Source organism: Mesorhizobium sp. M1403 (assembly GCF_040317695.1).
GTDB lineage: Bacteria > Pseudomonadota > Alphaproteobacteria > Rhizobiales > Rhizobiaceae > Mesorhizobium.
This window is the reverse complement of sequence record NZ_JAMYKY010000002.1, coordinates 392,804-596,536: the sequence shown is the minus strand read 5'-3', so window position 1 is coordinate 596,536 and position 203,733 is coordinate 392,804. Positions and strand designations below refer to the sequence as shown.

Genomic DNA, 203,733 nt, shown 5'->3' with positions numbered 1-203,733 from the left:
CCGGGGGGGGGTGACACTGCCAACATGGGGCGGGGGGCGGCAACCCCGGGGCCCCCCGCGGGGGGCACCAACAAACTTGCGGGGGGGGCCCCACCGGGGGGCCGGGGGGCAAATAAACCGCGGGGCCCCCGCCCCCCCCCCCCCCCCCACCGCTGGTGGATCACTCGAAGTCCTTGACGTTCTGCAGCGTCACCAGTCCGGCGCCGGTATCCACATTGGCCTCGACGGGTTCCCCACGGATGGCCTTGACGACGGTGTCGATGCCAAGCTCGCCCATTTTTGCAGGAAATTGAGCTACGCTGGCGTCCTCCGCCCCCGACTTGATCGCTTCGATCTCACCGCAGCAGGCGTCAAAGCCGACCACTATGAGGTTGTCGTTGGCAATGCCTGCATTGCTGATCGACTTGACGGCTCCAGGGATCGGCGGGCCGCAGGCCGCGTAGATTGCCTTGAGATCAGGATTGGCCGTCAGAATGTCTTCGGTCACTGACGTGCCAAGTTCCAGCGTGCAGTTGGTTGCACCTTTGCCGACGACCTCGACCTTTACCTCACCCAGTCCCTCCATCATGCCCGTGACCCGGTCATCCAGAGCCGGCACCCCGGGAACGCCTTGCAGAATACCGATCTTGTCACCGCTCTTGAGCACCGTCTTCAGGTATTCTCCGGCGATCTTGCCGCCATTGAGGTTATTGGTCGATACCAACGCCGTCTGGCCTTTCCAGTTGGGGATGCTGTTGTCGACGAGAACCACCTTGATGCCGGCGGCCACCGCCTTGTCGAGCGCCGGCGCGACCGTCGGGTCGACCGGAGTGATTGCAAGCCCTTTGACGCCTTGCGTGATCATGGATTCGATCAGTGCGATCTGACCTTCGATGTCGGTGGCCGCCTGGCCCTGGCCGGTGACCAGTTCGATCTCCGGATGAGCGGCCGCGTATTTTTTGGCGGCGTCCTCCATGGTCGAGTAGAACGGCACCGGGAATTTCGTGATCAGGCCGATCTTGATCTTGTCTGCGGCCGAAGCCGGCATAGAAAACGCAACGGCGATCGCCAGCCCTGCGAACAGTTTTCGGTTCATTGGCATTGTTTTCCTCCCTTGGATTGAGACGCCTCCCTGCGGGAGACGCTTCAGGCATTTGCGGACCGGAACGGTCCCCAAATCTCGAACGGGTCAGGCTCCAACGATCATGGAAACCAGCTCCTGTTTGTTGTCCTTGGTCGGCACCAGTTCGCCGACCCTGCGGCCCTGGCGAAGCACCACCGCGCGATCGGCGAGTTCGACGACGTGTTCCATGTTGTGAGTGATCAGGATGACGGCATTGCCCTGGTCGCGGAGCGCAGCAACCAGATTGAGCACCTGGCGTGATTCACGCAGGCCGAGTGCGGCGGTCGGCTCATCCAGAATGACAACCTTGCGGGCGAATACGGTCGAGCGGGCCACGGCAATGGCTTGTCTTTGTCCACCCGACATCATGGCGACGACGGCATCCAGCCGCGGCAACGTGACCTTGAGATTCACCAACAGAGCGCGGGTCTCGGCGTCCATTCGGCGCTGCTGCAGAAATCGCAGGCCGCGCGGAAGCCATTGCGGGCCAGCTAACTCGCGACCGGCAAAGAAGTTCTGTCCCGGTGTCAGATTGTCGAACAGCGCCAGGTCCTGATAGACGGTCTCGATGCCGGCGAAGCGCGCATCCGCAGGGGAGCGTATCTGCGTTGGCGCACCATCCAAAAAGATCGCGCCGGCATCGAGTTGGTGCACCCCGCTGATGCATTTGGTTAGCGTCGATTTGCCCGCGCCATTGTCGCCGAGCAGGCCGACGATCTCGCCTCGCCGAACCTCGATGCTGACATCGTCCAGGGCCAGAACCGAACCGAAACGCTTGGTAGCACCGCATACCGCCAGCACGGGATTGTCCGCGGTGACCGCGTGATCGGCGTTGGCCGCAGCAGCGATCATGACTGCCTCCCGGCTTGCAGGACACGCACACGTCCTTCGAGGTAATTGCGCAGCACGTCGGACTCGACCGCTATGACGATGACGACGCCGATGACGATGAGCTGGAAAAAGACGTTGACGTTGAGCAGGTTGAGCGCGTTGCGAATAACGCCGATCATGATGGCGCCGATCAAGGCATGGCCGAGGTGGCCGCGACCGCCAAGAAAGCTGGCGCCGCCAATGATCACCGCCGCGATCGTATCCAGTTCCAGCAGATTGCCGAACAGCGGCGAACCGGCGTCGGTGCGGCCGGCAAGTATGACGGAACCGATGCCCGCGCACAGCCCTGAGATGACATAGACCGAAACCAGGACCAAGGACACGGGAATACCCATGCGCAATGCAGCGTCGGGGCGGCCGCCAACGGCGTAAATCCAGCGCCCCCAGACCATGGTTTTAGCCATGACGAAAAGCACCGCGGCAACGCCGGCAACAACGAAAACCGATCCAGGCAGACCCCAGACCGCGTCGCGGCCAAGCGCATCGATCGAATCCGGCATGCCAGGGATGGCGCGGCCATCGGCCAGTTGCAGCGCCAACCCCTTGGCGATGCTCAATGTTGCCAGCGTGATGATGAAAGGATGCGGCAGTCGGCCGAAGACATAGAAGAGCCCGTTGATCGCGCCGACCGCGGCACCGCAGCCGACCATCACCGCGATCACAACGATGGCGGGGGCGCCAGCATGAAAGCTCAGCGCGCCGACGACGGAAGCCAGCGCAAGGTTCGAGCCGACGGAGAGATCGATGCCGCGTGTCAGGATGACCAGATGCTGGCCCATCGCCACAACCGAGATGACGGCCGTCTGGGCGAGGATGTTGCTGAGATTGCGTCCTGTCAGGAAATAGGGTGACAGAAAGCTGAGGACGGCGACCAGCAGCACCAGGATGACGACCGGACCAGCGCTCAGCAGCATCAGGCCAAGCGCAAGGCCGGGGACGGCTTCTGACTTCCTGGATGCTGGCAACGCGGCCTCGCCGACAGTCGTGCCGGTGTTTCCCGTTTCAGGCAAATTTCCCCTCCCCGCCGCAGCTTGTGCGAGCCGCGTCGTCAAAAACTCAATTCGTGCCTCCTCTTATCGATAAAAAACAACCAGCAGGGTCGGGTCAAGTTGTTTTTTATGGATAAAGTTCATGCTAAAAAGGACAAGGTATTGTTCCAAAGGAAAATCCGATGAGAACGGACACCGTCTACAAGAAGGCCTTCAATCGAGCTGCAAATATGCTGCGCGACGGACAATTGGCCGGCGAACTTCCTTCCGAAAATGAGCTTAGACGGCGAATGTGCGTCAGCCGCACAACCGTCCGAAAGGTTTTGCGAGAACTTGTTAACCGCGAACTTGTCACCGAACGCCACGGCCTCAGAGCGACGGGCCGCGCGGTCGGCGACAACGACTACTACCCGGACGCCGAAACTACGCCTCGCGCCAAACATGTCGAACAGCAGTTCATGGAGTGGATGCTGCGGGGTGACACCAGGCCCGGAACCAGCATCAATGAGCTTGAGCTTGCACGGCAATTCGGTGTTGCGACCAATGGAATTCGCGAATTCCTGATCCGCTTCAGCCGGTTTGGACTGATCGAGAAAAGGCCGAATACAGGCTGGCTTTTCAAGGGTTTCACTGAAGACTTTGCACTTGAGCTCTTCGAGATCCGGGTGATGTTTGAACTGCGTTCGGCACAACTGTTTTCACTGCAGCCGAACAGCTCTCCGCTATGGTCGAAACTCGCCGCGCTCAAGATGGCGCATGCCGACCTGCTGGAGCGAATTGAGAGCCGCTTTCACGACTTCTCCGGCCTGGATAACCGGTTCCACCGGCTTATAAACGAGGCATCACCGAACCGCTTCATCGATGATTTCTACGACATCATCACGTTTATTTTTCACTACCACTATCAGTGGAACAAGCAGGACGAAAAGCAGCGCAACCTTGCCGCAATCCACGAACACATTGCCTATATCGATGCGCTTGAGAGCCGCAACTCCACTCGGATTGAGGTAGCCTGCCGAGCGCATCTGGCTTCAGCAAGGGAAACACTGATGCGTTCGCTTACGGGATTTGATGAAACCAGTATCAATGCATAGCGAAAGACCTTTGATCCTGGGAGAAAACTCAGCGCGATGCAGGCGTTTTGTGATCCGAGGCCGAATTGGCGGTGACAAGTTCTCCTTCCAGAAAGGGAACCGACGCACCCCTTTGAGACGCGTCGGAAGAAGGTCTACGCGTGGCGGATTTCTGTCCCAAGCACGTTCAGGCACTCGCGGATAAACGCTGCAAGCGCCGTCCAGCCCTTGGCTGAAACCATCGTGCCGTCGACATATGCCTCCGTTGGAGACAGGTCGATATAAGTGCCGCCCGCAAGCGTCACTTCGGGCTCGCACGCCGCCAGTGCGCCGACCTTCTTGCCACGCACGACGCCGTCTACCGCAATCAGGATCTGCACGCCGTGGCAGATCGTGAAAATGGGTTTTTTGCTCTCGTGGAAGTGGCGCACCATCGCCTGCACGCGCTTGTCGGTGCGGATGTATTCGGGGCCGCGACCGCCGGCGCAGTACACAGCGTGGTATTGCTCCAGCTGCTTCTCAGCGTCGGAGAAGGTCTTGTTGATCAGCGCATAGTGGCCGAGCTTTTCGGTGTAGGTCTGATCGCCCTCGAAATCGTGCAGCGATGTTTTGATCACGTCTCCGGCGCTTTTGTCTGGGCACACGACATGGACAGTGTGGCCCACCGCTTCCATCGCCTGCTGGTAGACGAAGATTTCGTATTCCTCGGTGAATTCACCGGTCAGCATTAGGATCTTTTTGCCTGGCATGGTCGTACCTTTCCTGTGACAACGGCCGGGCGAGACCTGTGCTCGCCCGGTGGGTTTGACTTTCTAGAAGGGTGAATCGGGGAAGTATCCTTGGCACTGGCCTGTGATCAAAGACATCGGGACAGTCTCAGTCGAACGCCAGCAACAAACGGTCGCGGGAATGCTCGATATGGCGACGCATCGCCTGCTCGGCAGCGGCAGGATCGGCCGCAGCGAAAGCGGCCAGAATGGCCTCATGCTCGTCGAGCGCCTCCTCGGTGACGCGCGAATGGAACATCAGGCGAAATATGTGGAAGTGGGTATGCTGGTGCGCCAGCGTCTCGCGCACGAGTTCGTTGTTGGCGAATTCCATGACCTTGTCATGGAAAATGGCATCCTGGCGGGCGAAGTTGGAATACCTCAGACGCTCGTCCTTGCCTTCACGGCGCGCCATGACGCCCGCCGATTCCTGAAGCTGTGCGAGCTTTACCTCGTCCATGAGCGCGGCTGCCTTGGCCGCGCCATGAGGCTCGAGCAGCAGGCGAAGCTCGTAGAGCTCGTCAAACCGTCGTTTCGTGATCTGCGGCGCAGCGCGGTAACCGATCAGATGCGTCTTCAGCACCAGGCCTTCGCCTTCGAGCCGGCCGAGCGCCTCGCGGATCGGCGTGTGGGAGACGTTGAATTCCTTGACCAGACTGTCGACCGTGATGCGCGAGCCCGGCGCAATCTTCAGCGACATGAGTTGCGCAAAAATCGCTTCGTAGACGTCCTCAACCAGGCTGCTGGAGCGCTGGATACGCCCGCCGGCGAGGTTCGGTTCATCTAGACTGGGTAAGTTCATGGCCTGCATGTTTTGCCCCTTGACACATTGAGTTGCTAACACGATGCTTCGGCCAATGCAATCCTATATCATATACGATTTTATAGAGGATATAATTTTGAGGCTGTTTCAAGACAAAGCGATCGTAGTTGCGGTGGCCCTGCTGGAGCAGTGGGCCGACTCCGCGGTCCGGGCTTCCTCACCGTCCGAGCCTGAACGGATCGTCAGCGCTCCGTGCGATGGTTCAACGCGTCGGAACGCAAGCGCGCTGCAACTGGGGTTTGACGTCAAACCCAGCCTTTGGGCCGAGTTGAACGGCCTTTCGCATTCCAATCCAGACATCATCACAGGATGCAGATAATGAGCCTTTTCGCTGCCATAAGGCTGCCGCGCGAAATCCTCTTCGGGAAGGGCCAACGCCACGTCATTCCGGTTGTCGCGGCCAGGCTCGGGCGTCGCGTGCTCGTCTGCACCGATGAACGTTTTGCCGCAACGGGCCCGTTTGGAGAGATCGTCGCGGCGCTGCGAGCCGCGTCGATAGACCTACTGGTGCATGACCGCGTGCTACCCGACGTTCCCCGGGACACCGTTGCCGTCTGCGTCGAGGAAGCACGGAGGTTCGCGCCCGACATGGTGATCGGCATTGGCGGCGGCAGTTGTCTCGATATGGCCAAATGCGCCGCGCTGCTCATCACTCACGGCGGTCAGCTCCAGGATTACTACGGCGAGTTCAAGGTGCCCGGCCCGACGCTGCCGCTGATCGCGGTGCCGACAACAGCCGGCACGGGCTCTGAAGTGACCCCGGTCGCCGTAATCTCCGATCCGGATCGCACTCTGAAGGTCGGCATCTCCAGCCCATATCTGATCGCGGCCGCGGCCATCTGCGATCCTGAACTGACGATGACATGCCCGCCGGCATTGACGGCGATCGCAGGCGCCGATGCGCTGACGCATGCAATCGAGGCCTTCACGGCCGTCAGGCGGGGGACCGATCCCCGCCTTCCGCAGAAACATGTCTTTATCGGCAAAACCGCTTTGACCGATCATTTCGCCCTGCTGGCGATCAAGCTGCTTGGCCGAAGCCTTGAAACGGCATACCGCCAGCCCTCTGACGAGGACGCCCGGGCCGACGTGATGATGGGTGCACTGGCCGCCGGCTGTGCGTTCGGAACGGCCGGCACAGCGGCAGCGCACGCCGTGCAATACCCGGTTGGCGCGATAACCCACACCCCTCACGGATTGGGTGTCGCCACCATGCTGCCATACGTCATGAAGTACAACAAAACAGCCGCAGCGACCGAGATGGCCGAGATCGCCAACGCGCTCTGCCTCGATGGTAAAGGCCGGGCGCCCGAAGAGTTGGCCGACGCGACCATTGGCGAGGTCAGTCGGCTGTTTGGGGCAATCGGGATCACCCCCTCGTTGGCCGAGCTGGGGCTGCCCGCCGATAAGCTCGATTGGACGGCCGAACAAGCGATCGGTATCGAACGCCTCATCAAGAACAATCCGCGTCCATTCGACTTGAGGTCCATGCGACGCCTGGTCCAGGCCGCCTTTGATGGCGACCTCGCCAGCATCATGTAGCAATCGGGAATATCGAGATGAACACGTTTTCACAGGTTCTGTCGGATGATCAGGGCATCAGCGACTTCCACACAATCTCGCACGGGCTGTATATTGGCGGCCAATGGCGCCAGTCCGCGGATGGCAGGGTGATTCCGGTCGTCGATCCTTCGACCGAGGCTGTCATCGCCGCTGTGCCCGATGCGACCGTGAACGACGCGGCCGCTGCCGTTGACGCCGCTGCCAAGGCAGCCCATGGCTGGCGGACAACGTCGCCGCGAAGGCGTTCCGAGATCCTCAGACGCTGCTTTGAGTTGATGACGGAACGATCGGAGGCACTGGCTACTCTCATCGCATTGGAGAACGGCAAGGCTCTGCGGGATGCCCGCGGCGAGATCGCTTATGCCGCGGAATTTTTCCGCTGGAATGCCGAGGAGGCCGTTCGCATTACTGGCGAATTCGGTATTGCGCCTTCCGGCACCAACCGCATCGTGGTTGACTACGAACCGATCGGCATCTGCGTCCTGATCACGCCTTGGAATTTTCCTGCCGCGATGGCGACCCGCAAGATCGCGCCAGCACTTGCCGCTGGATGCACGGTGATCTTGAAGCCAGCCAGCGAGACCCCGCTTACCGCCTACGCGCTGGCCGCGCTCTATCAGGACGCAGGCGTGCCACCGGGGGTGGTCAACGTCCTGACGACCTCCAGTCCGGGCCCTTTGACAGCCGCCATGCTGGCCGACCCGCGAGTGCGCAAGCTCTCCTTCACCGGTTCGACGGGTGTGGGTCGCGCTCTGCTGGCAGAGGCTGCCGGGCATGTGGTTTCGTGTTCGATGGAACTCGGCGGCAACGCACCGTTCATTGTGTTCGACGACGCCGATCTCGAAGCGGCGCTCGATGGCGCAATGGTAGCCAAGATGCGTAACGCCGGTGAGGCCTGTACGGCCGCCAACCGCCTCTACGTGCAATCTGGCATTTACGAAGCCTTCTCGGACGGCCTCAAGAAGCGGATGTCGTCGCTCAAGGTCGGCCCTGGCACCGACCCGGACACGGAATGCGGACCCATGATCACGAAAAAGGCGGTCGAGAAAATAGATCGCCTTGTCATCGACGCAGTCGCACGCGGCGCGCGGGTCATGTGCGGCGGCTCAGTCCTGTCCGGAACTGGTTTCTTCTACCCTCCTACAGTGCTTCGCAACGTGCCAGGTGACGCAAAGATGGCGCATGAGGAGATATTCGGGCCTGTGGCGCCGATCTCGAGCTTCGACACCGAGGCTGAGGTCATCGCACGCGCCAATGACACCGAATATGGGCTTGCTGCCTACATCTACACGCGCGATCTGGCGCGCGGCATGCGGGTGGCCTCCCGGATCGAGGCCGGGATGATCGCTGTCAACCGGGGGCTGATGTCCGATCCGGCAGCCCCCTTCGGCGGCGTCAAGCAGAGTGGGCTCGGCCGCGAGGGAGGGCAGCATCATGGCATTGCCGAGTTCATGGAGGCGAAATACCTCGCCATCAGCATGTGAGCAGAAGAATGCAAGGCGATCCCTTTCGCATCCGCGACCACGTCGCGGATTTTGACGAAATCGTGCAGGAGTTCGTTGGCCGCAGCGAGGCCGCCCGCGCCACCATTGCGATGACTGCGGACGTGGCCTACGGACCGGATCCGACCGAAACCATGGATCTGTTCTTTCCCGCGGGGAAAAGAACGGCGCTGCCGGTGCACATCTTTGTCCATGGCGGCTACTGGAGAATGTTCTCCAAGCGCGACTATTCATATGTCGCGACGACCATTAGCCAGGCCGGGGCCATTGCCGTCATCCTTGATTATGCTCTGATGCCCAAGGTCAGAATGGCGACGATCGTCGACCAGGTGCGCCGCGCCAAGCAGTGGGTCCTCGCCAACATCGCCGATCATGGCGGAAACCCGGCGGCCCTGACTGTCAGTGGTCATTCGGCAGGAGCCCATCTTGCAACGTTTCTGTTCGACGGCGAGCATACCCCCTCGAATGTGAGGGCAGCCCTTCTGCTGAGCGGGCTCTACGATTTGAAACCGCTCCAGGATTCCTTTCTCGCCGACGAGATTGGAATAACCGACGAGGAAGTCGCCATGTTTACGCCGCTCGCCTATCGGCATGATCCTCAAACCAGGGCGGCGGTTCTGGTCGGAGCCAATGAGACGCCACCCTTCCATCAGCAAGCCGATCGATTCAAAGCAAACTTGGTGCGGCAGGGATCGTTGGTAACGTCGCATGTGCTCCCGAACCGCAACCACATGGACAGTGTCAGAGATCTTGGCGTGCCAGGGACGGAGGCTGCTGATTGCCTGACAGAACTGATCGCCAAGGCCCGCTGACTACCCTGCCGAGATACCGCTCACCCAGCGCAGCTTGACCGCAAGCGGTCCGCATTCGCTCCGGATGAGTTCGAGGCGACATCGCGGATCCCTGCGCCACTGCGTCCAGCCGCTGGTATCCACGTCCTAAATGTTGATGCGCTGCTCGCTATCCGGATCGAACAGGTTGACGCTCGCCGGATCGACGGCAAGAAATATTGGCTCTTTGCGCCGGCCGGCAAACCTCGGCGGCAGGCGCGCGATGATCGCGTTCTCGCCGACCTGCACAGTCACCATGGTTTCAGGCCCGGTGGGCTCTACCACGTCGATCTCCCCAATGATCGAAGCTCGATTCTCCGCAACGGTTCTCAGCTCTTCAGGCCGTATGCCCAACATCACCGGTCGCTCAGAGTCCACCTGCCGGTTCCGCGTCGGCAACACGATCGATACACCGCTCGCTTGAAACCGGACACCCTCCGAATCCGGGACCAGTCGTCCGGCAAGGAAGTTCATTGCCGGAGATCCGATGAAACTTGCCACGAACATATTGGCGGGCCGTTCATAGATGGTGCGCGGATCGCCCAATTGCTGGATGTAGCCGCTTTTCATGACGGCCACCTTGGTGCCCAGCGTCATCGCCTCGATCTGATCATGCGTGACATAGACGATGCTCGTGCCGAGACGCTCGTGCAGGCGCTTGATCTCCGTGCGCATTTCCACGCGAAGCTTGGCATCGAGATTGGACAATGGCTCGTCGAAGAGGAACAGCTCCGGGTCGCGCACGATCGCGCGGCCCATCGCAACGCGCTGCCGCTGTCCGCCCGAAAGGTTGGCGGGGCGTCGATCGAGCAGATGGGAGATTTGCAACATTCGCGCGGCATCTTCCACGGCACGCGTGCGCTGGTCGGCGCCCACGCCACGCATTTCCAATCCGAAGCCGATATTCCTCGCGACCGACATGGTGGGATAAAGCGCGTAGGATTGGAACACCATCGCGATATTGCGGTCCTTGGGCGCAAGGTCGAGGACCGAGCGTCCACCGATCAGGATGTCACCGCCGGACGTGTCGTCGAGGCCGGCAATCATGTTGAGCAAGGTCGACTTGCCGCATCCGGACGGCCCGAGCAGAACCAGAAAGCCTCCGTCCTCGAGCTCGATGTCGACCCCGTGAAGAACCTGTACGGAGCCATAGGACTTGCGCACGTCCCTGATGGAAAGTGTCGCCATGCGAGTACTCCTAGCCTTTGATGGCGCCTGCGGTCAGCCCCTGAACCATGGTTCGCTGGACGATCGCGAAGAGCACGATGACCGGGATGATGCTGAGAATGCCGCCTGCCGCCAGAACGCCCCAAGGAAGCTGGAACTCTCCGACCATCAGTTGCAGGCCCACGGGCCAGGTGCGAGACCCCTGCCCGGTCGTGAGCATCAGGGCGAACAGGAACTCATTCCAGGCCGCGATGGCAATGAACACCGAACTTGCGACCAGGCCGTTTCGCGCAAGGGGCATGACGATACGGACCATGGCGCCAAGCCTTGTCGAGCCGTCGATGCGAGCCGCGCTCTCGAGTTCCTTAGGTGCCGAATCGAAGAACCCCTTGAGCATCCACACGAACAGCGGCAGCAGGAAACTCGTATAGGCAAGCGCTAGGCCGAAACGGCTGTCGACGAGCCCCACACCGCGCATAACAACATAAAGGGGAATGATCATCATGACTGCGGGAAACATGCGAACGACAAGATAGCCGAGCATGAGCTGATCTCGGCCTCGAAACGCGAAGCGAGAAAATGCATAGGCGGCAAGCGTGCCCGTGACGACGCAGATCGTCACCGTCAGCAAGGTAACGACGAGGCTGTTGCCTATAAGCCGTGGGAAACCTGACTGCGTCCAGATGGCGACATAATTGTCGAAGGTAACGCGGCTCGGGAGGTACTGCATCGTCAGGGTGACAATGTCGGCCTCATATTTGAGGGATGTCAGGAACATCCAGATCATCGGACCGATGCAGAACACCGTCAGGCTTGCGAGCACGATGTAGGTGGCGATGTTCGCGATCATCCGCCGGTGACGCTTGCTTTCAATCATCGCCCTGTCCTTTGGTAATCCTGGAGATGCGGATATACCCGGCCGCGAAGATCATCAGGGTCACGAACATCACCACCGACAGGGCGGATGCGTAGCCGAAATTGAACTCCTTGTAGGCAGTCTGAAAGGCGTACAACGACAGCACTTGCGTGGCATCTCCCGGTCCGCCACCGGTGAGAATGAGGAGCAGATCGGGCGAATTGACCAGACCGATGACGCGCAGGATCACTGCCGCCGCGATGACGGTCTTGAGCATCGGCAAGGTGATCAGCCTGAGCTGCGCCGCCAGGCCTGCGCCGTCGACCGCCGCTGCCCTGTAGAGATCCTCGGGAATACCCTTCAGGCCCGCGAGCAGCAGCAGCGCGAAGAATGGAAACCCATGCCAGGCCTCGACGAGAATGGTCGCCGCAAGCGCAGTATTGGGATCAGCAAACCATGCCTTGTAGGCCTGCAGGACGCCTAGCCGGACAAGAAGATCGTTGATGACTCCGAGCCGCGGATCGAGCAGCAAGGCCCACATATGGCCCGCTACGACATTGGGCAGGAAGTAGGGAAGCAGGATGAGCACGGCGAAGATTTTCGTGCCCGGCAAATCCCTGTTGAGAGCTGTCGCGGCGAGAAGACCAAGCGATAGTTCCAGCACGACCGCGGCAGCAACCCACACGACGGTGTTCTTCAATGCGATCCAGAATACCGGGTCTGACCACATCGCTAGATAATGTTTGAAGCCGACCCAGCCATCCAACCCGGGACGCGTCAGACGCATCTCGCGAAAGCTGATTGCCATGCCGTAAAGCGTCGGATAGGCGATCACGAGAAGGATAAGGGCGAGGCTGGGAAGGAGCAGCAAATACATCCAGTATCGGGTCTCGGACAGTTCGCCGAGAGCCCGCATAGGCAGATATCTGCTCGAGCTTATTATCATGAATCTGCGATGCGAAAGCACCGTCCCGTTGCGTTCTGAGCACGGCTGCACGTCCGGGGATCAGCGGAGCGCCGCCTCCAGGCCCTGGATCATGCGGTCTACTGCCTGTTCTGGCGTCGACTGACCCGTCAGCACCGACTGGAAAGCGGGATTGACGACATTTTCGGACCAGCCCGCGGCGCCGACGAAATTGTTCGGCAGGCGTCCGAACTTGAGCGTTTCCGTCGCCGCATTATAGATCGGATTGCCGGTGATCCGCTGATCCTGCAGCGCAGCGGCGGAGGCCGGAAAATAGCCGGTCCCCTCGAGCAGGGCCAGGGCAGCGTCCGTTTGGCCCCAGAAGCTCACCCACCGCCAGGCAGCCTCGATATTGTCTTCCTTCATGACGCCGTTGCCGGCGTACGCGACGCGAGCGACATGCGCCTTCGGACCGGCCGGCATCGGCGCGGTCGAGAATTGTTCGCCCTGCTTCATCGCACTCGAGATTTCGTTCAGCGAACCGGTATGATGCCACACCATCGCAGTCTGCCCGGTGCGGAAGGCTTCCATGATCTGACGGTAGCTGTCGTGGGGCGCGCTCGGCGGCACGACCTTTTCCTTCAGGAAGAGATCGGAATAGAACGTTATCGCCTCAATCGCCGCGGCCCTCTCGATGGCCGGCTGCCCATCCTTGACGATCGGCGAGCCGAACGCCTCCATGACATCGATGACATATTTGAAACCGCCGGCGCCGGCGCGCATGCCGAAGGCATACCTGCCCTTCGAAGGATTGGTCAGTTTGCGGGATGCCTGAAGGAATTCGTCGAAATTTCGGGGTGGCCCCGCCAGTCCAGCTTCCTCGAAATAGTCTGCGCGGTAGTACATCCAGTCAACGAAGGCGAAGGCGGGAACCGCATAAATGACGCCATTGCTTGAAAGCCCAGTCCAGCGGTTGTCGGGAAAGTTCGCCTTGCCCTCCCACCCATTCACGCGCTCGGTAAGATCGATCAATCCCTCCATCGCGGTAAGATCGGCGAAGCGCTCGGCGATCACCATGGCGGTATCGGGACGCCCGCCGGCCAGCACGGCCGATGAAACCTTGGCCATATATTCCGAGTTCGGGATGTTTTCCTGGGTCACCGCCACATCTGCATTCGCTGCCTGAAACAATCCGATGATCTTGAGTAAGCTGGCCATTTCCGACTGACTGGTGAAGTGGTGCCAGTAACTGATGGCACTCGCGGCACGGGCACCACCAATGCGCCCTGCCATCGCGAGGGCCGCCGAACCCACGAGAAACTGCCTTTTGTTCAACCGCATGCGAACCTCCAAGATATCAGATCAGCAGACTGATCGATCAGTTGGAGTGTTGGGTAACATCATTTCCCAAGCCGTGCAACCGCGCCGGAGAGGCAAGCAACGACGTGTCAGACCAGACCAAGGTTCCGCTGCATGGCCGCCTGGAAATGGGACTGCAGCTTTGCTTCGGCAGCGTCGGCATTCCTGGTGCTGCAAGCCTCAAGGATGTCGAGGTGTTCCTTGAGCGTCCGGATCATGATCGGCGAGGTGAGTTTGCTGTCCAGCCGCAACAGACGTAGATAATTGTGCATGCGCCGATAGGTGCTATCGATCAAGGGATTGCGCAGCGCGCCGATGATTGCGCCATGCAGCTCTCCCTCCAGCGCATCCATCTCCTCCAGTTGCTCCTTTCCCACACCCTCCCGTTCGATGCGCCGGACCAGCCGAGAGTGCCGCATTTCCAGGGCATTCATGACGGCTTCATCGCCCTGCTCGGCAAAGACGCGAATTGCCGAACGCTCTATGATGGCGCGGAATTGGTAGGTGGCGCGCGTGAGCTCCATGCCAGGTTTTATGAACTGGATTCCGGAGCGTGGATGGATGGTGAGAATTCCTTCCGCTTCGAGCTTGCGCAGAGCGTCACGAAGCGGAGCGACGGGCACGTCAACAATCGCGGACAGTTCGCTCTGCGAAACGAATGCCCCGACCGGAACGCGCCTGTCGAACAAGCGTTCCAGAATTCGTTCGTAGGCAACATCGCTCATACGGGTGGCCGCCACCAGGGTATGAGAGATGGCTTTTGCTTTGCCCACCACTTGCGGCACCTCCATTGATTCGGTACTGAGACATCTTAGCTGATAGATCAGTGCGTTATACTAAACGATCAGAAAGCCCCTGTGATGAGCCTTTCGCATTTTCGTATAACCCGATTTCAGTTCGCCCGCGACCGGGTAATCGGGGACAGTCAGGTTCGAGCCGACGATGTAAACGTCGCTGCGCTGGAACTCGTTTCGAAAAGTGGTGAAGTGGGACTGGGCTTCATCCAGACGCTCTTCAATCCCCTGCCCGACCAGACTGAGATTGAGACCGTTTTCGAAAACGAGGTTTGGCCGGGGCTGAAAGGACATAAGGCGATCGCGCTGGTTCATCGTGTGAACCGCCCGCGCGGTGGCAATCAGCGGGCGTACTCCCTGCCTTTTCATGAAGCGATCCAGGTGGCGCTTTGGGATCTTGCGGCAAAGGAAGCTGGCCTACCCCTTCACGTGCTGCTCGGCAGTCGTCGCAACCGTGTGAAAGCCTACGCCAGTGGCCTCGATTTTCACCTCGACGATGATGCTTTCGTTTCCTTGTTTTCCCACGCGGCATCGCTTGGCTATTCCGCTTTCAAGATCAAGGTCGGCCACCCGGATTTCGGTCGCGATCTGCGGCGCCTGGAGCTGTTGAAAGCCTGCGTGCCGGCAGGCTCGGAAATCATGATCGACCCGAACGAGGCGTGGACCTCGAAGGAAGCGCTAATGAAATTGGCGGCGATCCGCGATGCCGGTCACGATCTTCTCTGGGTCGAGGATCCAATCCTGCGTCACGACCACCAAGGATTGAGAATGCTCAGGCAAGCAATGACATGGACTCAGATCAACAGCGGCGAGTATCTGGATCTTCAAGGCAAACGGCTTCTTCTGGAAGCCCACGCAGCCGACATCCTGAATGTCCACGGTCAAGTCACCGATGTTATGCACATTGGTTGGCTGGCCGCCGAGCTCGGCATCCCGGTCAGCATCGGCAACACCTTTCTGGAGATCGGCGTGCACATGGCGGTCGCGCTTCCGGAAGTCGAATGGCTGGAATATTCGTTTCAGAACTTCGATCATCTGGTGGAACAGCCCATCGAAATCCGGGACGGCTACGCCTATGCGCCCGATCGACCTGGCCATGGATTGGTACTGTCCGAAAACGCGCGCGGCGAATGGATGAGACCAAGGCGCCTGGTACGGTCGGAACTGGGTACCGCGCCAGAAAATGCACGCCTCCCTGGCAAGTGAGTGAATGACCGAGCCAGCTTGCGAGTTGGCGATGCATGGCGCAATTCACGCCACCTCGAAGACCACATGTCCGAAGAACGTGCCGAGGACACGATGCGCGCGATCATCTCCTGGGGGCGCTACGCGGAGCAGTCGAAGCAATTCAACCTCGAGAACCCGGCGTGAGCGAGTTCGCATGGCTATCTTCTCAGGAACATTCCATGATTTCGATCGAACAGGCTGCAATTAATCTGGGCATCGTCCTGCCGCGCGGGTCCGGGATCGGGTTCCTCGGTGCTGGAATTATGTTTTTCAAGGAGGAACTGAACGTGTGCGACCTCAATACTGCGCCGACCGCTGGTCTTCCGCCGCGTTCGGCGTCCTCGCCGACGCCCGCCGGACGCTCCTCGCCGCGGTCGTGGCTGGTCAACCGAGTTCGAACCCAGTTTCTCGTCCGTGTGGTCTGCCGCAATCCCGACGTCGGCATCGGTCATCTGAGCCTTCGGCGCCCCGACAGCCCCGATCTGAAGAGCACCGCGCGTGTCGAGGTAACGGCCAGCAATCGGCGACAACCCGCAACCGATGCCGCGCTTGAAGCCGTTGTGGGACGGCTCGGCTCTCGAGCCTGCGGTTTCGGCAGCGCGATAGTCTAGGGCGTCGAGACCTTGATAGAGTGTCGAAGATAGCTTCCGGCCCTGGTTTGCACCGCCATACGAACTGCCGCGGGCTAATCATTTGCAGACTTACCAGACACATGAAGACCAGGTCAGTCATCGAAGGGCTCGAATCGAGATTGTCCCGACTGTCAACGAGCGGTAACTGATCGATTGACTGTCACATGAACCAGCTCATGAGCATTCCGACCATGCACATCGCCATAGCGATCGTTGAGGCCCATCCCAGCCAGCGCAGCCAGCCCTTGACGGTGAAGTCGCCCATGACCTTTGGCTGGGCTGTCATTATCATCATGACTGTCATGACCGGAACGGCGACGACGCCGTTGACGACGGCTGTCCAATACAGCGCCTTGATCGGATCGATTGGACTAAACGTGATCGCTGCTCCGAGCCCCGTGGCCGCGGCAAGAGTGCAGTAAAACGCCACAGCCTCCTTAGGTCTGCGCGACAACCCCACGGGCCATCGTCTCGCCTCGCCAATGGCGTAAGCCGCCGCGCCGGCCAGGATCGGTACCGCCAGCAACCCTGTCCCGACGATGCCGAAAGCGAAGATAGCAAAGGCAAAATCGCCGACGATCGGCCGCAGCGCCTCGGCCGCCTGAGCGGATGTCTCGACGTCGGTGATGCCGGCTTTATTCAAGGTCGCCGCGGTCGCGAAGATGATCGCCAGCGCGATGACGTTGGAGAATGCCATGCCTATGAGAGTGTCGGCGCGAATTCGCGAGAACGCGTCGACCGCCTGACGTGGAGCCCTCAACAATGATTTTCTGTGATGATTTGCGTGGACCTCTTCGGCCTCCTCTGACGCCTGCCAGAAGAAGAGATAGGGCGAAATCGTCGTGCCGAAGATGGCGAGAAGCGTAGTGAAGAACTCGTTGCTCCAGACAATTCGCGGGACCAGCACGCCACCCAGTGCTTCGGCCCAGGGAACTTGCACAGCAAACACGACAGCGACATACGAGAACAGGCTCAACGTCATCCATTTCAAGATGAGCGCGTAGCGATCGTAGTTCACGAAAACGATTCCAATTACGCAAATGGCTGCGAACAGGACGACATAGAGAACGGTCGGGCCGCCGATTAAAAACTTTGTCGCATCGGCCATGGCGCTGAGATCGGCGCCGATGTTGATGGTATTTGCGATGAACAGAAGAGTTACGATGGACTGTAGAAGCCAATTCGGATAGTGGCGGCACAGATTGCCTGCGATGCCGTGGCCGGTAGTCCTTCCGATGCGCGCACTGATTTCCTGAATCGCGACCATCAGAGGATAGGTCAGCAGCATCGTCCATCCAATCCCGAACCCGAGCTGGGCCCCCGCCTGGCTATAGGTGCCGATCCCGGATGGATCATCGTCCGACGCGCCAGTGATGAGGCCCGGCCCCAATCTGCCGAGGAGCGTCTTCTTCACGGGAGAGACAGAAGAAGTCGGTTGATTTTTCTTGGAAGCCGTCAGCTCATCCATTGCGTCCGATCCACAGAGCAAAGCCAGCGGCGCCCGTGGCTGCCAACACCTGTCCGATATGGATCAGTAGGGCGGTTCGGCCAAAGTACCTCTGAAGCAGAAGTGACACGACGGTGGCGCCTAAAGAGATCGCCAAAGGAACGCCGACCGTTTGTGTCCTGCGGATCATGACACTGTCCCTTAGAGTGGACTGATAACTTCTTAGAAGGGTTAAGGTTCCTGGATCTGCTGCTGCCAATGGGAAGCACAACTTCATCGTCTGGGGAGTGCCATATCGATCGCCGGCATTCATCTCACGCAGTGGCTCTAGAAGCACCGTATCGACCAACCGGCCACCGGGCGGTTCTCGCTTACGCCGAACCGGCTTGAGCAACTAGTCGGTAAGCTCTCCGCTGACTTCGTTGACCATACCGCCAGGCTGCGCCCTGCAACCCGATCAACTTGCAGGATATCTGTCTCATGGCGCCACGGCCGGCACGAATCCAGCAATTCCGGTTGGCACGGTGTGGTTTCACCGCGTGAGACAGCTTGACTGTTCAGACAAGTTGCCGAAATCAGCGCAGGCTTCTCCTGCGCCGCCCTGGGTATCGTCCCGACAGTCCGGCACGCCGATTACATGCCTCTTGCGGGAAGACAATCGCGCCATCGTTCGCGCCGCCAGCCGGGCCAGCAAGGCTGCTGACACCGTGCCATACGGCATTATTTCACTCCTCGTGACAGTCGGACCGCGCGCGAAATTGACCGCGCTGGTTCGAATCTCAGCAGGCCATGTTACGGGGTGATTTCGGGATTCGGGCCCGGCTGAAACAAACCGGCGGTTGGCCCGATGTCAAGCGGCGCGCCGATGCTGCCGAACACCCGGTGCTACGTCAGCTTCTAGGCGCTGATGATGCTTCCGGTTCGCCGTTGGAGTGCCGCTTGGTGTAACGCTTGGTGCCCGCACGAGATGGCGGGAGCCGGACCGTCTCGATCCTTCAGTGCAGTGCAGTGGGCGCCAGACGACGAAACTCGACTCCCCGGCCCCGCCACGAGGTAATCCACGCGCTAACTCGGGTTCTCCAAGCGATTTGCTTTGCGCCACTCCTCGTACTCCCCGCGGGCATCGTCATGCAGCGGATAGTAGCGTTGCAACGGGCCGCCCTCCATGAGCTTCACTCGCGAAAACTCCTCCCAATCGTGATGCTTCTGTGATTCTTCGATCACCTTCGGGGCCATCACGACGGGAAGCACCACCACGCCGTCGTCGTCAGCGACGATGATGTCGCCGGGGATCACCGTGACACCGCCGCAGGCAATCGGAACGTTGACGGCATTGGGATAGATGCTGGTCTGCACGTGATAGTTTGGCGTCCAGCCGCGCAGCCATAGGGGCAGATCGAGCTTTTCGACATTGGGCCGGTCGCGCATGCACCCGTCGATGACGATACCCGCCCCGCCCCTGCCTTTGAAATACGTCGACATCATATCGCCGAAGACGCCCGAGCTCATGTCGCCGCGCGCGTCGACCACGACCACATCGCCCTCCTGCGCGTGATAGAGCACGTGCCGGTGCAGTTGCGTCTCCGGATCGGCATATTCTCCCTCGGTGAAGAGGTCCGGCCGCTGCGGCAGGAACTGCAGCGTCAATGCCGGCCCGACGATCGACTTCCCATGGTTTTGCGCCACCGGACCGACCATGTGCGGATTGCGGAAGCCCATGTGGCCAAGCGTGCCGGCAACCGTCGCGGCGCCGATCTCCCTCAGCGCGTCGATCAGGTCTTTAGGCGGCCGCGTGATGTCGGAAGTATGCGTCATTGTCGACTCCGGATGAATGGAACTACCAGTTCGTAACAGAACCATCGCGGCGCTTAAGGTGAGGCGCTTCCCAGAAACGCAAACTCTGCGCCTGGACCGCCACTTCGTTGACCTCGACGCCGAGCCCCGGCAGATCGCCGACCGGGTAATCGGTCCCGTCGAGCCGTGGTTGCACGGGGAAGAAGTCGGAACTGTCGAAGCCCAGCTTTGTTTCGGGCGCCCTGGTCTCGAGCCACGCGAAGTTGGGTACTGCGGCGGCGAGATGCACGGTAGCGGCCGTGCACACTGGACCAAGCGGATTGTGCGGCATCAGGTCCACATAGTGCGCCTCGCTCCAGCCAGCGATTTTCATTGCCTCGGTGAGCCCGCCGACGTTGCAAACATCGAGCCGGTTGAACTGGTGGATGCCGCGCTCGATGTAGGGCAGGAACTGCCACTTGCTGGCAAATTCCTCGCCGATGGCAAAGGGGATGTCGGTCATCGTGCGCAGCGATTCATAGGCCTCCGGCGTCTCGTCCCGTATTGGCTCCTCGAGGAAATCAAGCACGCCGCGGCCGAGCTTGTTGCAGAAGCTCGCCGCCTCTGCCACCGACAGCCGATGGTGATAGTCGATGCCGAGAACGGCGTCGTCGCCCAGCGCCTCGCGCGCCTTGTTCAGCATACCCGCGGTAGCGCCGATGGACTCGCGCGGCTCGAAGATGTCCTTGCTGTTTTGCCCGAAGGGGAAGAAGCGGATCGCCTGCCACCCCTGTGCGCGAAGTTCGCGGGCCCGTTCGATGGCAACATCGCCCTCGGCCTCGTCGCCGGTCGAGGCGAAGGTGGGGACGCGGTCGCGCTGCTTGCCGCCCAGCAGCTCGTAGACGGGCACCCGCAGAGCCTTGCCCTTGATGTCGTGAAGGGCGATGTCGATGGCGGAAATCGCCGCCTGCAGGACTCGCCCGCCTTCGAAGTACTGGCTGCGGTAAACCTCCTGCCAGATCCGCCCGATCTGCATCGGGTCGCGACCGATGAGAAACTCGCGATAGTGCTCGACCGCGCCGGCCACGGCCCTCTCGCGACCGCTCAAGCCGCTCTCGCCCCAGCCGAAGATGCCCTGGTTGGTCTCGACCTTGACGAGCATCTGGTTGCGCGTTCCTACCCAAACCGGATAGGGCTTGATCGCGGTGATCTTAAGCTTCTCAGTCATCCACGCCCACGTTCCACACGCATCGGCCCTATCTCAGTTGGCTTTGAGGGCCATTTCAGTTTCGCCGTCGAACAGATGCATCCGCTCCTGGTCGAACTCGAGCCAGATCTGCTCGTCGGGCGAGACGGCAATGTTCGGCGGCACGCTGACGTTGACGATGGCGCCGGACAGGAACGCCTGCACGAAGGTGACGTCTCCGGTCGGTTCCACGGTGTAGGCCTTGGCCGGAATGGAACCGGGGACCGCGCTCTTGTGGAGCTTGATCGTCGAGTGACGTGCGCCGAGCACGACTTTCTTGGTCGTCGCTCTCACGACCTTCTGGGCATTGCGCGGCGAGAGCTCAAGGCGCCAGCCCTCGGCGCCGGTCAACACCGTGTTGCCGTTTGCCGTCGATGCCTCCAGCGGAATAAGGCTCATCGCCGGGCTGCCGATGAAGCTGGCGACGAACATGTTCACCGGATGGGCAAAGACCTGCGCCGGTGAATCGTATTGCTGCAGGTAGCCGCCATTCATCACCGCCATCTTGTCAGCCATGGTCACGGCTTCGAGTTGGTCGTGCGTCACATAGATGATCGTCGCCTTGAGGTCCTGGTGGAAGCGCTTGATCTCCGACCGCATCTGCACGCGCAGTTTGGCATCGAGGTTAGACAGTGGCTCGTCCATGAGGAACACCGCAGGGTCGCGGACGAGGGCACGGCCAAGGGCCACGCGCTGCTGCTGCCCGCCCGAAAGTTCGCGCGGCTTGCGCTCGAGCAGATGCGTCATGTCGAGCACTCGCGCCGCTTCCTTGACCTTCTTGTCGATCTCGCCCCTAGGGAGTTTGCGCATCTGAAGCGGGAACGCCAGGTTCTTGTAGACCGATTTCTGCGGGTAGAGCGCGTAGTTCTGGAACACCATTGCGATATCCCGGTCCTTGGGGTCGAGGTCGTTGACCACCCGCTCGCCGATGATGATGTCGCCCGATGTGATCGGGGTCAGCCCGGCGACGAGATTGAGCGTGGTTGTCTTGCCGCAGCCTGAAGGGCCGACGAGCGCAACGAACTCGCCGTCATTGACCGTCAGCGAGACGTGGTTGACAGCTTTGAAGCCGCCATAGCTCTTGACGAGATCTTGGAGGACCACGTGGGCCATCGGCAACTCCCTAGTGCTTGACCGCGCCTTCTGTAAGGGCGCGTACAAAGTATCGTTGCAGGACCAGGAACAGCACCACGACGGGCACGCTCATCATGAAGCTGGCCGCCATCAGGCCCGGAAAGTCCGTCGTATTTTCCGAGAAGAAGCGCTGGATGCCAACCGGCAGGGTCAACTGCTCGTTCTTGGAGAGGAAGGTGTAGGCGTAGATGTATTCGTTCCAGGCGCCGATGAAGGAATAGATTGCGGTGGCGATGATCCCCGGCGTCGAGAGCGGCATCACGATCATGATAAAGGCCTGGAACCGTGTGGCGCCATCGATGCGCGCCGCCTGCTCAAGCTGCACCGGGATGTTGTCATAAAAGCCCTTGAGCAGCCAGATCGCCAGCGGCAGGCCGAAGGTGAGATAGGTGAGTATCAGCGAGCCGTGCGTGTTCACCAGCCCGATCGCGCGCATCAGGATGAAGAGTGGCACGAGAAAGATCACCGCCGGGAACATATTGCGCAGCAGCACGGCAAAGAACAGGAAATTCCGGCCGGGGAAACTGAAGCGCGAAAACGCGTAGGCCGCAGGGACAGCCACGATCACCGAAAGGATTGTCGTGACGGTCGACACGAAAAGGCTGTTCCAGAAGAAGCGGAGGAAATCCTGGCCGACGCTGTTCTGCGGATCGAGCAGCTTCTGGTAACTGGCGAGGGTAGGCTCGTCCGGCCACCATTGCGGCGGGAATTGCGTCGCCGCGAATCCGGACTTGATCGAGGTGATCAGCATCCAGATCATCGGCAACGCAGTATAAAGCAGCATGAACACGAGGAATATGCGCCCGGCCCACCGCCAACCGTCGACGCGCATGCGGCGACGGGTCTGGGCTCGAGAGGCTGTCTCGGCAATCGTGCTCATGCGCTGCCCTCTTTCCGCTCGTTGCCGCTTAGCGCACGGACGTAGAAGTAGCCCAGTGTCATCAGTGTGAGGAACAGGAGCACCGAATAGGCCGATGCCACGCCCCAGCGCTGCCGTCCGAAGGCGAGCTCATAAATGTGGGTTATCCAGATATGCGATGCGTTCGACGGCCCGCCGCCGGTCATGATCCAGGGGATGATGAAGGAATTGAAGTTGGCTACTGCGAGCAGCAGCATCGTCACCACCGAGACGTTGCGCAAGTGCGGGAAGGTGACGTGCCAAAAGCGCTGCCATGCACTGGCACCGTCGACTTTTGCGGCGCGCAGCAATTGGTCGGGGACTGTCTGCAGGCCGGCCATCATCATGATCATGGCAAACGGAAACTCGCGCCAGATATTGACGACGATCAGGGACGGCAGCACCGTGCTGACATTGTCGATGAAATTCGGCGGCCGGTCGGCCAATCCGAGGCCGACCAGCACCGCGCCGATGATCCCGAAGTCCGAATGGTAGATCCACTTCCAGATATAGGAGGCGGCGACGGCGCTGATGACCCAAGGGATGATCAGGATAGCGCGCAAGACACCACGGCCGATGAAGTCGCGGTGGAGCGCCAGCGCCGTTGCAAACCCCAGGACAAAGGAGATGAAAGTGGACCCCAGCGTCCAGATCAGTGTGTTCCAGGTGACCTTCCAGAACACCTGACTGGTGAGGATCGTCGTGTAGTTGTCGAAGCCGACGAAGGTCTTGTCGCGGAGCTGCAGACCAGGCGGTGTCTTAAAGAACGACAGCTCGACCGTGTAGTAGATCGGATAGGCGATGACGATGAGCATCACGGCGATCGCCGGGAGCACATACGCGTAGTCCGCGCGATGCTCCCAGATCTTCCGCAGCGTGCCGGCTGTACCGGGTTGCAATCTTCGGCGAGCCTCGGCCTTGCCGGTCACGATCGTCACTTGTGGCGTGCCCTTATTCTTCGGAACGAGGCGGCTGCGCCAGCGGCGCAGCCGGTCAGGTCGTAGGTCAGGCTTGGACTAGAGTCCGCCCATCACGTCTTTTACCTTCTTGGCCGCGTCGTCCGCTGCCTCGTCGACGGTCATCGCTCCGGTCAGGGCATTCTGCAGCATGTCCGGGATGATAATGTTCATGATCTCGGGGGCCTGCGGCAGCGCTGGGAACGGAATGCCGTATGGCAGCATCGAGGTCGTGACATCGAGGAACTTGATGTTGTCCAGACGTTCCTTCATCCACTTGGTTTTGAAGCCGTTAAGGTTGCCTGGGTTTGATCCGGCGTAGGCCATCTTCAGCGACCATTCAGGGCTCGTCCACATGCAGATGATAGCCTTTGCAGCAGGCTCGTCTACCTTGCCGCCCTCGACATATTCGGGCTTCAGGATGTGAATGTTCGAGCCGCCGAACACGACGGCGCGCTTGCCGTCGGGGCCAGTTGGAATCAGGCCGTAGCGCATGTTGTCGATGACCGTCTGCGCCTTGTCCTTGTCGGTGCCCGTCGCCTTTTTCTGCAGGTCGAGCATGACGTTGTAATCGGACGGGTGCGAGATCATCATGCCGAGCTGGCCGGCGACGAACAGGGGCTGGTTATCGGCCTGCTGGTTGGTGAGCGCCGAAACCGGAACCGACTTGTCGCGAACATACATGTCGTAGGAGGCTTGCAGCGCCGCCTTGCTCTGGGGACTATCGAGCTGGACCTGCTCATAGGTCGGATTCGCGGTGGCTTCGTCGAAGACGCCGCCGCCATAGGCCCACAGCTGTGGCATGAAACGGTACGGCGTATTGCCGGCATTCTTGCGCGCCACGAGGCCGTAGCCGGCAATGCCGAGCTTGTCGTGGATCTGCTTGGAATATTTGACGACGTCTTCCCAGGTTGCCGGAGCCTTGTCCGGATCAAGGCCCGCACGCTTGAAGATGTCGGCGTTCCAGATGAACGCCATCGTCTCGTTGTTGGTCGGAATGCCGTAGGTCACGCCCTCCCAGGTCACGGCCTTCATGGCGCCGGGCCAGAAATCCTCGGTCGAATACCCCACATCCTCTGGCTTGAGCGGCGCCAGATAGCCCTTTGAGGCGAACTCGGTACCACCCAGGATTTGCAGGCGGACCGCCATCGGCGCGGCATTGCCCAGGAGCGCCGTGCGGAACTTGTCGAGAAGGTCGTTATAGGTGAGGGCTTGTTCCTCGAGCTGGATGTTCGGATAGGTTTTGCGGAAGGTCTCGAAGAAATCCTTGTAGTACTGGCGCAGGAGGTCGGGGTCGCCCTCGAACACGCCCTGATACCAGAAAGTCAGTCGCCCCTTGTAGTCGAGCGGGGTGACCTTGGCGCAATCGGCCGCCGTGTCAAAATCCTGTGTGCCGGCGATGGAGCGCACATATTCCGGCGACCACTTGCTGAGGTCGACCGGTGCCGCAGCCAGCGCCGATGTGGGCATCAGGGATGCCATCAAAGCAGTGACGACAGTGCCGCGCAGGATCGCACTGCCGAGCGTAATCCTCGTCATAGGTATCCTCCCTGGTTCTCCCATGCCGCCCTGCGCCAAGGCAAAGCGGTCCTTGCTCGTTTCGATCGCGAGAATGCTCAATGTATCCTCTCAATCCCTTGGTACGTTTTCAGATCATGGATTGCCTGTCAACGCGCAGGATCGTACATTGTTTGCGAAAGCCGTGTGTGATATCGGGCAAGGTATGTATTAAGTTGGGGAGCCGGCCTTGGCCGAAATAAGCGATTTCAAAGCTATGCCACCTGTGGGCACTGATCCCATCGGGGCCTCCAGCGAGGGCGCCTCGCTTTATGAATTGATCAGGGAAGACATCATCGAGGGACGGCTCGCCGCCAACGAACGGCTTGTAGTCACCGATCTCGCCCGGCGTCACGGCACCTCGACCAATCCTGTGCGCGAGGCCCTGCAGCTGTTGCGCGGCGAAGGCTTTGTCATCTTTGTCGCCAACCGCGGGGCGCGCGTCCGACCCATAGATCAGGATTTTGTCCGGGATATCTATGAGATCGGTGTTCTGATCGAGCCAGCCCTGACACGATGGTTTGTGAATATGGCTACTGGCGAGGACATCGCCGAACTCGAACGTCTCCAAGGCCTGATTGAAGAGAACAACTTCGCCGACACATTCAGGCACAGTGAGCTGGACACCGCTTTCCACACCGTGATGTACCAGCGGCACTATAACCGCCACGCCGCCGAGCTTTGGTGGAAGCATCGCGAAGTGCTGCGAGCCGTGAGCCGTCGTTTCAACTTCACGCTGGCGCGACGTGCCGCGATCATGCGCGAGCACCGCGAACTCATCGCGCTCGTAAAGGCGGGAGAGGCCGACAAGGCGGCCGAACTCGTCTCCCGCCATGTCGAGGGCTCGGGCCGGCATATTCTCGAACAGATGCGTGCGCGCAACGCCGCTCGGGCCGGATAGAATATCCAGTCCAGAACATCGTTAGGCTGACCATTTTCAGACAAAGGTAGTTGCGATGAAAATCACGAGCATTCGGCCGTGGCTGATCAAGTCCGATGCTTCTTATTGGGGAGAGTTCCTGTTCGTCGAAGTGACGACCGACGAGGGAGTGAGTGGCTGGGGAGAGATCACCACCACCACAAGGCTCGCCAACCGCGCTCTCTGCACGATCCTGCGGCAGATCGGTGTCGCCGTGACAGGCGAGGATCCAGCGCGTATCGAGCATCTCTGGCACAAGATCTTCCGCAGCTTCACCTACATGGGCAGCCGCGGCGCCGCCGTCGAATGCGTGAGCGCCATCGATATTGCCCTCTGGGACATCCGGGGCAAAGTCCTTGGTAAGCCGATTTACGAGCTGCTGGGCGGACCAGTACGCGATGAAATCGCGCTCTACACCCATCCCAACCAAGCCAAATTCACGAGCAAGGAAGCCGTGGTCCGCGAAATTCTAGACATTGTCGAGTCCGGACACACTGCGCTTAAGTTCGATCCTTACCCGCACCAGGGTCGCAGCGCCGATGGTCTGCCTCGCGAACAGCGGGACGGCTACCTCGATGGCAGCATGACCCGCAAGGACGAGCGCGAAGCCGCCGAACTCACGGCTCTGATCCGTGAAACGGCGGGACCCGATGTCGACATTCTCATCGATGCCCATGGCCGCTTCGACGTTCCCACCGCCATTCGCCTCTGTCGGAGCCTCGAGGAAGCCGGTCAGATCGACTGGTTTGAGGAGCCCTGCCCGCCCGAGAGCCTTAACGCCCTCAAGCAGGTGCGTGAGAAGGTCAATACCGCCATCTCGTGGGGCGAGCGCGGCCACACGAAGTGGGATTTCGTGCCGGTACTTGAGAACAAGCTCGCCGACTACATCATGCCCGACGTCACCTGGACCGGCGGCATTACCGAACTCAAGAAAATTTCTGCCCTATGCGAAGCCTACTACGTCCCGGTCTCGCCACATGACGCCGCGGGACCGATCAATGTGGTTGCGGGAGCACAGGTGATGATGACCGTCCCCAACTTCTACAAACTCGAAACGTCGGAGTGGAACCTGGGCAAATACGATCACCTGATCGACAGACCACTCGACATTTCGAACGGCAGCCTCAAGCTGACGTCGAAGCCTGGTCTCGGTATTGAGATGGACCGCGACTATCTGCAGGCCCACGAGATTGAGCTGGGCTAGCAACACTCTATGCCCAGGGTGCGGGACGACAAGCCGAAAACGAGGATAAGTCATGGCAAAGACAGGTGGCGCCGACGAGGCGCTCAATCGGGTGAACGCAAACTCCAGGCCATCTCAGCTTCGCATCACCGACATGCGGGTAGCCGAAATCGTCGGCGCGCCGTTCACCTCAACCCTGCTCAAGATTTACACCAATCAGGGCATCGTCGGACTTGGCGAAGTGCGCGATGGCGCCAGCGCCACCTACGCGCTGATGCTGAAGAGCCGGCTGCTTGGCGAGAACCCTTGCGACATCGACCGCCTGTTTCGCCGGATCAAGCAGTTCGGTGGGCACGGCCGGCAAGGCGGCGGCGTCTCGGCGGTCGAAATCGCGTTGTGGGATCTCGCCGGCAAGGCCTATGGCGTGCCCATCTATCAGATGCTTGGCGGCCGGTTTCGGGAGAAGGTGCGCCTCTATTGCGATACCGATGCGACCGTGCCGAGCGGCACCGAGACCGGCAAGCGCCTCAAGCAGCGCATGGCGCTTGGCTTCACCTTCCTCAAGATGGATCTGGGGCTGATGCAGATCGCGGATGTACCCGGTGCGGTCGTATCCCCTGCCGGCTCACTTGAAGGGTACCGCGTCCACCCCGGCCGCGGCCCGGTCAAGACCACGGAGGAGCGGCGCGCCCGCAATGCCGCGTATGATTTGCATAATGTCCCCCACCCGTTTACTGGCCTCCACTTTTCCGACAAGGGCCTCGACCTGCTTGAGCAGTACATTGCCGAGGTTCGCGAAATTATCGGCATGGATGTTCCGCTCGCCATCGACCATGTCGGCCACATCTCACTGCAGAACGGTATTCGCCTCGCGAGGCGGATTGAAAAATACGTGCCAGCCTGGCTCGAGGATGTGATCCCATGGCAGTACACCGAGCAGTACCGACAACTGCAGGCCGCCACCACGGTGCCGATCTGCACCGGCGAGGACATCTACCTTAAGGAGGGCTTCGAGCCTCTGCTCAAGAGCGGCGGCCTCTCCGTTATCCACCCAGACCTGCTCACCAGCGGGGGCATTCTGGAGACCAAGAAGATCGGCGACATGGCACAGGATCACGGCGTCGCCATGGCCATCCATATGGCCGAAAGTCCTATCGCCGCAATGGCCGCGGCACATGTCGCGACCGCGACCGAAAACTTCATGGCGCTCGAATACCACTCTGCCGACGTCGACTGGTGGGACGATATCGTCGCCGGCGTTTCCAAGCCGCTCGTGAAGGACGGCTTTATCACTGTTCCGGACAAACCTGGCCTGGGGATTGACGACGTCGTCGACGAGGTGATCTCGCAGCATCTGCAGCCGGGTGTCACCGGCATCTGGCAGCCCACGGATCACTGGGACGACGAGTATTCCTGGGACCGCACCTGGAGCTGAGGCGAAAAACAACCGAACATGAAGATCACCGACCTCCGCTGCGCCGTCATCGGCAGGCATCCCATCGTCCGCATCGTCACCGACGAGGGCCTCTATGGCCTGGGCGAAGTCGAGTTCACCAAGACCTATCTCAAGCCCTGGGTCCTGCATTTCCGCGAGGCGCTGATCGGCGAGGACCCGACCGACGTCGAGCGGGTGATGCTGAAGATCCGCCAACGCGGCTCTTTCAAGCCCTATGGCGCCGCGGTAAGCGCTATCGAGCATGCGCTGTGGGACATTGCCGGCAAGGCCGCAGGCGTGCCGGCCTACAAACTGCTCGGCGGCAAGGTGCGCGACAAGGTGCGCGTCTATAACGGCTCGATCCGCCAGAAACGCACGGGCGACCGGCCGGAGGATTACGCCGCTGACGTCAAATGGATGATGGAGCAGCCGCAGAACTTCTTCATGATCAAGCAGGGAATCTCGTTCCACTCCGACATGAAGGACACCATCGAGGGCTTTCACTACGGCGTGACGCAGAAGAAGGCCGGCTATCACGGCGCCATGGATCAGGGCGTGATCAGCGAGCGCGGTTTCAACCACATGCTCGACTGCGTGATCGCGATGAAGGAAGTGCTGGGCGACAAGGTCAGCCTGGCGCTCGACTGCGGCCCGGGCTGGATGCTGCCCGATGCGATCAAATTCGCTCGCGCGGTCGAGAAGTACAATTTGATGTGGCTCGAGGACATGCTGACCGGCGACTATGTGCCGTGGGTCAATCCGCAGGCCTATCGGGAGCTGACCACCTCCACCTCGACGCCAATTCATACCGGCGAGCAGATCTACCTGCGGCACAATTTCAAGGAGCTGATCGAAACGCAGGCGGTGCGCGTCATCGGCCCCGATCCGGCCGATATTGGCGGCATTGCCGAGCTCAAATGGGTCGCCGAGCACGCCTATATGCACTCGATCCTGATGGCACCGCACGGCACCGCGAACGGCCTTCTCGGCCTCGGCGCGCTGATCAATGTCTGCGCCACCCTGCCCGCCAACTATATCGCGTTCGAATACCCGAGCGCCTCCGACCCCTGGTGGGAGGATCTCGTAATCGGCCTGCCGTCGCAGATCGTGAAGGACAGCATGGTGGAGCTGCTGGAAGCGCCGGGGCTGGGCCTCGATATCGACGCCGAAGCAGCCAGGAAGTATCTCGGGGAAGAGGATGCAGGCTTCTTCGACTGAACCATCCTTCTTGCGCCACCCAGCACCACGCGGACCGCTTCACGCAATCTGTCATCCGGAATGACCGTTTCGGGGCCGGAAGCAGATTGTCGGCTACGGGAGAATCCGCCCGACTCCTTCCGACAGGCGAAAGTTCGCTCTGGAAAGCACCGCGGGTGTCTTGAAATGGCACGACCGAGCCGGCGGGCGCATCGGCTCGGACTATACGCGTGGGAGCGCTCTACGTCTCGATCGGGCGGAAAGGTCGCACACGGGAGCGGCCTAGTAGGCTCATCTGCGCCAACAGGCGACTTGTGGATCAAGCTTTGGAAGGCGGCTCCACAAGCCGATGCTTCGACACTACGGCCCAAATTAGCCCTCGCCGATGCTCCGGCTGCGCCAAAGGCTTGTTTGGATGCCTCAGCTTGGACCTGGTGGCTTGGCAACCAGGGGCAGTTCTAGACCGGTCGGGGCGCGGCCAGACTTTCGAGTTTCAAGATAAGCCGCCACGGATTTGCAATGATCTCCACGACGAAGCCATAGCGCTGGTTGCTCGCGCAACCCTATGGGCGTCCTGGGGCTGCTCCTGCGGAAACTTGTCTTCATGGACGATTGCCACGGCCCGCACAAGATTGCCTCTCACCTCGAAACCGATCCAGTGTCCGTCCATCAGGTGTGTTTGTCTCGGACAGGCGAGGAAATAGTTCCCCGCCTGCTGGGCAACAAAGTTGAGTTGTCTCTTCTCATTAATTTTAATCCCCTCTAGCGGAGCGGTGTACGCCCCCCAAATCGCATCCTCAGCCTCCAACTTCACTGGCATGTCCGACCGAGCATAGACCCTGGTCACCATCAGACCGTGCCTGAAATTCGAAGAGCCATTGATGAACTCGATCTGTACCGACCATTCTTCTGGCACGATGATCGTGAGATTGCCGTCCCAGTAGCCGTTGAAGTCGATAATGTCGGTCCGGATGTTGTCCCTGCGGTACCGCTCGACTTGGTTCCAATCGGCGACAATCTCTATAGCCACCGTCTTGGCTGCCGGATCGTTTTTGATCCAGCTCGGGACGAAAGGCTCCCCAGCCAGCGCAATTCCAGGCAACAATCCAAAGGCGAGAAGGGCAAGGTGGGCAAAGCGCGCCATCGCAATCAGAGGCTCCTCCCGAGCGGAGCGGCCAAGCTTAAGCGACCGTAATCGAAATCGACTAGGCCTATCCCTCAACGAAGAGAATACCCCCAAAACAAGATCCACACCAGCAAACCCCCTTTTGGCGGAACGGAACAAAACTCGCCGTCGCCGGAGGCGCCCCCAAGCGAACGCCCCACCTCGCACAGGCCGATGTCTGCCGCCGAAAAGCGAAGGAGGGTAAGGTTATCCCGCCAGGCTGATCGCCGCTCGGCAAAGGTCTCCTTCGGGCCGGAAAGCGGACAGATGCTTTTCTAACCCGGAGCGACACGAGCAGACCTTTTGTCCGGCGCAAGTGTCGTCCTGACGTGACCCAATGCGGCCTTCAGTTGCGAGCGTCGCTCGCTGGAGCTGCGTCAGTCGGTCGGGGGCCAATGGTATTTTCAATGGAACGCTAATATATATGGAAAACCGAACGAGCAGCGCCTGCCAGATACTTGAGGAATGCCATGCGAAGGCTCATCTTCACGGCTATGTGTATCGCCGCCGCAACAGCCGCTAACGCCCATGATTGGTACGAAGACAAGATTGACCCACAGACCAAATTCAAGTGCTGCGGTGGTTCTGATTGCCGCGCCGTACCTCGGTCTTCGGTGCGGTCCAGGGTAGACGGTGGGTATACTTATTTGCCGCATAATTTCACCATCCCACGGGACCGTGTGCAGCAATCCCCGGACGGGCAATACCATATCTGCGAAAATAAATATGTCGTAACCAATCAGCTGTATTGGCGTTGCTTCTTCGCACCTCGTGTCGATGTGTCTATACTTCTAAAGCATTAACCGCGCGTCGCTTCCGCGATTCACATCCGCAAGGTGCTAGTCCATTAATTCTGTTGGACTTTCTTCAAAATTGTCGAAGCTCAGGCGGTGCGCGACTGCCTCAGGGATTTCATTGAGTACATCGCCGCTACCGAGAGCAACTCCATGGGGCGCTGCCGCGGGTGACTTCCGGCGGACTCCGCAAATTCGGTGACAGTCCAGATTTTATCGTGTCGGCATGGCCGTGGTTGTGTAGATTGGCTGTGTGGCCCGCCTTGCCCGTATTGTCCAAGTCCACTCGCCACGAGACGCAACGCGGTAACGGCTGGCGATTTCGACCACGATGGACAGCCAAGCGATAGGGGTAACTGGCGCGGGATCATCAGCACGGTTCATGCGAGAGCAGCATTCGCCAGAGGCCGGAGCTACGGCTGCAGTCTCGAATTTGACGCATCAGCACTTGCAAATCGTCGGCCGAGGTCTTTTGCTCGCGCGATAGTTGCCCTTGACCGTTGAATGGTTGGCGAACAGATGAATAAAATCGATCGACGGCGGCCAGAGTCGGAAACGGACGCCACCGTAAATGCCGCGAGACTTGGAACTCGACTGCGCCTCGCCCGCCAGACACGCGGCATGACGCTGAAGAGCCTGGCCGCGGCTGCGAATTGCTCGGAAAGCCTGCTGTCCAAGATCGAGAACGGCAAGGCTTCGCCGTCTCTGCCCATGCTTCACCGTCTGGTCGAGGTTCTCGACACCAACATCGGCTGGATGTTCGAGCAAGTCGATGACGACGAGGCGATCGTATTCCGGGCGGGCGCAAGGCCTTTGATTGCGCTCGACGCGCTACGGCGTGGCGAGGGCATTTCGCTCGAACGCATCATTCCGTATTCGCCTGGCCACCTCTTACAATGCAACATCCATCACATCGAGGCAGACGGCGAGAGCGAAGGCCCGATTCAGCACGCCGGCGAGGAAGTCGGCTACGTGCTCGCCGGCCGGATCGAGTTGATCGTCGACGGCAAGCGACATGCTCTCGCCACCGGCGATGCCTTCGTTTTCAGGTCGGAGCTGCCGCATCATTACCGCAATATCGGCAAGGAACGCGCCAGCATTTTCTGGGTCAACACGCCGGCGACTTTCTGAGCAACGCTCTGCGTTCATTTGGATTGACAAATATTCAAGTCTCTTGAATGCTTGCCTCGTGCCTGTAGCACCAACGGGAACCAGCCGGTCTGGTCCGCAAGCAAGGGGAACCGAAAATGCGTCTGTTCAAACTTCTCGCCGGCTGTGCCGCCGCCATTGCCATGGGCTCGGCAGCCATGGGATCGGCGCTTGCCGATACGTTCGCACTCGTCAACATCAACCAGCAGGCCCTGTTCTTCAACCAGATCAACGAGGGCGCGCAGAAGGCAGCCGACGCCGCCGGCGCCAAGCTGGTCATTTTCAACGCCAACAATGTGCCGAGCGCGCAGAACGACGCGATCGAGAACTACATCACGCAGAAAGTCGACGGCATCATTCTGGTCGCCATCGACGTCAACGGCGTCAAGCCCGCGATTACTGCGGCCAAGGCGGCCGGCATTCCCGTCATCGCCATCGACGCGCAGATCCCCGACGGCGACAACGTTTCGTTCATAGGTGTGGACAACACCAAGGCCGGCGAGGACATCGGCAAATTCTACGCCGACTATGTGAAGACCGAGATGGGCGGCAAGGCCAAGATCGGCATCGTCGGCGCACTCAATTCATTCATCCAGAACCAGCGGCTCGACGGGTTCAAGAAGGCGGTGACCGAAAGCGGCCAGGCCGTCACCTTCCTGGACACGGTCGACGGCCAGAACGTTCAGGAGACGGCGTTGAGCGCTTCGGAAAACCTGATGACCGCCAATCCGGACATGAACTCGCTCTATGCAACCGGCGAACCCGCCTTGCTCGGCGCCGTTTCGGCTGTGACCAGCCAGGGCCGCACCGGCGACGTCAAGGTGTTCGGCTGGGATCTGACCAAGCAGGCCGTTCAGGGCATCGACGACGGCTGGGTGGTGGCGGTCGTGCAGCAGGATCCGGCAGGCGAAGGCAAGGCCGCGGTCGAAGCGTTGGGCAAGCTCAAGAAGGGCGAGAAAATCGACCCGATCATCAATATCCCGGTGACGATCGTGACCAAGAAGAATGTCGACCAATACCGCGCGATGTTCAAGTAAACTGCGTCGGCGACCGAGCCGCGGCGCCGCCTGAAGCTGCGCCGCGGATACCTGGCAATCGCGTGGAATCCCAGATGAGCAGTGGCCAGACCTATCGGGTGCGGATGAGCGGCATCTCAAAGCGTTACAACGCCATCCAGACGCTCGATGATGTGTCGCTGACGCTGAAGCCGGGCGAGGTGCTGGGGCTGGTCGGCGACAATGGCGCCGGCAAGTCGACATTGAGCAAGGTGCTGTCGGGGGCTGTGGTTCCCGACGCCGGCACCATCGAGATCGACGGCAAGCCGGTGATCTTCAGCTCGCCGGCGGACGCACGTGCGGCGCGCGTCGAGATGGTCTACCAGGACCTGTCGCTCTGCGACACGGTCGATGTCGCCGGCAATCTGTTTCTCGGCCGCGAGCCGCGCCGCCGCATCGCCGGCATTTCCTTTCTCGACAAGAAGCGCATGCACGACGAGACGCGCCAGATGCTCGATCGGCTCGGTATCGTCATTGCCGACACGCGGCTCAAGGTCGAAAACCTCTCCGGCGGGCAGCGCCAGTCGATCGCCATCGGCCGCGCCGCCTCGTTCGAGCCGGCCGTGCTGATCATGGACGAGCCGACGGCAGCGCTTGCGGTGGCCGAGGTCGAGGCGGTGCTCGAACTGATCCGCGCGGTCAGCGCGCGCGGTGTCAGCGTCATTTTGATCACCCACCGGCTGCAGGACCTGTTCCTCGTCTGCGACCGCATCCAGGTCATGTATGAAGGGCGCAATGTCGCCGAGCGGCTGATCGGCGAGACCAATATCGAGGACGTGGTCAATCTGATCGTCGGCCGCAAATTCAGTGCGCGTTCCGCCACCAACGGCTATCGCGGTGGAGCGCCGGCATGAGCGATGCGATCCACGCTGCCCAGCCCTCACGAGTGCGCAAGGGCACCTGGCGCGATGCGCTGCTCGCCAATGGCAGTGTCGTCTCGATCGCGCTGTTCTTTCTGGTCGTCTGCATCATCTTCTCGGTGGCGACCGACGCCTTTCTGACGTCGCCTAATCTGTTGAACATCCTGCGGCAGTCGGCGCCGCTGCTGATCGTCGCCGCGGCAATGACTTTCGTCATCACCACTGGCGGCATCGATCTTTCGGTCGGCTCGGTACTGGCGCTGGTGGCAACGCTGTCGGCGACGCTCTTGCAGTTCGGCCTGCCATGGTCAGTCGTTATCCTCGCCATGTTGGCGCTCGGTGCCCTGCTTGGCGCGGTGCAAGGCTATTTCGTCGCCTATGAGGGCATCCCGTCCTTCATCGTCACGCTTGCCGGGCTTTCGGTGATCCGTGGCGTGGCGCTGCTGATCACCGGCGGCTATTCGATCCCGATCGAGCCCGGAAGCGCTTTCACCGTGCTGGGCCGTGCCTGGTTCCTTGGCGTGCCGGTGCCGGCGCTGATCGCGCTGGCGATCCTGGCCATCGCCTATCTCGCCTTCAACGAGACGCCGTTCGGCCGCTATGTCACCGGCATCGGTGCCAACGCTGAGGCGGTGCGGCGCGCCGGCGTCAACACGCGGCAGACGACGCTCTTCGTCTATGTGATTTCCGCCACCGCGGCAGCCCTTGCCGGGATCATCATTGCTGCCCGGCTTGGATCGGGATCTTCGAATGCCGGACAGGGTTTCGAGCTGGAAGTCATCGCCGCCGTCGTGCTCGGCGGCACCAGCCTGTTCGGCGGCCGCGGAACGATCATTGGCACGGTGCTCGGCGCGCTGACCGTGGCCGTCATCGGCAACGGCCTGATCCTGGCGCATCTGTCGCCTTTCCTGACGCCGATTGTCACCGGAACGATCATCCTGGTCGCCATCTGGCTGAACTTCCGCCTGTTCCGCGGCGCCGTGCGGAGCCGTTGAGCCGATGGGCGGTCTGTTCGATGACGCGGTGCCCGGCCAGCGGCTGGCGATCGGGGTCGAAACCGGCCATGTGATGACCGTGCTCGGCCCGGTTCCGGTCGAGGAGATGGGCATCACGCTGATGCACGAGCACATCTTGCTCGATGGCGCGCGCAGCTGGAAATGCCCCTGCCATCCCGATGACATGGCGGTCGCCGAGCAGCCGGTGAACATCGAGATCATCGGCGAGTTGCGCATGAACCCATACGTCAACCGCGACAACGTTTCGCTCGACGACGCCGACCTGGCGCTGTCAGAGCTACAGCGCTATCGCGCACTGGGCGGCCACACCGTCGTCGATGCCACCAATATCGGCATCGGCCGCGATCCCGAAAAGCTCGCCCGTATCAGCCGCATGTCCGGCCTGAAGATCGTCATGGGCACCGGCTTCTATCTCGAGCACACCCATCCCGAATGGCTGAAGGCCATGGATGTGGACGCGGTGACCGAATTCATCGTCAACGATGTCGGCGGCGGCGAGACGCAGCCGCCGATCATGGCCGGGCTGATCGGCGAGGTCGGCGTCAGCAAGGATTTCACCGCCGAGGAGCGCAAGTCGCTGACAGCTTCGGCGCGCGCCTCGCGCATCACCGGCGTGCCGCTGTCGATCCATCTGCCGGGCTGGGAGCGGCTGGCGCACGAGGTGCTCGATATCGTCGAGGCCGAGGGCGCCGATCTCCGCCATACCGTGCTCTGTCACATGAACCCGAGCCACGACGACCCCGACTACCAGACAAGCCTCGCCCCGCGCGGCGCGTTCCTCGAATACGACATGATCGGCATGGACTATTACTATGCCGACCAGGACGCGCAATCGCCCTCCGACGAGGAGAACGCACGCGCCATCGCCGCCCTTGTCGAGGCCGGTTTCGGCGACCGCCTGCTGTTGTCGCAGGATGTCTTCCTCAAGATCATGCTGACGCGCTTCGGCGGCTTCGGCTATGGCTATATCCTGAAGCATTTCATACCGCGCCTGAAACGCCACGGCGTCGAGCAGGCGGCCATCGACCGCATGCTGATCGCCAATCCGAAAAGCGTATTCGCGCGGCTCTAAGCGGCCTGGAATTACACGGGAGTTCAAATGTCCAAGAAGAAGATCCTGCTTGCCGGCGAATCCTGGGTGTCGACCGCGACCCATATCAAGGGTTTTGACCAGTTTCCGACCGTCACCTACCACACCGGCGCCGACGAATTGCTGGGCGCGCTGAAGGCGACCGATTTCGACGTCACCTTCATGCCGGCGCATGAGGCGCAGCGCGGCTTTCCGCAGACGATGGAGGCGCTGTCGGCCTATGACGCGGTCGTGCTATCCGACATCGGCGCCAACACGCTGCTGCTGCATCCCGACACCTGGGTCCACTCGAAGCCGACACCGAACCGCCTGCGCCTGCTGCGCGATTATGTCAGCGGCGGCGGCGGTCTGTTGATGTTCGGCGGCTACTATAGTTTCCAGGGCATCAACGGCGGGGCGCGCTACCGCAAGACGCCGGTCGAGGACGTGCTGCCTGTGAGCTGCCTGGCCTATGACGACCGCGTCGAGGTTCCGGAAGGTTTTGCGCCCGTACCGAAACCAGGGTCGACACATCCCATCCTCAGGGGCCTTGGTTCGGACTGGCCGATCCTGCTCGGCTTCAACGAGGTGAGGCTGAAGGACGGTGCGGAAGTTCTGGCTACCGTGTCGTCGGACTATGGCTCACTGCCGCTGCTCGTCACCGGCCACCATGGCAAGGGCCGCACCGTGGCCTGGACATCCGATGTCGGGCCGCATTGGCTGCCGCCGCAGTTCATCGCCTGGCCAGGCTACAAGACCCTGTTCGAACAGATGCTGGGCTGGGCGACCGGTGAGAGCTGAGCCATGCGCGTCCACGTCGTCGGCAATGCCTGCGTCGACACCATGTTTCGCGTCGGCCGCTTCCCGGCCGTGGGCGAGACCTTGAACGCCGTGAGCTACGCTGACGGCCTCGGCGGCAAGGGCGCCAACCAGGCGGTCGCGGCAGCGCGGACTGGTGCAGAGGTGACGTTCTGGACGGCGCTCGGCAAGGACCGCGAAGGCGCATGGATCAGGAGCTGGCTCGACAGCGAACTGTCAGACCTCGAGGTCAGCGAATTCGAGCTGCCGAGCGACCGCTCGACCATCGTCGTCGATGGAGGCGGCGAGAATTTTATCGTCAGCGGCGTCGCCTGCAGCGAAGCGTTCGATCCGATAGAACAAACTGCGCTTGCCCGCTGGATCGCGCCCGGCGACATGCTCGTCTGCCAGGGAAATTTGCCCCTCGCCGCGACCAATGCCTGCCTCCGAGCAGCAATGGAAAACGGCGCGCGCACCGTCCTCAACGCCAGCCCCATCGATGCGGCATCTGTGCCCGATCTCGGACTGGCGGAGGTTTTGGTGGTCAACCAATCCGAAGCGCAAGCCCTGACCGGCCAGAGCGATATGGCAGCCGCCGCCCGGGCGCTGGCGGCCAGAGGCGCAGGTATTGTCGTGATCACGCTCGGCGGCGAAGGCTGTCTCGTGCTTGGTCCGGACCAGACGGAACCGCTTCGCTTGCCGGCGCCGCGCGTCGAAGCACTCGACACCAGCGGCGCCGGCGATGTGTTCTGCGGCTGCCTCGCCGGCGGGCTTGCCCGGGGCATGCCGGTCACCTCGGCACTGGAGCTGGCGCTCGCCGCCGCCGCAATCGCCGTGACACGGCCGGGCACGCTGGCATCCTGTCCTTCCGCCTCCGAGATGGCGGCGCTCATCGATCAAATGGAGCTCTCATGACCCAGATCGGCCAATCCGGCGGCGACGCGCTCGTGGACCTTTTCGGCCGCACCAAGGTGGTGATCGGCGTCGTTCACCTGGCGCCGCTGCCCGGCGCGCCGCGCTATGATGGCGAGGCGATCGAGGCGATTTACCAGCGCGGGCTCGACGATGCCCGGGCCTATCTCGATGGCGGCTGCGACGGCGTCATCGTCGAGAACCATGGCGACATCCCCTTCGCCAAGCCTGACGATATCGGACCGGAGACGGCGGCCTATATGGCTGTCGTCTCAGACCGCATCCGCCGCGAGCTCGGCAAGCCGATCGGCATCAATGTGCTGGCCAATGCCGCCATCCCGGCCTTGGCGATCGCTAGCGCCGCCGGCGCCGGCTTCGTCCGCGTCAATCAGTGGGCGAATGCCTATGTCGCCAATGAGGGCTTTGTCGAAGGCGAATCGGGCCGTGCGGCACGCTACCGCGCCAGGCTGCGCGCCAACGGCATCCGCATTTTCGCCGATGCCCATGTCAAGCATGGCGCACACGCCATCGTCGCCGACCGCCCAGTGGAGGAACTGGTCAAAGACCTGGTCTTCTTCGACGCCGACGCCATCATCGCCACCGGCCAGCGCACCGGCCACGCCGCGGATTTGGGCTACATAAGCATGATCAAGCAGGCCGCCGGCCTGCCGACGTTGGTCGGCAGCGGCGTGACGCCGGACAACGCCAACGATATCCTCGCCATTGTCGACGGGGTCATCATCGCCAGCGCGCTGAAGCACGACGGCGTCTGGTGGAACCAAGTCGACTCTGCTCGAGTAAAGGCGTTCATGGGTGGTCTGAGGCGATAGCTGACTTCAACCCCCCACCGCACCGAAGGGCCGCAGTCACCCGCGCGAGGGGCGGGAGCTCTTCGGGCGCGCCCGCCGCCCAGAGCAAAAGATGGGCATCGAGCAGAAGTTTCATGCGTCGCCGCCAAACAGCTTCCCGATTTCCTCATCGGCCATGCGATCAACCTCGTCTGGAACTGAAAAAACTGCCCGGCCATAAACCCAACGCGACGCATTTCGCCGGCCGCAGGTGCGTCTATGGCAACGACCTTCACCATCGGCTTGCCGGATTTCGCAATTATGAAGGATTCAGCTTTGACCGCCCTGTCGACAAGACGAGACAGATGCGTCTTGGCCTCGTGAATATTGACGGTGTGCATTGCGGGCCCCGCGACTTAGTCCATGCAACTTAGTCTACTCGGGCCGATCTTCAACTATTGAGCGACTTCCTCGCGCCTAGCCGGCTCCTAGCAAGGAAGGGATTTCGACCTAATGACCCGAATTCGCCGTTAGGAATGGCTTGATCAGGATGGTAGCTTCGCTCAACCACAGCAACGAAGTCGGAGGCGATCGTTCGATGCTTGTGGGGAAGGCATATCGTCCAGTAGTGTCGTTGGACGCCCGTTTCGACTTCGATGCCGCCGATCTTCACGGATCTCGAGACACAGTAACTGTTTGGAAGTCCCGCATCGCCTCTGCGGATTCGGAGTTGCCAGCCCCAATTCCTTTGGCAAGCCTGTTTGAAGCTGGTTTAGCTGTTCATCGTAGCGTGCCGGCACCACAGGGTCACCGCGCAGGGGTGTCGGCTGATCTCGACAAGGATCTCGCCGGACTGACCAGTTTCTCCATCTCGCGGAATTCGTTCCGGCGCTGCGCTCCCGCCTCGCCGCGAGACTCGAATTTCCCATTGCTCACCCAAAGATGAATACCGCTTTCACCTTTTGCGTCAATTTATAAATTTACGCATGGAAACTCTTGGACATTATCTGTAAATTTTCGCCTTGCAGTTTGCACGCATGGCGGGCAGCGCCGAGGAACCACCCGGGAACGGATGTCCGTGACGAGAGGATTTCAATGCCGATGACGCACAAGACCATGGAGGATTTCGCCCGCTCCTGCGGCGTCTCCAGGCCGACCTTGTCGAAATATTTCGAGGATCCAACCAGCGTCAAGCCGGCGACGCGAAAGCGGATCGAGGAGGCACTCCGCTCGTCCGACTATCAGCCCAATCTGTTTGCCCGCAACCTGAACCGCAAGCGGACCCGCAGCATAGGCATCGTGGTGCCGACACTCGCCGATCCTTTCTATTCCGAGATGGTCAGCCGCATCGAACTCAGGCTGCGCCACGAAGGCTACTGGCCGATCGTGATCTCCTCGCACGGCTCGCGCGAACTCGAAGTGGAAGCGACGCGAACCATCCTGTCACTAAAAGTTTCCGGTGGGCTGATCGCGCCGCTCGGCCTGCGCTCGGACCACCGTGCGCTGGAGAAGCTGACGCAGGCCATACCAATCGTCTATTTCGACACCTATCTCGAGAGCGGCACGCCATTCGTCGGCAACAACAACAGCCAGAGCGTTTCGACGATCGTCGATTACCTCTGCCGCTCCGGCGACGCGCCGGTCTATTTCGACATCCCGCACGTCAATCACAATACGCGCGAACGCCTGCACAACTATGTAAGCGCCATGCAACGGCTCGGGCAAGAGCCGGTGATCATTGGCGACACCCATGAATACACCTGGGATTTCGAACGGATCGGCTACCAGCAGATGGAGGCAATGCTCAGCACTGGTGGCTTGCCGGGTAAGACCATTTTGTGCGCCAATGACCGCCTGGCCTTCGGCATCATGGCGGCCGCCTATTCGCAAGGTCGCAAGGTCGGCCGCAAAAGCGATTGCGACCTGCGCGTCGCGGCCCATGACGACCACCCGCTCAGCCGCTACACCTGTCCTGCCTTGACCACCATGGCGCAGGACTTCGCCGCTATGGCGGGACGCAGTGTGGAGACGCTGCTGGCCCTGCTTGATGAGGACGGGACTGCGGTTGCACCCAAGATCAATCTCGACGCGACGCTGGTCATGCGTCAATCGGCCTGAGCATTTCCAAAGGCGAGATCGAAGCCGCGCCATGCGCCGACCGCCGCGCTGACCGCTTGCCGTGCAGCCGGGCCATGGCGGCCCATCGAGACGAAGCCGTGGATCTGGCCATTCCAGCGGCGCAGGGCGACCGGCACTCCTTCATCTTCCAGACGCTTCGCGTAGGCCTCGCCTTCGTCGGCGAGAATGTCATGGCCGGCGATGGCAACAAAGGCCGGCGCCACACCGGCAAGGCTGGCCGCCTTCAGCGGCGACACGCGCCAATCGTCGATATCGCCAGCATGGGTGACATAGTGGTCGCGGAACCAAGCCATGGTTGCCGCAGTGAGACCAAAACCCTCGGCAAAGCGGCAATAGCTGTCGGCCGTCTGCGAGGCGTCCGTATTCGGGTAGAACAGCAGCTGCGCCGTCGGCGGATTCTTGTTTTCGCGCGCGAGCAGGGAGAGCACCGTGGCGAGGTTGCCGCCCGCACTGTCGCCTGCGACAGCGATGCGCTTCGCGTCGACGCCGAGATCGTCGACGGCACTTTGCATGAAGGCAAGCGCCACGCGGCAATCCTCGATGGCCGCCGGGAACTTGTGCTCCGGCGCCAGCCTGTAGTCGGGACAGACGACGACGCAGGCGGCCATGTTGGCAAACCAGCGGCAGATCTCGTCATGGGAGTCGAGATTACCGATCACCCAGCCGCCACCATGCAGATAGAGCAACGCCGGCGCGCCGTGCGCGGAAGCTCCTAGCCCGCGATAGATCCTGAGCGTCAATGGGCCGCTTGTTCCGGCGATGGTGCGCTCGGTCAGCGAGGCGACCGGCTCGCGTTCGCCCTGCAGTGTCGGAAAGCCCTGCTCATAGGCGTGGCGGGCTTCCTGAGGGCTGCCGGCCTCGAACGGCTTGGCGGCCGCCTGCCGGCCGAGGTCGAGCACATGCCGGGCTTCCGGATCGAGCAAGGGCGAAGGCGATATTGTCATGGACGGCCCCCAAACTCAGGCAAGCAGGCTTGCCGCCTCGTCCTCCGCAAGGAGTGGCGGCTGATCGACGGTTCCATTGACTGCAACCGACTCGCGGCTTTCTCCCGAAGCGAGGATCGCTTCCATGATCTCCAGCACATGCAGCGCAAGGTCGCCGGACGCACGCGGCTTTCTTCCGCTCAACAGCGCGCGTGAAAGGTCGGCGACGCCGAGCATGCGGTAATTGGCGCGATCGGGCGCGGCGAAGGGCCAGTTGCGAGCGCCGTAGAGTTCGCTCTCGCTTGTGAAGTCTGCCCAGTCGGCTCCGCGCTCCGAAAGCGAGACGGTGCCGCCGAATGTGTCCGGATCGGGCAGCTTGAGCGAGCCTTCCGTGCCATGCAGTTCGATCGGATGGTTGGAGTGCTTGAAGACGTCCCAGGAGGCGCCGAAGGCGACGGTAGCGTCTGAGCGGAATTCCAGCAGCGACAGGATGTTGGTTGGCGTGCCGACCTTGAAGGTGGTGTTCCTGTAGGGACCCTCTGCGGTGATCAGGCGCTCCTCCTGGCCACGCGTTGCCATGGCCATCACGCGGCCGACCGGCCCGAGCAGGTTGACCAGCATAGTCAGGTAATATGGCCCCATGTCGAAGACCGGGCCGCCACCGGGTTGATAATAGAATTGCGGATTGGGATGCCAATGCTCCATGCCGCGCCCCATCATGAAGGCGGTGCCGGTCACCGGCCGGCCGATCGCGCCCCCGTCCATGAGGCGGCGCGCCCGCCGGCCGGCGGCGCCAAGAAACGTGTCGGGGGCCGAGCCGAGCAGCAGCCCGCGCTTCGCCGCCTCCGTGACAAGACGGCGACCGTCGTTGGCCGAGGTCGCCAGCGGCTTTTCGGTGAAGACATGCTTGCCCGCCGAAAGTGCTGAAAATGAGATGTCGAAATGCGCCGACGGGATGGTCAGGTTGAGGACGAGGTCGATCTCCGGGTCGGCCAGAAGCGCGTCGACGCTGAGCGGACGGATGCCATATTCGCTGGCGCGCAAGGCCACCATGTCGGCGGAAATGTCGGCGCAGGCGCGCAGTTCCACCTCACCGAACAGAGCCGCATTGCGCAAATAGGTCATCGAGATGTTGCCGCACCCGACAACGCCGATGCCGAGCTTTGTCTTTGATTTCCCGTGCATTTCGATCGTACCTCCCAACACGTCAGCGGCCTGGACCGCTGCGCGGCAACGGATCACATTCGCAAGCCGCTATACAACATTTTAAATATTGACGCGCGTAAAATTGTTATAGAACATGCGAAAATGCTGACGAACGTCGGGCGCGCTGCCGGCCCTGGGAGGAGAAATGACTGACATGAAAAATCGGCCGGCCGCCGGCTCGAAGCCCGTGCTCATGTGATGATCGCCGACCGCCGGCAATTTCTCACTGGAAGCGCCGGGCAGCTGGTGCAGTAGCGCGGCTTGCGCGCAGGACTGGGCGTTCGCCGGACTCGCGCCAGTCGCGCGCCGAGCTTTGCCAACACCGCCTCGGGGGAGGCTGACGCAGGGCGGCATCAAGGAAGGAAAGGACGGTCGTGAAAAACCTGAAAGTCGGTTGCCAGACTTTTACTTGGGAAATGTTGGGAGACCGCTTTGCCGGCGGCCCCGACGATCTCGTGAAGGCGATCGCGGATGGCGGCTATGCCGGCATCGAGATCACCGACACGATGATCGGCCGCTATGCCGGCAGGCCGGCGGAATTCGCCACCGCACTGAAGGCGACCGGCCTCACCCTCGTCTCCTTTGCCTTCGGTTCGAAGAACGGCTTCACACTGAAGGAGCAGATCGGCGCCGACCTCGAGGCCGCGAAGCGCTGGATCGACTTCGCCGCCGCTTTTCCGGGCGCGATGGTGTCGATGGGCTCGGCCACCGTCGTCTCGGACGGCCGACGCGACGACAAGTTCGCCATCGCGGCCGAGATCTACAACAGGGCGGGTGAGCTCGGGCGCAAGGCCGGCGTCGATGTCGCGGTACATCCGAGCTCGCACCACAACACGCTGCTGTTCGACCGCGCCGATTACGACCGTATCTTCGGGCTGATCGATCCGTCGCTGGTCGGTTGGGTGCCCGACACCGGCCACATATTGCGCGGCCACAACGATATGATCGACACCCTCACAACCCATCGCGACCGCATCCGCTACGTTCACCTGAAGGATGTCGATGCCAGCGGCACTTGGGCAATGCTTGGCAAGGGCGTCTGCGACACCCAGGCAGTGATCGCCATCGCCAGCGCCGCGCCCAACTTCAACGGCTGGCTGGTGTTGGAGGAAGAATCCGACACCGCTGCCGCAGATCCGGCCGCCGCGGTCAAGACCAACCGCCAGACGATGCGCGGCTACGGCGCGTGAGGAACAGATCATGATCCGGAAACAAGACCGCCGCCTTCGTGTCGGTGTGCTCGGCTGCGGGCCGATCGCGCAATTCGCCCATCTCGAATCCTGCGTCAAAGCAAGGAACGCCGACCTCTATGCTATCTGCGATGCCGCCCCCGACCTTTTGGCGCGCATGGGCGCGACCTATGAACCTGAGAAGATGTATGGCGACTACGACGCCATGCTGGCCGACCCGGAACTGGAGGCGGTGATCGTCGCGACCTCGGACGCCTATCACGTGCCGATGGCGATCAAGGCGCTCGAGGCCGGCAAGCATGTGCTGTGCGAGAAGCCGATCGGCGTCTCGGTCGAAGAGGGCCAAAAACTCGCCGACGCGGTCAAGCGCTCCGGCAAGGTGCTGCAGGTCGGCCACATGAAGCGCTTCGACCCGGCTCTTGAGGCGGCGCGCGATTTCGTCCGCGACGAGATGGGCGAGATACTGGCGCTAAAAGCCTGGTATTGCGATTCCACCCACCGCTACACCAACACCGATGCCATCCAACCGCTGCCGGTCAGCAGCCGGCTGGCGCGCAAGCCGGCCGGTAATCCGAAGGCCGATCTCAGGCGGTACTTCATGCTTGCGCATGGCTCGCACCTCGTTGACACCGCACGCTTCCTGTGCGGCGAGATCCTCGCGGTGCGCGCCCGGCTCAACCAACGTTTCGGCGCCTATTGCTGGTTCGTCGAAACGGAATTCGCCAACGGAGCGCTTGGCCATCTCGACCTGACGGTGGCTGTGCGCATGGACTGGCACGAGGGCTTCCAGCTCTACGGCGAAAACGGCTCGGTGATCGCGAAGACTTTCAATCCCTGGTACTTCCGGGCAAGCGAGGTCGATATCTTCCATGAGAAGGATGCAACGTCGCGCAAGCCGCTTGGCGCGGACGGCCATTTCTTCCGACGCCAGCTCGAAGGCCTCTCCGACACCGTGCTTGACGGCGCGCCGCTGCGTGGCGCCGACGTCGAGGACGGCCTCGCCTCGATCCGCGCCATGGTGGCGATCGCCCGCTCGGTCGAAACCGGCCAACGCGTCGAGATTGCTGGCGTAACAGGAGCGGTCTGATGGAGATCGGGGTGTTCGCCAAGACCTTTCCGGGAAGCGAGCCGGCCGGTGTGCTGGCCGCGGTGCGCGACGCCGGATTTGCCGTTACCCAGTTCAACCTTGCCTGCGCCGGCCTGCCGTCGATGCCGGATGCGGTACCGGATCACGCCATCAGCACTATTGCGGCTGCGTCTGATGCCTCCGGCGTCGCTTTGGTGGCGCTGTCGGGCACCTACAACATGGCCCATCCGGACAGGACGGTGCGCCACGATGGCCTGGGCCGTCTTGGCGCGGTCATCGAGGCCGCGGCAGCGCTTTCGGTTCCGCTCGTCACCCTGTGCACGGGAACGCGCAACGCGGACGACCAGTGGGCGCATCACCCTGGCAATGCCGATCCGTCGGCCTGGGCCGATATGGCAAGCGAGATGGAAAAGGCGCTTGCTCTGGCCGAGCATCACGGTGTCGATCTCGGCATCGAACCCGAACAGGCCAACATCGTCACATCGGCAGCGGACGCGATGCGCCTTATCGCAGAGATGGGCTCGAAGCGGCTGCGCATTGTGCTCGATCCGGCGAACCTGTTCGAACAGGCGAGCACAGGGCAAGCACGCGCCGTCGTCGCTGCAGCAGTCGAAGGCACCGCAGGCCACGTCGCCATGGCCCACGCTAAGGACCGTTTCGCCGACGGCCGCTTTGCCACCGTCGGCCGCGGCGTCGTCGACTTCGCCGATTTCGTCGCCCGGCTCAAAGTGTCAGGCTTTGACGGGCCGCTGGTCACGCACGGCCTTTCAGCCGAAGAGGCACCAGGCGTCGCCCGGTTCCTGAAGGGGCTGGCCTGATGGCGCGCCCGGCCACCTTGTTTCGCGACGATGCCACGCTGCGGATTTCCGATGAGGGCGACGGGCTTGCCGTCGTCTTCCAGCACGGGCTGGGCGGCGGCGAGGCACAGGTCGCGCAGGCTTTCCCCATCGACGCCGGCTGCCGGCGCATCACGTTGGACTGCCGCGGACACGGTGAGTCCGATCTAGGCAGCCGCCGACCGTTTTCAATGGCGATGTTTGCGGACGATGTTCTGGCCGCCGCCGACCAGGCCGGCCTCGACCGTTTCGTCGCTGGCGGCATTTCCATGGGCGCCGCGATTGCGTTACGCCTTGCCTGCCGTTGTCCGGACCGCGTCGCCGGCCTGATGCTTGTGCGGCCGGCCTGGACGTTCGAACGCGCGCCAGTGAACCTGCAGCCGATCGCCGAGGTCGCCGGCCTCATCCTCGATCATGGCCCCGACAAGGCCAGGACGATCTTCTCGCGGTCTGAAGTCGCCGCGCGCCTGCAGAGCGAGGCACCAGACAATCTCGCCTCGCTGTTCGGTTATTTCGACCGCCCGGATGCAGCATTGTTTGCGCAAGTCCTGGCCGACATCGCTGCCGATGGAGCTGAGGTCTCGGCAAGCGACGCCGCCACCCTTGGCATTCCTGTGCTGGTCATCGGCAATACTGTGGATGCGGTGCATCCACTATCGGCCGCGCATACACTTGCGGATGCCATCCCCGGCGCGGCCTTTGTGGAGATCGCCGCCAAGGCGCTCGACGGCAAAAGGCATTTCGCCGAGCTGCAGGCCGAGATCACCACGTTCCTTCACGCCCACTTCAACATCCGGAGCCTTGTTGCTTCATGACGAGCAAATCCCTGTCCGGCCGTGTTGCCATCGCCGCCTTGCCGCGCAACCGGCTGCTCGGCGAGTTTTCCCTGTGGTCGGCCGACCTGGCCAACATGGAGCGCGATCTGAAGCGCATAGACGCTTATGTCGACCTGCATCACATCGACGTCGCTGACGCCCGCTTCACCCCCGGCTTCCTGTTCTTTCCGGATCTGGTGGCACGGATCGCCAAGCTGACGACAAAGCCGATCCATGTGCATCTGATGGTCGAAGCGGAAATCGTCGAGGAGCAAACGCGCCAGTTCATCGAGGCCGGCGCCGACCTCATCAGCGTCCATGCTGAAAACGGCGAGGCCGGGTTGCGCGCCGTGCGGCTGGCGCATGAGCTAGGCGCCGAGGCCGGCGCGGTGCTCAGGCTGGAGACGCCTGTCTGCGCCGTCACGCCCTTCTTGCCCGAAGTTGCCTTTGTGACGCTTCTCGGCACGTCGATCGGCGTCAAGGGCCAGGCCCTGTCCGACCAGGCCTGCCCGCGCCTGATCGAGGCGCGCGCGCTGATGCGAAAAGCAGGTCGAGAGAACCAAACCATCTTGGCTGCCGATGGCGGAATCCGACACGAGACGGTGCCGCGCCTGCGCGCTGCCGGGGCCGAAACGGTGGTGCTCGGATCGCTGGCGTTCGGCGACCCCGACCTTGCGCAGCGCATGGCCTGGCTGCATGGGTTGAAGGTCACCGCCTGATGACCAAAGTTGCGCTTGCATTCGATCTCGGCGGAACGGAGCTGCGGGGCGCGCTGGTCGAGCGCAACGGTCGGGTTGTCGCCCGCGTTTCGGCGCCGACGTTGGCGGGGGCGGGATCGGAAGCGGTGATCGGCCAGATCATCTCACTTGCTGGCAGGCTCCTGGTCGAGCGGCCGCAGGCAGAGATTGCCGGCATCGGCGTCTGCGCGCCGGGGCCGCTCGATCCCAAGGCCGGGATCGTGATCGCGCCGCCGACGCTGGCCGGCTGGTACGACGTGCCGCTGCTCGACATTCTGGGCAGGCATTTCGGCCTGCCGGTGCGGCTGGAGAACGACGCCAATGCAGCCGCGCTGGGCGAATGGCGTTTCGGCGCCGGCCGGGGTAGCGGATCGGTGGTCTTCGTCACCGTGTCGACCGGCATCGGCGGCGGCGTTGTTGCCGATGGCCACATCTATCATGGCCGACGCGGGCTGGCAGCCGAGATCGGCCATATGACCATCACCGGCGAAGGCGACCGCTGTTTCTGCGGCGCCATCGGCTGCTTCGAGGCGGTGGCATCGGGAACCGCGCTCGGGCGGCATGCCACGCGGCTGACGGCTCCCGGCGACGGCTCACTGCTCAGGCGTCTTTCCGGCGACGGCAATGTCTCGGCCAGGCACGTCGTCGAGGCCGCTCGCGCCGGCGATATCAGGGCCCTCGAACTGGTCGAGGCCGAGGCGAAGTGGCTGGGCATCGGCTTCACCAATCTGTTGCACCTCTACTCGCCTGATCTGATCGTGATGGGCGGCGGCCTCGCCAACGGCTTCGATCTGCTGGCGCCGCTTGTCAGGGGCACCGTCGAAGCGCGGGCGATGCCCGCCTATCGCGATGTGCCGATCGTACAGGCGCAGCTCGGCGACCAGGCCGGCCTGGTCGGCGCGGCAAGCCTGATCCTGCGGGAGGGCAAGCCAGGAACGTCACTGGCAATGGCGCAGAACAACGAGAGAAGATGACGCCGGCACTCGCCGGGAGCGCTTCGGCCGCAGCGAATTCGAACTCCGGCGTCAAACGCAGCGCGGCACCGAGAGGCTGATGGCAGACGGAAGGCACTCACACGTAGCGCACTTCGACTCCCAGCTTGTCCAATCGGCTACGAATCCCATACGGCATACCAGTGTCGGTGATGATCAGATCGACACGTGACAACGAGAATGCCTTGGACGAGGCGCCGATATCCCATTTGCTTGAATCTGCCACAAGGATCACACGCCTGGCCATACGAACCAGATTACGCTTCGTACGTGCAATGTCTTCTGAGACATCGACAACGTCGAATGAGTGATCTATCGCATGCGCGCTGACGAATGCCTGGTGAGCCACAAGACCGCCCACGGCCTTGTCAAAATCCGACACGATCGTGCTGACCGTCTCGGGATAGACCCGACCGCCTATCATATGCACGTCCAGTCCGGGACGATACATCAGATGCTGCGCGATGTTCATCGCGGTTGTCGCTACTACGACATTGCTGACCGGGGGCATCTGCATTGCGACCTGCAGCAACGTCGAGCCGCTGTCGAACACCACGGACTGGTTGTCTATGATCTGGCGCGCCGCCATCTGCGCGATACGCCGTTTGGCATCGAAGTTGCGGTACATCCGTTCTTCGAAGGCCGCGGCGGGCGAATCAGCGGGCAAGGCAATTGCGCCGCCATGCGTTTTGATCAACTGCTTTTTTGCGTCCAGAATTTCCAGGTCGGACCTAATGGTCACCTCGGACACGCCGAAGTTTTCCGCCAGTTGGCTGGTGCGCGCCTGGCCGGTCCGTTGAAGCTCGAGCATGATCTGATGTCGTCGTTGTTCCGCCAGCATGTGTGACCCCGAATTGCTGTTTGAATAGCTGCACACGCTAACCTTTCGAAAATCGAACCCCAAACCGGCAAGCGTTTGCGAATCCTTCGGATAGCGCGTCATCGTAGCGAACGCTAGCGGTCGCAATCGCAATCTTATATCAAAACGAAAGAAATCGAAATATTGAGTATTGTTTTGCTTTCGAGTTAGGGTCCCTCAATGTCAGATCAAAAATCGCGAAGGGACTGCACCGATATGGGCCTTGGAACTAAAATTCGCTTGTCGCGGCTGTTCTCGCATCGATCTGGAAACCTGTTCGGTGGTGCGGTCGACCATTTCGTAGGCTATGGCAACGTCCGTGAGGGCGGCCTTGCGGATCTCCCCGGCGCGCTCAAGCGAGTGATGGCCGGAGAGCCAGATTACATCAGTATTCAGCCTGGTGCGGCGCGTCATCTGTGGCCGGCTTACGCCGGCAAGGCGGCGCTGGTCATTCAGGCGGGGTGCTTTACGCCCGACGATCGGATCAGTCAGTTGATCGCGACACCCGAAGATGCCGTGCGCTACGGTGCCGATGCGCTGGCCGTCGCCATTCCGGTGCGGGGCGATACCGAGGGCCACTACATTCGCTGGCTTACCGATACGGTCAACGCTGCTGCTCGTTTCGAAATGCCGGTCGTTGCGCATGTTTATCCGCGCGACTATTCAAACGGCTGCAAGATCGTCTTCACGCCCGACGAGATCGCCTATGCAGTTAGGATTGGCTTTGAGACCGGCGTCGACGTGATCAAGGTCGGATACACTGGGGACTTCGACTCATTCAAGGAAACCGTCGCCACTTGCCCGGTTCCCATCGTTATCGCCGGCGGCCCGAAGACCGAGGATCTTCTGGGCGCTCTGACCCAGACCTCTGAAGCCCTGCGCGCCGGCGCGAAGGGTGCGGTCGTGGGGCGCAATTTGTGGGGGCATGGTGACACCACGATGGCAGCGCGTGCGTTCAAGGGCGTCATTCACGACGGGATGGCGCCGCAAGACGCTTTGGCGGTTGCGGCACGTGAGCCGTGACCGGCGATCTTCAGGTCTTGGGCTTCGGAGCCTTGGCGATTGACGACATCATCTATGTCGACAGCCCGCTGGGTGCCGGCAAAGGGAGGGTGACAAATCGCACGAGGGACCACGGCGGCAATGTGGCGACGGCACTGGTTGCTGTCGCCAAGTTGGGCGGGCGTGCCGGTTTCATCGGCTGGCTGAGCGATCAGCCACATTCAGATGTCAGCGCCCGCGAACTTGAACGACACGGTGTCGACATATCGTTCGCGCCACGTCGTTCCGATGCCAGGCCGATCCGGTCGGTGATCACTGTCGCGCCTAATGGTGACCGGTTCATCGCCTATGATGATGATGTGCCGCACGGGACCTCGGATGCGCTGGCCGACAGCGTCCTTGCGCAAGCCCAGGTACTGTTGATCGACGGCTACGCCACGCAGGCGGAGATGGTCGTTGCTCGTGCCCGCACGCTCGGTCTGGCGGTGATCGCCGATATTGAGTGGACAATCGGACCTGCAACCGACCGATTGATCCGCCTATCAAATCACCTCGTATTCCCTCTGGAATTTGCGCAGACCTATACAGGCGAAAAAGAGGCGACGGCGATCCTGCGCAAGCTGTGGTCGGATGACCGCTCCGCGGTCGTGTTGACCGATGGCGATCGAGGCGCCTACCTCCGGCAAAAGGACGATGCCGTTTTGTGGCACGTTCCGGCCTACAAGGTCAGGGCAGTGGACACGACCGGCGCGGGGGATTGTTTCCATGGGGCCTATGCCTTTGCCCTTACACAGGGAAAGCAGCCTGTCGCCTGCGTTATTTATGCAAACGCCGCGGCCGCGATCTCGGTAACGGGCCGCGGTGGCCGTATGGCTCTGCCAGACCACAACGCCTGTCTCGCGTGGATGGCGAAAGAAAATGCGCCTGTGCCCATACCGATTACGTCGCCAGACTGAGAATTCATCGCTCGGATATTGCCGCTTCTGGTGGAACGTCCGGGGAGCGCGCCTTGGCTGCGCCGATGACACTGCCGGTTCGATCTGCAGTCGCGCTGGGTGGAGGCTATTCGACGTTTAGCTAGCGCTGATAATAGGGAGGATGTGACGTGGCCATTGTTGTGTTGGACAAAATTTGCAAGACCTACGGGACGAAATTCCAAGCAATCAGGGATCTTAGCCTGACGATAAACGATGGCGAGTTCCTCATTCTCGTTGGCCCTTCGGGATGCGGAAAATCGACTGCCTTGCGCATGATCGCGGGGCTGGAAGAGATCAGCAGCGGAACCCTGAGCATTGGCGGCGAGAATGTTGAGGATCTGGCGCCGAAGGACCGCGATATTGCGATGGTCTTTCAGAATTATGCCCTTTATCCGCATATGACAGTGTTCGACAACATAGCCTTCTCGATGAAGCTTGCGGGGAAGAGCAAGGCCGAGCGCACGAAGCGCGTCCATGAAATTGCAAAGACCCTGCAATTGGAAACGCTGCTCGACAGTAAGCCGGCGGCGCTGTCAGGCGGACAACGCCAGCGGGTCGCCATGGGGCGCGCGATGGTGCGCGAACCGGCGGCCTTTCTCATGGATGAACCCTTGTCAAACCTCGATGCCAAGCTGCGCGTGCAAATGCGCGCGGAAATTGTCAGCCTGCAAAGACAGTTGGGGGTGACCACGATTTATGTAACACACGATCAGACCGAAGCCTTGACCATGGGCGACCGGGTTGCGGTCTTAAAAGGCGGTGTGCTTCAGCAGGTCGACACGCCAAAGACACTGTACAATCGGCCAATCAATGCCTTCGTGGCGGGTTTCATCGGGTCGCCATCGATGAACCTGTTCGAAGGCCGTTTGCACAATGGCAGGATCGACCTGCCGACCTTTTCGATCCCGGTGCCGACGAGTGCGTTTGAGCGCTCGCCTGGTCTGACCGCCTTCGAAGGCAAGACACTCATCTTCGGCATACGCCCCGAGGATCTCTACGACAGCAGTCTGGAATCGGGATCGCGCCATGCCACTCTGCCGGCCATCGTAAAGTCGACGGAGGAATTGGGATCCGAGCTTGTCGTTCACCTGAGTGTCGATGCGGTTCGAATCGATTCCGGCGACCCAGATGCCGTTGAAGATCTAAGCGGTGCGGCAAACGCCGTAGCGAGGTTTGAAGCCGTCAGCGCGGTCCGGCCGGGCGAGTTGATTAATCTTGCGATCAACGCGGCCAAGTTGCACTTCTTCGATCCCCAGACGCATCTCGCAATTTAGCGTGATCCGCGAGGGTTGATCCGGAAAGAATCGGACGCGCAAATTTTGTTAGACGCTGGCTCCGCTCTGGTGTGCGAACCCCTCGCTCGACCATCAAATCGGTTGGTTGAGGGTTATTTTTGGGCCGTGACTTCTAAGCTGCAAGATCGTAGCCGGCCAGGAGCCAAGCATTCGTGGGCGACTAAGATCGTTGGCTTTGCATCAAGGGAAATTTCGGGCCGTCCTCCTTGGCAAACGGTGCAACCCTGCTCGACATCGTTCAGCGGTGCGACACGCCGATTTTTTCACCGGGAGCTCGAGATCGTCTTGTGCCCATTGGTCACCCAACAAAGCGACCAAGCGATCAAGAGTCGCCTGAACGCCGTCTAAATTGCGACGTCTTCGCAAGTGCGTGACCTCGCCGAAAGCCCGCTTTTCCGCCCGATCGATGCGCCTTTCATTTGTTTTCTTTTGAGCTAACAGGCTTTCGTTTGTTTACGAAATTAGCGGAAAAATGCGACGCGAGCAATGTGTACAATGGAAAAAGCACCTCCTCGGAACTCAGACAAATCGCGTTATTATTCAACTGCTTACATTTATTTCTGGCTTCGCATTATCCCAGCCATTCTTCACGATCCCAGTTCTTGATTGACACAAAGACCCGGAAGGGAACCTAGTTTGATCGCGATCGGGAGGATCGAGCCAAAACATCGCTCCGAGGAGGGAAACATGAACGTCAGTAAATATATTGTAGCGGCTTCGTCCGCTGTGGCCGTCTGGGTACTATCTGCCACCTGCGCCTTCGCTGAGACCAATCTCGAATTCATCCAATGGTGGGAGCCCGAAATGCCCGCTGGCGCTCTGCGTGGCATCATGGATGAGTTCGAAGCTAAAAACCCTGGCATCAAGGTGACGCTTGTCAGCGGCCCCTACTCCGCCACCCATGATCAGATCGTGGTCGGCGCCGCGTCGGGTACGCTCAGCGATGTCGTCGGCCTGGACGGCGCATGGGTCAACGGGCTTGCAAAGCAGGGCGCAATCGCGTCGATGGACAGCCTAATGGCCGACGCCAAATATGACCCGAGCCAGATCGCTGACATCATCAAGGTCAACGGCCAAAGCGTCATGTTCCCGCTAGCCTCGTTCGTATACCCGGTCTTCGTCAATCTCGATCTGGCCAAGGCTGCCGGTGTCGACAAGATGCCGACTACCCGCACAGAATTCGCCGCTGCCGCGAAGAAGATGACCAATACGGACAAGAACGAATACGGGTGGGTGCTGCCGCTATCGCTGCAAAATCCCGGCGGCATCCAGAACGACGTGATGTCTTGGGTGTGGGCTTCCGGGGCGTCGATGCTCAAGGACGGTAAGCCCGATGTGGAAAATAGTGCCGTGGTCGGTACGCTCGAATACATCAAGTCCCTGCAGGACGCCGGCGTCATATCGCCAGGCATCTTTGCCAAGAAGGAACAGGACAAGGTCGAAGAGTTCGTCAACGGCCGCGTTGGAATGATGATCGACTCGCTGGCACATATCAATCTTATCCGCCAGCGCAACCCCGATCTCAAGTTCGGCATCTCTGCCCTGCCTGCGGTTGATGGCTATTCGGGTAAGCGCGGACTGCCCTATGCCTCGTGGGGCATCGGCATCAGCAACAGCACCGAGCACAAGGCTGAGGCCTGGAAGCTCGTTGAATATCTGATGAGCCCGGAAGTGAACGGCCGCCTGGTATCGCTCGCAAACGCCTTTCCAGGCAATGTGCACGCGAAGCCTGACTTCTCGAAATCGGACCCGCTATTTGAGGAAGCCTTCAAGATCTACCAAAGCGGCCACCTGGCCAACGAATTCGTGGGCCTGCCCGTCGCCGAGGACCTGATGCGAGACATGAACGTCGAAGTGCAAAAGATGTTCGACGGCCAGCAAACCGCAAAGGACGCGGCTGCCAATACGCAAAAGCAGTGGTTGGTTGACTTCGCCAAGTAGGCGCAGCTCCAGACAATTCCGGCAGCGCGATATGGTTCTATCGCGCTGCCGCTGCATCGTAACCAGACGATACGTTCCTACGATCAAACGGGTTACACCTCATGAGCCTCGCCAACGAAGGTCTGATCGTCACGCCAACGAAAGTGCGCAAGCGTGGCATGATCTCTTACAAGACAAGAAAGAGGCTGATCCCGCTGTTTTACGTGGCACCAGCCACGTTTTTGTTTTGCCTGCTCATGCTGTTTCCCATGATCACGGTCCTGCGCTATTCGCTGATGGACGGCGCGATCATGAAAAAGGACGCTGCTTTCGTAGGGTTGCGGAACTACGTGACGATCTTCGCAGATCCGGTTTTCTGGCAGTCGGTCGGGCAGACCCTCTATTTCACGGTGATGAGCGTCATTTTCCATCTTCTAATCGGCTTGGCCTTCGCGCTCTTGCTGAACACCCAACGCGTCCATCCGGTGATTAGAAGCATTCTGCGTGTTCTCTACATCTTGCCCTGGCTCTTTACGGCAGTGATCATCGCGATCATATGGCGGTTGCTTTTGGATCCCAACGGCGTGGTCAACAGCATCCTGATGGCGCTCCATATCGTCAACTTCAAGGTCGAGTGGTTCTCCTCGACGAAAACCGCGCTCCATGCGTTGACGTTTGCGAACATCTGGGCGGGATACCCGCTTTACATGGTCAGCTTGCTCGCCGGTCTGCAGGGCATCCCCAAGGACCTTTACGAGGCCGCAGGCATCGATGGGGCCAATGAGTTCCAAAAGTTCCGGTACATCACGATTCCGCAGCTGATGCCGATCATCGTCAGCATCGCCTTGCTGGATTTCATCTGGACGATGCAGGTCTTCCCGCTGGTCTGGATGACAACGGGCGGTGGCCCGATCCATGCGACCGAGGTGCTAAGCACATATACCTATAAGCTTGCGTTTTCGAGTTACGAATTTTCACAAGCCTCGGCGAGCGCGATCTTCATCCTGATCATCTCGATGGGCGCGACTTACTTCTACATCAAACACCAGAAGGCCAGGTGACCGGCAATGGCAAAGCGCTCTTCTTTCAAAAACACCGTATTGCCCACCGTACTGACATATCTGGGGCTCGCGGCCGGTCTGGTCTTTGCAGGTTTTCCCATCCTGTGGATGTTTTTCACTTCGTTGAAATCGAACACCGAGATCTTTGCCCTACCGCCGAGGCTGCTGCCCGACCATTTCACCAACGTAGCCTACCTTTCGATCTTCAATGATCCGGTCAAGGTGCGCTTCTTTCTCAACAGCTATCTCGTCGCGGGAGTGGTAACGCTTCTGACGCTGCTGGTCGCCATTCTTACGGCCTATGGCTTCAGCCGCTATTCATTCCGTTTTAAGAATACGCTTAACGTCTTCATCATCAGCACGCAGACCGTCCCGCCGATCACGCTTCTCATCCCCTATTTCGGCATGGTCGTCGCCTTCGGCATTTTCAACACCTATTTCGCGCTGATTCTAACCTACATGGTGTTCACCCTGCCTTACGCAATTCTGCTGATGACCGGCTATCTCAATACCCTGCCAAGGGAACTCGATGAGGCGGTGTTGGTCGATGGCGGGTCAAGTTGGACAGCGCTGTGGCGTGTGGTTATCCCTCTTTCAGTGCCTGGCATCGTCGCGACTGCGGTCTATACGTTTCTGTTGGCGTGGAATGAGTTCCTCTTTGCGCTCACTTTGACGAAGTCGACAGACATGCGGACCGTTCCAATCGGTATCGAGTTGCTAATGGGCCAACATGCGTTCGAATGGAACGAGATGATGGCGATGAGTGTGCTGGGATCGCTCCCGCTTCTGATCCTGTATCTGATTGCACAGCGTTATTTCCTCGCAGGCTTGGCCGCCGGGTCGGTGAAGATCTGAGCGGCTGGACTCCCAGTTCGCCGCTCTCGTCATCCCGTTGAGGGATTGGCCGGAATGGTGTTGCTGAACACAAACACCCCCAATGTCCGGCTACCCGGTTCGAACGTGATCGTCCATTCCTGCCAGCAGGGAAGCAATCAACGCTGGGATCATACTGGCGGCCAACTTAGGAGTCGTGCTTCCGGCCTATGCTTGACCGCGCATGACGGCGCACAGTTCACTATGGAAAGCTGCACTCCCGGCACGCGCAATCAGATTTGGCACCTGCCTCTCCTGCCTGCCGCACCTAGATGATTGTGGCACGGGACAAACAGAATTCGATTCCTCGCAGCAGCCTCTAACAGACGCGACAGCGCAGTGCGAAAGACCACCGCGGAAAACTTAGGAAAGAAGCTGTACGGATTGTCCCTGCGCCGAAAGCAGTTTGGCGGCCTTCCGGTCAAACGAGACGAAAGTCTCCCCGCCAAGCCAGCCGCCGTCAAAAGCGATCACGCCGTCCGCGAAATCGCCGCCGGCATCGAGGACTGACAGCCCTGCCTCAACTGCCGGCCGGTTGACGACAACATTCGCGGTGTTCAGCAACGCCCGGATCGCCGCGGCAATATTTTCGCGCTCTGTCTGGTATTGCCTGGCCAGAACCCAGGCGAACTCGCACAAGGCCTGCAAGCTCACGGCCACGATGTCCGCTTTGGCCAGCAGGTCGACGGCAACGGCCGCCTGCCCCTCATCATCGGCGACATAGGCGCGCAGCAGCACATTCGTGTCGGCCGTAACCCTCATTCCTTGCCGGACCCGGCCGCGGCGCCCGCTTCCGCTATCGCCTCGTTGATCTCCTCGATGCTGAGCACCTGGCCGTTCGTCTTGCCTCTGAGGAAGCCGTGGAGGTCCCGGAATGACCCTTTCGCCCGTGCCGCCTTCAATTCCGCCCGACCGTCGGGCAGCAGATCAAGCTCGATCTTCTCGCCCGGCTTGATGCCCAGATGTTGCAGCACGTCCTTGCGGAACGTCACCTGTCCCCTTGTCGTCACTGTCAACGTTGTCATATTAAACATTTCCTGTTCATCGCAATAAGATAATGCAAATCTGCATTATTATCAATGCAGATCGTCGGGGCCAAGCTTGGCGTCCATGCGGCGACAGAATCGCATTCCTGCCGTTTAGAAAGCCGCCAGGCACTGTGGATTCGCTCTCGCCCCCTAGTTCGGCAGATTCGTTGATTTCCCAACGTCGAGTGGATCACGAACGGTCGCTTCGAGTATCTCGAGATAGCTTTTTCGACGTTGGGGCCGGTCTGGACCGCTGCCCTCCATCTGCTCTGCGATCTTCTTCAGATTTTCCGCCGCCGGCCAGAAACGACCATCACCTTGGCGAATTCGCTTATAGCGGACAAACAGGGCAGGTCAGCCACGATTGGCGGATCCAAGGGGCTCGCGCACTTCCGTGCTAATGGACATCTTGCAACCGATGCCGACCGGTTGCCCAAGAAAGCGCTTCTTCGAGCCGGTCGTCTCCCCAAAAAGTTTCGCCATTTACCACGAACGCAGGCGAACCGAAAATTCCGTATTCGCGCGCCGCATCGGTTTCCATCTTGAGCCGCTCGTGGGCGGCGGGTGCGTTGGCCTGAGCGATCACCGCATCCACGTCTTTGCCGAGTGGCCGAAGCACGTGTTCAAGGTGGGCTCTGTCGCCGAGGGCCACGCCCTCCAAATACCAAGCCTTGAAGCTCTCGATTGTATAGTCCTCACACCAGCCGCCTTCCGCGGCGACCATTGCAACCCTGTTGGCCAGAAGGTCGGGGTCGGTTGGCCAGATGGGCGCAGTTACGAAGGGTAGCGCGTGAGTTCGCGCCCTGCGCTGCACGTCACGCCACATGTATTTGACCTTGGCGGTCTGCGAGCGAAGCGCAATGTTGTTTTCCGCCATGACGGTGCGGACATTGAATGGACGCCATCTGACGGTAATGCCAGCGTCCCTCGCCAAAGAGCCGATACGCATGACGGAGAGGTATGCATAACCACTCCCAAGGAAATAGAAAAATTCGAGTTGCCTCATCCGCTGTCTCCTCGACACTGTCTAGAGCCCGGGCGTTCACGCGATCGTCGACGCCACCACTACGCTGCCAGCTGCCCTTACCAAGACTTCACGCGTCGCCTCCCAGTTTCCTGGTCGTCATGGCGCATCGAAGGCATCCTGCCCAAACATCAGGGTAATTGCTGAGTTCCTGTATTGCGCAAGCGAGATCCCTGTCTTCGTTCTGTGAAAAGGCTTGCCGAATTGCTTCCCAACCACGCAACGTTACAGTGGAAGAGACGATCCACCTGGCATCTTCCGCCTAGGCTGAAGCACAAGCTGCTGCCTTGAGCCGGTTCACGAGCTGCAAGGTATTCTCTCGTGATTGGGCAAAGTCTAAGCTAAAGCCAACTATAGCCTCCTGCCTCCCGACGCACACTATCGCCCAACGTTGGAGCGTAGGCAATATTGTATTAGCGTCAACTTGAATACCGCCATCGTCGCTCCCGGCTCACCCTGGCGCGGCGAATAGGCATTGGTGACGTGGTGGCGATCACCGCGGCACAGGGCGCGGGCCTATCCGCGTCTCAGCCGCAGCTCGCGCGTGACTCCCGGCGACGAAATTCGAACTCCGGACCCCTAGAGTCGAAGTTACTAGTGTCGAAATAGTTGTTTTAGATGAATTACTTAATCAAAATGTCGTTTTCGAAAGCCCTGGAAATCCAAGATCATCGGATCGCCTAGAGTAGAGGCTTCGTCTCGCGCACTTCCTGTTCTGTCCGCGATCGATCCAGCCGTTGGCGATTGAGCAGCATGGAATCGCCGAATTCATGCGTGCGATATCGGTGCTCGGCGAAGGCCGCGGAGGCCTTGGCGAGCAGAGCATCGTCGGCAAAGGCGCGCAGCAGCTCGAAATGGCTTTCGCCGGGCTGGTGGACGCCTGTTAGAATCGCATCGACCACGCGAAGTGGGGTGCCCCGCGCGATGCGCCCTGTCGCAATGCCATTTGCGGCACGCACATTGCCGCCGGGATTGGCGGCTGCCTCAAGTGCGCGCACTACGCTCGTGCCGATCGCAATGATGCGGCTGCCGCGCAGCTTCGCCCGCGCGACCTGCGCCGCGGTGTGCCCAGGGATGCGGTATGGCTCGTCGAAGGGAAGGCGCGAGTCGAGCGCGGGATCGCCGGTGGAAGAGACGCCCGCAGCATGCGTGAGTGTTGCAAAGCCAACGTCGTGCCGACGCCAGGCTTGGAGCGTGCGCCAGTCGAGCGCGAAGCCTGCCGACGGCGCCTCGAACGCGACCGGCCCGGCGGCAATCTTCGTCCAAACATCCCACAGTGCCAACGGCTCGGGAACATGCGCGTATTGGATCGGCCGGCCGTGCTGCGCCAGTCCTGCAAGCACCGCTGCGCGGTTGCCTGGGAAGTGCAACTCGAGAAGGCGTGGATGGTCGAGAAGGCGCTCGACGACGGCGTCAAGCGAGCCGAGCCGGAGGCGATCGCCTGGTGACAGCGGAGGTGGAGGCAGCCGGTCTTCCGTGCGCGTCCGGTGATCGCCCGCGCCGAAGGCAATCGCTACGAAGCGCGTTGGATCGGGAAGTGACAGCCAGCCCGCCAGGCGGATCTCGATCGCCTCACCGCTTGGGACATGCGTGCCGAGCAAGCTGGCAGGCAAGGTCGCGGCGTCATTGGCGACGACCAGATCGCCGGGGTTGAACAGCGTCGCGAGTCCAGCTCGCGGCAGGTCGCGCATCGTGCCGTCCGCCTCGACGACGAACAGCCTGGCGGCGCGCCGATCCGGACGGTCGGCGGCAATCATCCGCGTGTCTCGGCGAGAAGTGTTGCGCCGGCCGGCAGCGTGTCGAGCATCTTTTCGATGATCTCGGCAGCAGCCAGGTCGGGACGCTTCAATGTCGACGGATCGGCGTCAGGAAGCGCCAGCGCGTGCAGCGGGGTGTCCATATCGCCGGGGTCGAGCGCGAGGAGCCGGATGCCGTCGGCCTTTGCCTCCTCGTCCCAAATCGCCGTCAGTTGAGCAAGAGCGGCCTTGCTCGCACCATACGCGCCCCAGCCGGGATAGGCGTTCACCGCCGCGTCGCTGGAGATGTTGATCACCAGTGCGCCACGGCCCTCGCGCGCGGACGCGGCAAGTGCACCGAACAGTGCTTTCGTCAGCCGGAACGCGCCGACGAGATTGACCGCGAGCGCATTTTCCAGCTCCTCGCACTCGGTATCGGCAAGGAGCGCCATTGGGACGGGCCCGAGGCTCGACGCATTGTTGATCAGAACGTCGAGCCCGTCTAAGCTCGCGGTGACCTGCAACGCGATCGGGTAGATGTCGTCCTTTTTGCCGACGTCGCCGACAATGCCATGTGCGCCTGTCTCGTCGGCGATGCGTTCGACATTCGCGGCCGTGCGGGCAACGAAGGCGACGAACGCACCCTCTCTGGCAAGCTGCCGGACAAGCGCCAGTCCTAGACCGGACGTGCCGCCCGTGACTGCTACACGAAGTCCCTGAAGATCAATGTTGGTCAGCATTGATGATACTCCTTCAATTCGTACAACCAGTTTGGTACAAGCTGAAGTTAACTTGAGGTCAAGCATTCATTCCGTGGATCGATGCCGACCAGACTCACGTATCGCGGCGCACCTTCGCCTTGTCGGCCAGCGGGCTGATCGCATGCGAGCGGGCCGGAACGGGCGCAAGCGCAGCCGCGATCGTGCGGAGCCGGATCGCCTTATCGTCTTGACGCCGCGTATTGGCTGTCGATCGAGGCGATTGGCTCCGAGTTCGCCGTGATTATCAGGCCGGTGAAGGAAGCGTGTCGCCGTGCAAGCGCCATCGGGTTGCGGCGGTGGAAACAATTCTCAGCCTCGCCGAACGCCACCAGTACACTACCAATCTGCAGGCGCGGAGCTTGCGGCGTTCGCGATCGGGCCTAGTCGGCCTGATGCTGCCCATCCCCGACAATCGTTATTTCTCCGCCATGGCGCAGACTTTTGAGTGACATGTGCGCAGCCGGGGCCAATGCCCGGCCGTGGTCAGTGCCAGCCGCGACCAGGAAGAGGAACGGCGGACGCGGAGACGCTGACCTCCTATTCAATCGACGGGTTGGATCGCTTGGATCGCTGGGATCGGTTGGATGCTCCGCTGCGACGGTTCGCTCGGCCGATTGGGGCCCCATCGCACCTCAAGAGGCATATTGTGCAGCTCTTCTTACTGCTTTACTTGGTCGCGAAATTCATAATAGGACCTATTTCCGTAGGCTCGGTCATCTAGATCGAGCGTCAGTCCAATCTGATATGCCGCCTCTGGATCGGAAAGCCTGAAAGCTCTGTGGTGGCTTTGGTACAAAGCATGAAGGTATTAACCGGAGGAGGCCCGTCCAACGGTCCGCAATACTGACCACCAGTTCAACCGGGCGGTCGATCGACTCGAACCCAGGGATGAGTGCGTCGATGAAGTTACACCAGCAGATCCAGACACCCCAACCTCCTTCATAAGCGAGCTGGCGCCTATTGGCGAGCTTTTGAAGCTCGGGCTAGGCTATGATAACGGGTGATTAGTGGTGCGAGTTGACTGCAAGGAGAAGGGAAACGTTTGAGCCGCATTTTGGTAACGGTCATCCTAGCAATCTCCTTCACAATACCGGTTGCTTCAGCTGGGCAGGGAGAGCAGCAAAACATCAATTACTTGGCACGTATGGCAGATGGCAAATTGCATCGGGCTGCGGCAATTTCAGGTAACATCTATGGCGTATTGAAAAGGTGCCCGGCGCTGAGACCAAGCGAAAGTGGAAAAGCAATGATGGCTGTCTCCGTCCTTTTGTACGACGGGCTAGATAAACACTTGGCGCCTAATCCGGCTAAGTTCGAGAGGGCGATCCGCGTGTTTGAAGGCGCTTATCGTAAGGCTGCTCTGAGCAATGTTGGTTGCCAGGCCGAGAAGGCCAAGGACCCAGATAGTTACCGGTAGATGTCTGCCTTGAGGCCGATCCATATCGCGGGAATTATTATGGCCGTAGCCAAGAAGGACCAGGAACGCGCAACCTACGTTTGGATGCCGCGTGTGCAGACCCGCAAGGATGGGAGGGAACGCGCCGTGCCGGACTATTGCCGAGCATGCCGAGGCACGGGTTGCACGGCTTCGACGCCCTGCCGATTGGCGGTGAGCCGAAGCCGGTCACGAACCTAACGATCCGACCTGGGCATTTGGCACCGACTCCTAGTTCGATCCTCGTTCGCTTAGGATGACCTTTTTTCACGGACCAGCGACCTCGCGACGGCTGCTTCGGACGACAAAGTCCAGTCGGGACTCGGATTTCTCAAAGCAATCTGCGAGAACCCGGGGGCAACGATGGAACGGCGCTTCGCACAAAATGATCTCGAGTTGTCGGAGATCGGTTATCGGTTTGAGCAACTCGCCACGCACGTAATGGTTCAGGGTAGATCGTTATCGGATGATGCAGGCACATCGGCTTTCGGGAACTCTCATTTGACGATCGGAAAGAGCCGCAAAGCGATCCAGCAGTCTTTGGGACCGGAGGCGGATTGGCAGCGTCGGACCTCGGACCTTCAAAAGCGGACTTCAATTCGGGAGCATCGCTGCGAACTCACCTGACACGACCTTCGCTCGCGCTCTACGGCAGGTCAGTACTTAGCCGGGCGGTGCAGCAAGAGCGGATTGCCCGGTGCGTTTTAGTAGACCAACAAGCCAGGCTAGGCCCGCATCCATCATAGCGACCTTCGGCACGATGCTGTTCATCTTGAAGTGACCGAGCAGGAACGGCGCATCGACACCCACCACGCCGAAACGGCTGGCGTGCATAGCAACGAAGCGGCGTGGATAGGCTGAGATCAGATCCGTTTCGGCAAGCACCGCCAGTCCGAACATGAAGTTCGGAACAGTGAGCGCAACTCGGCGCGACAGCGCTCTCTCAGCCAGCACCTTGTCGACAAAACCCTTTGGATCGCCCGCGCTCGACACAACCAGGTGTTGCATGGCGCAGTAATTTTCCAGGCTTGGGTCCTTGGCGAAAGAGTGGCCGGCGTGCATCGCGATTACGAAATCTTCCTCATAGATCGTGTCCACCGCAAATCGCACGGGGAAGTCGCCGAACGGAACGACGGCGAGGTCCATCATGCGCGATTCAAGCTCGGCGATGGCGTCGCGCCAGGCAAGAGTTGGCGACGGCTCGCCCGGCCTGGGCAGCAATTGCCGGATGCTGATGTCGATGCCAGGCGCTTCCAGGCGCACTTGGGGGAGCAGCGGCGGCAGGAACACGGACGAGGCCCCGTCCGGCGCGCCGATGACGAAGCGGCGCATCGAGCGGGAGGGGTCAAATGGCTCGGCGCTCGCAATCACCGACCGTACCCGCGCCAGAATCTCGGCCACCGGAGCAGCCAACTCCGTTGCCCGGTCGGTGGGCACGACGCCGCGCGGCGTTTTCAGGAACAGCGGATCGCCTAGCAAGGAGCGCAGCCGCCCAAGCCCATGGCTGACGGCCGATGGTGACAGGCTCAGCCGCTCCGCCGATCGACCGACATGACGCTCCTCCATGACGACCTCGAACAGGACCAGCAGATTGAGATCGACACGGAATAGGTCAGTTTGATTCATCATATTCCTGAAATCATATCACTGGATTCAGCAGAGTAAAGCTGCGAATTGGCTGGCCGCAGCGGAGGCAGTCCTGCCGGCCGCGAGACGTTCATCACCGAGGAGCAAACTCATGCGTCACTTCCCCAGTTCAATTTTGGTCACCTGCGCCGGCGGCGCCCAGGGCTCAGCCATCGCGCAAGCATGCCGCGCGGCAGGCGCGACCGTACGCGTCCTTTTACGCAAAGGCGCGCCCGACACATTTGGCGACGGCGTCAACATCGTGCGCGGCGACCTCGCTGACGCCCGCCGTGTCGGCCTTGCCTGCCTTGGCGTTGATGCGGTGGCGCTGACGCTGCCGCTCAATGCCAGTCCCGAGGAAATTCTGCGCTACGGCCGCAACATGGTCGACGCGGCGCTGGAGGCGGACGTCAAGCTAATGGTGTTCAACACCAGCGGCCATGTCTCCAGGCTCTCCGGCACGGCGCTGATGGACGCCAAGGTCGAGCTCATCGACATGATCAAGGCTTCCGGCCTGCCGTCGATCATCCTCAAGCCGACGCTCTATATGAGCAATGTCGCCACCCCCTGGAGCGCCGCGGCGATAATGCACCACGGTGTATTCCCCTATCCGCTGCCGGCGGATTTCCACACATCGTGGATCTCATGGGAAAACATGGCAGCTTATATCGTCGAGGCGATGCGGCGGCCGGAGCTTGCGGGCGCCAGCTTCGAAATCGGCGGACCCGAGGCGCTGACCGGGCCACAGATGGCCAATATCCTGTCAGATATTATCGGCCGCGCCGTCGAGTATTATCCGGTTCCGCTGGCAGACTTTGCCGACAACGTGACGGCGATGCTGGGCAAAAAAGCGGCCGATCAGGTCGTCGCCAACTATGCCTGGATCCACCGGCAGCGCCCGACGCTTCTGACTGTCGATCTGCGTGAGACGATCAGCGTGCTGCCGATCAAGCCGACTCCGTTCGCAGACTGGGCAAAGGCTCAGGATTGGCCGGCACTGGCCGGCACCGTGAAGGCGGCATGATCATGCAGGCGCTCAAGATCCAGAACCGGAAGAATCGGACCGGGTTCGAAGATGTGCCCCACGATGCCGCCGAAGTCATCGACTTCTGGTGGCTGGTAGGCCCCACCGTATGGTTCGCCAAAGACGCGGCCTTCGACCGCGTCTTTCGAGAGCGCTTTCTGCCGCTGCACGAGGCAGCGGCGCGCGGCGATTGCGACGACTGGGCGGCGACGCCGTATGGCGCCCTGGCGCTGCTGGTGCTGCTGGACCAGTTTCCGCGCAATGCGTTTCGTGGCACGCCGCGCATGTATGCGACGGACAAGAAGGCCCGCCGCGTCGCGGCGGACGCCATCGATGCCGGGTTCCAGCATGAGGTGCATCCATCGTGGCGGCTGTTCTTCGCGCTGCCCTTCGCGCATTCCGAAAACATGGCCGACCAGGACCGCTCGGTGGCACTGGCCCGCGAGATCGGACCCTCCGACACGATGCGCGCCGAACACCATCGCGACATCGTACGCCGGTTTGGACGGTTTCCGCACCGCAACCCGATCCTCGGGCGCCAAATGCGACCGGAGGAGCAGCGTTTTCTCGATGACGGCGGCTTCGCCGGCTGACCAAGGTCCGTTGGCTTCACTCAACCAACGAGAGATGATCATGATCTGGACCGAGACGATCGGCTTCCTCGGAAGCTTCTTCGCCGTTCTCACCTACTCAATGAAGCCTCAATGAAGCCATGCTGTGGCTGCGCATAACGGCGGTGCTGAGCTGTTTGTGCTTTGCCGCCTATGGCGCCCCTCATCGGCAGCTTACCCTGAGCCTGATGGAACTGGTGCTGCTGCCGATTAATGCCTGGCGCCTGTTCGAACTTCTCCATCAAACTCAGCCGGGCCGGATTCAGGGGGCCCGAAAATGCCAACACCGCATCTCTGGCTGCTGCTCCGGTGGGCGCTTTCCCTCTGGGTGCTCGGCCGGATCTGGCTTGTGATCGCCGCTAGCGACCGCTTTCAGGAAGTAGCAGAGCTCGTCTCAACCGCCGAGACGAGGCGCAAATTCGCCTAGCGCCTCAACGCCGCATAGTTCCGCCTTTGATGGGCGACAGTGGACCGGCGGTTTTCGGGATGACCATCTTCCATGCCGAACGGCTGTGATGCGACGCATTGCGGAAATCGAGCCCGTAACTGAGCGGTGGCTTTTCAGAACATGATGACCTCTCCGCGAAGTCGAGAGGCCATCGTGATCAGATCTCGGTTCCCTCGGCGATGTGAGCGCGTCCCCGACCTCGACATCCGGATGGCGAACCGTATTCTCGATCTCGGTGTGCCCAAGCAGGATCTGAACCGCCCGGAGGTTGCCTGTTGCCTTATAAGAAGCGGATCGAAACCGGAAGTTCGACGCGAATTCAACGGAGAGCTCGCCGGCTGTTCACGCTGCTCTACGCGCTCAGTCCTAAGACAAGCCGCCAGAGAACTGGCCTTCCAGAAGCGACGCAGGTCAAGGGAACGTCGCCTCGCCGGGCATCTTTGCAACTGCGACGATCACTCTGGCACGCCGGAGATGCCCAGCGCCTCGACATAACGCTCGGCGAACACCTCGTCCAGCCACGGGTTGATCTGTCTCTGCAGGGTGAGCGTGTAGGTCGGGAACGCCTTCATAAGACGCCGCGCCGCCGCCTGCGCCTCGTCCAGCCGGTTGAGTTTGACCAGCGCCATGATCACCACCCGGTGCGAGGAGCCGTAGTTCGGCATCTCGTGCAGCGCGCGTTCTCCCCATGCCAGCGCTTCCTCGTAGCGCTCGAGCATCAGGTAGCTCATCCCGATGCCGGAGAGCGCGATGCCCTTCTCGGGGTCGATCGGGCTCAGCCGCATTGCCCTGTGAAAGTGCTCGATGGCGACGAGCGGGCGGCTGGAATGTGCGTTCACCCAGCCGCTGCCCGTATGGCCCTGCGCCGAATTGGGGTTGAGCAGCAGGGATCGCTCGATCGTGCGCAACGCCATCTCGTAGTCCTTCGCGCTGTAGGCGATCACCTGCGCGGCGAAGCGTAGGCTCGTGGGATCGTCGCGCGCTTCCGCCAGTACCTCTCGCGCCATGCGCGCGGCGACTCGGATATCGTCGGGCTCGTGCCAGCACTGGCTCACGGATAGGCTGCGGATATAGGCGCCGAGTGCCTTCGCCAAGTTGAAGCCAGGGTCGATGCTGAGCGCCTCGTTGGTGAGCCGGCGCACGTCGGCAAAGCCTTCGCGCGTCATGCTGTAGAAGCGCGGCAGCGCGCGAAGGTAGAGGTCGTAGGCGCTGATGTACTCGGTCGGTTTCATGCGCGCCTGCTTGATCTCCTGCAGCCGGATGCTCGGTTCGACCGCACCGACGACGCTCTCGGTCACCTTGTCCTGCAGGTCGAAGATGTCGCTCACATCGCCCTCGAAGCGGTCAGTCCAGACATGGTGCCCACTGATCGCGTCCACCAGCTGCCCGCTGATACGCACCCGCGATCCTGCTCTGCGGATGCTGCCTTCTAGCACGTAGCGGACGCCCAGCTCGCGCCCGACCTGGCGCAGGTCTACCGCCCGGCCCTTGTAGGTGAAGGACGAGTTGCGGGCGATCACGAAGAAGGAGTTCACCCGACTCAATCCCGTGATGATGTCCTCCACCAGCCCGTCGGCGAAGTATTCCTGGTCGGGGTCGCCGCTCATGTTGGTGAAAGGCAGGACCGCGATCGAGGGTTTCTCGGGCAAGGGAGGCGATGCAGCCACCGAGGCGCTGGCGTCGGTCTCGACGCGGTAGGCGCGCACCGGCCGCTCGATGTTCTTGAGGCGCAGGTTGCCGAGCGGCCTGAAGCCGCAATCGAGCTTGCCCTGAAGGTGGTCGTACGCGGTGCCGGAGACGACCACGGTGCCGGCATCGGCGATGCTTTCGAGTCGGGCGGCGATGTTGACCCCGTCACCGTAGAGGTCGCCGTCCTCCTCGCAGACCACGTCGCCGAGATTGACGCCGATGCGCAAGCGAATCCGCTCTCCCTGGGGCATCTCCGCCTCATGTTCTGCCAGGGCCCGCTGAATCGCCATTGCCGAGGTCACCGCGTTAACGACGCTCGCGAACTCGCAGAGCATGCCGTCGCCGGTGAGCTTGACGATCCGACCCTGGTGCACAGAGACCAGCGGTTCGAGGAGGTCCTTGCGGTACATCTTCAGCCGCTCGAGCGTGCCGCGCTCGTCGCGCTCCGTCAGGCGCGAATAGCCGACCACGTCGCAAGCCATGATCGCTGCGAGGTGGCGCTGCGTGGTCACTGCACCGCTCAGCCAAGCGCCTGCACGCGGGCCGCCCCGCGTCCATGTCCTGCCAACTTCCAGACGCCCCATGCGCATGGTATCCATCTCTCCCAGTCGCCGCCGTCGCCGATATAGAACGCAGAACGCAGCTCGACCTTGCCTTGACGAGGTTTCGCTAACCCTCTTGCGAGGCGTGGAGCGTTCCAGTCGCCGCGCCCACGCAGCCTCTGGAGACGCTGACACGTCACTCCCAGAAGGCCGGAGATATTTCTTGCCCTGTGTAACCGGTTGACGCCACCGTGGCGGTGCTTTTGTCACGGCGATGTAACAGCGAGATGCCCTGCGAGCGCGCGCATCGGGCATTACACCAGACGTTTGCGCTTAGAGGTGCTGAGGTCGGCAGGTGGTGCGGGCGCGACCTTCAGCATGGTCAGCTGCAATGTCTGCTTTTGGGCGAAAGCAAAATCCGCCTCTGCGGCCGATATTGCATTGAAGCGCAAAACTGCCGTTCACTTCGTGATAGATGTAGGCCGGCTTCAATTCAGAACCGACCTCGGCCAAAGGCTACCTTTGAGCCAAGATGGCCTTAGTTGCATGTGATTGGGCAAACACGCCGACTTCCTCAGTCGGCTATTGTCAAGCCGCTCGGGCTTTCATGTCTTCGCCGCTCACCATTTTGTCACGGCGGAGAAATCGAGCTTGCCTGAACTGAGGATAGTCACTTTCGCAACGACGCCCACCTCGGCCGGTACCCTCAGGTCCATGGCGCCATGGGCCTTGGCGAAGACCAGGAATTCGGCACGCGTGACGTTGACGGCCTCAGTGACGAGGATCAAAGCAGTCGAATTCGGCATTCCGACACGCATACGTATTGGTGGTCAGGCTCGCTGGCGCACGCCCTGTTCCGCCTCTGTTGGCGCGAGCTAGCCTTTCGAGCCGGCTGGGGCGATTGCGCCTGGAACAATATCCGTGTTCTGAGCCACCTTGATTCGCCATCCCGACTGCCCTTCTTGGACAATCAGAAGCAATATGCCTTTCCTAACCCCGGCCGGGGAGCCGTCCGGAGCAAATGCTCCCGTTAGCGTCCAAGTGCAATGAACAGAAGCAAGCCCCGGAGCCAATTCCACAACCGACGAGATATCGCCTTCTAATCGGCTATCCCGAAACATGGTCTCATGGGTGGCTCGGTGCGCCGCTTCGATCTCGGATCGGTTCTTCCACCAAACACCTACGACGTTAACGAAATTAGCATCGGAAGCGAACAGAGACGCAAACTCATCCATGTCATGCCGGTTCCAAGCGTTCGCAAAAGCGGTAGCGACATGCTCGGGCTTATCAGACGTCACGCTCATGACCCACGTCTCCTGCGTAGCTCCGCTAAGCATATAGGAGCCGGGACCGGATGCGACACGGCAAAGGTCAAATTTCAAATTGACGCACTACCGGCAGCGGAGGAATTGCGACATCCAATGTGGGATCCTGTTACGATCCCCTATGGCCATCCGAATAGTGGTTATCCTGGCGCTTCTTTCCGCCTTCGCCTACGGATTCGCAAAACTCGTTGAGCGTTATGGCGGCGTTGGCGATCAGCCTTCTCCATGTGAAGAAGGCTCAACCCTTGATTGCCCAGACCGCAATGCGCCGCCACCTTAAACCTGAGCCTAAGCATTCGAGCGCGCTTGGAATAGGAAGTCGCGTTCGCGCCAATCAAGCGGAACCAAAGTCTGCACGGCAGAAGAGCGAATTGATGGCTATCATCGTGACATGATAGCGTTGCCGCACCTTGCCCGAGGACGGTGTCTTCGCGCCATTCCATGCACATGCCATGCGTCGCAGTGGCGCCACAAATGCTCAGGGCGCCAGTCCGGCCTTCCCCCAAGTGACGATCATGGCGTCAGGCGCCGCAGGCTGATGGATGTTGTCTGGTCGGTCATCTTTGATGAAACCGTACCGGATGAAGACGCCGAAGGGGGGCGGAAGCCGACTAAGAGCCCGCCAATTTCGTCTAAGTTCATGTCCGCCGTTTGCAAGTAAAAATGCGAAAAGACACTACGATGCAAGGACTTAGCTTGCGTTCTTGAGCTTTCGACCTTTTCTCTAGCACGCGGCAGTAGTCCGGAGCAGTGGGTCTGAGTGCCCCTATTCTGCTCCTAGTTTTTGACGTTCGGAGACGACTAGATGGCCAAAATCAAGCTAACCAAATCTGCGGTTGACGCCGCCGCCCCGCAGGACCGCGATTACGCATCCGGCAGGGTGAAGACGGTGCAGGGCGCCGCGATGCCGCGCAGCACGTGTTCGCCCAGCGGCACCAGCGGTGTGGTGATCTCGGCGGCGACCGCGCCCGAGATCAGCACCGAGCGGCCGAGCGGCCGGCATAGCCCCTCCAGCCGGCTGACCAGGTTGACCGCGGGGCCGATGGCGGTGAAATCCAGCCGGTCGACCGCGCCGATATTGCCCCACAGCATCTCGCCGAGATGCAGCGCCGCGCCGAACGGCAGCCGGGGCAGGCCCTGCGCCTGCCGCCCCGCATCGAGATGGGCCATGCCGGCGCGGGCGGCGACGACGGCGCGCAGCGCCGCCTCGCAGGCCTCGGCCGGCGCAGCGGTGACCGGGAAAATCGCCAGCATGCCGTCGCCGATGAATTTCAGCACTTCGCCCCCGAAGGCGTGCACCGCACCGGCGACGCGGTCGAACCAGGCGTCGAGCGCGGCGATCACCGCCGCGGGCTCGGTTGCCTCGGACAGGGCGGTGAAGCCGCGCAGGTCGGCATAGAGCAGCGCGGCGTGAATGGTTTCGCCGGTGCCGCGGCGCAGGGACCCGCCTTGCACCCGGGCGGCACTGCGCCGGCCGAGATAAGCCTCGAGTAGCGCTGTCAGCGCCGCCCGCGCCGCAAGTGCGGCAAGGGGCGCCGCGGCGAAGCGCGCGGCCTGGCGCAGCCGGGCAGCCTCGGCGGGGCCGAACGGCCGGGTTCCGGCCCAGCCCAGCACCGGACTATCCGGCGCCCGGCCAACCGGGCCCTCCTGCACCGGGCCGAGCTCCGCCAGCCAGTCGCGCCCTGCCTGGCCGAGCGGACCGCCAGCGAAGCTCAGCGCCTCGATCACCGCCCCGGTCTCCGCCCGCCAAAGCCAGGTGCGGCGGGTGATAATGGGATGCGGAACCGCGAGCGTCAGCGCGCCGCCGGCCAGCGGCAGGCCGTCAGCCAGAAGTCGGCCGCCGAGCTCGGCCAGAAATCGGTCGGGGGCGGCCGAGGCGCCGGCCTCGTCCACCAGCCAGGCGAGAGGCGCGGGCAGATCCATGGCGCGATTATGCGGCCACCGCGCCCGGCCTGTCATCCGCGCCGTGACGATGCGCAGCCGGCCCGCCGATCTATCCTCCCCCCGCCCCCCGGCGCTTGTACGGTCCGATCCTCGATGGCGCCGGGTTCGACCCGCCCTGCGAGCCGGCATCCGCCGTCAAATTGCAACGGGCTCACGGGCGGCGATATCGCGCGCGGAAGGCCGTCACCCCCTGCCCGTGTGGCCGTATTTGGGATCCGGGCCGGGATCACGCCCGGCTGCAACCTCGCCCAGCCTGCCGAGGTAATGAGCCCAGCCCTCCGCATGGCCGGCGCATTGCTCGGCATTGGGCAGGCCGGTGTGGGTCAGGCGCAGCAGCGTTCCGTCCGGCTGCTCGATCAGATCGATCTCGACCAGGCTCGATCCCGGCGGCACCTCATCGCTCTCTTCCCAGCCGAAGCTGTATGCCAGACGGTGCACCGGCACCACCTCCCGGAAGGAGCCGCGAGCGACGCGAGCCCCGGTAACATTGACGAGATAGAGCCCGCCGGGCTGCGGCTCGAGCTGCGCCTCTGTTCCCATCCAGCGCAGGATCTTCTCCGGATCGGTCAGGAGGGCAAACAGCGCAGCGGGGGGCGCCGGGATGTGTGTCTCGCGGCGGACGACGAGGGCCTCTTGCATCGGCTTCCTCCATAGTTGCGACAGTTGGAGCAATTGTAAACCAGTTGGCTGCTCGTGCGATAGAATAGGATCGGACATCTACTCTGGAGTGACAAGTGTGGCGAGATTCCGATGGGCACTCGCCGATCACAGCCGCGGCGCATGCGCTCCGCTTCGGGAGGCGTTCGAAAGCGTTGGGTGCCGCATCCGATATCCCGAGGATCGATTCTCAGACATCAGTTGCATCACCGGAGATTGGTTTCGGGCTGACGCCACGCGAGCTGCACGTGCTGCGGCTGGTGGCGGCCGGCAGGTCGAATAAGGTGATCGCTCATGAGCTCTGCCTCAGCGGAAAGACCATCGACCGGCACCTCAGCAAATCTTTAACAAGCGAGACATCTCCTCGCGCACCGCCGCAGCCGCTTGGGCCTACGAGCACAAGCTTGTCTGAATGCAACGCGGCCGTGGGTGAAATTCCCCATAGTTCCGACGTGAGATTGGGAGTTTGCCCGAAGCGGCACCTGGCTTGTGGCGGTACGGTTTGCTTCGCCCTCAATAAGTAGAAACCGGAGAAAACCATGTCCACGAACGATTTAGGCACGACGGAACTGCAAGAAGCTGCGGAGCGGAAACACACTGCTGTCGAAGCGAAGTCGGAAGACGACCGCGTGCCGATTGAAACACGGCAAGCCTGGGATCGGATCGCGCCGGGCTATGACCGAACCAATACCGAGACGCAGATATGGCTCGGCAGCGAGGCGCTGAACAGGGCGGAGCTCCGTTCCGGAATGCGCTTGCTCGACGTGCAGCGGCGCGCTCACCAGCCCGGCGGCGCGCATGGGCGCCGAGGTTCTTCGCCATTGACCAGTCTCCCACGATGCTGGAGTTGCTCGGCAAACGCGCGGAGAGGGAAGGATTATCAGTGCAGACCCGTGTAATGGACGGCCACGCGCTCGCCTTAAACGACGACGGCTTCGACATTGCCGGATCGCAGTTCGGCGTCATGCTGTTTCCTGACATGCCGAGGGGCATTCGCGAGATGGCTCGGGTCGTCAAGCCGGGCGGCCGTGTTCTGGTCATTGCTTATGGAAATCCGCACCAGATCGACTTCCTTGGTTTTCTGGTGGAGGCCGTCCGATCTGTTCGCCCGGACTTTGATCGTCCCCCTGTGGATCCGCCGCCGCTACCATTCCAACTTAGTGATCCCGAGAGGCTGCGTCGAGAACTCGCCGCTGCCGGGCTGCACGAGATCAGTGTCGAGACGATAATCGAGAGCACGGACTTCAAGATGGGTGAGGAACTGTGGGACTGAATCTTGTGGAGCAATCCGATCGTCGAGGAGGTGCTCGGGCACCTCGAGTTGAGCGAAAGCGAGCGCGAGGTCTCCGTGAGACGCTCGATCGCATGGTCCGCGACCGTGCCCAGGGCAGCGCCTCAGCGATCCTCCGCAACCCGATCAACATCGGGATTGGGCGGAAGTGAACACATCGCCGCGGTTCGCAGAACCGAAGCGCCAAAACTGGCGCGGTGCTCCTACGCGTAGACCGGGTTGGGCGCGGAAACAGGCAAGCTGCGGCAGCTTCACGCCCCGTCGCCGCCCTCAAGCCACCAGACGCCATGCAGTTCGTGCAGTCGCGGCGACAGCGTGGAGTGGCGGTCCTTGCGCCCCTTGCCCTCCTGGACGCGGCCGAAGTTGATCGGCGGCAACACCAATGCGCCCAGTATGATGATCGGCCAGCGGGCCGCGGACATGATAATCCATCAAGAAGTGCTGCAGTGACGCCCGTCGATCCCGGGCTCCTACGCAACATCCATTTCGGGGCCATCTCTCTAATATTCTGCGGGCGAACGCGTGCCGGTTGCCAAAGGACGTGTTGAGCGCGGCAATCAGACACTCCAGGACCGGCTTGTGAAGGCACTGCGCCTGCGCGGCATCAGCACGATCAAGGAGACCAATGCTTATGCGCCTGAGTTCATGGCGGACTTCAACGCTCGCTTTGGCAAGGAGCCGGTCCGTCTTGGCAATCCTGCCGGTGCCTTCGGCGAAGCGCCGGGCCGGTGATCTGAACATTCCCCTTTGCGGCGAGATCTTCGGCAAACGAACGGCGGGAGTTGGATATGAGACCGGAAATGTTGCTCGACACAAAGGGTCTCGCCAAGTCGGCCATAGGCGAGTGTTCAGGTTCTGAGCAGCAGGCTTGAACTTCTGTACGACAACCGATCTCGCCTGATCATTCTCCCAATTGACTGCCGAAAATCACCGCCTTCTTAGAATTAACTGCCAAGCGAGATTTGGCACTTGCAACTCGCGCTGGGGTGTCGACCGCTTCTCTCACGCTCCCCCCATATAGATTTCCATGATCTGCCGGTCGTCGCGCACGTCCCGACGCGTCCCCTCGAAGCGCTTTTCGCCGGCCGCCAGGATGTAAAGCTTGTCCGCAATCGGCATCGCCTCGCGGATGTTCTGCTCCACCATCACAATGCCAATGCCGTGCGCGGTGAGGGTGGTAATGCGTTCGAGCGTCTCGATGACCATGGCCGGCGACAATCCGGCGGAAGGCTCGTCCAGCAGAATGAAGCGCGGTTCCGAAACCAGTGCCCGCGCCAGCGCAAGCATTGCCTGCTCGCCGCCCGAAAGCGAACCGGCCGCGGTACGCCGCCGCCGTGCTAAAGAGGGATATTGCTCGATCAGCGCCTCGATGCGCTGCTCGACTATCCGCCGGTCCGCGATGGCGTAGCCACCCATGCGCAAATTCTCCATCACTGTCAGGCGCGGAAACACACCGCCGCCCTGCGGCATCAACACCAGACCCTGGCGCACCACTTCATGGACGGCAAGGTTGGAAAGTGTTGATTCACCCAGGCGCGCCGTACCGCTCCACACCGGCAGCGCGCCGACAATGGCCTTGAGCAGGGTCGACTTGCCACTGCCGTTCGGCCCGAAGATGCAGGTAATCTTGCCAGCTTCCGCGCTCAGCGAGACGCCATGGACGATCTCCTGCTTGCCGTAGCCGGTGACGATGTTGTCGGCGGTGAGCGTGGTGCTCATTGTAGCCGCCCCAGATAGGTCTGCATAACTTCCGAATTGCGAACGATGTCGTTGAAAGGCCCGGTGGCCACGACACGGCCTGCATCCATGACAATGATGCGGTCGCACACGTTCCGCACCATTTCCATGTCGTGCTCGATGACCAGGACGGTGGTGCCGCGCTCGCGCAGCCGCGCGATGGCCTCCACGATGATCTTGCGGATGCTGGGATGCACGCCCGCTGTCACCTCGTCGAGCAGAATGAGCGAGGCCTGGCGCATCACAACGCGCCCGAACTCCAGCAGTTTCTGCTGGCCGCCCGAAAGATCGGATGCGCGGTTGTCTGCGACATGCTCCAGCTTGAGCAGCGCCAGCGTATCGGCCGCCCGTTCGCGCGCGCCCCGCCAGTGGCCCTCGGCCGCAGCCGCCAGCAGGTTTTCGGTGACGCTCATATTGTCGAACATGGCCGGAATCTGGAAGGTGCGAGCAAGCCCCAGCCGCGCGATCGTGTGAGCCTTTCGGCCGCCGATTTCGTGGCCGTCGAAGCGGATCTGGCCACGATCCGGCGTCACCGTGCCCGATATCAGGTTGAACAGAGTCGACTTGCCAGACCCGTTAGGCCCGATCAGGCCGGCGATCTCGCGCCGACCGACGTCCAGGGAGACACCGTTGACGGCCTTGATGCCGCCGAAATGGCAGTGGAGTTCGCGCACGACGAGAATAGGTTCGCCGGTGCCAGCCGTTTTGCCCTCGGCGGCGCTCAACTGGGCCGTCCCGGGCCGCCGCCGACAAGATTGCCGACCGCCTTGTCCAGCACGGCGCCAGACTTGGCCACGCGCCTCGAAAACATGCCGACGATGCCGTTCGGCAGAAACAGCACCACCAGCACGATGGCCGCGCCCAATATGGCGATATAGAACGCGGTGTCACCCCAGTACATCCAGATGATGCGGTTTACGACAAAGAGCGCCACACCGCCCAATGCCGGCCCCCACAGGCTGCCCAGCCCGCCCAGCAGCACCATCACCACCATCTGATCGGTGATGTCGCCGCCGAAGACGCTTTTCGGATTGATGAACGTGACCCAGTAGGCGAAGATCGCGCCGAATACCGAGGCGGTGACGGCACTGAGCACGAAGGTCTGCAGCTTGACCAGCGAAGTATTGATACCGATAGCCTCGGCCGCCGGCTCATGATCGCGCAGTGCCTTGACCTTCAGCCCGAAACGCGAGCGCTCGAACAGCGCCCACGTAATGAGATAGGTGAGCGCGGCCGCGCCGAACATGGCGAAGTAGAAGAAGCGCTCGTCAAGAAAGGGCGGCAGCCCAATGCCGCCGATGCCGCCGGTGAAGTCCATCACCGAGGCGAACTGTATGAGCACCTCGGCGAAGGCCCAGGTGGCTATGGCGAAATAGGCGCCGCGCAAGCGCAGCGTCGGCGCGCCGATGATGATGGCAAACAGCGCCGTCACCACGATACCGGCCGGGAGGGTGGCGAAGAAGGGCCAGGCGAGCCTGTCGCCCATCAGCAGCGCCGTAACATAGGCGCCGAGCCCGAAGAAGGCCGAATGGCCGAAATTGATGTAGCCGGCATAGCCGCCGAGCATGTTCCAGGAGCAGGCCAGCCCCGCCCACATCAGCGCGCCAGTGGCAATGCGCAGCCAGTAGTTGTTGACCAGCATCGGCAGCAGCGCCAGCACAACGATTACGGCGATCAGCAGGAGGAGGACGGCCCAGCGTGGCTTCATGTCCCGCCTCACAAGCCGTGCCGCAGGATCCCGCGCGGAGACACGAGAAGGACGAGAAATAGGGTGCCGAAGATCGCCAGCAGCGAATAGCTCGACCCGACATAGGTCGCGACGAAGGCTTCGATGACGCCGAGCAGCAGCGCGGCGACGAGGGCACCGCCGACGGAGCCCAAGCCGGCAAGCACAGCCACGAAAAATGCGAACAGAGTATAGCGCAGGCCGACTTCCGGGTTCACTGAAAAGATTGCACCCATTAGTACGCCGGCCATGGCAGTGATGCCTGCGTAGAGCCCGTAAACAGTGGCGCTGAGGCGGCGGATGTTGACGCCCATCAGTGCGGCGTTCTGCCGGTTTTCAGCCGTCGCTCTGATCGCCAACCCATAGCGGGTGCGGTAGAGGAACAGGAACAGTCCGCCGGCGATGGCGATCGCGAAGACCGCCGCGGCCACGCGGATCAGTGGCACCGTCACGGGGCCGACGGCGAGGCTCTCTCCGCTCAACACGGTCGGCACGCTGTGGGTATTGAAGCCCCACGCGGTCAGCATGCCGCCGCGCAGCAGTGTGAACAGGCCGAAGGTCAACGCCAGCGCCATCAATTCCGGCCGCGCCGTGCGGCTGTTGCGGACATTGTAGAGGATCGGCCCAATCAGATAGCCGATGGCGCCGAATAGCATGAAGGCCACGGGGATCGCCAGGAATCCGTCGACACCAAGTCCGGCACCCATATAGTAGCCGAGATAGCCGCCCAGCACGACCCAGCCGCCCACCGCGAAATCGATGACATGCAGCACGCCGAAAGCGAGCTGGAAACCGATCGTAAAAGTGGCGATGACGCCGCCGATCAGAAGGCCGTTCAGCAAGGTCTGTAGGAATAGATCCAACGCGGGAACCGTCCGTCAGCCAACGAAAGAGCGGAGTGCCGCGGCAAAGCGGCCGTACACACGATAGCATGGTCCGTCATTTTCCGAGCACGCGCAACCACCGTCATTGCGCCGGGCAAGGGTGATGGCGACGAGGCCGCCCCCACCCTGTCCAGAACCGGCTATTTCCAAGCTGGCAGCGGGTAGGTGAGGTCCGCTGCCGCGGCCTCTTTCGGCCCCACCGCTACGGTCTTGCCACCCTGAATCTGGATCAGCACCGGCACCGGCTGGACGTTGTCGTGGTAGTGGTTGCCTTCCTTCTCGAACTTGATCGGTCCGTAGAAGGTCTGGATGTCGGTCGCGGCTATCGCGTCCTTAAGAGCCACCCTGTCTTCAGGCGTGAGCCCCGGCTTCTTGCCAAGCCGCTTGACGGCATCGCCGAAAACGAGACCGCTGGCCGCGCAGGCCGCTTCGGTATAGTCGGGCTCGTGCCCGGACTTCTTTTGCGCCATCTCGGCAAACTCCTTTGCGGTGCCGAAGAGGTCGTCCTTATATGAAACTGACGGCAGCCACACGGAGACGCCGCAGGTGCCGTCGGCGTCCGCGGCGAGCGCCTGGGCGAAGGCCGGGTCGGTGACGCCATAGTGCATTATCAGCGCCTTGGGCCGGAAGTTCAGCGACTTGGAGGTCTTGACGACATTGATCAGCGGCTCCTCATGGCCGCCGACGGCGACGATATCGGGATTGAGCGCTGCGATCTTAGAGATGACGGGGGTAAGGTCGCCAGAGGCCGGCACCAATTCGTAGGCGACGACTTCCAATCCGGCCTCCTTGGCCCCGTCGCGAAAACCTTCGCCGGTTTCCTTCGAGAAGGGTTCGTTGACGCCGATCACAGCAATCGTCTTGGCCATGGGGTTAGACAGTTTCGCCAGCACGGCCAGCGATTTACCCGCAGTGGTGTCCACGGCCGGGATGATGCCGAAGTTGAATTCCGGCTTGGCCTTCCAGACGTTTGGGGATTCCGCGGAGCCGGAAATCATCGGCACCTGGTACTTCTGGCAAATCGGCTGCACGGCGATAGTCGAGCCGCTGGTGTAAGGGCCGAATAGCACGTCGACCTCATTCTGGACGATCAGGCGCTCGGCGGCATCGGCGCCGGTCGCGGGGTTGCTTTGGTCGTCACCGTAGAACATGTCGACCTTGAAACGCTCGCCGGCGACTTCAACCCCGCCCTTGGCGTTGACGGCCTCCGCCCATAGGTCGTAACCGCGTTTGGTCAGGTTGCCGCCGAGGATGTTCTCGCCCGACAGCGAGGTGATAACGCCGGCCTTGAATGTCGTCACCTGCGCGCATGCCGCTCGCACAAACGGGCCCAACGGGCCGGCTGCGAAGGCGCCGGCGCTGACGCCGAGGAACCGACGGCGCGAAAAACGTTTGCTGTTCGTGAACATCACTCAACTCCCTTCATCCGTTATCAGATTGGAAACCGACGATATCTCCTGTTTATACCACTGTATGCCTTTTGTGCGGACAGAGAAGATATGCCTGGGTCAACAGGCAATGCGTAAGGCGGCTTCGGGTCATCAACGCGTAGAGGCGCCGCAGGCTGTGGATGCTCAATGCCTCGTCGTGCACCAGCTTCGTCGACGTATGCCTTTTGGGCGCCATTGGCGCCGCGAGCAGTTGTAGACGCGGCTCCTATTCTGCACCTAGACAAGTTTGCGAGGCATCAAGGAACGAAGGTCTAGTCATTAAGGCATTGATTTTTCTATTGATTTATGTTCCTCGCGACGCTCCGTCGCATGGTAGACAAACCACTTTTTGAGAGGCAAGGCGCGAGATATCCCTCGGATCATGGTCGCGGAGGGGTGGGATTCGCCGATCATGGCCTCGTCGCCAAGATGACGCCTTCGGCAGCCTTTTGATTTCTTTAAAACGGTCGCCGCAGTTTCGAAGATGGAGCCCCACGGAACCAAATCTGTCCGCTCGCGTCCGGGTTGGCTGGGCAAAGCCGGCCCGGCGCCCGAAGGCAGGCCCAAGCGGACAAGCGTGGCAACAATGCTTTCATTCCAAATTGGGTTACTCGGGCCGTTCTGCCACAAAGAGAGTATCGGAGAGAAGCCCAAGCCGGTCGCGATCCGCGGCGGGTATACGATCTGAATTTATTCGGGTGACCGTAAAGCCGGCGTCCTCGATACGCTCCTTGATATCCGGTCCGTAGGCTCGCACGTGATCCGATCCACCAAAGCGCTCGTCGCGCTCGCTCAGTGACATAGATGGCGTCGCTTCGATCGTTTGGCGATAAATAAGCGGCACCTGGATCCAGACCTGCCCTCGGGGCTTAAGAGATGACCAAAGTTGCCGAAACACATGCCGATCATCAGGTACGTGTTCCATGACATGACTTAAGACGACGATATCGAGATCGCTGGTGCGACGCATGTCCATCAGGTCAATTTTCACGGTATCGGGCCCGTACCGTCCCGGCTCGAAATCGGCTTTGATTAGATTGCCCGCTTGAGAGAGTCTCTTTGAAAGACCCTTCTCGCTCGGCGCAATCTGGAGAATTTCAAGCTGCCCCGCCGGCAACTTGATAAGCCTACGGTCTAGAGCACAAATCAAAAACCGCTCACGATCCACGGCATGACAAAGCGGGCAGATAAGAGTGTACGCTCCGAAACGGTAAAAAGCCGCTACATCGCGATCGCAGGCATTGCAGTGATGAGCCTTGCTCGTCGGGAGGTGCGTCAGGGCAAAGGCTCTGAGCCAATCTCGGTACGAATGAAGTTTGCGTGTGACCCGCCGTACTGTGATACGATCACCATAGCTGCGAAAAAGAGATAGAAGTCGGCTCTCTCGAACATTGTTCTTCCTTGATGGTTTCAGCATGTCGCCTCTAAGGTTTTTCACCCAGGGGACGATAATTAGCGCCAGCTGATATGAAGTCGAGTCTGCGGAGCAGCCCGTGCTCCCGATCGGTCGCTGACGATGCAGGGCGTGGGAGCCAGGCCCTCGCGCTAACGCTGGGACAGCGGCCAGCAGGAACACGCGCTGGCGGGGCTGCTAGTCCTAGTTGTCCTATTCGAACCCCGCCTTTGAAGAGAAAAATTCGATCATCGTCATTGCTGCGCCTTGCCCGCTGCTCCTCGACAATGGCCCGCATCGTCAAATTCGCCGGCCACTCGCTGCGCGTTGACCTCGTCGGCCGAGGTCGACGATCGCTATGTGCAAAAACAACTCGGCCATAACTCCTCGGAGATGACCCGCCGCTATCAGCGCCGCAGAGATCGCTTCCGCATCAACCTGACCAGGGCTTCCGACCTCTAACGAGGCAAAAAACCCCTCCTCTGCCGTTATTCCGCCGCTCAGGTTCGCGCGAACGGCCTCACCCTGAGCGCCAAAAGACTGGTTTTCGGCCATTCGGGCTGCCCCGGAGCCTCCGGGCCTGTTTCATCGCCAGGACAGCTGGTCTTTCGGCAGCCGACCGCTCGGATCGAACACGTTCACTTTGTGCGGAAGATCGGGACCCCAGTCCCATAGCACCAGATTGCGGTCTTCCGTCTCCGCGCCCGGAGCAAAACTCGGCACCAGAATTCCAGCGATGCCTTCAGGCCGCAGCCGGTCATAGATGGACCAGGATGCAGGTCGCTCTCCGTTGCTGAGAGCCGTGGCCCAGGCGCTCCCCATGTCCGCAAGCGTGACAGAAGATTCTCCCCTCCCCTGCTCGGTTGTCAGATCAGTGATGTCCTCGCAGTCCACCTCATAAGAGCACAGCACGCAGGGGTCGATGCGATGCGCGAAGCCCTGGTTGGCTTCCTTGACAGCCGTCATGACGGTCAGCGCCAGATATAGCGCGGGCACACCTTTGGGATTGAATCGAGCGCCCCTGATCGCCGCTCCATCACCGGAACTCGGCTTGAATGCCCAACGTGGATCATGCGCCCTGTAGCAGGTTCCGACAAACCTCAAGCAAAGCCACCCAGGGCCATGTGATCGAGGTAGTCGCGAATAGCAGCGGCCTTGCCGTCCTTCACGAGGGCTTCGGCGGTGCGTCCACCGAATGCCGGCAGCGGCTGGGCTCGGTACCAGGCCATGGCCTGTTCCTTGCCTCCCGCCCAATCCGTCACGCGGCTGATGATTTCGAGCATCTCGCGCAGACGCCCCTGCGTCTTTGCCGTGCGGCTGCGCTCCAGCCGATAGAGGGTTTCGCGGGCAAGCCCGGCCGTCTGAGCCAACTGACCCTTGGACATTCCAAAGCTGTCGGCCACCTGGTCAACGGCAATTTTCCCGGCACGGTCCATATAGGACAAAACCAGGGGTTCATTCTGCATGGATTTCTTGAGGGCTTGCCCCATGGAGTTCCTTGTCATATTAGCAGCCGTATTTACTGTGCAAAACATATGGCGCTTTTCGACTGGTTTCAAGCCCCCAAGCGCATGGCGTTGTTTGGCGGCTTCTGGACGCGTGCCCCGGGCGACAGCACCCGCCAGATCTCGTTCAGCGGGCATGTCACCTTCGTCGTCCAGGGAATTCGTTTTCGCAAGGACGGCACACTCGGCAAATTGCACGAAACGCTGACGTTGTCTTTCAAAGACGAAGGCAAGCGGAGGGAGGAGGTTGGTGGCCGATCAAAAGTTTGAGCGATATCCTCGTGATGTGCGCGATTGGCGCCGCGAGCAGTTGGTTCGGTGTCTCGCGACACTCCGGCGCATGGTAGACAAACCCCGTTTAGGAAACGAACGTCCGTCCCGACGGAGGGACTGCGCGATTCAGATGTCCGGATCGTCGAGAATGCGAGAGATCGTGCTGCGCCCCAGCGCACTCATGGCGGGGTTGGTGCGACGGTAATACCAGACGAGACCCATTGCCTGCTGGAATGCCCAAGCAACACCACGCTTCCACCAAAGATCTTCAACCTGAAGGCCGCACCGAAAGGTCGCTCTTCGCTCGCGGTCTAGAAGATGCCACGCGACTACCAAATCTAGCGACGGGTCGGCTGGTCCGAAACTGCCGCCATCAAGCACTCCGACAAGACGCCCGCCCTGCACGAGAAGGTTTGCTGGGATAAGGTCCCTATGAGTCATCACGACAGGCCCAGCGGATGGCAACTCCCGGAAGCGAGTCCACAAATCGCGCAGTCGAGCCACATCAAGAAGGCCCTCGCTGTTTTCAAAGCAAACACTCATCCAATCGTCATGATCGGAGAGATGTCCACCACGTCCTTGCCCGTCGAAGCGTCGGCCCCGTGTGTCCGCTTGGCGCAACGATGCCACGAGGTGTACAAGGTCTAGGGCGAACGTCGTCGATCCACTTAGCCCGTGCGGCGTGGCAACCTCGCCTTCGATCCAAGTTTGTAACGCCCATGGCATTGGGTAGTGAGGACCTGGCTCGCCGAGCCCAATCGGTTGAGGCGTCGGAAATAAGCAATGTTCCCCAATCTCGACCATGGCAGCGGCCTCTGACCGAAGCATATTGGCGCATTCGGTCGGATTCATCGCCCTCAGTGGGAACCGCGCCGTGCTCTTCGAGCCAATGCGGAAGATGACATTGACGGTTCCCGACGATCTAACTGAGGTGATGTCTTCATGACGATACTGGGGAAACTGGTCGCGGATCATCTGGCGGGCGATATCGATGTCGATATCCACCTGGTCGTCATGCATCATGAGTTCTCGTCCTGCCGAGCTCGAATATGCGCAGCACCCGAGGCATTCCACACTCTTGTCCTACCTCCACCGATGCCATCAAAATCTCCGTTGCGGCGCTTCGCTTGGCATAGATGCCGACGCCCAGAAATTTTCGCCACGATACCTCAGCCCGCCGATCGCGGTCTATGAGCATCAAGCAGAGGTCCCCCTATTCCCAGGGAGTAAACCGTGGCGACGCGCAGATCGCCGGCGGCCTCGGCAGCATGATGGATGCGTCGATGTCGGGCCACGTCGGCAATGTCGACAATCGCGAGCGCGATGGTGAGTGTCTTTGCTTCAGCACGCCGCGAATGACCGGACGGTAGATCCCAGATCAGGAACCGATTGATAGGGTTCTTGTGCTCCGGGACGCTAAGCAGAGCTTGCAAATGATGGTGTCCCGGGCGTGACGATCAGGCTTGCCGGTAAAACAGCGCCCGTCCGGTCGGAATTAGCTGAAGAAGATAATCGAAGTCGCTGATGTTCGCTGTGAGTACCGTGAACCCTAGCTTCTGCGCCTGCAGGAACAAGACACAATCCTGAAGCGCGCGGAGGCGAGCATCTTTCTGGTAGCCCTGAAGGCGGCACATGATGCCGGACAGCAGCGCAGCTTTTCCAAGCACGTCCGTATCCGGTGCGAAGACACGATGCGGGTGCATGCCGCGAACGGTAGCGCCAATGTGTTTGATTGCAGTCTTTGTACCGGGATGCTTGGGGTCCAGCACGCCGACGGTGTGCATGAGTTTCTGGATGGCAACCGTCGAATGATTACTCAGTCTGAGATCGAGCAGATCGGCGACAACATCCGGGGCGTGGCTCTGCAAACCATCAATGTAGACACAGGTATCGAGCATCAGCTCTTGCCCCGCCTCGGCAGTATCACCGAGGAACGGAAGGTCGTCGTCCTTGCGGCGAGACAGCCTTTCCTGAGGATCGAATCGTGCCCAGCGGACAGAACTGGCAAAATCAAAGTCAGTCAACTCAGAACCCGAGCTTAAGCGTCGGATCGACGGTGCCTCTCGTCTTTCTGAACGTCTGTCCGAAATTGTCGTCGAGGGCGACATTGGCGAGGGCGAATTCGATCAAGTCGGTGTCAGTCTTGATCCCGGTCTGCTTCTTGGCTTTTTCGATCAGCGCCGGACTGATACGACCACCGATCCGCGTGCTCTTCTCACCCAGCAGACCAGAACGTTCCGCCGCCTTCATGACGGCCTCAACACGGGTTCTGCTGACCGCGACAGACTTGCCGGTCTTTGTTGCCCGACCAGTCTTCGGAAGTGGCTCGCCGGCCTTCCTCGTCATTTCGATTATACCGGCCATACCGGCGCGCTTCTGAATGGCAAATCTCCCTTGCCGTTCCGCGCCACCACCCGTGTGTTTCTTCCTCGCTGCCTTCGCCATGACGCAGCCTCCAATGTCTGACATTTCACGATTTCGTCCAACATAACATGATTGAGACAATTTTCAAGGAGCCACCGAAATGCGGCGACGGCTGGCGGTCTCGGAAGCCCGGCAGGGCGAACGCCTGGATGCGATGCTTCTCGCCGACGCCGTGCGGCGCGCCTATGCGAGCGCGGCCACAGTCGGTTCCTCAGCGAGCGCGCCGCTGCCCTCTATGAGGGAAACGGCTTCGTGCGGCTGCCGGACTCCCTCCGGCTGGTCCTACCGATGCACGCAATCCAGCAACTGGTGGAGCCATGATCGACGCAGCACCTACATCGCCTAACGTCAGGCGCTCTGTCGCTCGGGCGGCCAAAGCCGGGCGACAATGTCGCAAAATCGCGTCACCGCATCCCTTGTTGCGCCGCTTCGCCAAAACAGAACCGAAAAATGGGCGACTTTTGTGTGCACCGAGCGTGCACGTCGCCCTCTAAACACTGGCTTCCTGTCCTGTTGCCAACCCATCACTGGATACCTCAGAGCACGCTGGATGATCCAAACGCTAATTCCGCAGCGTCATGGTCGGCCTTCAAAGCCCTTGGCCGGGAAGTTGGTACGCATAGTCGGAATCAAGCAACACCCTTCCGAACTGGATTTTGAAGCCGCGGATAAGCGGCTATGATGAGCGTGCCGAATGCAAGTAAGGTCGAGGAGGCCTCGAACAATCGGCATTAGAGGAGATTACGTCGATGACGAACGTTCGCGCCCTTGTCCTTGAACGCCAGCACGAACTCAAGCTGCGCGACATCGACTTGCCGCAGACGGTTGGCCCGGGCGAAGTGCGCATCAAGATCCATACGGTGGGCATCTGCGGTTCCGACGTGCATTACTACACGCATGGCCGCATCGGCCCGTTCGTGGTCGAGGCGCCGATGGTCTTGGGTCACGAAGCCGCTGGCACCGTCGTCGAAACAGGCGAAGGCGTCGAGCATCTGAAGGTCGGCGACCGCGTCTGTATGGAGCCGGGCATCCCCGACCCGAATTCGCGAGCGAGCCGGCTCGGCCTCTACAACATCGACCCGGCTGTCAGATTCTGGGCAACGCCGCCGATCCACGGCGTGTTGACACCCTATGTCGTTCACCCCGCCAACTACACTTTTAAACTGCCCGATAATGTCAGCTTCGCCGAAGGCGCCATGGTGGAGCCTTTCGCTGTCGGGTTGCAGGCGGCTGCCAAAGCAAAGATCGCGCCGGGCGACACGGCGGTGGTGATTGGCGCAGGGCCGATCGGCACGATGGTGGCGATCGCTGCGCTCGCCGGCGGCTGTGCCCGCGCCATTGTTGCAGATCTCGCCCAACCCAAGCTCGACATCGCCGGCGGCTATCAAGGTGTGATCCCGGTCAACATCCGCGACAAGAGCCTGGCGGCGGAGGTAAAGCGCCTGACCGACGGCTGGGGCGCCGACGTCGTCTTCGAATGCTCGGGCTCGTCCAAGGCATGGGAGACCCTGCTCGATCTGCCGCGGCCCGGTGGCGCGGCGGTGGTGGTCGGCCTGCCCGTGGCGCCTGTGGCGCTCGACATTGCCACGGCCTCGACCAAGGAAGTCCGTATCGAGACCGTTTTCCGCTATGCCCACCAATATGAGCGGGCAATCGCGCTGATGGGGTCGGGCCGGGTCGACCTGAAGCCACTCATTTCGGCGACCTTCCCCTTCGAAGATTCCATCACCGCCTTCGACCGCGCAGTGGAAGCCCGACCGGCGGACGTAAAGCTTCAGATCCGATTGCCGGATTAAGGGGACGCTGTTTTCTACAGAGCGGCTGGTTCGCCAACCCATATGTCTCGTATCATCTCGTATGGTCCGGCGAACCCTAGGATAAAACCCAGAAACGACTTCGTCGCACCTTGCGCTCCTCCAGGCCCCGGGCAGGAGTTCGAATCTGTTCGGGCGCGCCACCTTCTCGGCCACCATCCTCCGGTCCATCGCCCGCGCGGTCATTTGGTCCCGATGCCAATATTGACGGGGTTTCTCAGAATGGCCGAAGCGTCATCGCCGGCCCGTTCGCGCACCATGCGATCGAGCGTCTGGCGAATGACCGCGCGCTCGCCTTCGCTCAACGCGAGGCTGCCAAGCACTTCCTCGACAATCGGATTGCTCCATACGATCCAATCCCATAGCTCAGCACCTGACTTGAACGCCGTGCTCTCGGTGATCATCTCGACATTGACGCCGTTCAGTCCAGCCTTTGCCAGTTCGCGGGCAAGCCGCTCCGGATCGCTGAGCTGAAACGGCAGTGGCGGCGGATCCATTGGCGGACCATTAAACTCCGGGCGTACCGATTGAACGGCCCCAACCAAGAAAGTGAGGAAGTCAATTCGATGCGGGGCGCCATAGGCAATGACCAGCACCCGCCCTCCAGGTTTGACAACCCGCGTCATCTCCCGAATGCCCATCGGCATGTCGGGAAAGAGCATGACCCCAAACTGAGATCCCGCCACGTCGAAGCTGTCGTCGACAAAGGCAAGCGCATGCCCGTCCATTACGCGGGCGTCAATTTCCAGGCTTTCGCGGCTGGCGCGCTCTCGCAGCAGGCGGAGCATGACGGGCGACTGGTCGACGGCGACTACCTCGGCACCGATCCGAGCTGCCGGGATACTGAGCGCGCCGGTGCCGGATGCAATGTCAAGAAGGCACATACCTGGGCGGAGCCCTGCCCTGGCCAGACTCTCATTGCCAAGCCACATCTGTGTTTCGGTATTCGTCCGATCGTAACCCGAGGCAATTCGGTCCCAAGCCTCACGTGTGTCCGGCAGCGCCTGAGGAGTCGCGGATCCGGCTGCGGCAAGCGCAGCCCGCAGCACCTTTACAAATTCGGCAGGCTGCTCGATCGGCGGATCATCGGCGGCGCCGTCGATAATGTGGAGCGGCCACCCATATCGGACGCTCGCCGCTTCCGCTACAGGCAATGGGGTGGCAAGATCGTGCCGCCCCCAGATCAGGAAGGTCGGGATTCTGATGCGCGCTAGTTCCTCTGATGGGATTGCGCGAAATCCGAACTGCTCCATCAGACCTTGCTGGGTCGGCATCAACGCCGGCGCCTGCGCGCGATCGAGATTGTAGGCTCGCAGCCGCTCCCAGTTCTCGCCCATATGATCACGCAGCGTGTCGAGGTCGAAGGCGCATTGCTGCCAGAGGCGGTCATGGCTTTCCGGACTTGGCTCCGTGATGAACGCGGCGAGGGCCGCACCGAATTCAGGCGCCGGCTGAAACGGCGCAAGGCCGAGCGCGTCCGACAGCACCAAGCAGCGGAGCTGGCTACCGTGCTTGGCGGCAAAGCGAGCAGCAATTGCGGCGCCGAGAATCTGGCCGACAAGAATGGGCGGTGTTGGGCAGGTGCGTTCGATGAGTTCGCCAAGCCACGCGAGAACACGATCGGGATGAATCGGACCCTCGACGGTCCCCGACGTGCCGTGGCCCGGCAGATCGGGCGCGATTACGTGATGCGTTCTCACAAGCTCCGGAAGAATTCTCAGCCACTTTGCTGCATGTTCTCCTGGGCCATGCAACAGCACGATCGGTGATCCCGCGCCCCCGTCCAGTAGCACGGTCGAGATGCCGGCCAATTCGAGCCGCCGTTCGGCGATCGACAGCCCGGTGAGCAGGCGCTTGCGCGCAGCTTCTCCGGATATGCGGTTCGATTCAATTGCCGCCGGGGTGGCGGTGTAGTCTTCAACGTGAGTCATCATGGCCTCCCTCATGTTGATAGGGCGATTTCGTCTTGCACATGCCGCCTGGCCTCTTGGGTTGCTCACGTGCTAGAGCGCGAGCTGCGAGCGGTTGACACGCTGATCTCGGTTCGCGCGAGCCCCAATCCGAACCACAACGTCCAAAGGGCCATCACGAAAGACGACGCAACCCAGACGAGGCTGCCCAGCCAGATGCCGAACCACATGCCCAACGGCCAGCCGGCAAAGGCAGCAAGCCCAGCCACAACTCCGACCAGTGACGCCCAGGTCGGCGTTATCTGTTGCCGGCTCAGCGCCTCATTGCCGGCGATCACGACAAGCGCCAGACACAGGAACATGAATCCGTTGGCCTTGCCTTCGGCGAACGCCCACCAGGCCGTGAAGCGCGCCATATCGTTGGCGGCGGCGGCATCGGCGACGGTGGTGGCCTCGGCCACGGCGGTGGTCATCGTCCAGAGGGCGCCGACCGGCACCACCGCCCAGGCGGATAGGGTCCACCAGTGTTCGGTCAGGCGAGAGCCCGCGGTCAACACGATCAGGCTCGCGACGACGAACAGCGACAGTGCTGCCGCGGCGGCCCAATGCACGACCACCCACAGGGTGACGTTGTTGGCGATGATGTGCATTTGAAGGGCGAGGTCGGGATGAATCGGCCCGTGACCGACCAGGACGAAACCTAAGAGTACAGAAGCAATCGCAAGCCAGGCGCCCGCGACCCGCATCCTGGTATCGGTACGTGACATCGCTTCCTCCTTTCATTGTGGCCGGATGTTTGCAGCGCGATCACCGAGTCCGTCCTGCAGTCTGCAGGCGAGTTGCGCCGAGGCGCCGCGCATCCATAGCCGACAGGTGCAAGCTTAGGCCGGAAGGGAAGGCGGCGCTTCGGGCGAACTACCCAATCGGCGCCGACGATGCATGGGTGATTCCACCCATTGCCGGGCACGCTCAGACTAGGCGGTGCTCGTAGGCCCAAGCGGTGGCGGCGGTGCGAGTGGGGACGTCGAGCTTGTTGAAGATATTGCTTGCGTGCCTGTCCACTGTCTTTCCGCTCAAATGCAGTTCGTTGGCGATTTCCTTGTTGGTTTTGCCAGAAGCGATCAGGCGGAGGACTTGCAATTCGCGGGCAGAGAGACCGCTGGCTTCCTCCGACCGCATGTCAAGCAGAGCATCGATGCGAGAAACGTCGGGCGTGGCACCAAGCTGCTGAAATACTGTCCGTGCTGCCTGCAGCTCCAGTGTCGCGCCGTCTTCGTCACCGAGGGCGCGGCATGCCAGGCCCATGATGACCCGTACGCGCGCTGCTTCGTATGGCGCGTCGACTTGCTGCCACTCCTCTATTGCCCGGCGCAGACAAATCGCCGCGGCCTGCGCTTCGCCTTCTGCCAGTTCCACCGCTCCCCGCGCGTGGGCGGCAAGGGCGCGCAACGGTTCGGTCCCGTAGCTTTCTGCAACGTCCGCCAGTTCGTGGCAGGCACGCCGTGCTTCCTCGATGTCGTCAGCCGCCAGCATGATCTCGACGTGAGCTGGCAGCAGCCGAATGCGCTTCACTTGGTCGGTCGTCGCGGCCATGACGCGCCGGATTGCGGCCACAGCCGCATCGATGTGCCTTTCGGCCAACCGCAACAGGGCAAGGCCCGGCTGCGGTTCGAAGCCATATTGGCTTGCACTCCGATATGCCTGTTCGGCCGCTTCAAAGTCTCCACGGAGGCGGTGTACTTCCGCCAACTGGTACCACGCCCCAGCCGTATCTTTTCGATTATTTGACTGCGTCAAACGCTCCACGGCATGCTGCGCTTCGTCGATTGCGTCCTGCCATGCGCCGCTGAGCCGTTTGATTTCAGCGCGATGCATCAGGCAGGTGCCGCTAAAACTGATCAGCTGGGGCTGTTCCGAGCACCATCGCCCCAGAGCGGAAGTCCATTCGCGTGCGCGACCCAGAGCATGGACTTGCTGACACGCTTCGATCACGCTGCAGTAGATCAGGCCGGTAAGCAGCGGCGACAATTCGCCGGCCGTGACCGAAACCATCGCCTCATCGAGAAGCGCGAAACCTTCTGTGGTCCGCCGCTGACGTAACAGAACACGGCCCTGCAGGTGCCGCGCACAGGCAACGAGATCCGCGTCCGCAAAGCGCTCGCCAATCTCGACTGCGCCGCTAGCCGCAGCGTAGGCTGCCTCAAGGTTGCCCGCAGCAAGATTCTGTTCGACGTGGGGCAGCATCAGGTAACCCTGTTCGACACAATCATGTGGCTCGCGTTCGAGCAGTCGATGGGCCCGTCCAAACCAGCCGGTCGCCGGAGCCATCTCCCCACGAAAGACAAGACGCAGGCCCAGCCAGAAGGCGCAGCGGGCGGCGCGATGGTATTCGCCAGCGTCGAGATATGCATGATGGGTTCGCTCCAAGGCCCGCAGGTACTCCTCGTCGCGTCCGGTCAAATAGGCCGACATCGCCAGCCGTTCGAGATCATCCACAGCAAGCGGAGCCGTCTCATCGGCGTGCGAGAGGAACCTATAGGCGTCGCCCCACGCCCTTTCTTCGTAAGCCTCACGACCGAGAGCGAGCTGATCCGTCTCTTCCAGGGAGCCGCTGTTGCATTGCTGTCGATCTGAGCTGCCCATCCCATTGGCTCCGCAGACGAACAGAAATCCTAGCCATCAATGGCTACTTTCCGAGGCGGAGTATAGCATGCTCGAAAATGAATGAACGGAATGCACTTAAGCGCTCCGAATGAGAGCGTTCCGGACGACAGCAAACGGGTCGGATCGCGACGCTCGTCGCACAAGATGCAAATGTCGTCTCATGACCGCGCAACGGGCCGACCTTATCCTCCCTCCTGACCTTACCATCTGCGGCCGGTGATCTGGCGCGATCTCATGCAGCAAGTGCTCGCTATGTTATCGGAGTAGGCTAGGCGCAACCAAAAGCTGCTACTTGCGAAACCTCGACGAGTGGTAGACCACCATCTCCTCACCCGCCTCTTCCGATTGTCAGTAGCCCACAACAAGTCAATGAAATCAAAAGCGATGCGTGCAGGTTCGCCATCTTGGACTTGGCTAACCGAGGGCACAAATAACCTCTAACACGTTGATAAATAACGACAATGGTGGGCCCCGAGGACGTGTTAAAATCATTGATTTCATTGAGTTTTTCGTGGGCCAAAATCAGAAATCTTCCCGTATTGTTCCGCACGGTCCCGCAGCTGATTTATGGTCAGTCGTCTTTGCTCTGGATCAATGAATGCCCAGTTCATGCCGGTAGGCTTGGGGATCAGCCGAATGTCGAATTGACAGTGCGGGATCGAAAACGGAACTTGGCACGACAGCAGCGTTAGCTCGTCTTGAAGCAGCCGTGAGCCGAAAGGGAGAGCTGGGGTTCTGGGAGGATAAGCATGGGTGAGGATCTAACAGGTCATCATGCCCACCGCGTTCAGGCCGCGATCGCTTCGGACGCGGCGGCGCAGTCCGCGCTGGTTGCGTCCTGGCGACGGTCTTCGAACTTGCACCGGCTAGATCCGACCGATTGCAGCCCTCCCCGCTATCTGACAGAGGCGGAATTGGGAGAGGCCCGGCAACGCATCGAGCCGCTTGTCCGGGCTGCTCAATCAAGCCTGGACCGGCTTTATCTTGCGGTGGGCGGCGTCGGGTGCTGCGTCCTTCTTGCCGATCGTGACGGCGTGCCGGTCGAACGACGCGGCGCGCCTGTGGACGACGTGACGTTTCATTCCTGGGGTTTGTGGACTGGCTCCGTCTGGAACGAACAGAGCGAGGGCACCAATGGTATTGGCACCTGTCTGGTGGAACAGCGCGTCCTGACGATCCACCGTGATCAGCATTTTCACACGCGCAACACCGGGCTGAGCTGTACCACGGCTCCGATCTATGATCACCGAACCAAAAGTTGACGCGACCATCGAGGTAGGATATGAATTTGCCTGTCGATATTGCTTGCTGAGCTTTGGTTATCGCGCGTTTGGCACCGCGCCCTGAACGAACCTTCCCTTCAAAATCGTCATCGTCCAAATCGGCAGCGCTTTCGCGTTGCCGTCGTCCAATATTGCTATGAAAGGGTTCATCATGACCACTGGCACAGTTAAATGGTTCAATTCCACCAAGGGCTTCGGCTTCATTCAGCCTGACAACGGCGGCGCCGACGCTTTCGTTCATATCTCTGCCGTCGAACGCGCCGGAATGCGCGAAATCGTCGAAGGTCAGAAGATCGGCTATGAAATGGAGCGCGACAGCAAGTCGGGCAAGATGTCCGCCTGCAACCTGCAGGCCGTCTGATCGGTTCAGCTTTCCTTTGACCGCGGATGTACCGGCACTGTTGAAAGCAATGATACCAAGCGAGGTCGGGCAAGAAATTGCCTGACCTTTTTTATGTCCGGCCGACCGATCATTTGAATTTGCGCGCGTATCGCCGCGTTTTGTCGACGGCCGTCAAGATCAAGGAGATCTGGATGACCGAGAAAACGAACGAGCTTCAGACAATCAATACCGCCTGGCAAATCGCCATCCAGGAAATCCTGCGAATGGTCGTCCGGGATATCTACAGGACGGGCGACGAAGCCGTGTTCAAGTCGCACATCAAGCGTATCGAAGAGGCTGCGGTAGATAGCATTTACACCGGCCTGATGCTTCGAGGGACCGACGAATGGACGGAGGTTCTGGTCAAGGAAAAGGCCAGCAATTTCGTCACCACGCTTCTGACATCCTTCACCTTCGATCGGGTTTAAGGCCAAAGCCAGCCTTCACGAACTCGCGCTCCGGCCTGATGATGCGTGAAGACTCCCAGAGCAAAGCAGAATTCTGCACGCCAACTCCAGCCAGGCCACAAAGGTCGAGTCGAGCGCCTCAACCACACCATTGCAGGATCGGCTGGTCAAAGAGCTGCTGCTGCCGGCAACTGCGGCATCGTCGCGAGCAATCACCACAATGTGTCGCTAGACCCGAATTTCTATATTCCTCGCTAAGGAAAGGAGGCTCGATGCAAGACCAATTGAGGGTAGCGCTAGCTGATCGGATCGAGGCAGAGTTTTCGGGCGCGAAAGGCCGCGACGGTAGCCGTCATCGCCCTAAGCTTGACCGCAAGGATTGCGAGTTCATCGTATCCATATTCTCAATGAGATGGGGTCAAACCGGCTTGGGCGTTTATGATGTGACCGTGAGCGAGGCGGTAACGCCGACCGGACGCAAGGCAACAAGCGCCCCACTGGAGTGATCGGCAATGCCATCCCCGTCGTGCAGCTTGCGACCGAAGAAGAAGCCAAACCTGTGATTGACGGCGGCAAAGGCGCTGCCGCCACGCAGTCGTGGCTCAGCGTAAGAGGCAACATTTCGGAGGTTCAATGACCGCGACATCGGAAAATCTAAAGCCCCTTCTATGGGAACCCAAGAACTTGGTTCGCGCCATCGAAGCCGCCGGGGTCGCCCTTTGGTCCTGGAATGTGGATACCGACGCGCTGGCAATGGATGATCGTGCCTACGATCTGTGGGGCATACCGCAGGGTGACGTTACTTTTGAACACCTGTCTGCGCATATCCATCCCGCTGACCGCGACCGGGTGCGGGCGGCCTTCACTGCTACTCGTGCCCTGATTGGCGCCTACGAAATCGACTTCCGCATAATGGTCGGCGACGAACTCAGGTGGATTTCCGCGCGCGGTCAGGGCGACGACGAAGGAATGGTCCAACGGATCATGTTCGGCATTTTCATCGATGTAACTGGCCGAAAGCAGGCGGAAGAGGGCCGCGAACTTCTGGCAGGGGAGATGAGCCACCGGGTCAAGAACCTGCTCGCTATCGCCTCCGGCCTCACTGCCATCTCCTCTCGGTCGACGTCAACGACGAGTGACATGGCCCGCGAACTAACACAGCGGCTGACCGCCTTGGGGCGTGCTCATGATCTCGTCCGACCAGTCCCAGGGCAAACAGAGGCAGCGGCTGCACTCCTTGGCGACCTACTTACCGTGCTGCTTGCACCTTATGATGATCTGGGGGCTTTTAGCGGGCGAATTCGGGTGTCAGTGCCCCGGATGAGCGTGGGCGAATCTGCTGCGACGATCCTTGCACTTATCGTGCATGAACTGGCGACTAATTCCCTGAAATACGGTGCCCTTTCGGTTGCTACTGGTACACTGGACGTTTCGTGCTCTGCGCAGGACGAAGCCGTTACCATTGTTTGGACAGAAAGCGGAGGGCCGCAGGTCAAAGCACCGGCGGCTGCGCCAGGCTATGGAAGCAAGCTTGTATACCGCAGCGTAATGGGACAACTGCGCGGCGAGATTGCCTATGATTGGGCGAAAGACGGCCTCGTCGTCACGTTGAAAGTGAACCCGGAACGCTTGGCCCAATGAAAGCGGGTAGAAGTTAGAGGAACGCGACCCCTAGGAATTCAGGCATGGAGAAAAGTGCGGCCCACGTTTAGTAGATCACGGCACGCTTCGCTTGGACCGCTACGCTACGATCCTGCCCCGTGGTGCGGGTAGTCACAATGCTGGCTCTGTCCGACTAACGATTCCGATCGCCCGGGTCACAGAAACTCTACCGGCACGCCACCGGCCAGAAGTTTGCTAAGTGCCTCGCCATCCCAATTGGTCAGGCGGACACAGCCATGTGAACCCGTTTTATCGATGCGGGTGGGTTCCGGCGTACCGTGAATGCCGAAGCTCGGCTCGGAAAGGTCGATCCAAACCGTGCCTACGGGGCCGTTTGGGCCGGGTGGAATGGTCAACACCTTATCATTGTCGCCCTGCTGGAAATTAAGCTTCGGGTTGTAGGTGTAGGTCGGGTTCTCGACAATCGTCCTGACCGTATGCGTGCCCGTGGGCGATGGGTTGTCCGCGCTTCCAATGGTTGCGGGATAGGCCGCCAACAAAGCGCCGTCGGCGCTGTAGGCCCGGAGCTGGCCTTCTGCCTTGTCCACTTCCAGCCTGACTGCCTTACCCCGCCTGGCTTGGCCGAGATCCGCAACGAACACGGTCTCTCCTAATGCGAACGTCGCGCCCGGATTGAGGGCTTTCAGGAAGTCCTCGTCCATGTGAAAGCGCTCGGCCAGGCCCTCGACCACAGTGGCATAGCCGAGGTACTTCATCTGTGCCATTTTTGCGTAGTCTTTAGGGATGGCACCCACCACCCTCGAAAGGTCGTCGGCTGATATCACATAGCTGCCGATAACTTGTCCGACAGATCCTATGGCTCCGACGACCTGCGGGCCAACCTTGCCGTCGACAGGAAGGCTCTGCATTGCCTCGTAAGCCGCGACGGCCTTCCGCAAGTTGTGGCCATCGAGCCCGTCGAGGACACCGGGCGACGCCCCCGCTCGGTCGAGCAGGATCTGCAACCGGACGATAGAAGGTGACGGCGTGTTGTCGGGCGCTGCCTGCTCGAATTCTGTTGACTGCGACACTGCGCCGACCTTGAAGGTGCTGCTCGTTATCAGTGGATCGACCTTCCCGGAAGGCGGCTCATACTGCGCTGGTATCGTGTCCAGTGGCACAGCGTTGATTGCCTCCGGGGTTAACAATGAAGTCGCTGCTGATGGGTCTGTCACTGCAATCGCCAAGCACAGGCCAAGCACGGTGTTGGCCGCAAAGACGGCTGCAGGTAGACGGGTTCCGCGACGCATGTGTTGTTCCCTGACAACGAGCTGAAAATCAAAACCACATTCTCGTGGATTGGTTAACGCTTCCACAATGGCCCGGCTAGAAGCCGGCCTGGACAGCCGCAGGCCTGCATCGGCAATGTCACTGAAGGACCCAGAAAATCGCAACTGCCGAATTGCCTGCCAAAAGCACTGCCTCAGCTGGTGGATTACCCACGAGCAGCGTGGTAGGTCGTGGCACCCGCCATGGAACATGTATAGTCTAAAGCCGAGACGATCCTCGATCGAACGATTGAGGCGTCTTTTCTCGGCTTCCAGCCCTACCATCGCGCGATTCCGATGCGCGGCATCATGACCGGCATCCGAACGAATTATCTCAGCTGCCCGCTTTCGGACCTGGAGCTGAGAACAATGGTCGGGCGATATGCAACCATCCGAGATTTCAACATGCGCTACGATGGCTAGCAGGTTCGGCCGGCGCCTTAGTGCCTGCCGCCGTCGATTGCTAACGGCGCCGCGCCCGCAAGCGGGCCGAGCCTCAGGTACGCATGCGGCCGCACCATCACCTAAGGTGTTATTTCTTGATGATATTGTCGTGGTTCAGGTCGAAGGCCTGAGCGTCGCCGCCTTGCCTATGAAAAATCGTCCTGAAGTCTCCCCAATCGCCGAGGTAGCCGCCGCAACTGCTGCACTGGATGGGGACGCTGTCAGTGGCCTTGCCGGGATATCCATCTGGATCGGCCCGCACGCCTGGCAATCGAGCTTGCGGTCGAGCCTCTTGGGGTCCCATTGGAGGGCAGCCCGATATTCTTGGACCATGTTCGTCGGGCCAGCGCTCCATCATGAACACGCGGTCCGAGACACACCGGCCAGCCTGCGGAACTCCCCTGGCATTGACGTCTCAACGGTCAGAGGAACGTCACAAAAGGCATCGTTCAGTCGGACGGAACTGTTGCCTGCATGTAACATTTATCTCCATTAGGAGATCAGACGATGTCGGTGAAGGGCGAAGACTGTCGAACCAACAGAGCGGACTTTGTGCATGCGGCAAATGACCGATCATTCGCGGATAGCGTTCGGGATGATCTACTGGCCAGAAAAAGGAAGTCCCTTTGGCTAAAGGATCGGCGATCCGCCAAATTGGCTGAAAATCCTTCGGAAACATCGCCCCCTATGGCAAATCCGCGCGGTACGCACTGCGGACGTTTCACTGGCCCTGAACCGTTCCAGTGGATGAACGCTCCTTGCTGGTGAGCGGTCGGAAAGCGCGATCGCATGCATCTGACCGGCCCGTCAGTCCGCCATCACCTCCTAGACGCAGCAGCGCGGCTCTAGTCGACTGGCGGATCGACCGAAATCGACCGATCGTGCGCCTCGATCTGCATTATAGCCGCCGCTTGTCCGAGTCGAAGCAACTCCCGCACTGCGTCAGGCGTCAGAGACCTGGCGGCGGAAGTTACATCCGCCAGCCTCAAAAGCCCATCGTTGTGCATAAGACGGGCTAGGACAGGCGATTCCAAATTCGGAAATTCGTCTGAGTTCTTCACGCGTCGATCACGCCGCTGTTGAGCCTTCAACGGCCGCTCTCCACCACGCAAAGCGGTCGGAAGCTTTGGGCAATCCAAGGCCGCAGGCTGGAAGGTCCGTAACCTCAGGATCGGTACGAGTGGCTCCGGCTAAGTCTCACCGCCGTGACCACCACCGCCACCGCCCCTTCGCTGGTCCGGCTGCCTCCGAACTTTATTGCAATCCGTAAGGAACATTTGCTTATTCGCCGCCGTTACGAATAAGGGCCAACAGTACTCGGCCGGCCGCGATAGGCAACATCGCTGCACTCGTTCTTTAAGAGCTCGCCGCGATAGTCAGGGGTGACTGTGATGAGCGACGCAATTCCCAACTCCGACCACGAAGAAAATTTGGCTTACACGATCGCGAGTGACGACGCTCGCACGATCTTGCTGAACAAAGTTAGCTGGGGCGCCATTTTCGCGGGAGTGGTCGTCGCTCTTGTGGTGCAAGTCCTGCTGACCATGCTGGGTGCGGGTGTCGGCATCGCCACGCTCGATCCTGGGACCGGTGACAATCCCGAGGCATCGACCTTTTCGATTGTAGCCGGTATCTGGTACATCCTGTCCGGCATTGTTGCTGCGTTCGTCGGCGGCTACGTCGCTGCTCGGATGTCCGGCAAGACACTCCCGACCACGGGCGCTTTCCATGGCCTGACCACATGGGCACTCACAACCTTGCTGGTCTTATATTTCCTCACCAGCACCGTCGGTATGATTGTTGGCGGAGCTTTTAGTGGCATCGCAAGTGTGGTCGGCGGCTTGGGCGAGACTGTAGCGCAGACCGCGGCCCCGATGGTCGCCGAGGCCAATCCTCTCAAGGCGATTGAAGCCCAGGTGCGCGCGACCGGAACAGATCCGGAAGCCCTTAACAATGCGGCGATCAACGGAATGCGTGCGCTCGTCATGGGCAGCGAAGCGGATGCGGCCGAAGCGCGTCAAAACGCAGCACAAGCACTGGCGACGGCGCGGGGCATCCCGCTCGAACAAGCCACACAACAGGTAACGCAGATGGAACAGCAATATCACCAAACCGTCGAGCAGACGAAGCAACAAGCGGCTGAAGCTGCAGATACCGCTGCTTCGGTCGTATCGACCGGCGCGCTTCTGGCGTTCGTTTCCCTTGTGCTTGGCGCGATTGCGGGCTGGTTTGGTGGCCGTTCCGGGGTGGTTCACCCAGTCTTTGCAGACCGCCTCATACCTACGCGGCGCGGTTTGTAACCAACGAGAGCCTCACACTCTACTGCCTGAAATGAGTCCGCCGGACGGACCAGCTCTGGCCTGATGGAGGGCATTGGCCGCCTGAGCACCGTCATGTGTCCGCCGCTCCGCTAAACACGGCGGCTGCGCGGCGGAGACGCCGACGTCACAGCTACTGCCGCGCCATTTTTGCAGAACTTGCCGCACACAACTGTCAGGTTCAGCCCGCCATCCAAGTTCGCCTACCGCGATAGGTACTCAGTCTCTATTGACTATAGCCCTTCGCTTTCATGCAGCCCCCCTCCCGTTTTTCCTGATCCCGCTCCCGCTCAACGCCTGCGGCAATATTCGTGCCACCCGACCCAATACCAGACGCTTCGAATGCGGCGCGGAGTTGGCCGCTCGGGCAATTGCGGTAAACGCCGATCGTCGGCCGCACTTGCTCTCCCTCGGACGGAGGCGCCTGCAAGTCTCCTAACTGTGCTGTCATGACACTTTGCTCACCGTCACAGACGTGTATCGCCCTTGACCCTCAGGAGTTTCATGGCCGCATGACGCGCATCTGCGTCAAGGTCGATCTTGCTGCGGGACTTCAGATCAAATCGTACCGTAACTGTCAAAACACGGGCATGCAGAACGTCGTCCAGCGTGCCGCGCATTTCATGCAGGTAGGTCAGTGACGACTTCCCAACCTTTTCGACAACGGAGCGAACGGTGACCAGCGTTCCCGCCGCGGTTTCGTGCGCATAGTCGATCTCCATCCTGACGTCCGCCCAGCCGAGGGTCGGCGTCAAATTGGGAGGGGCAATCCTGCCGAGCAGTTGAAAGCTGGCGTCGTCGAACATAGCGACGTAGTGGCGGACATTGAGATGGCCCATCGCGTCGCACATCCAGGGATGCACGACACCGACATAGGTTTCAATGCCGGGGGTGGTCAAAACCCGACCTCGTTGCCGCCCTTGAGATCCAGCAGCTGCCGCGCCTCGTCGGGCGTCGCTATCTCGAGTGACAATTCGCCAAGGATTCGCTTGATCTTGGCGACCTGCTCGGCATTGCTCCTGGCAAGCGCCCCCTTGCCGACATAGAGACTGTCTTCCAGCCCGACACGCACATTGCCGCCCATGATCGCCCCCATCGTGCAAAGGCTCATCTGGTGTTTGCCGGCTGCAAGGATCGACCAGAGATAGTCGTCTCCGAACAGCCTATCCGCCGTCCTGCGCATATGCATCATGTCTTCCGGGTCCGGACCGATGCCGCCCAATAGCCCGAAAATCGTCTGCACAAAGAGCGGCGGTTTGAGTAGCTTGCGGTCGAGGAAATGCGCCAGTGTGTAGAGATGGGAGACGTCGTAGCACTCGAACTCGAACTTCGTCCCATAGGCCTGGCCGACCTCGACGATGATGCGCTCGATCTGCTCGAACGTGTTGGAGACGATGCCGTTCTTGGTATCTTCCAGATAACGCTTCTCCCAGTCGAACTTCCAGTCGGTATATTTCGGCGCGATGTGATGCAGGGCGAAATTCATCGACCCCATGTTGAGCGAGCAGAGTTCGGGCTTGGCGGCATGGGCGGCTTCGAGACGCTCGTCGAGCGTCATCTTGAGGCCGCCGCCGGTAGAGATGTTCATCACGGCGTTGGTCTGCTGTTTGATGCGCGGCAGGAAGTCCATGAAGAGCTTGGGATCGGGAGTCGGTTTGCCCGTCTCGGGGTCGCGGGCATGCAGATGGATCACAGAGGCGCCGGCTTCGGCTGCGCCGACGGCCGCATCGACGATCTCGGTCGGCGTTATCGGCAGGTAGGGGCTCATGGTCGGCGTGTGGATCGATCCGGTGACCGCACAGGTGATGACGACTTTCGGCGATTTCTTCATGGTCGAGTCTCCCTTGTCTGCCTTTCGTTATTATCGATCGAGCGCGAGGCAATCCTCGCGGCCACAACCCAGCCGGATCGCTGTACCCGGATCGAGCTTCGGTTGAGATGACGAAGTCGTAAGCTTGACGATGAACTTCTGGCCGCTGGCGGTCGCAGCAACGAGCCGGACATGATCCCCGACATAGATCGACTGAACGACCGTCGCCGGGATCTCGTTGAGCGCCGTGACGCCGTCCTGCAGAACGGACAGGCGCTCGGGCCTTATCGACAGCGTCACTTTGGCGCCCACAGCAAGCGCAGCGCGGCAGGACATGGCGTTCAACACGGCGCCGTCGTCGAGGCGGACGATTACGCTGCCATCCTCGCTGCCGGTAAGCACTGCACCTGACATGCGGTTGTTCTCGCCGATGAAGCTTGCGACGAAGCTTGCCGCGGGACGCTCATAGAGTTCGCGCGGCGTCGACAACTGCTCGATGCGGCCGGCGCTGAACACCGCGATCCGGTCCGACATAGTCAGCGCTTCGGTCTGGTCGTGCGTGACGTAGACGAAGGTTACGCCCAGCCGGGCGTGGATATCCTTGATCTCGAACTGCATCTGCTCGCGCAGCTGCTTGTCCAGGGCGCCAAGCGGCTCATCCATCAACACCAGCTTCGGCTCGAAGATCAGGGCCCGCGCGACGGCGATGCGCTGCTGCTGGCCGCCAGAGAGCTGCGCCGGTCGCCGGTTGCCGAATTCGGGCAGCTGAACCATGTCGAGCACGTTGCGGACGCGGCGGGTGACCTCGTCCTTCCCAAGCTTGCGAACTTCGAGTGGAAAGGCCAGGTTTTCGGCGACCGTCATGTGCGGAAACAGCGCATAATTCTGGAAGACCATTCCGATACCCCGCCGGTTGGCCGGGACATTGTCGATGCGCTGGCCGTCGATGAGGATTTCGCCCTCGGTCGTCTCTTCAAAGCCCGCCAGCATCATCAGCGCCGTTGTCTTGCCCGAGCCGGAAGGTCCAAGCAGCGTCAGGAACTCGCCGCGCATGATTTCGAGGTCAATCTGGCGCACCGCCTGGACCGCCTGGCCGTAGCGTTTGCTGACTCCGCGAAATTCGACATGAACCGGTCCGGGCGACGTCTCGGCCATCATCGCGCCTGCGTCTTCGGCTCACGACGTGCCGATGCCCGGCGCATGCGAGCAGGCTGAGCCTCCGCCGCAGCTGCGGCGCGCAAGATGATGTCGGCGGCCTCGCGCAGATCGGCTATCAGAGCCTTTCGAGCCGCCGCCCCATCGGCACGGCGCAGCGCCGCGAGCATCTCGTCATGATGGTCGAGACCAAGCCCATAGGTGGCGTCCGACCGGACGATGTTCAGGAACGGCCCCGCCTGCAGCCATAATTTCTCGATGATCTGCTGGGCGACAGGCGATCGCGCGGCGCGGTACATCGTGAAATGGAAGCGCCTATTCAGGCCGAGATAATCGGCCATGACGTTTCTCTTGACGCAGTCGCGCATCAGGCTGTTGAGCTTCGCCAATTCATCGAGTTCGTCGGGCATAATGGTAGTGGCAGCCCACTCGGCTGCCGTGCCCTCGACGCTGCAGCGCACCCGCACCAGATCCGAAATACGCGCCACCGTCGCCTCGGGGACGATGACGCCCCGGTTGGGGTGGTCGAACATCGCCTCGTCACTGACGAGTTGGCGCAGCGCCTCGCGCACCGGCATGGCGCTTGTCTGGTACTGCTCGGCGATCTGGCGCACGACCAACCTTTGGCCTGGCAGGAAATCGCCGTTCATCAGCGCCTCCTTCAGCCCCGCATGCACACGAACATGAGCCGTCTTTTGCGCGGCAGCGCCCGCGTCGGTGTTCTTGCGATCGAGCATCAGTTGGTCCGGCGTGGCAGTACTTTGAGGTTGCTCGACAGGAAATCGTCGAATGCGTCGGCAAAGCCGGCGAGCTCGGCGTCTCCAAATGGCAGCGACAACGCCAGCATGCCACGCGATGTGACATAGTAGCCGCGCAGCAGCATCTCGACATGCCAAAGCGCAATCACCGAAGGATCGGAATTGTCCAGGGGCGCCGGCGTATCGACCGGTCCCTTGACGAAATGCAGGTTCATCAGCGAGCCGCGCCCAAGCACGGTGCCTTCGACGCCATGCTTCTCCAGCGAGGCGTTCATGGCTTGGCGCAGCCGGTCGCCGCGCGCGTTGATGGCGTGGCTCGCCTCCTGCGTCAGCACTTGGGTCAGCCCGGTGAATCCCGCGGCCATGCTGAGGATGTTGTTGTTGAACGTGCCGCCGTGAGAGAATGCGCCTGGCAGCGATGGATCGAAGCGGTCGATGAGATCCGCGCGCCCGCCGAATGCGCCAAAACTCGCACCGCCGCCGATATATTTCCCCAGCGTCACGAAATCGGGAAATATTCCGTGCGCGCCATGGAGCGCTCGATAGTCGAGGCGCGAGGTCATGACCTCGTCAAAGATCAGCAGCGCCCCCGTCTCTTTCGTCGCGGTCCGCAGGGCCTGCAGGAACTCGCGCGTCGCCGGGATGCAGCCGCCGCCGCCCATCATCGGTTCGACGATCACCGCGGCAAGCTCGTCGCCCTGTTCCTTGATGAGCGCCACGGCACCTGCACTGTCGTTGTAGTCGGCGAAGACAAAGGGAAAAGGCAAATTGAGCGGTGAGCCGCCATGCGCAAAGGTCAGCACGCCGCCGTGATAGCCCTCCCGGAAGGCGAGTATCTTCGAACGCTTCGTGATGCCGCGAGCGGCGGAAATGGCCATGATGTTAGCCTCGGTGCCCGAGTTGCAGAAGCGCACGCGCTCGATGGCTGGAAAGCGGTCGACCACCGCCGCTGCAAGGCGCGCCTCGTAGCGGTTGGGGGCCCCCAGCATGATGCCCCCCTGGATGACTTCGACGAGAGCCGCCGAAATCGCCTTGTCGGAATGGCCGTAGAAGCCGGCGCTGTATTCCGAGACCAGGTCGACATAGGTATGGCAGTCGAGATCGGTGACCCTGCAGCCCTCGCCGGAGACGAACGAAACCGGGAATGGCGGGTACCAGAGAACGGCCCTTGTATTGCCGCCCGGCAAAGAGGCCGCAGCTTCCTTCTGGCGCGCCAGGCTGTTTGGATTTGCGTCGGCAAAACGCTGTCGCGCCTCGTCCAGCACGGCTGCGAGGCTGACGTTGGAGCGCACTTCTCTATTGCCCTGCAGCATTCGATCAAATCCCGACAGATTTTCAACTTTTTCGAACCTTATCGTAAATTCCTGTTGCTAATCAATCCATTTTGCGTTTGAAATTTGATCAAATCCACAACGATAAGAAAGGGGAACTGCAATGAGGACTTATCTGCAAACCGTGTCTGCTGCCGCGATCTGCATCGCGACGTCGACTTTTGCCGCGTCCGCGGCCGATCCCGTCACGGTCGTCGGCTGGGGTGGGACGTGGGACAAAGCCTATAAGGATGGCGTCTGGGACAAGTACACCGAGCAGACGGGGGTTCCGATCGTCATGGAAGAGTGGGGCGGCGAGGTCGCCAAGGTGCGCGCGCAAGTGCAGGCCGGCAACATCACCTACGACGTCGTCTCAGTCGAGGCGCCCGCCATGGAAGTCGGCTGCGCTGAAGGCCTGTTCGTTCCGCTGACGCCCGAGATCACCGGCGAGGTGGCGAACTATCTGCCAGGCACCTTGCACGAATGCGGCGTCGCATCCGACACATGGGCGACGGTTCTTGCCTACAACACGGATGTCTACAAGGGCGACGCCGCGCCGAAGAGCTGGGCGGATTTCTGGAACGTCGAGAAATTTCCGGGAAAGCGCGGCCTCTACCAGCAGGCGCAGTTCACGCTGGAAAATGCGCTGATGGCCGACGGCGTGAAGCGCGAGGACATGTACAAGGTGCTGGCCACGCCGGAAGGCGTCGACCGGGCTTTTGCCATGCTCGACAAGATCAAGCCGAACGTCGTCTGGTGGTCCACCACGACGCAGGGCATCCAGAACCTCGACAGCGGCGAAGTGGCGCTCAGCGACGCGTTCAATGCACGCATCACCAACGAAGCCATCAACGAGAAGAAGCCCTACGCCATCGCGTGGGACGCCGGCTTCTTCTACGGCACCGACTATTGGGCCGTGGTGAAGGGCGCGCCGCACCAGCAGGGCGGGCTGGACCTCCTCAAGTGGTTTTCCATCCCCGAAAACCAGGCCGGCTTCTCGAAGCTCTATGCCTATGGCACCGGCCGCAAGGAAGCCGCCGACCTCATTCCCGCCGATTGGAAAGGCAACCTGCCGACGGCGCCCGAACACCTGCAGTACGGCGCCGCCTATGACAACGATTTCTGGACCGAGCACAAGGAAGCGCTGGAAGAACGCTTCAAAGCTTGGCTGGCGAAGTAATCCGGCATGCCGGTCGCATCCAAGCCGGCTATGAAGCGTCAATGGGGCGGCATGTTCGCCCTGTTGACCGTTCCCCTCACACTGTTCGTCGTCGTTCTGTTTCTGTGGCCGGTGGCGCGCTTCCTCACCCTGGCCGTCGACAATTCCGACTTTTCCAGCAATCTCCCACGCACCATCGCAGCCCTGGCCAACTGGACGCCAAAGACCGGCCTGCCTGACGAACCCGTCTTCGTCGCGCTGGTCGAAGATCTGGCCGATGCGCGACGAGCCGGCAAGGAAGGCATCCTGGCGCAACTCGTGAACCAGCGCGTCGTTGGCAGCCGTTTCCTCGTCATCAAGACGGCAAAGGATGCCGCCGACGGCAAGCTCGACATGCGCCCCGTGCGCGACGAAGTGCTCTCCAAGCAGGCTGGCTGGAAAAATGTCGATCTCTGGCAGGTCATAGCGCGTCAGCAAAGCGCGCTGACGGACTATTATCTGCTTGCCAGCCTCGACCTGAAACGAGGCGCGGACAACACGATCGAAGCCGTTTCGGACGACCGCGCCATCTTTGTCGACGCGCTCTTACGCACGATCTGGATCAGCATCGTGGTGACGTTCATCTGCGCGGTGCTCGCCGTGCCGCTGGCGCAGGCGATCGTCAGCGCGCCGCCTGCCTGGTCGAAGCTGATGTTCGCGCTGATCCTGTTTCCGCTCTGGACGTCGCTGCTGGTGCGCACAGTGATCTGGATCATCGTGCTGCAGAAGAACGGCCCCGTGAATTCCACGCTGCTTGGCCTCGGCATCGTCAGCGAACCGCTCAACCTCATCTACACCCGCTTTTCTCTCTACGTGGCGATGGTGCAGGTTCTGCTGCCCATGATGGTCCTCTCCGTAGTAGCCGTCATGCGGCGGGTTCCGACCACTTACATGCGCGCGGCGCTGTCGCTGGGTGCGCCATGGCTCACGGCATGGCGCCGCGTCCAGTTGCCGTTGATCCTACCCGGCATCCTGTCCGGCGGGGCAATCGTTTTCGTCTTCGCGCTCGGCTACTACATCACCCCGACGCTCGTCGGCGGGCCAACCGACCAGATGATCTCCAGTTACATAGCCTTCTACACCAATAACACGCTGAACTGGGGCATGGGCGCGGCGCTTTCGCTGCAACTGCTGATGATCCTCGTGCTGTTCGCGTTCCTCTTTTGTACGGCGTCCGCCCTGTTCCGCCGCAAGGCACCTGTCGCATGAGCGCCGACCGCTTCCGGAAATGGCTGATGTATGCCTATGCGGCGGCGGTGCTGTCGTTCATCATCCTGCCGCTGCTGATCGTGGTCCCTATGTCGCTGACCTCCAGCAACTCGCTGGCGTTCCCGACGCCGGGCTGGTCGCTGCGCTGGTATGCCGAACTGTGGGTCGACCTGCGTTGGCCGAACGCGCTGTGGAACTCTGTCGTCATCGGGCTATCCACCACGGTCCTGGCCTCGCTGCTCGGCATACCCGCGGCGATCGGGCTCGCCTGGGGCGATTTTGCCGGCAAGCGCATCATCTACGCTATCATCGCCGCGCCCCTGGTGGCGCCGGTCGTCATCGTCGGCGTCGCCGCCTTCTCATTCTTCGCCACGCTCGGACTGGTCGGCAACAAGCTATCGATCATTCTCGTGCATACGGCGATGGCCGTGCCTGTGATGCTGACGACCGTCATCGCCAGCCTTTCCACCTTCGACCGGACGCTGGTTCGCGCGGCGGCGTCGCTCGGCGCCGGCACCATGCGCACCTTCTTCAAGGTGGTGCTGCCGCTGATCGCGCCGGGCGTCATTACCGGGTCGATCATCGCGTTCATCATCTCCTTCGACGAAGTCGTCGTCGCAAGCTTCCTGTCGACGGGCGCGGAGCGAACCTTGCCTCGCATGATTTTCTCCGGCGTTCGCGAGTCCATCAGTCCTGCCATTGCGGCCGTCGCCGTGCTGCTGATCGCGTTCTCAGCGCTCCTGCTTGGCGTCATTGCCTTCCTGCAGAGCCGCTCGCAAACTCTCCGCGCAAAGGCCTCGGCATGAAACTCGTTCCGTCGGTGCAGCAACTCGAGACCGAGATGACGGCGTGGCGGCGTCATCTCCACGCCAATCCCGAACTCGGCTTCGAGGAGTTCCAGACAGCTCGTTTCGTGGCCGACAAGCTGCGCTCCTGGGGCATCCGGACGACCGAAAGCGTCGGACGAACCGGCGTCGTCGGCACGCTCAGGGGCAGGCTCGGCGCCGGTCGCAGCCTTGGCATCCGCGCCGATATGGACGCCCTGCCGATGACCGAGGCCAGGCCGCTGCCGCATGCGTCTCGCATTCCCGGCCGCATGCATGGCTGTGGCCATGACGGTCACACGACAATGCTGCTGGGCGCTGCCTTTGCGCTTGCCCGCTCGCCCGACTTCGCCGGCACGGTGCATTTCATCTTCCAGCCAGCCGAAGAGGGCCGAGGCGGGGCGCTCGCCATGCTGAACGATGGCCTTTTCGAGCGGTTCCCATGCGATGAAGTCTACGCACTGCACAATTCAGAACGGCCGCTCGGCGAGATCGTCGTCCACCACGGGACAGTCGCTGCGGCGGCCGATCGCTTCGAGATCGTCGTGCAAGGAAGGGGCGGCCATGCGGCGATGCCGCATCTGGCGATCAATCCCCTTCCCATTGCCGCGCGCATCCTGCTGGCAATCGAAGCCCTGCCCGGCCGCGTGACCGACGTGCACTCTCCGGCTATCGTCACCGTTGGCAGCCTGCGCGCCGGCGAGGCCTTCAACACCATTCCCGACACCGCGTCTCTGACCGGCACGATACGCACCTTTGACGCGAAGGTCCAAAAGACGCTGGAGACGGCAATCCGCCGCATCGCTAAGAACGAGGCCGAAGCTTTTGGCGCCGGCGTCGATATTCGCTATGAGTCGCCCTTCGCGCCGACGATCAACACGCCGGTTGAAGCAGACATCATGATCGCCATCGCAAGCGAGGTGATGGGGCCGCAACGTCTTGTCGTCGATCCGCCTCCCGAGATGGGCTCGGAAGATTTCTGCTTTATGCTGCAGCAGCGGCCGGGCTGCTATTTCCTGCTTGGCCAGGCCGACGATGCGCACCAGGCCGCCGGGCACGACACCAACTATGATTTCAACGACGCGATCCTGCCGGTCGGCGCGAGCCTTTGGGTCAGGCTGGTGGAGCGCCGGCTGTCCGCGGGAGGTGCATCGTGATGCAGCTTCCGGAAAAGGACATCGGCTGGCGGAGCCATTGGCTGCGGCAGGCGCTGCCGGAGGACCCGGACCTTGCGCCTCCGCTCGAAGAGGCCACGCAGGCCGACATCTGCATCGTCGGCGGCGGCTATCTCGGACTGTGGACGGCCATTCGCCTCAAGGAGCACAATCCGGGCTTCGACATTGTCATTATAGAGCGCGACATTTGTGGTGGGGGCCCCAGCGGCCGCAATTCCGGCATGGTGCTTTCGGCATGGACGAAATACAGCGCGCTTGCTGCCCTGCGCGACGGAAACGATGCGCTTTCGATCATCAAGGCATCCGAAGCCGCAATTGGCGGCATCGAGGCTTTTTGCAAGGCCGAGGGTATCGACGGCTGGTTCGATCGTATCGGCTGGATCTGGGGCGCGACGTGCCAAGCCCAGCTTGGTGCCTGGGACGACGCATTGAACAAGCTCGCGGCGCATGGCTACGTGCCGGCGCGACGCGTTTCGCGCGACGAGATCGCGGCGATGACCGGCACGACGAGCCACCTCGGCGGCGCGTTCGATGCTTCGTCGGCAACCGTGCATCCGGGGTTCCTGGTGCGCGGCCTGCGCCAGGCAGCGCTGAAACGCGGCGTGCGCATCTATGAAAAGTCACCGATGACGCGGTTTTCACGAGGCGGCAAGCTCAAGGTGGAAACGGCGAAAGGCACTGTGTCCTGCGGCAAGATCGTGCTTGCCATGAATGCATGGTCCGGCGCCATTCCGGAGCTGGCGCCGGCAATCTTCAACATCTCCAGCGACGACGCCATGTCAAAACCCATTCCAGACCTCCTCGACAAGGTCGGCTACCGCCGCGCGCCGCTGATGATCGATTCCCGAGTCTTCGTTGGCGGTTGGTCGCCGACGCGCGATGGCCGGCTGTCTGTCGGCGTCAGTGGCGGCGTCATCGGCCTCGGCGGCATCGTCGACCAGCGTTTTCATGGTCTGTCGTCGCGGGTCGCCGACATGCGCCGCGCGTTGCGGGATGGTCACCCGGCGCTCGCCGACTTTCCGCTCGAGACGTCGTGGAACGGCCCGATCGACCGGACCGTCAGCGGCGTGCCGCTGTTCGGCGCCCTGCCCGCCAACCACGACATCGTCTACGGCTACGGCTTTTCCGGCAACGGCACGACGATGGCCTATCTTGGCGGCAAGATCCTGACCATCCTGCTGACCAGCGGCGAATCGGAACTGACGCATTCGGCGCTGCTGCGTCCAGTGACGCGCGGCTTCCCGCCCGAACCCTTCCGCTTCGTCGGCGCGCATTTCGTCCGCGGCGCGGTGCGTCGGCGCGACGATCTCGAACATGCCGGCCGCAAGCCGGATCTAGTGACGAAGTGGCTCGCCGGGCTGGCTCCGTCCGGCGTCACTCCCTCCAAAGCCAACCTCCGCGCAAAGAAAGGATGACGATGTCCAAGGCCAAGATTTTCAAGCACAGCGAGTTGACTCTGAAGCCGTCGGTCACACCGACCGGAACGTCCTCGATCGCGCGCGTCATCAATGCCGACATCAGCCGGACCATGGGCGGCGGCATCGAGTATCTGGAGAACGCCTCGATCGACTGGACCGTGACCTATGACGAGGTGCTGTTCATCCATGAAGGCACGTTGACGATCGAACTGGACGACGGCCGCCATGAATGCTGCCCTGGCGACATCGTCTGGCTGCCCAATGGCACGCATCTGAAATACGTCGCTGCCGAGCGCACCGGCTATTTCTACTGCCTCTACCCGTTCGACTGGGCGGCGCGGCAAGGGACGGTGGAACCCTGAACGGACAGGCTTCCATGCGACAAGTGTCTCAACCGTCGAACTAATACCGGATCATTCCTGCATCGACGTTGATCGTCTGGCCAGTCATCCAGCGTGCGTCTTCCGAGGCAAGAAATGACACAACGTCCGCAATATGCTCGGGCTGTCCCTTGCCTTTTACGGCCTGCAGCATCTCGACGAAACCGAACGCCTCGTTATGCGGGCTTTCCTTGACGCCGTCGCTCTCGATCAGGCCAGGCGTCACCGCATTGGCGGTGATGCCGTATTTGCCAAGTTCGGTGGCGAGCGCTCTGGTGAAGCCGATGACGCCGCCCTTGGCCGCGACATAGGCCGCCATGTTCGGCGTGCCTGCAAAGAAGGTGTTCGATGCGATGCTGATCACCCGTCCGGCCTTGCCCGCCGCACGCATCTGGTCGGTGCCGGCGCGGCTGACGATGAAGGTGCCGGTCAGGTTGACGTCGATAATCTTGCGCCAATGGTCGATATCAACATCGTCCCAGGCAACGAAAGGCACAATGCTTGCGTTGTTGACTAGAATATCGATGCCCCCGGTCAGGGCCTGGATTTCGGCGAACAGTGCCTTCACCGATGACGGGTCGGAAATGTCGGCGGCGATCGCCCTCGCCTTTCCGCCAATCGTCGCGGCCGCTCCCTTGGCGCCTTCGGCATTGATGTCGCTGAGGATGACGGTTGCCCCGTCGGCGGCAAGCCGCACTGCGATCGCCTTGCCGATACCCTGCGCGGCGCCTGTAACCAGGGCCGTCTTTCCTGCGAGCCGTTCAGTCATGAAAATGCTCCCACGTTCGGTGCTGGTGATGTCTGTTCAGGCATCGGCATCGATCACGGCCATCGCCGCATCGATGCCTTTGCCGATCGCTAGTTTTTGGCCGACCGCGTTCATGGCGCCGCCAAGTGCCGTCAGCGCCGCGATTGCATAGATCGGCTGGGCGGTCGGACCCATGTGGCCGATGCGTGTCAGCTTTCCCAATGTTTCGCCGCGGCCAGACGAAAAGACCACGCCATAGCGGGCTCGCGCGGCTTGGCGAAGGGCCTTTTCGTCGACGCCTTCGGGCGTACGCACGGCAGTCGTGGTCGGCGACGCAATTCTGTCGCTGGCGGGCCAGATCGACAGTCCCATCGCAGCGACGCCCGCGCGCATGACCTTGGCAGTGAGCGCGTGACGCGCCCACACCGCCTCAGGTCCCTCATTGAGATAGAGGTCGAGCGCGACATCGAGCCCGTTGATCTCCGAGACCGAGGGCGTAAATGGAAACGGCGCGTCCCTCGACCATGCATTTTCCCAGTCGACGATGCTTAGCATCGATGCGCGCGGCGCCAGGGGATTTGCCTTCATCTTGGCCCAGGCCCGCTCGCTGATACCCATCATGGTGAGCCCGGGCGGCGCGCCCAGGCATTTGTTCGGGCCGGTGACGTAGATATCGGCATTGCAATCCTGCGGATGCGTCTTCATGCCGCCAAAGGACGAGACGGCATCGACGATGAGATAGCCGCCATGCGCAGACACCAGCGCGCCGATCTGGTCGATGGGATTGATGGTGCCGGACGGCGTGTCGTGGTGGCAGACGGAAACGACGGTGATTTCGGGATGCGCTTTCAGCGCTGCCGCAACCGCCTGCGGATCGATCGCCTCATTGTAGGGCACCTCGATCTCGAGCAGATGTGGCGAATAGCGCTTTGCCCAATAGCCAAACCCTTTGCCGTAGACCCCGGACGCCAGGTTGAGCACAACATCGTCGGGAGCGATAAGCGAGGCTGCGGCGGCTTCGAGGCCCAGCACCGGCTCGCCATGCAGGATGACTGGTTTGTTCGACAGGCGCATCGCCTTCTGCGCCTTGTCAACCACCTTCTCGTAGAAAAGCTGGAACGCGGGGTCGTAATCGTAGAGCACCGTGCGACCGAGGCCGCGCAGCACTTCGGCATAGGCGTTCACCGGCCCCGCCGTCAGAGTGATGACCGGATCGGCGTGTTCGAGATAGCGCATCATCTTGTCTCCCGATTAACGGCGATCAGCCGTAGAATTGCGTGCCGGTCCTGTAGGTCTTGAAATTCTCCATGTCGTGCGAGTACATCAGTTCGGCGCCATGGTCCTCGGCCAGCTTCTTCACCTTGCGCATCGAATCGACGCCCGCCACCGGATCGATGTGAAAGGCCGCCTGGCACAGTGTTTCAAGGCTCTTCTGCGTGTAGGCGGCATCGATCGTGAACATGATCGGCTTGCGCTTGGGGAACTCCACCAGGAGGCTATAGTGGCCGATTGAGTGGCCAGGCGTCGAGATCAGCTTGACGCCCTTTGCAAGCTCGACGTCGCCGTCGATGCCCTCGAACGTCGAGTTGGCGCGCGTCGTGCCCTCCAGCAACTGCGCGGTCGCGCCACGCGCCTCCGCCGCTTCCGCCGAGAAGCTCAGATCGGAATAGCCAAGATGTTCGAAAGGCTGGGGATTGCAGGCCTGCGGCACCTCGGTGCGGTGACAGATCTTCTTGGCATGCGGAAAATACTTGTTGCCGCCGCAATGGTCGAAATGGAAATGCGAATTGACGACCACGTCGATGTCGTTCGGTTCAAGGCCAAGCAGCGCCAGCGCGCCGGGAATGGTCTGGTGCTTTTCCTGGATCGGCTTTTCGAACGGCAGCACTTTCAGGACATGGTCGTAGTCATAGCCGGTGTCGATGAGAAACCGGCCCTCGGCATGCTCGATCAGGATCGAATAGACGGGGAAGCGCACTTCGCCGCCAGGGCCGCGGTTCCAGAACACATGATATCCATCGAGGACGAGCGAGCCGCCGTCGAGCAGGTAGACCTTGGTATCCGACATTCTTGCCTCCTGTTTGGCGCGGGTCCCGTCCGCGCATGAATTATCGTCAGCGCGCGCCGCGCTCGTATGGAATGCCAAGCGCCGCCGGCAGGCTGGCGCGCCGGCCGAACAGCACCAGCATGATCATCACCGCCAGGAACGGCAGCATCTGGATGATGTCGGTCGGTACGTTGATGCCGGCGACCTGCATGGCCGTCGTCAGCGACAGGCAGACGCCGAACAGCAACGCGCCGAACAGCACCCAGATCGGGCGACCGCGCGCCAACATGGCCAGCACGATGCCGAGAAAGCCCGCGCCATTGGTGATGAAAGGAATGAACAGCCCGGCCCCGACATCAGCGAGATAGGCACCGCCGAGCCCGGCCAGAGCTCCGGCGGTCAACACGGCGATGGTACGGGTTCGCACGACGTCGATGCCGGCGACATCGAGCGCGGCCGGCTTGTCGCCCGCCGCCTGCAGATTGAGCCCCAGCTGCGTGCGCCGGTAGACATAAGTCATGCCGAAAACCAGCGCGACCGCGAGATACACGATCAGATGATGTTGGAAGAATGCTGGCCCGATCACCGGGATGTTCGAAAGCAGTGGAATGGCGGTTGCATCCGCCGCCGGCAGGCGCGGATAGCTGCGTGAAAACTGGAAATGGTGGAGCAGTGCCGTCAGACCTTCCAGCCCCAGGGTCAGCGCGATGCCGATGACGATCTGGTTCAGCCCGATGCGCACGCAAAGCAGCGCCATGACAAGCGCTACCGCGCCGCCGCCAGCGGCACCGGTGAGAAAGCCCAGCCACAGCGAGCCCGAATAGAAGGCGCCGACAAAGCCGAGATAGGCACCGGCCAGCATCATCCCCTCGATGCCGATATTGAGCACACCCGCCTTCTCGGATATCTGCTCGCCAAGCCCGGCAAGCAGCAATGGGATCGCCGCGGTGACGGCGCCGAACAGCAGCGCGCTGAGGAAGACTTCGCTGAAGAGTCCGGTCATGCCCTAGGCCCTCCGCGTCTGGTTGTATCGATGATCGAAATATTCGGCGAGTGCGAGCACGATGAGCACGATGGAAACCAGCACCAGCGTGAAATGATTGGGCACGCCAAGCCTGCGCGCCGCGCTCTCGCCGCCTATCGACAGCACCGAAAGCAGGAAGACGAAGCCGATCGCGGCAAAGCCGTTCATGCGGGCGAGAAACACGGCCGGAATGACCGCGAGCCCGTAGGCGGGATTCCAGTCGGCACGGACATTGCCCTGGACCCCGATGATGTCGACAGCGCCGGCAAGCCCGGCCAGCCCAGCCGAAATGGCGAAGACAGCAACGGTCAGGCCGGGGACGTTGAACCCCGAATGGACCGCCGCGCGCGGGTTGGCGCCGACGATCCTCAGCTTCAGCCCGAACGCCGTGCGGGTCATCACCAGATGCACGATGATGATCGCCGCCAGCCCAAGCAGCAGGCCACTGGTGATGGTCGTCTCGAACAGGCGCGGCAGCCGGTCTTCCACGGGCAGCGTACGGGTCTGCGGCACGGTCGTGTTCGAGTCGCGAAACACCAGCTTGACCAGAACATTGGCAAGCGAGGTGCCAAGGAACGTCATCATCAGCGTGGTGATGATCTCGTTGACGCCCTGATAGGCGCGCAGCAGAGCCGGCACCAGCGACCAGATCATCGCCACCGCCATGGCTATGAGAAAGGAGCAGGTCAGCGCCAGCCAGGCGGGCATGATCTGAACGAACACGGGAGCGCTGGCGGCAGCCGTCGCCGCGCCGAGCAGGAATTGGCCGTCGCCGCCCAGGTTCCACATGCCGGCGCGAAAGGCCACGATCAGGCCGGCGGCAAGGAACAGGAGCGGTGCCATGCGCGTCAGCGTCTGCTGGATGCCGAGCGGTGAGAACAGTCCTTTCTCCAGCACAAAGCCATAATAGGCGAGCGGGTTGACGCCGACCGCAAGCAGAATACAGCCGGCTATCACCAGAGCGATGAGGATCGGACCGAGCGTCATCAGCAGCCGATGCAGGATGTCGCGACGCGTCGTTGCCCCGCTGGTCGCCTCGAGCGCGGTAACGTTGACTGTGGGGGTGGTATCGATGCTCATGCGGCAAGTCCGATCATCAGGCGACCGACCTTGGTGCGCGCGTCGTTGGCATTTTCGACGGTGCCTACCAACGCTCCGTTGGCGATGACGCCGATGCGGTCGCACATGCCAAGCAGTTCCTCGAGGTCCGTGGAGATCAGCAGCACGGCAAGGCCGCGTGCCGCCGTGTCGCGGATGCGCTGGCGTGACGCCAGAGTGTTGGCGAGGTCGAGCCCATGGGTTGGCTTGTTGAAGATCACCACCTTTGCGCCTTCAGCTAGTTCTCGTGCCAGAAGCACCTTCTGGATGTTGCCGCCGGACAGCCGCGCCACGGGCGTTTTCAGGCTCGGCGTGCGCACATCATAGTCGCGCACGAGCTGGCCGGCGCGCTTGTCGATCTCCGCGCGTTGCTCGACGCCCTTGCGCCACAACGGGGCCGCGCCGACCTGCTTGAGAAAGAAGTTGATTGAGACAGGGAAGGTGCCGACAGTGCCCTCGCCCAGCCGGTCGTCGGTCAAGTAGCGAAGGCCGCGCCGGCGGCGTTCGCCAACGCTCAACGTTTCGATGGCAGCGCCGTCCAGCCGCACGGAGCCGCCGGTCGTCGCGCGCTGGCCGGCTATCGCTTCCGCCAACTGCTTCTGGCCGTTGCCATCTATGCCAGCTATGCCCAGGATCTCGCCCGGGTGAATGTCGAACGAGATCGACGACAAGCCAGGTGCGTTGTCCGTCGGCGCGACCGCCAGATCGGTAACCTGTAGCAGCGGAGGCGCTTCGGCTCGGACCGTTCGGATCGGACGCTCGACGGCTTCCGGATCATCCTTCTGCTTGCCGAACATCAATTCCACGATCTCCGAGATGATCTCCTGCTCGCCCAGCGCGCGAAACCGCTCTGGCGCGATCTGCCCGACCTTGCGGCCGAGCTTCAGCACCGAGATGCGGTCGCCGAAGGCCGCCGCCTCCTTGAGCTTGTGGGTGATGAAGACGATCGCCAGCCCTTGCTCGACAAGTCGGCGCATCAGCGCGCCCAGTTCGTCGATGCCTTTTGGCGTCAGCATCGAGGTGGATTCGTCAAGGATCAGCAACCGGCTGTTGCGCACCATGGCGCGCAGGATTTCGACCTGCTGCTGCTCGCCCAGCGAAAGCTCCGATATCTTGGCATGCAGCTTCACCGTGATCCCCAGACTGCGGGTGATCTCGGCGACGCGCGCCTCAAGCTCCTCGGTCCTCGGGCGCTGCCACCATGGTCCGCCGAGCAAAAGGTTTTCCGCCACCGTCAGCGTCGGTACCAGCATCATGTGCTGGAACACCGTGCCGATGCCCAGCGCCAGCGCATGACGCGGCGAGGTGATCGGCGTCGGCTCGCCATCGACCAGTATGCGTCCCTCGTCCGGCTGCTGCAGTCCGGACAGCATGCCTATCAAGGTGGATTTTCCCGCGCCGTTCTCGCCGAGAAGCACATGCACCTCCCCGGGACGGATCGACAGGTCGATACTGTCATTGGCGACGATGCCGGGAAAGCGTTTGGTCACGCCTTCGAGCGCGACGATGTCGCGCCTGTTGACGGACGATGAGGAAAGACTGCTCATGAAAGCCCAGCCCTGAAAAGCGGGAAACATCCGGAGGGGCGATCGGTCGCCCCTCCGGCAGATGACCTGTGCTCGCCTTACTGGGCGACGCTTGTCATCAGCGCCCTGACAGCGGTCGCGTCATAGATCGGATCGACCATGATCTTGCCGGAAATGACGTCTTCCCGCAGGGCCTGGATATCCGCCCAGACATTATCCGGGATCGCAGCGGTCTTCAGCAGCTTGACCGAGTCGTCCTTGAGGCCGATCGTATAGTGCTTGGTGCCGAATGTGTCGGCCTTGAGATCGGCGATCATCGCCGCATAGACCGGCTCGATGTTCCACACCACCGACGACAGCAGGAAGCCCTTGTCGATCGGCGACTTGTCGCCGATGACGTCGATGAAATAGACCTTGCCGCCGTCAGCCGCCTTGGTCGTCTCAACCGCCTGCAGCATGCCGAAGCTCGAACCGTTGCCTTGGCCAAAAATGATGTCGGCGCCCGAGGCGATCACGCTTTCGGTAACGCGCTTGCCCCCGGCCGCATCGCTGTAGGCGGCCGGACCGATCACCGCATAGGTGATCTTGACGTCGGGGTTCTCGGCCTTCACGCCTTGCGCGAACGCCGCCGACTGCGAATTCCACGAAGGCGGTTCGCCCGACACGACGATGCCGACCGACTTGGAGCGCGACATCTTGGCGGCGAGACGGCCGGCGAGATAGGCGCCCTGGTGCCCGCTCAGCGTATAGTCGGCGACGAGACCGGCCTCCAGCCCGTTCGGCGTGTCGACGATCGCCACTGGAACCTTCAACTCCTTGGCGATTTCAGGCGCCGAGGTGTTGTAACCGCTGGCGTGGGCGATCAACAGGCTGGCGCCGTCGGACGCCAGTTCCCGCAACGTCGGACGAACATCGCCATAGCCGAGGCCCTGGGCCACGACCACTTCGACGCCGGCGGCCTTGCCCGCCGCCTTGGCGGCGTCGATGCCTTGCTGGTTCCAGCCATAGTCGGTGCCTTCTTCGGGCGTCAGGATGGCGATCGACTTGACCTCGCCGGCAAGCGCGCCGCTCATCAAGGCACCGCTCAATATAATTGCACTTACACTACTCTTCAGAAGCTTTAACATGTTACCCTCTCTGTTGATTTTCTAATCATTATTCTTATTGTTATTGCGCGAAAGCGAGATATGCTGCCCAGGAAAATTACATACGGAGCCCAGGCAAAGTGAAGATCTGTTACGTCCTTCCGGTCTTGCTGGCGTTCACGTCCTTCGCCAACGCGGTTGAGTTGCACCATGTCACCGTCCGCACCGGCACTGATGGGCTCGACATGGTGCCGTTGGCGATTTCGAATGCGGGCAATGATGGGTTGTCTTGCAATGCCGATTTGGCCCACTGGTATTCGGCCGGGATCGCGACGGTCGAGCCGGGCAAGAGCGCTCGTATCGAACTCTGGTTCGACGCCAAGACCGGCACCTTCACCATTCTCAACGACAAGCGCGAGAACCTGCCGGTCGAGCGGCTATGGTGCGGTCTCTCGGGCCGGGCGTACGCGACCCGCGTGCAGATCACACTCGACCGCACCGGCGCGACCAAGGGCGTGCGCAAACTATCCTGCAGCATGGCCGAGGACAGGCTGGTGTGCAGGTAGGCGCTCATTGATCCGTCCGACCGGGGCACCGCGCGCCTATTCCTTCGCCAGGAATGTGTCGGTGAAGACGTCGTCCGCCGACAGAGCCGACTTGAGCACGCCCTGAACGGTAAGAGTCTTCAGCGTTTGCTCCCACTGCGCCTTCGTCATCCAGCCAAGGCCGTGTTCCTTGGTGTCCGGGCTGGTGAAGGTCGACGCGATATCGGCGTTGATCTGCGCCAGCAGCACGTCCTTCTTGTCCGCGTAACCGGGTGCAGCCTTGGCAGTGATCTCGGCTGCCTCTTCGGGGTGCGCAACGACATAGTCGAACGCCTCCCTGTACGCCTTGACGAAGCGGGCGACGACGTCGGGCTTGTCCTTGATCATTTTCTGCGAGGTGAACAGTCCGGAGCCGTAGGCCTTCCAGCCGAAATCGGCGCCCATCATGATGCTGAGCGAGCCTGGACCGCCGGCCTTGGCCTCCAGCTCGGGAACCTCGGCGTCGACATAGCCGACGACGGTCTGGACCCGGCCTAAAAGCAGGTAGCTTTCGTAGGGCGGTGAGACGCTGTTCAGCGTCATGTCCTTCTCGGTCAGGCCATTGGCCGCCAGGAAACCCTTGAAGAAGATGTAGGTTGAACCGGCCGGATGAATGCCGATGGTGAGACCTTTGAGATCGGCCGGCTTGGTGAGCTTCACCGTATTGGCGAGCGAGATGATCGCCAGCGGCGAATGCTGGTTGACGGCGGCCAACGCCACCACCGGGACATTCTGCGACCGCGCGACGGCGAGGGTTGGAAGATCGCCGAAACCGAAATCTGCGTTCTCGTTGCCCACCAGCCGCATGGCGTCCGGCGAGCCGGAGCCTTTGCGGATCTCGGCCACCTCGATGTCGTTCTTGGCGAAGAAGCCCTTTTCCTTGCCGACGAAGAACATGGCGTGGTTGCCACGCACCACCCAGTCGAGTTGGACGTTGACCTCGTCCGCCGCCAGCGCCACGCCGGAGAAGCCGACCGCGCCGGCAAAAGCTACAAACGTGGCTGCCTTGATAAGTGAGCGTCTAAGCATTCGATCGATCCTTCCTGACTTTGACTGCCCCGGGGGACTAGGGCTGGCTGAATTTCGGTGCCCACGGCACCACGATGCGTTCGAGAATTTCGGCTGCGTAGTAGAAGGCGATGCCCAGCACCGAAACGAGGAACAGGGCCGCGAAGACCAGCGCGGTGTCGAGTTGGGTCGAGGCGAACTGGATGACGTAGCCGAGCCCATCCGAGGCGCCGGCGAATTCGCCGACGATGGCGCCAATGACGCTGAGCGTCGCGGCGATCTTGGTTCCGGCCATCAGGTTCGGCAGCGAATGCGGTACACGGATCCTGAACAGGATCTGCGTCTGGCTGGCGCCGACCGAATTCATCAGCGACAGCAGCGAGCGATCGACCGACTGCATGCCCGCCAGCATCGACAACGTCACCGGAAAGAAGGCGATGACCAGGATCAGCCCGATCTTGGGCGCGAGCCCGTAGCCGAACCAGAGGATGAAGATCGGCGCCAATGCCACCTTGGGCACATTCTGGAACAGCACCACCAGCGGATAAAGTGCGCGCCCCAGCCAGTCGAAGCGCACGATGACCAGTGCAATGGCAATGCCGACCACCACAGAGACAAGGAAACCGAACAGGATCTCGCCCGCCGTCACCAATGTCGCCTGCATCAGCGTTCCCCATTGCGCGACCAGCGATTGCGCGATCTCGGACGGGGCGGGGATGATGAAGGCGGATATGGCGAAGATCCGCACCGCAGCCTCCCACACCATGATCGTCGCCAGCAGAAGGATGACCGCCGGAAGCCAACTGGCTGTCGCCGCATCCCAGTTTGAGGCCAGCCGCGACTCCGCGAGATTGGTGACGGGTTGGTCGCTCATGACGCGCCTCCCGGTTGATGGCTGGCGCGCAGCATTGTCCGCAACTGAACCACCAGCCTGACGAACTCCGGATCTTGCGTCACCGACAGATCGCGCGGATAAGGCAGGCCAATGTCGAGGCTCTCGGTAATCCGCCCCGGCTTGATCCCCAGAACATGGACATGGCGGGATAAATGAATGGCCTCGTCGATGGAGTGGGTGACGAGCACGATGGTCTTGCCGGTGCGCTGCCAAATCTCCAGCAGCGACTGGCCCATCGAATCCCGGGTAATGGCGTCGAGCGCGCCGAACGGCTCGTCCATCAGCAGCACAGCCGGATCGAGCGCCAGTGCGCGTGCAATGGCGACGCGCTGGCGCATTCCGCCGGACAATTCATGGGGGCGCTTGTGAGCGCTGTCGCCCAAGCCCACCAGTTCCAGCATCTCCTGGCCGCGCGCCCGCAACTCGGCGCGCGAGAGTGACTTGTCAGCAATGCTGAGCAGCATCGATGCGTTGTCGACGGAATTCTTCCAGGGAAGCAGGTTGGCATCCTGGAAGACGAGGCCGATCATGCGCTTGCGCGCCGCCTCCACCGGCGAAAGCCCGGCGATCGAAACGCTACCGCTTGTCGGATTTGCAAGCCCGGCCATAACCTTGAGCAAGGTGCTCTTGCCGCACCCGGAAGGACCAATAAGCGAGACAAACGACCCTTCCGGTATTGAAAGATTGATATTCTGCAGAACCTGCTGCTTGGCCAAGACCACCGAAACGCCCTTGGCCGAGATCAGCTCGTCATGGCGGATATGGGCCGGCCAGCCGTGGGCTGCTCGAATGGTTTCAATGCCCATGGCTTGCCGCTCCATTCGCTGCCGTCAGCCGTGGCCGGACCGTCTGATCCACAAAGGCGCACATGGCACGGATGGCCGCCGTGGCGAACTCCCTAGCCCTGCTGACCCTGTGACGACGATGCGCCATCGGTTACTCCCGGCCTTCCAGGATGCGCCGCACCGCAACGAGTTTACGCGCCCGTTCGCCCTGCAGCGCCTTGGTCTGCTCGGGTGTATAGGAGAACATGCCCTCGCCCGACTTGATGCCGAACTTCGACGCGTTCGTCTTTTCCAACACCATCGGCGCCACATCATCGCGATTGGAAAGATCGGCGTTGAGGAAGGACGAGACGGATTTGTAGATATCCAGGCCCGCCATATCGAGCAGCGCCATAGGTCCGATAACGGCGATTTTGTAGCCTATGCCCCACGAGACGCAGGTGTCGAGATCCTCCGGATCGATGACGCCGCGCTCGACCAGGTCGACCGCCTCACGCAGCAGAGCATAAAGGACGCGGTTTTCGACGAAGCCGGGTACGTCCTTCTTCACCACCACCGGCAGCAAGCCGATGGAGCGGATCAGGTCGCGGATCGTCGCCACGGTTTGCGGCGCGGTCTTCTCGCCGCCGATCACCTCGATCATCGGGATGATGTGCGGCGGGTTCGACCAGTGCATGCCCACCATCCGCTCGGGATGCGATATATGCTCCTGCAGCTTCGTGATCGGGATACCCGACGTGTCGGACGCGACGATCGTATCGGATGCTATCAGGCCGTCGATCGTGCGATAGACATCGGCCTTGACCGAGATGTTTTCGGGAACGTTCTCGATGACCAGGTCGGCGCCGGACACCGCGTCGCCGATCTCGTCCGTGAAGCGAACGGTCCCAACGCCGGGCGGCGGAGGCGCGATCTCCAGCGCGTCGAGAACGGTTTCGGCCACGCTCAGCATGGATCGCGCGCGCTCAATCGATGCTGCGGCAACATCGTAGGCTGTCACCTGCAGGCCGCCTCTGGCGAGCCGGGCGGCCATGCCCGGCCCCATCGTCCCCAGACCGATGATGGCGATACGCTGGATCATTGCACTGCCCCGCTTTCTTTTGAGCTGGCGATGAGGTCGGCGGCTTTCTCTGCAATCATGATCACTGCCGCATTGATGTTCCCGCAGACGAGATCGGGCATGACGGATGCGTCGACCACTCTCAGGCCGTCGACGCCGCGAACGCGCAATTTTGGGTCGACGACAGAGGCTGAATCGGCTCCCATCCGGCAGGTTCCGGCCGGATGATGCACTGTGATGGAGGTCCGGCGGATATGCTCGTCGATCTCCTCGTCGCTCTGGCACTTCGATCCGGGAAAGAACTCCGCCTCGATGAAGGGCTGCATGGAAGGCTGCGCCGCGAGATCCCGTGCCACCCGGAAGCCGGCCCTAAGGGACTCCCAATCCTTGGGCGAGGCCAGGAAATTCTGGTGAATCAGGGGCGCCGCCAACGGGTCGGCCGACGCCAGTTTCACCGCCCCCCGGCTTTCAGGCTGTGTGGCCACCACCCGCGTTGCGAATCCGTCCGCGAACGGCGCCTTGAATGGGTTGAGATACGGCCACGCGGCGAGCGGAGCGGCCGTGAACAGCAGTTGCACATCCGGCAACGGTCGCGTCGGGTCGCTGTTCAGAAAGGCGACGACCCCGCCGGGCACATCCGCCGAAAAACCTCGTCCGGTGAGGTATGTCTTGAGGAAATCGAACCCGATACGATCGGCGCGCATGTTCCGCAAAAACGGGCCCGGAGTCCGGCGGCGGTACATCAGAATGACCGAGACGTGATCCTGCAGGTTCTTGCCGACCCCCGGCAGGTTGACCCTCGTCTGGATACCGTGAGCAGCAAGCTCCTCCTGGGCGCCTATGCCCGATAGCATCATGAGTTGCGGCGTGTTGATCACACCGCCGGCAAGCAGCACTTCCTGGCGGGCGACGACCGTGCGTTCACCCCCCTTGTGGTTGATTATGACGCCCGTGGCGCGCGTACCCTCCAGCACGACCTTGGTTGCATTCGCCTGTGTTAGAACCGTCAAGTTCGGCCGCTTCAGCACCGGCCGCAGATAGGCTGATGCGCTCGACGAGCGCCGACCTTTTGCAATCGTCATCTGGAGCCGGCCGAACCCTTCCTGCCGCTCGCCATTGTAGTCGTTCGTCTGCGCATAGCCTGCTTGCACGCTGGCTTGCGCGAAGGCGTCGATCAGCTTGTCCTTGTAGCGGCAGAATTGGGTGCTGATCGGGCCGCTGCCGCCACGATATTGGTTCTCGCCCCCTTCCCAGGTTTCCTGCTTGCGGAAATACGGCAGGACCTTGTCATAGGACCAGTCGAGGAGCCCTCCGGTTGCCCAACGATCGTAGTCCCCGCGATTGCCCCGCACATAGGCCATGGCGTTTGTGGATGACGATCCGCCGACAACCTTGCCGCGCGCGCACTCGACCCTGCGTCCGCCGACATTGTCTTCCGGCTCGCAGAAATACATCCAGTCATGGCGCCGCTCGGTCAGGATCTTACCCCATCCAAGCGGTATGTGGATCATGGGATCGCGATCCCAGCCGCCGGCCTCCAGCAACAACACCGAACATCTCGGATCGGCGCTCAGCCGGTTGGCGAGCACGCAACCAGCCGAGCCGGCCCCGACGATGATGTAATCGTAACTTTCCGCGTGCTGCATCGATTCATTGCTTTCGTCTGACGCCTCGGCGCCAGAGAACTATTGAGATGAGGCTGGAAAAGCTTGGCAACGGCCAGGTTCTTCCAGCTAGCAGTCAGACACCCTGGCCATCAGGCCAGGCCCGCCTGCCTGAGACGCTCCGACCAGTGATCCCATCCCCGATCGATCTGGGCACCGACCAGGTTCCCTGCCGCCTTGACCTCGCCCGGCGACAGATACTTGATCTTGCCGATCTGCATGCCGGCCGTTTGCGCCGCAGCGTTCTGTTCCGTGTAGAAGGCCCGAAACACCACTTGCCGAATGGAACTGCCGACATTCACTACGCCATGGCGCGCCATGAGAACCACGGCCTGGCTCCCGAGACTTTCGGCGATATCCCGGCAGACGCTCGGGCTGCCGCCGAACAGGTCCGTATCGTCTCCCTGCTTTTCGCGAATTTCATAAACAGGAACCGACTCGCCCAGGAATGCGCCCATATGGGTCACGGGCCGCAGCGGCTGATCGACAAAGCAATATGGCAGCACGGCTGGAGAGTGGCTGTGGAGCACGCAGTGAACGTCTGGCCGCGCCTTGTAGATTTCGCTGTGAATATAACGCTCCAGATAGGACGGGCGATTGTCCGAGGTCTCGCCATTGAGGTCGAACCGCAGGATGTCATCGGCCGTTATCAGGCTCGGAGCAAGCTTCTGCGCCAAGAAGAAGCTGTTGGGATCCTCCGGGTCACGGGCACTGATGTGCCCGAACGTGTCCAGAATGCCCTCGTTCAAGAGGATCTTCGTCGCTGTGACCAGCTCCTCGAATATCTTCTGGTGGGTAGATTTGCTGTCATTCATTGCTGAATTCTCCCATCGATACGGCGGCGGCGACCATGTTCTCGTTCTGGGTCGCCGAGACCGCACGTTTCACTTGTTTTCGTAGATGCCGACGATCCGGTTTTGCTCGATGATGTTGCCGGCATATTTCTGGAGGAACTCCTCCCTGGTGGGCGTCCCTTCGACCTTTGTGTCCAGCGCGTAGACCCAGAAGTAGTAGTGATGCTCCCCATGCCCCGCGGGCGGCTGAGGCCCGTAATATTGCATGCCGCCGGCACCGTTGGGGCCAACGCGAAACTTTTCCTGCGCGTCCGAGAGGTCGGTGGTCGACGGATCGATGCCGTAGACGACCCAGTGCGTGAAACCGTTAGGCAAGGGCGCGTCCGGGTCGTGGCAGATGACGGCGAGCTCTTTCGTCCCTGCCGGAACGCCGCTGACCTTAAGCTTGGGCAATACATTGCCCTTGTCGCCGGCATGCTCGTCGCGCAATTTCCCGAGCGGCTGGAAATCCGCGGAGGTTATCTTGAGGTCCTTGATGTTCAGGGGCATGGAATTTTCGTCCTTTCACCAATTCGATCGAACTAGACAGCGGCGGCCTTGAGGTCAGCGACGGTTTTACCGCCGACGCGCTGGTGCACGCGCGGACCCGATGCGACAGCCACGCAGATCAGAAGCTCGTCCGGGCGCGGGGCATCCGGCACGCAAAAGGTGACAGCATCATAGTGGGACCGGATGTAGAGCTCGTCCTTGTGGGCGAGCGGGATATCGATGGCGGTGCCGGCCACGGCGACCTTGCTCACCGACGAGATCCAGGCCTTGCCGCCGCCCACCTGCTGCCGCAGCGGATCGCCGAATACCGTGGTGATGCAGGCTACGACATGTTCTTGCTCGCCGGCAGTCCCTGCAATGCCGCCTTTGCCATAGCTTTCGACAGGCCTGTTGCCGAGCAGCGCGACGGCTCGCTCTCCCAATGCATGACCGATAGCTGAACTTGGATTTGTCAGTTCGGACAGTTCGGCGACGAACTTTCCGGCGAAGGGATTGCGAATGACAACGCCTGTCGCGACCTTGACGAGGGTCTCGCCGGGTGTGCCGCCGTCATGCCGGCATTCCTGGACCGAGGAGTACCATCCCCGGACATCATAGTCCCGTTCGACTTCACTTGAATAGTGCATCTTCATCTCCTGACGGGGGCGCGCAGCTTCTGCGCTCCGTTTAATTCGTGACCGGCCCTGCCCCGGCGCTACTGCGGCCACGAGTAGACACGGCGCAGCGGGTCGTAGCGGGCAGCTTCCAGTGCCGCTGGCGTGAACATGTTTCCCTTCGAGAGCGAGCGGTTCGCCGCATAGTCGCCAGACAGGGCCTGGCAGCGATCCGTGATCGGGCGAATGCGCTTCTCCCACGCGACGAGCGCGTCCTCGACCGAAGAGCCTTCCTCCAGGTCCTGCGACAGGCTGAAGGCGTTGACCATTGCGCAACCGGCGCCTTGGGCAAGAGCCGGGCACATTGCATGTGCGGCATCTCCCACAAGGGCGACTTTGCCTCTTGTCCAGCTGTCCAGCTTGGTGGTTTCGTATTTGTCGTACCTGGCCGTCTGCAGCTTCGCCGCTTCGATCAGGCACGGCTCCAGGAAAGGAAACATTTCGACCCAGACTTCGAGATCGATAGGAACGCGCGATCCGCGAGGATCGGCGGCCGGAGCCATGAGGCCCAGATAGAGTTCATTCTCATTGCAGGGCGAGTAGAGAATCCGCTGAACACGCGGCCAGAAATTCCACATGTCGATCGTATTGTCCCACTCGCCATGACCGAGTTCGTTCTTCATGCGCGGGACGATCAGCCGGATAAGGCCGTCTTTCGAAACCCACCGATCCTGTACGAAGCCGATGGAATCCCTGACCTTGGAGCCGACGCCGTCGGCGCCGACGATCAAGTCCGCTTCGAGAATCTCACCGGTCTGAAGGGTCACGCGTCCTTCCGGATCGGCGGCGACTGCTTCGGAGTTGACGCGGATGTCGACACCCACGGCACGGGCCCGATTGACAAGAGCGTCGTGCAGGTGGCTCCGGGTCATGATGCGCCAGGGGAGACCGTTGAACGTCTCCTTGGAAATGGACTTGTTGTGCATCCAGGTCTCGTAGGTGGGCGGTGTGTGCGAGCCTTCGAGAACTTCGTCCAGGGCGCCCAGTCCTTCGAGCACGCGAAGACCATTGTGCCAGAGATAGATGCCTGCGCCGAATGCCCGCAGCTCAGAGCTTTTTTCGTGCAGCCGCACGTCCCATCCGTTTTGCCTGAGAGCGATGGCGGCGGTCAGGCCGGCAAAGCCGCCGCCGGCGACCTCGGCACGACGCGTTCTGCCGGAAGTTATGCTTACGTTGGCCATTTTCTGATCCTGCTGCATACAAGGGACGGCACTTGGCTGTCAGGCGTCTATGAAGTTCGTGATGGCTTTCAGGGTGATCTCGGGAGAGACCTCGTTGACGTAGTGGTCGGCGCCCGGAACGACGACGACAGGCAGGTCGGGTCGCAGGCGACTTGTCTTGGCCAGAGCCGCCGCGGAAACCAGCTTGCTTGCCTCACCCCGAACGATGAGAACAGGCTTCGTGACCTCCCGATAGACCGGCGCCAGGTCCGCTCGAAGGCCCCTGGCGGTCTGCGCCATAGCCGCGGGGGAGGCCAGTGGCCGCAGCCCTCCTTCCGCCGGCTGATAGCCACTTTCGGCCCTGATCTTGATGGCATCGGCGGGAATGTTGGGATAGCGGCCGGCGAGATACGCTTCGATGGCCGCTACATTGTCGAAAAGCCGGTTCCCCGCATTCACTCGCGCTTCCAGCGCGTCGAACGCTTCAGTCTCGATGTACGGCGTGAAGTCGATTGCGACGACCGACCGCACCAGATCCGGGTATTTCGCTGCGGCCGTGATGGAATTTCTGGCACCGAGCGAATGTCCGACGAGGATGGCATGGCCTCGGTCGAGAGTACGTATCAGGCCCGCGATGTCGTCGGCGTAGTGATCAGCCTCGTAGCCGGTTTCCGGCTTGTCGCTGAGACCGTGTCCCCGCTGGTCTACCGCTATGGTCGTGAACCGATCAGACAGCTTGGCCATCAGCGGCCCGAAGACCGCGGAGTTGGAGGTTATTCCGTGGAAGAACAGCATCAATGGGCCGTTGCCCTGTTCGCGCACGTTCAAGGTGATGCGGCCAATGTCGAAACGTCGCGAGTCCAAATGGTCGGAAGGCCTGTCTGCCGCCATGCGTATGATCCTTGCCGCCACTGCCCGTGCCCTGCAAAAAGATCATATGAAGCCGACACACGTCAAGAGGATTGTCTGACAATCTTTAAATTTGACAATCTGACTATCCCGCTGTCAAACTTCCACTGCAGGGCGTATCATGCTCAAGAACGACCCGGCGGCCCACGAGAAACTGACCCCATGCCCGTAGATTTCAATTTGCGAATCTCCCCACGAACCGTTCAGCAGGAGACCGTGGACAAGTTACGGCTGGCCATCTTCTCCGGGCTGTTCCAGCCGGGAAGCCGGCTCATCGAAAGTCAGCTGTGCACAGAACTCGGCATCAGCCGCCCCTCGCTAAGGGAGGCCCTGCGCAGCCTTGAGGCCGAGCGCTTGATCGAGATTGTACCCAACCGCGGACCGTCGATACCGGCACTTTCGTGGGAGGTGGCAACCGCCATCTATGAAGTTCGAGAGCTCTTGGAAGTCGAGGCAGCGGGACGATGCGCCTTGAGAATTTCCCCCGAACAGTTGCGTGAACTCGAGCGATCCTTGTCCGCGTTCGAAGAGGCGGCGTCCAGCAATGACAGCCTGGCGCAGGTGATGACGGCCGCAGATTTCTATTCGATCATACTGGCCAATTGCGGGAATCCGGTCCTGGAGGAAGTCCATCGCGGCCTGGTGGCCAGGATAAGCTTCTTTCGAGGACGATCCATGTCATTGGACGGCAGAGCACGGAGTAGCTTGACGGAGATGAGAGAGATATTCGAAGCCATCGCCGCGGGCGACGAGAAAGCCGCCCGCAAGGCTTCGAGACAGCACGTCTTGAAGGCAAAAGCGGCTGCGAAGAGATCCATGGACAGCGGAATTTGAGTTATCGAAAGAGGTTGCTGCGTCTGATAACGCGTCCTTCGTGACATTGCGCATCGAGACTATCCGCCGAACGCGGATCGGTGCGCCGGGCCTTCACCACGCCGGATGCCCGCTACCGAACCAAGCAAGCGTCAGACGGAGTGATGATGACCAGGGGCAATGTTGAGCGGGGGCCAAACTGCGATGTTGTCATCGTCGGCGGTGGCTCGGCTGGGGGGTTGCTGGCAGCACGACTGAGCGAGGAGCCGGGCCGCCGCGTGCTGCTGATCGAGGCAGGCGCAGAGGCGGCGGATCCCGACATCTGGAACCCTGCCGCGTGGCCGATGCTTCAGGGCCGCGACTATGATTGGGATTATCGCACGGAGCCGCAAGCCGGGACTGCGGGACGGACACATCGCTGGGCGCGCGGGCGGTTGATCGGCGGCTCGAGTTGCCTGCATGCGATGGGCTATATGCGCGGTCATCCTTCCGACTACCAGGCCTGGGCCGATGCGACTGGCGATCGCCGGTGGAGTTGGGAGGGACTTCTACCTGTTTTCAAGGCTATCGAAGACCACCCGCTTGGTGGCGACGGCATCCATGGCAAGGAGGGGCCGTTGCCGGTCTATTTGCCGGCGGATGAAGTCAGTCCGGTTGCTCGCGCCTTCATTGAGGCAGGCGCATCGTTGGGTCTGCCTCGACTTCAGGGCCACAACAGCGGGGAGATGATCGGTGTTACCCCCAACTCCTTGAACATTCGTGACGGGCGGCGGGTCACCGTGGCGGACGCATGGCTTACGCCGGCTGTTCGAAGCCGGGCAAACCTGACCATCCTTACGCAAGCCCGGGTGCGGCGGCTCAAATTGGACGGCAATCAGGTACGCAGCCTTGAAGTCGTCGGGCGACAGGGTTTGGTCGAAGCCTTTGCAGATCAAGTCGTCCTTTGTGCGGGAACACTGGAAAGCCCGGCTTTGCTGATGCGCTCGGGCATAGGTCCGCATGGTACGCTCGACGCGGCGGGCGTCGGCTGTTTGATCGATATGCCGGGGGTCGGTCGAAACCTTCAGGACCATCTGCTTGGCGCCGGCAACCTTTACGCAGCCCGCAAGCCGGTTCCTCCGTCGCGCCTCCAGCATTCCGAGTCGATGGCCTACATGCGAGCGGGCAACTTCGCCACTACCGGGCAGCCTGAAATAGTCGTCGGTTGCGGCATCGCGCCGATCGTGTCGGAATGCTTCCAGGCACCCGCCGCCGGCACAGCCTACTCGCTGCTGTTCGGGATCACCCATCCGACCAGCCGAGGCAGCTTGCACATAAGCGGACCGGAGCTCCATGACCGATTGATCATCGACCCGGCATACCTGCAAACCGGCTGGGACAGAGCATTGTTTCGCCAAGCTCTGGAAGCCGCAAGAGAGATCGGCCATCGAGACGAATTGGCCGAATGGCGGGAGTGCGAACTTCTGCCAACGGCCCTGCACGGAGAAGCCGCGATCGACAATTTCATAGCGCAAGCGGTGATCACACACCACCACCCCTGTGGCACTTGCAGGATGGGTGCGGATACGGACGCCGTCGTCGACGCAAATCTGCGACTGAAGGCGCTCGAAAATCTCTTTGTCGTCGACGCTTCGATCATGCCGAGCCTCACCGCGGGACCGATTCACGCTGCCGTTCTCGCGATTGCCGAAACCTTCGCTCGCACTATGGACAGATCGTAATGGTGGGCCCGGAGGGACGTAGCCTTTTCAACAAAAACAACTACTTAGCTGGTGGTTAGCCCAACCATATCCTTCGTATGTTCTCGCATTTGGTGGCGAAACTAGTGACGACAACTCCGAATGAGGACCGGCTCAACAACAATGGAGAGAGGCCTAAGTCCGGCGGCTCAGTGTCAGAGGCGCGGACGAAACGTTTCAAGGAATGCCGAAACCATGTCCTGCTCGCCGGCGCATTGCCGGCTTATCGGGTATATTGGCTATGCTGACTTCCACTGTTTCCATTGTGAAGAGTTGTTAGAATCCCTTACGGCAAAGGTTTTCAAGATCGGCTTTTGCCATTCCCTCGATGCCGACCGCAGGAAGAATATCATTATCTGCCTTGAGATCGCGACCACAAGCTGCCGATAATATCGAAACTCCGGACTCGTGGAGTATCGCCGGTTTCCCCGTTAGTTTCCCCAGTAGTACGGTCGGCAGCAGTCCGAACGGAACATCCTCTAGAATATAGCGGCTTTCGATGGTTGTCGGGCCAAAGCCGCCACGGCCTTGGCGCTCCATCTCCTGGTTCATCTCCGAAACGGTTCCCATCGGAACATGGAACGACAGTGAAAAATGCTCTCTGACGGTGCGAACGGCGATGCTGAAATGGGCCGCGATGGCCAGCCGTTCGGCATCCAGAGCCTCGATAAGACGGCCGACGGCGGGAGTGACGTTTCCCCCCTGGCTCCATTGCTCGGCCTTCTCCATGCGTGTCAGGTTAAGAAGCGCAATACCTAGATGGTTTTGCGGGTTGAGGTTGCTGAGCGCGATCGCAAGCATCCCGTCGCGCTGGACGAAACGATCGCCGAACAAGGTCGTGCAAAGTTCGTGTCCTTGATCCTGGTAACTGAAAGGCAGCGTCGCCACGTCAAGCTTCTGGCGAATGGTGGTGACATGGACTTCGGTTGGTCCGAGCTGGCGGCCAGTCAATAGTGTTGTGCCCCAAACGACGATCGGCAACGAGACCTTGCGTTCGGCCAACCGCTTGGAGAGATAAAGCGCCGAGAACGAACAATGCGAACTGATGATGACCGGGATTCCATCGATCAGATGGGGGGCGGCGGCATCCATCACCATCTTGTGGCCGTAGGCCGGAAGCGCAATCACCACCACGTCCGCGTTGGCGACGGCATCCGTGCAATCCTTGGCAATGCGCACCGGCACCGTCGCGTCTATATCCCCTGTGGCTTTCAATAATTCACCCGCAGCCAACGCCCTGGTGCGCTGTCCCGACGGTGACCAAAGCGTTGGCGAATGTCCCGATCCTGCCAAATACGCGGCAAGGCCATAAGCAATTGCTCCGGCGCCCAGAATACTCACGCGCATAATATTCCTCCTGTTGCTGGCTTTGTGGTTCGAGAATCCTTGCCGTCGTCACACATGAAAGTTTTCATCAGGAGGTTCCGCAAGCCGGAGTCGCGTCTGCCGTCCTCGTCCGCCTCCGCCAGGGATTCCGGCTCTGAAGCCGGCCAAATGCACAAAGCCGCAACGAACATTAGTTTCCGCTTGACATATATCAAAAACGAATGAGACGATGTCAATCATACGGATTGCGCATGAAGGAGACCATGGAAACCCGGGACCTTCAGACTTTTCTTGCGGTTGCTGCCAGCGGCAGCATCACCAAGGCGGCTGACATGCTCGGGCGCTCCCAACCTGCGGTGACACGCACGATTCAGGATCTCGAGGCCGAGCTTGGCTTCGAATTGCTGCACCGGATCGGTCGACGGGTGCAGTTGTCTGAAGAGGGAGTCGCCTTTGAAGAGGAAGCGCGGCGCCTGCTGATGTCCTTCACCGAACTCGCAGCGCGAGCCAAAATGATCGCCGCCGGCAGGGGACGGATCCTGCAGATTGTCACAACATCTGCGATCGGGACCGGCTTGATCCCGACGGCCCTGGCCGAGCTCCAAGGTGCCGAGCTTCCACACGAGACGCATCTCGGGCAATTTCTTCCTTCGATCGTAGCCCAGGAGGTGCGCAGCGGACGCGCCGAGATCGGGTTTTCAAGCCTGCCGCTCGATACGCCCGGTCTGGATGTTCTACGGCTGTACTCGGCGCCTGACGTCGCTGCCGTGCGGGAGGACGATCCGCTGGCTGAACTTGATGTCGTGCCGCTTTCGGGTTTTGCCGGCCGCCGCGTCGCCACGCTGCTCAATCCACTGCGTTTTCAGTTGCACGTCGCCAAAGCGCTGGCGGCTCGCGGCATCGACACCGGCCCAGTGATCCGGACCAATACTGCCTATGGCGCGTTGCAGATCGTGCGTCAGACTGGGGTCGCGGCTGTCATCGATCCCCTCACGGCATACGGCGTGCCCCTGCCCGGTGTCGTCATTCGCCCTCTCGACGTTACCGTTCTCTTTTATTGGGGTGTTGTGGCTGCCGCAAACCGTCCCCTTCGTCCAGTTGCGCAGGCGCTGATGGATGCGGTCGAAGCGGTGGCTGAACGGTCGATCGCCGGTTTCAGGAAACTCGATCCAGCTTTGGCCGGCCAATTGGTCACCGATCCGGCCTCGGGCACAAATAACGGGACGGGAATATGAAGCATATTCCCACCCCGGCAGCATCGAGCGGCCTTGCCGCGCTGGAAGCCCAGCTCGCGCAGGATCTCGACTTTCTCGAGCTGCCCGCCAAGCCTTGGGTCCCCAAGCGCACGCACGATAGCGCCCCGGTCCGTGACGTCGTTGTCATTGGCGCCGGCATGTGCGGACTTGCTGCTACGGCAAAGCTTGTGCTGACCGGGATAACCAATGTCGTTGCCTACGATGCGGCTCCGGCCGGGCTCGAAGGACCATGGGTAACTTTTGCGCGTATGCAGACGCTGCGCTCGCCGAAAACCCTCCACGGTCCGTCGCTCGGGCTGCCGCAGCTCACGTTCCGCGCCTGGTTTACGGCACAATGGGGACCTGAGGCCTGGCAGTCGCTGGACAAAATCCCCAAGGGCCAGTGGATGGACTACCTGGTCTGGTACCGGAAGGTTCTTGGTCTGCCGGTGCGCAACAGCGTGCGCATGACCGGCGTCGCAGCCGTTGGTGATCTGATTGCAATCGATATCGAGGGCGCGGAAGCCGGCCGGGTTCTCACCCGTCGCCTCGTTCTGGCCACCGGTCGGTCCGGTCTCGGCGGTTTTGCCGTGCCCGATTTCCTCAGGGGCATCGATCGCGCCTATTGGGCCCATTCTGCCGACGACATCGATTTCGACGCACTGAAAGGTAAGCGTGTGGCGGTTATCGGCGCCGGTGCCTCTTCGATGGACAATGCCGCGACGGCGCTCGAGGCCGGAGCCGGCTCGGTCGACATGTTGATCCGGCGCAAGGAAATGCCGCGCATCAACAAGCTGACCGGCATAGGCAGCCAGGGCGTTGTACATGGCATTTATCACCTGCCCGATGCCTGGAAGTGGAAATTCTTCGACTATACCGCCTCGACCCAAACACCGCCGCCGCGTTCATCGACGCTTCGGGTCTCTCGTCGTGCGAATGCCCGGTTCTTTCTCGACTGCGGCATAGTCGCGGTAAAGGAAGATGCCGAAGGCCTTCTGGTCGAAACCACACAAGGGCCGATGCGCTACGATTTCATGATCGCGGCAACCGGCTTTTCAAACGATTTCAGCGACCGCCCGGAATTTGCAGCACTCGCCCCACACATCCGCACCTGGTCGGATGGCCGATATACACCGGATATGGGGCCGGCTCGTACAGGCATGTCGGAGGCGCCAGATCTCGGTCCCGCCTTCGAATTTCGCGAACGCGTTCCCGGCTCCTGCCCGATGCTAGCACATATCCACTGCTTCAACGACGCCGCCATGCTGACCCACGGCAAGGTCTCCGGCGATATCCCGGCCGTCAGTGCCGGTGCGGACCGTCTGGTCCGCGGCATTGCCGCGTCGCTGTTTGCCGAAGATGTCGAAACCCACTTCGCCAATCTGATCGCCTACGACACGCCCGAGCTTCTGGGCGACGAATGGGTCGATTCAACACCCTTGCTGCATAAGGAGGCCGCGCTGTGATCGACGCAATGGACAAGGCCGCCGGTATTTCGCCGAACGATGCACTTTTCGCTGCGCGGCGGTTTCGGCCCGAATTTGTGCAAGGGGCGGAGGAATGTCGCCTCTCCGTCCTGCAGCCGGCAAACGATCAGGGGCTGGCGCCGAATTTGAGGGTTGCTCTGGCCCGTCGCATGGCCGCTCTGAATGCCGATCCCGTCCTGATGGCCGAATATGATGTGCAACTGGCCCAACTTGGTCCGACAGAGCAGCTCAGGGCATTGGCTCGGGGCGAAACGGATCTCGATGAGCCATTGGCGACCATCGCCCGTCACGTCGACCTGATCACGCTGATGCCGAAAAAGGCGGAGGCGAGCCACATCGCCCTCCTCGCTGCGGCCGGACTGAACAATCCTCAGATCGTCGCACTCTCCGAACTGATTGCGTTCGTCAATTTTCAGACCCGAGTGGCGACCGGTCTGCGATTGTTGAGGTTGGCATGATTTCCTCTGTTCGCCTGAAGCCGCTCAATTGGCATCCCCACATCGCACCGGTCGAGCTCTCCGAGGCCACGCCGGAACAGCTCGAAGCGATGAAGGTCACGCCATCGGCCAAGAAAGTTTCGGAGTATGTGCGCACCCTTGTGCATGATCCCGAGAGCTATCTTGCCCGCACCGTCTTGTTCAACGCGATCATGTATGTCGAAGGCGGGCTTGCCCGTCGCGACCGCGAACTTGGCGCATTGGGTGCCTCGATCGTCAATGGCTGCAAATTCTGCGCCGTTGTTCACGCCCGCCGCCATGCAGAGCTGACCAAGAGCGATGATGTGGTCACCGCGCTTTATCTCGACAAACCCGAGGCGCTCGGGCCGCGCGATGCGGCAATCTACAGCTTTGCCCGCCGTCTGTCGGCGGCGCCGTCGGAAGCAACGGTAGACGACATCGCCTCGCTGCGTGCCGTGGGCATGAATGATGCCGAGATCATCGACCTTGTCCACGCCATAGCGATCTTCGGCTGGGCAAACAGGCTGATGCACGTTCTCGGCCACGCGGAGAGCGGATGATGACGTCGCATACGGTCAAAGCAGTCCGTCCCCCACTCTGAAGGACCAACCAGAAATGCTTGAACTCAAAGATGTAAAGCTGTCTTACGGAAGCACGCAGGTCCTGAACGGCGTCAATCTCTCGGTAAAGCGGGGTGACGTGGTGTCGATCATCGGCCCCAGCGGCACCGGCAAGACCACGCTGCTGAAATGCATCAACTACCTGGCCAAGCCGTCGTCAGGAACCATCGCGTTCGACCAGATCCGGATGGACTACCAGCGCGCCGACAAGACCGCTGTCCAGGCGATCCGGCTTCGCACAGCGATGGTCTTTCAGCAGTTCAATGTGTTCAAGAACATGACCGTCCTCCAGAACGTGATGGATCCGCTGGTCGTCGTGCAGCGCAAGTCAACGGACGAGGCGCGTGAAATCGCGCTGCGAGAGCTTGACCGGGTCGGTCTCTCAGCGAAGCGGGACAGCTATCCGTCCCAGCTGTCGGGCGGCCAGCTCCAGCGCACCGGCATCGCGCGTGCGCTGGCGGTTCGTCCCAACGTGATGCTCTTCGATGAGCCTACGTCATCGCTGGATCCTGAACTCGTCGGTGAAGTTCTGAAGGTGATCAAGGATGTCACGTCGTCAGGGATCACTTCGCTGCTCGTGACCCACGAGATGCAATTCGCAAAGAACATCTCGAACCGGATCGTCTTCATGGATCGTGGCGTGGTTGCCGCCGATGGCAGTCCAGCTGAGATCTTCGATGCACCATCCAGCCCACGACTTGCTCAATTCCTGCAGTCAGAACTCGCTTTTCAATAGCTCAACAAGAAGGGAACCTAAGAAATGTCTGCAATCACATCCAGTTTTTCCCGTCGCGCTGCCCTGGCTGTTGCCGGCGGCATCGCAATTGCTCTTGCAACCGCCGGGATCAGCAATGGTCAGACCGTTCGCACGATCAAGATCGCGACGTCTGCCGAATCCAAGCCGCTGGCATGGGGCGCGATCGGCGTAGAGCCGCAAGGCTATGAACCCGATCTTCTGAGAGCGATCAACGCAAAGCTGCCGCAGTATAAGTTCGAAATGGAAGGTGTTTCGGATATCGCGCAGGAAACCGGCCTCGCCACGGGCAAGTACGACATCGCCGTCGGTGGCTACTACAAATCCCCTGAGCGCGCCAAGCAGTTCTTCATTCCGGAAAACCCCATGGGCGCCAGCCTGATGAAGATCTACAGCAAAAAAGGCAGCGGCATCAAGGAAATGAAGGACCTGGTCGGCAAGAGGATCGTTCCGACCACGGCCGGCGGCGGCACCTACAAGTTCATCATGAACTGGCAAAAAGAAAATCCACAATACAAGCTTGATGTTACGGCATCGAGCGCCGGTATTCCCTATCCCAACCGATTGGACGAAGTTCAGAACGGCAAATTCGACGCGCTTGTTCTGCCTTCGAATCTCGGTGAGCAGACCGTCATCGAGGAAAAGAAGCTCGATATCGTGGCGTCCGATCCGGTCTTCAGCAACAACACCTACATGCTGATTCATAGGTCGGACGAAAACAAGGTTTTAGCCGACGATGTGAACAAGGTTCTCAAGGAATTAAAAGACGATGGCACGATCGAAAAGCTCTCGCAGAAATGGTTCGGCGAGGACATCGTCAAATACATGAAGTAACAGGACCTTTTCCCAACCATGTAGCGATAGCCAGCGGTAAGGCTGAATTGCAAGAAGGAGCGTTTCAAAGTGGATGTTTCTGCTATGATTCCCGAGTTGCTCTCGGCGTTGCCGCTCACTCTCGCCATCACCGTTACGGCCATGGTCGTCGGCTTTTGCTTGGCTCTCGTCGCGACAACACTCCGAGTTCAGAGGATACCGGTGATCAGTCACCTGACTGACCTCTACGTGTCCTATGCCCGGAGTGTTCCCGTCGTCCTGCAGTTATTCGTCGCGTTCTACGGGCTGCCCTTGTTGGTGATCCTGTTCGGCGCCGAGGATTTTATTTCTGCAACGATCGCTGCGATGGTGGGGCTGAGCCTCTATCATGGAGGGTATCTGTCGGAAGTCATGCGACCTGCATACCTGGCCGTCGATCGCGGCCAGCATGATGCGGCCGACAGTCTGGGATATACCTTCCGACAGAAGATCACCCGCGTAGTCGGCCCGCAAGCGGTGCACTTCGCATTGCCGGGCTATGGAAACGCCATCATCTACCTGATCCATAACGTTGCGCTGGTCATGTACATCGGGGCAGCGGATGTGATGGCGACCGCGCACTTGATCATGGAGCGCGACTATAACCAGTACCAGTTCGAAACGTACCTCGTGCTGGCGGTTATCTATTCGCTGATGTGCCTCGTCGCGTGGCTCATCGTGCGCTTCTTCGAGCTTCGCTCGCCAATGCAAGCGCCAGAGGCGACGACAACAGCTCAGATCAAGAACGCGGCCGTCGCGAGCGTGTGACGTAAGGGGTAATCCGACCATGTTTGATACCGATATTCTGCTCCAGGACTCGCAGGAAATTCTGGGCGCCGTACCCGTGACGCTCGGCATGGCTTTCACGATTTTCATCCTGTCCACGATCGTCGGCAGCCTTTTTGCGCTCGTCGAACATAGGCGGATCCCCGTGCTGCGACAGCTCATCATGGCCTATAAGGTCGTCTTCAAAGGCGTTCCGATGGTGATCGTGATTTTCCTCGCCTATTTCGGTCTGCCCCCGGCATTCCAGTTCCTGCTCTCGTTGCTCGCGATCAACTTCAACGCCCACGAAACGCCCAACTGGGTAATCCTTGTCATTGCAGTCACCGGCTGCGTTGCGGCGTTCCAAGCGGAGATCATCAAAGGAGCCCTGAACGCCTTCGACACCGGTCAGTCGGACGCCGCCCATTCGCTCGGCTATACAAGCGGCCAACTGTTCCGACGGATCCTATTTCCCCAGGTGGCCCTCACCGCAATTCCCGACCTGACAACCTCGATGATGGTCATCATGAAGGCGCTTTCCCTCGGGTTCGCCATCGAGGTTGTCGATATCTTCGCCCAGTCCCAATTGACCGCCGCGCTGAACTACTACTACCTAGAAGCCTTCGTGATTGCCGTCGTGATCTACATGGTGATTGCCTATATCGTCACCCAGATTGCCGACAGGCTGGAGCAGGCGCTGAGGGTGCGGACGTGATAAGGATGCGGGATAGAATCGCCAAGCTTCGGATATCGAGCCGCACCTGGGAGACAATTCTTTCGGAGATGAAAAGCTTGAGGAGAAACCCGAGTAGCCGATGTATGTACAGATGATTTTGGTGCGATTTGATTGACCGCATTGTTTGCGCTGCTGGCTGGCTTCATGCCGACTGGAGCCACTGATCGCCCCGACGCAACGTTGCGCATCTACCGACGATAGCGGCAACCCGTAGGAAGATCAGCTTCTCCTCAACTGAAACGCGCGTTCGATTCCGTTTATGTCTCCCATTTGCGCAGCAAATCGACCGGCGGTCCTCGGAAGCCCACCATAAATCAACAATATCAATGCGCTACTCGAAGGTTCGCCAGCTACGACTTGGCTAACTGAGCCAAAATATAGCGCTAAACCATTGATAAATAACGGCAATGATGGGCCCGGAGGGAGTTCCAAAAGCCCCGGGCTGTCCTCCCGATCTCCTCGATACGTTCTGTAGCTTTCCTTGGGCTGCCAAAGTTGGCGGCGGCCCTGAGCGCTTTCGATGCTGCTACACGGCATTTACTGCCGCGTTCCCTTCAAAAACAACTCCATGCCCGGCCATGACCGCATCCTCGGGGACCACGAGCAAATCCCTTGAGCGCTGATGGAACCGACACTTGACAAATTGGCGGTCGTCCGACACGTTCTTAACAAAAGGCACAACAAACTTACAAAAGTTCAAGTTGGCACAATCTGGCCGATAGGGAGAAGGCCGATGCATCTCGGTCACCGAGCGGAGACTTGCGCGTGAGCAGCGCAGCCCTCACGCGGCCGACCTCCAGGTGGGCGCTACCCCGGTTCATGACGGCCGAGCATCCTTTCCCCTGGCTCGCGCCGATCACGGTGATGCTTCTCGTTTTCGGCATCTATCCCCTCGCCTATTCGGTCTGGCTATCGTTTCACAAACGCAATGTCGTCTCCCGGCAGCTTGACTTCGCCGGGCTCCACCAATGGACGCGCGCCTTCTCGGATGCGCGTATGTGGTATTCGCTGGAAACCACGCTGATCTACACCTTCGTCGCGCTTGCGGTTCAGCTTGCGCTCGGCATCCTCATCGCGCTTCTGCTTGACACCGATCGCAAAGGTTACGGGGTGCTGCGGGCGCTGATGACACTGCCGCTGGTGGTGCCGCCTGCGGTGACCGGAATGATGTTCCTGCTGATGCAGGACGGCTCTTTCGGCGTCCTGTCGTTCTACCTCTATGCCGTCGACCTGATCTCGCCGGCGCAGCCGATCCTGACGCAGCCCGGAACCGCATTGGCCGCGATCCTGCTGGCAGACATATGGCAATGGACGCCGTTCATGGTGCTCATCATCCTGGCAGGGCTCAGGGCGCTGCCGAAGGAACCTTTCGAAGCCGCGGCGATCGACGGCGCCAGCGGCATCCAGACGTTCTTGCGGCTCACATTGCCGATGCTGCGCAAGGTGATAGCGGTCGCGGTGCTGATCCGCGGCGTCGATCTCTTTCGCATCTACGACTACGTCTACATCATCACCGCCGGCGGGCCTGGCACGGCCACCGAGACGCTTTCATTCTACGCTGGCCGTATCTATTTCACCGGAGACTTTCCCTATGCCGCGACCCTGTCGCTGATCGTGCTCGTCGTCTTGATCGTCGTGTCGAACCTGTTCGTCAGGCTGTTCAAGGTGAGGTTCTGATGGAGTCGTCGCGCGCCCAAACCATCGCCCGTGACGTGCTCGCCGTCCTGGTGGTGGCGATCTTCATGTTCCCGATCGCGTGGTGGGCGCTGTCGTCCATCAAACCCTATTCGGCGATCTTCGACCGCAGCGGACCGGTCTACGTCGATTTCACGCCGACGCCGGACAATTACCGTGTGACCTTGCTTGGCGTTTCGCGCGTCGACATCGGCATGGAACAGGGCGGCGAGGCGGCCGGGGTCATCAAGGGTGGCGCCAGCTCCTACGATTCCCGCCAGTCGCTGCTCGACAGCGCCGTCATAGCCGTCGGATCGACGGCGCTGACGCTGCTGCTGGCCACTCTGGCCGCCTATTGCCTGTCGCGAATGCAGTTCAGCGGCCAGCAGTCCTTCCTGTTCTGGATTCTCTCGCAGCGCTTCATGCCGCCAATCGCGATCGTCATTCCGATCGTTTTCATGTTCCGCGATCTCGGCTTACGCGATACTTATACGGGGCTCATCCTCGTTCACAGTTTGATCAACCTGCCGCTGGCGGTTTTGCTTTTGAAGTCGTTCTTCGACGATGTTCCGCGCGAGGTTGACGAGGCGGCGCTGATTGACGGCGCGACGCGCTGGCAGACGTTCCGACGCGTGGTCCTTCCCATGGTCAAGGGCGGCATCGCTGCGACGGCTGTGCTGTGTTTCATCTTTTCGTGGACCGAGTTCCTGCTCTCACTGTTCCTGACAACGTCGATCCGCACTGTGCCGGTGAAGATCTCCACCTTTGTCACCTCGACCGCGACCGAGTGGGGCTACATCACAGCGCTCGGCACGTCTGCGATCATACCCAGCTTCATCTTTATCCTGCTGGTTCAACGGCATCTGGTCCGCGGCCTCACCCTCGGGTCCCTGAAGGAGTGAGGCGCAGGCGAGAAGAACGACGACAAAAACGCAACGGAGGAACGATCATGAGCTTCAGAGAACACGACAAGAAGACATTCGTCGCCGATACCTGCAATGACTTTACGGCGCGCCGAATAACCAAACGCGACTTCATGAGGAAGATGGCGCTCGCTGGTGTCGGCTTTTCTGCCTTCGGATCGGCTATGCTAGGTGGTGGCCGCACCAATCGGGGGATGCTGGGCCTCGGGGTTGAAGAAGCCCGCGCCCAGGACGCCGATATGCTGAAGTGGCTGGCCGACGTCGGCAAACCATACGCCGGCACCAAAATCCGCTACACTTCGGAAGCGACGCCGCCAACGATCGTGGCCAACCAGCTTGTCGCGGGTGAATTCACCAAGGCAACCGGCATTGAGGTGGAAGTCGAGATCGTGCCGCTGGAGCAGGTTCTCGCCAAGGCCACGCAAGACGTGCAGGGCCAGCTTGGCACCTACGACGTCTACTATCTCGACCAGTCCTGGATGGCGACATTTGCACAAGATGTCGTCGATCCGCGCGAGTATTATGACCAGAACAAAGAACTGGCGATGCCCAACTTCGACTGGGACGATTTCTCCAAGCCGCTGGTCGACGGCATCGCCATGTACAACGGCAAACAGTGCGGAATTCCATTCGATATTCCGATCTTCATCCTGATGTACCGCAAGGATCTTTTCGACAAACACAATATTGCGCTGCCGACAGATCTCGACGCCTACCTCAAGGCCGTGCAGGCGCTCACAGAGGCAGAAAAAAGCAACGGCATCTTCGGCACAGCGTGCCAGGCGAAGTCCGGCCACTATTCGCTGGAATGCGACTGGACCTTCGCATTGTGGGGCCATGGCGGTTCGATCTTCAACAAGGACAAGAAGTTTGTCGGCAATGACGAGCGCGGCGTGGCCGGACTGCAATTCTATCAGGAGCTGGTCAAAAACTCGCCGCCCTCGGCGACGACTTGGACCTGGGACGGTCAGGGACAGGCGTTGACACAGGGTCAGGCCGCCATGGCAATCACCTGGGGCGAGGATTTCCCCGGCTTCGACGCCAACGATTCCAAGGTCAAAGGCCTGTTCGAGGCCCTGCCCGCGCCCAAGGAGGTTCCTGGCCGCCGCGCCGCCGCCGATTGCGGCTTCAACGAAATCCCGGCCGTCGGCCACCAAGGTGGCTCGACGATCTCGCTGTCGCAATATTCCAAGAACAAGGAAGCAGCATGGCTGTTCATGCAGTGGGTCTGCTCGAAGGATGTGATGGCGCGGGTATCGACGCTCGGCGGCGGCGCCTCGCCGATGCGCAATTCCTCTTTTACAGATCCTCGGGTCAAGGCGAAGGCCGTTGTCGGGCCCGGAACGACACGCCATTTCGACGCGATCAAATACACTATCGACAACCAGATGGGATCGGAGCCGGACATGCCGATCTGGGCGGATCTGTCGAACAACGACATTCCGGTTGAGCTCGGCAAATTGCTTACGGGCCAGGACTATGGCGGCGATGCCAAGGCATGCCTGGATGCCATTGCCGGCATTGTCGACGGCAAAGTCAAGGATGCCGGTCTTTAGCGGCTAGTCGGTGATTTGGGCGAAGGCGGCTTCGGCCGCCCTCGCCGTTTGGCAATGTGGCGGCAATGGTTCCGGATCTCGTCATCGGCATCGATTCCTCGACCTCGGCAACCAAGGCGATCGCCTGGGACCGCAATGGTCTGGCCGTGGCTGAAGGTCGTGCACCGCTTGCAATGTCCAACCCGCGTTCGGGCTATTTCGAGCAGGATCCGGCCGAATGGTGGGCCTCGACGGTCACGGCGCTTCGTTCTGTCGCGGCAACAGTTTCGCCCGCACGCATTGCCGCCCTTGCGATTGCCAACCAACGCGAGAGCTTCGGCCTTTTCGACGAGGAGGGCCAGGCGGTCGGGCCCGCGACCCTCTGGCTCGATGAGCGCGCCCGTGGGAAAGCGCGGCGCTTCGGCGAGAGCTTCGGCGCAGCACGTGTCCACGCAATATCCGGCAAGCCGCTGGACGTCATTCCTTGCCTCTACCGCATGATCTGGTTTCGCGAGGAACAACCCGAGATTTTTGCCCGCGTGGAGCGAATGGCCGAAGTCCACGGCTATCTGGTCTTTCGCTTGAGCGGCCGGTGGGTGACGTCCACCGCATCCGCCGACCCGATGGGCATACTCGATATGCGAGCTATGGACTGGTCGAACGAAATACTCGCCGCAGCGGGCATCGCCCGGCGCATGATGCCGGACCTGGCAAGGCCCGGCACCGTTCTGGGCCAACTGACTTCGGAAGCGGCCATTTCGACCGGCCTGCGCGAGGGCACGCCGATCGTCGCCGGCGGCGGCGACGGTCAATGCGCCGGAACGGGCGCTGGTGTGTTGCAGCCGCGATGCGCTTACATCAACCTCGGCACGGCGGTCGTCTCCGGCAGCTTCGGCACGGACTACGTCCACGACCAGGCCTTCCGCACCGAGACGGCGGTCGCCGATGACGGCTATATCTATGAGACGTGCCTTCGCGCCGGCACTTTTCTCGTCGACTGGATGGCGCGCGAAATGCTTGGCGTCGATCTGCATGGCGCAAGCGATGCTCTGGAGGCGCTCGAGGCCGAAGCCGCTGCCAGCCCGATCGGCGCAGGCGGCATAATGCTCCTGCCCTACTGGCAGGGCGTCATGGACCCGCACTGGGATAGCGCGGCCCGTGGTGTGATTGCCGGGCTATCCGGCTCCAGCCGGCGCGGCGACATCTATCGCGCCGTGCTGGAAGGCATAGCGCTGCATCAGGCCGCGACAAGTCAGCGGGCCGCTGCGGCTGCCGCCCAGACCATCGACCAGTTCATAGCCATCGGTGGAGGAGCGAAGTCCGACCTGTGGATGCAAATTCTGGCGGATGCACTCGATCGTCCCATAAAGCGTTCGACGACGGTGGAAGCCTCCTCGCTTGGCGCGGCGATGGCAGCGGCAAAGGGCGTGGGCTGGTTTTCCACCATCGCCGAAGCGTCGAGCGCAATGGCCAGCGAGCCGGCCAAAACCTTCGAACCGGACGCGAAACGGGCCGAGCTCTACACCGAACTTCTTGCGATCCATGCCGATCTTTGGCCAACGCTTTCAGCCTGGAACCAGCGACTCGCGGCCTTCATGGAGACCAATCATGGCTGAAACGACCAACTGGAACGCGTTGATCGAGGACGTTGTCGCGGAACGCTGGAAAGATCCTGAGACAGGCGAGGCTGCCGTCCTGCCGTTCCAGACGATCGAATTGCTGGAGACGACGGAGGGCCGCGAGGCGGATCTCGTTGCGCCCCTGGCGCTCGGCCGTCGCATCGCTGTTGTGTCCGATGTCAACACCGTCGATGTGATGGGCCGGCGCGTCGCGAAGGCGCTGCGCGCCATCGCCGACATCAGTGAAATCGTGCTGCCTGACGGCCTCGACTGCGATGAGGCAACGATCCAGATGGTCAGGGAGAAGACGCGTCACGCCGACGGGGTCGTGGCCGTCGGGTCTGGCGTCCTCAACGACAGCTGCAAGCATGCAACCTTCCTCGACGAGCGGCCCTATGCCGTCTTCGGCACGGCCGCCTCGATGAATGGCTATGGCGCTTCGACAGCGTCGGTGACCTTGGCTTCAGGGCTCAAGATCTCGCTGCCCTCGCACGCGCCGCGGGGCATCTTCCTGGACCTTGGCGTTTCGGCCGCAGCGCCCGCCTGGCTCAGCGCCGCTGGGCTCGGTGACAGCCTGTGTCGTCCCACCGCCCAGATCGATTGGTGGGCTTCGCATCGGCTGTTCGACACCTACTATTCTGCCGTGCCCTACCTGCTGCAGGCGGGCGATGAGGGACCGATGCTGGCCCATGCGCCTGGCCTTGCCAGGCATGACGTCACCGCTGTCGGGCATCTCCAGCGCGTCTTGACGCTGTGCTCGATGGGTGTGTGCTTTGCCGGCGTTTCCCATCCTGGATCCATGGGAGAGCACCAGATTTCCCATTGGGTCGACATGTTCGCGCAAGACCATCATCCCGGCACCACGCACGGTCAGCAGGTGGGGGTTGCCTCGATGGTCATGGCGCGTCTGCAAGCGCGGCTGCTGGACATGAAAGAGCCACCGCAGGTGAAGCCGACCGCCATCGACGAGGCGGCGATGCTGGCCCGCTATGGGGCACAACTTGGACCACTTTGCATTGCCGAGATGAAGAAGACGGCACTCGACGCCCGCCAGACGGAAATCTTCAACCGCAGGCTTGCGGAAATCTGGCCGGCACTGCGCCAGGAGGTTCGGCCGATGGCGATGCCGGTTGCCCGCATGGAGGCAGCACTCAAGGCTGCCGGGGGGCCGGTCACCGGCACAGAACTAGGCCTGCCGCGCGCGCTTTGGCACGACGCCATTCGCTATTCGCGGGAAATCCGTGGCCGATGGTCCTTTGTCAATCTGGCCGCCGATGCAGGGCTGCTGGAGGAGTTTCTGGAGAGCGAATGGTGAGACCGCATCCGACCGTCGCCAATGACTCGCATGGCGAAAGTTGAACCCAACCGGCAAGGGCAATCGAAGGATAACAATTTATGGCGTCTGTCACCATCAGCAACATAAAGAAAGACTATGGCGCCCTCTCGATTATCGATGGACTCGATCTCTCGATCGAGGATGGCCAGTTCGTCGTTCTGTTGGGGCCGTCCGGGTGCGGCAAGTCCACACTGTTGCGCATGATAGCCGGTCTCGAGCCCATCACGTCCGGTGAGATCACGATAGGAGACAGGGTCGTCAACACACTTCATCCCAAAGACCGCAATATCGCGATGGTCTTCCAGAATTACGCGCTTTACGCGCATATGACCGTCTTCGACAACATGGCGTTTTCCATGCAGTTGAAGAAACGCCCCAACGAAGAAATCAAACAGAAGGTCGGATGGGCGGCATCGATCCTCAATCTGACCCCTTATCTGGAACGGTATCCCCGCCAGCTTTCGGGCGGCCAGCGGCAACGCGTCGCCATGGGTCGCGCCATCGTGCGAGACCCAACTGTCTTCCTGTTCGACGAGCCGCTGTCCAACCTCGACGCCAAGCTGCGCGTGCAAATGCGCACGGAAATCAAGGAGCTCCACCAGCGGCTGAAGACCACCACCGTGTATGTCACGCATGACCAAATCGAAGCCATGACCATGGCCGATGTCATCGTCATCATGCGCGACGGCCAGATCGAGCAGATCGGGCGCCCGCTTGATGTCTACGATCGCCCGGCAAACCTCTTCGTCGCCTCCTTCATCGGCTCGCCCGCAATGAACATGTTCCCTGGCGAGGTGGCTTCCGAGCGCGACGCCTGGGTGGTGCGGACCGACGAGCTATCCCTCCCGCTTCCGCCAGAGGCTGCGGTCCGGCCCGGCCAAAAGGTGATCTATGGCATTCGGCCCGAACATCTTCGACCTGTGGCAGACGGGCGCGGCATCCCGGCGAGAATTACGGTTGTCGAGCCGACTGGCCCCGAAATCCATATCTTTGCCGCCATGGGCAACATTGCGATCTGCTCGGTGCTGCATGACCGCATGGAGCTCTCTCCTGGAGCTGTGATCCACCTGGAGCCAGCGCCTGAGCGAATCCACCTGTTCGACCAAGGCAGCGGCGAGCGGCTGGACAAGGAAAGAAGCTGAATGGCGAAGATCATTATCCTCGGCGCTGGCGTCATGGGCTCTGCGATGACGCTTCCGGCCGCTCACGCGGGTAACCGCATCACTCTTGTCGGCACCCATCTCGACGAGGAGATCGTCAGCTCTGTGGCCGACACAGGTCATCACCCTCGCCTCAACATCACTCTGCCTGACGCGGTAGCCGCCTGTTCCTGGACCGAATTCGGGACGGCGATGAACGATGGAGCCGACCTGCTTGTACTCGGCGTCTCGTCGGCCGGCGTTCCTTGGGCGATCGACCGCATTGCTGAAAGCATCAAGTCGCCCATGCCGATACTTATGATTACGAAAGGACTCGCCGCGAGCGACGAAGGCATCGAAATCCTGCCGCATCTGCTTGCCCGCGAGATTGAGCAACGTACTGGCTTGTCGATCTCGGTGATGGCCGTCGGCGGACCTTGCATTGCCGGCGAACTGGCCGCACAGCGCGATACCTCCGTGATCGTGGCTGGGCACGATCCCGACCAGCTGGCCGCGGCGTCACGCATCCTGCGCGCGCCTTTCTATCATGCGCGACCATCATCCGATCTCATTGGCGTCGAGATCTGCGCCGCTTTCAAGAACTTCTATACACTCGCCGTTGGGGCTCCCGTCGGGCTGCTTGAGCGAGACGGCAAGGCGCCCAACGGTGCGCTCATGCACAACCTTGCCTCGTCGCTTTTCTCGCAGTCCCTCGCCGAGATGGCGATTCTGGTCGAAGCTCTGGGTGGAAAAATCGAAACAGTGCTGGGGCTGGCCGGCTCCGGCGATCTTTATGTGACCTGCCAGGCGGGCCGTAACGGTCGCATGGGACGCCTGCTCGGCCGCGGCCTGCCCTATTCCGTGGCGAAGCGCGAACATATGAGTTCGGACACGGTTGAGGGGGCGCAACTGGCGCTGGACCTTTGTCAGGCTTTGAAGAATATGATGGGCCGGGGTGTACTTCCCCATGATCGCCTGCCGCTGACGACTGCCATCATCGACGCGATTTGCCATGATGCTCCGCTGGTTTTGTCCTTCGACCGCTATCATCGAGGCTAGCGGAGCCGGGGAAACTCGATTGATGCCTCATATCGATGAGCACATGGCTCGGCCGAGCCCGCTCTGAACCCGCTGCCGCGGAGTGGACAGGATGATCTGATGGAGAAACCAGCACGAAAGAAACGCGACGGCCGCCAAGCCGTAACGAGTTCCGTCACGGCCGATCGCGAGGAAGGGCTGCTCGTGCGCGCCGCCTGGCTTGCTTATGTCGGTGACCTCACCCAGGCGCAAATCGCCAAGTCTCTTGGCCTGACCCGCCTTCGCGTCAACCGGATGCTGGCGCATGCGCGCCAGCGGGGGATCGTTCAGATTCGCATCAATTCCAAGGTGGCGAACTGCATCGAGTTGGAGAACCGGCTGCGGGACGCCTATGGTGTCTCGGATCCAATCGTGGTCCCAACACCGCCGGATCCTGCTCTGGTGCCACAGGTCATCGCAGCCGCCGCCGGCGAAGCCCTGTCGCTTAGAATCCGTGACGGGATATCGGTGGGCGTGGGATGGGGGCGGACGCTCCAGCTCAGTCTGCGGTCGGTGACCGTGCGCCCGGTCAAAGGAATGTCGATCGTTTCCCTGCTTGGCGGGCTCACACGTGGATCGGCGATCAACATCTACGAGATCGCTTCCCGGCTCGCGGCGCTCTTCGACGCGGAATGCTTCTACATCGCAGCACCGGTGTTCACGGATACCGAGGCCACACGCGATCTGCTTATGCGCCAGTCTATTCTGGAAGACGCCTTCACTCATGCCCGCGACGTTGACGCCGCTTTCGTTTCGGTGGGCGCGGTGCACAAGGACGCCACCATCTTTCGGATCGGACTGGTAGGAGACGATGATCTCAGATCACTCCGCGAAGCCGGAGCGGTCGGCGATATTTGCGGCCATTGGATCGGCGCCGACGGACAACTCGTCGATCACCCGCTAAACAGCCGCGTCATCGGCCTCGCCCCCGAACATCTGCGCGACGTCGACACTGTGATCCTGCCCTCCGGCGGCCTCGACAAGGTTCCGGTGCTGCGCGCCGTGTTGCGTCTGGGAGTCGTCGATGTGCTGATCACCGACGAGAAAACCGCTGAGGCTATTCTTGCGGAAAAGTCGTAGCGCAGACTGATCTCCACCAGCAGAGTGGCTCGCGAGTAATTGCTTCTTCACGTCACAGCACCTCGTGGATTTCCTCGATCGAAGTCTCGCCGATCGGCTTGTCCAGAACGATCTCTCCGCGCGCCATCGCCACGACCCGGTCACAGCATTCGAAAACATGATGCATGTTGTGGCTGATGAAGACGCTAGTGATGTTCTGGGCCTTGAGGCCACGAACGAAGCCGATCACCTTTCGCGTTTCCTTCACCGAGAGATGGTTGGTTGGCTCGTCGAGAATCATGACTTTCGACTTGAAGTGCATGGCCCGGGCGATCGCCACGCCTTGGCGCTGGCCGCCCGACAGTTCGCCGACCAGCGCGTCGGGCGACCGCAGATGCAGGTCGACGTCGGCGATCGCCTTGACGCTTTCGTCACGCATGCGCTTCTGGTCCAGGATGCCGATACCGAAAACCGAACCCTTCACCGGCTCGCGTCCGATGAAAACGTTGCGGGCGATGGTCATAGTCGGGACCATGGAATTGTACTGGTAGATCGTCTCGATGCCGCGTCCCATGGCGTCGCGCGGGTTAGAGAAGCGGACCGGTTCACCTTCGATCCTGATCTCGCCGCCATCGGGCTTTTGGGTGCCTGAGAGGATGTTGATCAGCGTCGATTTGCCGGCGCCATTGTCGCCGACGAGGCCCAGTGCCTCGTCGGGATAGATATCCAGCGTAACGTTTTTCAAGGCGTGGACGCCGGAATACCATTTCTGGAGTCCCTTGATCGCGATGATGGGCGCCGCCATGATCAGGTCTCCACCTTCATTGCCCTGCCCCGCTTTCGAAGCCATGCGTTCATGACGACCGCGAAGATAGTCAGAAAGCCGATCGCCATCTTGAACCAGTTGGCGTCAACCTGGCTCAGCACCAGTCCGTTGTCGATGACGCGGATAAGGGCAGCCCCGATGATGCCGCCGAAGATGGTGCCGATGCCACCAGCCAACGAGGCGCCACCGATGACGGCAGCCGACACGGCCTGCAGCTCCAGCCCCTCGCCGATCGACGGCAGCGGGGCGCCGAGCCGCATCACCTGAATGGTACCGGCAAAGCCGGCGAGCACCGAACAGATCATGAAGCAGGCGACCTTCACCCGGGCCGTCGGGATACCCATCGATTGCGCGGCGGGCAGAAAGCCGCCGGTGGCGCGCACCCAGTTGCCGAAATTCGTGTGCGACAGGAGCACGGTCACCAGGATTGCCACGGCGAGAAACCAGAAGAACGACATGCGAAAGAGGTCGCCCGGTCCCACATAGACCGTAAACAGCCATTTGGGCAGAGCGTTAGCTGGTATGACAGGAGGGAAGCCGCCGGAGATTACCACCGTCAGCGAACGCGCGATGAACAGCATACCAAGCGTGGTGATGAAGCTTGGTATCGCGAAACGAATCGTTATGAACCCGTTGAAAAAGCCGATGAGGGCAGCGATCGCGAGGCCGGCGGCAAAGGCCGGCGCGAACGGAACGCCTGCCGCGAGCATCACCGCCATGGTCATCGGGGTCAGCGCAAAGACCGAGCCCACCGAAAGATCAAACTCACCGCATATCATCAGCAGGGTCACGCCGATCGCGACCAGCCCCATTTCGGGCAGCAGCCCAAGCATTCCGCGAAGGTTCTGTGTGTTCAAAAATACGCCGTTCGAGCGAATCTGAAAGACGATGAGGAGCAGGAGCAGGAACACGACCGCCGCAAGTTCCGGCTTCTCCAGATAAATCTTCATCAAACGCTTCATCATTCGCTCCGGCTCGGGATCGTTTCCGCTGGTTATCGCATCGGCAAAGGGGATGGCGGCAGTCTGTCTTCTACCGCCCTTGACGGGGAAGATGCCGCTGGAGGATGGGGACGGAGCCAACGCCCAAGACCGTGTTGCCTGGCCCTCCCCCTTGTCCAGCCGACCTCTCCCCGTAAGAACGAGGAGAGGACGCCGGCTTCGTGCCTACCGCACGCCCTTTGCGGCCAGTTCCTTGAGCTTTGGCACGTCTTCCTTGACGATGATGCCCTTGCCGGTGTCGATGTCTGCCGGCAGCAGACCGACGTTCTTGGCGAGATAGGCTTCCATCACCGGCAGGAAGCCCTGCATGTAGGGCTGCTGGTCGACCTGGACCTGGATATAACCCGCTTCCATCTGTTGCAGGACTTCCGAGACGATATCAAAGCCGCCCATCAGCACCTTGCCCGGCTCGATGCCGCGATCGATCAGTACCTGGGCGACGTAGGCATGCCAAAGGCCGGTGTCGAAATACACCGTGGTGTCCGGGTGGGCAGACAGATAGGCGCCAACACGATCGGCGACGACGGCGCCATCTGTGCCGGTGTCGAGCCGTTCAATGACCACTTCGCGTCCGCCATTCGCGGCCTTGTATTCCTCAAGGAACTTCATGACGCCGGCAGCGCGCTGTTCCGACCAGTTCTGACCGGGCGCGGAGACGCCGACGAGGGCCCTGATCTTGCCTTCCTTGGGGAAGAACTCGGACATCTTCTTGCCGAGTTCGTAGCCGGCGGGAATGAAGCCCTGGCCGATGAAAGCCTGGCGGGCATTGCCGGCTGCTCCCTCGGTGTCGTCGACATTGGATGCGATGACCGTGACGCCGGCAGCGCGGGCGTCGGCAATGATCTGGTCGAAGGCATTGTTGTCGACGATCGAGGTGATCAGCGCGTCCGGGTTTGCCGCGAGCGCCGCCTGCATGTTGGCCGATTGTTGCTCGATCGAGCCTTCGGTCTGCGTGAAGACCATCTGGCAATTGGCCTGGATCTTGGCGCAGGCGTCGTCAAACCCCTTCTTCACAGCTTGCCAGAACGGGTTTGACGCCGACGAATGATGTGTGAAGACGATTTTCATCGGCTCCTGCGCGCGTGAGCCGATTGCCGAGCCTCCAGCCAGTACTGCTCCCAAGGCTGCCGAGATAAGTAGCTTCTTCATGGTTCTCCTCCTCCGTAGAAAGCTGCTTCAGGTTCATTTTCAGAGAGTCGATGCGTCGGTCACCCGTCGAAGCGCCGTGAAGGCGCGATCGATCTCCGGGTTCAGTTCCATGCCGAGGCCCGGTCCGGAAGGCACGGTGATCATGCCGTTCTTCACCTGCGGCAAAGCGGTCACAAGGTCGCGGTACCAGGTCTTGTAGAAGGCCCTGACACTCTCCTGGACGAGCGCGTTCGGCGCATTGAGCGCCAGGTGGGTCGATGCGCCGAGCACAACTGGACCGGTGCAGTCGTGTGGCGCGACCGGCAGGTGCCATGCTTCAGCCATGGCAGCGATCTTGCGCGCCTCCGAGAGCCCGCCGCACCAGCTGATATCGAGCATAATGACGCCGGCCGCCCCGGTCTCGAGAAGGTCACGGAAGGCCCACCGGGAACCGAGCGTCTCCGAAGCCGATATCGGCGCCAGCGAAGCCTCGGCATAGCGTTTCAGGCTGGACAGGCTGTCCATCCTGATCGGATCTTCGTGCCAGAAGGTCTTGTAGGGGGCAAGCTCGCGGGCGATCTGCATGGCCGGCAGCAGCTGCCACATTGAATGGAATTCAACCATGATGTCCATCTTGTCGCCGACCGCATTGCGGATTTTCTCGAATGGCGCCAGCGCGGAATTCAAATCAGGCTGCGAAATATACAAGCCGCGCGTTTTCTCGGCGGCCATGTCGAAGGGCCAGATCTTCATGGCCGTGATGCCTTCCTCCAACAACGAATGCGCCAGTTCGTCGGCGCGGTGAAGGAAGCCGTTCAGATCATCATAGGCGTCGCCGGGCTTATCGAGCCCGTAATTGGCCGTCGTCTGGCCGGTGGTCTTCTTGATGTATTCGGTACCGGCACAGGTGTTGTAGGTCCTGATCTCGTGCCGGGTGAAACCGCCGAGGAGTTGTGCGATCGGCTGACCCGTCGCCTTTCCGAACAGATCCCACAGTGCGATATCGAAAGCGGAGTTGCCCCTGACTTCCGCGCCCGTCGATCGGAAACCGAGATAGCCGACGAGATCGGCGGCAAGCAGGTCGATCTGCAAGGGGTTGCGCCCGATCACGCACGGCGCGACATATTCGTGCAGATAGGTCTCGACGGTTTCGGCCATGAAGAAGGTCTCGCCCAGCCCAACGAGGCCTTCGTCCGTGTGAACCAGGACCCAGAGAAGGTTCGGCCGCTCCTTGAGCCGCAGCGTTTCCAGTTTCGTGATCTTCATCGCGCACCCCGCTCCTCAGGCGATGCCAGCCGCCAGCAGGGCCTTGACGCTCTCGTCAAAATGCCTCGCCATCAGGTCGCGAGCGGACTGAGGATCACCGGTCTCGATTGCTTCGGCGAGATCGATATGGATTTGGATCATCTCCAACTGCTCGGCATCCGAAGGGCGGCTCCGCCAGCCGATCGGCCAGGTCTGGCGCGATACGCGCTCGAACGCGCCGACGATGAGGCTGAAAACCGGATTCTTTGCAGCCTTGGCGATTTCGAGGTGAAAGGCGAGATCGTGCTCCATGACCTGTTCCGGCCGCTGGAAATTCTCGCGCATGGCGAGCGCGTGCGTCCTGATCCTTTCCACTTCGTCGGCTGTTCTGCGCAAGGCCGCCAGCATGGCGGTGCGGGTCTCAATCGTGCGGCGCACGTCGTAGATTTGCTGCACCGTGATCTGTTCCGTGTGGACGCCATGCTCGATCACCAGTGACATGGCGCCATAATCCAGCTCGGCGACGGTAGCCCGTCTGCCTGCCCTCAGGTCGATAAGCCGCATGGCAGCGAGCGAGCTGAAGGCCTCGCGAACCACGGTGCGCGAGACGCTCAATTGTCTCGAAAGCGCGGCCTCGCTGGGCAGCCGGTCGCCGGGCCCGAGCTCATGCGCGCGGATATGGCGTGTGATCTCGCCGATCGTATTGCTGACCAGGCTCGCTGCGTCGGAATGTTTTGCGGATACCGCCGTGCTCACGCAATCTCCAGTTCAGGGGGCCAACCTGTATGGCAGGTTTGCCTGAGGTGTTGATAGTATGCAAGAAAGATGTATGTCAAGATCAGGCGGGCCGGCGTCGTCGCCAAGAGACCGATGGCAAGAGGCTTGCACGAAAGATGCTCTTGACGCGACCGTCGCCGGGTCGGCCGGGTGCAGGAGCCCGCGCGGTCGAGCAGGCGATTGTCTGCTTGGTGCGCTCGACATTCTCGTCGTGAACAGCGGCGTGCCGCCGACCATGTCGTTCGAATTTTCTTGGCGGATGATTCACTGATATTTCGATCGACGCACCCCATATGAGCGGAAAGAGTGTCACTTGAGGACTTGCCTATGCTGATTTCGCGTTCAGGACGGTTTGCAATTTTGTTTGCGGGATTGTTCCTGGCATTTTCCATGGTCGCTGTGGATCACGCCGATGCGCGCCGTGGCGGCAGCTTCGGCAGTCGCGGCATGCGCACTTTCCAGCCGGTCCCGCCGACCAGGACGGCGCCACAGCCTTCCGCACCGGTCGAGCGCTCGATGACGCCCAATGCGGCAACGAACAATGCGGCCCGCCAGCCGCAGGCATTCCAGCGCCCAGGCTTCTTCAACGGCCTCGGTGGATCGATGATGCGGGGGCTGCTGCTCGGCGGCTTGATCGGCGTTCTTTTGGGCCTTGGGTTCGGCGGCTTGGCCGGCATGTTCGGCCTTCTCCTTCAAGTGCTGCTGATCGGCGGCGTGGTCATGCTGGCCATTCGCTTTTTCCGCTCGCAATCGGCGCAAAACCCAGAGCCCGCTATGGCGGGTGCCTCGCGAGGTGCTGGGAGCTTTGGGCGAAGCGCAGCAGCCCGGCCCGAGCCGAGCAACGTCCAAGCATTCCCCATTCCAGGCATCGGGTCGGGATTTGGCGGAACGAGCCAGGCCAGCCCTTCCGATGAGATCACGCTCACTAAAACCGACCTCGACACGTTCCAGCAACGGCTGACGGAAGTTCAAGAAGCATTCGGGCGCGAGGACCATGCTGCCTTGCGCCGGTTGGTGACGCCCGAGATGGTTTCCTATCTGTCCGAGGAACTTGCCGATAATGCCAAAAAGGGCGTCCGGAATGACGTGTCGGACGTCAGCCTGTTGGAGGCCGATATTGCGGAAAGCTGGCGGGAGAATGACCGCGACTACGCGACCGCTGCTTTGCGCTACGAGTCTCGCGACGTGACCCGCGATCGCATCAGTGACAAGATTGTCGAGGGCCAGGCCGATCAGCCGACAGAGACAACCGAACTGTGGACCTTTACGCGGCAGAACGGCGGTGACTGGAAGCTTGCCGCAATACAGCAGCCGAGCTGATGTGCCCGGCCTTGATGTCTGCCAAGAGTTTTGTTCAGGTTTCTCGCCACCACTCGAAGGCCAGCGCGCCCCTTCCGCGCGCTTCTTTCCCCCAACGCGCGTTGAGGTAACACTATACCACCGGCTTCAACCGGGATCGGACAATCAGCATCGCACCGCGCGACTTTTTGCGTTTCCGGTCTCGTGTAACCCAATCGACGACCTCCTGCCGGGTTGCAGCCCGCCACCCCTCGATGCTCAGGCAGGCAGGATCTTTGACAGCCTGCCTCTTCTGGTTTACGTGCGGCCATCAAGAATGTTCAACGCGTAACGTGTGTGTCGCCGTTCGCCGGTTCTTATCAGTGCACCGTTGGCAACGAGGTCCTGCAAATCTCTTGTTGCCGTCGCGCGCGATGCTTGCGTGATGGCGATATAATTCTCGGCGCTGAGCCCCCCTTTGAACCCGTCGATGCCTGCGCGGAACATCCGGGCGATGACCTTTTCCTGGCGCTCGTTGAAGTGATCCCGGTAGCGTTCGTGAAACTTGGCCTTGACGACGGAGAATTCGACACGAGCGAGCGTTACGCGCTGCGCTTCGAGGATCGTGTTGGCGAAGTAGAGCAGCCAATCTGTTACCGTGTTGCTCGTGTTGCTGGCCTCCAGATGGTCGTAGTAGGCCTTGCGGCGGCGCTCTATCGTATAGGCCAACGCGATGAGGCTGGGCTCACCCAGATTTTGCGCCAGCGCCTTTTCGCAGAGGGCACGGCCTATACGACCGTGGCCATCCTCGAACGGGTGAATGCTCTCGAAATAAAGGTGCGCGATAGCGGCACGCGTCAACGCTGGGAGCGGTGTCTTGCCTTTGGGTGAGGTATCGTTGAACCAAGTAGTGAAGGCATCCATTTCGGGTTTCACCCGCGCGGAGGGCGGCGCTTCGAAATGAACTTTGGGCTTATCCAGCCGATTGGAAACGATCTGCATGGCATCGGCATGCTGGCGGTAGTTGCCGATGGTCTCGATACGACGCTCACCCGACATCACCATCGTATGCCAAGCGTAAAGAGTGCGATGCGTCAGCGCATCGGCAAAATGCAAGTAGACATCGGCCATCATTTCAGCGATGCCCCGCTCGGCAGGCGGAATGCGCCTGGTCTCGCCGCCCAGACCAAGTTGCTGGCGCAGGGATGATTGCAGGCTCTCGCGGTCGAGGTACTCCCCCTCAATCGCGGATGTCTTCAAGGCCTCTTCGCTGATAAGATCGATGCGGATCTGGTCGCGATCGTCGGAACCGACATGACGAAAGACGCCTAGGAACTCGCCCGATCGCAACAGGAACTCGCTTTCCAGCGGTTCCAACGCCTTCTTATCGTAGGTAAAATGCGGCCAGTCCGCCTGCTCCCAATTCCATACCATGAAGTTATAGGGCACCTTTCTATAACTCACGATAGCAACAATTGTGAGCTATAGCAATCTTCTCTATGCCTCAGAAGTCGCGGCTTTGCCCCGGCGCGATCCAACGGCTAACCATCCAGATCAATTTAATCATGCTTGTAGGGCCGCCGCATTGCGGGCCGCGCTCAATCGTTGCTCGAACGTTTCGGTTTTTTCTCCCAGCTCAATGAGCGGCTTAAGTTCTTCATACCCCGCACGTGCAGCGACACGCGACGTGGTGCGACGGGATGACAACGGCGTGTGACCAGGCCGCATGCTCCCAGCCGCTTGAGCAACGGCGTCAGCGTCGCCGAATCAAGCCCAAGCACTTCGCCAAGCTCGCCCACCGTGCTTGGCGCTCGCTCCCATAGCGCGAGCATCGCCAGATATTGCGGGTAGGTCAGCCCCAGCGGATCGAGCAGCGGCCGGTAAAGCCGGGTCATCAGCCCGCTTGCCGAATAGAGCGCAAAGCAGAGCTGCTGATCAGGCCGCCGAATCCCGCCGGAAGCCGCCGGGAGGTCCTCGGGTCTGGTTGTGATCTCTAAGGGGCATGCTGCCTTTGCCGGAAGTAGCACCGCCGAAAGCGCCACTTCGACATTGCCCCTGATGGCATTGGAGGGGCACATCCGATGCGCCGCCGATACAAGCGATCTATGCGCGACATCCGCTGTCGGGCCGCGGCGCCGAGGACGATTCGATCCAAAGGGCGTACCAGCGCTCTATTCTTCGCTATCGGGGGTGGCGGCGCTGAGGGAAGCCAATCAGGCGGCAGCCTTCAGCCGACCACCCTGCTTGCCTATGACGCCGAGATTGAGGGCATATTTGATAGCCGGGATGAGGACGCCCTGAAAGCTGAAGGGATGGATCCCGCCGCCCTTGCCCACATGACTTGCAAAGGCCCTGTCATGGGCGTCGAACACCATCTCCTGCGTCTCGCGCGGATAGGCCCTGACGAACATCATGCGGCTGTGGCAGAGCCGGACATGGGCGACCTTCACGGTCACCGTCACGCCGTTGATCAGGACGATCTCGTGGCTCCAGTCGAACTGGTAGGCCTCGCCCGGCGCGAAGAACAGCGGCACATAGGCGTCCGCCGTCGCCGACCCCTGCGCCTTCGCCCAGCTCTTCGCGTAGCGGCGGACGGCGTCATAGCCACCCTCGTAGCCGAGACTGCAAAGCTCTTCGTAAATCCGGATCAGTGTCAGTTGCTCGCGCGCCGCCTTGCCACGGTTGCCATTCAAAAACCCGTCAAGCTGATCCTGCCACGGACCGATCTTCGGCTTGGGCTGCCGCTCGCGTTCGTAGGAGAACGATGTCTCATTGGATCTGAGAATCTTGCGGACGGTGTTCCGCGACACATGCAGCTCGCGGCAAATCCGCTTGAGCGACCATCCTTGCACATGGAAGGCGCCGAACCCGGGCAATCGTATCCACCGACTTCATCCCCACACCATCCGCTCGCCACGACGAGCGCATGGTCGCAAATCAAAGCATCAGGGGGGGCAAAATTGGACGCCGATTCCCCGGCTTATGGGGTCAATTTTGCACGCCGATTCACAGCTAAAGTCTTCGACTGTCCCCCCATGCCGCTCAAGCCCTGCGAGCAGGCTCGCTCGGGCGTCAGCCATCAACTCAAATTGAACGGGACGACCTGTCTTCTGCTGAAACACTATCGCGCGAGTCCGAATTTCGGGACCTGCGACTAACGTGCCGATCCTAAGCTTCACAAGATCACAGCCACGCAGCTTGCGTCGATGGCTAGATCAAAAAGTGCCCGATCACGCAGCCGAGGGGCACAGGGACACGGGAGACCCCTTCCTGATGCTTAGCCAGTATGACGGATAAAGTCGCGTTGCCGTGAGCGCATCTCAGCGAGCAAGGCCGCTTCGTCAGTGTGCCGACGTAACGCTTAAACATCTCACCTCACGAGGCGAGAGTACGACACCCTCTCAATCGCCGGCTGCCTAACAGTTGGCTGGCGACTTCATGACTGTAGGCTAACGCACCGAAATAGCGAATCTATTCGCCAACGTTTCGCACGAACATCCCCTCCTCCTTAGCAGCAGCCCCGAAGGCCTTACGGGCCTCCTCCGGAGTCGCCCGATCCTCGACGGCGCGTCGATGTATAGTTGTGCAGCCTTCCGCCACTTAGGTCCCATCTTGGTCCACTTCAGGAGTTCCTCGGCGGCACCCTCGACATTGTTAGACCCGTAGGCCGGTCGGTCTTGACGTACACTGGAGGGGAGAACCAATGGGTTGCCACGACACCTCCTACTCAGGGGAGAGATACATCTTGGCCTCCTTTGCGGCAGCCTCAAAGGCCTTTCGCACCACCTGAGGGTCAATCGAATCGCCCTCCAGATCTGACAGGCACAGCGTCACCGCCTTATGCCAGCAGGGTCCTCTCCGGGTCCACGTTTTGAGCTGCTCAAGGGCTGCCCTCGCATTGTTGCAGCCATGCCTGACACCGGTTTCAGTCTTCACGAACACCGGAGGGACGAACCAATGGGTTGCCATGATACCTCCTACTCAGGGGAGAGATACACGTTGGCCTCCTTGGCAGCCGCCTCGAAGGCTTCACGGACCTCTTGGGGGGAGGATTTGCCCTCGAATGCATCGACGCAGGATTGGACAGCCTTGGTCCACCTCGGGCCCTTTGTGTCCCACGCCATGAGTTCCTCGGCGGCTCCCTCGACGTGGCTGACCCCATGGCGAATGCCTGGACGTTTGGTCTTCACGTAGACCGGTGGAGAGAACCAGAAGGGACCCATGAGGATGAACTTAGAGCGGCAAGAGGCTGCTGACCAACCCAGTTGCAGCCTCCGCTGATAAGGGAACAACACAGGCCCTCGCGGGTTTAGAACTCGCAGCGGTCGATTCTTCGTGGATGCACCCGCTGTCGGGTCCGTCGCTTTTCTCACGGGCGGCGGGCCCTCGTGGCTAGAGACTGACTTTGCAATCGAATTTAGCTATTTGCCGTTGGGGGGAAGTAACGTCCCCTCCTCCTTAGCGGCAGCCAGGAATGCCTTACGGGCCTCCTCAGCTCCCATCTCGTCGAATATCACGGCCATGCAAACGCGCACCGCGAGGTCCCAGCAAGGCCCACGCTTGGTCCACTTCATCAACTCCTCGCCGGCTTTCTCGGCGTTGTTGACGTTGCGGATGATCCCGGGACGCTCGGTCCTGACAGGGACCGGAGGGTTGAACCAGTGGAGAGCCATACGTCACTCTTTGTCGGCCCTATCAAGTTCCTCCAGCAAATACCTTTGCTCAGCCGGCAGCTCCCGTTCTACAGGCAGATTTAGCATGTTGCGAAGGTAATTGCGGATTACCTCTGAGGTGATCCACCGCCGCACAACTTCGGCAATAACCTTCTGTTTGGCTTTATCGATTTCAACCAGATTCGGGCCTACATCTTAAAAGGACCGAACTGCACCTCGAGCGGAATTGTTCCTTAAGGGGGCCAGAATGTTTGATACAAAAATCTGGGCGGGTGATCGGATAACTGGCTCGCGCGAGGCCCCCCGCGCGCCCTGCGTTTCCCACTGGCGAGGCCCTAACAATCCCCGTCAGAGAAGTTGGAACCGCCAAGCTGCTGCCGTTTCGCCCGCGACGCCATCCACCATTACATGACCGATGCCCCGCGAGCAGCGCTCGATCCGCGCCTCGACGCGGTACACATCACGCAAGAGCGCCGCGCGACGACATCTTCCGGCGTGCCGCAGGCGAACATCCGGCCCTCGGCGATAACGATGCATTTGTCGGCGAACCGGAGGTGTAATCAAGAATTGTCTTTTAGAGCAATTCCAATGTACCGCTTTGGGGGAGAGCATTTCGGGTGATGACGGCTCACGCAAACTATTCGCTGGGCGACGAAATTTCGGGACTATTGGTCCGATCGCGCCGAGACCTTCGACCTGCAGGTCGGTCACGAGATTTTTTCCGAGCAGGAGCGCGCCGCATGGGATGCGCTCATAAGCAAACACCTCGGACCCGGCGCCGGACGGGTGGGACGGGCGTGATTTCGCATCTGATTCACGATCTGGGGTTTGTGGTGACGGGCCTCGACCTGCTCAGAAGCCTGCGGGACGCGCAGTTGGCCTCAAGCCGTTTCGTGAGCATTACGATGCCATCGGCCAACTGCATCTTGACGTAAAGCGGGCGCTGAACCTGCTCAACGAACGAACATTCGCGCCACCCCGCGAAATTTCGCCTCAGTCGAACTTGGCCGGCGACGAGAACGGCCGATCGGCGTCTAGCACGAAGATGGCCAGCTCATCGAGATCGGTTGTGCCGGCGCTGAACACTTCTATCGGCGTGTCGGCCCCGTGTCCGGTCATGGTTGTGCCGGCTTCGGCATAGGTCACGCCGTAGGGCGTTCTCTGGCCGAGCTTGCCGGCCAGCACGTAGAAGGCCTCCGGTCCCGGATGTGTATGGATTTGCGACTTGGCGCCGGGCGCTCCACCGGCGCGGTTGACGCGCAGCAAATGCTCGCTCGCGCTGATCGGCGGAAGGGGCCCGATCTCGACGACCTTGGTTCCGTCGGGCGTGGAGCCATCCTTCGGTCCGAGCGTGAACAGCCAGACCTTGCCTGCGACCTCCGCCGCAAGCGAGGTCGGGCTTGCAGCGCCCTGGGCCTGCGCAAGCGTCGGGAAACTCTCCAGCCGCCAGTCATTGGCCGTGTGAAGCATCTGCGCGGCGAGGACGACTTGGGGCACGCGTCGTTGCAGGATTTCAGGGACGAAGGAACGACGGAATGAGCACTCGCGGTACGAACTTCTTGCACAAAAGGCTGAGCACGGCCTGCCTGAGAGCCATCTGCCTGCACAAAAGGTAGCATTGTCTTAGCTCCAGATGAGCGTGAGGAAGAAACCGCCAATAGCAATTGCCGAGATGACATTGGGCCACCATACGGCATCGTGGGCCGGTTTGGCTGGCTTGTACCTGTGCCCCGTGCGGGGCAGCAGGTCCGGATCGTAGCGCACGTGGCGCTTGGGGTCGTATTTGATTGGCCGTTTCATCGCGGGCCTTGACCACCAGCAAGCTTAAGAGGAGGCGCTGTGCTGGCTGACCAAAAACTTGCGCTCAAGGCAACGGGATAGCATCATTCGAACGAACACTGTTCGTCATGACGAGGAGGGAAGTGAATGCGGTCGGCGGCGCTTTCAAAGCTCTTCCGCAACAAATAGGCGGGTCATTCAGAGGGCCGCATAGTCAGTGGCAGTGGTAGTCGCCTGTCTTGTGGTTCTTGTGACAACCATTGCTGTCGGCGCCGCCGCTGTGTGCATAGGCGCTGGTCGCAAAAGCCAAGGTCAAAGCCGCCAATACGGCCAGAATTGCACATTTCATTTTAGCCCTCCCTCAATTAATCTGCACCAAAGTATCTTTGCAGGAGAGGTCCAAGCAACTTGCCGGAGGCGCGCTAGATAGGGGGCCGGCGCCAAGATCGAAGAGATCACGCCGAAGGTGAAGGGCTAGCCGGTCAGCTTAGTGAAGTCGTGGCGGCGCGCGCGAACATGTGCCAGCAAATTCGTTTCATTGACGACCCCGGATTGAAAGAGAGTCAGCGTCGTCGAGGCCAGAATCTGACCGTCTATCGAGGTGCTGTACCATTTAGCGTCGGCGGTTATTTGGTCGACCACCCGCTGGCAGATCGCCCGATCTTCAGGTCTCAGGAACTGGCTTTGCGGTGCTCGTAGCATCTCGACGCCTTTAAAAGGGGAGTTACTGTGCCTCCCACGCGACACCCATGCTGGTCGCAGACAATGGACCGTAAACGCATTCAGACGGAAAATTGCCATTCATTTGAGCGGTGCAAGCAAGGTCTTAGCGCTTCGCCCTAACGGGGACGGCCCAGCGGCTTGGTTGCGGGGGGACTGGCAGCTGGAGGCCGCTGGGCCTGACCAGCGAACCTTCGGGGGTGCTCGCCTGGCTGGCGAATACATGCGCTCAAGCTAATAGAATCGAAACATGCGAACGAAGTACGTGGTGGAAATTCCGCTGTGTAGAAGCCATAAGGTGCGCCGGAATGGGTCAATGCGTCTGGCACCGCACTTGCAAGGTCAGGTATGGGGGAATGGGGCGGAGGCCCGTCGCTTCGCAAATGTAGCGGCGGGTCTTCTGCATAGAGGTCCCGTACCAGCCTGCGCGCTGCCGTCCGTCTCGCTTTCCTCATCGATCGCCCGGACCGGCAGATAGGCGTTGGTTTCCAGCCATTCGCGCAGCACGATCTGAATGCGGTCGGATCTACTGATTTTCATTTCAGCCGCGATGGAGTTGAGAGCGTCCTCCGTTGCGGGCGCCGGAGACGTTTCTAAGCATTAATGCGGCGCGACGCAGGATGACCTGCAGATCCGCGCGTGAGATGTCCGCGATGCGGTCGGCGGCGCTTTCAAGCTCTTCAGCGATAGATTGGCGGGGCATTCGACTAGCGCTGTTCAAGTTCGCTGACTCTAATCTCCAACGCTGCAATCTGCTGCGCCAACTCGCGGAGCAATTCCTGCTGACTATTATGGTTCTCGACCTCTTTGTCGTTAATGTAGTTGACACAGGCGACCAAGCGCTCGCTGACGCCATTGATATGGTCAGCTAAATCGCGCGCGATTCTGCTCGCACCTTGCATGCATGTGCTCTTGTCAAAGAGGCTGCTTCCTGCCGGAACTGCGGACAGAACCAGAATTGCCAATGAGAATATCACCCGACTGCGCATCCCAAATCTCCCGCCTTCATTTCGCGCGAGACTTTCCCTTCCGAAAAAAACGCAAGCTCCGCCCGTCGGTGACCTGAGGCCACCTTAAAGGCGACCACCCGCTGCCGGCCCTCTCCCGGGCCTTCAAGGGGGTGAGGCATGGTCAGCATCGTAGCTATACGCCCACTCGCATTTCCGGCAATTCCCGCTTCTTGAAATGGCAAAAGGACTTCGCTCCTTTCGACAAACCTGTGCTTCGCTACAAAGTATCGCGCATAGGCGAAGCGCGTCATGGATCGCGGTGTGCACGTTGCGGCTAGCAGCAGCGTCGCCGACCCCATCAGGGCCAGCAGCTTCAAATGGCTGCATGAACAGGCACCCAACCAATGCGCCAGAACATCGAATTGCCTCTTTCAATACGGGAGCCATCCACAGAACACATCGCCAGTGAGCACGCTATAGGTCGCGGTTGCCAACGGCCTTATGGCTCGCATTGGTTGATTGGACCAGACGCCAACAGGTTGCCGGACCCTTCAAGCGCCATGCCTGATCTGACCGAACCCGCAAGTGTCAGGATGCTGTGAGCCAATCGCGGAGAGTGGTGGCACTTGCCGTAAGCTTCCTCTTCTGAATGAGAGTACACGCTGCTGACATGACCGGCGATGCAGTGTCAGAAACCCGCAAACTCGGCTGCCTTCCTTCTGACGGCGGCCGGCGCCTCTGGGGGCGTGGGGTAAGAACGCTTGGCGGCGCCGGCCTGGCGGGTTGGGGTCCGCCACGTGAATAGTAGCGAGCTTGGCGTTTCAGGTAATTCCGCGATCGCGGAAGACGCGTCTACGCGTCCCCATCCGTTTTCGTCGATCTCCCGCCTTGGCAGCTAGGCGTTAGTTTCCACCCACTCGCGCAGCACGATCGTAATGAGACCCGATCCGCCGATTTCCATTTCGGCCGCTATGCACTGCAAAGCGCCGCCCCCCGCAGGGGCGCGCTTGACGATAGCAGGACGAAGTGACTGGCGTTGATTCAATAACCGCGCGGTTTGGCCTTCGGCCCTGGCGAGCTTTCCCACGGGTTTGCAGCCAATTTTGCAGATCGCCGATCTTTTACCCACAGCGACTTTCTTCTTGCCAGTAAATCGTGGCGATCGCCTTCAGCGGTCGCTCGGCTATGCGTCGCAGCAATGGCATAGTCGGCTCTGTTGGTTCGATAGTCCTCTTCTTTTTGCACAGTCATCGTTTGCTCCCAGTTCGTGGCCCCTCTTTTGCCCTACCGGGGAGATTAACTGCCGGTGCATTCCGCGAGTCAATCGATTAAATAATGCACTCTGCAGTCGCGCCTACATCTCATTGTTTTCGATGATGCCGGCTTAGCCGTCGGGCAGTTTGGGCGCGGGCGAAGGGGACGTCTTGAGCCTCGCGCAGGCCCTACCATTCTCGCGTGGAATGGCTCTGGCTCGGCTTCGCGGTGGCTGCGGCGAGCACGTCGGCCGTGTATCGTGAGGCAGTTATTGGCGATGCGGCAATGGCGAATTAGTCATGGCAATGGCTGTGACCGGAAGCGCTCGCTTATGCGCTGTGCTGGAATGCACATGAAGTATGCGCGTGCGCGCCGCTTCGTCGATCTCTCGGCCTTCGAGGAAGTCGTCGATCTGATCGTACGAGACACCATATGCATCTTCGTCCGGCCGAAGCGGAACGAGGTTCTCCAGATCGGCGGTCGGGATCTTGTCAACAAGTTCACACGGAGCGCCCAGATGCGCTGCCAAGGCGCGAACCCTGCGCTTGTTCAACCCGGAAAGCGGAAGAATGTCGGCGGCACCATCGCCGAACTTGGTGAAGAAGCCCATCAATGCCTCAGCCGCATGGTCGGTGCCGATGACCAGCCCTCGGGTGGCGCCGGCGAGCGCGAACTGGGCGATCATGCGCTGACGCGCCTTAATGTTGCCAAGCAAGAAATCCTCGCGGCCGGCATCGCCGAGCTCGACACTGGCCACCTTGATCGAATCCAGCATCGCATCGGCAGCCGGCTTGATGTCGACCCGGTGCACTTCATCCGCTCCTATGGTGTCCAAAGCTCGCTGGGCGTCCTTCTCGTCCGCCTGAGTGCCGTACGGGAGACGAACCGCCACGAATCTTGCCTCGTATCCCGCCTTTCGCAGTTCCTCGACGGCCCGTTGAGCCAGAAGGGCCGCGGCGAGTGAATCCACTCCGCCGCTGATCCCCAGCACATACGCACTGAGGCCCGATGCACGAAGATAGGTGACGAGAAAGTCCACGCGCCGGCGCGCTTCCAGCGCGACATCGAAACTCGGAGTGACGCCCAACCCGTCGATGATCATTTCCTGTTCCGTCATGCGCAGTGGTGCTCCTGATGTCACAACATTCCGTCCAGCCGCGCGGCCAGGAGGTCGGCGGTGGTCACCGTCTCGACCTGCATGCCGTAGCGGCTCTCATAGATCGCGAGCATGGCATCGTGGGTCGAGTCAGCTCCGGAACATACCGCATCAGCCACGATGACCACCCGGTAGCCGAGATCGATCGCCCCCATCACAGTGGCGAGCACGCAAACCTCCGTCTCCGCGCCTGACACGATGAGTGAATCAATGCCCGCAGACTGCAGGCGAGCATGCAGTGACCCGTGCCAAGCGGACATGACGGGTTTGTCCTCCAGCAAAGCGGGCGGCACGAACCGCGCCAGTTCCGGAACAAGATCAATCAGCTGAGGATCGAGCCGATCGCGGGTCATCGTCCCCCACTTGTAATAGTACCGCCGCCAGGCGCCGACTGCGTCGTCGGGAGATTGAGGGGGAATAAACCGGGTGAAGATCGTCCGCGCCGGATCAAGTTCGACGAGGGCGACGACATTGGGCAATACACGCTCCATCCGCGGCGTGTGCCATTCAGTCGCCTCGGCAAACATCCGTTGCATGTCGACGCAGAGGTGAACCCAGCGCTCACGAAGCGGTCCAAACCGCAGGGCTTGGTCCAATTTCGTCAAGGCCCGACCGCCTCCCTGACAATGCTCTGCGCCTCGGACTTGTCCTGATGACCCACGATCTTCGCTTCCTTGCCTTCGGCGACTTGGCAGCCGACGAAGTAGTCCTCGATATTCTTGAGCTTGTTCAGTGGCATGTAGGCGAACTCATATGGTGGATGATCCTGGTGCAGCAGGAGCGGTGCCGCCAGTAGGCGGTTGTTGCGTTTGGCGGTTCCCCGCTCGACACATCCGCCGCGATTCCTCCGAGGACGCGGCACCGCAGCAGTGAGCCCATCGGAAGATTGGGATCCGTAAGCAGCGACATTTTTCATTGGATCACCTTCTTCAGCTTGCGTCGAACCGAGAAGCCGAACGAAAAAGGCAACGCGAAACCCAAAGTGAGCAGTTTCTTGGCTCGCAACATTCTGGTCTCAGCATCGTGGGCGTTCTGCGTCCGGCCTTCTTGGGGCGTCTCAACCGCAAAGCTGTAGCCGCCGGCCGCGTAGAGAGAGATATTGTCGATTGACTCGTTCATTTCGGGATAACCCGGTTCGACCATCCGTGTTCCTCGTGGTTCAATTGAGCTCGATCCAGGCCGGCGCATGGTCGCTTGGCTTCTCCCACCCGCGAAGCTCGACATCCACGCCGGCACTACGCAGCCGGTCGGAAAGAGAGGGGCTCACCAGGAGATGGTCCATGCGCAGGCCGGAACTCCGATCGAAGCCGCCCCGGTAGGAGAAATTCCAATAGGTGTAGATGCCCTTCTCCGGATGGATGCGCCGGACGGCATCGATCCAGCCACCTTTGAGCATTTTGGCATAGGCCTGCCGGCTCTCCGGGAAATAGACCGCATCGCCCAGCCATCGCCTCGGCACCACGGCGTCGATTGGGGTTGGAACGACATTATAGTCGCCGCAGAGAACGCTTGGTGCCCCGTCGTCGAGCAAATGCTGGCCGTAGCTGATGAGACGATCGAACCAGCGCAGCTTGTAGTCGAACTTTGGGCCAGGCGCTGGATTGCCATTGGGCAGGTAGAGGCAGCCTACGACTATCCCATCTACCTCGGCCTCGATATAGCGGCTGTGGGTATCGTCTGGATCGCCCGGTAGGCCGCGTCGACGTTCCACCGGCTCGATTCGGCGAGCGAGGATTGCCACACCGTTATAGGATTTCTGGCCGTGCCAGATGGCGCCGTAACCCGCCTCTCTGATCGCATCGACAGGGAACTTGTCGTCCGACGTCTTCAATTCCTGCAGGCAAATGATGTCGTAGTCGGTTTCGCCCAACCACTTCAGGAGCACAGGCAGCCGGCCGTTGACGCCGTTCACATTGAAGGTGGCGATGCGGGTCATGTGCATGCCCCCTCATGAGATACTGGCGGCAACCGGCGCGCAGGGGGGCGTGGCCTATCCCGTTGCGCTGAACCCCCAGCTCTTGGTATCGCCAACTTCGCCGGCATCCTGTGCGGCCGAGGTTCACTTCTTGCCCAGCTCGTCTTCGACCTTCTTGCGACTGTTGCCGAGCGACTTCACCGCCGATTTGACGTCAGCTTTGCTGGCGCCGGTTTTGCCCGCCTCGTACTTCATTTCATGATCCTGCCCACCAGCGACCCTGGCACGGTCCTGATTGCGTCCACGTGTTGTTCCAGTGCTTGCCATTTCTTCCTCCGAGGATTGCCGTTCCAGTCCCAACAACGCAGCCGGACTCTTCCGGTTCAATCCTTCGACGCGCGGGCCCTGGAACCGAATCCAGGCCGGGTTTGTTGAATCAGCCCATGTATTCGAGGCCCTCAGTCGACCAGGCGCTCACCGACGACGCCCCCGAGCTCGCCGCCAGCCTGCACGACTTGGCCGACCAGCTGCACACCCCCTGCCCGCCAGCCTGAGCGACCGCGTCGTGCGGCGCAGGCCACCGACCTCGGCCGGGTCGCCAGGGATACCTGGCACGGCGCCGCCACCGGCGACGCGACAATCCCCGCTGGCCTGGCTGGCGCCCTGGTCACCGATGCATTCGGCATCGGCGACGTGCGCGACCTGATCCACGAAGGCTGCGCCTATCTCGACGGCGCCGCCTAGGACCCGGTCATCCTCGGCCTCGCCGCCGTCGGGCTCACCATCGCGGTCGTCACGGTGACCATCCTCGGCGCCACCACGCCGGCACGCGTCGGGGCCACGGTTCTCAAGGCCGCCAGCAAGGGCGGCCGGCTGTTGAAGCCGCTGCGCGGCGAATTGGTGCGGCTCGCCGGCGACGCCGTCGATGGCGAGGCGCTGCGCGCCACGGTGACTCTCGCCAGGGCCGGCGATCTCGCCGCCGCCTGCGCCACGCTTACGGGCGTGCTGCGCCCTGCCCCGTTGGCCACCCTGCGCACAGCCGCCGCCGACCTCCTCGGCATCGTCGCCAAGGCGCAAGGCTACCGCGCCACGGCGGATGTTCTGAAGCTGTGGACATCCGCGGCGGACATGGGCCGGTTCACGCGCCTGTCGGCGCGGTTCGGCAGGGGTTCCGGGGCCTCCTCGCCGTGCTCGGCGCCTCGGCGCTGACGCTCGCCGGCCTGACCGTCACGCTCACCAGTTAGCTGGCTGGCCTCGGCCGTGCTGTGGACCCTGCTCTACTTCAGCTGGCGGCTCCTGCGCCGGCTGGGGCGGTGAGCTACCCCGTGGGGGCTGTCTGCCTGGCTGTCTGCCCCCACACCCCCGAGGATATTGTAGGACGGTTAGGATCCTGTTTTCGGAGGTGTCATGGCGCGGAAACGGGCTGGCAGGCGGGCGATCAGCTCGCCGATCGGCACGCCCGGCCGGGGGTCGCTAAGACTGGCACGCTGCATGGCCTCAAGGACGGGTGTGGGTCTCCGCATCGTCGACGCTCGAGCCGCCTTCAGCGGCCGGCACCTGACCACGCGCGCTGTCAGTCGGCTTCGCCGGCATGGAACAGGGCTGCACCAGGCGTACCCCAAGCCCCCGCCCAGCCTGGCGCGACGCGTGACCGCCCGCCGCGCCTCGCGCTCGGCGGGTTTGTCATTTCCGCCGCGGTGCCCTTTTCCGCCTTGTAAGGGCGGTATCCAGCGACGAACATTTTCTCCACGCTGCTAAGGAGCGATATGACAATTCTTGCGGTTAACTTCCAAGCGATACCCGACTCCCCTCTCTGATCTGGGAATCACTTTACCAAATCAATGCGTTTCCACACAGGCTGGACCCAAGGCGGTCGCCATCAGTCAGCAGTAGACCTGCCCAAGCTCCGCCCGACCGAAGAATCCGTGTGTTGCGGCCGCCTTAACGCCGGATGTGAGCGCCGCATCTACCGCTCGCGACTTCGCCTACTACGCTCACTGCCGCGGGCTTTTCGACGGGCAACTCTAAGTTCGGCGAGCGTTGGCCTCCACCAGCCTCTGAAGCATTCGGTCGGCCCGGCGGATACCGAGCGGGCCATGTGCTCACAAGTTCGGCCAGCGTAGCCGAACGCCACCTGCCCCAAACGAAGTCGCCGTTCGCAGGCATTGCGCGGGGGTAGAAGGCGGCTACGTCGGATAGCTCAACCAGTTCACCGGAAATTTCAGTGAAGACGACAATCCCGTACTGCTCGGTTGCGACAGCGCGGCCCAGAGTAGGTAGATCTTGAGCTGGCAGCGGATAGCGATGGCGCCGGCGTTCAGCAGCCCGCTTTTGTGCGGCTTTATATGCTTCGGTGTTCCTGGCGGCTGCTCGTCGCCGTTTCCTCTCCTCCGGTTCGGCATGCTGCGCAGCTTTTTCGATGCTTGGCCATCGGCGCCGTAGCTCTTCATATGAGCGGAACGGAACTCTCCAAGCCCGCAACTCATCGTCCCAACTCGCCCACGGAACAGCGCGCAATTCTTCAAGCACGGTCCTCGAATAGGAGATGCGAATGCGGAGGTCGTCCGCGATCTCCAGATACTGGCTCGATATTGGGTCGAAGGCGAAGGCATCGCGTCCCTTGCTATCGTCATGGGGCGCCCGTAGCGCTGCCTCTTGCGCCAGCCAGCGGTCGATCCGCCGGGCCGCCGTCTTGCCGGGTACGAACCAGCTGCTGCGCTCGTCGCTCCATCTGGCACGCGGAAAGGTTTGCTGAAACCGCTCGATCGCCATTCGATCGAACGAAAAGCGGGTTTCGGCACCACGTGCATCCTTTTTCTGCGGCGCGGGACGAGCGTTGGATTCCGTCATTGTGCATCAACCGAGTTCGCTGCACGGAACGCAGCGCCGGCCCTAAAAGTTCACCAGCCTGACGGACTCCGCGGAATATGGCGCCTGAAGTGATCCCCGATGCTGGAGACCGGCGAAGTGAATCTTTTCCCACGCTCGGCGGTTAGGGAGAGCCGAGAGGATGACCAATGTCTAAACCAGATGGGAGAGCGGCCTTGCGGCCGTGCGGCCGATAAAAGCTCGTTCGTGGCAACCGTGGTGCCGAGACGTTGGCTAGGCGGACGCAGTCACCTTTCCGGAGAGCCGGCAAGCCTACGCCGAAATGCTGGGTAACGGCTGGATTGATGCCGTCCGCCGCATCCATCCACAGAAAGGCATCTACACGTATTGGAACTTCTCCTACCGGGGCGGTTATGATCGGAGTTCCGGCCTCCGGATGGATCATCTCCTCGTGAGCCCATCACTTTCGAACAGGTTACGTGATGCCGGCGTGGACGCTGATTTGCGAGGTTGGGAAAAGCCGAGTGATCATGCGCTCGCCTGGATAGAGCTCGACCTCTGCGGCAAATAGTTGAGTGATCCATTGTTCGGCTAGGCGTCTTCGCCGACTGCTGACAAAAATCCCTGCCGGGAATTTCGTTTCCTGCCCTTGATCCTCACGCTGCCTTTCTGACGGCCGCCCTGAACGGACGGTCGATGGTGAAGGCATCTGGACGGATGGCTGCCTCAACCTGGCTCCAGGTCACGGGATGAGCGATTGGGAAGCCAGGTCGCGCTCGTGGGGAGAAGGCGCCGACCGCCGTGTTGCCGCGCCCATTGCGGAGGTAATCAATGAAGATGCGGCCCTTTCGGGCTGCCGGTGCGGCGGAGAGCAGATAGCGATCAGGATGAGCTTCAGCGAGGCGCTTGGCGAACGACCGGGCAAGGAGCCGGGCATTGTCGTGCGTGATCTTCGTCGCAAGTGGGGCCATCAGGTGAATTCCCTTGCCGCCCGTCACCTTCGGCCAGCTCTCCAGACCTTCTGGTTCCATGATGTCGCGGAGCGCTAGCGCGGTCCGGATGACCTCATCCCACTCGACCCCCTCACCCGGGTCGAGGTCCAGAACGATGCGGTCGGCATGCTCGATGTCATCAACGGTGGCATTCCAAGGATGAAGCTCTACAGCATCCATCTCGACCAGCCCTAGCAGGCCGGCAAGGTCGTCCACCCACACGCGCACACCTTCGCCACCCTCGCGCTTCTGAACGCGCAACTGATGCACTGCTGGCGGGATCTTCGGCAGCGCGCCCTTGTGGTAAAAGGTTGCGCCGAGAGCATGGCGGACCAGCTTCAGCGGTCGGTGGCCGAGATGGACGAGTGCGTGATCGGCAACCCTCTGCCAATAGCGCGCAAGCTCTTCTTTGGACGGCGAGACCGCCTCGGGCAGCAGTTGCAGGATGTTCTCGCTGGGAACGCCATATTCCCGGGCTGGCCCACGTCGCTTTGATGGCGCAGGAGGCTTGGCCGGGATCGCCACGAGGTCTTCTCGCAGACCCTTGAACACGGCTTCACGCAGCACGCCGCGATCTGTTACGCCACTGAATTGCACCTCGGCCAGCACGTCTGGTCTGACCCATGTCGCCTTCGGTTTCACAATGGGCTCTGACAGAGGCGACTTGCTGATGATTAGCGGGTCAAGCCGCTCTCGAACCAGTCGCGCAGCGCTCAAGGTGTAGCCGCTGCGAGCCTTCCCGGCATAGAGCAGTCGGTCGCCCTCGCGACGGCCTATGTAGAGCGATGCGATCCGGCGCGGGTGAGCGCCGAGCTTTTCCACGAAAGCGACAATGGGGAAGGTGTCGCTCTTGATGCACTTCACTTTGAGCCAACTCGTCTGGATACCCGAGCGGTACGTGGCATCGGTGCGCTTGGAGACAATCCCCTCCAAGCCCATTCGGCAGGCATGTTCAAACACGTCCGTGCCGCTCACCTCCAGATGCTCGGCATAGGTCAGTGTCGGCGCTGAGTTCTTAAGCAGCTTCTCTAGGGCTGCCTTGCGCCTCACCAGCGGCTGCTGTCGTAGATCGCGCCCGTTGAGGTGCAGCAGGTCGAACGCGTAGAAGATGAGCCTCGCCGAGTCTGGATTGCCCAACTCCCGTTCCAAGGCTTGGTAATCCGGCAGGCCGCTGTCGCCGAGAACGACAGCCTCCCCGTCGATGATCGCCGCCTTCACCGGCAAGCCCGCCGCTGTTTGAACAATTCGTCGGTATCGATGCGACCAGTCGTAGCCACGACGCGTGAAGGCCCGCGCTTTACCGCCCTTAATGATCAGCTCGGTGCGGTAGCCGTCGTATTTGATCTCGTGAAGCCATTCGCCGCCCTCGGGCGCATTCTCGACCAGCGTGGGCGACTGGAACTCAATGAAAGAGAGCTGGCCATCCCCAGCTTTGGAACTCATGGCACACTCCTGACCTTCCACCCAAACCTTGCGGCCAGTGAATAGGTTCCGCAACAGGGCTGGCCGGAGGAGTAAGGCCCCGAGCCGGTTTACCTGATCCTTGCTCGAACCGGGCGTGGTTGAGGGAACTCTTAGTTAAGCCGTCGCTTATGTACGAATGTCGCTCCATTGGTTCTCTCCGCCGGTCTCCGTAAGGACCACCCGTCCTGGCATTGCTTATCAGTGCAACAACGTCGAGGGAGCCGCCGAGCAACTGTTGCAGTGGACCAAGCGTGGCCCCAAGTGGCACAGCGCAGTGCAGCTCTGCATGGATGCCATGATCGATCGGGTGAAACCCGAAGTGGTCCGCAGGGCGTTTCTCGAAGCGGCCAAGGAAGAGGGAAACCTAGTGCCTCCTTAGCATCTGCGACCGAAAGCCCTACTCTTGGTTGGGCACGAACCTAACAAAGAGCATCGTCGGCTCTGCAGCGAGGCGGCGGTCGTAGAACTGGCAAGCGAGGACCATTGACTTGCCGACTACCGCTGCGCCTTCAGCGATAGTCAAGCTATCCGGCATTTAAGCTGACTTGCAGGGGATTTTCTCGGCTTCTCACTATCGATAATTCTCTCTTATCGATAGCGATCAGACCAAGGCTTGACCAATCTGCGGAATCGGCGCTATCGTGGTGCAGAACCGTGTTTGTCGTGCATGGCTGGGCTCAGCGCGACGCGAGTCGCATAGCGCGCTACAGCACAGCAAGCTCCTACGAGGACAAAACAATGACCATCACGGTGAAAATTGGCGAGGCCAAAACCCACCTTTCGGAACTGCTCGCTAAGGTCGAGGCCGGTGAGGAGGTGATCATTTCGCGCGGCAACGATCCCATTGCCAAGCTGTCCCGCCTTCCCCAAAACCAGGATCTGGGCGCCTTGATCGAAGAGGTCCGCGCCGCGCGGGCCCACGCAAAACCTGTCACCACCGAGGAAATTCTGGCCTGGAAGCATGAAGGCCACCGTTACTGATGCGTCTCGTCCTGGACGCGTCCATAGCCGCGGCCTGGCTGCTGCCGGAGGAGCACAGCGCGGTCGCCGAGACCCTGGTTGCCGGCCTGACGGGGCGATCGCCGGTGCCGTCGCTGTTCTGGCACGAGGCGCGCAGTGTCGTGCTGATGGCCGAGCGGCGTAGCCGCATCGCCGCAGGCGAAGCGGCCACCGCCATGGCACGGCTGCGCCGATTGCCGCTGGAGGACGCCGGCGGCGGGTCGGACGGCGCGGTGCTGGCGCTAGCGGCCGCGCACGGTCTCAGTGCCTATGACGCCGCCTACCTTGCGCTGGCCATCGAAACCGAGTTGCCGCTGGCGACCCTCGATCGCAAGCTCGCCGTTGCCGCGCGCGGCAAGGGAGTCCGCATTTTCGGACCGCTCGCCAATGGCAACTGACCTCGTCGCTCGGCCACCTGGCAATGGTGTTCGACGCGCCGAGGCGCTCGACGCATTGGATTCGGTGCTGCCCTTCGACCGGCGCGATCTTTTGGCCGAAATCCTGACCGACGACGATGTCGCAACGCTGCGCCACCTGGCCAAAGAAGGCATCGGCGCAAACTCTCTCCGCGCGCTGGTCTCCGACCTTGGCTATCTCGAGGCATGGTCTTTTGCCGCCACCGGTTCTCCGCTGCCCTGGCCGGCGCCGGAAACGCTTTTGATCAAATTCGTCGCCCACCACCTGTGGGATTCTTCCCGGCGCGAGAGTGATCCGACCCATGGCATGCCGGCTGACATAGCGGCGTCGCTGGTAGCCCAGGGCCTGTTACGGGTGACAAAAAGACCGCATGCGCCGTCCACCGTGCGCCGGCGCCTGTCGAGCTGGTCCACCTTGACCAGATGGCGCGGACTTGTCGGAAACTTCAACGCGCCGGGGCTGCAGAGCGCCATCAGACTGGCGGTGCGAGCCGGCGCCCGGCCGCGGAACCGCAAGAGCAAGAAAGCGGTGACCGCTGACATTTTGACCGCCCTCCTGAAGGCCTGCGCCGGCGACCGCCTCGTCGACATGCGCGATCGCGCGCTGCTCATCACCGCCTTCGCCTCGGGCGGTCGCCGCCGCAGCGAGGTTTCTGACCTCCGCGTCGAACAGCTCATCGAAGAAGAGCCGGTGCCCGCGGATCCCAAGGATTCAGAGGGGCAAAAAATTCCCTGCCTAAAAATCCGGCTCGGCCGGACCAAGACGACACAGGCCGATGGCGACGCTTTCGTGCTGCTCGTCGGCCGGCCGGTGACGGTGCTGCGAGCGTGGCTCGAGCGCGCCGGCGTCACTGAAGGCGCCGTGTTTCGCGGCATCGACCGCTGGGGCAATCTCGAAGCGCGCGCCCTGACGCCGCAGGCCGTCAATCTGATCCTGAAGCGCCGCATCGCCGAGGCCGGGTTCGATCCGCAAGCCTTCTCCGCCCACGGCCTGCGCTCCGGCTATCTCACCGAAACCGCACGCCGCGGCATTCCGTTGCCCGAAGCCATGCAGCAGTCGCAGCATCGCTCTGTGCAGCAGGCCTCGAACTACTACAATGACGCGGAACGCACGCTCGGGCGGGCGGCGCGGATAATCGTCTGAGTCGCAGATCGATCCGACCCTTGCGGCGCGCCCAGAATCTCAAGAGTCGCCGCCGGCGATAGCCTGCCAAGACTGTGACTGTCACCCACGCTTGCCCTGGGCACCCGTAATGGAAATGATCGCGGGCGCTACCGTGACGAACAGGATATAAGGCTCTCTGGCAGCAAGCTGGTTGAGGGAAGCCCCACCGTCATGAAGCCAATGAACGAAGAGCACCTCGCGGTCCTACGCAGGCACATGGTCGAGATGATTGCAATCCATACCGACCTTGCAAGCGAAGAACTCGGCAAGGCGGCGCTCGATGAGCAGGTGATGGCAGCGATGCGGCGAGTGCCGCGGCATCTCTTCGTGCCAGCCTCGGTTGCACCTTATGCCTACCAGGACATGCCGCTGCCGATCGGCTTCGATAAAACCGTCGCGCAGCCTTTCATCGTCGCTCTCATGACCGATCTCCTCGCGCTGCAACCGCACGAGGCGGTGCTCGAGATCGGCACCGGCCTGGGCTATCAAACCGCAATTCTCGCGGAGCTCGCCGGGCAAGTTTGGAGCGTCGAAATCATCGAGGAATTCGCAAGCCATGCCGAGGCTCTGCTGCAGGGCCTCGGCTTATCCAATGTCGGCATTCGTGTCGGAGACGGGTCGCGCGGCTGGCCTGAGCACGCCCCATACGACAAGATCCTGGTCACCGTGGCGGCTGGGCGGGCGCCGCCGGCCTTGCTTGACCAGCTCAAGCCGGGGGGACGCCTGGTTCTGCCTGTGGGACCTGAAGATGTGCAGTTGCTGACGGTCATCGACAAGGATTCGGCAGGGCAACTGAAGACTCGCAAACTCATCCCGGTTCGGTTCAGCCGGCTCGAAACGGTCTAATGAGGTGCGACAACTGGCGCGACCGCGCGTTTCCGACCGTCAATCAGATGCCAGCCTTCCGCGTTTCTTCGCCCTTGGTGAACGCGAAGAAACGGTAGAGTCGAGGTGTGGCGCAATGGCGGTAGGTTGAACATATCTGTTTGCCGCCCCTTCGTCTGGCCCTGCCTATTGATTCAACCTTGGCTCCGTTTCCACACCCCGCTCATCGAACCGGACCTGCAGATCTCCCGCATCCGGCTCTCGGACAAGTACTCACGCCTTCACCCACGACACGCCACGTCCAAGTCGGGTCAGACGTACGAGCCCGAAGTGCTCGTAAAGATGCGAGTCTGGATAGGCTCCGCCCTTGCTTCGTCTGGTCTTGTGGTTGGAACGCAGCCACCGGCGCAACCGCACTGCGGTGTAGCTGTCGAGTGCCCGGTATGCCTTGCTGGTGGTTCCTACCGAGAAGTAGTTCGCCCATCCGCGCAGCATCCGGTTCAGCCGCTTCACCAGATATGTGGTCTCTTGCCATGTACCCTTTCGGTCGGTCAGCGAGTGGATGTTCTCCACAGCGCGTCTGATGCTCTTCTTCGATGGCCGTTGCGCCAAGCGGGCCGCTGACGATCCTTTCCGGTCGATCTTTCAGAGAATAGGTGGAAGGGGATCTCGCCGTGTGATGGCGCTCGGGTGCGGGCACTATAGCTCGGGCCAGAGTGACGCAAGCAAAAGCAGGACAATTCCAACGAATGCGACATTCCAGACGAGCGAACGAACCAGGGGAAGCCCCGCTGCGTAGGGCGGGAGATAAACCAGCCTGACTGAGAAATAGAGACTAGCTCCCCATTCGCTGAGGCAGCTCTCACGACCGAGCGCATGGACAAGGAAGACTCCAGCCACGAACACGGGCAACGTCTCCAGGGCGGAAACGGCGTCAAAGGTCGTGAAGCTCGTAAGGATGAAGGCTGCGATGAATCCGCAAAGTCGGAGCATGGCAAATCCCTAACCGCTGTCACCTGGCAACCACGAGAACACAGAATGTGGCAGCAAGGTCCGTTAGAGGGCATGCAATCTGCCGAGACAGAAAGAGAGAAAAGCCGTCGCGACAGCGGGCATATTCCTCATTTATCAACTGCTAAAGTACATTAGAGGCTGAGTGTCCAAAATGATTGTCAAACGGCTTCTGAACTCGGCTATTCGGACCGTGGTCGCATTGGTCTCTTTAACTACGCCCAACGATACGAGCCGCACCGGAGCGGCGACAGCAACCACTTCCGGTCGCGCCGATGGTCCGACTGCTGGTCAGCGGTCTGCGCTTCAGCACCGCGAAATCCGCTCGCCTACTTAGCAAGATGTGTCGGAGGGCTGGGCCTCAAGACGAAAATCGGGCTGCTATTGGGATCGACGCGACATGGGTTCACTGTGCCGACTTATCCCGATGATCCGACACTTGACTTGGTCCGGCGAGAGCTAGGAAGCCGGTCGCAGGCTAGCTGCTGCTGAGCAATGATCTTACCACACTTCTGCAGGCCCTTGGCGTGGATAGTCTCGCCGAAGCCGGAAGACTTGACCGCCTGAACGCTTGCAACCCGTTGATTCAAACGCAGTCTACCTCATTCAAACAGACGAGGACAGTAGGCCATCCTGCCTCTACCGTAGGTGGTCCTTCTGTCGAAATCGTGCGGGAGCAATGTAGGTTGTGCGGAAATTGAAGCAACATGCAAACACTGTTGCAGTTCATACACTCGCATCCCGTAGGGGGGACATTCTCGAAGGACGATTGGGGTAACAACGATTTTCTCGGTGTGACCGCAAGAATTTACAAACCCCATTCGGTGATATGCCGCCAGGATGACAACAACGATTGGATATTCATCGTAAAATCGGGTTGGGCCCTCCTTTACCGCGGGCTACTGGACGGAGAACGGCAGATCATCGACACCCCTCTGCGGGGGGACATTGTCGGTTTCCGTTCCGTGGACGGACCCCGTTTAGCGTCCCTGGCGTCCATAACCGAACTAGCTGTTTATGAAATTTCCAGCAAGAAACTGGTAGAGGCCATCTTGTCGGAAGGCCGCCTCGGCAAGACTATCGCCTGCTCCCTGGCCCGCCTGAACGCCATCCTTGCCGAACATCTCATGAATGCCGGGCGGCGGAACGCGATGAGCCGCACCGCCCATTTCCTGCTCGAGTTGGAGGAGAGGCTCTCGATCGTTGGCCTGTCGGCCCATGGGAGATATGAGTGTCCCCTTACCCAGCATGAATTGGCTGACATCCTCGGAATGACCACCGTTCACCTCAACCGGACATTGAGGGAACTCCGCAAGGCCGATCTCGTCGCGTTCAAGGCAGGCCATGTAGAGGTGATCAACCGCAAGAAGCTGGTCAAAACAGCCGGATTCGACAACGAGTACCTCAGGTAAAGGTTATTCCCTCTAGCTCGGGTTCAACCGTCTCTAGCGGGTCGTTGGCGACGCCCCTGGGGCGCGGTGCTGGGCGCCAGCGCATAGGCCATCAGCAAATTTTCTGCTGGAAGGCAACAGTCCGCCGTCGCTGGAGCAGTCCAGATGATGTTTACCGGACGACTGGTAGTGCGCGGTGCCACGAGCTGCGCCCTGATCATGCCAATATTCACCTTCAGGAATTCTCGTCTACAATCGCGAGGCGCTGCCGATCCCCCTTCGAATGGCTGCTGGGGCTGGGGTTGGCTAAGCGGTCCCATCCCTGAGAAGGCATCATCGCCAACCGGTTAATCAACCTCGTACTAGACATATCCCACTCCTTGGCATTTCTTGAGCGGGCGGGGATCGTTTCAACGGTTGGCATACGGTCAAAGAGATTGAACCTCGCCGGTCCCGCGCGACACGATCGAACTTGCGGGACCTTCAAGGCGGGATGACGCTATCTCGACACGTGCGAGACCGTCGACGAGAAATTTACCGAAAAATTAACCTATGTTAGAGAATGCTTATAAATTGACTATAGGCTGCGCAGGCTGTTCTCGTTGGGGCGAAGAACTGCTGGAGACTCGGAGCTGGGGTGAGCCTCACGCTTTCACAAGGGCTGGGTATTCAAACACAAGGCTGGATATTCAAACTTTCAGATTCGAGAGAATGGGGGGTATTTTGGCAGCCGCAGGGCGGCTTGTGTGGGAAAGAATGGGTATTGATATGGATTCCACCACAGCAGGACGGCATAATTACGCTTCGGCCAATCGCTCACGAATTCCGTCCAGCGGAACGCAAAGCGTCCACGGACAAGCAGGCAGGGGATACCTTCTCATCCTGGACGGAAGGGCCCTAGACCGCGAGTGTCTCGCATCGGCCCTCGCGGAACACGACCTCGGCATGGAGATCGCCGCCATGGGTTCGATCGATGAATGGCGCGCGAAGAGGGGCTCGGCCCCTCCCTTTTCAGTCATACTCTTCAACCTTGGCGGCCGGAAGGTCACTGATCATGGCATCGCAGACGAGATTAGGCATATTTCGTCCGAATTCAAATCAGTCCCTGTGGTTATCCTGGCCGACACCGAAGATCTTGCACACATACTGACCGCTCTCGAATGCGGCGCACGCGGCTACATTCCGACCTCGGTCGGAATCGATGTCTGTGTCGAGGCTATCAACCTTGCGGCAGCGGGAGGCATCTTCGTCCCGGCTAGCAGTGTCCTTTGCATGCGCCACCTGATAGATAGCCGCGACACGCAGCCTTTGACAGGCATGTTCACGCTCAGACAGGCCGAGGTCGCCCAAGCGCTCCGGCGCGGAAAGGCGAACAAGATCATCGCCTACGAACTGAACCTGCGAGAAAGCACCGTGAAGGTCCACATCCGAAATATCATGAAGAAGCTGAAGGCGACCAACCGCACGGAAGTCGCCTTCAAGGTCAACGATCTCTTCGCGGAAGGGACTCTGGCTGAAGCCTGTCCCAAGCAATAAGACGGCCCGCCTCGGTGAATCCCTGCGGGCCGTGTTTGTGAAAGTCAGGGATCTCCGTCGCAGTGAATGGCATAGCCGCCCGAAATACAAGGCCCTCGCCCCGGTGGGGTTCGTTGCCCGAGCTTCCTGATAGTATGCTGTAGGGCCTCAAGCACGACTGCTTGAGAAGGGAAATGCGCGACTTCCGCCAGGTCGGAAGCTGACCGCGATTCGGGTTAACTTCCTGCCGCTGAATCCGCCGATCCATCTGCAGTGTCGGGGAAAGTGTGTCTGGCCACCCATCTTATGGCTTCTTCGATCGTGTCGAAATTCTTGTGCTGCCCGCTCAGCAGCCCGAAGCCTGTCTCGAGGAACCATTTGCCCTTCGTGGAGTAGGCTTCCTCGTCGATCTGAGTAAGGACCGCGACCAGTTGGTCCCATTTCCACACCAGAACCCCGGATTCTCCGCCCTCGACCGTTCCGATCCGGGCTTTTTTGAACGAAAATCCAGGAGCAATTTTTGCTTTGCCCACTTTGATGAATCCCTCAACTTCAAAATGGATAGAAAGAACGGTCGGTTTGAAAGGCTAGTTGTGTACTGTCTTTCCTTGTAGATGTCTTTTGCCGGACCGCTGTAGACCAATTAGTTAGCAGATCGCCCGGTGAGTTCAAGGCCCACTCGATTTTTCGACGGTCCCTTTGTTATTTTTTTGCCAGAGAATGTGTGCAAACTCCCAAAGAATTTTGGGCCTTCCGTAGCGTGAAAGCCTCGTCGAAAGGCTCGGTGCCGGCATTCCATTGCGCGCAACCTCGCAAGGCCAGCGAGTGTCTCGCGGTCGAACCAGTCCTTGGAGCGCTGCGTTCCGAAGTGGTTGTCGAGGAGCTCGATCTTGCGTTCCAGCACGTCGGCCGTGAGCGGCACGCAGGCATTGGGCTGGCAAAGGTCACCGTCCCATTTCGGGATCTCGTATTCGAGCGTCGCGGAAGACGTTCCAGGTCAGTTGGTTGACCTCCCTGTGGTCCTGAAGGCGTCGAGCCTGGCGTGGTCCCGCTGGCGGTCCACCGCAGCGCCCCATTGCGATCCCGTCTCTGCCGCACCCTCCTTCGGTACCATCGCCGGGGGTGATTTGAACCTACGCGTTCTTGATCGCGGCGCCTCGTATCAGGGCGTAGCTTGGGAAAGTGCTTCGTAGAAAGGTGTGGTTGCGGAGTACTGAGACCATCTCAAATTGCGGTTTTCAGCATCGTGATCTACTGCTCGTGGCATCGTTCGACCGGGGTCTTCTTCGTGCGGCAGCATAATGCAGCGTACAGGTCACCAGCCCGAAGGACGATATGTCAAGACGCGAAGGCGGTCACATCGGATGAGTGTTCTTGACAAGGTGGTACTCCTTTTGTGCTTCAAGTAGCTCTTGCGGATGGGGAGAAGGCTGAGTTGCCGTCTTTTCGGTCCCTGACGGGCCATTGCCAGGAGCGGACATGAGCATACCATGGTTCATCGCCCAAACTGCAGCCTGGGTACGGTTGCCGACCCGAATCTTTCGAAGGATGGCCTTCACGTGCACCTTCACCGTCGCTTCGGCGATGTTAATCTTGCGCGCGATTGTTTTGTTAGACTCCCCTCCGATCAAGCAACGTATAATACACTCTTCCCGAGTTGACAACATTGATGGTTCTCGCTCCGCATTCTCCATTGTAACAGCCACATTTGTAAACTCATGTACAGAATCATATTTCAGACCATGTCTTATGTCCTGAATAAACGTCGAAGTTTCTGCAGGTAGAACCGTCTGCCCTAGCATAACCAATTCGAGAGCTTTGATGAAGGTGTCGTGAGCGGCAACTTTTGTCAAATACGCGTCAGCCCCCGCACGAAGGGCTGAAACTATATCGTTCGGTCGACAGTGATCGGCTAGCGCAACGACATGGCTGGTCGGATAAATCGCTTTAAATTCTGCAATTTGTGGGAATCCAGCATCCGCATCAGTACCGTCGACATCCATGATGAGCAAGATGGACCGGTGCTTGGGTAGCGGCTTTTGCAGAAGGTCGTGAACACAAGCCGCAGAGAAAAGAATGCGAAACTTTGCTGCATCCAGAATTAGAACAAGGCCCTCTCGGAGTAACTCGCTTGGGCTAACAAGCATTGTTATAAAAGATTTTTTGCTCATCAAGGATTTCGTTGTCATCGTAGCTTCCCCTGGCGCGATTGAGGTACGCGCGTCTCGCAAGGCGCTCCACGCATAGTTTCTTTTTAGCCATGTTACCTTACGCTAGGACAACCTATACAAGAACACCCTCTTTAGGCGTAGGGCAGCATCGTCGAGGGCTACCCCGGATTTCTCAAGCCCGAGGCGTTGGTGAGGGGTGCGAGCCCTGGCTTTCAGCCGCTCCGGGCGGCTGTCAGCACCATCGTGGCGCCGGATGCGTGCCGCGAGAGTTGCCGGGCTTGGTCTCCCGTGCGACGTGGGTGGTGCCGCCGGTCTGGCGTGGGGCGCCGCGTGTCAGGCGGGAGAACGCGGGCCCAGGGGGGCCGCGCCGCGACCAGCCGCCATTTTGGATGACGGCGCAGGCCAAGGCGAATGCGATCTTGACGCGGCGCGTGCTGATCCCGACCAGCGCCCGACCTTCAGCAGCTTGAGGAGCAACGTGCCGCAGCTGGCAGTGGCGACTGGGTGTGGCCTGGGCAATGCGGCGCAGCGCGCACAACAGCACGGATCCCTTCCGGGCATCGAAATAGGCGACGGTCTGCCGAACCGCTCCTTGCGTTCCACCTGCGGTGAGCAATAGAGGGTTGCCTGGCGGGGCCCCTGGGGCGGCCGATATCGGGGCGGCGCTGGCGGGGAAGTCCTGTCGCCAGGGGGCGGAATTCGAGCGTGGTGAGATCCGGCGAGAGAAATGATGAGGCGGGCCAGTTCTGCTATTGCTACCTCGATAGGATTGCCAAGATTGACGGCTTCGTCGAGGTGACCTTTCATTCATCAGGCGAGTCAAGCCGCGAATGCATGTTGGGGCTGAAGGGGTTCGAGCGCTGCGTCGGACCAATATTTCCGGCTCTTCGTTGCGTTCGATCGCCTTTGTCCCGTTTGCCATCAAAGAGGTTCTCTTCAGCGCAGCAATCTGCTCATTGGACGAGTTCGCCCGAGGGGGTGTTTATCCGGAAGGAGTGCCTACAAAGGGATAGTTGTGCCGCTGTCGGTGAAGGGTCACGATAAGGCAGAACCTCCTCGTCGACCGATGCTCGCCAGTTCGGGACGGGCTGGCCACTATTGAAAGTGAAAGCCACGCGCAATGGCCATGGATGCAAAATACAATTCCGAGCCCGTCACTCCCTCGTCACCGGCGGCCCGCCGCAGGGGCATGAAGGCCGCCCTGCTTGTCTTGGGGGTCTCCGGGGTCGCCGTCCTGGGTGCGGTCAGAAACTGGGAGCCCATCGAGGTTGTTTCCAGAGCCGTGGTACAGAAGGTCAAAGATGTCTCCGGACCCGCGGTACAGAAGGTCGAGGATGCCTCCGGAGCCGTGATGCAGAAGGTCGAGGATGTCTCCGGAACCGTGGTGCAGAGGGTCGAGGATGTCTCCGGAGCCGTGGTGGAGAAGGTGTCTGCGGCTATCGATAGCTGGCAAGAACAACCGGTCCACGCCACGGCCGAACCCTCCCGCGCAATCGTGTCGGGACCGGATGCGTCGGCTGTGGCGCCGGTCGAACGGAGCGCAGTCCCTGCGGTCCCCACTAGTGCCGAGCCTCCAAACACCCTCAGCACGCGACCGGATACATCGGCCGCCGCATTGGTCGAGCCGAATGTCGTCCCTGCCGTCCCCACCAGTGCCAAGCCCCCCAAACACCTCAGCAAGGCGCCAGGCATGGCAGCCGGAGCCCTGTTCGGCGTGGGCGACCGCCTCAAGATCGCATTCTACGAGCGCGTCGACGTCGAGGAAGACAAGTGGGGGGGGGCGTCCTCCGCCTCAGCCCTGCGCGGCATCCTGCAGCGTCCGGAATTGAGCGGCGAATATACTGTCCAAGAGGACGGCACGATTTCCCTGCCCTTGCTTGGCTCCGTTCCGGTCGCCAACCGGTCGACGCAACAGGTCCAGGCCGACCTGGTGGAAATCTTCAATCAACTGCTGGGCCACAAGGGGCTGGTTAACATCCTGCCGCTGGAGCGCCCGCCCATTTACGTGCTGGGGCCGGTCAAGACTCCAGGCTCGTTCAAGTACGCGCCCGGCATGACGATCCTGCATGCGATCGCGCTGGCCGGCGGACTCGACCGGGCCGAGAGCGAGCCGTGGCAGAAGATCGAAGCCGTGCGTGAGACCCAGAAGCGGAGCGGGGCGATCGATGCCTTGTTGAAGTTGCTCGCGCGCGCGGCAGTGCTGAAGGCCGAGCGCGACAATACAGCACCCACTATCCCGCGCCAGTTGCTGGAACTGGCCGGCGCGACCGAAGCGGCTGACCTCGTCAACGAGCAGAGCGACCGCCGCAAGGCCGTCGCCACGGCCCGCAAGGATCGCGAGCGCGTGAACCTGCGTGCGCTGGAGGCGGCCAGGCATGATGTTGTCGCTTATGGGCGCATGGAGTCGCTCGACAAGCTCGTCAAGCTGCGCCAGGAGCGCGTCAACAGCATGCGCGCGCTCGTGGACCGCAAAGTTCTCAGCATGACGGTGATGGATCAGATGCAGAGTGAGTTATCCGACGCGGAACAGCGCCGGCAGGACGCCCTCAACCAATACGCGAGCGCCAACCACCGCCTCGCTTCGCTAGAGTCTGAGGTGTTGCGGACCCGGGCCGACCTCAGGAACGACCTGGAGGTCGAGATCGAGACCACGGAGAGCCAGATCGCGGCCAATGTGCACGAGTTGAACGCCAGCGAAGCCGTCCTGTACACGTTGCCGGTGACCCGCGTCCAGTTTGCTAAGGACGCGAACAGCGCAACCTATCAAATCGTCCGGCAATCGGCAGCCGGGCCGGTCAGCATTCAGTCCGTCGGGATGACCCTGTTGCAGCCAGGTGACCTCGTCAACATCATCGTGGGCGAAAACAGGCCAAGAGAGCCGGCCGGTTCGCCGGTCCCGACCTCGTCGCCGACCAGCGAGAGCTTACCGGCCGCGTCCAACCCCAACGATGTCGAGCTTTCCCGGGTGGTGAGGGAGTAGAGGATCGGTCCGAATTGATGCCCGGCAAGGAGATCGGTCTGCATGGCTGGTCTGCGTGGATGAACTCGTCGGGACGAAGTGGAAGCGCGAAACGACTACTCGCCGACAGCTTGAGCCGCTTCAGGAACGAGCATGTCCGCCTCCCCTCGGGAGTTCGGATCATTGGCAAAGGTGCAGTGAGATGACATCGAACGGGACACAGGTGCCTATCAAGCGGGATTGGTCAAAGATTTGTCACGACGACGCGCACGCTCGCGCGGATATTTGCGCTAGCGTCTACACTTCCCGTGCTCGCAAGTCTTCACTTTCAGCGCTCGCGACATGAACGCTTCGCCAAACAGGAAAACCCCCGAGTGCTCCATGGACGAACAGCAGCTCGCAGCGAGGATACTCCTGGCATTCCCGCCGCAATGCGCAAAGGATCAGGAAGATGGCTGTATGTCAGGTCCTCTTGATGTCTCAGCCATCGGTGCGGAACCCTATCGTGTGGCTTCAGTAGAACAAGGCATGCGCCAGGATACCGTCATCCACGTTACCGTGGAGGCCCTGCCGGACATCGCGAGACTTGAGACCGTTTGGAAGGAGCTCGAAGCGCGAGCAACTCACTCATTCTATCTGTCCTGGCTCTGGATCGGAACTTGGCTGCGGCATCTGCCGGGGGGGGCGCAACCACATGTTCTAGTCGCTCGGACGTCAGGCAGGATCGTTGGGTTGGCGATTATTTGCCGGCGGAGGGCGTGGAGTTTCGGGCGGCATGCGCGGGCGCGTTGGCTGCTCAATGAAACCGGAGACGTTCGTTTCGATCGATTGTTCATCGAGTACAACGATATTCTTGCGGAGCGATCCCTGGCCGATGCCACTCGAGTGGCATGCGTCGAGGCCTTGGCGCATCACTTGCGCCACTCTGACCAACTCGTGCTTTCCGGAATTGGTCCGGACTTCGAGTTGGCCGCTTGTCGCACCGCGGGCCGGGCCGGGCTCCTTACCGAGGTGAAAGCAGAAGATACGGCACGGTGGATCGATTTCGCCAAAGTCCGCCAGAAAGGCGGAAATTACCGCGCCACATTGGGCCGCAATACTCGGCAGGCGGTAAGCCGTGCCATGCGGCTATATGCGGAACGCGGCCCCATTGCGTTCCGGACTATGGAAGCGACATCGGAGGCGCTCGCCGCGTTTGATTTGCTCGCCGAGCTTCATCAGGCGCGGTGGGGACGCAAGGGAGCCTTTGCCAATCCGAGCTTCCGTCGATTTCACGAGGAGCTCATTGCACGCGGAGCTCCCACCGGGACCGTCCGCATCTCACGGACGTTGGCCGGGGACCAGACAATTGGGATCCTGTACAATTTCGTGCATGACGGCCGTGTTTACAATTACCAAAGCGGCTTTCTGTATGAGTCCGACGGCCGGCTCAAGCCCGGGCTTATCAGCCATGTTCTGGCTATTGAGGACAGCATCGGACGCGGGGAGTGCGGCTACGATTTTCTGGCAGGCTTCTCCGGGCACAAGTCCCACCTGGCCAATGCGGAGCATCCATTGAAGTGGATCGCAATAGGCAGAGACAATCCAGAGCGCCGCATCGAGGCAAAGCTGCGCGGTGCCAAGCGGGTGCTAGGGAGCATTGTTGCTCACATGAAACAGGCCGCGGCTTAAAGCGTCGGCCAAAAAAGGACCCGCCATTCAGTGTCAAGTATTGGTAGCAGGGTCTTGGATATCGGCGGGTGCGGCTCTTCGGCAGGCGAGGATCCAACGGAAGGTGCGCTTTGTATATGATGTGCGATGTGACCATTGTCGGTGCTGGCCCCTATGGACAGTCGGTAGCCGCACACTTGCGCGGACTGTGCATTGACTGCCGGATAGTCGGCAGCCCATGGAGAGCTGGAAAGCAAGATGCCGAAAGGCATGCTGCTCAAGTCAGCTGGGTTCGCATCAAACCTTTCTGATCCAAAAGAGGGCAACGAGTGGAAGCGACGGGCTTTCTAATCTATGTTTCAGCGTGGCGGAATTGGTAGACGCACCGCACCGTTAATGCGACGCCGAAAGGCTTGTAGGTTCGACTCCTACCGCTGGAGCCATAGATTACAAGTGGCCACGTAGCCACCATATTAAGTTGTTGAATAGGGCCTTTCGGCCCGTGCGGGAGTACCCTTGGTCCTCCTGATCCGCCGCCAGCAGGGCGAGGTTCACCGTAAGCGCTTTCGCGCTCCCCTATACGCCGGGGCTTGGCTCAGCCCCGATCACGACGTCGCCCACGACCAGCTCGATAGAGCTCCCGGTCGCCTTGCCGCGCGACGGCTCTTGCACGACCAGCGCGGCAAAGGCCGGCCCTGACGTCATGCTTTCGGGTAGCGCCAGCCCTCCGCTCCGAAGCTGCTTCCAGTCATAGACCTGCCAGCGCGTCACCTCGTGTTTGCGCGCCACTTCCGCAACGCGCACGCCCGGCATAAAGCACTCTGCCACGATCCGTGCCTTCTCGGCCTGCGAGCGCTGCCGCCGCCCTGTCGGACCTGCGATCACGTGGAGCGCCAGTTCATTCCTAAGTTTTATCATTGACGGTCTGACTTGACGTCTGGCCCGAGGGCGGCGTTCGCTACTATTCCGAAACTTAAGGTTCCCGGAGTTTCGCCCTACCGCGTAATTGGGGTCGGCTGTCTTAAGAGGGCCGCTGCCCAGGGTGCCTACTTCTTAACGCATTGGCGGACTGGTGCGGCCGAGCAAACTTCGCCCACGCCGCAGTCCAGGTCGCGTGAACAAGGTTTCGGCATTTGCGGTGGCTCCAGCGTGACGAAGGGCGTCCTTGGCTCTTCCCCCGGTCTCGCCGTTCTCGGGAGGAAGGCGCCGGGATCCCCGAGCGACTTCACATATCGATAGAATGACCGAATGTCGCTCTCCGGCATGACGCGAACGTTGTACCAAGGCATCGGCGGCAATGTGCGAAGTGTCTTAATGTAGATTACATACCCGTCTTCGCTAAGGTCTTGCACGCTCCATCTCAGATTGCTTGCATAGGTTGTGCCCCACGGCCCCCGCCAACCTATTGCTTTCCCTCTCAATGCCTTGGTGGGGTCGAGCGCGCCTTCGGCTTCCCTGTAGCCGTCAGTATGGCAGTCGTGACAGTTGCCGATGATGGAAACCAGCCGTCCTCTCTCGACAGACACCTCCTCTGCCGCAAACGCTGTCCCCGATGCTGTCAATATTGCTGAGCCAACCAGGACCTTGATGAAGTGCATGGTAGCCTCCAGCGCCCTCACACCGCTCGCTCAAAGCCAATAACAACGTCGAGACTTTACCACAATTTTGAAAGTTGGGGTGGGGAAAGCAACGGATCGTTGGAGCCAATGGGTCCCTAAGAGGCTCCTGGGACACTGTCGACAATCGCAGCACAGCACTACGTTCGACAACTGGGCGCTGCTCGCCTCCATCGTGGCCACCTGCAGGCTCAACGACGTCAACCCGGTCGCTTACCTCGCCGAAACCCTCGACGGCATCATCAACGGGCATCCGCAGACCCAGATCGAGGAACTCATGCCCTGGCGATTCCGGAAAACGTCAAGCCCAAATCCCTAGGCGATCCGCGAGGCGCTTACAGTTCATTGTCAATCTGGCAAGATAATTTGGAAGTTTCGCCTCCGGCAGACTCATTGCGAGCAGCAGCATGTCTGGGTCTTTTGATGTAGCCCATCCATACATCAAAATATCCACCGGGCGCTCCTTGCTTTCGCCCTTACGTGATTATTTCATCAGGGAAATCCGCATGAATGGCGCTACCGTTCATTAGAAAGAATTGCACTTGTGCGCATGAGCGCTCCCAGCGATCGGAATCCACGTATGACTTCTGACTGCCCTGAGCTCGACTTTATCCAGTTTTCTGGCGCGGGCGGGGACGATCGCCATGGCGTATTGGGCGCGAGCTGGAATTTTCATGCTGTCTCGGCTCGGCCGGGACATCGATTAATTCGACCCGTCAGATTCGGCCTCAGTCAGCCTCTTGTGGAGCCGGCACCGCCCCCTCCAAACTTTTTGAATAAAATCGAGCTGAGACCAGGGATCATCACGCCGGTTCTCGAGAATGATGGTTTGGAGGTCCTGGCATTCATGATCGATGCGGAGCAGAACGTCATCCGCGAGATAGGCGTTTGCCTCAACGAAGGGGAACGTCGGCGCGCCGAGGGGTTGAGACTGGAGCGCGACCGCCGCCGCTTTGTCGCTACCCGTGGGCAGCTGCGCCGGGTCCTCGCTTCCAAACTGGGAATCTCGCCGTCCGACGTCGAACTAGAATATGGACGCCTAGGTAAACCCCACCTCTCGCACCGCATGCCTGCTCGCGATTTGCGCTTCAGTGTCTCACGATCCGGAGATGTCGCGGTCGTCGCCCTCTCGACCAGGCAGGAGGTCGGGGTGGACATCGAGGCAGTTCTCCCTGTGCCCGAAGCGGACGAGATCGCAGCGCTCTGCTTTTCCGCCTCCGAGTATGGGTCATACACCGCCCTTGGTCCGGAAGACCGGCTGGAAGGCTTCCTCCGGCGCTGGACCCGGCTGGAGGCTATCTCTAAGGCCCTGGGGTGCGGCTTAGGACAGCCCCTTTCTTGGGATGAAAGGGATTGGGCTGTCCGTGGGTTCGTACCGAAACCTGGGTACATCGGGACCGTGGTAGTCCGGAATTGAGTGGTAGTCCGGAATTGAAGTGTCCGCGATGCCATCATTCACTTACCATGCACTGCGGATAAACGAGGAGCTCAACCAATTCCATTGGACTGCACGCAAGTTCATTCGAACCGCACTTGTTTCCCACACTTCGCGGTGGGTCGCGGTCGAGAACACGGGACAGCGCTTCACTGACTGTCCCGGGCGTACGGACAAAGAGGCGGCAGTTTCATCGATGAAACCGTCGTGCTGGAGGAGCTGGGACGCGGGAACCACTTCGGCTCCGTCGTGAACCATGAAGAAAGTGATCGGAAGGCCCTATGGCGGCGGACGTGATGCAGTTCCCGGAGCTTCTCGCAGACCTCGCGGTCAAGGACATCAAGGTCTGGGTAGAGGGCGACCGGCTGCGGTGCAACGCCCCACCTGGCGCACTGACGGCGGAGTTTCGCGACCAGTTGCGGGACCGGAAGGGCGAGATCATCGCGTTTCTGAATATGGCGACGGCGGCGGCCCGGCAACAGCCTGCAATCATTCCCCTGCAGTCTCGCGGAACACGCACGCCCATTTACGCCGTACCCGGGCATATCGGGGCGCCCTTCTCATTCTCGGACCTGTCGAAGCACCTGGGCGGCGATCAACCGTTTTACGCACTCCAACCGTCTGGCTTCGATGGGCAGAGCGAGCCGATGGACCGCGTCGAAGATATCGCCGAGTATTTTGCCCGCCAGATCGTCGAATATCAGCCCTCCGGTCCGTACATCATCGTCGGTTACTGCTCCGGCGCTGCAACCGCTTTCGAACTGGCGAAAGTCCTGGGTCAACGCGGAGCGGAGGTCCCATGCATAGCGCTCTTTGGCCCTCTTCACCCCACCACTTATAAGGAATTGCCACGTCTGCTGTATTTCTTTGCCAGGCGTAGCGCCGGTTCGTTCCTGCGCGAGATGGCGAAGCTGCCGACATTCGGCGCCCGTCTCCGATATTTCGGCAGTCGCCTCGGGAATCTCGGCGAGCGCGTCCGCGCCCTCGTGACCCTCGTTCGCAAAAGCAAAGAGCCCGTCACGACAGATCCGGTGCTGGCGAGCAGAGCTCGACTCAAATCCACGGCGATCACGGCTTTGCGGCGGTACATTCCCACTCCGTATTCGGGTCGAGTATGCATGTTCCTTCCGAACAAGGCCTGGCTGCGATCGGGTGCAGCACCGCACCGATGGCTTCGAGTGGTGCCCAATGCCGAATTTTATTTCGGGCCCGACAACTGCAACGGTCCCCTTATGCTGGAGGAACCGGACGCACCTGCCATCGCAGAGCTTTATCGCCAGGCAACCCAAAAAGCTGAACGATTGACGTGATTTGATTTTTGATTTCAGCAATGGGGAAGCGTATCTCATGAATGAAGTCCTACCTATCGCGGCGGAGGGCGTAGCGCTTCCCCTGCTGAAAGATGCCGATCATCAGGCGCTGGTTGTCGAGTACAACGCCACGGCAGCGCCCTACCCGTCGGACAGGACGATCATCGATCTCTTCCGCAACCAGGCGACGCGTAGTCCTGACGCTGAAGCGATCCGCTTCGGCGATGCAACGCTGACGTACCAGCAGCTCAACGAACGCTCCAACCAGATGGCCACGCATCTGAACTCGACCGGCGTGGGGCCGGGTCGGATTGCCGTTGTATTCATGGAGCACTCCATTGAAGTCGTCGTCGCGATCTTAGGCGTCCTGAAGTCCGGGGCAGCCTATGTGGCGGTGGATGCGGCAACGCCGAAAGGGCGTCTCGCAACAATCCTGAAGGACATTGCCCAGGGGACCGACGGGCGGGCGCCGGTCGCGATCACTCAGGCGCGCCTGCAATCCGTCATTTCCCCGAACCTTGCCGACATTTTCGTGCTCGACGCCGATTTCGGGTCGATTTTGAATCAGCCGGACTCGGCCCGACCGTCCGCTGCCACTCCGGACGGCGCCGCCTATATCATCTTCACCTCCGGCTCAACCGGCACGCCCAAAGGCGTCGTGATCGAGCACCGGAATCTGGTGAACTACATCTGGTGGGCCGCTAGGGTGTACAGTTCCGGCGAACGTCTCGCATGGCCCCTTTTCTCATCCCTCGCCTTCGACCTGACCGTCACGACGCTCTTCACGCCACTCATTACCGGCGGCCGCATCGTGGTCTACCTTGGTGATCCCGGAGTCCAAAGCATGGTCGTGCTCAAGGTCATCGACGACAACGCCGTCGATATCATGAAGCTGACGCCGGCGCATCTCGCGATGATCCGCGACCGGAATCTTGAGACCACAAGGCTGCGCAAGTTCATCGTGGGTGGCGAGGACTTCAAGACCGAGTTGGCTCGCGATATCGCGAAAGCCATCCCCCATCCTATCGAGATCTACAACGAGTACGGACCAACCGAAGCCACTGTGGGCTGCATGATTCACCGTTTCGACATCGACCGGGATCAATCCGCATCGGTGCCGATCGGCGTTCCGGCCGCCAATGCGGGCATCTACGTCCTCAGCGAGGCACATCAGCCCACCGCCCCCGGCATCATCGGTGAGATGTTCATTGCCGGCGACGGTCTGGCGAGAGGCTATTTCAATCGCCCTGACCTGACTGACGAGCGTTTCCTCACGGCCACCGATCCCCGAGATGGGTTTTCGAAGCTGCGGCTGTACAAGACGGGCGATCTCGCCCGCTGGAACTCGGAAGGGCGCCTGGACTTTCTCGGCCGCGCCGATCATCAGGTGAAGGTTGGTGGCGCGCGTGTCGAGCTGGGCGAGATCGAAGCGCGGCTTCTGCAGCACCCGCACGTTCAGGAATGCGCTGTCGCTGCCATCGCCACCTCGGTGGCGAAACCAGCGACACAAGTGCGTTATTGCGAACGGTGCGGTGTTGCGTCCGACCTGCCCGGCACGACGTTCGATGCGGCAGGCGTCTGCAATCTATGCCGGGCCTTCGACACCTATGTCGACAAGGCGCAGACCTATTTCAAGACATCGGATGACCTCCAGGTTCTCATCGCGGAGATGCAGGCTAACCAGAAGGGGCCTCACGACTGCATCGTGCTGTTGAGCGGCGGCAAAGACAGCAGTTTTATGCTGTGCAAGCTCGTCGCCATGGGGGTGAAGCCGCTTGCCTTCACCCTCGACAACGGTTTCATTTCGGAAGGAGCCAAGGCCAATATCAGGCGGCTCGTGAACTCCCTCGGCGTGGATCACCACTGGGGAAGCACGCCGCATATGAACGAGATCTTCGTCGACAGCCTGAAACGGTTCGCGAACGTCTGCAACGGCTGCTTCAAGACGATCTACACCCTGGCCACGAACGTCGCCCGCGAACGAGGGATCGGGTACATCGTGACGGGGTTGTCCCGCGGCCAGTTCTTTGAGACGCGCCTGACCGAGGAGGTCTTCAAGCGGGACGACTACGATCCGGCCCGTCTGGATGCGCTCATCGCCGAGGCGCGCAAGGAGTATCACCGCCGCGAGGATGCTGTGTCGCGCTATCTCGACGTGGATGCCTTCCGGAACGACTCAGTATTCGAGGAAGTGAAGTTCATCGATTTCTACCGCTACTGGAGCGTCCCTCTGGAGGACATGCTCGACTTTCTGAAGACGCAGGCGGGATGGGATCGGCCTGCGGATACAGGACGCTCCACGAACTGCCTCATCAACGATGTCGGCATCTACGTTCATAGGAAGCAGCGGGGACATCACAACTACGCCCTTCCCTACAGCTGGGATGTGCGTCTCGGCCAGAAGACGCGCGATGAAGCCATTGACGAACTCAACGACGAGCTGGACGTACCCCGCATCAAGGAGATTATGGCCCAAATCGGCTATGTCGAACCGCGAGCGGCAGAAGACGGCAGTGCACGACTTGTGGCCTACTATGTCTCGTCGAAACCCCTGACCGTGGCGGACCTGCGCGCCCACCTCGCCGAAGAACTCTTGGAGTCCATGATTCCGACGCAATATGTTCGCCTCGAACGGATGCCGCTCACGCCCAACGGCAAGATCGACCGCTCTGCGCTTCCCGAGCCGACGGCGGAAAACATCCAGCCTGCACAAGACTTCGCCGCCCCCTCGACGGAGACCGAGAAAACGCTCGCCGCGCTGTGGTGCGATCTCCTGAAGGTCGAGTCGATCGGCCGTGACGACAACTTTTTCGGCCTGGGCGGGCACTCGCTCCTGGTGATGCGGGCGGTGTCGCGCATGCGGGGGACCTTCGGCGTCGACGTGCAGCTTCGCAACCTCTTCGAGCGCCCGACAGTGGCCGGACTGGCGGAAGTGATCGACGGAATGCTCTGGGTGGCCGATTCCAGAGCCTCGTCAGTCTCGGAAGGACCGAGAGAGGAAATCGAACTCTAGCTCACCGGAAGGCCTCCGAATGGCCGTGGGGTACCAATCCGGACGGAAGCTTTTGCGTTGGACTGCATAGGGCAGAGCGGATGACGATGATGGAGAAGGCTTGGGTACCGGCGCGAGGACCGGGGCTGCCTTGGGCGGCGGGGGAGTATGAGCTCTTACGCGACCAGGTGCGCCGGTTCGTCGAGGAGGAGATCAAGCCGCGTGCGGATCGCTGGGAGGAGGACGGGTTCATTCCCCGTCCGATCCTGCGCCGCATGGGCGAACTCGGCTTCCTCGGCATCCGCTACCCGGCCGAGTACGGTGGTGCCGAGATGGACGCGGTCGCATCCACGATCTTCGCCGAGGAGCTCGGGCGCTCGACTTATGGCGGCGTCGCCATCGCGACGCTGGTCCATACCGACATGGCTTCCGTGCATGTCTTTCACGACGGGACCAAAGCCCAGCGGTCCCGCTGGATGCCGGGCATTATCAGCGGCGAGGTGATCACCGCGGTCGCCATCACGGAGCCGGATGCGGGCTCGGACGTGAAGGCCATCCGCACGCGCGCCCGCCGAGAGGGCGACTCTTACGTCCTCGACGGCACGAAGCTCTACATCACGAACGGCGTCCACGCGGATCTCTACTGCGTCGCCGCCAAGACCGATCCCTCGGCAGGAAGCCACGGGATCACGATGTTCCTCGTCGAGAAGGGCACGCCAGGCTTCAGCGTCGCCCGCGAGCTGGACAAGCACGGCTGGCGCTCCTCCGATACGGCGGAGCTCGTCTTCGACGGTTGCCGTATCCCCGCCGAGAACGTGCTCGGCGCGGAGGGACAGGGCTTCTATTCCATCATGCGCAACTTCCAGAACGAGCGCCTTGTCCTCGCCGGCATGGCGATAGGGGCGGCCGAGGCGGCGATCGATATGACCCTCGCCTGGGTGAAAGCTCGCCGCGCATTCGGGGGCGTCCTATGGGACATGCAGGCGATCCGTGAACGTCTGGCGATGCTCTCTGCGAAGGTGGAGGCAGGCCGCCAGTTTCTCTATGCCACCGCTTGGCGCATGGCGGCCGACGAAGATTGCCTGCGCGAGGTCTCGATGGTGAAGGCCATCTGCGGCGAACTCGTCAACGAGGTCGCGTATACGTGCGTGCAGTTCCACGGCGCTATGGGCCTCATGCGCGAGAGCCCGATCGAGCGCATAGCGCGTGACGCCCGCGTCCTATCCATCGGCGGCGGCGCGACGGAGGTGATGCTGGAGGTGGTCGCGTCGATGTCGTGAACCCAATTCGGCAGTGAGGATCGCTCTGGCGTTGTCACGTACCGATCAGGCCTGGGGGTTGGCCGCGAAGCTCCGTGAGATCGACCACGCGATGATGGTCGAGCCGCCAGGCGCTCGTCTTCGAGATACATTCAGAGGTCAGCTTCTGGCCTATGAACGGCCAATCCCCGATCGCCTTCAAAAAGAAGTCTGCCGGCAAGGAAAGCGAGCGTATCCCCGCGATGGTCCAGAGCGGCGTTCCGGGCGGCTTTGTCAGGCGCCTTAGGGTGCATCCCAGACCGTGCAACGCTGCGTCGAGCGAGCCTTGGCCTATCGCCCGATGGCGGCGCTCGATGATCGCCAACGCCCGGGTAAGGACCCACGATCACGGCCGAGGCCAAGGCGTGGCTGGTATCGCTGGCTTGCCGGAAGGCCAAGGATCTGGGTATCCGCACGAATTGTGGACGACGCGCCTTCTGGCCCGCCACGCCCGCGAGCATGCAGCGGCGGAAGGGACCTATCCGGCCCATACGGCCATCAACCTGATCCTCGACAATCATTCCGCCCACCTCTCCAAAGAGAGACCAAGCCCTGATCGCCGAACAGCCAGCGGTGCGTTTCGCATTCACCTTCACGCCCAAACACGGATCGTGGCTCAACCTCGTTGAGAGCTTCTTCTCCAAGCTCCCCCGCTCTGTCCAGCGCCACATCCGCGTCGCCTCCAAACACGAACTCAAGGATCGCATCATGGCCGCCATGGACGACATCTCAAGTCTGGAGCGGCCAGGGGTGGCGGTTCTTCGTGCACAGGGCCGGCGGCAGAATCAAGTTTTATTGCTAAGGCCAAAGTCAGGGCCGCGCACACGCCCTCGATGCTGACGGCGAGCGTCCAGCCCAGGACCAGGCCTTGAAGGCCGCCAAGCTTCGCCCCCGCGATCACGAGGCACAGCTCCAGAAATCCGCCCAGCGCGAACCAGCGAGATGCCTTGCGCATCCTGTCGCCCAGCCGCGCCAGCGTGCAGGCATGAAATTTGAGCGTCGATCCCAGCAGGCTGAAGCCGAGGAAGCGCAGGCTCGAACCGGCGATCTCAGGATAGGCCGGATTGAAGACCGCAAGGATCTGCTGCGAATAGGTGAAGATGAAGACGGCGCAGACCAGCGAGAAGAGCAATGACGCCGTCAGCGACAAAAGGATATCGTGCCTGGATTGTTTCGGGCTTGCTCTGACCACGGGGAACAGCACCATGGCCGTGGCTGCGGGAATCAACGAGGCCATGGAGACCAGCATCCACAACGGCACGAAGGCGGCATTGGTGATCGGCGACAGGAGAACCAACACAAGGTAGGGCATGATGACGCACGGGGCCTGCAAGGCGACATCGAGCGCGTAGTGGTCGAACGCCTTGCGTCGGAGCGTATGGAGCAGCCGGAACTCGGGGGGCCCAACGAGGTGACGCGCGCCGCCCCGGGTCAAGAGATCGACGCCGATCCAGGACGCCAGCAGGCCGGCCACCCAGGTCAGAAGAATCGTGGTGGTGGAGGCGTAGCCGGCGGCCGCGGCGGCGGCGATCAGCATCAGCTTGAACGCGGAGAACAGCACTTGCCGGATCATCCTGCCGCTGCTGTGCAGAGTGCCGACGAACGCCTGATCGGCCACGATGCTGAGACCCGTCAGGCCGCAGCCGAGGACGAACGCAGCGCCCAAGAACCAACCGCCGATCGGCCCGGTCGAGCTGTTGAGGTACGCCTCCCCGAAGACAAACAACAAGGCCAGGCCGACCGCAAGCGCCACCCCGACGGACACTGCTGCGGCGACGAGGCCGGGCTCCTTGCCGGGATGCCGGACGATCTCGCCCATCAGCAAGGTCCCGAGCCCGGCCTCCCCCAGCACACCGACGAGGCCCATCACGGACAGGAGGGCGGAGGCCTTGCCGATCACCTCCGGCGGAAACAGCCGGGCGGCGAGCCACCAATAGACGAACCCAAGACCGGCCGTTGCCACCGTTCCGATCGCCAGAGCTCCGGAATTCATGACGAGCGTGGCGCTCTTTCGAAGCGCCCGGCGCACGCGAATAGTGGCCGTCCTGGCGAGGTCTACTGGCATGATCGCTCTCCCGAACCTTGCTGCGCCGGCACCGCGGACCTGCTGGCGGCTGGGCGCAGGACGTCCCGGTAGACCTGCTCGATCCGGGTCACGACCGCTCCGGCCTTGAGGCGCCCAACCCTGGCGAGGCTTGTCGCCTCCAGGCCGACCAGCAAGGCGCGGTCCTCCAGGAGTGTCTGCATAGCGTGGGCGAGGGCTTGCGTGTCACCGGGCGGTACGAGAAGCCCTGTTTCGCCATGATCGACGAGATCGGGCATGCCGCCGACGTCGGTTGCGACGACTGCCTTGCCGGACGCCATCGCTTCCATGATGACCGTCGCGCAGGCTTCGGGCCCGACCGACGGCAGCACGCCGAACAGTGAGCGCCGCCATGCATGCATCACGGCGGAATGCGGCCACGTACTGAAGGCTCGGACGTTCGGCGGAAACTCGGTTGGCGTATCGGCGACCCGGCGCCCGATCAGGACCAGCTGCGGCGCCCGCTCCAGGCCGGCATAGGCTTGCAGGAGAACGTCAATGCCCTTGAGGCGCATCATGTCGCCGACGAACAGGATGAATCCATCCCCGGGTAGCTCCCGCAGGCAGGCATCTTCTGGGCCAAGCACCCCGACATCGTCGGGCACGAAGTTGGGGATGACCTCGTAGGGGGCGCGGCCTTGAGTGAGTCCGGTGTGAAGCGCCACCGCGCGGCTCACCGCGATGAAGCGGTCCACCATGCGCCGAGCGGCGAAGCTCGACGCCCAGTTGCCCAACGTGGTCGCGGTTGCCTTCACGGCCCCGTAATGCCCTGTGGCGCAGGGCAGGCACTTGGCCGGCGCTGGGCCACTGCAGAGATGGGTGCCCAAGTGCATGAAGTTCTTCTTGGCGCAGACAAGCCCGTAGTCGTGGAGCGTAACCACGAGGCGTGCCCCACTCAGACCTTTGAGCGGCAGGAAGGACGCATAGATCCAATTATGGGCGTGGACGATGTCCGGCCTCTCCTGGGCGACCAGCCGCTTCAGGGCTAGCACCAGTTCGGGATCCGGGAAGGGCGGCGCATGGCGGCGCTCGGGATCGGTGTGGAGGCCCGACAGACGCTGGAGCGTGCCGCGCAGGCGATGCACGCGGACCGCGCCGTCCAGCTCGGTTTCGGGCGATCCGGGATGCATCAAGGTGCCGACGCTGACATGATGACCCCGCTGCGCCAACGCCGCGCCGAGATTGCGGACGTGCCGCTCCTCTCCCCCGATCACCGGAGGATAGAACTGCGATAGCAGCAGGATGCGCATGGTCGAGCCTCGTTTCAGATGGGCGGCATCAGCGTCGAAACGCTGCGATAGAGCCGGTTGTCTTCCGGTCGATAGAGCCGGGCCTCCGCCGTCTGGCGAGTTGCCAAAACGGGCACCGGGATCTCCCGCGCCCAGGTCTCGTCCGGCGCAATGGTGAGCAATCGGAAGACGGCGAACGGTTGCCCGTCAAGGGTGATTTCCAGGTCGAATCGCTGAGCTTGGGTCTCGGCGCTCCTGATGCCGACCGTGAGTAGGCCGGGCTCGCCATTGGGCGATGGCAACAACCAGAACTCGGTGTATTTGAATTCCCGGTAGGTCGCTTCGTCCCGGACGGCCAGCGCATAGGCTCCGGTCGCCACAAGCACCGCTAGGATGAGCGCGGCCCCCTGCCAGAGCCGGACCCGCGCCGGAGCCGGCCAGGCTGGCAGATCGGGAGTGTCGCGGCGGCCGGCGGCCACCAGTGCCGCGACGGCCGTCACGGCCCAGAACCACAGCGCCCAGCCGAGCGGCGTAAGGAAGCCTGCGGCGTTCAGGGCAAAGCCCCCGGCGATACCGGCGGCGAGGCTTGCTCCGACCGCGTAGACGACGTGTTGCAACGCGGAGGTGGTCCTGACGCCAATGGCCCGCAGCACCGCGTGGCCCGGGACGAGCAACACCATGGGCGCGCCCAGGGCAGTACGCAGGAGCAAGCTGTCGCTGACCGCAACGGCCGCCACCGCGGCCCCCGCCCACAGGCACGCGGCCAGAAGGTCCCGCTTGCTACAAATTCTCATGCAATCCCCTCACGTCATAGATGACGATCCAACCGTTGTCGTAGATGCGGGTGACGTCCTTGACGTCGTTGAACTTGAGCAGCTCTGCGCCCGAGAGCGGCGTTCCCCGCGCCGCTTGCCACGGCTGAAAGTAAAAGCCGAGCACCGGGGGGGCTGTGGTCAGGCGCAGGTCAATCAGCAGGAAATCGATGTCGCTTCCCGCCAAGGCCCAAAACTCGTCGGGCCCCAATGCCTCGGACTCGAATATGCGCGCGGGATCGATGCCTTCGACGATGGTGACCCTGACGTCCTGCCGGCCGTAGCCCGCAAGCAGAAGGCGGTTGATGCGGTCGGTGGTGAAGCGGTTGCCGGCACCAAGCCATTCCTTGACCCAGCGTGCCGTTTCGATCCCCATCGGCTCGATCGATTCCTGATCTGCGGAGACCCTGTAGCGCCCATGGATGGGATTAATCGAAGAGCTCGTGACGCCGCCCAGGACGATGACCGCCAGAGCAACGGCCGGTCCGATGCGGCGCCACCCGCGTGGCGTGCGGCCCTGCCAAAAGTGGACGATGCTCACCGCGACGACCAGCCCGACGGCGATGAACACGAACGTTCCCATGCGGTTACCGATTTCCCATCCAGCGTTGGTCAGTCGGAAGGCCACCGAGACCGGGAACCCGAAGGCCAGCAAGCTGAGGAGCACGAGGCGGCTGTCGCGCCAGCGGCGTTTAAGAATGTCCTGGATCGGACGCCAACCGGACCGCGGACCACTCGGCGCTGCCATGGCCAGCGACCGAAAGAATCCCGTTGCCAGTCCGAGTGCTACCAGCAGGAGCGCCAGCAAGGTGGTCAGCCGCATGTAGAGGGCCTTGTCCGGCGCTCCGAGGTGCTCCGACCGCGGGGTGGGCGCGCCCAGGATCTTCCCGAGCAATGTGTCGAAGCCGGACTCGATCACCGGGCGGAGATAGCCTGTGAGAGGGATGCCACGGGCCTGCACCCACAGGGACGGCAGGGCTATGGCGAGGATCGCCGCGAGGCCCACGGCAATGCTGGTCTTGATCTGCAGGGACTCGTGCCGGCGCAAAGTCTCGAGGGCCGCCAGCGCTCCGAAATAGATGGCGGCGAAGGCGGCCGAGAGGTGATGCGTGACCGCGAGGCTTGCCAATAGCAAGGCAATCAGCCCGAGCGACTTCAGCCTCGGTCGCCCGACGAGATCCTTGGATGCTGCTTCGACCGCGAAGGTCAGCACGCACAGCACGATGCCGAGGCTCTCGTAGGAGAACATTGAGTCGAACAGGAAGAAAGTTGAGCAGCCCATATAGGCCAGACAGGCGATGGCCGAGATACGCGGCGATCCGGCGATGCTCTCGAGGAACAGAAACAGGGCGCCGATGAACGTGCCCTTGAGGATGACCAACAAGAGCGTCCCCGACACAAACAAGGGCAGTCCCGTCAGATCGACGATCGCCGTCGTCAGGATTTCCAGGGCGGGATACGTTGGCCCGATCGGTAAAAGCGGGTTGGACAGGAACAGTCGGCGGGCCGTGATGAGATCCTCGGCCGAGATCCAGTGCAAGACCTCGTCGTAACCGCTGAAGCTCGTCGGGGAATAGACTGTCTTGCAGTAGAAAAGGGCTTCGGCAAGCAGGAACAGCAGGAACAGTCGCTCACCCCGGGCTGTTGTCGGCCAGGCGATGCGAAGGCTGGTCGGAGCCACCAAGAGAAAGACACCGGACCAGAAGAGCGGCGGCGCCACGTCATAGCCCCGGCGCCCGGCCGCGTGCCCGGCCACGACCAGGAGTAGAGCCGCGGCGATCGTCAGGCATAGAACCGCGATCCATCCGGAATTGGCGCGTTGCGACGGAGCATCGGCGCTGCCCTCGCGAAGGTCGGGACCGACAACGGCCGAGACGAATCGTATCCCGGCCTGGAGCGGGTTGATTCTGGTTCCCGCGGTGAAATGAGCCGGCATCATCAGCATCATGCCCTCGTCGCAGGAGGCCACGACATCACGCCGCCGGGGGGCAAGCGGGCCGTGGATCGGCTGCCGAGGACATCATAATAAACGTCGCTTAGCGCTTGCGCGCAGGCATCCCAGTCGGGCAGCGCCAGATCCGGGACCTCTCGACGGGCCTCCAGTTCTTCGGCCATGGCGGCGGCCAGCTCTCCCGGACCGGCGTCGCGCGGAATCGCCCGGCACAGGCCATTGGCGGCCAGCTCCCGCAGACCGGACGTGTCGCTGACGAGGACCGGGCGGCGCAGCGACAGGGCTTCCATCACGGTGACCGGATGGGCTTCGTATTCGCTGAACAGCACGAATAGCGCGGCGCTCGCCAGGAGGTCTGCCATTTTCTGCCGCTCGGATCCGGGGATGCCCGCAATTGTGACCCGCTTCTCAAGGCCGAGCAGCGCGACGAGGCGCCGCAATTCTCCCTCGTACGGGCCTGTTCCGACGATGTGCAGTCGCACGTCCGGTACCCGGCGGATCAGTTCGGGCAAGGCCGCGATCGCCCGGTGATGGCCCT

193 protein-coding genes, 1 tRNA gene and 15 pseudogenes (1 of these 209 running past the window's edge) are annotated in these 203,733 nt (G+C 61.1%); 96 read left to right on the top strand and 113 right to left on the bottom strand.

What is annotated here, in order from left to right; all coding sequences use genetic code 11:
- Positions 1 to 160: 160 nt before the first annotated feature.
- From NKH01_RS07590 to NKH01_RS07580, 3 genes are all read right to left on the bottom strand, one after another.
- Positions 161 to 1,027, bottom strand: a complete 867-nt coding sequence (locus NKH01_RS07590; RefSeq protein ID WP_502912609.1) for a sugar ABC transporter substrate-binding protein — start codon at positions 1,025 to 1,027, stop codon at positions 161 to 163.
- Positions 1,028 to 1,168: 141 nt separating this feature from the next.
- Positions 1,169 to 1,954 carry an ATP-binding cassette domain-containing protein gene (locus NKH01_RS07585; protein ID WP_352588826.1) on the bottom strand — a complete coding sequence of 262 codons (786 nt, stop codon included), beginning with the start codon at positions 1,952 to 1,954 and terminating at the stop codon, positions 1,169 to 1,171.
- Positions 1,951 to 3,003: an ABC transporter permease gene (locus NKH01_RS07580; protein WP_352911395.1), complete on the bottom strand. Its 1,053-nt coding sequence runs from the start codon at positions 3,001 to 3,003 to the stop codon at positions 1,951 to 1,953. The genes NKH01_RS07585 and NKH01_RS07580 overlap by 4 nt, the downstream gene beginning before the upstream one ends.
- A gap of 161 nt (positions 3,004 to 3,164) precedes the next feature.
- Between NKH01_RS07580 and NKH01_RS07575 the strand changes: the two genes are divergently transcribed.
- Positions 3,165 to 4,076, top strand: a complete 912-nt coding sequence (locus tag NKH01_RS07575; RefSeq protein WP_352849020.1) for a GntR family transcriptional regulator — start codon at positions 3,165 to 3,167, stop codon at positions 4,074 to 4,076.
- A gap of 134 nt (positions 4,077 to 4,210) precedes the next feature.
- On the opposite strand, the gene NKH01_RS07570 is transcribed toward NKH01_RS07575, so the two are convergent.
- Both NKH01_RS07570 and NKH01_RS07565 read right to left on the bottom strand, forming a co-directional pair.
- Positions 4,211 to 4,804, bottom strand: coding sequence for a DJ-1/PfpI family protein (locus tag NKH01_RS07570; RefSeq protein ID WP_352549507.1), 594 nt, complete (start codon positions 4,802 to 4,804; stop codon positions 4,211 to 4,213).
- 127 nt (positions 4,805 to 4,931) lie between these two features.
- A complete protein-coding gene (locus NKH01_RS07565) occupies positions 4,932 to 5,624 on the bottom strand; it encodes a GntR family transcriptional regulator (RefSeq protein WP_352484920.1) in 693 nt (230 codons plus the stop codon).
- Between the two features lie 339 nt (positions 5,625 to 5,963).
- Here NKH01_RS07565 and NKH01_RS07560 point away from each other — a divergent pair, with 339 nt between their 5' ends.
- From NKH01_RS07560 to NKH01_RS07550, 3 genes are read left to right on the top strand one after another with little or no spacing between them, the layout of a single operon-like run.
- The gene (locus NKH01_RS07560; protein WP_353019806.1) at positions 5,964 to 7,187 is read left to right on the top strand and encodes an iron-containing alcohol dehydrogenase; all 1,224 of its coding nucleotides are present in this window, start codon (positions 5,964 to 5,966) and stop codon (positions 7,185 to 7,187) included.
- 17 nt (positions 7,188 to 7,204) lie between these two features.
- Positions 7,205 to 8,692 carry an NAD-dependent succinate-semialdehyde dehydrogenase gene (locus tag NKH01_RS07555; RefSeq protein WP_353019805.1) on the top strand — a complete coding sequence of 496 codons (1,488 nt, stop codon included), beginning with the start codon at positions 7,205 to 7,207 and terminating at the stop codon, positions 8,690 to 8,692.
- An 8-nt stretch (positions 8,693 to 8,700) separates the two neighbouring features.
- The gene (locus NKH01_RS07550; RefSeq protein WP_353019804.1) at positions 8,701 to 9,522 is read left to right on the top strand and encodes an alpha/beta hydrolase; all 822 of its coding nucleotides are present in this window, start codon (positions 8,701 to 8,703) and stop codon (positions 9,520 to 9,522) included.
- A 126-nt stretch (positions 9,523 to 9,648) separates the two neighbouring features.
- Here NKH01_RS07550 and NKH01_RS07545 read toward each other — a convergent pair whose 3' ends face one another.
- The 5 genes from NKH01_RS07545 to NKH01_RS07525 form a co-directional block, all read right to left on the bottom strand.
- Positions 9,649 to 10,728 (bottom strand): ABC transporter ATP-binding protein, encoded by a 1,080-nt coding sequence (locus NKH01_RS07545; protein ID WP_353019802.1) that lies wholly within the window; start codon positions 10,726 to 10,728, stop codon positions 9,649 to 9,651.
- Positions 10,729 to 10,738: 10 nt separating this feature from the next.
- Positions 10,739 to 11,584: a carbohydrate ABC transporter permease gene (locus tag NKH01_RS07540; protein ID WP_353019800.1), complete on the bottom strand. Its 846-nt coding sequence runs from the start codon at positions 11,582 to 11,584 to the stop codon at positions 10,739 to 10,741.
- Positions 11,577 to 12,440, bottom strand: a complete 864-nt coding sequence (locus tag NKH01_RS07535; protein ID WP_245278558.1) for a carbohydrate ABC transporter permease — start codon at positions 12,438 to 12,440, stop codon at positions 11,577 to 11,579. Before NKH01_RS07535 ends, NKH01_RS07540 begins: the two co-directional genes overlap by 8 nt.
- A gap of 129 nt (positions 12,441 to 12,569) precedes the next feature.
- Positions 12,570 to 13,808: an extracellular solute-binding protein gene (locus NKH01_RS07530; protein WP_023718523.1), complete on the bottom strand. Its 1,239-nt coding sequence runs from the start codon at positions 13,806 to 13,808 to the stop codon at positions 12,570 to 12,572.
- 107 nt (positions 13,809 to 13,915) lie between these two features.
- Positions 13,916 to 14,551, bottom strand: coding sequence for a GntR family transcriptional regulator (locus tag NKH01_RS07525; RefSeq protein WP_502895979.1), 636 nt, complete (start codon positions 14,549 to 14,551; stop codon positions 13,916 to 13,918).
- Between the two features lie 135 nt (positions 14,552 to 14,686).
- Here NKH01_RS07525 and NKH01_RS07520 point away from each other — a divergent pair, with 135 nt between their 5' ends.
- Genes NKH01_RS07520 through NKH01_RS07510 form a run of 3 tightly spaced genes read left to right on the top strand, consistent with a single transcriptional unit; the run spans position 14,687 to position 16,458 of the window.
- A complete protein-coding gene (locus NKH01_RS07520) occupies positions 14,687 to 15,826 on the top strand; it encodes a mandelate racemase/muconate lactonizing enzyme family protein (protein ID WP_353019798.1) in 1,140 nt (379 codons plus the stop codon).
- Positions 15,827 to 15,991: an AAA-associated domain-containing protein gene (locus tag NKH01_RS07515; protein WP_502912605.1), complete on the top strand. Its 165-nt coding sequence runs from the start codon at positions 15,827 to 15,829 to the stop codon at positions 15,989 to 15,991. It abuts the gene before it with no gap.
- A 35-nt stretch (positions 15,992 to 16,026) separates the two neighbouring features.
- Positions 16,027 to 16,458, top strand: coding sequence for a hypothetical protein (locus NKH01_RS07510; protein ID WP_353019797.1), 432 nt, complete (start codon positions 16,027 to 16,029; stop codon positions 16,456 to 16,458).
- A gap of 181 nt (positions 16,459 to 16,639) precedes the next feature.
- Here NKH01_RS07510 and NKH01_RS07505 read toward each other — a convergent pair whose 3' ends face one another.
- Positions 16,640 to 17,947 carry an NRAMP family divalent metal transporter gene (locus NKH01_RS07505; RefSeq protein ID WP_353019796.1) on the bottom strand — a complete coding sequence of 436 codons (1,308 nt, stop codon included), beginning with the start codon at positions 17,945 to 17,947 and terminating at the stop codon, positions 16,640 to 16,642.
- Between the two features lie 544 nt (positions 17,948 to 18,491).
- Between NKH01_RS07505 and NKH01_RS07500 the strand changes: the two are divergent.
- A pseudogene (locus NKH01_RS07500) lies at positions 18,492 to 18,630 on the top strand (zincin-like metallopeptidase domain-containing protein); the annotation flags it as partial.
- A 361-nt stretch (positions 18,631 to 18,991) separates the two neighbouring features.
- On the opposite strand, the gene NKH01_RS07495 reads toward NKH01_RS07500, so the two are convergent.
- The 6 genes from NKH01_RS07495 to NKH01_RS07470 all read right to left on the bottom strand — a co-directional run bounded on the left by NKH01_RS07495 (position 18,992) and on the right by NKH01_RS07470 (position 25,472).
- Positions 18,992 to 19,741: a ribonuclease activity regulator RraA gene (locus NKH01_RS07495; RefSeq protein ID WP_353019795.1), complete on the bottom strand. Its 750-nt coding sequence runs from the start codon at positions 19,739 to 19,741 to the stop codon at positions 18,992 to 18,994.
- A gap of 22 nt (positions 19,742 to 19,763) precedes the next feature.
- A complete protein-coding gene (locus tag NKH01_RS07490) occupies positions 19,764 to 20,927 on the bottom strand; it encodes a mandelate racemase/muconate lactonizing enzyme family protein (RefSeq protein WP_353019793.1) in 1,164 nt (387 codons plus the stop codon).
- Positions 20,928 to 20,960: 33 nt separating this feature from the next.
- A complete protein-coding gene (locus NKH01_RS07485; protein ID WP_353019792.1) occupies positions 20,961 to 22,058 on the bottom strand; it encodes an ABC transporter ATP-binding protein in 1,098 nt (365 codons plus the stop codon).
- Between the two features lie 10 nt (positions 22,059 to 22,068).
- Complete coding sequence (locus NKH01_RS07480; protein WP_353019791.1) at positions 22,069 to 22,959, bottom strand: carbohydrate ABC transporter permease; 891 nt, start codon at positions 22,957 to 22,959, stop codon at positions 22,069 to 22,071.
- On the bottom strand, positions 22,956 to 23,915 hold the full coding sequence (locus NKH01_RS07475) for a carbohydrate ABC transporter permease (protein WP_353019790.1): 960 nt from the start codon (positions 23,913 to 23,915) through the stop codon (positions 22,956 to 22,958). Before NKH01_RS07475 ends, NKH01_RS07480 begins: the two co-directional genes overlap by 4 nt.
- 78 nt (positions 23,916 to 23,993) lie before the next feature.
- Positions 23,994 to 25,472, bottom strand: a complete 1,479-nt coding sequence (locus NKH01_RS07470) for an ABC transporter substrate-binding protein (RefSeq protein ID WP_353019788.1) — start codon at positions 25,470 to 25,472, stop codon at positions 23,994 to 23,996.
- 208 nt (positions 25,473 to 25,680) lie between these two features.
- On the opposite strand from NKH01_RS07470, the gene NKH01_RS07465 reads away from it, so the two are divergent.
- The 4 genes from NKH01_RS07465 to NKH01_RS07450 are packed head-to-tail and all read left to right on the top strand — an operon-like array spanning position 25,681 to position 30,245.
- Complete coding sequence (locus NKH01_RS07465) at positions 25,681 to 26,391, top strand: GntR family transcriptional regulator (protein ID WP_023721827.1); 711 nt, start codon at positions 25,681 to 25,683, stop codon at positions 26,389 to 26,391.
- 55 nt (positions 26,392 to 26,446) lie between these two features.
- The gene (locus tag NKH01_RS07460; protein ID WP_023721828.1) at positions 26,447 to 27,613 is read left to right on the top strand and encodes a mandelate racemase/muconate lactonizing enzyme family protein; all 1,167 of its coding nucleotides are present in this window, start codon (positions 26,447 to 26,449) and stop codon (positions 27,611 to 27,613) included.
- A 52-nt stretch (positions 27,614 to 27,665) separates the two neighbouring features.
- Positions 27,666 to 29,027 (top strand): mandelate racemase/muconate lactonizing enzyme family protein, encoded by a 1,362-nt coding sequence (locus tag NKH01_RS07455; RefSeq protein WP_352958753.1) that lies wholly within the window; start codon positions 27,666 to 27,668, stop codon positions 29,025 to 29,027.
- Between the two features lie 18 nt (positions 29,028 to 29,045).
- Positions 29,046 to 30,245 (top strand): mandelate racemase/muconate lactonizing enzyme family protein, encoded by a 1,200-nt coding sequence (locus NKH01_RS07450; protein WP_023721831.1) that lies wholly within the window; start codon positions 29,046 to 29,048, stop codon positions 30,243 to 30,245.
- 472 nt (positions 30,246 to 30,717) lie between these two features.
- Here the strand turns inward: NKH01_RS07450 and NKH01_RS07445 are convergent, their stop codons facing one another.
- The gene (locus tag NKH01_RS07445; RefSeq protein ID WP_353019787.1) at positions 30,718 to 31,368 is read right to left on the bottom strand and encodes a sulfocyanin-like copper-binding protein; all 651 of its coding nucleotides are present in this window, start codon (positions 31,366 to 31,368) and stop codon (positions 30,718 to 30,720) included.
- Between the two features lie 1,334 nt (positions 31,369 to 32,702).
- Here NKH01_RS07445 and NKH01_RS07440 point away from each other — a divergent pair.
- The 8 genes from NKH01_RS07440 (at position 32,703) to NKH01_RS07405 (ending at position 39,872) form a co-directional block, all read left to right on the top strand.
- Positions 32,703 to 33,314: a cupin domain-containing protein gene (locus NKH01_RS07440; protein ID WP_031194868.1), complete on the top strand. Its 612-nt coding sequence runs from the start codon at positions 32,703 to 32,705 to the stop codon at positions 33,312 to 33,314.
- A gap of 116 nt (positions 33,315 to 33,430) precedes the next feature.
- Positions 33,431 to 34,369 carry an ABC transporter substrate-binding protein gene (locus NKH01_RS07435; RefSeq protein WP_352483917.1) on the top strand — a complete coding sequence of 313 codons (939 nt, stop codon included), beginning with the start codon at positions 33,431 to 33,433 and terminating at the stop codon, positions 34,367 to 34,369.
- Between the two features lie 74 nt (positions 34,370 to 34,443).
- A complete protein-coding gene (locus NKH01_RS07430) occupies positions 34,444 to 35,241 on the top strand; it encodes an ATP-binding cassette domain-containing protein (RefSeq protein WP_023721835.1) in 798 nt (265 codons plus the stop codon).
- A complete protein-coding gene (locus tag NKH01_RS07425; protein ID WP_352483919.1) occupies positions 35,238 to 36,242 on the top strand; it encodes an ABC transporter permease in 1,005 nt (334 codons plus the stop codon). Before NKH01_RS07430 ends, NKH01_RS07425 begins: the two co-directional genes overlap by 4 nt.
- Before the next feature lie 4 nt (positions 36,243 to 36,246).
- Entirely contained in the window at positions 36,247 to 37,335 is a 1,089-nt protein-coding gene (locus NKH01_RS07420; RefSeq protein WP_353019786.1) for a phosphotriesterase family protein, read from the top strand.
- Positions 37,336 to 37,362: 27 nt separating this feature from the next.
- Positions 37,363 to 38,133 (top strand): glutamine amidotransferase, encoded by a 771-nt coding sequence (locus NKH01_RS07415; protein WP_352811991.1) that lies wholly within the window; start codon positions 37,363 to 37,365, stop codon positions 38,131 to 38,133.
- A 3-nt stretch (positions 38,134 to 38,136) separates the two neighbouring features.
- Positions 38,137 to 39,045 (top strand): ribokinase, encoded by a 909-nt coding sequence (locus tag NKH01_RS07410; protein WP_352885508.1) that lies wholly within the window; start codon positions 38,137 to 38,139, stop codon positions 39,043 to 39,045.
- Entirely contained in the window at positions 39,042 to 39,872 is an 831-nt protein-coding gene (locus tag NKH01_RS07405; protein WP_352483923.1) for a BtpA/SgcQ family protein, read from the top strand. The genes NKH01_RS07410 and NKH01_RS07405 overlap by 4 nt, the downstream gene beginning before the upstream one ends.
- Before the next feature lie 111 nt (positions 39,873 to 39,983).
- Here NKH01_RS07405 and NKH01_RS07400 read toward each other — a convergent pair.
- Positions 39,984 to 40,231, bottom strand: a pseudogene (locus NKH01_RS07400) (type II toxin-antitoxin system Phd/YefM family antitoxin).
- Between the two features lie 694 nt (positions 40,232 to 40,925).
- Between NKH01_RS07400 and NKH01_RS07395 the strand changes: the two are divergent.
- The gene (locus NKH01_RS07395) at positions 40,926 to 41,948 is read left to right on the top strand and encodes a LacI family DNA-binding transcriptional regulator (RefSeq protein ID WP_352483924.1); all 1,023 of its coding nucleotides are present in this window, start codon (positions 40,926 to 40,928) and stop codon (positions 41,946 to 41,948) included.
- Here NKH01_RS07395 and NKH01_RS07390 read toward each other — a convergent pair.
- Both NKH01_RS07390 and NKH01_RS07385 read right to left on the bottom strand, forming a co-directional pair.
- The gene (locus NKH01_RS07390; protein WP_352548573.1) at positions 41,936 to 42,913 is read right to left on the bottom strand and encodes an alpha/beta hydrolase; all 978 of its coding nucleotides are present in this window, start codon (positions 42,911 to 42,913) and stop codon (positions 41,936 to 41,938) included. The two genes, NKH01_RS07395 and NKH01_RS07390, sit on opposite strands and share 13 nt — an antisense overlap.
- A 15-nt stretch (positions 42,914 to 42,928) precedes the next feature.
- Complete coding sequence (locus NKH01_RS07385; protein ID WP_353011520.1) at positions 42,929 to 44,077, bottom strand: Gfo/Idh/MocA family protein; 1,149 nt, start codon at positions 44,075 to 44,077, stop codon at positions 42,929 to 42,931.
- A gap of 437 nt (positions 44,078 to 44,514) precedes the next feature.
- On the opposite strand from NKH01_RS07385, the gene NKH01_RS07380 reads away from it, so the two are divergent.
- From NKH01_RS07380 to NKH01_RS07355, 6 genes are read left to right on the top strand one after another with little or no spacing between them, the layout of a single operon-like run.
- Positions 44,515 to 45,288: a sugar phosphate isomerase/epimerase family protein gene (locus NKH01_RS07380; protein WP_352790412.1), complete on the top strand. Its 774-nt coding sequence runs from the start codon at positions 44,515 to 44,517 to the stop codon at positions 45,286 to 45,288.
- A 10-nt stretch (positions 45,289 to 45,298) separates the two neighbouring features.
- Positions 45,299 to 46,375, top strand: coding sequence for a Gfo/Idh/MocA family protein (locus tag NKH01_RS07375; protein WP_352548576.1), 1,077 nt, complete (start codon positions 45,299 to 45,301; stop codon positions 46,373 to 46,375).
- Positions 46,375 to 47,193, top strand: coding sequence for a sugar phosphate isomerase/epimerase family protein (locus NKH01_RS07370; RefSeq protein WP_353019785.1), 819 nt, complete (start codon positions 46,375 to 46,377; stop codon positions 47,191 to 47,193). The genes NKH01_RS07375 and NKH01_RS07370 overlap by 1 nt, the downstream gene beginning before the upstream one ends.
- On the top strand, positions 47,193 to 48,026 hold the full coding sequence (locus NKH01_RS07365) for an alpha/beta fold hydrolase (RefSeq protein WP_352591012.1): 834 nt from the start codon (positions 47,193 to 47,195) through the stop codon (positions 48,024 to 48,026). Before NKH01_RS07370 ends, NKH01_RS07365 begins: the two co-directional genes overlap by 1 nt.
- On the top strand, positions 48,023 to 48,745 hold the full coding sequence (locus NKH01_RS07360; protein WP_353019784.1) for a ribulose-phosphate 3-epimerase: 723 nt from the start codon (positions 48,023 to 48,025) through the stop codon (positions 48,743 to 48,745). Before NKH01_RS07365 ends, NKH01_RS07360 begins: the two co-directional genes overlap by 4 nt.
- Positions 48,745 to 49,737: an ROK family protein gene (locus tag NKH01_RS07355; RefSeq protein ID WP_353019783.1), complete on the top strand. Its 993-nt coding sequence runs from the start codon at positions 48,745 to 48,747 to the stop codon at positions 49,735 to 49,737. The genes NKH01_RS07360 and NKH01_RS07355 overlap by 1 nt, the downstream gene beginning before the upstream one ends.
- A gap of 97 nt (positions 49,738 to 49,834) precedes the next feature.
- Here NKH01_RS07355 and NKH01_RS07350 read toward each other — a convergent pair whose 3' ends face one another.
- Entirely contained in the window at positions 49,835 to 50,596 is a 762-nt protein-coding gene (locus tag NKH01_RS07350; protein WP_023721854.1) for a DeoR/GlpR family DNA-binding transcription regulator, read from the bottom strand.
- Positions 50,597 to 50,830: 234 nt separating this feature from the next.
- On the opposite strand from NKH01_RS07350, the gene NKH01_RS07345 reads away from it, so the two are divergent.
- From NKH01_RS07345 to NKH01_RS07315, 7 genes are all read left to right on the top strand, one after another.
- The gene (locus NKH01_RS07345) at positions 50,831 to 51,637 is read left to right on the top strand and encodes a beta/alpha barrel domain-containing protein (RefSeq protein ID WP_352911031.1); all 807 of its coding nucleotides are present in this window, start codon (positions 50,831 to 50,833) and stop codon (positions 51,635 to 51,637) included.
- A complete protein-coding gene (locus NKH01_RS07340; protein ID WP_352548582.1) occupies positions 51,634 to 52,572 on the top strand; it encodes a PfkB family carbohydrate kinase in 939 nt (312 codons plus the stop codon). The genes NKH01_RS07345 and NKH01_RS07340 overlap by 4 nt, the downstream gene beginning before the upstream one ends.
- Before the next feature lie 149 nt (positions 52,573 to 52,721).
- Positions 52,722 to 53,867: an ABC transporter ATP-binding protein gene (locus NKH01_RS07335; protein WP_353019782.1), complete on the top strand. Its 1,146-nt coding sequence runs from the start codon at positions 52,722 to 52,724 to the stop codon at positions 53,865 to 53,867.
- A gap of 708 nt (positions 53,868 to 54,575) precedes the next feature.
- Positions 54,576 to 55,829, top strand: a complete 1,254-nt coding sequence (locus NKH01_RS07330; protein ID WP_031194880.1) for an ABC transporter substrate-binding protein — start codon at positions 54,576 to 54,578, stop codon at positions 55,827 to 55,829.
- Between the two features lie 158 nt (positions 55,830 to 55,987).
- Positions 55,988 to 56,869 (top strand): carbohydrate ABC transporter permease, encoded by an 882-nt coding sequence (locus NKH01_RS07325; RefSeq protein ID WP_502912608.1) that lies wholly within the window; start codon positions 55,988 to 55,990, stop codon positions 56,867 to 56,869.
- 6 nt (positions 56,870 to 56,875) lie between these two features.
- On the top strand, positions 56,876 to 57,724 hold the full coding sequence (locus tag NKH01_RS07320) for a carbohydrate ABC transporter permease (RefSeq protein ID WP_352591001.1): 849 nt from the start codon (positions 56,876 to 56,878) through the stop codon (positions 57,722 to 57,724).
- A gap of 54 nt (positions 57,725 to 57,778) precedes the next feature.
- Entirely contained in the window at positions 57,779 to 58,018 is a 240-nt protein-coding gene (locus tag NKH01_RS07315) for a ricin-type beta-trefoil lectin domain protein (protein ID WP_352590998.1), read from the top strand.
- 87 nt (positions 58,019 to 58,105) lie between these two features.
- Here the strand turns inward: NKH01_RS07315 and NKH01_RS07310 are convergent, their stop codons facing one another.
- From NKH01_RS07310 to NKH01_RS07290, 5 genes are all read right to left on the bottom strand, one after another.
- Positions 58,106 to 58,504: a type II toxin-antitoxin system VapC family toxin gene (locus tag NKH01_RS07310; RefSeq protein ID WP_352516340.1), complete on the bottom strand. Its 399-nt coding sequence runs from the start codon at positions 58,502 to 58,504 to the stop codon at positions 58,106 to 58,108.
- On the bottom strand, positions 58,501 to 58,767 hold the full coding sequence (locus NKH01_RS07305; RefSeq protein WP_031194881.1) for an AbrB/MazE/SpoVT family DNA-binding domain-containing protein: 267 nt from the start codon (positions 58,765 to 58,767) through the stop codon (positions 58,501 to 58,503). Before NKH01_RS07305 ends, NKH01_RS07310 begins: the two co-directional genes overlap by 4 nt.
- Positions 58,768 to 59,167: 400 nt before the next feature.
- Positions 59,168 to 59,776 carry a 2-hydroxychromene-2-carboxylate isomerase gene (locus NKH01_RS07300; RefSeq protein ID WP_353019779.1) on the bottom strand — a complete coding sequence of 203 codons (609 nt, stop codon included), beginning with the start codon at positions 59,774 to 59,776 and terminating at the stop codon, positions 59,168 to 59,170.
- 698 nt (positions 59,777 to 60,474) lie between these two features.
- Entirely contained in the window at positions 60,475 to 61,551 is a 1,077-nt protein-coding gene (locus NKH01_RS07295) for an S-adenosylmethionine:tRNA ribosyltransferase-isomerase (RefSeq protein WP_023721864.1), read from the bottom strand.
- Positions 61,548 to 62,336 carry an SDR family NAD(P)-dependent oxidoreductase gene (locus NKH01_RS07290; protein WP_352885439.1) on the bottom strand — a complete coding sequence of 263 codons (789 nt, stop codon included), beginning with the start codon at positions 62,334 to 62,336 and terminating at the stop codon, positions 61,548 to 61,550. The genes NKH01_RS07295 and NKH01_RS07290 overlap by 4 nt, the downstream gene beginning before the upstream one ends.
- 254 nt (positions 62,337 to 62,590) lie before the next feature.
- Between NKH01_RS07290 and NKH01_RS07285 the strand changes: the two are divergent.
- Positions 62,591 to 62,847: pseudogene (locus NKH01_RS07285) on the top strand (LacI family transcriptional regulator); the annotation flags it as partial.
- Positions 62,848 to 63,333: 486 nt separating this feature from the next.
- Positions 63,334 to 63,708, top strand: coding sequence for a hypothetical protein (locus NKH01_RS07280; protein WP_353019778.1), 375 nt, complete (start codon positions 63,334 to 63,336; stop codon positions 63,706 to 63,708).
- Positions 63,709 to 64,389: 681 nt separating this feature from the next.
- Here NKH01_RS07280 and NKH01_RS07275 read toward each other — a convergent pair.
- Positions 64,390 to 65,355, bottom strand: a complete 966-nt coding sequence (locus tag NKH01_RS07275) for a LysR family transcriptional regulator (protein ID WP_353019776.1) — start codon at positions 65,353 to 65,355, stop codon at positions 64,390 to 64,392.
- Positions 65,356 to 65,464: 109 nt separating this feature from the next.
- Here NKH01_RS07275 and NKH01_RS07270 point away from each other — a divergent pair, with 109 nt between their 5' ends.
- From NKH01_RS07270 to NKH01_RS07260, 3 genes are all read left to right on the top strand, one after another.
- Positions 65,465 to 66,376: an SDR family oxidoreductase gene (locus NKH01_RS07270; protein ID WP_353019775.1), complete on the top strand. Its 912-nt coding sequence runs from the start codon at positions 65,465 to 65,467 to the stop codon at positions 66,374 to 66,376.
- 2 nt (positions 66,377 to 66,378) lie between these two features.
- Positions 66,379 to 66,969, top strand: a complete 591-nt coding sequence (locus tag NKH01_RS07265) for a DUF924 family protein (protein WP_353019774.1) — start codon at positions 66,379 to 66,381, stop codon at positions 66,967 to 66,969.
- A 295-nt stretch (positions 66,970 to 67,264) separates the two neighbouring features.
- Positions 67,265 to 67,414: a hypothetical protein gene (locus NKH01_RS07260; RefSeq protein ID WP_023721868.1), complete on the top strand. Its 150-nt coding sequence runs from the start codon at positions 67,265 to 67,267 to the stop codon at positions 67,412 to 67,414.
- Positions 67,415 to 67,592: 178 nt separating this feature from the next.
- Here the strand turns inward: NKH01_RS07260 and NKH01_RS35285 are convergent.
- The 6 genes and pseudogenes from NKH01_RS35285 to NKH01_RS07235 form a co-directional block, all read right to left on the bottom strand.
- Positions 67,593 to 67,729 (bottom strand): annotated as a pseudogene (locus NKH01_RS35285) (integrase); the annotation flags it as partial.
- A 161-nt stretch (positions 67,730 to 67,890) separates the two neighbouring features.
- Positions 67,891 to 69,636: an adenylate/guanylate cyclase domain-containing protein gene (locus NKH01_RS07255; protein WP_353019773.1), complete on the bottom strand. Its 1,746-nt coding sequence runs from the start codon at positions 69,634 to 69,636 to the stop codon at positions 67,891 to 67,893.
- Between the two features lie 650 nt (positions 69,637 to 70,286).
- On the bottom strand, positions 70,287 to 70,472 hold the full coding sequence (locus NKH01_RS07250; protein WP_352818068.1) for a hypothetical protein: 186 nt from the start codon (positions 70,470 to 70,472) through the stop codon (positions 70,287 to 70,289).
- Positions 70,473 to 70,541: 69 nt separating this feature from the next.
- Entirely contained in the window at positions 70,542 to 70,970 is a 429-nt protein-coding gene (locus tag NKH01_RS07245; RefSeq protein ID WP_353005878.1) for an SgcJ/EcaC family oxidoreductase, read from the bottom strand.
- Positions 70,971 to 71,855: 885 nt separating this feature from the next.
- Positions 71,856 to 72,914 (bottom strand): adenylate/guanylate cyclase domain-containing protein, encoded by a 1,059-nt coding sequence (locus NKH01_RS07240; protein WP_353019771.1) that lies wholly within the window; start codon positions 72,912 to 72,914, stop codon positions 71,856 to 71,858.
- Positions 72,915 to 73,118: 204 nt separating this feature from the next.
- On the bottom strand, positions 73,119 to 73,574 hold the full coding sequence (locus NKH01_RS07235) for an SRPBCC family protein (RefSeq protein WP_352464137.1): 456 nt from the start codon (positions 73,572 to 73,574) through the stop codon (positions 73,119 to 73,121).
- Positions 73,575 to 73,669: 95 nt separating this feature from the next.
- Between NKH01_RS07235 and NKH01_RS07230 the strand changes: the two genes are divergently transcribed.
- Both NKH01_RS07230 and NKH01_RS07225 read left to right on the top strand, forming a co-directional pair.
- On the top strand, positions 73,670 to 74,116 hold the full coding sequence (locus NKH01_RS07230) for a helix-turn-helix transcriptional regulator (RefSeq protein ID WP_353019769.1): 447 nt from the start codon (positions 73,670 to 73,672) through the stop codon (positions 74,114 to 74,116).
- Between the two features lie 179 nt (positions 74,117 to 74,295).
- Complete coding sequence (locus tag NKH01_RS07225; RefSeq protein WP_353019768.1) at positions 74,296 to 74,865, top strand: class I SAM-dependent methyltransferase; 570 nt, start codon at positions 74,296 to 74,298, stop codon at positions 74,863 to 74,865.
- 269 nt (positions 74,866 to 75,134) lie between these two features.
- Here the strand turns inward: NKH01_RS07225 and NKH01_RS07220 are convergent, their stop codons facing one another.
- On the bottom strand, positions 75,135 to 75,305 hold the full coding sequence (locus NKH01_RS07220) for a hypothetical protein (protein ID WP_353019766.1): 171 nt from the start codon (positions 75,303 to 75,305) through the stop codon (positions 75,135 to 75,137).
- Positions 75,306 to 75,408: 103 nt separating this feature from the next.
- On the opposite strand from NKH01_RS07220, the pseudogene NKH01_RS07215 reads away from it, so the two are divergent.
- Positions 75,409 to 75,564 (top strand): annotated as a pseudogene (locus tag NKH01_RS07215) (ISNCY family transposase); the annotation flags it as partial.
- Between the two features lie 321 nt (positions 75,565 to 75,885).
- Here the strand turns inward: NKH01_RS07215 and NKH01_RS07210 are convergent.
- The 6 genes from NKH01_RS07210 to NKH01_RS07185 form a co-directional block, all read right to left on the bottom strand.
- Positions 75,886 to 76,602 (bottom strand): ABC transporter ATP-binding protein, encoded by a 717-nt coding sequence (locus tag NKH01_RS07210; RefSeq protein ID WP_352790370.1) that lies wholly within the window; start codon positions 76,600 to 76,602, stop codon positions 75,886 to 75,888.
- Positions 76,599 to 77,345 (bottom strand): ABC transporter ATP-binding protein, encoded by a 747-nt coding sequence (locus NKH01_RS07205; RefSeq protein WP_353019765.1) that lies wholly within the window; start codon positions 77,343 to 77,345, stop codon positions 76,599 to 76,601. Before NKH01_RS07205 ends, NKH01_RS07210 begins: the two co-directional genes overlap by 4 nt.
- Entirely contained in the window at positions 77,342 to 78,328 is a 987-nt protein-coding gene (locus NKH01_RS07200) for a branched-chain amino acid ABC transporter permease (RefSeq protein WP_352496557.1), read from the bottom strand. The genes NKH01_RS07205 and NKH01_RS07200 overlap by 4 nt, the downstream gene beginning before the upstream one ends.
- Positions 78,329 to 78,336: 8 nt before the next feature.
- Positions 78,337 to 79,209, bottom strand: coding sequence for a branched-chain amino acid ABC transporter permease (locus NKH01_RS07195; RefSeq protein WP_352496556.1), 873 nt, complete (start codon positions 79,207 to 79,209; stop codon positions 78,337 to 78,339).
- 161 nt (positions 79,210 to 79,370) lie between these two features.
- The gene (locus NKH01_RS07190; protein ID WP_023723181.1) at positions 79,371 to 80,639 is read right to left on the bottom strand and encodes an amino acid ABC transporter substrate-binding protein; all 1,269 of its coding nucleotides are present in this window, start codon (positions 80,637 to 80,639) and stop codon (positions 79,371 to 79,373) included.
- Between the two features lie 628 nt (positions 80,640 to 81,267).
- Positions 81,268 to 82,077 carry a class I SAM-dependent methyltransferase gene (locus NKH01_RS07185; RefSeq protein ID WP_084643179.1) on the bottom strand — a complete coding sequence of 270 codons (810 nt, stop codon included), beginning with the start codon at positions 82,075 to 82,077 and terminating at the stop codon, positions 81,268 to 81,270.
- A 269-nt stretch (positions 82,078 to 82,346) separates the two neighbouring features.
- On the opposite strand from NKH01_RS07185, the pseudogene NKH01_RS07180 reads away from it, so the two are divergent.
- A pseudogene (locus NKH01_RS07180) lies at positions 82,347 to 82,515 on the top strand (integrase); the annotation flags it as partial.
- A gap of 123 nt (positions 82,516 to 82,638) precedes the next feature.
- On the opposite strand, the gene NKH01_RS07175 reads toward NKH01_RS07180, so the two are convergent.
- Both NKH01_RS07175 and NKH01_RS07170 read right to left on the bottom strand, forming a co-directional pair.
- Complete coding sequence (locus NKH01_RS07175; protein WP_352496553.1) at positions 82,639 to 83,157, bottom strand: RES family NAD+ phosphorylase; 519 nt, start codon at positions 83,155 to 83,157, stop codon at positions 82,639 to 82,641.
- On the bottom strand, positions 83,154 to 83,543 hold the full coding sequence (locus tag NKH01_RS07170; protein ID WP_031195508.1) for an antitoxin Xre/MbcA/ParS toxin-binding domain-containing protein: 390 nt from the start codon (positions 83,541 to 83,543) through the stop codon (positions 83,154 to 83,156). The genes NKH01_RS07175 and NKH01_RS07170 overlap by 4 nt, the downstream gene beginning before the upstream one ends.
- A gap of 45 nt (positions 83,544 to 83,588) precedes the next feature.
- Here NKH01_RS07170 and NKH01_RS07165 point away from each other — a divergent pair, with 45 nt between their 5' ends.
- Positions 83,589 to 83,828 carry a hypothetical protein gene (locus NKH01_RS07165; protein WP_353019764.1) on the top strand — a complete coding sequence of 80 codons (240 nt, stop codon included), beginning with the start codon at positions 83,589 to 83,591 and terminating at the stop codon, positions 83,826 to 83,828.
- A gap of 129 nt (positions 83,829 to 83,957) precedes the next feature.
- On the opposite strand, the gene NKH01_RS07160 is transcribed toward NKH01_RS07165, so the two are convergent.
- Positions 83,958 to 84,854 (bottom strand): aminoglycoside phosphotransferase family protein, encoded by an 897-nt coding sequence (locus NKH01_RS07160; protein ID WP_353019762.1) that lies wholly within the window; start codon positions 84,852 to 84,854, stop codon positions 83,958 to 83,960.
- A 167-nt stretch (positions 84,855 to 85,021) separates the two neighbouring features.
- Here NKH01_RS07160 and NKH01_RS07155 point away from each other — a divergent pair, with 167 nt between their 5' ends.
- A complete protein-coding gene (locus NKH01_RS07155; RefSeq protein ID WP_023723152.1) occupies positions 85,022 to 85,201 on the top strand; it encodes a hypothetical protein in 180 nt (59 codons plus the stop codon).
- A gap of 87 nt (positions 85,202 to 85,288) precedes the next feature.
- Here NKH01_RS07155 and NKH01_RS07150 read toward each other — a convergent pair whose 3' ends face one another.
- Both NKH01_RS07150 and NKH01_RS07145 read right to left on the bottom strand, forming a co-directional pair.
- A complete protein-coding gene (locus tag NKH01_RS07150; RefSeq protein WP_353019761.1) occupies positions 85,289 to 85,855 on the bottom strand; it encodes a type II toxin-antitoxin system VapC family toxin in 567 nt (188 codons plus the stop codon).
- A 1-nt stretch (position 85,856) separates the two neighbouring features.
- Positions 85,857 to 86,276, bottom strand: a complete 420-nt coding sequence (locus tag NKH01_RS07145; protein WP_352717629.1) for a hypothetical protein — start codon at positions 86,274 to 86,276, stop codon at positions 85,857 to 85,859.
- A 728-nt stretch (positions 86,277 to 87,004) separates the two neighbouring features.
- Here NKH01_RS07145 and NKH01_RS07140 point away from each other — a divergent pair.
- A complete protein-coding gene (locus tag NKH01_RS07140; protein ID WP_023723149.1) occupies positions 87,005 to 88,051 on the top strand; it encodes an NAD(P)-dependent alcohol dehydrogenase in 1,047 nt (348 codons plus the stop codon).
- A gap of 200 nt (positions 88,052 to 88,251) precedes the next feature.
- On the opposite strand, the gene NKH01_RS07135 is transcribed toward NKH01_RS07140, so the two are convergent.
- From NKH01_RS07135 to NKH01_RS07125, 3 genes are all read right to left on the bottom strand, one after another.
- The gene (locus NKH01_RS07135) at positions 88,252 to 90,015 is read right to left on the bottom strand and encodes an alpha/beta fold hydrolase (protein WP_353019760.1); all 1,764 of its coding nucleotides are present in this window, start codon (positions 90,013 to 90,015) and stop codon (positions 88,252 to 88,254) included.
- A gap of 50 nt (positions 90,016 to 90,065) precedes the next feature.
- The gene (locus NKH01_RS07130) at positions 90,066 to 90,746 is read right to left on the bottom strand and encodes a hypothetical protein (protein WP_353019759.1); all 681 of its coding nucleotides are present in this window, start codon (positions 90,744 to 90,746) and stop codon (positions 90,066 to 90,068) included.
- A 202-nt stretch (positions 90,747 to 90,948) separates the two neighbouring features.
- Positions 90,949 to 92,622, bottom strand: coding sequence for a LuxR C-terminal-related transcriptional regulator (locus NKH01_RS07125; RefSeq protein ID WP_353019757.1), 1,674 nt, complete (start codon positions 92,620 to 92,622; stop codon positions 90,949 to 90,951).
- A 770-nt stretch (positions 92,623 to 93,392) separates the two neighbouring features.
- Between NKH01_RS07125 and NKH01_RS07120 the strand changes: the two are divergent.
- From NKH01_RS07120 to NKH01_RS07105, 4 genes and pseudogenes are all read left to right on the top strand, one after another.
- Positions 93,393 to 93,890, top strand: a pseudogene (locus tag NKH01_RS07120) (GAF domain-containing protein); the annotation flags it as partial.
- A 187-nt stretch (positions 93,891 to 94,077) separates the two neighbouring features.
- A complete protein-coding gene (locus NKH01_RS07115) occupies positions 94,078 to 94,287 on the top strand; it encodes a cold-shock protein (protein ID WP_123170354.1) in 210 nt (69 codons plus the stop codon).
- Between the two features lie 173 nt (positions 94,288 to 94,460).
- Complete coding sequence (locus NKH01_RS07110) at positions 94,461 to 94,736, top strand: hypothetical protein (protein WP_353019756.1); 276 nt, start codon at positions 94,461 to 94,463, stop codon at positions 94,734 to 94,736.
- Between the two features lie 612 nt (positions 94,737 to 95,348).
- A complete protein-coding gene (locus NKH01_RS07105) occupies positions 95,349 to 96,356 on the top strand; it encodes a sensor histidine kinase (RefSeq protein WP_353019755.1) in 1,008 nt (335 codons plus the stop codon).
- A 176-nt stretch (positions 96,357 to 96,532) separates the two neighbouring features.
- Here the strand turns inward: NKH01_RS07105 and NKH01_RS07100 are convergent, their stop codons facing one another.
- Positions 96,533 to 97,930: a L,D-transpeptidase family protein gene (locus NKH01_RS07100; protein ID WP_353019754.1), complete on the bottom strand. Its 1,398-nt coding sequence runs from the start codon at positions 97,928 to 97,930 to the stop codon at positions 96,533 to 96,535.
- A 1,550-nt stretch (positions 97,931 to 99,480) separates the two neighbouring features.
- On the opposite strand from NKH01_RS07100, the gene NKH01_RS07095 reads away from it, so the two are divergent.
- A complete protein-coding gene (locus tag NKH01_RS07095) occupies positions 99,481 to 100,389 on the top strand; it encodes a PhnA-like protein (RefSeq protein WP_353019753.1) in 909 nt (302 codons plus the stop codon).
- A 485-nt stretch (positions 100,390 to 100,874) separates the two neighbouring features.
- On the opposite strand, the gene NKH01_RS07090 is transcribed toward NKH01_RS07095, so the two are convergent.
- The 5 genes from NKH01_RS07090 to NKH01_RS07070 are packed head-to-tail and all read right to left on the bottom strand — an operon-like array spanning position 100,875 to position 105,443.
- Complete coding sequence (locus NKH01_RS07090; protein WP_353019752.1) at positions 100,875 to 101,306, bottom strand: acyl-CoA thioesterase; 432 nt, start codon at positions 101,304 to 101,306, stop codon at positions 100,875 to 100,877.
- A complete protein-coding gene (gene kce / locus NKH01_RS07085; protein WP_353019750.1) occupies positions 101,303 to 102,238 on the bottom strand; it encodes a 3,5-dioxohexanoate:acetyl-CoA acetone transferase in 936 nt (311 codons plus the stop codon). Before kce ends, NKH01_RS07090 begins: the two co-directional genes overlap by 4 nt.
- 30 nt (positions 102,239 to 102,268) lie before the next feature.
- A complete protein-coding gene (locus NKH01_RS07080) occupies positions 102,269 to 103,372 on the bottom strand; it encodes an ABC transporter ATP-binding protein (protein WP_353019749.1) in 1,104 nt (367 codons plus the stop codon).
- Entirely contained in the window at positions 103,372 to 104,109 is a 738-nt protein-coding gene (locus tag NKH01_RS07075) for a GntR family transcriptional regulator (RefSeq protein WP_353019748.1), read from the bottom strand. Before NKH01_RS07075 ends, NKH01_RS07080 begins: the two co-directional genes overlap by 1 nt.
- Entirely contained in the window at positions 104,109 to 105,443 is a 1,335-nt protein-coding gene (locus tag NKH01_RS07070) for an aspartate aminotransferase family protein (RefSeq protein WP_353019747.1), read from the bottom strand. The genes NKH01_RS07075 and NKH01_RS07070 overlap by 1 nt, the downstream gene beginning before the upstream one ends.
- A 121-nt stretch (positions 105,444 to 105,564) precedes the next feature.
- Here NKH01_RS07070 and NKH01_RS07065 point away from each other — a divergent pair, with 121 nt between their 5' ends.
- From NKH01_RS07065 to NKH01_RS07040, 6 genes are read left to right on the top strand one after another with little or no spacing between them, the layout of a single operon-like run.
- Positions 105,565 to 106,620: an ABC transporter substrate-binding protein gene (locus NKH01_RS07065; protein WP_353019746.1), complete on the top strand. Its 1,056-nt coding sequence runs from the start codon at positions 105,565 to 105,567 to the stop codon at positions 106,618 to 106,620.
- Between the two features lie 6 nt (positions 106,621 to 106,626).
- Positions 106,627 to 107,847: an ABC transporter permease gene (locus NKH01_RS07060; RefSeq protein WP_353019745.1), complete on the top strand. Its 1,221-nt coding sequence runs from the start codon at positions 106,627 to 106,629 to the stop codon at positions 107,845 to 107,847.
- On the top strand, positions 107,844 to 108,653 hold the full coding sequence (locus NKH01_RS07055; protein ID WP_353019744.1) for an ABC transporter permease: 810 nt from the start codon (positions 107,844 to 107,846) through the stop codon (positions 108,651 to 108,653). Before NKH01_RS07060 ends, NKH01_RS07055 begins: the two co-directional genes overlap by 4 nt.
- Positions 108,650 to 109,828: a M20 aminoacylase family protein gene (locus NKH01_RS07050; RefSeq protein WP_353019743.1), complete on the top strand. Its 1,179-nt coding sequence runs from the start codon at positions 108,650 to 108,652 to the stop codon at positions 109,826 to 109,828. Before NKH01_RS07055 ends, NKH01_RS07050 begins: the two co-directional genes overlap by 4 nt.
- The gene (locus NKH01_RS07045) at positions 109,828 to 111,261 is read left to right on the top strand and encodes an NAD(P)/FAD-dependent oxidoreductase (protein WP_353019837.1); all 1,434 of its coding nucleotides are present in this window, start codon (positions 109,828 to 109,830) and stop codon (positions 111,259 to 111,261) included. The genes NKH01_RS07050 and NKH01_RS07045 overlap by 1 nt, the downstream gene beginning before the upstream one ends.
- A gap of 2 nt (positions 111,262 to 111,263) precedes the next feature.
- Positions 111,264 to 111,626 carry a EutQ-related cupin domain-containing protein gene (locus NKH01_RS07040; RefSeq protein ID WP_353019742.1) on the top strand — a complete coding sequence of 121 codons (363 nt, stop codon included), beginning with the start codon at positions 111,264 to 111,266 and terminating at the stop codon, positions 111,624 to 111,626.
- A 40-nt stretch (positions 111,627 to 111,666) separates the two neighbouring features.
- On the opposite strand, the gene pldH is transcribed toward NKH01_RS07040, so the two are convergent.
- The 7 genes from pldH to NKH01_RS07005 all read right to left on the bottom strand — a co-directional run bounded on the left by pldH (position 111,667) and on the right by NKH01_RS07005 (position 119,160).
- Positions 111,667 to 112,413 carry a pyridoxal 4-dehydrogenase, SDR-type gene (gene pldH, locus NKH01_RS07035; protein WP_353019741.1) on the bottom strand — a complete coding sequence of 249 codons (747 nt, stop codon included), beginning with the start codon at positions 112,411 to 112,413 and terminating at the stop codon, positions 111,667 to 111,669.
- 36 nt (positions 112,414 to 112,449) lie between these two features.
- A complete protein-coding gene (ppaT, locus tag NKH01_RS07030; protein ID WP_353019835.1) occupies positions 112,450 to 113,628 on the bottom strand; it encodes a pyridoxamine--pyruvate transaminase in 1,179 nt (392 codons plus the stop codon).
- Positions 113,629 to 113,653: 25 nt separating this feature from the next.
- Entirely contained in the window at positions 113,654 to 114,460 is an 807-nt protein-coding gene (gene pldA, locus NKH01_RS07025; RefSeq protein WP_353019740.1) for a 4-pyridoxolactonase, read from the bottom strand.
- A 46-nt stretch (positions 114,461 to 114,506) separates the two neighbouring features.
- Complete coding sequence (locus tag NKH01_RS07020) at positions 114,507 to 115,442, bottom strand: putative B6 ABC transporter permease subunit 1 (RefSeq protein ID WP_353019739.1); 936 nt, start codon at positions 115,440 to 115,442, stop codon at positions 114,507 to 114,509.
- 3 nt (positions 115,443 to 115,445) lie between these two features.
- The gene (locus NKH01_RS07015; protein WP_353019737.1) at positions 115,446 to 116,543 is read right to left on the bottom strand and encodes a putative B6 ABC transporter permease subunit 2; all 1,098 of its coding nucleotides are present in this window, start codon (positions 116,541 to 116,543) and stop codon (positions 115,446 to 115,448) included.
- A complete protein-coding gene (locus tag NKH01_RS07010; RefSeq protein ID WP_353019736.1) occupies positions 116,540 to 118,108 on the bottom strand; it encodes a putative B6 ABC transporter ATP-binding protein in 1,569 nt (522 codons plus the stop codon). Before NKH01_RS07010 ends, NKH01_RS07015 begins: the two co-directional genes overlap by 4 nt.
- Positions 118,109 to 118,185: 77 nt before the next feature.
- Positions 118,186 to 119,160, bottom strand: a complete 975-nt coding sequence (locus NKH01_RS07005) for a putative B6 ABC transporter substrate-binding protein (protein WP_353019735.1) — start codon at positions 119,158 to 119,160, stop codon at positions 118,186 to 118,188.
- A 152-nt stretch (positions 119,161 to 119,312) separates the two neighbouring features.
- On the opposite strand from NKH01_RS07005, the gene NKH01_RS07000 reads away from it, so the two are divergent.
- Positions 119,313 to 119,738, top strand: coding sequence for a hypothetical protein (locus NKH01_RS07000; RefSeq protein ID WP_353019733.1), 426 nt, complete (start codon positions 119,313 to 119,315; stop codon positions 119,736 to 119,738).
- A gap of 36 nt (positions 119,739 to 119,774) precedes the next feature.
- On the opposite strand, the gene NKH01_RS06995 is transcribed toward NKH01_RS07000, so the two are convergent.
- The 10 genes from NKH01_RS06995 to NKH01_RS06950 form a co-directional block, all read right to left on the bottom strand.
- Positions 119,775 to 120,785 carry an ABC transporter substrate-binding protein gene (locus NKH01_RS06995; RefSeq protein WP_353019732.1) on the bottom strand — a complete coding sequence of 337 codons (1,011 nt, stop codon included), beginning with the start codon at positions 120,783 to 120,785 and terminating at the stop codon, positions 119,775 to 119,777.
- Positions 120,786 to 120,822: 37 nt separating this feature from the next.
- Positions 120,823 to 121,638, bottom strand: a complete 816-nt coding sequence (locus NKH01_RS06990; RefSeq protein ID WP_353019731.1) for an ABC transporter permease — start codon at positions 121,636 to 121,638, stop codon at positions 120,823 to 120,825.
- The gene (locus NKH01_RS06985) at positions 121,635 to 122,465 is read right to left on the bottom strand and encodes an ABC transporter ATP-binding protein (RefSeq protein ID WP_353019730.1); all 831 of its coding nucleotides are present in this window, start codon (positions 122,463 to 122,465) and stop codon (positions 121,635 to 121,637) included. The genes NKH01_RS06990 and NKH01_RS06985 overlap by 4 nt, the downstream gene beginning before the upstream one ends.
- A gap of 130 nt (positions 122,466 to 122,595) precedes the next feature.
- The gene (gene fhmpcd1 / locus NKH01_RS06980) at positions 122,596 to 123,525 is read right to left on the bottom strand and encodes a 5-formyl-3-hydroxy-2-methylpyridine 4-carboxylate 5-dehydrogenase (protein ID WP_353019729.1); all 930 of its coding nucleotides are present in this window, start codon (positions 123,523 to 123,525) and stop codon (positions 122,596 to 122,598) included.
- Entirely contained in the window at positions 123,522 to 125,150 is a 1,629-nt protein-coding gene (locus tag NKH01_RS06975) for a GMC family oxidoreductase (protein WP_353019728.1), read from the bottom strand. The genes fhmpcd1 and NKH01_RS06975 overlap by 4 nt, the downstream gene beginning before the upstream one ends.
- Before the next feature lie 110 nt (positions 125,151 to 125,260).
- Positions 125,261 to 125,983, bottom strand: a complete 723-nt coding sequence (locus NKH01_RS06970; RefSeq protein WP_353019727.1) for a class II aldolase/adducin family protein — start codon at positions 125,981 to 125,983, stop codon at positions 125,261 to 125,263.
- Positions 125,984 to 126,052: 69 nt separating this feature from the next.
- Positions 126,053 to 126,511, bottom strand: coding sequence for a YbhB/YbcL family Raf kinase inhibitor-like protein (locus NKH01_RS06965; RefSeq protein WP_353019726.1), 459 nt, complete (start codon positions 126,509 to 126,511; stop codon positions 126,053 to 126,055).
- Positions 126,512 to 126,543: 32 nt separating this feature from the next.
- Complete coding sequence (locus tag NKH01_RS06960) at positions 126,544 to 127,137, bottom strand: amino acid synthesis family protein (RefSeq protein WP_353019725.1); 594 nt, start codon at positions 127,135 to 127,137, stop codon at positions 126,544 to 126,546.
- Between the two features lie 68 nt (positions 127,138 to 127,205).
- Entirely contained in the window at positions 127,206 to 128,345 is a 1,140-nt protein-coding gene (locus NKH01_RS06955) for an FAD-dependent oxidoreductase (protein WP_353019724.1), read from the bottom strand.
- Between the two features lie 39 nt (positions 128,346 to 128,384).
- A complete protein-coding gene (locus tag NKH01_RS06950; RefSeq protein WP_353019834.1) occupies positions 128,385 to 129,221 on the bottom strand; it encodes an alpha/beta fold hydrolase in 837 nt (278 codons plus the stop codon).
- Positions 129,222 to 129,395: 174 nt separating this feature from the next.
- Between NKH01_RS06950 and NKH01_RS06945 the strand changes: the two genes are divergently transcribed.
- Both NKH01_RS06945 and NKH01_RS06940 read left to right on the top strand, forming a co-directional pair.
- Positions 129,396 to 130,067: a GntR family transcriptional regulator gene (locus tag NKH01_RS06945; protein ID WP_353019722.1), complete on the top strand. Its 672-nt coding sequence runs from the start codon at positions 129,396 to 129,398 to the stop codon at positions 130,065 to 130,067.
- 146 nt (positions 130,068 to 130,213) lie between these two features.
- Positions 130,214 to 131,767 carry a GMC family oxidoreductase gene (locus NKH01_RS06940; protein WP_353019721.1) on the top strand — a complete coding sequence of 518 codons (1,554 nt, stop codon included), beginning with the start codon at positions 130,214 to 130,216 and terminating at the stop codon, positions 131,765 to 131,767.
- Between the two features lie 294 nt (positions 131,768 to 132,061).
- Here the strand turns inward: NKH01_RS06940 and NKH01_RS06935 are convergent, their stop codons facing one another.
- The gene (locus tag NKH01_RS06935; RefSeq protein ID WP_352484298.1) at positions 132,062 to 133,132 is read right to left on the bottom strand and encodes an NAD/NADP octopine/nopaline dehydrogenase family protein; all 1,071 of its coding nucleotides are present in this window, start codon (positions 133,130 to 133,132) and stop codon (positions 132,062 to 132,064) included.
- 230 nt (positions 133,133 to 133,362) lie between these two features.
- Here NKH01_RS06935 and NKH01_RS06930 point away from each other — a divergent pair, with 230 nt between their 5' ends.
- From NKH01_RS06930 to NKH01_RS06855, 16 genes are all read left to right on the top strand, one after another.
- Positions 133,363 to 134,346, top strand: coding sequence for a LysR family transcriptional regulator (locus NKH01_RS06930; RefSeq protein ID WP_352484297.1), 984 nt, complete (start codon positions 133,363 to 133,365; stop codon positions 134,344 to 134,346).
- Positions 134,343 to 135,812, top strand: coding sequence for an NAD(P)-binding domain-containing protein (locus tag NKH01_RS06925; RefSeq protein WP_353019719.1), 1,470 nt, complete (start codon positions 134,343 to 134,345; stop codon positions 135,810 to 135,812). Before NKH01_RS06930 ends, NKH01_RS06925 begins: the two co-directional genes overlap by 4 nt.
- Entirely contained in the window at positions 135,809 to 136,291 is a 483-nt protein-coding gene (locus NKH01_RS06920; protein WP_023723195.1) for a CMD domain-containing protein, read from the top strand. The genes NKH01_RS06925 and NKH01_RS06920 overlap by 4 nt, the downstream gene beginning before the upstream one ends.
- Complete coding sequence (locus NKH01_RS06915; protein WP_352484296.1) at positions 136,288 to 136,851, top strand: peroxidase-related enzyme; 564 nt, start codon at positions 136,288 to 136,290, stop codon at positions 136,849 to 136,851. The genes NKH01_RS06920 and NKH01_RS06915 overlap by 4 nt, the downstream gene beginning before the upstream one ends.
- Positions 136,852 to 136,906: 55 nt before the next feature.
- Positions 136,907 to 137,647 carry an amino acid ABC transporter ATP-binding protein gene (locus NKH01_RS06910; RefSeq protein WP_031212966.1) on the top strand — a complete coding sequence of 247 codons (741 nt, stop codon included), beginning with the start codon at positions 136,907 to 136,909 and terminating at the stop codon, positions 137,645 to 137,647.
- A 24-nt stretch (positions 137,648 to 137,671) separates the two neighbouring features.
- On the top strand, positions 137,672 to 138,499 hold the full coding sequence (locus tag NKH01_RS06905; RefSeq protein ID WP_352484295.1) for a transporter substrate-binding domain-containing protein: 828 nt from the start codon (positions 137,672 to 137,674) through the stop codon (positions 138,497 to 138,499).
- A 69-nt stretch (positions 138,500 to 138,568) separates the two neighbouring features.
- Positions 138,569 to 139,285 (top strand): amino acid ABC transporter permease, encoded by a 717-nt coding sequence (locus NKH01_RS06900; protein ID WP_031194989.1) that lies wholly within the window; start codon positions 138,569 to 138,571, stop codon positions 139,283 to 139,285.
- Between the two features lie 19 nt (positions 139,286 to 139,304).
- A complete protein-coding gene (locus NKH01_RS06895) occupies positions 139,305 to 139,997 on the top strand; it encodes an amino acid ABC transporter permease (protein ID WP_352484293.1) in 693 nt (230 codons plus the stop codon).
- Between the two features lie 786 nt (positions 139,998 to 140,783).
- Positions 140,784 to 141,695 carry a carbohydrate ABC transporter permease gene (locus tag NKH01_RS06890; RefSeq protein WP_352590931.1) on the top strand — a complete coding sequence of 304 codons (912 nt, stop codon included), beginning with the start codon at positions 140,784 to 140,786 and terminating at the stop codon, positions 141,693 to 141,695.
- Entirely contained in the window at positions 141,695 to 142,594 is a 900-nt protein-coding gene (locus NKH01_RS06885; protein ID WP_023722149.1) for a carbohydrate ABC transporter permease, read from the top strand. Before NKH01_RS06890 ends, NKH01_RS06885 begins: the two co-directional genes overlap by 1 nt.
- A gap of 47 nt (positions 142,595 to 142,641) precedes the next feature.
- Entirely contained in the window at positions 142,642 to 144,171 is a 1,530-nt protein-coding gene (locus NKH01_RS06880) for an ABC transporter substrate-binding protein (protein ID WP_352717637.1), read from the top strand.
- A 65-nt stretch (positions 144,172 to 144,236) separates the two neighbouring features.
- Positions 144,237 to 145,766 carry a xylulokinase gene (locus tag NKH01_RS06875; RefSeq protein ID WP_353019714.1) on the top strand — a complete coding sequence of 510 codons (1,530 nt, stop codon included), beginning with the start codon at positions 144,237 to 144,239 and terminating at the stop codon, positions 145,764 to 145,766.
- On the top strand, positions 145,759 to 147,084 hold the full coding sequence (locus NKH01_RS06870; RefSeq protein WP_352484289.1) for an iron-containing alcohol dehydrogenase: 1,326 nt from the start codon (positions 145,759 to 145,761) through the stop codon (positions 147,082 to 147,084). Before NKH01_RS06875 ends, NKH01_RS06870 begins: the two co-directional genes overlap by 8 nt.
- Positions 147,085 to 147,164: 80 nt before the next feature.
- Complete coding sequence (locus tag NKH01_RS06865) at positions 147,165 to 148,247, top strand: ABC transporter ATP-binding protein (RefSeq protein ID WP_353019713.1); 1,083 nt, start codon at positions 147,165 to 147,167, stop codon at positions 148,245 to 148,247.
- Positions 148,248 to 149,303 carry an NAD(P)H-dependent glycerol-3-phosphate dehydrogenase gene (locus NKH01_RS06860; protein WP_353019712.1) on the top strand — a complete coding sequence of 352 codons (1,056 nt, stop codon included), beginning with the start codon at positions 148,248 to 148,250 and terminating at the stop codon, positions 149,301 to 149,303.
- 183 nt (positions 149,304 to 149,486) lie between these two features.
- Complete coding sequence (locus NKH01_RS06855; protein WP_352484287.1) at positions 149,487 to 150,401, top strand: sugar-binding transcriptional regulator; 915 nt, start codon at positions 149,487 to 149,489, stop codon at positions 150,399 to 150,401.
- Between the two features lie 52 nt (positions 150,402 to 150,453).
- On the opposite strand, the gene NKH01_RS06850 is transcribed toward NKH01_RS06855, so the two are convergent.
- The 5 genes from NKH01_RS06850 to NKH01_RS06830 all read right to left on the bottom strand — a co-directional run bounded on the left by NKH01_RS06850 (position 150,454) and on the right by NKH01_RS06830 (position 155,336).
- On the bottom strand, positions 150,454 to 151,185 hold the full coding sequence (locus NKH01_RS06850) for an ATP-binding cassette domain-containing protein (RefSeq protein ID WP_352484286.1): 732 nt from the start codon (positions 151,183 to 151,185) through the stop codon (positions 150,454 to 150,456).
- Positions 151,186 to 151,187: 2 nt separating this feature from the next.
- Positions 151,188 to 152,168: an ABC transporter permease gene (locus NKH01_RS06845; RefSeq protein ID WP_031194994.1), complete on the bottom strand. Its 981-nt coding sequence runs from the start codon at positions 152,166 to 152,168 to the stop codon at positions 151,188 to 151,190.
- 204 nt (positions 152,169 to 152,372) lie between these two features.
- The gene (locus NKH01_RS06840; protein WP_352817352.1) at positions 152,373 to 153,356 is read right to left on the bottom strand and encodes a sugar ABC transporter substrate-binding protein; all 984 of its coding nucleotides are present in this window, start codon (positions 153,354 to 153,356) and stop codon (positions 152,373 to 152,375) included.
- A gap of 39 nt (positions 153,357 to 153,395) precedes the next feature.
- Entirely contained in the window at positions 153,396 to 154,601 is a 1,206-nt protein-coding gene (locus tag NKH01_RS06835) for a mandelate racemase/muconate lactonizing enzyme family protein (RefSeq protein ID WP_352590911.1), read from the bottom strand.
- 15 nt (positions 154,602 to 154,616) lie between these two features.
- A complete protein-coding gene (locus tag NKH01_RS06830) occupies positions 154,617 to 155,336 on the bottom strand; it encodes a FadR/GntR family transcriptional regulator (protein ID WP_352484283.1) in 720 nt (239 codons plus the stop codon).
- Positions 155,337 to 155,687: 351 nt separating this feature from the next.
- Here NKH01_RS06830 and NKH01_RS06825 point away from each other — a divergent pair, with 351 nt between their 5' ends.
- Positions 155,688 to 156,677, top strand: a complete 990-nt coding sequence (locus NKH01_RS06825) for a Tim44 domain-containing protein (protein WP_353019833.1) — start codon at positions 155,688 to 155,690, stop codon at positions 156,675 to 156,677.
- A gap of 276 nt (positions 156,678 to 156,953) precedes the next feature.
- On the opposite strand, the gene NKH01_RS06820 is transcribed toward NKH01_RS06825, so the two are convergent.
- Positions 156,954 to 158,069, bottom strand: a complete 1,116-nt coding sequence (locus NKH01_RS06820) for a Fic family protein (protein ID WP_353019832.1) — start codon at positions 158,067 to 158,069, stop codon at positions 156,954 to 156,956.
- Positions 158,070 to 158,314: 245 nt separating this feature from the next.
- A pseudogene (locus NKH01_RS06815) lies at positions 158,315 to 158,626 on the bottom strand (MarR family winged helix-turn-helix transcriptional regulator); the annotation flags it as partial.
- A gap of 101 nt (positions 158,627 to 158,727) precedes the next feature.
- Here NKH01_RS06815 and NKH01_RS06810 point away from each other — a divergent pair.
- A pseudogene (locus NKH01_RS06810) lies at positions 158,728 to 158,977 on the top strand (RES domain-containing protein); the annotation flags it as partial.
- On the opposite strand, the pseudogene istA reads toward NKH01_RS06810, so the two are convergent.
- From istA to NKH01_RS35275, 6 genes and pseudogenes are all read right to left on the bottom strand, one after another.
- A pseudogene (istA, locus tag NKH01_RS06805) lies at positions 158,978 to 159,530 on the bottom strand (IS21 family transposase); the annotation flags it as partial.
- A 107-nt stretch (positions 159,531 to 159,637) separates the two neighbouring features.
- Positions 159,638 to 159,876, bottom strand: a pseudogene (locus NKH01_RS35280) (integrase); the annotation flags it as partial.
- A gap of 482 nt (positions 159,877 to 160,358) precedes the next feature.
- Positions 160,359 to 160,604: a DUF982 domain-containing protein gene (locus NKH01_RS06795; protein ID WP_352496211.1), complete on the bottom strand. Its 246-nt coding sequence runs from the start codon at positions 160,602 to 160,604 to the stop codon at positions 160,359 to 160,361.
- Positions 160,605 to 160,612: 8 nt separating this feature from the next.
- Entirely contained in the window at positions 160,613 to 160,858 is a 246-nt protein-coding gene (locus NKH01_RS06790; RefSeq protein WP_352496234.1) for a DUF982 domain-containing protein, read from the bottom strand.
- 198 nt (positions 160,859 to 161,056) lie between these two features.
- Positions 161,057 to 161,308 carry a DUF982 domain-containing protein gene (locus NKH01_RS06785; RefSeq protein ID WP_023722169.1) on the bottom strand — a complete coding sequence of 84 codons (252 nt, stop codon included), beginning with the start codon at positions 161,306 to 161,308 and terminating at the stop codon, positions 161,057 to 161,059.
- 348 nt (positions 161,309 to 161,656) lie between these two features.
- Positions 161,657 to 161,862, bottom strand: a pseudogene (locus NKH01_RS35275) (hypothetical protein); the annotation flags it as partial.
- A 66-nt stretch (positions 161,863 to 161,928) separates the two neighbouring features.
- Between NKH01_RS35275 and NKH01_RS06780 the strand changes: the two are divergent.
- Positions 161,929 to 162,177, top strand: a pseudogene (locus NKH01_RS06780) (class I SAM-dependent methyltransferase); the annotation flags it as partial.
- A gap of 124 nt (positions 162,178 to 162,301) precedes the next feature.
- On the opposite strand, the gene NKH01_RS06775 reads toward NKH01_RS06780, so the two are convergent.
- From NKH01_RS06775 to NKH01_RS06720, 12 genes and pseudogenes are all read right to left on the bottom strand, one after another.
- Entirely contained in the window at positions 162,302 to 162,805 is a 504-nt protein-coding gene (locus NKH01_RS06775; RefSeq protein WP_352592177.1) for a cupin domain-containing protein, read from the bottom strand.
- A 496-nt stretch (positions 162,806 to 163,301) separates the two neighbouring features.
- Entirely contained in the window at positions 163,302 to 163,436 is a 135-nt protein-coding gene (locus NKH01_RS06770; RefSeq protein ID WP_352642035.1) for a YHYH domain-containing protein, read from the bottom strand.
- A 125-nt stretch (positions 163,437 to 163,561) separates the two neighbouring features.
- Positions 163,562 to 163,789 carry a hypothetical protein gene (locus tag NKH01_RS06765; protein WP_023722175.1) on the bottom strand — a complete coding sequence of 76 codons (228 nt, stop codon included), beginning with the start codon at positions 163,787 to 163,789 and terminating at the stop codon, positions 163,562 to 163,564.
- A gap of 444 nt (positions 163,790 to 164,233) precedes the next feature.
- Positions 164,234 to 164,510: pseudogene (locus NKH01_RS06760) on the bottom strand (hypothetical protein); the annotation flags it as partial.
- Positions 164,511 to 164,514: 4 nt separating this feature from the next.
- Positions 164,515 to 164,796: a divalent-cation tolerance protein CutA gene (gene cutA, locus NKH01_RS06755; RefSeq protein ID WP_353019711.1), complete on the bottom strand. Its 282-nt coding sequence runs from the start codon at positions 164,794 to 164,796 to the stop codon at positions 164,515 to 164,517.
- Between the two features lie 1,002 nt (positions 164,797 to 165,798).
- Positions 165,799 to 166,008, bottom strand: a complete 210-nt coding sequence (locus NKH01_RS06750) for a hypothetical protein (RefSeq protein WP_353019709.1) — start codon at positions 166,006 to 166,008, stop codon at positions 165,799 to 165,801.
- Between the two features lie 271 nt (positions 166,009 to 166,279).
- Positions 166,280 to 167,128, bottom strand: coding sequence for an NAD(+) synthase (nadE, locus tag NKH01_RS06745; protein ID WP_353019708.1), 849 nt, complete (start codon positions 167,126 to 167,128; stop codon positions 166,280 to 166,282).
- 20 nt (positions 167,129 to 167,148) lie between these two features.
- Positions 167,149 to 167,772 (bottom strand): cysteine hydrolase family protein, encoded by a 624-nt coding sequence (locus NKH01_RS06740; RefSeq protein ID WP_353019707.1) that lies wholly within the window; start codon positions 167,770 to 167,772, stop codon positions 167,149 to 167,151.
- Positions 167,769 to 168,083, bottom strand: a complete 315-nt coding sequence (locus NKH01_RS06735) for a hypothetical protein (protein WP_352496216.1) — start codon at positions 168,081 to 168,083, stop codon at positions 167,769 to 167,771. The genes NKH01_RS06740 and NKH01_RS06735 overlap by 4 nt, the downstream gene beginning before the upstream one ends.
- Positions 168,080 to 168,310: a hypothetical protein gene (locus NKH01_RS06730; protein ID WP_353019706.1), complete on the bottom strand. Its 231-nt coding sequence runs from the start codon at positions 168,308 to 168,310 to the stop codon at positions 168,080 to 168,082. The genes NKH01_RS06735 and NKH01_RS06730 overlap by 4 nt, the downstream gene beginning before the upstream one ends.
- Positions 168,311 to 168,326: 16 nt before the next feature.
- Positions 168,327 to 169,103: an exodeoxyribonuclease III gene (gene xth / locus NKH01_RS06725; protein ID WP_353019704.1), complete on the bottom strand. Its 777-nt coding sequence runs from the start codon at positions 169,101 to 169,103 to the stop codon at positions 168,327 to 168,329.
- A gap of 123 nt (positions 169,104 to 169,226) precedes the next feature.
- Complete coding sequence (locus NKH01_RS06720; RefSeq protein ID WP_031195005.1) at positions 169,227 to 169,409, bottom strand: DUF3606 domain-containing protein; 183 nt, start codon at positions 169,407 to 169,409, stop codon at positions 169,227 to 169,229.
- 471 nt (positions 169,410 to 169,880) lie between these two features.
- On the opposite strand from NKH01_RS06720, the gene NKH01_RS06715 reads away from it, so the two are divergent.
- Complete coding sequence (locus NKH01_RS06715) at positions 169,881 to 170,291, top strand: hypothetical protein (protein WP_353019703.1); 411 nt, start codon at positions 169,881 to 169,883, stop codon at positions 170,289 to 170,291.
- A gap of 364 nt (positions 170,292 to 170,655) precedes the next feature.
- Here NKH01_RS06715 and NKH01_RS06710 read toward each other — a convergent pair whose 3' ends face one another.
- The 3 genes from NKH01_RS06710 to ligD all read right to left on the bottom strand — a co-directional run bounded on the left by NKH01_RS06710 (position 170,656) and on the right by ligD (position 174,346).
- Entirely contained in the window at positions 170,656 to 170,823 is a 168-nt protein-coding gene (locus NKH01_RS06710) for a hypothetical protein (RefSeq protein WP_352484270.1), read from the bottom strand.
- 200 nt (positions 170,824 to 171,023) lie between these two features.
- Positions 171,024 to 171,932, bottom strand: a complete 909-nt coding sequence (locus NKH01_RS06705) for a hypothetical protein (protein ID WP_353019702.1) — start codon at positions 171,930 to 171,932, stop codon at positions 171,024 to 171,026.
- Positions 171,933 to 172,567: 635 nt separating this feature from the next.
- Positions 172,568 to 174,346 carry a DNA ligase D gene (ligD, locus tag NKH01_RS06700; protein WP_353019701.1) on the bottom strand — a complete coding sequence of 593 codons (1,779 nt, stop codon included), beginning with the start codon at positions 174,344 to 174,346 and terminating at the stop codon, positions 172,568 to 172,570.
- Positions 174,347 to 174,503: 157 nt separating this feature from the next.
- On the opposite strand from ligD, the gene NKH01_RS06695 reads away from it, so the two are divergent.
- The 5 genes from NKH01_RS06695 (at position 174,504) to NKH01_RS06675 (ending at position 177,793) form a co-directional block, all read left to right on the top strand.
- Positions 174,504 to 174,746, top strand: a complete 243-nt coding sequence (locus NKH01_RS06695; protein ID WP_353019700.1) for a DUF982 domain-containing protein — start codon at positions 174,504 to 174,506, stop codon at positions 174,744 to 174,746.
- Between the two features lie 359 nt (positions 174,747 to 175,105).
- A complete protein-coding gene (locus NKH01_RS06690; protein ID WP_031195006.1) occupies positions 175,106 to 175,348 on the top strand; it encodes a type II toxin-antitoxin system Phd/YefM family antitoxin in 243 nt (80 codons plus the stop codon).
- Positions 175,348 to 175,764, top strand: a complete 417-nt coding sequence (locus tag NKH01_RS06685; RefSeq protein ID WP_352548630.1) for a type II toxin-antitoxin system VapC family toxin — start codon at positions 175,348 to 175,350, stop codon at positions 175,762 to 175,764. Before NKH01_RS06690 ends, NKH01_RS06685 begins: the two co-directional genes overlap by 1 nt.
- Positions 175,754 to 176,926: a site-specific integrase gene (locus NKH01_RS06680; RefSeq protein ID WP_353019699.1), complete on the top strand. Its 1,173-nt coding sequence runs from the start codon at positions 175,754 to 175,756 to the stop codon at positions 176,924 to 176,926. The genes NKH01_RS06685 and NKH01_RS06680 overlap by 11 nt, the downstream gene beginning before the upstream one ends.
- Positions 176,927 to 177,118: 192 nt before the next feature.
- Positions 177,119 to 177,793 (top strand): protein-L-isoaspartate(D-aspartate) O-methyltransferase, encoded by a 675-nt coding sequence (locus NKH01_RS06675; protein WP_353019698.1) that lies wholly within the window; start codon positions 177,119 to 177,121, stop codon positions 177,791 to 177,793.
- A gap of 252 nt (positions 177,794 to 178,045) precedes the next feature.
- On the opposite strand, the gene NKH01_RS06670 is transcribed toward NKH01_RS06675, so the two are convergent.
- Positions 178,046 to 178,384, bottom strand: coding sequence for a group II intron maturase-specific domain-containing protein (locus tag NKH01_RS06670; RefSeq protein WP_353019696.1), 339 nt, complete (start codon positions 178,382 to 178,384; stop codon positions 178,046 to 178,048).
- 87 nt (positions 178,385 to 178,471) lie between these two features.
- Positions 178,472 to 178,765, bottom strand: coding sequence for an MAPEG family protein (locus tag NKH01_RS06665; RefSeq protein WP_353019693.1), 294 nt, complete (start codon positions 178,763 to 178,765; stop codon positions 178,472 to 178,474).
- On the opposite strand from NKH01_RS06665, the gene NKH01_RS06660 reads away from it, so the two are divergent.
- The 3 genes from NKH01_RS06660 to NKH01_RS06650 all read left to right on the top strand — a co-directional run bounded on the left by NKH01_RS06660 (position 178,649) and on the right by NKH01_RS06650 (position 181,710).
- The gene (locus NKH01_RS06660) at positions 178,649 to 178,921 is read left to right on the top strand and encodes a hypothetical protein (protein ID WP_353019840.1); all 273 of its coding nucleotides are present in this window, start codon (positions 178,649 to 178,651) and stop codon (positions 178,919 to 178,921) included. The genes NKH01_RS06665 and NKH01_RS06660 overlap by 117 nt on opposite strands.
- A gap of 569 nt (positions 178,922 to 179,490) precedes the next feature.
- On the top strand, positions 179,491 to 180,195 hold the full coding sequence (locus NKH01_RS06655) for a Crp/Fnr family transcriptional regulator (protein WP_353019691.1): 705 nt from the start codon (positions 179,491 to 179,493) through the stop codon (positions 180,193 to 180,195).
- A 747-nt stretch (positions 180,196 to 180,942) separates the two neighbouring features.
- Complete coding sequence (locus NKH01_RS06650; RefSeq protein ID WP_502912607.1) at positions 180,943 to 181,710, top strand: LuxR C-terminal-related transcriptional regulator; 768 nt, start codon at positions 180,943 to 180,945, stop codon at positions 181,708 to 181,710.
- 215 nt (positions 181,711 to 181,925) lie between these two features.
- On the opposite strand, the gene NKH01_RS06645 is transcribed toward NKH01_RS06650, so the two are convergent.
- From NKH01_RS06645 to NKH01_RS06635, 3 genes and pseudogenes are all read right to left on the bottom strand, one after another.
- Positions 181,926 to 182,222: a hypothetical protein gene (locus tag NKH01_RS06645; RefSeq protein WP_353019686.1), complete on the bottom strand. Its 297-nt coding sequence runs from the start codon at positions 182,220 to 182,222 to the stop codon at positions 181,926 to 181,928.
- A gap of 224 nt (positions 182,223 to 182,446) precedes the next feature.
- Positions 182,447 to 182,714 (bottom strand): annotated as a pseudogene (locus NKH01_RS06640) (hypothetical protein); the annotation flags it as partial.
- A gap of 330 nt (positions 182,715 to 183,044) precedes the next feature.
- Entirely contained in the window at positions 183,045 to 183,878 is an 834-nt protein-coding gene (locus NKH01_RS06635; protein ID WP_353019684.1) for a LuxR C-terminal-related transcriptional regulator, read from the bottom strand.
- 1,102 nt (positions 183,879 to 184,980) lie between these two features.
- Here NKH01_RS06635 and NKH01_RS06630 point away from each other — a divergent pair.
- From NKH01_RS06630 to NKH01_RS06620, 3 genes are all read left to right on the top strand, one after another.
- Complete coding sequence (locus NKH01_RS06630; RefSeq protein ID WP_353019681.1) at positions 184,981 to 186,840, top strand: polysaccharide biosynthesis/export family protein; 1,860 nt, start codon at positions 184,981 to 184,983, stop codon at positions 186,838 to 186,840.
- Between the two features lie 360 nt (positions 186,841 to 187,200).
- Complete coding sequence (locus NKH01_RS06625; protein WP_353019679.1) at positions 187,201 to 188,490, top strand: GNAT family N-acetyltransferase; 1,290 nt, start codon at positions 187,201 to 187,203, stop codon at positions 188,488 to 188,490.
- Between the two features lie 337 nt (positions 188,491 to 188,827).
- Positions 188,828 to 188,912 (top strand) — tRNA-Asn (locus NKH01_RS06620).
- A 133-nt stretch (positions 188,913 to 189,045) separates the two neighbouring features.
- On the opposite strand, the gene NKH01_RS06615 is transcribed toward NKH01_RS06620, so the two are convergent.
- On the bottom strand, positions 189,046 to 189,354 hold the full coding sequence (locus NKH01_RS06615; protein WP_353019677.1) for a transposase: 309 nt from the start codon (positions 189,352 to 189,354) through the stop codon (positions 189,046 to 189,048).
- Between the two features lie 792 nt (positions 189,355 to 190,146).
- Here NKH01_RS06615 and NKH01_RS06610 point away from each other — a divergent pair.
- The 5 genes from NKH01_RS06610 to NKH01_RS06590 all read left to right on the top strand — a co-directional run bounded on the left by NKH01_RS06610 (position 190,147) and on the right by NKH01_RS06590 (position 197,102).
- On the top strand, positions 190,147 to 190,404 hold the full coding sequence (locus tag NKH01_RS06610; RefSeq protein WP_353019675.1) for a transposase domain-containing protein: 258 nt from the start codon (positions 190,147 to 190,149) through the stop codon (positions 190,402 to 190,404).
- A gap of 261 nt (positions 190,405 to 190,665) precedes the next feature.
- Positions 190,666 to 191,502: a 4'-phosphopantetheinyl transferase family protein gene (locus NKH01_RS06605; protein ID WP_353019673.1), complete on the top strand. Its 837-nt coding sequence runs from the start codon at positions 190,666 to 190,668 to the stop codon at positions 191,500 to 191,502.
- Between the two features lie 299 nt (positions 191,503 to 191,801).
- On the top strand, positions 191,802 to 192,830 hold the full coding sequence (locus NKH01_RS06600) for a TubC N-terminal docking domain-related protein (RefSeq protein ID WP_353019671.1): 1,029 nt from the start codon (positions 191,802 to 191,804) through the stop codon (positions 192,828 to 192,830).
- A gap of 37 nt (positions 192,831 to 192,867) precedes the next feature.
- Positions 192,868 to 195,843, top strand: coding sequence for an amino acid adenylation domain-containing protein (locus tag NKH01_RS06595; protein WP_353019669.1), 2,976 nt, complete (start codon positions 192,868 to 192,870; stop codon positions 195,841 to 195,843).
- 80 nt (positions 195,844 to 195,923) lie between these two features.
- On the top strand, positions 195,924 to 197,102 hold the full coding sequence (locus NKH01_RS06590; RefSeq protein WP_353019668.1) for an acyl-CoA dehydrogenase family protein: 1,179 nt from the start codon (positions 195,924 to 195,926) through the stop codon (positions 197,100 to 197,102).
- A 34-nt stretch (positions 197,103 to 197,136) separates the two neighbouring features.
- Here NKH01_RS06590 and NKH01_RS06585 read toward each other — a convergent pair whose 3' ends face one another.
- The 6 genes from NKH01_RS06585 to NKH01_RS06560 form a co-directional block, all read right to left on the bottom strand.
- Positions 197,137 to 197,445 (bottom strand): hypothetical protein, encoded by a 309-nt coding sequence (locus tag NKH01_RS06585; protein ID WP_353019666.1) that lies wholly within the window; start codon positions 197,443 to 197,445, stop codon positions 197,137 to 197,139.
- Between the two features lie 381 nt (positions 197,446 to 197,826).
- The gene (locus NKH01_RS06580; protein WP_353019664.1) at positions 197,827 to 199,185 is read right to left on the bottom strand and encodes a lipopolysaccharide biosynthesis protein; all 1,359 of its coding nucleotides are present in this window, start codon (positions 199,183 to 199,185) and stop codon (positions 197,827 to 197,829) included.
- Positions 199,176 to 200,453, bottom strand: a complete 1,278-nt coding sequence (locus NKH01_RS06575; RefSeq protein ID WP_353019662.1) for a glycosyltransferase family 4 protein — start codon at positions 200,451 to 200,453, stop codon at positions 199,176 to 199,178. The genes NKH01_RS06580 and NKH01_RS06575 overlap by 10 nt, the downstream gene beginning before the upstream one ends.
- A gap of 14 nt (positions 200,454 to 200,467) precedes the next feature.
- Positions 200,468 to 201,169 (bottom strand): hypothetical protein, encoded by a 702-nt coding sequence (locus NKH01_RS06570; protein WP_353019660.1) that lies wholly within the window; start codon positions 201,167 to 201,169, stop codon positions 200,468 to 200,470.
- Between the two features lie 43 nt (positions 201,170 to 201,212).
- Positions 201,213 to 202,964, bottom strand: a complete 1,752-nt coding sequence (locus NKH01_RS06565; RefSeq protein WP_353019659.1) for a putative glycosyltransferase family protein — start codon at positions 202,962 to 202,964, stop codon at positions 201,213 to 201,215.
- A 224-nt stretch (positions 202,965 to 203,188) separates the two neighbouring features.
- Positions 203,189 to 203,733, bottom strand: the end of a protein-coding gene (locus tag NKH01_RS06560) for a glycosyltransferase family 4 protein (protein ID WP_353019658.1). It continues 601 nt past the right edge of the window; the window shows 545 of its 1,146 coding nt (coding positions 602-1,146); its start codon lies beyond the right edge, outside the window; the stop codon is at positions 203,189 to 203,191.

Excerpts from the sequence above, each read along its gene's own strand:
- NKH01_RS07590 (WP_502912609.1), bottom strand. The coding sequence starts at position 1,027 with ATGCCGGCTTCGGCCGCAGACAAGATCAAGATCGGCCTGATCACGAAA.
- NKH01_RS07585 (WP_352588826.1), bottom strand. The coding sequence starts at position 1,954 with ATGATCGCTGCTGCGGCCAACGCCGATCACGCGGTCACCGCGGACAAT.
- NKH01_RS07575 (WP_352849020.1), top strand. The coding sequence starts at position 3,165 with ATGAGAACGGACACCGTCTACAAGAAGGCCTTCAATCGAGCTGCAAAT.
- NKH01_RS07570 (WP_352549507.1), bottom strand. The coding sequence starts at position 4,804 with ATGCCAGGCAAAAAGATCCTAATGCTGACCGGTGAATTCACCGAGGAA.
- NKH01_RS07565 (WP_352484920.1), bottom strand. The coding sequence starts at position 5,624 with ATGAACTTACCCAGTCTAGATGAACCGAACCTCGCCGGCGGGCGTATC.
- NKH01_RS07560 (WP_353019806.1), top strand. The coding sequence starts at position 5,964 with ATGAGCCTTTTCGCTGCCATAAGGCTGCCGCGCGAAATCCTCTTCGGG.
- NKH01_RS07555 (WP_353019805.1), top strand. The coding sequence starts at position 7,205 with ATGAACACGTTTTCACAGGTTCTGTCGGATGATCAGGGCATCAGCGAC.
- NKH01_RS07550 (WP_353019804.1), top strand. The coding sequence starts at position 8,701 with ATGCAAGGCGATCCCTTTCGCATCCGCGACCACGTCGCGGATTTTGAC.
- NKH01_RS07545 (WP_353019802.1), bottom strand. The coding sequence starts at position 10,728 with ATGGCGACACTTTCCATCAGGGACGTGCGCAAGTCCTATGGCTCCGTA.
- NKH01_RS07540 (WP_353019800.1), bottom strand. The coding sequence starts at position 11,584 with ATGATTGAAAGCAAGCGTCACCGGCGGATGATCGCGAACATCGCCACC.
- NKH01_RS07535 (WP_245278558.1), bottom strand. The coding sequence starts at position 12,440 with ATGTATTTGCTGCTCCTTCCCAGCCTCGCCCTTATCCTTCTCGTGATC.
- NKH01_RS07530 (WP_023718523.1), bottom strand. The coding sequence starts at position 13,808 with ATGCGGTTGAACAAAAGGCAGTTTCTCGTGGGTTCGGCGGCCCTCGCG.
- NKH01_RS07525 (WP_502895979.1), bottom strand. The coding sequence starts at position 14,551 with ATGAGCGATGTTGCCTACGAACGAATTCTGGAACGCTTGTTCGACAGG.
- NKH01_RS07520 (WP_353019798.1), top strand. The coding sequence starts at position 14,687 with ATGAGCCTTTCGCATTTTCGTATAACCCGATTTCAGTTCGCCCGCGAC.
- NKH01_RS07510 (WP_353019797.1), top strand. The coding sequence starts at position 16,027 with ATGATTTCGATCGAACAGGCTGCAATTAATCTGGGCATCGTCCTGCCG.
- NKH01_RS07505 (WP_353019796.1), bottom strand. The coding sequence starts at position 17,947 with ATGGATGAGCTGACGGCTTCCAAGAAAAATCAACCGACTTCTTCTGTC.
- NKH01_RS07495 (WP_353019795.1), bottom strand. The coding sequence starts at position 19,741 with ATGACGCATACTTCCGACATCACGCGGCCGCCTAAAGACCTGATCGAC.
- NKH01_RS07490 (WP_353019793.1), bottom strand. The coding sequence starts at position 20,927 with ATGACTGAGAAGCTTAAGATCACCGCGATCAAGCCCTATCCGGTTTGG.
- NKH01_RS07485 (WP_353019792.1), bottom strand. The coding sequence starts at position 22,058 with ATGGCCCACGTGGTCCTCCAAGATCTCGTCAAGAGCTATGGCGGCTTC.
- NKH01_RS07480 (WP_353019791.1), bottom strand. The coding sequence starts at position 22,959 with ATGAGCACGATTGCCGAGACAGCCTCTCGAGCCCAGACCCGTCGCCGC.
- NKH01_RS07470 (WP_353019788.1), bottom strand. The coding sequence starts at position 25,472 with ATGACGAGGATTACGCTCGGCAGTGCGATCCTGCGCGGCACTGTCGTC.
- NKH01_RS07460 (WP_023721828.1), top strand. The coding sequence starts at position 26,447 with ATGAAAATCACGAGCATTCGGCCGTGGCTGATCAAGTCCGATGCTTCT.
- NKH01_RS07455 (WP_352958753.1), top strand. The coding sequence starts at position 27,666 with ATGGCAAAGACAGGTGGCGCCGACGAGGCGCTCAATCGGGTGAACGCA.
- NKH01_RS07450 (WP_023721831.1), top strand. The coding sequence starts at position 29,046 with ATGAAGATCACCGACCTCCGCTGCGCCGTCATCGGCAGGCATCCCATC.
- NKH01_RS07445 (WP_353019787.1), bottom strand. The coding sequence starts at position 31,368 with ATGGCGCGCTTTGCCCACCTTGCCCTTCTCGCCTTTGGATTGTTGCCT.
- NKH01_RS07440 (WP_031194868.1), top strand. The coding sequence starts at position 32,703 with ATGAATAAAATCGATCGACGGCGGCCAGAGTCGGAAACGGACGCCACC.
- NKH01_RS07435 (WP_352483917.1), top strand. The coding sequence starts at position 33,431 with ATGCGTCTGTTCAAACTTCTCGCCGGCTGTGCCGCCGCCATTGCCATG.
- NKH01_RS07430 (WP_023721835.1), top strand. The coding sequence starts at position 34,444 with ATGAGCAGTGGCCAGACCTATCGGGTGCGGATGAGCGGCATCTCAAAG.
- NKH01_RS07425 (WP_352483919.1), top strand. The coding sequence starts at position 35,238 with ATGAGCGATGCGATCCACGCTGCCCAGCCCTCACGAGTGCGCAAGGGC.
- NKH01_RS07420 (WP_353019786.1), top strand. The coding sequence starts at position 36,247 with ATGGGCGGTCTGTTCGATGACGCGGTGCCCGGCCAGCGGCTGGCGATC.
- NKH01_RS07415 (WP_352811991.1), top strand. The coding sequence starts at position 37,363 with ATGTCCAAGAAGAAGATCCTGCTTGCCGGCGAATCCTGGGTGTCGACC.
- NKH01_RS07410 (WP_352885508.1), top strand. The coding sequence starts at position 38,137 with ATGCGCGTCCACGTCGTCGGCAATGCCTGCGTCGACACCATGTTTCGC.
- NKH01_RS07405 (WP_352483923.1), top strand. The coding sequence starts at position 39,042 with ATGACCCAGATCGGCCAATCCGGCGGCGACGCGCTCGTGGACCTTTTC.
- NKH01_RS07395 (WP_352483924.1), top strand. The coding sequence starts at position 40,926 with ATGCCGATGACGCACAAGACCATGGAGGATTTCGCCCGCTCCTGCGGC.
- NKH01_RS07390 (WP_352548573.1), bottom strand. The coding sequence starts at position 42,913 with ATGACAATATCGCCTTCGCCCTTGCTCGATCCGGAAGCCCGGCATGTG.
- NKH01_RS07385 (WP_353011520.1), bottom strand. The coding sequence starts at position 44,077 with ATGCACGGGAAATCAAAGACAAAGCTCGGCATCGGCGTTGTCGGGTGC.
- NKH01_RS07380 (WP_352790412.1), top strand. The coding sequence starts at position 44,515 with ATGTTGGGAGACCGCTTTGCCGGCGGCCCCGACGATCTCGTGAAGGCG.
- NKH01_RS07375 (WP_352548576.1), top strand. The coding sequence starts at position 45,299 with ATGATCCGGAAACAAGACCGCCGCCTTCGTGTCGGTGTGCTCGGCTGC.
- NKH01_RS07370 (WP_353019785.1), top strand. The coding sequence starts at position 46,375 with ATGGAGATCGGGGTGTTCGCCAAGACCTTTCCGGGAAGCGAGCCGGCC.
- NKH01_RS07365 (WP_352591012.1), top strand. The coding sequence starts at position 47,193 with ATGGCGCGCCCGGCCACCTTGTTTCGCGACGATGCCACGCTGCGGATT.
- NKH01_RS07360 (WP_353019784.1), top strand. The coding sequence starts at position 48,023 with ATGACGAGCAAATCCCTGTCCGGCCGTGTTGCCATCGCCGCCTTGCCG.
- NKH01_RS07355 (WP_353019783.1), top strand. The coding sequence starts at position 48,745 with ATGACCAAAGTTGCGCTTGCATTCGATCTCGGCGGAACGGAGCTGCGG.
- NKH01_RS07350 (WP_023721854.1), bottom strand. The coding sequence starts at position 50,596 with ATGCTGGCGGAACAACGACGACATCAGATCATGCTCGAGCTTCAACGG.
- NKH01_RS07345 (WP_352911031.1), top strand. The coding sequence starts at position 50,831 with ATGGGCCTTGGAACTAAAATTCGCTTGTCGCGGCTGTTCTCGCATCGA.
- NKH01_RS07330 (WP_031194880.1), top strand. The coding sequence starts at position 54,576 with ATGAACGTCAGTAAATATATTGTAGCGGCTTCGTCCGCTGTGGCCGTC.
- NKH01_RS07325 (WP_502912608.1), top strand. The coding sequence starts at position 55,988 with ATGATCTCTTACAAGACAAGAAAGAGGCTGATCCCGCTGTTTTACGTG.
- NKH01_RS07320 (WP_352591001.1), top strand. The coding sequence starts at position 56,876 with ATGGCAAAGCGCTCTTCTTTCAAAAACACCGTATTGCCCACCGTACTG.
- NKH01_RS07315 (WP_352590998.1), top strand. The coding sequence starts at position 57,779 with ATGGTGTTGCTGAACACAAACACCCCCAATGTCCGGCTACCCGGTTCG.
- NKH01_RS07310 (WP_352516340.1), bottom strand. The coding sequence starts at position 58,504 with ATGAGGGTTACGGCCGACACGAATGTGCTGCTGCGCGCCTATGTCGCC.
- NKH01_RS07305 (WP_031194881.1), bottom strand. The coding sequence starts at position 58,767 with ATGACAACGTTGACAGTGACGACAAGGGGACAGGTGACGTTCCGCAAG.
- NKH01_RS07300 (WP_353019779.1), bottom strand. The coding sequence starts at position 59,776 with ATGAGGCAACTCGAATTTTTCTATTTCCTTGGGAGTGGTTATGCATAC.
- NKH01_RS07295 (WP_023721864.1), bottom strand. The coding sequence starts at position 61,551 with ATGATTGCCGCCGACCGTCCGGATCGGCGCGCCGCCAGGCTGTTCGTC.
- NKH01_RS07290 (WP_352885439.1), bottom strand. The coding sequence starts at position 62,336 with ATGCTTGACCTCAAGTTAACTTCAGCTTGTACCAAACTGGTTGTACGA.
- NKH01_RS07275 (WP_353019776.1), bottom strand. The coding sequence starts at position 65,355 with ATGATGAATCAAACTGACCTATTCCGTGTCGATCTCAATCTGCTGGTC.
- NKH01_RS07270 (WP_353019775.1), top strand. The coding sequence starts at position 65,465 with ATGCGTCACTTCCCCAGTTCAATTTTGGTCACCTGCGCCGGCGGCGCC.
- NKH01_RS07265 (WP_353019774.1), top strand. The coding sequence starts at position 66,379 with ATGCAGGCGCTCAAGATCCAGAACCGGAAGAATCGGACCGGGTTCGAA.
- NKH01_RS07260 (WP_023721868.1), top strand. The coding sequence starts at position 67,265 with ATGCCAACACCGCATCTCTGGCTGCTGCTCCGGTGGGCGCTTTCCCTC.
- NKH01_RS07250 (WP_352818068.1), bottom strand. The coding sequence starts at position 70,472 with ATGCCGAATTCGACTGCTTTGATCCTCGTCACTGAGGCCGTCAACGTC.
- NKH01_RS07245 (WP_353005878.1), bottom strand. The coding sequence starts at position 70,970 with ATGAGCGTGACGTCTGATAAGCCCGAGCATGTCGCTACCGCTTTTGCG.
- NKH01_RS07240 (WP_353019771.1), bottom strand. The coding sequence starts at position 72,914 with ATGGATCTGCCCGCGCCTCTCGCCTGGCTGGTGGACGAGGCCGGCGCC.
- NKH01_RS07235 (WP_352464137.1), bottom strand. The coding sequence starts at position 73,574 with ATGCAAGAGGCCCTCGTCGTCCGCCGCGAGACACACATCCCGGCGCCC.
- NKH01_RS07225 (WP_353019768.1), top strand. The coding sequence starts at position 74,296 with ATGGCTCGGCAGCGAGGCGCTGAACAGGGCGGAGCTCCGTTCCGGAAT.
- NKH01_RS07220 (WP_353019766.1), bottom strand. The coding sequence starts at position 75,305 with ATGTCCGCGGCCCGCTGGCCGATCATCATACTGGGCGCATTGGTGTTG.
- NKH01_RS07210 (WP_352790370.1), bottom strand. The coding sequence starts at position 76,602 with ATGAGCACCACGCTCACCGCCGACAACATCGTCACCGGCTACGGCAAG.
- NKH01_RS07200 (WP_352496557.1), bottom strand. The coding sequence starts at position 78,328 with ATGAAGCCACGCTGGGCCGTCCTCCTCCTGCTGATCGCCGTAATCGTT.
- NKH01_RS07190 (WP_023723181.1), bottom strand. The coding sequence starts at position 80,639 with ATGTTCACGAACAGCAAACGTTTTTCGCGCCGTCGGTTCCTCGGCGTC.
- NKH01_RS07185 (WP_084643179.1), bottom strand. The coding sequence starts at position 82,077 with ATGCTGAAACCATCAAGGAAGAACAATGTTCGAGAGAGCCGACTTCTA.
- NKH01_RS07170 (WP_031195508.1), bottom strand. The coding sequence starts at position 83,543 with ATGGGGCAAGCCCTCAAGAAATCCATGCAGAATGAACCCCTGGTTTTG.
- NKH01_RS07165 (WP_353019764.1), top strand. The coding sequence starts at position 83,589 with ATGGCGCTTTTCGACTGGTTTCAAGCCCCCAAGCGCATGGCGTTGTTT.
- NKH01_RS07160 (WP_353019762.1), bottom strand. The coding sequence starts at position 84,854 with ATGATGCATGACGACCAGGTGGATATCGACATCGATATCGCCCGCCAG.
- NKH01_RS07155 (WP_023723152.1), top strand. The coding sequence starts at position 85,022 with ATGAGCATCAAGCAGAGGTCCCCCTATTCCCAGGGAGTAAACCGTGGC.
- NKH01_RS07145 (WP_352717629.1), bottom strand. The coding sequence starts at position 86,276 with ATGGCGAAGGCAGCGAGGAAGAAACACACGGGTGGTGGCGCGGAACGG.
- NKH01_RS07140 (WP_023723149.1), top strand. The coding sequence starts at position 87,005 with ATGACGAACGTTCGCGCCCTTGTCCTTGAACGCCAGCACGAACTCAAG.
- NKH01_RS07135 (WP_353019760.1), bottom strand. The coding sequence starts at position 90,015 with ATGAGGGAGGCCATGATGACTCACGTTGAAGACTACACCGCCACCCCG.
- NKH01_RS07130 (WP_353019759.1), bottom strand. The coding sequence starts at position 90,746 with ATGTCACGTACCGATACCAGGATGCGGGTCGCGGGCGCCTGGCTTGCG.
- NKH01_RS07125 (WP_353019757.1), bottom strand. The coding sequence starts at position 92,622 with ATGGGCAGCTCAGATCGACAGCAATGCAACAGCGGCTCCCTGGAAGAG.
- NKH01_RS07115 (WP_123170354.1), top strand. The coding sequence starts at position 94,078 with ATGACCACTGGCACAGTTAAATGGTTCAATTCCACCAAGGGCTTCGGC.
- NKH01_RS07110 (WP_353019756.1), top strand. The coding sequence starts at position 94,461 with ATGACCGAGAAAACGAACGAGCTTCAGACAATCAATACCGCCTGGCAA.
- NKH01_RS07105 (WP_353019755.1), top strand. The coding sequence starts at position 95,349 with ATGACCGCGACATCGGAAAATCTAAAGCCCCTTCTATGGGAACCCAAG.
- NKH01_RS07100 (WP_353019754.1), bottom strand. The coding sequence starts at position 97,930 with ATGGTAGGGCTGGAAGCCGAGAAAAGACGCCTCAATCGTTCGATCGAG.
- NKH01_RS07095 (WP_353019753.1), top strand. The coding sequence starts at position 99,481 with ATGAGCGACGCAATTCCCAACTCCGACCACGAAGAAAATTTGGCTTAC.
- kce (WP_353019750.1), bottom strand. The coding sequence starts at position 102,238 with ATGAAGAAATCGCCGAAAGTCGTCATCACCTGTGCGGTCACCGGATCG.
- NKH01_RS07080 (WP_353019749.1), bottom strand. The coding sequence starts at position 103,372 with ATGGCCGAGACGTCGCCCGGACCGGTTCATGTCGAATTTCGCGGAGTC.
- NKH01_RS07075 (WP_353019748.1), bottom strand. The coding sequence starts at position 104,109 with ATGCTCGATCGCAAGAACACCGACGCGGGCGCTGCCGCGCAAAAGACG.
- NKH01_RS07070 (WP_353019747.1), bottom strand. The coding sequence starts at position 105,443 with ATGCTGCAGGGCAATAGAGAAGTGCGCTCCAACGTCAGCCTCGCAGCC.
- NKH01_RS07065 (WP_353019746.1), top strand. The coding sequence starts at position 105,565 with ATGAGGACTTATCTGCAAACCGTGTCTGCTGCCGCGATCTGCATCGCG.
- NKH01_RS07060 (WP_353019745.1), top strand. The coding sequence starts at position 106,627 with ATGCCGGTCGCATCCAAGCCGGCTATGAAGCGTCAATGGGGCGGCATG.
- NKH01_RS07055 (WP_353019744.1), top strand. The coding sequence starts at position 107,844 with ATGAGCGCCGACCGCTTCCGGAAATGGCTGATGTATGCCTATGCGGCG.
- NKH01_RS07050 (WP_353019743.1), top strand. The coding sequence starts at position 108,650 with ATGAAACTCGTTCCGTCGGTGCAGCAACTCGAGACCGAGATGACGGCG.
- NKH01_RS07045 (WP_353019837.1), top strand. The coding sequence starts at position 109,828 with ATGCAGCTTCCGGAAAAGGACATCGGCTGGCGGAGCCATTGGCTGCGG.
- NKH01_RS07040 (WP_353019742.1), top strand. The coding sequence starts at position 111,264 with ATGTCCAAGGCCAAGATTTTCAAGCACAGCGAGTTGACTCTGAAGCCG.
- pldH (WP_353019741.1), bottom strand. The coding sequence starts at position 112,413 with ATGACTGAACGGCTCGCAGGAAAGACGGCCCTGGTTACAGGCGCCGCG.
- ppaT (WP_353019835.1), bottom strand. The coding sequence starts at position 113,628 with ATGCGCTATCTCGAACACGCCGATCCGGTCATCACTCTGACGGCGGGG.
- pldA (WP_353019740.1), bottom strand. The coding sequence starts at position 114,460 with ATGTCGGATACCAAGGTCTACCTGCTCGACGGCGGCTCGCTCGTCCTC.
- NKH01_RS07020 (WP_353019739.1), bottom strand. The coding sequence starts at position 115,442 with ATGACCGGACTCTTCAGCGAAGTCTTCCTCAGCGCGCTGCTGTTCGGC.
- NKH01_RS07015 (WP_353019737.1), bottom strand. The coding sequence starts at position 116,543 with ATGAGCATCGATACCACCCCCACAGTCAACGTTACCGCGCTCGAGGCG.
- NKH01_RS07010 (WP_353019736.1), bottom strand. The coding sequence starts at position 118,108 with ATGAGCAGTCTTTCCTCATCGTCCGTCAACAGGCGCGACATCGTCGCG.
- NKH01_RS07005 (WP_353019735.1), bottom strand. The coding sequence starts at position 119,160 with ATGAGCGGCGCGCTTGCCGGCGAGGTCAAGTCGATCGCCATCCTGACG.
- NKH01_RS06995 (WP_353019732.1), bottom strand. The coding sequence starts at position 120,785 with ATGCTTAGACGCTCACTTATCAAGGCAGCCACGTTTGTAGCTTTTGCC.
- NKH01_RS06990 (WP_353019731.1), bottom strand. The coding sequence starts at position 121,638 with ATGAGCGACCAACCCGTCACCAATCTCGCGGAGTCGCGGCTGGCCTCA.
- NKH01_RS06985 (WP_353019730.1), bottom strand. The coding sequence starts at position 122,465 with ATGGGCATTGAAACCATTCGAGCAGCCCACGGCTGGCCGGCCCATATC.
- fhmpcd1 (WP_353019729.1), bottom strand. The coding sequence starts at position 123,525 with ATGATCCAGCGTATCGCCATCATCGGTCTGGGGACGATGGGGCCGGGC.
- NKH01_RS06975 (WP_353019728.1), bottom strand. The coding sequence starts at position 125,150 with ATGCAGCACGCGGAAAGTTACGATTACATCATCGTCGGGGCCGGCTCG.
- NKH01_RS06970 (WP_353019727.1), bottom strand. The coding sequence starts at position 125,983 with ATGAATGACAGCAAATCTACCCACCAGAAGATATTCGAGGAGCTGGTC.
- NKH01_RS06965 (WP_353019726.1), bottom strand. The coding sequence starts at position 126,511 with ATGCCCCTGAACATCAAGGACCTCAAGATAACCTCCGCGGATTTCCAG.
- NKH01_RS06960 (WP_353019725.1), bottom strand. The coding sequence starts at position 127,137 with ATGCACTATTCAAGTGAAGTCGAACGGGACTATGATGTCCGGGGATGG.
- NKH01_RS06955 (WP_353019724.1), bottom strand. The coding sequence starts at position 128,345 with ATGGCCAACGTAAGCATAACTTCCGGCAGAACGCGTCGTGCCGAGGTC.
- NKH01_RS06945 (WP_353019722.1), top strand. The coding sequence starts at position 129,396 with ATGCCCGTAGATTTCAATTTGCGAATCTCCCCACGAACCGTTCAGCAG.
- NKH01_RS06940 (WP_353019721.1), top strand. The coding sequence starts at position 130,214 with ATGACCAGGGGCAATGTTGAGCGGGGGCCAAACTGCGATGTTGTCATC.
- NKH01_RS06935 (WP_352484298.1), bottom strand. The coding sequence starts at position 133,132 with ATGCGCGTGAGTATTCTGGGCGCCGGAGCAATTGCTTATGGCCTTGCC.
- NKH01_RS06930 (WP_352484297.1), top strand. The coding sequence starts at position 133,363 with ATGAAGGAGACCATGGAAACCCGGGACCTTCAGACTTTTCTTGCGGTT.
- NKH01_RS06925 (WP_353019719.1), top strand. The coding sequence starts at position 134,343 with ATGAAGCATATTCCCACCCCGGCAGCATCGAGCGGCCTTGCCGCGCTG.
- NKH01_RS06915 (WP_352484296.1), top strand. The coding sequence starts at position 136,288 with ATGATTTCCTCTGTTCGCCTGAAGCCGCTCAATTGGCATCCCCACATC.
- NKH01_RS06910 (WP_031212966.1), top strand. The coding sequence starts at position 136,907 with ATGCTTGAACTCAAAGATGTAAAGCTGTCTTACGGAAGCACGCAGGTC.
- NKH01_RS06905 (WP_352484295.1), top strand. The coding sequence starts at position 137,672 with ATGTCTGCAATCACATCCAGTTTTTCCCGTCGCGCTGCCCTGGCTGTT.
- NKH01_RS06895 (WP_352484293.1), top strand. The coding sequence starts at position 139,305 with ATGTTTGATACCGATATTCTGCTCCAGGACTCGCAGGAAATTCTGGGC.
- NKH01_RS06885 (WP_023722149.1), top strand. The coding sequence starts at position 141,695 with ATGGAGTCGTCGCGCGCCCAAACCATCGCCCGTGACGTGCTCGCCGTC.
- NKH01_RS06880 (WP_352717637.1), top strand. The coding sequence starts at position 142,642 with ATGAGCTTCAGAGAACACGACAAGAAGACATTCGTCGCCGATACCTGC.
- NKH01_RS06875 (WP_353019714.1), top strand. The coding sequence starts at position 144,237 with ATGGTTCCGGATCTCGTCATCGGCATCGATTCCTCGACCTCGGCAACC.
- NKH01_RS06870 (WP_352484289.1), top strand. The coding sequence starts at position 145,759 with ATGGCTGAAACGACCAACTGGAACGCGTTGATCGAGGACGTTGTCGCG.
- NKH01_RS06865 (WP_353019713.1), top strand. The coding sequence starts at position 147,165 with ATGGCGTCTGTCACCATCAGCAACATAAAGAAAGACTATGGCGCCCTC.
- NKH01_RS06860 (WP_353019712.1), top strand. The coding sequence starts at position 148,248 with ATGGCGAAGATCATTATCCTCGGCGCTGGCGTCATGGGCTCTGCGATG.
- NKH01_RS06850 (WP_352484286.1), bottom strand. The coding sequence starts at position 151,185 with ATGGCGGCGCCCATCATCGCGATCAAGGGACTCCAGAAATGGTATTCC.
- NKH01_RS06845 (WP_031194994.1), bottom strand. The coding sequence starts at position 152,168 with ATGAAGCGTTTGATGAAGATTTATCTGGAGAAGCCGGAACTTGCGGCG.
- NKH01_RS06840 (WP_352817352.1), bottom strand. The coding sequence starts at position 153,356 with ATGAAGAAGCTACTTATCTCGGCAGCCTTGGGAGCAGTACTGGCTGGA.
- NKH01_RS06835 (WP_352590911.1), bottom strand. The coding sequence starts at position 154,601 with ATGAAGATCACGAAACTGGAAACGCTGCGGCTCAAGGAGCGGCCGAAC.
- NKH01_RS06820 (WP_353019832.1), bottom strand. The coding sequence starts at position 158,069 with ATGGTATGGAATTGGGAGCAGGCGGACTGGCCGCATTTTACCTACGAT.
- NKH01_RS06795 (WP_352496211.1), bottom strand. The coding sequence starts at position 160,604 with ATGGCAACCCATTGGTTCGTCCCTCCGGTGTTCGTGAAGACTGAAACC.
- NKH01_RS06790 (WP_352496234.1), bottom strand. The coding sequence starts at position 160,858 with ATGGGTCCCTTCTGGTTCTCTCCACCGGTCTACGTGAAGACCAAACGT.
- NKH01_RS06785 (WP_023722169.1), bottom strand. The coding sequence starts at position 161,308 with ATGGCTCTCCACTGGTTCAACCCTCCGGTCCCTGTCAGGACCGAGCGT.
- NKH01_RS06770 (WP_352642035.1), bottom strand. The coding sequence starts at position 163,436 with ATGAAATGTGCAATTCTGGCCGTATTGGCGGCTTTGACCTTGGCTTTT.
- NKH01_RS06765 (WP_023722175.1), bottom strand. The coding sequence starts at position 163,789 with ATGCTACGAGCACCGCAAAGCCAGTTCCTGAGACCTGAAGATCGGGCG.
- cutA (WP_353019711.1), bottom strand. The coding sequence starts at position 164,796 with ATGCGCAGTCGGGTGATATTCTCATTGGCAATTCTGGTTCTGTCCGCA.
- NKH01_RS06750 (WP_353019709.1), bottom strand. The coding sequence starts at position 166,008 with ATGACTGTGCAAAAAGAAGAGGACTATCGAACCAACAGAGCCGACTAT.
- nadE (WP_353019708.1), bottom strand. The coding sequence starts at position 167,128 with ATGACGGAACAGGAAATGATCATCGACGGGTTGGGCGTCACTCCGAGT.
- NKH01_RS06735 (WP_352496216.1), bottom strand. The coding sequence starts at position 168,083 with ATGAAAAATGTCGCTGCTTACGGATCCCAATCTTCCGATGGGCTCACT.
- NKH01_RS06730 (WP_353019706.1), bottom strand. The coding sequence starts at position 168,310 with ATGGTCGAACCGGGTTATCCCGAAATGAACGAGTCAATCGACAATATC.
- xth (WP_353019704.1), bottom strand. The coding sequence starts at position 169,103 with ATGACCCGCATCGCCACCTTCAATGTGAACGGCGTCAACGGCCGGCTG.
- NKH01_RS06720 (WP_031195005.1), bottom strand. The coding sequence starts at position 169,409 with ATGGCAAGCACTGGAACAACACGTGGACGCAATCAGGACCGTGCCAGG.
- NKH01_RS06710 (WP_352484270.1), bottom strand. The coding sequence starts at position 170,823 with ATGTTCGTCGCTGGATACCGCCCTTACAAGGCGGAAAAGGGCACCGCG.
- NKH01_RS06705 (WP_353019702.1), bottom strand. The coding sequence starts at position 171,932 with ATGACGGAATCCAACGCTCGTCCCGCGCCGCAGAAAAAGGATGCACGT.
- ligD (WP_353019701.1), bottom strand. The coding sequence starts at position 174,346 with ATGAGTTCCAAAGCTGGGGATGGCCAGCTCTCTTTCATTGAGTTCCAG.
- NKH01_RS06695 (WP_353019700.1), top strand. The coding sequence starts at position 174,504 with ATGTCGCTCCATTGGTTCTCTCCGCCGGTCTCCGTAAGGACCACCCGT.
- NKH01_RS06690 (WP_031195006.1), top strand. The coding sequence starts at position 175,106 with ATGACCATCACGGTGAAAATTGGCGAGGCCAAAACCCACCTTTCGGAA.
- NKH01_RS06685 (WP_352548630.1), top strand. The coding sequence starts at position 175,348 with ATGCGTCTCGTCCTGGACGCGTCCATAGCCGCGGCCTGGCTGCTGCCG.
- NKH01_RS06680 (WP_353019699.1), top strand. The coding sequence starts at position 175,754 with ATGGCAACTGACCTCGTCGCTCGGCCACCTGGCAATGGTGTTCGACGC.
- NKH01_RS06675 (WP_353019698.1), top strand. The coding sequence starts at position 177,119 with ATGAAGCCAATGAACGAAGAGCACCTCGCGGTCCTACGCAGGCACATG.
- NKH01_RS06660 (WP_353019840.1), top strand. The coding sequence starts at position 178,649 with ATGGACAAGGAAGACTCCAGCCACGAACACGGGCAACGTCTCCAGGGC.
- NKH01_RS06665 (WP_353019693.1), bottom strand. The coding sequence starts at position 178,765 with ATGCTCCGACTTTGCGGATTCATCGCAGCCTTCATCCTTACGAGCTTC.
- NKH01_RS06655 (WP_353019691.1), top strand. The coding sequence starts at position 179,491 with ATGCAAACACTGTTGCAGTTCATACACTCGCATCCCGTAGGGGGGACA.
- NKH01_RS06650 (WP_502912607.1), top strand. The coding sequence starts at position 180,943 with ATGGATTCCACCACAGCAGGACGGCATAATTACGCTTCGGCCAATCGC.
- NKH01_RS06635 (WP_353019684.1), bottom strand. The coding sequence starts at position 183,878 with ATGACAACGAAATCCTTGATGAGCAAAAAATCTTTTATAACAATGCTT.
- NKH01_RS06630 (WP_353019681.1), top strand. The coding sequence starts at position 184,981 with ATGGCCATGGATGCAAAATACAATTCCGAGCCCGTCACTCCCTCGTCA.
- NKH01_RS06625 (WP_353019679.1), top strand. The coding sequence starts at position 187,201 with ATGGACGAACAGCAGCTCGCAGCGAGGATACTCCTGGCATTCCCGCCG.
- NKH01_RS06605 (WP_353019673.1), top strand. The coding sequence starts at position 190,666 with ATGACTTCTGACTGCCCTGAGCTCGACTTTATCCAGTTTTCTGGCGCG.
- NKH01_RS06600 (WP_353019671.1), top strand. The coding sequence starts at position 191,802 with ATGGCGGCGGACGTGATGCAGTTCCCGGAGCTTCTCGCAGACCTCGCG.
- NKH01_RS06595 (WP_353019669.1), top strand. The coding sequence starts at position 192,868 with ATGAATGAAGTCCTACCTATCGCGGCGGAGGGCGTAGCGCTTCCCCTG.
- NKH01_RS06590 (WP_353019668.1), top strand. The coding sequence starts at position 195,924 with ATGACGATGATGGAGAAGGCTTGGGTACCGGCGCGAGGACCGGGGCTG.
- NKH01_RS06580 (WP_353019664.1), bottom strand. The coding sequence starts at position 199,185 with ATGCCAGTAGACCTCGCCAGGACGGCCACTATTCGCGTGCGCCGGGCG.
- NKH01_RS06575 (WP_353019662.1), bottom strand. The coding sequence starts at position 200,453 with ATGCGCATCCTGCTGCTATCGCAGTTCTATCCTCCGGTGATCGGGGGA.